This is a genomic window from Thermococcus sp. JdF3 (assembly GCF_012027495.1).
GTDB lineage: Archaea > Methanobacteriota_B > Thermococci > Thermococcales > Thermococcaceae > Thermococcus.
Genome location: NZ_SNUK01000006.1, coordinates 1 through 184,769, shown reverse-complemented (window position 1 = coordinate 184,769; position 184,769 = coordinate 1). Strand labels below are relative to the sequence as shown.

Sequence of the window (184,769 nt, the reverse complement as noted above, 5' to 3'; positions counted from 1 at the left end):
AGGGCAGTACACCCGGGATCGCTGGCGGGCTTAACTTCCGGGGTCGAAACGAGACCGGGTGTGACCCCGCCGCTATGACCGCCGTACCGATACATACCTGTCGCGGAGGGTTTATAAACTTTACGGTCAATAGAACCGTCGATGGAGAGGGAGATACTGGAACTGCTGAGACTGGAGAAGGCACGGGAGCCGCTGAGTCCCGGCAGACGGCTCAGGGAGTTTCAGTTGAGAATCCAGCGGCTTAAAAACGGCGAGGATGTTGAGATAGCGGGTTTTCTGCTGGGCAGAAAGCCCCCCAACGCCCCACGGGACGCCGCATATTACCTCCTGTCCCCCCTCTCCCCCTCGGAGCTGGCGGGGCTCGGGAGGGAGGAGTTCAGGACGTACCTGGTGATACGGGCAACGGAAGGCACAAGGGTCAGCGGGGACGTCAGACCCGGAAGCCACGTGGCGGTGAGGGGAACGGCGGACGCGTACCGCTGGGGAAACCTGAGGATGGTTCACGCCACTTCAATCGAAGGAAGGAACTACTCGGAGTACTGGAAGGACTACCGGGAGTTCGCGCTGAGCAGGCGCGAGGTGGTTGACCTATTCAGAAGGACCATCTACGTCCGCAAGGACATGATGAAGGCCCTCATATATTCACTCTACGGCGTCCCGTATATCCTCTGGGGAAGTGAGGCCCCCCAATGGGGCGAGGGTTTTGAGTACACCGTCTACAAGTACCGGGAAAATATGGGGCTCCTCGCCCTCTGGAAAGCCCTTAAGTATTTCCAATCAAGTCTGCCGTGGGAAGTTCGCCTCCGGAAAGAGACTGCCATTGAGATAACCGACCCGGTACTGGACATCGATTTCAGGACCGGCAACCCCAACGGAACTGACATGAGGTACTACACGCCCTCCTCAAGAAAGGGACTAACAGGGATACCAAAATGGAGCAAGGGACCCATATTAAACAAACGGGCGATCGGTCTGCTGCCCCGGGATGTTGAGGCAAATCCAACAGACCCTCTGGCCAGAATCTCCGAAACCCCTTTCGTGCTCATGCCGTGGGATGAGAAGCCATACTTCGAGGAGAACCGGGAATTCCGACAGCTGATTCCCAATCTGCTCGTGACCATTTTCATCAACAGGGAACGCTATCTCTCAATGAGCCACGAGGAACTGAGCAGACTGAGGGACGAGCATCTGAAATGGAGGAGATGGGGCAGGAAAGAGTACAGCGAAACGTTTGAGAAGCTGACAACCCCCAGCGGCGTGCTCCACCTGGGGATGAGGTTCTATCTTGACAGCAGGCTCTTTGGAGCTATCACCCGGTTCTACGGGAAAGTGACTGACAGGGCGGTTAAAGACGTCAGAGAGATCGACGATACGATACTGAACGAGTGGAGCGTGTCTTTTGGCGAGCTCATTAAAAAGCGGCCCGAGGTCATAATGAAGCTCGAAAAGGAGTACGAGCGCTACATCCCCTACGATGTCCGTGCCCAGAAGGCCCTCCAGATATTCCACGACCTCGCCTCCACAAGCCCCTTCGGAGAAGTTACCAGGGAGGAGTTCCTGAGGGAGATGCTGAAGAACGGCTTTAACGAGCGGGACGCCCTCAACCTGATTGAAAAGTTTATAGCCACCGGCTACATTTACGAGCCGTTTCCGGGAAAGCTGATACTGATACGGTGATACCATGAGCAAGAAAAAGTTCATCCGCCAGAGGGAGCAGAGGGAAAAGCGCAGAATTGCCCGCGGGAGGATTGAGACCCTCTTCACCCTCGCGGAGAGGGTCTTCCCCTACGAGCCCGAGCTGGCCAACCGCTACGTGGAGATAGCCCTCGCGGTTCAGCAGAAGGCCAGGATAAGGATGCCCAAAAAGTGGAAGCGCCGCTACTGCAAGAGCTGTCACACATTCCTCGTCCCGGGCGTCAACGCCAGGGTGAGGCTCCGGAACGGCCACGTTGTCATCAAGTGCCTCAACTGCGGCCACATAACGAGGTATCCGTACATCAGGGAGCAGAAGAAAAGGAGAAGGGAGCGGCAAAAAGAAGCTGATTCAAGCCGCTGATTTTATCGCCCATACAGGGGTTGGTGGTGCCCAACGTGTGTTAACTTGTTCACGGCCGAGATGAGCCCATTCCGTGGGTTTTTTGGGCGCTGTTCTTAATGTCCTGCCTCCCTTTCTGATAGGCTTCCTTTATCATGGCCGTTATCTGGTTTACGAGCCCCCGGGCCTCGTCGTACTGGCCGTTCTGAATCGCAACCTTGAGCTGCTCCATCAGCGCGTTGATGGCGCTAACGTCTATTCCCGCCTTCTCCATGACGCTTATCTGCGCCTCAAGCTTCTCCATCTCACGCTCAAGGGCAGCCTTTTCACCGTTCTTTATCGCCATCCTCATCCCGCCGTTCGCCGCTTTGAGGCTGAACTCCGTCCGAACCTGGAGCTCAAGCACCATCTGGTACGCCCCGGTGTAGTTTCCGGCCTGAAGTGCCCCGTTGGCCTTCTCCATCGTCATCTCCATGACCCTAACCTGCTCCATGAGTGCGGTTGAGTTGGTTTCGTTTGCCATCTTCTCGATAGTTTTGAGCCTCTCCTGAACCTGAACCATCAGCTGGAGAACCGTCTCCCTGGTGACGTTGGCCTGAACCTCCATGGCGGTACAGTTGCACCCGTGGAGCTGCGCCCTAACGTGTTCCATGACCCTCTCAGATGCCTGCGTCTTGACCATGACCGCGTCCTCTACCCCAAACTTCTCCATGAGCTTTGTGACGTTGGTGCTCTTGTTAACGTAGACCATCACTGCCCCGTTCTGAACCGCGAGCCGAAGGGCGTTCTGAATGGCCAGGGTGTCGTTTCCAGCGACGAAAACGCTGTTATTGAACTCGAGCTTGAATTTAACTTTGGCCCGCCCCATGACCATGAGGTTGGTCTCGTACCTGTTCTGGCCACCCCAGCGTTCGACGGTGATGTTGAGTTCCTCCAAGTCCGCGACGTATTCATCGACCACGGCGTCAGGACCACCGATTATTATCACCTCGTCCGGAGCGTAGCTCATAATCTCTGCCGTAACGTTCGGATCGTAGACGCCCCACGTTGTCGTGACTATCACCGCACCCGTTTCGTTGGACAGGTACTCGGCGATTGCTTTGTCGGCCGCGTTGTCGCTCACGAGTATGACGGTCACGCTCGTCTCGGCACTGACGCTGCTGATCGTGAACGGCATCGCCAACATCAGCAGCCCGAACAGAACCGCCACCACTTTCTTGCCCATCATGCTCTTCACCTCATACCTCCATATGAAAAAAGGCATATTTAAGCTTTTTTCAGGAAATCGTCCACGTACATTGGCGATTGTTTAGAAAAAAGTCTTGAGAGCAGAGTTTTATCTTTTAACTGTTAACAAAGGTTTCACAACGTTTAACTCTGTTTAATCGGGATTAAAGCAGCATGAACAGGCGAATAAGGGAGCAACAAAGCCGCATCAAACAAAACAAGTGCGCATTTCACTCCACAAAGGCCACTGCCCTGACGGGGCTTCCCGAACCGCCCTCGATTTTGAGGGGAAACGCCACGAACGTGAAGTCTTTTCCTACGAGGGCCTCCAGGTTGGTCAGGTTCTCGAACACCGGCACCTCCTCGCTGAGGAGTATTCTGTGGACGGCGTCGTCCCCGATGCTCATGGAGTCGGTGCCAACGGCCCTAACGCCCTCAGCCACAAGAAACAGCGCCACCTCCGGAGAGAGCTCCCGCCCACCCGTCAGGAAAAGCACTATCCTTCCAAAGTAGCCTCCATCCGGAATCTCGTCGAGCCTTATAGGCCCCTCCCCATCCCTGACATCCAGAACGATGCCCTCACCGATGAACTTCTCAAGCGGCATCTCATCGATGGTCCTTCCCCCGGGCACGAAGTGCGCCGGCGCATCAACGTGGGTGCCGGAATGCTCCCCCATCTTCAGAACGTTCATGTAGTAGCCGTCCCTGTCGATGACGGCCCAGAGCCTGACACTCACGGGCGGGTCGTCCGGGTAAACCGGGGTGTTTTCCGAGATAGGGGCAGAGAGGTCGAGTATCATGGGAACACCAACAGTTATAGCGCCATCAACCTAAAAACCTTTCCGGAGATTGAATGAACCACTTTAAATATGAAATTGAATACACAAAAATGGTAGCCCAAGTGTTTTAAGGTATGGCCCTAAAGGTTCACCGGTGATGAGGATGAACTGCACGAGGGATTACTGCGTTAAGGACATCAACCTGGCCCCCAGCGGCGAGAAAAAGATAGACTGGGTCTCCAGGTTCATGCCGGTTCTCCAGGCAATAAGAAAGGAATTCGAGGAGAAAAAGCCCTTCGAGGGAGTCAGGATTGCGACGACGCTGCACCTTGAGATGAAGACCGCCTTCCTGCTCCTCACGCTTAAGGCGGCCGGTGCAGAGGTCTCGGCGGCGGCCAGCAACCCGCTCTCAACCCAAGACGACGTTGTCGCCGCCCTCGCCAAGGCAGGAGTCAGGGTCTACGCGATCCGCGGGGAGGACAGGGAGCAGTACTACGAGTTCATGCACAAGGCGCTCGACATAAAGCCGAACATCATCATAGACGACGGCGCCGACATGGTCTCGACGGTGCTGAAGGAGAGAACTGAGCTGATAGACGAGCTCTGGGGGGCGAGCGAGGAAACGACAACGGGCGTCATAAGGCTCCGCGCCATGGAGAAGGACGGCGTTCTGAGGTTCCCGATCATAGCGGTGAACGACTCCTACACCAAGTACCTATTCGACAACAGGTACGGCACCGGCCAGTCAACGTGGGACGGAATCCTGAGAACCACCAACCTGCTGATAGCGGGCAAGAACGTCGTCGTTGTCGGCTACGGCTGGTGCGGCAGGGGTATAGCAATGAGGGCGAGGGGCCTCGGCGCGACGGTGATAGTCGTGGAGGTTGACCCGATTAGAGCGCTGGAGGCGAGGATGGACGGCTTCCTCGTCATGGACATGAAGGAGGCGGCGAAGGTGGGCGACATCTTCGTCACCTCCACGGGCGACATCAACTGCATAAGGAAGGAGCACTTCGAGGTCATGAAGGACGGCGTGATAATGGCCAACGCCGGCCACTTCGACGTGGAGATAAGCAAACCGGACCTCGAGGAGCTGGCGGTCGATATAAGCGAGCCGAGGCCCAACATAACCGAGTACAAGCTGGCCGATGGAAGGAGGCTCTACCTCCTCGCCGAGGGCAGGCTCGTAAATCTCGCCGCGGCGGACGGCCACCCGGCCGAGATTATGGACATGAGCTTCGCCCTGCAGGCGAAGGCGGCTGAATACATACTGAACAACCACGAGAAGCTTGAGCCAAAGGTCTACGTGCTCCCGAGGGAGATAGACGAGATGGTGGCGAGGATTAAGCTGGCCTCGATGGGGATAAAAATCGAGGAGCTCACCGAGGAGCAGAGAAGATACCTGGAGAGCTGGGAGCACGGTACCTGAGTCCCTTTTCTTTATACTGGTGATGGAGATGAACTTCGAGCCCTTCAAACTCGTTCCCGTCGGCTACGTGAGGAAGAACGGAGAGACTTTCATAGAAATCCTCCCAAAGTTCAGCGATGCCGTCCACGGCCTCAACGAGGGGGACTGGATAAAGCTGATCCTCTGGTTTCACGCCAGCGACACCCCGGGGAGGAGGAGCGTCCTGAAGGTTCACCCGTACAACAATCCTGAGAACCCCCTCAGGGGAGTCTTTGCAACACGCTCACCGGTCAGACCCAACCCCCTGGCCATCTACGCCGTTAGAATAAACCGTATCGAGGGGAACAGGCTCTACATCGACTGGATAGACGCCCACAACGGAACGCCGGTCGTGGACATAAAGATACTCGTGGAGAGACTGGACTGCCCGAAGGAGACCCCGATTCCGGAGGAGGAGCTTGAGGTACCCGCATCGAGGCAGGTGGGGGAGGTCAACCTGATACCCCGGAAGAGCGAGCATCTGGGCGAGCTGGAGGAGGTTTCGCCCGAGGAGTACGAGGCGCTGGTTCTTGAGCTGGGACCGAAGACGGAGGTGCTGACCGCCAAAGAGCTGGTGGAGCTGATCAGCGCCCTGGAGGAGATATACGAGAACCTGCCCGTGGAGATAAAGGACAAGCTGAGGACGGAGGGCCTCAGAAGACGTGAAGGGCGCTCGCCTTGAAGCTGACGTAGACCTCCCGTCCCTTCGTTATTCCCATCTCCAGCATCGAGGAGCGGGTTATGAACGCCCTCAGATGCAGGCCGCCGATTCTCAGATGAACCCTGACGAGCGGACCGAGCTCTTCAACCGACTCAACCAGGGCTTTGAACTCGTTCCTCGCGGATGTTCTAATGGGTCCCAGGGAGAGGATTATGTCTTCCGGCCTTAGACCAACGCGAACCCTTCCCCTCGCCTCCGCCGGAAGCTCTATCTCGACGCCGTTGCTCCTCAGAACCCTCCCCTCCGCGGTTCCCTCGATTATGTTCTCGAAGCCGAGGAACCGCGCGACTTCCTCGCTCGCCGGCCTTGAGAAGACCTCCCTGACCGGGCCGACCTGGACGAGCCTCCCGTTGAGCATAACGCCCACCCTGTCGCCCAAGCTCACCGCTTCCTCGAAGGAGTGGGTAACGTGCAACGCGGTGAAGCCGAGCTCCCGTCTCCAGCGCTTCATCTCGCCCAGAAGCTTCGAGCGGGTCTGGACGTCGAGGTTCGCGAAGGGCTCGTCCATGAGAAGAAGCTCGGGCTCCACAACGAGGGCCCTGGCTATGGCCACGCGCTGGCTCTCTCCGCCGCTCAGGGTTTTTGGCTTTCTGTGGAGAAGGTGGGCTATGCCCAGAACCTCGGCTATTTCCTTAACTTTCCTCTCGATTTCCGCCCTCGGAACCCTCCGGAGCCTGAGCCCGAAGGCTATGTTATCGAAGACGCTCATATGGGGGAAGAGGGCGTAGTTCTGGGGGATGTATGTAAGACCGCGCCTCTCCGGTGGCCAGTGGGTTATGTCCTCACCGTTGAGGAGGACCCTCCCGGCGTCGGGCTCGATTATGCCCGCTATTATCTCAAGGAGCACCGTCTTCCCTGCTCCGCTCGGGCCGAGGATTATGAAGTGCTCCCCCTCGCTCACGTCAAAGCTTATCTCCCTCAGCCGGAACTCCTTCCAGTCCTTGGAGACGGATTTCACCTCAAGCATTCTTCCTCCCCACCAGCCAGCGCAGGATTATGAAGATTGTAAGGCTCATCACTATGAGGATAACGGAAATCGGTCTCGAGGACCTCAGGCCGTAGTTGTTGAAGTACTCCATGACGAGAACCTGAGCTGTCTTTGGGTAGTACGCAACGATGAGTATCGCGCCGACCTCGCTTATCGCCCTCGCCCACGTCATTATCGCACCGCTCGCTATGGCCGGGAAAGCCATCGGGAGCGCCACGGAGAAGAACGCCCTTAAGCGGGAGGCACCCAGGGTCCTGGCAACATGTTCCAGCCCCTCATCCACGGCCAGAAAGCCATCCCTTGCGGCGTTTATCGCGAACGGTGCCGAGACGAAGAGCATGGCCGCTATTATGCCCGTGTAGCTGTCGAGGATGGCGCTTGAGAAGGTAACGAGGAGCATTATTCCCACAACGGAGTGAGGGATAACTATCGGGACGTCCACTATGGCCTGCACGAGGCTCTTTCCAGGGAACTCCTTTCTGGCCAGCACATAACCCAAGGGAACGCCAAAAAGGAGGGCTATCAGCGCGGTGGCGGTCGCCGTTATAAGGGAGTTCCTGAGGGCCTCGATTACGTAGGAGTCGTGGAGGGTCTTGACGAGCATCTCCAGGTCAGCGGCCTGCTTGACCAGTATGACGACCAGCGGGAGGGCTATGTAGACGACGAGGAAGCTCCCCAGCGCGGCGAAGAAGTAGAGGGTGTAGTCCCGTTTCATGGCCATCCCCTAAAATTTGAGGGGAGGAGATAAAAACCTCACCCCTCCACCTTGACGAAGGACTTTATCTCGTCCGGGACGCTGCCGAAGGCAACCGGCGGCCAGATGAAGTCCTGGTGGTTCTCCTGGAAGATTCTCTTCCCGTTCTCGCCGAGGAGGTATTTGAGGAACTCAAGGGCGAGCTCCCTGTTGGGCGCGTCCTTCGGGACGGTCACGCCGTAGACTATGGGCTTGGCCTTGATGACCTTGCCGGTAGAACCGATGTAGATGCTGACCTTCCCGTAGAAGTCGGCCTTGTTGAAGTCCTTGAGGTTTATCTCGTCCGGAAGGGTTATGTAGCTGAGGTTGTGCTGTTCGGCCACGCTCTTGTAGATGAAGAAGTAGTCGAGGCTTCCGCTCTCGACGAGGGCCGTTAAATCGGTCTCCTTTGGCCTGATGACGACCCTGTCGCCCTTCACCTGAATCTCCTTGGGGGCGACCACCATGCTTCCGTTGAAGTATATGTTCGTGTTCCTCTCGACCAGGGTCTCGAATATCGGTTTGTCGTAGTAGTAATCGGCCAGCTTCATGACCATGACGGAGCGGTAGCCGCAGGGGTCCTGGTTCGGGTCCGAGAAGCCGAAGGAAACATCGTCCCTCGCCAGTATCTCGTACCACTTCTCCGGGTGGGCCTTCATCTCGTCCGCGTACCTGCTGTGGTCAGTGAAGGCTATGACAATCTCGTTGGTGGCGAAGAGCACGTAGAAGTCGGTGTAGTTGGGAACCATGAGCTGGGGAATGAGGGTGTAGTCAGCAACGCCGACCACGTCGGCCTTCTTGCCCAGGTCGGTGACCTTCCTCACCGCCGCGACGCTACCGCTGGCCTCGTCCTGGAAGGTCACCCTGTAACCGAGGTTCTTTTCGGCGTAGGCCGCGAACTCCTCCTCCAGCTGCTGGAAGGGTATGCTCAGCGAACCTGCGTGAAATACCACGAGGGTTGCCTCTTTGAGCCCTGAGTTCTCAGAGCCGTTTATGCAGCCCGCCGCGATAACGGAGAGCACGAGAAGCGCAATCATAGCAATGCCTTTCCACCTCATTGAAACCACCAATGGAATGGGCAGAAGCGTGTATTTAAACGTTTTGAGCAAACAAAAACATTAACGTAAATGGAAGTGTTTTCCAGAACCCCGGGGGGCTGGGGCGCGAAACCCTTTTATACTTTTCGATTCACGATTATATTATGAGAAGTCGAAAATTTGTGGACAGGGAGGAGGAGCTCAGGACCCTCGAGAGGCTTTACCGGCGGGAAGGCTTCACCCTCGTCCTCGTCACCGGGAGGAGGAGAATCGGGAAGAGCAGGCTCGTCAGGGAGTTCTTGAAGGACAAAGAGGCCATCGCGGTGCAGTTTGAGAAGCGGGTCTGGGAGTACAACCTCGCCAAGCTCAACGGGGAGATCGGGCGGTACTTCGGTATCCCGGTTCCAAACTTCCGGACCTTCACGGACGCCTTCCGCTTCATAGCCTCCCAGGGAAAGGGAAGGCTCGTGGTCTTCCTCGACGAGTTCTCCTACCTCCTCAGGTACTCGGAGGTGGAGGCTGAGTTCCAGAGCGTGGTCGATGAGGTTCTCGGCGGGAACGACGTGATGCTCATACTCTCGGCCTCCTCGGTCGGCCTGCTCAAGAGAAGCTTCTTCGACTACTCGAGCCCGCTCTACGGCAGGAGCGACGCGACGCTGAGCCTCCAGCCCCTGGGGTTCAGGCACCTCTTCGAGTGGTTCCCACGCCCAAGCCCCGAGGATGCCGTGAAGCTCTACGCCGTGACCTCCGGCGTCCCCAGGTACCTTGAGCTCTTCAGCGGAAAGGACGTCGAGGATGAGATAAGGGGGAACTTCTTTGACCCAAACGCCTTCCTCTTCCGCGAGGCCAAGGCGCTGCTTGAGGAGGAGCTGAGGGAGCCGGAGACCTACTACACGGTGCTTGAGGCTGTGGCGCGGGGAAAGACGAGGGTCAATGAGATCGCCCAGTACTCCTTCATCGAGCCGAAGAACACCGCCAGGTACCTCAGGATCCTTGAGGACATCGGTATCCTGAAGCGCGAGCTGCCGGTTGGGAGGGGGGCGAAACGCGGGGTCTATCGCTTCAGGGATCTCTACTTCGCCTTCTGGTTCCGCTTCGTGGCCCCGCACTTCGAGGAGATCGATAGCGGATTTCCGGAGGGGGCGCTTGAGGACTTCAACACCGGCTTCAACTGCTACCTCGGCTCCGCCTTTGAAGAGGTGGGGAGGCAGTTTTTAATCGAGCTCAACAGGGCAGGAAAGCTACCGTTCAGGTTCACCAAGATTGGCCGCTGGTGGCACAGGGGAGAGGAGGTTGATTTGCTCGCCCTGAACGAGCGGGAGAAAAAAGCTTTGTTTGTGGAGGTGAAGTGGAAAAGCCTGAAGGAGAAAGAGGCGCGCGGAGTTCTCAAAGACCTGGAGCGGAAGGCTGAGCTGGTGGGTCTTGAAGGGTGGGGGAAGATCTACGGGCTGGTGGCAAAGGCGGTTGAGAACAAGGGGGAACTGAGAGAGAACGGTTACCTCCTCTGGGACCTTGAAGATTTCGAAGAAGAACTTGACGGGGCTTAAACAGTCATCAAACCCCGGCTATCTGCCCTTTCTCCTCTCCGCCAGCCCCTCGACCAGCTCCCTGAAATGCTTGTAAAACTCGCTTTCCCGGAGGGAATCCAGCGCGCTCCAGAACTCATCGAGGTCGGCGAAGCCGGCCCTCTCGTACTCACAGGCCTGGATCAGCATCTCCAGCTTGTCCGCAAACTTGACGAGCCTTCCCTCCCTGCTCAGCCCCTCCTCGTACTCGCGCCAGAGCCTGAAGTACTCCCTCGGGTTTGATGTTTTGATGAAAAGCTCCATGGCTGCCTTTTTCTCGGCCTTACCTTTGTCGAGGTAGTACTGGGCGCTCAGCGGGATGTCCGTTACCCTCGCCTCGGCCAGGTCGTGGATGAGCGCTATTTTCAGGGCCCGCTCGACGTCTATCTCAATGCCCTTTTCCCTAAGCTCGTCCGCCAGGAAGAGAGTGATGAGGGCAACGCGGTAGCTGTGGTCGGCTATGCTTTCAGGGTTTGGAACTCCCCTGAGGAGCCAGCCGGTTCTCGGCAGTCTCTTCAGATTGCCCGCTTCAAGAAGGAGGTCCAAGAGCGGCATTTTTCATTCCTCCGTTGTGAAAACGGCCTTTTCCGTTTCGATGGCGCTCGCCATTATGCAGTCGCCCAGGAACCTGCCGTAGACCTTCACCCATTCGCCCTTTCCGAGGCATGGGCTTCCCGAGAACTCCACCCTGAGGCCGGAAACTTTAAAGGTCGTCCTGTAACCAGGTAACTCCATGGGCAGGAACTCGACCAGGGGTTTGTCCTCGATGGTGCCCTCGATGACAACGTTCTTACCGCGAAAACCGCCGGAATTCAGCTCATCAACCGTAACGATGTAATAGTAATGATGACCGAGTTTAACCCGCTTGGGCATACTCATCACCTTTATAGGCCAGCCTTGCAAATATCAGTGGGGTGAGGGTATGATAAAGGTTGCGATTATCGGTGCCGAGAACGCCGGCAAGTCAACGCTCATGAACGCCCTGATCGGAGGTAAAATTTCGGAGGTGGAGAACCTCCCTGGAACGACCAAGGGAACCATCAGGCGGCGCTTCGGAAAGCTCAAGATACCGAAGAGCATGAAGAACCCACTCGGAGGAGCCGACGAGTTCGTGCTCATAGACACCGCCGGCCTCTTCGACCCCCGGAGGGAGCTAAGGGGGAAGGTCCTGAGCGAGGAGAAGTTCCGGGAGATAATCAACGAGATAGTATCCTCTGACATCGTCATCCACATGGTCGACGCCACCGTCGGCCTGCATCGGGGCATGGAAAAGCTCCACCACCTGCTCAAGTTCCGCTACGAGAAGCCGATAATCGTCGTCATCAACAAGATAGACCTCGTGCCGAGGGAGCGGGTCGAGGAAGTCAGGGAAACGATAAAAAAGCGCCTTGAGCAGGAGGCGATACCGCTGTCCCTGGTCACCTACGAGGGCTTCAACGACCTGCTCGAGAGGCTGGCGTACTACGCCCAGTACGTGTGATCAGCACTTGCATATCTTCACCAGTACCTTCCTGTGCCTCGGACCGTCCAGCTCGATGAAGAGGATTCTCTGCCAGGTTCCAAGGAGCAGTTCACCATTCTCTATCGGAACCACCACTTCCGGGTTAAGAAAGAGGGTCGCCCTCAGGTGCGAGTGGGCGTTTGAGTCTATGTGGTCATGGGCGTATCCGGCACCTTTTGGAACCAGCTCTTTCATTTTGGCCTTGATGTCTGCGATGAGGCCACTCTCGTTCTCGTTTATAATCAGTCCTGTCGTGGTGTGGGTCGTGAAAACCACCGCGATGCCGCTGGTCACGTCGCTCTTCCACACGAGGTGCTGAATCTCATCGGTTATGTCCACAACCTGGAACTTCTCCTCGGTTGGAACCTTGACCTCGAACAGCATCACTCCCACCGGGTTAGTCCTTTCTTTATTTCGAGTAAAAGCTTATCGGGGGACTCGATGGAACCGGAGACAACCGCCCTCAGAAGGACCGCCTTCTCATAGGCCTCGACGAGGTCTTTTCTGCCGTTGTCCACGACCTCCGAGCGCAGGGTTGAGTATATCTCCTCGACGGCGTCCCTGAACAGTATCTCGTCGGAGTAAAGCTCCTTGTTGGTCAGGAGGATTGTTATGAGGTAGCTGACAAAGTCAACCCTGTCCTCTTTTTTTCCTATCAGTGCCTTGAGCCGTTCCATGACTTGACCCTCCCCGGAAGTTCCTGCTCCAGGGCCTTGATGAGTATCTCGGAGACGAGTATCGAGGAGAACCTAGGGTTCCGGACCTCAAGCGCGGCGTCGATGGCCCTCTCGACCTCCCCCCTCTTGACCAGGTGATGGGCAACGTCGGCCATGACGAGGGAGCGAAGTTCTTCCTCCCTCAATAAGAGGCCAATTTTCATAGCGCTTTCGACGTCACCGATCAAAACGTAATACCTGGCTATCTTGGCCCACACCTCCTCGCTGGAGGTGCTCTTTCCCACTGCCTCGACTATCTTTTGGAGGCCCTTCTTGGGATTGGAGAGCACTGCGTTCATGACCTCCTTACCGACAATGGCGGCTTCGGTCTCATTCAAAGCACCTAGAAACGCTGGTAAAACGTTGTTGTCCCGTCCAAGAAGCTCCAGCGCTATCCTCACGAGGACAGACTCAGGTTGCTTGAGCTCTCTCACCATTTTGACGGCCGTTAGGCCCTCCCCAACCAACGCCAAGGCGAGGGCAAGTTCCACCCTGAATTCGTCTCCGAACTTTTCAATGAGTTCATGAGCAACGGCCTCGATGGAATCTATGTAATGCCCCAGAACCTCGTTTTCCTTCAGATAAAAAACAACCTCCTTAAAGGTCTGGAGCGCGATTTCTTTTCTGGAGATATCCCTTAGGAGCGACACTGCGTTTTCGTAAGCTTCGAGGTACAGATATGCCCGTACAAGCTCGCGGACCCCTTCAGATCTCTCGGGCTCTGAATCCAGGTATTCCAGTATGAGTTTGCTCTTTCTAAGACGGTACGCGGCCTTAAGCCTTTCATTCCCAATCATTCGGGTGTTGAAACGCATGATCTCGAGGAGAACCTCGTTTCTCAACTTGGGATTTTTTATCTCAATGGAGTAGGCAATGGCCTCACCAACCTCACCCAGCGCCAGCATGTAACCAGCGGCGCTGCTCATCAGCGAGTCCCGCTGGGTATGAGGAAGCACCTTAGATTCATCGAGGACGGTCATGTATATTCTCTTGGAGGACTTGAGTCCAGCACGGCCCATTGAATATCCAACGGAAAGCAGTGCTCTGAACATCGTCACCGGGTCGTCTATTTCCCTTGCCGTCTCAACGGCACGAAGAAACGCTTCCTTGTAAGAGCCGTGTTTTGCCTTGGCCAGTTTCTCACCTATTTTAGCATATGTTGCAGACTTTACATAGGGATCTGCAATAACATCAACAGACGCGAGCACTTCATTGATTAGCACGCAACACGCCTCCCCGGATGTTGTGAGAATTACCGGGGTATCCCCGTATAGTATAACGCATTTCAGCTTATTAAGTTAACCCTTAGGAACGTTTTTAAAAGCTCCTTTCAATGTTTAAGCATGTACGCTGTCATATTTGGTAAAAATCCAGCTCTCAGCAGGTCAGAATTTCACTCATTCGCCAGGAGATTCGACCTCAAGGTTAGAACCTTGGAATCCAGTCGTTACTGGTTGTTATTTGATTCATCAAGCGAAGTGGAAAGATACTTCAACCGGCTCGGCGGCTCTCTGAAGCTTGTGAGAATAATCGGCGAGGGCGAGGATGCCATAGGCGACCTCGAATACGCGAGGCTCTTCACCGTCAGCCTCTACGGGAAGAACGACTGGAGACTCTGGCGGAAGCTGGGGAGCGCGGTAAAGAAAGAGTTTAGGGCGGAGGGGCCTTCAAAGTTCTTCAAGCCGGCGAAGGTTTACGCCATGCCCGCCGAGCTCATCCTCAAGGGCTTCCCCGAAACGAAGGACTTCGTCTTCATCTTTAGAGACGACGGGAGCTTCTGGGTCGGCGAGACGGTGAAGGTTACCGACCCGTTCGAGCTGAAGAAGCTCGATGTGGAGAGGCCGGTTCAGAGGCCGATACTTTCAATTCCGCCAAGGCTCGCGAGGATAATGGTGAACCTGACCGAGGTCAGGAAGGGCAACTTCCTCGACCCCTTCTGCGGCATAGGGACGGTGGTTCAGGAGTTCGTCCTCCAAGGGCTCTCATCTTACGGAAGCGATCGCGACCCGGAGAGAATACGGGACGCCAAGAAGAACCTCGCATGGCTCAGAAAGGAGTTCCGCCTGAAGAACTCGGCACACCTTGAGGTCTGCGACGCGAGAAAGCTGAAGCGCTGTTTCCGCCAGAGGTTCGACGCGGTAGTTACAGAACCCTACCTCGGAAAGCCACTCAAAAGGAACCCGAGCAGGGGAGAGGCGATAAGGCTCGCCAACGAGCTGGACAGGCTCTACTACCCGGTCTTTGAGAGCTTTGGCGACGTTCTCAAAAGGAACGGACGGGTTGTCTTCGTCTTCCCGGCCTACAGGCTGAGCGGCGGGGGAATATACAGAAAGGAACGGAAGTGGCTGGGCAAGCTCGGCTTCGAGGTCGTTGGAAGGTACACCGACCACGAGGAGAGGCACAAGCTGGTCAGGGACATCCACGTGCTGAGGTACAGGGGTTAGCCAATCAACCTCGCATGCTCCTGCTTTATGCAGCGATGGGCAACTGCAGTTAGGCCCGCTTCCTTGGCCTTTTTGAACGCTTCCCGGTTGTACGTGTTGAACTGGAACCAGACGACCTTTGCGCCCTTCTTTATCGCCTGCTCGACGTAGTCCATCGTGAACTCGGGCCTTACGAAGAGGTCGACTATCTCGACGTCATCGGGAATATCCAGAACGCTCGGATAGCACTTCCTTCCGAGAACTTCTGAATAACGCGGGTTCACGGGGTAGACCTCGTAGCCGTGTTCAAGGAGATAGCGCATCACATCGTTGGAATCGCGTTCGGGCTTCGGCGACGCTCCGACGAGGGCGATCTTTCTGTACTTCGTCAGGATCCCTGTAATCTCCTCGTCGCTCAACCTGTCAACGGGCATTACCCTTACCATGCCATCACCGGAGGGGTTTGGAAGTCAATCTTTAAAGCTCTAACCGAGAAGTTCCCCCGGTGAGAACATGGCGCTCTACGAGGAGACCCTGACGAGCAGGATTCTGCAGGTCGTTCTGCTTGTTCCTATAATCTCAATGCTCGCAGGCCTTTATGCAACGTATCAAGCTGAAGAAGGCTTTGAAATAATGCTCGCGACCACGGTGGGGGTTGCAATCCTGCTCCTCGACGTCATGGCAATCAGAATCGAGATAGACGAGCGCGAGCTGAGGATAAGGGGCCTCCTGGGGCTTATGGCCAGGAAAACGGTACCCATCGAGAATATGGCGAGCTTCCGGGTCGGAGAAGGCTGGACCTCCTGCTACGGGACGATACACTTCAACCTGCCGGCCAGGGGCTGCGTCACGATACATCAGAGGAAGGGCTGGACGGTTTCGTTCACGACCAACAACCCGGAGGAGGTTGCGAGGGTTCTGGCTACTCTCGGCGTTCCACGAGAACCTTAGTCCCCCTCACAGAGACTACCCTAACAGTTTTTCCCTTCTCAGCCTTTCCGTTCAGGCATTCTGCCTTCCAGAACTCGCCATCGAGTTTAACAACCCCCTCCGGGGAGAGATCTTCCACAACGAGGGCGGTTCTCCCTATCAGTCCCTCAGGACCGACCTCAGGTCTCCTGTCCGCCCTTCCTCCGAGAACGAACGGCGCTATGAGGAAATCCTTGGCCAGAAGAAGAGACATCACAAGCAAGCCCGCCCAGAGGGGAATTTCCACACCTATTTCAGGGAGTATCAGGAAGATGAAAACGCCAACGATGATTTCATCGGCCATCAGTGCGAGGAGCTTGAGTAGATTCCCTGCTTTTATACACCACATCTCTAGACTTCACCCCGTGCCAGCCACTTCCAGTGGGGGTTCAGCTCGACTATCGTCCACCACTTCTTGAGCTCCTTCCTCGCGGCCTGATAGTCCGGGTAGAACTCTCCGACGAGCTCCCAGAAGGCCTTCGAGTGGTTCATGTACCTCAGGTGTGCAAGCTCGTGGACAACGACGTATTCCCTCAGTTCCGGGGGTAGAGCTATGAGGCGGACGTTGAAGTTCAGGTTACCCCTGGGAGAGCAGCTTCCCCATCGGCTCTTCTGATGCCGGATGTAGACCCTCCCGGGGTTGACTTCCATCTCCAAGGCGTACCTCTGCACCAGGGGGAGGAGCTCCTTCCTGAGAAACTTTTTAAGGCACGAAAGAACCTCCTCCCTGCTGGGAGAGAGAACCACAGTCTTGAACCGCTCGTGAACCTTGGGCTTCCTTCCATGAATCACCTGGTAGAACTCGCCGTTGATGGGAAATCCGGACTCTGCGATCTCCCTAAGCTCTCCAATCTCAGCCAGCTTACCCTCAAGCCATCCTCTGTGCTTCTCTATTAGGGTATCAACGTCGAAGCCATCCGGGGCGGTGACAAGGACCGTTCCGTCGGGCCTCACCTCAAGCCTCGCGTACTTAACCGGCCGACGGCGAACCCTCAATCTCATGCCGCTCACCTTTTAAGGAGAATTGACAAAAGGTCCTTATGAAGATTCGGGTTATCGAGAGGCGCGCCAAGAGCCTTTACACCCGCTCAAAGATTCCGGGTGTTGGGTGGGCGGTTAACCAGTACGTCGGCTGTGCCTTCGTCTGTGAGTACTGCTACGCCAAGTTCCTGACGAGGTGGAAGGACTACGGGAGATGGGGAAGCTGGGTCGGGATGACAGCCACCACCAGCGAGTTCACGTTCGTCCCCGTCGGCCCAGTCTTGAGGAGCGCACCCACTCTTTCCAGCGCACCGTAGGCGTCGTGCCTCCTGAGGGCTTCCTCCACGTCCACCCCGGATTCCCCGAGAAGTCCAAGCGTTTTCCCGTCCACTATCCCGCCGGCCGCATCCGTCGGCCCGTCCGTCCCGTCGGTGTCAACCGCTAAAACCACAGCGTTCAGTCCATCTATCTTTCTGGCCACACTTAGCGCGAATTCCTGGTTCGGCCCGCCGAGACCGGCTTCGCCCTCTATCGTCACCGTCCACTCGCCGCCGGCTATTAGAACCGCCGGCTTTGGAACCGGGCGGTCGTATCTGGCGATCTCCTGGACTATCGAGCCTATAGCCAGGGCTATCTCCCTCGCTTCGCCCTCCAAGGTGGTTGTGAGAAGCAGGGCGTTGTAGCCGAGTTCCTCCGCCTTCGCCAGGGCGGATTCGCAGGCCAATGTATTGCTTCCGACTATGAAGTTGTGGACGTTGAGCAAATCCTCCTTGAGGGTTGCCTCCGCCTTCCCATCAAGGCCAAGCTCGATATGCCTCCTGACGCTCGCCGGAAGCTTATCCCAGACACCGTAGAGCCTCAGGATTCTGTGGGCGTCTTTAAAGGTCGTGGGGTCTTTAACGGTCGGGCCGGAGGCGATGGCTTCAAGGGGGTCACCAACCACGTCCGAGAGGATCAGGCTTACAACCGTCCCTCTAACGCGCTTGGCCAGCTTGCCGCCCTTGACGGCCGAGATGTGCTTTCTCACTGTGTTTATCTCGTATATCTTTGCCCCGCTTTTCAGGAGGAGCTCGTTTGTCCGGATTTTATCGTTGAGGCTTATCCCGCTCTCCGGGAGGAGGAAGAGGGCACTGCCCCCGCCGGATATGAGAACCAGAAGGACGTCGTTCTCCCCGACTTTCTCCGCGAGCTCGAGGCCCAGCTTTCCAGCCAGGAGGGAGTTTTCGTCTGGAACAGGGTGTCCAGCTTCGATAGCTTTCAGCCGTTCCGTTCTCGGACAGTTTTCGGCGTACCCGTACTTGGTGATGATCACTCCCTCTTCGACTCTCTCCCCGAGGAGGTCAACGACCGCCCTTGCCATGGAGCATGCTGCCTTGCCGAAGGCCAGAAGATATATTTTCCCCCGAACCGGGAACCGCTCACCAGAAACGACCAAGTGGTTCCCCTCAATCCCAAGGTTCCTTTTCACCGCGAGGTACGGGTCAGCGGCTTTCAACGCCGCATCCATCAGGGCTAGTGCCGTTTCTTTAGGTGTCATGTGAAAAGATAGCTCGCAGAGCTTAAAAATCAGTCGAACACCACCAGCTCAATCTCGGCAATCGTCTCGGGGTTCTTCAGAAGCTCCACAATGCGCCGGTCTATGTCCCTGGCGGCCTTGTTGGCCCGTATCGCAAGGGTTCTGGCGTCCACGTAGGTGCTCTTCCTGATGACCATCGAGTACTCGTGCTCGAGAATCAGCTCCGGGCTCCCCTCGGCCAGGACCTCGTCAGTGAGGTCGCCCACCCTGATGCGGATTAAGAGCTTCTTTCCCGCCTTAAGGGCGGATTTGAACTCCCCGCTCAGGTCGTTTATGCCCCTGTCCGCTTCAATGCACAGTATGCAGTCCCCCCTTGGGGTGAGGTAATTCTCCTTCGTGAACTCGAGCGTCGATTTGTGGGTTGCCCTAACGTTCTCGTGACCGCGGCATCTGATGACTTCTCTCAGCATGAACGGAGTTTTCGAGAGGCCTTATAAAATTCCCGAAACGCTTATAAGGTGAACCTACCTTCATATTGATTGAACGTCTGGAGGTGGTAATATGGCGAAAATCACCCCGAGAAATCTTCTGAAGGGTACTGTTAGGATCCACGCGGGCTTTGCACTAATCAGGATCAACTCCCTGGGACTCGCCTATCCGCGGCGGACAAACGCGAACATCACCGAGAGACTGAGAAGGGAAGGATGAGTCCTTTTCTTCCCACCACGTGGGAAAACCTTTAAAAGGGCTTTCATGATTTGGGTTACGGTTGTCAGAGTCAAGATAATGGGGGGATTGATGATGGGAAACATCAAGCAGACTTTCATCAAGAGAACCGCCCGTGAGCTGTTTGACCGCTACCCGAACGAGTTCACCAGGGACTTCGAGCACAACAAGAAGAAGGTAGAGGAGCTCACCAACGTCACCAGCAAGACCATCAGGAACAGGATAGCCGGTTACATAACCAAGCTCGTGAGAATGAAGGAAGAGGGCAAGATGCTTTGAAGGCCCTTTTTCCAGGATTTATTCTCTTCGAACCCTTCCAGCAGATTCTTAACAAGGATTCTTAAAATTGCTCCAAGTCCTCAAGTATCTTTCTCGGCAGCCTGGGGGCGAACTCCTTCAGGAGCCTCTCAAACTCCCGTTCGTTCTCCTGAGCCACCCTTCTGAAGAAATTCTCTATGTACGTCTCCGTCAGCAGGCGGACTTCCTCCAGCTCCTGCTTTGTCCGGATTATCTCATTTATCCTCTCCTGTATCTCCGTTAAAAACGTCAGGAGCTCGTCTATCTTGGCGTCCGCGGGCTCGGTGGACTTTATGAGCGCCCTGGCCTGGTTGTACTCCCTGGTTCTCCGGGGGGCCTTTGGTTCGTACATCTCAGTGCCGAAGGTGTACGGAGTGAGCAGTACCTCCATTCTGAAGCCCCTCTTTATCGTGTAGTACTTCCTGGGCCTGCCCCGCGGTATCTTCTCAGTTCTCCCCTCTATGAGTCCAGCGCTCTCAAGTATCCTGAGGTGCTCAAGGACCGCCTTCTGACCGACCCCCAGCTCCTGGCTCAGCTCACTCACAAAGTAAGGTCTCCTGGTGAGCAGGATGAGTATTCTCCTGCGGGTCTCGTTTCCCAGTATGTCAAGCAGCCTTCCCATGTTCTTATTTGACTCCATGGCCTCTCACCCCCTTTCCCTAACCTGATGTAAGAAAAGATTACTTTAAGCTTTTCGGTGGATCCGGGAGAAAAATTGGAGGATTATGGAACAACGTGGTGCTCCCTGCAGCGGGCCTCATAGCTCTCGCTGCTCCCGACGAGGATTATCGGGGAGTCCCTCGGGGCCGGCTTCCCATCAATAAGACGCTGACTCCTGGTCGCGGGTTTCCCGCAGACCGTGCAGACGGCGGTGAGGTAGACGATGTTATCCGCACGGACAAGGAGGTCCCTGGTCACCGGGAAGGGGTCCCCCTTGAAGTCGAGGTTGAGGCCGCTCGCAATCACGTAGATTCCCTCGTCGGCGAGGCGGTTCAGCGTCTCAACTATCCCCTGCGGAAAGAACTGAACCTCGTCCACCCCGATTACCTCGAAGCCCTCATCCAGGGTAATCCTCTCAATGAGTTCAACGCCCTCCTCATTCGTGGGGACGACGAATGCATCATACCTGAGACCGTTGTGGGCAACCACGTCATCCTCGGAATATCTGTTGTCGATGCTGGGCTTGAAGAGGGCGGCCTTTCTCTTGGCAAAAGTCTGCCGCTCTATCCTCTTTATAAGCTCGGTGGTTTTGCCCGCGAACATCGGCCCCGTTATGACCTCCAAGAACCCACCTGGATGAACCATAACACCACCGGGGGAAGAACATTCCCACCCGTTAAATCTCCTCCGGGTGAAAAGTTGAACGAAAGACGAAAATGGGGGAGAAAAGCCGTCAAACCGGTCAGACCGGAGTGACGTGGCCCCACTTCTCCAGGGCGCGGGCAAGCTCCCTGTGGCTCTTGGCGTACTCGTCGAGGGGGATTCCCTGCATGATGGCATCTATCGCCTGCCTGGCAGCTCTTGCGCCCGCAGCGGGCCCGTCCGGGTGTCCGAGGGTTCCTCCACCGAGCTGGAAGACGATGTCAGTTCCGAGGGCGTCAACAACGGGCTGGATGTTGCCGGGGTGGAGGCCACCCGAGCTCGTCGGGAACGCGGCCTTTATGCCGTAGAACTTCTGCTCCATGTGGAAGACATCGTTCTCGTCCGGCTTGTAGTGCTTCTCCCTGAGGATCCTGGCGTTCTGAATGACGTCCCACTTTCCTCCCTCGAGCTTGCCGGCTCCGGCCGTTCCAACGTGGAGCTGGTCTATTCCGATGAGCCTGTAGAGCTTAGCCAGGACGAACATCGAGATGCCGTGGTGTGGGTTCCTGGTGAACGCGGCGTGCATGGCCCTGTGACCGTGGACGGCCAGGCCGTAGTCCGCCGCCAGCTCGGTTATGTACTCGAGTGCGCCCCAGCCGGTTATGACGACATCAACCATCGCGTGCTTGAGGCCGAGATCGGCCAGAACCTCAAGCCTGCGCTCCATCTCAAGGAGCGGGGCAGTTATGTTGGCGAACCAGGTCTTCTTCTCACCGGTCTCGTTCTCAACCCTCTCTATCACCCTGGCCATTATCTCGGCGCGCTCATCAAAGCGGTTGTACCAGGGGCTCGTGAGGTTCTCGTCGTCCTTCATGTAATCGGCGCCGTTTGAGAGCAGGTCGTACGCGAGCTTTTCGAACTCCTCGGGGGAATAACCCACCTTGGGCTTTGGAACGACACCGTAGAGTGGCCTGTCCTTGATATCGAGCATCTTTCTGACGCCCTCGATACCAAAGGCCGGACCGTTGAACTCCCTGATGAGCTTCTCGGGGAAGTACATGTCCTCAAGACGCAGCCCCTTAACGCGCTTCATCCCGAAGACGTTGCCCGCTATGCTCGCCAAGAGTCCAGGAAGGTTTGCCTCCTCAAAGGCGTGGAACGGGTAGGCTATCCTGACTATCCAGCTGCCGTCGCCCATGTCGTGGAAGTCGTAGGCCTTGGCGGAAAGGTCCGCCCATCTCTCCTTCTCATACCACTCGTAGAGGGTGGTCCAGGTTCCGGTCGAGCTCTCGGCGGCGACTGCACCTGCGGCCGCCTCAATGGTGTACCCCTCGGCAGGGGTTACGCGGAACACGGCTATGATGTCCCTCTTTTTATTGGGCTCATAGGCCTTGTCCACGTAGTAGTCGTATATCTTGTCGAACTTCTCTACCATGCTTTCACCTCCTGAGTAACTTGGAGATTATACGGCCACCTATAAAAATGCTGTGGTCCATTATTGGGACACTCCTGTCCCCATATGAGTATCGGGGACACTTTTACTGCGTCAACGCCCCAAACTTCCGCCCCGCTTTTAAAAATCAAAGCCGTGTCCCACCGGTAAACGGGGTTTCAAGTGCGGATAGACCTTTTCAAAACTTTGCCCTCGGGTTTGTATTGGGCCGTTCATAAGGTGGCAGGCGAAGGATGCCGGATTTCTGAACACCCCACCCAAAAACAGCCGATTATCGCCCCCAGAAGCCCCTGTTTCCGAAAAGTTTATATAGGCCTTCCTTCCTAGAATAGAACGCAGATACCTGCAAAACAACGTTTAGGAGGTTGGGAAAATGGCTGAGTTGCCGATTGCCCCAGTTGACAGGCTGATAAGGAAGGCCGGCGCCGCCCGCGTCAGCGAGGACGCCGCCAAGCTCCTGGCCGAGCACCTCGAGGAGAAGGCCATGGATATCGCCAGGAAGGCGGTCGACCTTGCCCACCACGCCGGCAGGAAGACCGTCAAGGCCGAGGACATCAAGCTCGCCATCAAGAGCTGATGGCCTTTCTTTTCCTTCCTTAGCTTTTCTGAAAGTTTGGAGCTTTATGGAGCTTTACCAGAAGCGCACCCTTTTGACCCGGACGCTTTCTCCGGCAACCTCCAAAAACGCAAAGCCCGCGGAGTCCATTCTGGGGAACGTGGGTGAGCCAGGGTTGAGGAGAACAACCCTTTTCCCGTGGATTGAGTAGGAGTCGTGGTAGAAACGGTGCGTGTGGCCGAATATGAGAACATCGACCCCCATGTCGAGGGCTTTGAGCGTCAGAAACTGGGCGTTGAGCGAGAAGAACCGGTGTCCGTGAAGGAGGCCAATCCTGATTTCCCCAACCTCAACCACATCCTCCTCGGGGAGGCTGAGGTGGTCGGCGTTTCCCCGAACGGCTATGACCGGTGCGAACCTCTCAAGCTCCTCCAGGAGCTCATGGGATGTAACGTCGCCCGCGTGGAGTATCAAATCCGGCGTTCTCTCCTCAAGGTGCTGGAAAAGAAGGGAGAGGGGGTTTCGGGTCTTATCGCCGTAATGGGTGTCGCTCGTCACCGCTATAATCACGGGCATCCCTCATATCGGGACGTTTATGTTGAGCTTCTCGACGAGCTCCTTGTAGCGGTTCCTCACGGTGACCTCGGTGACGTGAGCCACCTCCGCCACCTCGCGCTGGGTCTTCTTCTCACCCTCCAGGAGGGAGGCAACGTACAGGGCGGCTGCGGCAAGCCCGGTGGGGCCCTTGCCGCTGGTTATGCCGCGCTTTATGGCCTCCCGGAGTATCTCTTTGGCCTTCTTCTTGGTTCTGGCACTGACGTTGAGGGCGTCACCGAAGCGGTCAACGTACTCAATCGGGCTGGTGGGACGGAGGTTGAGGTTGAGACCGCGGGCAAGGAAGCGGTAGCTCCTTCCTATCTCCTTCTTCGTGACCTTTGAAACGGCCGCTATTTCATCGAGGGTCCTCGGAATGCTCTCCATCCTGCACGCCGCGTAGAGTGCCGCGGAAACCATCCCTTCAATCGAGCGTCCGCGAATGAGTTTCTTCATGACCGCCTTTCTGTAGAGCGAGGCCGCAACCTCCTTGACGCGCCTCGGGAGGCGCATCTGAGCGGCCATTCTGTCCAGCTCGCTCAGGGCGAAGGCCAGGTTACGCTCGGCCGCGTCGTTTATGCGCATCCTGCGCTGCCACATCCTCAGGCGGCGCATCTTAGTCCGGTACATGCCGGTTATCTGGTTCCCGTGTATGTCCTTGTCGCGCCAGTCTATGTCCGTGGAGAGGCCCTTATCATGGATCATCAGCGTCATGGGCGCGCCGGTCCTGGCACGCTTGGCCCTCTGATCGGGGTCGAAGGCGCGCCACTCGGGACCCTCATCGACGACATTCTGCTGAACAACGTAACCACAGACAGAACAGACAATTTCGCCTCTCCTCGGGTCGTAAAACAGCTTATCAGAGCCGCAAATCGGACATACATTCTTATCAGCCAAAAGCTCTCACCCCCTCTTTCTGGGGGCAGGGCGTCTTGCCTTTCCGCCCTTGGAACGCTTCTTCCCGGACCGAGCTTTTCTGCCAGGCCCGGATTTCTTCCTCGAGGAATCAACGTACAGCAGTGCACCGATGTAGCTCTCGGGATTCTTGACTCGCGGCTTGACGGCCACGTAGGGCCTCTTAACCGGCCCGAAAACATCCTTTACTACCCCAACCACGGTGAGCTTTTTGTCAACCACCGGGTCGTTGAGTGAAGGAACCCAGTCAGTCCTGAGAACCAGGAACCCCTGCTTTGCATAGTGAGAAACTTTACCCAGGCGCTTCATAGCCCCACCCCAAAAGGACATATCCTTTTAAGCTTTTCGTTTTTGCCCTTATAAACTTTTCGGAAAATTTCCAAAAGGTTTTTATGGAAAGCGTGGTTAACAATAAAGATTGGGCGGACAAAATGAAGTGCCTCATCGTCGGCCACCTCGTGAGGGATATAATTGTCAAGGATTCCGGAATCGAATACCGCATCGGGGGCGGGGCGTACTATTCTGCGATGGCCCTGTCCAGATTCTGCAGGGTCGAGATCCTGACCAGCGTTGGGGAGGATTTTCCCGAAAGCTGGCTCAAGGGACTTGAGGAAGCGGGCATAGTGCTCCATACGATACCCGCGGAGAACAGCACTTCCTACCGTCTCCGTTATCTCGACGGGAACACAAGAGAACTCAGCCTCCTATCTACCGCGGAGAGAATAACCGACATGCCACACGGGAGCTACGATATAATCATCCTCAACCCCGTCGCAGGCGAGATTACACCCGAAACCGTTGCCCTCGCCAGAAAGAGGGGCGACTTCGTTGCCGCAGACGTCCAGGGGTTCATCAGGTCCCCCCACCCCGGAAGACTGAAGCTGACAGGGGTAGACGGCGGCATCTTTAACGGACTGAAGGTTCTCCACGCCGACGTCTCCGAGGCCCAGCTCGTAAGAAACCTTAATCCGGACAAAATAGAAGTGCTGCTGGTCTCCCGGGGTGCCGACGTTGGGCAGGCATACCTCCGGGGACGAAAGTACACCTACACTCCGGCCAGGGTTGCGGTGGAGGAATCCACCGGCGCGGGCGACGTTTTTCTGGCATCCTTCTCCCTGTTCTACAATGACTGCCCCTTCATTCAAGCACTCAAGAGGGCCAGCGCGTTCACCGCCCTTTTTCTCCAGCGCAGAATCTTCGACTTCCCGATGGACGAGGTGAACGAGCTGGCGAGAAGGGTGACGGTTCGCCCAGTTAAATCCCAAGGAATATAAGGGCCCGCACCCACCACATCACGGGTAAGGAAACGTCAGCATGCCAAAGAGGATGAGAGACCTCCTGAGGTGATGGTATGGACCGATACGTTCTGCTCGTTAAGGCCCCGAGGGGCTACGATATAACCCCCGTACGGGAGGAGCTCAGAGAGTTTCTCTCCAGAACCCATCCCGAACTCAAGGTCGAGGCGCACAGATGCATAGGCCTCACCGCCGACGTAGTCATACTGTACGGGGACGGCGTCGTACTCATCAAAAGGAAGCACGAGCCGTTTAAAGACCACTACGCCCTTCCCGGCGGCTTCGTCGAGTACGGGGAAACCGTCGAGGAGGCAGCCCTTCGTGAGGCGAGGGAGGAGACCGGCCTCGACGTGAGGCTCATCAGACTCGTCGGGGTTTACTCCGACCCAAACCGCGACCCGAGGGGGCACACCGTGACGACGGCATTTCTGGCGGTCGGCTCGGGGAAGCTGAAGGCAGGGGACGATGCCAAGGAAGTCCACGTCGTTTCGATAGAGGAGGCTCTTAATCTCCCACTGGCCTTCGACCACGGGAAGATTCTGAGGGACGCCCTGAGCCTGAGGTGATGTCATGAGGGTCGGGTTTCCGGAATTCGGCAGGATAGTCGTGGACGGGAAGGTTTACGAAGGCGACATCGTGATCTATCCGAGCGGAAAAATCGAGGAGCGCAAGAAATGGCTCAGCAAGAACAAGCACGGCACGAGCCATAAGCTCGACCCGGATGAGCTGAGGGAGTACCTCACGGAGGACTTCAACGTTCTGCTCGTCGGCACCGGTGCCTGGGGAAAGCTCTCCCTTCTACCGGAAAGCAGGGAGCTGGTGGCGAACAAAGAGGTCATCGAAAAGCCGACCGGCGAGGCGGTGGAGCTCTTCAACGGGCTCTGGGGAAAAAGGAAAGTCCTTGCGATATTCCACGTCACCTGCTGACGGCCCTCTGAATGAGGGCGAAACCTATGGCCGCCACCGCCAGCGCGTAGGGGTAGCCAAGGAAGTACCAGAGGCCGGCGATTGCTCCGAGGGTAACCCCGTTGATTATCATCAGCACCAGGACGTGGCCGAAGTTCGTCTCAGGCACTGACAGCTCGCTTTCGCCGCGGTAGAAGAAGGCCAGGGCTACCGAAGAGGTTAGCAGGGGAAGGAGAACCGCCGCCGGAAGAAGGATGATGCTTCTAACATCGATGTATGAGACCGCAAGGACGAGGGCCAGGCCAGTCGTGACCGGAACGGCGTTCATCACCAGGAGCTTCGCCCGAACGAACTGACCAACGGTTATTGGAAGGCTACGCAGGAACTCAAACTCCTGACCATCTATTTTGAGAACCGTGTCAATGCCCACAGAGCTCATCCAGGCTATCATGAGTAGAACAGAGGCAACGGCCCACTCTCCAACCGTCCCGGAGGTCAGAATGCCAACGGCGCTCGGAAGTATTATGAAGAGCGGAAAGATGAGGCCGACTAAGAGGGCGCTCTTCCGGAAGACTATCCTCAGGTCCTTCAGGGCGAGCGCTATTACCGGGTGATGGGTTTCGGCCCTGAAGCGGACGGCTCTGGTGTGGGAAATCACGTTCCCCTCTTCAAGCTTACCCCAGAGCCGCCCGAGGAGGAAGAGATAGAGCGGGACGAGAACCGCGAGGTAACCGAGGAGGAGAATGGTGGAGTGGAGCGGATCCGTTATCGAGGCAACGGAGAATGGATAGGCCAGGGAGTACTTTGAGAAGAAGGGCAGAATGTCCTCGTAGTGCTCGTTTACATACCGCTGAACGTAGTTGAGGGCGTAGAAGATGCCGATGAAGAGGATAACTCCCAGGGTTCTGGCGAGGGTTCTGAGCTTCGAGAACCCCCCGCCGACGCTGGCGGAGCCGAAGAAGGTGAAGACCACCAGCCCCAGGACGTGGCCGAGGAAGGCGCCAGTGAGAACCCACAGGAGGCCGAGCAGGCCGGTGCTTCCGTACTTCACCATCATCATGATGGCTGCGGGAATGAGGGCCATGACCGCGGGGACGTTGTCTATCGAGAGGAGAACGCTGAGGTACGTCGAGCCAGTTTCTATGGGCAGGGGTTTGAGAGGCTCGAAAATCCCCATCGAAACCGCGTAGGAGGCATTCACCGTCGTCGTGTAGAGGGCCATTACAAAGGGGAGCAGGGCGTAGGCCGCGAATATCACCGCCGCCCGGGTTTCGTCCTCGGCTCCGACAATAGCCCCCGCCATCATGACGCCAAAGAAGAGGAACGCGACCGATTGGAGAGCTATACCCCGCTTTATATCCCCCGCGTTCCTGAGCTGCTTCCTGAACTTCTCGGGGTCTCCCGCTACCTGCGGGTTGGTCTTCAGGCGCCGGTAGTGGAGTTCCTTGTAGAGGATTCGGACTATCTCAAACATACTCCCACCCTAAAGGGCATCCTTAAGCGCCCGCACTATTCCAGCAACCTCGTCCTGGCTCTCGGTGAGCTTGAGGAAAACGTCCTCCAGGCTCTCCTCGTGGGCAAACTCCTTAAGCTGTTCAACCGTGCCCTCGGCGATTATCTCGCCGTTGTAGATGACCCCAACGCGGTCGCATATCGTCTCCGCCAGCGCAAGAACGTGAGTGGAGAAGACAATGCTCCTGCCCTCCTCCCTGAACTGGAGGAGGAGCTCCCTGAGGATGCGGGCACTCTTGGGATCGAGGCCATTCATCGCCTCGTCGAGGATGAGAACCCCCGGATCGTGGATCATTCCAGCTATGAGGGAAACCTTCTGCTTCGTTCCAAAGCTGAGCGAACCTATCATCTCGCCGAGGTACTTTTCTATCCCAAATGCCCTCACGAATGTTTCAACGCGCTCCTGGAGTTCTTCCCTCGGAATCCCCCTCACGCTCCCCACGAAGTTGAAGAACTCAACCGGTGTGAGGCTCTCGTAGAGAACCGGCGTTTCCGGAACGTAGCCGGTTATCCTCCTGACCTCAACGGGGTTCTCGCCCACGTCGATGCCCCCAACGACGACGCGCCCGGAGGTAGGCCGCAGTATACCCGCCAGAATCTTCATCGTCGTGCTCTTCCCGCTCCCGTTCGGGCCGAGGAGACCGTAAATCTCGCCGTCGGCAACCGTGAAGGTTATTCCTTTAACGGCCATCGTCGAGCCGAAGCTCCTGGTGAGGTTCTCGACCTCGATCATTCTACCACCGGATGTGATAATAATCCGCGCTTAATAAATTTTGTCCCCTGAATGACTCTTCATTGAAGAAACTCTTAAATAAAATGAGGAACATAATTGAATAAAATCCAAACCTCCGCATGGGCCTCAATTTCTTTTCTTGCCCAGGGGTTTGGGTTTGGAGGTGCATGTATGAAGAGAGCCCCGAGGATTCTGGTTCTTGTTTTACTGAGCGCGTTAGTCATCATTGGCGGGTGCATTGGAAACACCCCTTCACCCACAGGAACAAGCTCCCAAACCGGCGAGAACACCCGGGAAGGAGGGATAAGCGAGAGCTCGACAACAGAGAGCCCCGGAACAGAGACCCAGAGGACGGCCGAGACGGCGACCCAGACGGAAACCCAAACTCAAACGGAGACCGGAACATCAACGGAAACGCCCTCCAACGAGAGCCTCCAGTTCGACGAGGACGGCAACGTCGTCTGCGATGAGAACTCCGACCCTGACCTCGGATGCGAGGCCGGTGAGAGGAACGAAAACGGGACGGGTATTGGCTTCCCGATCCTCAACGTCAACCTAACGCCCGCGATAATCCCTGTTTACAGGCTGAACCTCAATCTGACCTACGCCGGCCCGCTGACGGGCATGGCGAGCGAGCCCAACGGCGAGATAGTGGAGTGGGTCTCGATACTGACCTCGTCCCGCGAGTCGGGGAAGAACGTTGCCTTCACGATAAAGTTCGAGAGCGAGGGGCTGGCAAGGGAATACGTTCATATCAAAGAGCTGAGGGACCTCCAGGGAAGGGTGATAGCGTCCTACAAGCCTACAATCCTGAAGTTCGACACCGGTGAGGAGTTTGGCGAGAGATGGGAGCTTCACCTCTACCTGGGAAGCTTCACACTCTACAACGTTACCGGAGGCGGCCTCGCCGAGGTCCAAAAGGGGAGCGTCGAACTAGATGGCTCCATCGTGAGGTTCACCGTCGAGAACTTCTCGGAGATATTCCCCGACACCGTCTTCATGCGCATAGAGGGCAACCCAGAGGATCCGAAGACCAGTCCGAGATTCAGCTACCCTGAGACCGGGAAGTTCATCATAAAAGCAAACCTGGGGAGGATTGACTACTACGCCCCGGCCTACTACGGCGACGCCAAGAGCGGCGTAGCTTTGTACGCCGAGGTTCTCGGCGATGACGTGAAGTTCAGGCTCCAGTTCAAGGACGAGGAAACGTATGAGGACTTCATACCCGGCGACATGTTCATAGACAGCACCGACAACGGCGAGTTCGACTGGTACGCGGAGATAGGGTCGAGCCACTTCCAGCTCAAGGACAGCTCCGGGAGCGTTTACCGCGAGGGGGACGTCATCCGCGGGGAAACTCAACTCGGCCCCTACGTGGAGTTCACGGTCGAGAACCTCTTCTCCATAATCCCGTGGAGGGAGTTCCGGTTCTGGTTCTCCAACCCCGTCCTAGAAAACCGCTTCCCGGCCGAGGGGAACCTCTGGTTCAACGCCACCAGTGGGCTGAGCATAGAGGAGGACGTTGATAGGTACATCGTTGTTGTGGTCGAGGACGTCTACATCAAGGGCAACAAGGACGAGGCCGAGGGGGAGATAAGCCTCGTCTCGTGGGCCTACGGCACGAACTACTACGAGAACCTCAATAAAATCGAGTACAGTCCCATCTACGTCTTCGGCTACCCGCTCAGGCTCTGGATCGAGGCAGAAGACCACAGCAGGCTTCTATACCACGACAGGAACGCGGCAAGGCCGGACTGGCCCTTCACAAACGGCTACCCTGTCCTGGCGATGCCCCTCGACGAAGCTAAGAAGTACCAGGAGATATTCGTCAAGACGACCGGCTGGGACAACGACGACCTCGGAACGTACGTCAAGCTCGGCGCCGGCTTCCTCCTCGATGCCGCGATAGGCCTTGCGACGGGCGAGATATCGAGCCTCGTCGAGCACGGCTACACAGGGGTGATGCTCCTCCACCAGCTGGAGACCGGCGAGAGCGCCAGCTACTTCTGGGGCGAGGCTTTGGCCAACCTCTTCGGCGCACCGCCGGACAGGGTGGGCTACGACACGATATCCTTCGACCCGAGGAGGGACTACAGCGACGGCTACCTCGTCAGGTCGGTCTCGAAGGACGGCAACATGGTGGTCACCTACATCATCTACGAGGTCGACCTTCCAAGGGCGGCGCGCTACGCGAGGCTCGAACTGTCAGCCGATGGACTGCTCTTCACGAAGGACACCGAGTGGGGCGACGACGAGTACTACGCCTTCTTCAGGGCCTCCACCGGTTTCACTCCCGGAAATGCCGAGATCGATGACGCCCTCATAGGGGAGATCACGACGATGGTTCCAGAGGGAGTGGCCTACGCCTATCCAAAGCTCGACAGGAGTAGCGGAACGGTGGGCTTCTCGGTGGGGGACTTCTCCGACGGCAAGCTCGACCACGGGGTCATAAACGGGAACACCGTTAAGATAATCCCCTTCGGGCTCACCCTGGTCAATTTGAGCAGCATAAGGACGCCCTTCGTCTACGTCGAGTACGACGGCTGGGAGGAGGATTCCGGTAACTGGGGCAACGACGACGACCCGATGGGGACGTTCGGCATAACGCTCCTCCTCGACGGCGGGAACTTCCACTGGGATCCGTTCTCGGGAATTCCGAGAAGATCCTGGGGAGGGAAGGACTTCGACGTCTGCGGCGTCTCAGGTGGCTGTTCCACGGTGTACATGAGCGCCTACATAGGGCCCTGAGGCCCTCAACCTTTTCTTTCAAGGTGTGCCCTCTTCACCTCAAGAACCCCGGAATACTCCCACTCGCTCCACTTCTTCTCGACCTCGTCGAAAACTATCCTCGCCCTGAAGAAGGGAGCATCTCTGACGAAGGTCTCGAACTCGCCGCCCTCGCCAGCGACGTGGATTTTATACCTCTCGTGGAGCTTTACCAGCTCACCTAAGGCATTCTCGTCTATCCTCCGTCCGAGCCAGCTCTCGTCCAGGCCGTATGCTGAAACCCCGACCATCACGATGTCGAAAATCCCCACCAGCTCGCGCATATAATCTATTGGATCGCGGTGCCAGGCCGGAGCGAAGCTCTCAAGCCCGAGCTCCTCCGCCACCCGATCAACGCGCCTTTTCTGGTACTCACTCGCCAGAGCTCCAGCAACGACTCCATCTATCTTCAGCCCCTCAAGGACGGCCTTCATGTCCTCTACCTCTCTCTCCTTCTCGCCGCTCGTGAAGCCCTTGACGAGGGGAATCCCTATGGCCCTCGCCTGGAGCTCGGTGAGGTGGATGTTCGGCACGTGGTACATGTAGCTGTCATCGCGCTCGCTGACCATCGAGACGAGGTATTTCACCTCAAAGCCCTGCCTCAGCGCCCAGTAGAGGGCGTAGTTGGAATCTTTACCGCCCGAATAGAGCACCGCGACGCGCATTTTCACCACCGAAAACTTTAAATCACCTGTGGTTAATTTAATCCCGGTTCTCCCGATTGATGCCACATCGAGGGGCTTAAAAAGGTGATGTCAATGACCCCAGGGACGGCGGTGATTCTAGCGGCTGGCCTCGGCACGAGGATCGGGGGCAGGCCCAAGGGGCTCCTCAAGGTTGCAGGGAGGGAGATTCTATATCGAACGATGGCACTGCTCCAGAAAAACGGCATCAAACACTTCGTAATCGTAACCAACGAGCGCTACGCCCCGCTTTACCGGGAGTTCATTGAAGGGCACGGCTTCAACGCCGAGCTGGTGGTAAACCCCGAGCCGGAGAAGGGCAACGGCCACTCGCTCCACCTGGCCAGAAACCGCGTCTCCGGGCGGTTTGTTCTGGTCATGAGCGACCACGTCTACAGCGAGGTCTTCATCGAGCGCGCTGTAAAGGGAGACGGCCTGATAGCGGACAGGAAACCGGGGTGGATTGACGTTGAAGAGGCCACAAAGGTCAAAATCAGGGACGGCAGGGTCGAGCGAATCGGGAAGGGACTGAAAGAGTGGGACGCAATAGACACGGGCTTCTTCGTCCTCGATGAGGGCATCTTCGAGGTAACTGCCCGGCTTGAGGAAGAGCGGGGCGGTGACTACCCGCTGAGCGAGGTCGTTGAGCGGACGAGGCTGAGGGTGACCTTGGTAGACGGTCTTGGCTGGACCGACGTCGACATGCCCTCGGATCTGAAGAGAGCCAGAAAGATGCTCGTCTTCACAGCGGTGAAGGGAACCGGCGACGGCTTCATCAGCAGGCACATCAACAGGAAGATTTCGACGAGGGTCAGCTACCTCCTCGCCGAGAAGGTCACCCCGAACGAGATGACGGCAGTCACGTTCGCCCTTGGGATTCTCTCGGCCTTTCTAACGCTCGTTAACCTCCCGCTGGCCGGGATACTCTACCAGCTCAGCTCCATCCTCGACGGCGCTGACGGCGAGCTTGCCAGGGCACAGCTGAGGACGAGCAGGTTTGGCGGCTATATCGACTCTCTCCTCGACCGCTACGTTGACGGGGCTTTCCTCGCTCTGCTGGCCTATTCGACTTTAAGGGAGTCCCTCTGGTACCTCGTTGCCCTCCTAGCCCTCCTCGGCTCTGTCATGGTGAGCTACTCGACCGAGAGGTTCAAGGCGGCCTACGGTGAGGACGCCTATAGCTCGATTCCCGCGCTCAGAAAGCTCCCAGGTAAGAGGGACGAGAGAATCTTCCTGACGATGCTCTTCCTTCTGTACCCTGTTGAAGCCTCGGTTAAAGCGCTCTTCCTTCTGCTGGCCGTTCTGACGAATCTGCGGGTGGTGATAACGGCGTATTTAATTTTTAGAAAAGTTTTGCAGCCGAAAACTATTTAACTGTTGTAAAATATCTTAGAGCAACTGAGGAGGTGGAGAAAATGGTGAAGGTTGTCATACTCGGACAGGGCTACGTTGCCAGCATCTTCGCGAGCGGCCTTGAGAAGATAAAGGCCGGAAAGATGGAGCCGTACGGCGTCCCCCTTGCAGATGAGCTTCCAATCAAGATTAAGGATGTTGAGATAGTCGGTTCATACGACGTCGACGCCTCTAAGGTCGGCAAGGATCTCTACGATGTCGTCAAGGCCTACGATCCGGAGGCGCCGGAGAGCCTCAAGGGCATCACCGTCAGGAAGGGAATCCACCTGAGGAGCCTCAGGAACCTTCCGCTCGAGGCCACCGGCCTCGAAGACGAGATGACCCTCAAGGAGGCAGTCGAGCACCTTGTCAGCGAGTGGAAGGAGCTCGGTGCCGAGGTCTTCATAAACGTCTGCACCACCGAGGCCTTCGTTCCCTTCGGAAGCAGGGAGGAGCTTGAGAAGGCCATCGAAGAGGACAACAGGGACAGGCTTACCGCCACGCAGGTTTACGCCTACGCTGTAGCGAAATACGCCAAGGAGGTCGGTGGTGCTGCCTTCGTCAACGCCATACCGACCCTCATAGCCAACGACCCGGCGTTCGTCGAGCTCGCCAGGGAGAGCAACATGGCAATATTCGGCGACGACGGTGCCACCGGCGCAACCCCGCTCACCGCCGATGTCCTCAGCCATCTCGCCCAGAGGAACCGCTACGTCCTCGACATAGCCCAGTTCAACATCGGCGGAAACAACGACTTCCTGGCCCTCACCGACAAGGAGAGGAACAAGAGCAAGGAGTTCACCAAGAGCTCGGTTGTCAAGGAGCTTCTCGGCTACGACGCTCCGCACTACATCAAGCCCACCGGCTTCCTCGAGCCCCTCGGCGACAAGAAGTTCATCGCCATGCACATCGAGTACGTCAGCTTCAACGGCGCCCACGACGAGCTCGTTATAACCGGCAGGATAAACGACAGCCCTGCTCTGGCCGGCCTGCTCGTTGACCTCGCCAGGCTCGGCAAGATAGCGGTCGAGAAGAAGGCCTTTGGAGCGGTCTACGAGGTCAACGCCTTCTACATGAAGAACCCGGGACCGAAGGAGAAGGGCAACATACCGCGCATCATCGCCCACGAGAAGATGAGGATCTGGGCGGGTCTGGAGCCGAGATGGCTCTGAGACCTTCCAACTTTCTCTAACAAACCTTTTAATCCCCTCTCGCCATATTATTCTTGGAGGGAAAAAGATGAGCTGGAAGAGGGGAGCCTATCCTGAGTTCACGCTTGAGGATGCCGTTGCGGTTCTGTTCATGCTCCGGAACCCGACCGGGAGGAAGGCCGTATCCGAAGTTCTTGAGCTGGGTGAGGGCAGCGTCAGGACGCTTCTGAAGAAGCTCGGGAACCTTGAGGTCATAGCATCAACCCAGCGCGGCCACTCGCTCAACGAGAGAGGAATGGAGCTTCTTGAGGGGATTTCCAGGCATTTCTCAGAAGTCCGCCGTATAGGGGAGATTGAGGGCTACCCCGCATTCGCACTGACCGTGAGAGAGCCGGGGGAGTTCAAGAGCATCGAGCTCAGGGACGAGGCGATACGGTTCTTCGCAAAGGGTGCGATGATACTGGTAGTGAGGAACGGGGAGCCGGTCTTTCCGGAGGACGGAAGACCGCTGGGCGAGACCATGCCCGAGCTGGCGGAGAGGGTTAAGGAAGCGTTCAAGCTGGAGGACGGCGAGCTGGTGGTAATCACGTGGGCGGAGAAGGAAGCGAACGCCATGAAAAGCGCCTACCACGTGGCACTCTCCCTGAAGGAAGAGGTTCTTCCGGAGGAGATAAAGTCCCTCGTGAGGTGACGAAATGAGCGGGAGTGAAGACCGCAAACTAATCCTGGCCCTTGACGTGTACGAACGCGAGAGGGCGCTTGAGATAGCCGAGTGCACCTCCGATTACCTGTGGGCGGTGAAGGTTAACTGGCCGCTGATAGTCGGCTCGGGGTTGAGCATCATCACCGAACTCAAGCAGGTTACGGGGCTGCCGATAATAGCGGACCTCAAACTGGCCGACATCCCAAACACCAACCGGCTGATAGCGAGCAAAGTTTTCGAGGCCGGTGCCGACTACATCATAGCCCACGGCTTCCCCGGGAGCGATAGCGTTGGGGCCGTCATGGAGCTTGGGAAGACCATAATAGTTGTCGAGATGAGTCATCCGGGCGCGAAGGAGTTCATCCAGCCGGTCACAGACAAACTCATCGAACTGGCCAACGAACTTGAGCCCTTCGGCGTCATAGCTCCCGCCACCAGGCCCGAGCGCGTTTCGTACATACGCTCGAAGCTGAAGCCGGGAATCAAAATCCTCACCCCCGGCGTCGGTGCCCAGGGTGGCAGGGCGGGTGAGGTTTTAAAGGCAGGGGCGGACTACATAATAGTCGGTCGCTCAATCTACGCGAGCGAGAACCCGAGGGAAAGCGCCAGAATTCTGTACGAGGAGACGTTGGGGGTGTGAAGATGGAGCTGAAGGTCAAGCACCCGCTCAGCAAGAAGGAAGTGAAGGAGATAATCAGGGAGATGAGCGAGACTTTCGGCGAGGAGATAGCGGGGAAGATGTTGCACAAGAAGGACCGCGTCGAGGTGGCTGAGTTCGACAAGACAACCGAGATACTCCTCGTGAACGGGAAGCCATTCTTCATAAGAAGGAGGGGACTCATCTTCCCGCTGGTTATAGCACTCTACGGGCTATCCAACGAGGAGGACCTGAGGGCGTGGCCCAGGCGCGTCGTGGTCGATGCCGGCGCCGTCCCGTTTGTCCTCAAGGGTGCAGACGTCATGGCCGCGGGGATAACGGACGCCGACGAGAGCATCAGGGAGGGCGATTTCGTCTTCGTGGTCGAGGAGGACTACGGAAGGCCCCTCGCAATAGGCATAGCTCTGATGGACGGAAGGGCTATGAAGGAAAAACCCAAGGGGAAGGCAGTGAAGAACATTCACCACGCCAAGGACAGGATCTGGGAACTGACGGTGGGTTGATATGGACGGGGAAACGGAGGAGAGGAAAAGAATTCGCGTCCTCGTCGGCGGGGTTTTTGATCTCCTGCACATCGGCCATATTCACTTTTTGAGGCAGGCCAAGGCCCTGGGGGACGAACTGGTGGTTATAGTTGCCCACGACGAAACGGTGAGAAAACGGAAGCGCAGGGACCCCGTGAACACGGCGGAGGACAGGGCGGAGCTGTTGAGGGCTATAAAGTACGTGGACGAGGTTTACATCGGCTCCCCCGGAGGTATAGATTACGGGCTGGTGCGCAGGATAGACCCGGACATCGTCGCGATAGGCCCTGACCAGGACTTCAACTGCGAGCGCCTTAAGGATGCTCTGAGGAACCATGGAATAGAAGCGGAGGTCATACGGATCCCCTACCTCTACAGGAGCGACAGGGCGAAGACGAGCAAAATAATTCAGAGGATAGTGGAGGCGTACTGCGACTGATTTCAGGGTGTTATTCCAGAGTCTGATTCGAGCGGATTATTCCATGGTTGCCGCTCGATGTCCATCCACCGGGAGTTGGGGCATGATTTGATCGGGCTTATTCAACGGGTGAATCTAGGCATCTGGGTTAACGTTAAAGTTTGAACCTGCCAAGGTAATCCCGAAGGAACTCCGGGTCTTCCCTCCTCACGGCGCTCAGAAGCTCCTCGAACTTCTTCTCGCCCAGTGCCATTCTAAGGTAGTAGTAGAGGTTCACCGCATCTTCCACGATTATGCTCTGCCTCCTCCCCTCCTCTCCGTACAGCTCAATGAGCTTCCGGTTCATGTCCCTGCTTATGTAGAGGGTCTTCTGCATCTTTTCTTTCTTCATGTCCTTGGATTTCACAGCGCCCTTCTCATCCTTCTTCCTCGGCCTGGAAGGCCTCGTGAGCTCGTTAACGGAACCGTCGAAAAGCTTGGGAATTTTATCCTTCGACAAGCTCAACCACCTCACGGGCAAGCTTTGAAAAGGCCTTTGCGGCCCTTCCATCACCCTCGAACTCGAATATGCTAACCCCCTGGCTCTGAGCCTTCTCCAGGGCTATGGCCTTCGGGATGGTCGTCAGAATCGGGGCATCCGGGTAGGTCTCCTTGAGTTCCTTGAGGCGCATCTTTGGAACCTTCGTTTGACGCGTGAACTTGTTGGGAACCAGGCCGAGGAGTTTAAGGTTCTCGTTGGTTTCCTGACGTATCATACGCATCAAATTGAACATCAGCTGCATTCCTATGACGCCAAAATAGCTGAGCTCCAGAGGTATGAGCACGTAATCTGAGGCCGTCAGGGAGTTGACCAGGAAGATGCCCATGCTCGGCGGGTTGTCAATGAGAACGTAGTCGTAGTCCGGCAGAACAGGAAGGAGGGCCTTTTCAAGCCGCCTCTCACGGTTGTAGGTGTTGATGATCTCAATCTCCTTGGCCGAGAGATTCAGGTGGCTGGGTACCAGATGGAGGTTCTCCCGGACTTCCACTATGGTATTGTCGATGTCGCTCTCCCTCGTCATCAGCGTCCCCACGTTGCTGTCACCGTGCTGAAGGACGTCCATGCCTATAAGACCAAAAGTGAGGTTAAACTGGGGGTCTATGTCCACCACAAGAACCCTTCTGCCCATCGAAGAGAGAGCGTAGGCGAGGTTCATCGTCAGGGTGGTCTTTCCGACCCCGCCCTTCTGATTGGCTACGCTAATAACCACTGCCATAGAACCACCTGTGCCGGGATGATAAGGGAAGAAATTCAGGCAATATCCAGGAAGTCGTCGAGAACCCTCTTCGCGTAGGGTGGAAGCTCCCTCTCCTTCTTCTCAGGTCTGCCCGATATCATGTTGAGTATTCTGTCGAAATCACCCTCTTTGGACTTGAACGGCTTGACCGGCTGTGTGGTGATTATGTTGTCCTTCATCGATGAGCCGACCTGGAGGGCGTGCTCGCCGCCCAGGATGTGCGGGCTTTTAACGCCGGTCATGATGACCATCGCCCTTACCACTTTACCCATGTCCTCGTCTATCCTAGCACCCCACTTAATCTCACTCTTCTCGCCGAGCTTCTCGTAGACAATGTTCATTGCGTCGTTTATCTCGCCGAGGCTCACATCGGGGCCGACGGTGAAGTGAACCAGTGCCCTGTCACCGCTACCGTACTCAACCTCGAGCATCTTGTTCTCAAGGGCGTTCTTGACCGCATCGACCGCCCTGTTGCTTGAATCGCTCTCCCCGATTCCTATCAAGGCCGCACCGCCGTTGTGCATGACGCTGTAGACGTCGGCGAAGTCGATGTTGACCATGGACGGGAGCTTTATGGTCTCGGTGATGCCCTTGACCATTCTGGCTATTATCTCGTCGGCGAAGCGGAAGGCGGCGTTTATCGGGAGTTTCGGAACGAGTTTGAGGAGCTTGTCGTTCTCGATTATGATGACGGTGTCGGAGTAGTACATGAGGGCCTTTATACCAGCCTTGGCCTTCTCAATCCTGATCTTGCCCTCGTTCTTGAACGGGTAGGTTACAACGCTGACGACGAGCGGTTCCCTAAAGCGACCGTTGTGCCTGGCACGCTCCTTTATGACCTTCGCAACAACCGGAGCAGCGCCCGTACCGGTGCCGTTACCCATACCAGCGGTTATGAACACAAGATCGGCGTCACCTATGGTCTCGGCAATCTCATGGGCGCTCGCCTCGGCGGCGCGGTAGCCAACCTCGGGGTTTCCACCGGAACCCTTACCCTGGGTTATCTCCTTGCCGAGGAGAAGCTTCTTATGGGCTTTCGTCCTGGCAAGGTGCTGGGCGTCAGTGTTCATGGCTATGAGCTCCGCGCCCTGGACGCCAAGTTCGTAGAGTCTGGTTATCGTATTGTTTCCAGAACCGCCAACACCGACGATGACGATCTTTATGAGATCCTCCAGGTTCTCGTCGGAGAACCCATCAACCTGCGCTGCTCTCGGCCCATCGTCCAGATCGAGTTTTATTCCGGCCTGTTCTAAGAGTTTAAATACCATCGCCCCAACCCCCAATTTAGGTTTGACTATTGCATGATTTTGATTTTAACATTGATTTTAGCGGCTTATTTCAGGATGTACTCAGGCGTTGAGCGTTCTCCCGTCTCAAGCTGATAAAGCTCCTTCTTCAAAAGCTCGCGGATGGCCTCTCTGATTATCTCACTCCTGTTGGGATAGACTCCCTTTCTAACGAGCTGATCCATGGCGTTGATCAGTCCCTGGGGGAGCTGTACACTGATGATACGCATTTTGGTCATCCCTGCACCACCCAGTTCAGCAAGCCGCTGGGATAAATAGGGATTTAATTAGTTAAATACTTTGCGCTTACTTAATATTATCATGATAATATGATTTTCAAAAAATTTTTTGAAAATCGTAGATTTACGAAAAATTCGTAAATAACCACATAGGGCGGCTCAGAAAGGGTTTTAACGTCGAAGAATCCACCGGGGATGGGGTGGCCCGATGAAAGAAATAACGGAAAATCTCCACATCACGAAAATATTCGTCAAAAATGCCGGGGAACTCATACCCTTGATAGGCGGTGACTTTCAGATAGTGGTCGGTGAATGCTGGGAAGAGGTAGCGTTTGCGGCGCTTCTAGCGCTCCGTTCATTTGAGAGGGGCACCAACCATGCCAGAACCCTCGGCGGCGAGCTCCTCCTCCGCCTCGCCGGAACACTCCAGATAAAGGATGCAATAGCAAAGCACGGCGCCAGGGATGGAGAGAATTATCTGGTGGTCTTTGGAAGCCGCAATAGGGCAGGGGGGATTCTTGCGGAGCTGAACCTGGAGGAGCTGCCCATGACCGACTGCGAGGCAGAAAAATCGAAAAGATTTTTTGAAAAGGCGGCTCTCGTTGAAGTTTTGTAGGCAGCCAATGGCCATTCACGTGCTTTATGGTGGATAGGTTTATAAAATCCCTCCCTCATTCCCGACTGCCTGAGGTGATGTCCTCATGAGATATAAAAAACGCAAATACTTCCTCGCTGGCAGGATAAACCTCATTCAGCGCTCAAAGATCAGGGAGCTCTTCGAAAAGGCAAAGAAGATGGAAAACGTTATCTCCCTAGGAATAGGAGAGCCGGATTTTGACACCCCCGACGTCATAAAGGAGGCCGCGAAGAGGGCGATAGACGAGGGATACACCCACTACACCCCCAACGCGGGCATCCCCGAGTTCCGTGAAGCGATAGCCGAGTACTACAAGACCCACTACAAGGTTGATATCTCCCCCAATGATATAATCGTCACCGCGGGTGCCTACGAGGCCACCTACCTCGCGTTCCAGACCCTTCTGGAGCAGGACGATGACGTTATCATCCCAGACCCGGCCTTCGTCTGCTATGTTGAGGACGCAAAGATCGCCGAGGCCGGCATCCTGAGGATACCCCTCCGCGAGGAGAACGAGTTCCAGATCGACCCCGATGAGCTTGTTGAGGCTATAACCAAGAGAACGAGAATGCTCGTTATCAACTATCCAAACAACCCCACCGGTGCAGTTCTTAAAAAGAAGACGGTGAAGGCCATAGCGGACATAGCGGAGGATTACAACCTCTACATCCTGAGCGACGAGCCCTACGAGCACTTCCTGTACGAGGGGGCGAAGCACTACCCGATGATAAAGTACGCCCCGGACAACACGATTCTGGCGAACAGCTTCTCCAAGACCTTTGCCATGACCGGCTGGCGCCTCGGCTTCACCATAGCACCCACCCAGGTTATCAGGGACATGATAAAGCTCCACGCCTACGTCATTGGAAACGTCACGTCCTTCATTCAGATAGCAGGAATCACCGCCCTCCGCGACAAGCGCAGCTGGGAGGCTCTCGAGGCCATGCGCCGGACCTACGCGGAGAGGAGGAAGCTGGTTCTCCACCACCTCAGCAGGATGCCCCACATCACTCCGTTCAGGCCGAAGGGCGCCTTCTACCTCTGGGCCAAGATAGACCCCGAACTTGGAATGAGCAGCGAGGATTTCGCGGAGTGGCTCCTCGAGAACGCCGGCGTTGTCGTCATACCCGGAACAGCCTTCGGCAAGGCCGGAGAGGGCTGGATAAGGATAAGCTACGCCACAAAGAAGAGCCAGCTCACAGAGGCAATGGAGAGAATGAACGAGGCACTTTCAAAGCTTTGAGGGAGGCGCGATGGACGGCATCCTCGCCATATTCTTTGCCATTTTCCTGGCGGAGCTGGGGGACAAGACCCAGCTCGCAACCATGGCCTTCGCGGCTAAATACGGGTGGAAGGTAGCGTTTGTGGGGGCCATTCTGGGCCTGGCCGCCGTGAACCTCATCGGTGCGGTTCTCGGCGACAAGCTCGGCGACTTCATTCCCCTCGAACTGGTCCACAAGTTCGCAGGGGCGCTCTTCATAGTATTTGGCATCCTGATGCTGTTTGGAAAGCTATAAGGAGGGAGACCCATGGAGAAAAAATGGATTACCGTGCTTCTAAACACGCTCGTCGTCGCGGCGGGCTTTGGAACCATGCACATGCTTGAAAAGTTCGCGGGGATTGTGATAGACCACTACGGTATAACCGAAGCGGCCATGGGCTACCAGCAGACCGCTTACGTCGTCGGTCTGTTCGTTGCGTTCCTCCTCGGTGGGACGAGCCTGTTCAAGGGCTCCTTCAAGAGGAGCGTTGCCCTTATAATCAGCTTTGCAGCGATACCGCAGCTGCTGATTCCGTTCATGCCGAGCTGGGGTGGAGTTGTGGCGCTCCGCTTCTTCCAGGGTTTCATAGTCGCGCTCATAGCCGTCTTCAGCAACCAGATTGGAAGGCTCTTCGTCGCCGAGAGGCCCTTTGCCAAGGGCATAATCCTCTCGGGCATATTCTGGGGTGGAATCTACGGCATAAACCTCGCCAAATGGGCATCCCACAACTACTCCGATTGGGGGGCCGTCAAGGTTGCGTTCCTTGTTTCGGCCGTTGTAATGTACGCTGTGCTTGCCCTCTGGTGGCTCTTCATTGAGGACTTCGAGATTCCAAAGGAGAAGCACTCCTCTGGCTCAAACGTCTGGAAGATGCCCTTCACTTGGGTCTTCGGCTTCACCTTCTTCCCGGCACTCTGGATAATCTTTACCCTCGGCTCATTCACGCTCCACAACGTCAAATTCAGCGATGCCCAGGTTGCGAACCTTGTTATGACGCTCGAGGTCTCAATGGCACTCTGGTCCATAATAATGGGCTACCTCGGCTACCGCCTCTCAGTCAAGAACACCAGCAACAGAGGTCTCTTCAAGGCCATAGTAAGCGTCATGACGCTCTCCTACGTGGTGACCTTTGCGGGAATCTTCATCGTCTGGAAGGCAATCTCGGCGAACGACTACACACTGGCACTCCTGGGAATCGCGATTACCGGAATAGTCCAGGGAACTGGACCTGCCTTCTGGACGACGGCACCGGCAACGTACCCGAAGAAAATCTATCCGGAGGCCAGCTTCGCCCTCGGCCTCATCTCCAACTCCGCCAACGCAGTGGCCCCCAACGTAATGTTCGTCCTCGTCCACGGCGTGACTACGGGAATGGTGATATACCTCAGCATGGCAATCCTCGGAGTCCTTCTGCTCCTTGCCTCGGCAAGGATGAAACTCCCCGTGGAGGAGCTCGGCGATGCGGCCTAAGCCCCTCGTCGTTTCTTTCTTTACACTCCTCGCGGTTTTCTTCTACGGCATAGCCGCAATGAGTTTCGGGGAGAGGTACACGTTTTTTGGCTACATCCTCGTTGGGAGCGTGCACCTGCTCTTCGCCTACGGGATTTGGGTGGGACACGAGACAATCGTGGACCTCTCGGCGTACATAGCCCTCCTGGACCTGCTCTTTGGACTCCTCTGGGTGATGGTGGGACTGTCCCTTCCGGCGGCAACGCTGACCCTACTCTCTGCGCTGGTCCTCTTCGTCCTGATGGATGAAGACGTAAGAATCGAGCTCAAACTGCCGTGAGCAAGCTTTGCTTGCGCAAGGCCTGACCAAAGAGTTCCTTTTCGGGTGAAGTGGCTGGAGAGTGAAGCGTGCACTCCGAGATTTGTCCATAAGAGGGTTTGACATAAAACCTGCCTTTTGGACTGTTTCAACTTTATTCTGGCGTCCTTCGGACGCCTTGAGGGGAGTGAAACACTGTAAAACCGCCAACTGAAGAGTAAACCACTCGGAAAACAAGCACTTTTAGAATTGCACGCCATTTTTCCGTCAACGCTTTGCGAAGCAAAGGGTTGTTGTGGTGCGGGGGACGGGATTTGAACCCGCGAACCCCTGCGGGACGGGACCCTAAATCCCGCGCCTTTGGCCAGGCTCGGCAACCCCCGCGCGGATTGAACTTCTCCCCGGCGCTTTAAAAACTTTGAGGGGAAAGGCTTATAAGGATGTAAAGGAAGCTTTACGTAAAGGAAACTTTACATGGTGGGAGCATGGAGAGATGGAGACTCACTGGCTACGCAATCCCCGCAACAACGGCTTTTTTACTGGTCGTTGCCCTGCGGATGGGAAACGTTGCACTGGCCTTTGGCGTCCTGGCGGCGGCAATCGCGGTTTCGTTCCTCTACGCCGAGTGGCTCAAAAAACGCGGAGAGGTTATAAGCGACGAGAGAACGCTCCGCATCGAGGAGATGGCCTCAAGGAGAACCCTCCAGGTGCTGGTGCTGGCCCTGGCGTTTTTGGTTGTTGTGCTGTCCATACTGTCCGAGAAGAATTCAAGCCTGAGGAGCGCCTACTACCTCGCCACAGGCCTGATGGTTCTGGTCTCAGTTCTTAAGCTGGGCCTCAAGCATCACTACACGAGGGTGATGTAAGTGAACTTAAAGTACGAAGGCCTGCGCGCAGGTTTAATAGCCGGGATAATTATCGGCCTTGCATACTCCACCAAATCTGGAAGGGCATCCCTAGCGGTGGGAATATTCCTCCTGGGCGTTCTGCTGGCATACGCTCTGAACTGGTACTACAACTCAAGGGTGGAGAAGGTAGAGGACGAGAGAACCGAGCTGATAGGTGCCAAAAGCACGAGAAACGCGTTCACCGTGATGAGTATCCTCCTCTTTGCCGAGTACCTCTGGGAGTACTCCAAAGGGAACACCGAAATTGCCATGAAGCTCCTGATTCCACTCGCGCTAGGTGCAATTGTCCTCCTAATATCACAGTACCGCTACGAAAGGGTGATGTGAGTGAAGAACCGCCTGCGCGAGCTCAGGGAGGAGCTGGGCATAACCCAGGAGGAGCTGGCGAAAGCCCTCGGAGTGACGAGGCAGACGATAATAGCCATCGAGAAGGGTCGCTACGACCCGTCGCTGAGGCTGGCATTCAAAATAGCCCGCTTTTTCGGCGTTAAAATCGAGGATGTGTTCATATACGGGGGTGATGGGGATGAAGGCTAGAACGGTCGCTGGGGGGCTGGCCTATCTCCTCGGAATAGGGCTCTCCCTGGTCAGACCACCCATCGAAAGGCTGGCCTGCGTGGAGGTGCCGAGCGGCAGGGTCTGCACTGGGGTCAACACTCCCCTGCTCCTTATCGAGCTCGGGCTGGTTGTGGTTGGGGCGCTGCTCCTGGGGCTCGACCACGGCTTTAAAAACGATCACGAATTAAACGGCTGGCTTGGAGTCGCCATCGGGCTTGGAACTGCATTCATCGGGGGATACTCGGGAATCTGGGTGGTTTTTCTCTTTGGAGTTGCGCTCGCCACCCTTGGACTGCTCGTTTACAAGGTGGGGAGGGTCAAACATGACCATGGTTGAAGTTTTGAATCTGGAGAAGGACTACGGAAAGGTGAAGGCCCTCAGGGGAATAAGCTTCTCCATCAGCGAGGGCGAAATATTCGGTCTGATAGGGCCAAACGGTGCAGGGAAGAGCACGACTCTCAAGATACTCTCGACGCTTCTCAAGCCGACGGGCGGGAGCGCGAAGATAGACGGACACGACGTCGTGAAGGAGGCCGACAGGGTCAGGGAAATCATCAGCTACCTGCCCGAGGAGGCTGGAGCCTATAAAAACCTCACCGGCTACGAGTACCTCCAGTTCATGGCGCGGCTCTACTCCAGGGATGATGAGAGGGCAGGGAAGATGCTCGAGCTGGGGGTTGAGCTCAGCGGGCTTGGGGAAAGGCTACACGACAAGGTGTCGACGTACTCCAAGGGAATGACGAGGAAGCTCCTCATAGCGAGGGCGCTCATGGTGAAGCCGAAGCTGGCCATATTGGACGAGCCGGCGAGCGGGCTGGACATAGTTAACGCGTACGAAATACGGCAGACGATAAGGCGCTTTGCAAGGACCGAAGGGGTCACCTTCCTGCTCTCAAGCCACAACATGCTCGAGGTAGAATTTCTCTGCGACAGGGTGGCGATGATAGCAGGGGGGAGGATAGTTGAACTGGGAACCCCCAAGGAGCTGAAGGACAGGTACGGCGCCGAGAACCTGGAGGAGGTCTTCATGACCGCGGTGGGGGCAGAAGCGAACGAGCCGATCGGAGGTGAGGGGGCATGAGCGACTTCTGGGTGATGGCCAAGAAGGAGCTCAAGAACCTCTTCAGGGACAGAAAGCTGCTCTTCGGTCTCATAATAGTCCCCCTGATAATCTACCCCATGATGGGAAAGTTCATACAGGTGGGAATGGAGCAGGCAACCGGGACGACGCACGTGACGATAGTGAACTTTGACGAGGGACGTTACGGAGATGCCCTAGTGGATGCGCTTAAGACGGCCCCCAACACCAGCGTAACCCTTGTAAACGCCACGACGCTCGAAGGAGCGCTTCAATGGGCGGTGGAGAATAAACAGAACGTTCTGGTGGTTATCCCCCGGGACTTCTCCGCCAAGCTGACGGCGAACGAAACTGCCACGGTCGAGATATACGGCATCTTTCTGAGCGTGGGGACGGGAATGAAAGAGAGCGTCAGTGAGGGCAGGATAAGCGCCGTCATAGGGATACTGAGCGAGGAGATAGCGCGCCTTAAGGTGACCGCACTGGGTGCCGAAAATCCGGACGCGGTTCTGCATCCGATAACCGTGGAGAGCAGGTCTTACATAAACGACAGGGTGGTCGATGTTCCACCGGGGGTTGTCTCGGGAGTAATAGCGTCCCAGGCATTCACGATACCCCTGATAATCTTCCTCATGGTCATGATAACCTCGCAGATGGCGGCGGGAGCCATAGCGAGTGAAAAGGAAAACAAAACGCTGGAAACGCTGCTGACACTTCCGGTTCCCAGAACCCATATAGTCGGGGCCAAGATATTCGGAACCGCCATGATGGGCCTGGTCGCGGCGGTGGCGTACATGATAGGAATGCGGCAGTACATGGGCTCCTTCATGGGGGGAGACCTGGGGGTCAGTCTCGGGGACCTCGGCCTCGTGGTAACGCCGACGGGCGCGGCGATGTTCGCCCTTGTGGTGTTCCTGACGATAATAATCTCCCTCAGCCTGGCAATGATAGTGGCAACCTTCGCCGAAGACGTCCAGAGCGCAACGACGCTGGTCAGCGCGGTAATCCTGCCCCTGGCGTTTCCGGCGTTCATACTTATGTACACCGACATCGGGGACCTTCCAGTGGTCTTTCAGTACGTCCTTAAAGCGATACCCTTCACCCACCCGATACTCGACTACAGGTACGTGCTGGTGGAGAACTACCGGGCGATAGCGGTAAGCATCGCCTACCTCGCGGCCATAGCGGTGGTTATCCTCTATGCCACGGCAAGGCTGTTCTCCTCCGAGAGAATCCTGACCGCACAGATAAGCTGGGGCAGGAGGAAGAAAAAAACGGCCGAATGAGCTTTCCTTTTTTACTCTATCGGTACCCCGTCCCTGGTTCTCGGAGCGAGCCACTTCATGAGCTTTCCGGGGTTCCTGGTTCTGATGATTATCGTTATCGGGCCGAGAGGGCTTTCCTCGTTGAAGTTGACGACGCCGGCGTAGGCCGCCTGCTTGTTGACCCTGATGATTATCTCCTCGCCGAAGTAGCCCTCCTCAAGGAAACTCCTGGCGGTGTCCAGTATGGCCTGTCCGCGGAAGAGCTCGTAGAGCCTGCTAAGGGCCTTTCTGCTCCTCGTCTTTCCGGTGAGGATGACGCAGTCACCCCTATCGAAGGCCTCGAACTCCAAATCGGGGACGAGGTTCAGCATGGCCCTCTTGACCTTCTCGATGTCCTCCGTCGGATAAACGTAGGCCTCGACCTCAACCTCTTCGAAAAGTTCCTCAGTCATTCTCCCACCCAGAAGAAGCTCGCGGGAAGGCTTATAAACCCAACCGCCCAAATAGTTAGGGTGGCCTAATAGTGTTAGAGAACTTCGTGGCCGGTCTCGCGGAGTGGATACTGAGCATCTCGAACGGCGAGATAATGTGGGTTGCCTTCTACGCCGGGCTTTTCGTCGCGCTGATGACTTCTCTCGGAGCCATGGTGGCGATATTCGCCAAAAACCTCCCCGAGGGAGGCGTTGACTTCGCGCTCAGCTTCGCCGCCGGCGTGATGATAGTGGCGGCCTTCACGAGCCTCATCCTGCCGGCGATAGAGAGCACCGGCTCCTTTGCACCCGCCGGAGTTGGAATAGCCCTCGGGGTGCTGCTCATCTACGCCATAGACCGCGTTCTCCCCCACGAGCACCTCGTCAAGGGCTACGAGGGTCCGAAGTCCATGAAGAACAGGCTGAGAAAGGTCTGGCTCCTCGTCATAGCCGTGATAATCCACAACCTGCCCGAGGGAATGGCCGTCGGAACCTCTCTGGTCTACAACCTGGAGGTGGGCCTCGTCACCACCATAGCCATCGGAATCCAGGACTTCCCGGAGGGCACGGTCGTATCCCTTCCCCTTGCGACGATACAGAGGAAGCGCCTGCAGCCGATAGCGATGGGTGTGCTGAGCGGCTTCGCTGAGATGGCGATGGTTCTCCTCGGCGCGTACTTCTTCACCATCTTCTCCTGGCTCCTGCCCTACGGCCTCGGTCTGGCGGGAGGGGCGATGCTCTACGTGACGGTCAAGGAGATGATACCGGAGATATACAGGGAAGAAAAGAGCGACACGCTGATAACCCTGGGATTCTTCATGGGCTTCTACGTGATGCTTTTCCTCGACTCAATGCTCGGCTAGAATCCCCTCAACGAGCTCCCGCACCCTCTTCTCGTACTCTTCCCTGTCACAGTCGTTCACTATCATGTGGTCTGCCATCGCGATGACGTTGCCTATGCCGAACTTCAGCTCCTTCCAGTCGCGCTCCTCGAAGTCCTCCCACGTCCTCGGGTCATCGTGTCTGCCCCTGGCCTTAAGCCTCTCAAAGCGGGTGTGTGGCGGCGTGTGAACGGCGAGTATTAGTATCTCCTCCTCAGGGAAGGCGCTCCTGAAGGTGCCGACCTCGTCGAGGGAGCGGACACCGTCTATGACGACGACCCTGCTGTCCTTTAGGAGGCGCCTCACCTTCTCCACCGTCAGCTTCGCAACGGCGTTCTGCCCAAGCTCCTGCCTCAGCCTTATGCTCACCTTGGCAACGTTCTCCTTGGTCAGCTCCAGACCGCGCTTTACCGTCTCCTCCCTCACGACGTCTCCCATAGAAACGCTCGGAAAGCCCCTCCTCTCGAATTCTTTAACGATCTTACTCTTTCCCGAACCAGGCATTCCGGTCACGATGATTATCATAGTGCCCACGCCCGAGTAAAATAGGGGGATTTAAAAAGATTGACCCTACTTCAGGAAAGCATCGAGGGTTCCCTTCCGCGCTTTTTCCGCCTTTTTGGAGTCCTTTTTAGCACCCTTCGGCATCTCCACGCCAAAGTGCCGGAACAAACCTTCAACCACCTTCATTCCTATGCCCTCAACCTCCAAGAGGTCCCTCACCTTGGCGCGCATTATATCCTCCTGTGTTCTGAAGCCGGCGTTGTAGAGCGCCCTCGCCCTCTTCCTTCCGATGTTGGGGAGCCTGACCAGCTCGAGGAGCTCCTCGCGAACACCGTGGCGCAGGCGGAGGTGCAGGTCTCTCAGATAGTTCAGCACGTTTTCCTCCGGCTCTTCGAGCCGGTACAGCTCGATTAGGGAGTACATGAGCCAGTCCGCAAGTTCGAGGATGCGGTAGAGGTCCCCGGGGTCTATGCTGTAGGTCTCGTATATCCTCGTCTCCGGAACCTCGTTTATCCAGTCGAGGAGAACCTTTGCCGTTTTTATCTGGCTCAAAAAGCCCTGGAAACGCGAGTCCTCGTAGTAGGGGATGTTCGTGTAAAGCTTATCCTCCATCTCATAGGCCAGGTCGAGGTAGTCCTCCATCTCCCGTCTCCGGGCGTTCAGCGTGGCCATGTCCGGCGTCGAGGCCATCAGCTGGAAGATACCGAAGGGGTTGGGGTTCTTCTCAAGCTTCGGGAAGGCGTCCTTGAATTTCTTCGCCGTGAGGGGATCTATGTAAAGCTGGGAGGTGCGTTTTCCAAAGGGCAGGGGCATGAAGCGGTCGTTCATGTCCATGTCGATGAAGCCGTTTTCGATGAGGAAGTAAACGACGTTCTTGGCCTTGTACTCAAGAGAGGCTATATCCCCCCGCTGGTGGGCGTAGAAAGTCCTCTCAAGGAAAGAAACCAGCTCGCGGAAGTTACCTATCCCAAAGTTGGTCACGAGCGCCAGAATCTGGCTCCTGAAGGCCTGCTCGTTGGCGAGCATCGAGAAGAGCTTTTCAGGCTTCCCGTGGACGTACCGCTCCAGGAGCTTTCGGGGGTCTTCGGTTCTGGCAACTATTATGGCCTCCCCCACTTTATCGTACTTGGGCCTTCCAGCGCGCCCCATCATCTGCTGTATCTCAAGGACCGGGATGTCCGTCCAGCCGAAGCCGGCGTAGCGCTTGGTGTCGCGGATTATGACGCGGAAGGCGGGCAGGTTTATTCCAGCCGAGTTGTGGACGATGAATCCAACACTGTAGCTCTCGTTATCTTCGACTTCAAGATTGTAGACCTCTCCCTCGTAGTCCTCCTCCCCAATCGAACGGACCTTGAGGAGCAGGTAGCCGTTCCATACTTTGTTGATGTTGTAGGTGCGGTCCCCTTTTGGTGGACTATCAAATCCAAGCTCCTTCAGAAGGTCGTAGTAGCTCTTTCCGCTGACTCTCACGATGTAAATGGGCTTCCTCGTCTTTCCGATGCCTCCCTTCCTAATGGTAACGTCAACCGATGAAACATAGCCCAGAGAAGCCAGAAGGAGCTGAATCTGGTAGGCCAGCGAGGGGGAGGTCGTCGTGTAGCTGATGTAGTTCGCCCTGGATTCGGGGTCCCGCCTTACGTAACCATCGCCTTCTATCAACCCCCTGAGGAGGCCCAGCCTAACCTCGCGGTTCTCGTTGAAGAGCAGTTCCAGCGGGATGGTTTTTCCGTGGGCCCTGTGTCCCACGTTTTCCCTGAGCCAGCAGGCGAAACGCTTGTTGCAGAACCTCACTGTCCGGCGGTTCCTTTCGAGGTCTCTGACCACCACGTTCGCTCCGGGGAAGTATTTGGGTATCGTGTCCAGCAAAAACTTCGTTATCCCATCCTCATGAGAGCCTATATCAAACTTTATAACCCCTGTTTTTGTCGTTGAACCTTCCGCAATCCAGAGGCCAATCAAACGGGCTGTTTCGAAGTTAATCGGGAGAAACTCCGGGGTTCTGACAACTGAGGGATGAAGTTTGTCGGTTTTTCCATGCTGGTTGACGACGTAGACCTCTTTCCTCAGCGGGATTTTGGTGGCTTTGATTGAGAGTTTTGGAACCGGCTGGAGCAGCATGTAGGAGACCTTTGGATCCCTCTCGGATTCAAGCCTTTCCTTAAGCTCCTGCGCGGTCATCCATTCGGGCCCTTTGAACTCCCACCATATAACCTGCCTTCCGTCCGAGTAATGGGACTTGTGCCGTACCTGCTTTATGACCCACACCATATGCTCGGGGGTTATCCTGACCGGAACCGTTCCGTAAGCATTTATAACGAGTAGTTTTCCACGGTGCTCTCTCTTCAGGGGCTGTATCACCCTCTTAAACTCCCCCGTGTGAGTTAGAACCTCGTCCCCCTCCTTCAGCTCCGAGACCTTTTTAACGCCGTTTTTCGTGATTACCGGCGTTTCTGGGTGCATGCACAGCGTTGGCGTCGCAGTTATAACCTTAACCAACCCCTCCCTGAATGCGTCCTCTATCATGGTCCTCTCAGCCCTGCTCAGGCCCGCGTGATGGAAGGCAACGCCGCCCCGCAGCGCCCTCTTGAGCTTCTCCGTCGTAGGGTTGTCCTCGATAGAGGAAACCAGCTCGTCCAGCCGCCTGGTCTCCGGCTTCGTGAGGAGGCGGGCTATCCTGGAGGACAGCGAGAGGGCCTCCTTTTCGGCCGAGCGGCGAGTGTTGACGAACACCAGCGCCTGTTTGCCCCTCTTGACGGCGTCAATCGCCAGGCTTTCCCAGTTCTCGGGGTAGCGGTCTATTTTGCCGTCCTCCCAGAAGAGCTGCCCGATGTGGAATACCCCTTTCCTGAGCTGAACCGGGCGCCAGTCGCTCATAACCAGCGCGGCATCGAGCCACTCGGCAAGCTCCTCGGCGTTTCCAACGGTGGCACTCAGGGCCAGAATCTGGGCCTTTCCAAGCATGTGGCTGAGTATCATCTCGAGCGTGGCCCCCCTGTCGTAGGAGCCTATGAGGTGGACCTCGTCCGCCACGACAAGTTTGACGTCCTCAATCCAGTTGGAGCCGTGCCTCAGGAGGGAGTCGAACTTCTCGGCGGTGGCGATTATTACATCGTAGCGCCCGAGCCACTCGTCGGTGGAGTCGTAGTCACCGGTCGTTGCGGCCACGCGGAGACCCAGGACCTCCCATTCCTTGAACTCGCGGTACTTCTCCTCTGCCAGAGCCTTCAGGGGGACGAGATAGACTGCCTTGCCCCCCTCCCGAAGAAGCTTGTTGACCATGACTATCTCGCTCACAAGGGTCTTTCCGCTCGCCGTGGGAATGGCGAGTACAAGGTTTTTTCCCTCCAGGACGCCGCTCATCAGGGCCTCCGCCTGCGGCGGGTACAGTTCCTCTATTCCCCTCTCACGGATTATCCTCTTTATCCTCTCGTCCACCGGAAGCTCATCAACCCTCATAGCCCTCAGCTCCGGGACTATTCCTCCGGCGGTTTTATATGCTTATCCCACGTACTCAACCGGGGGAGATGCATGAGGCTGAGGGTTCCCTACGTGCTCTTCGAGACGAGAACCGGGATGTACGGCGTGGACGCGTACTTTTCGCTGAGGGTGGAGAAACCCGAGAGGCGTGCAACGCTGATAAGAAAGGCCGAAAACCTCCAGCGGCTCGAGGCCAGACCTCGAGGGGCCCTGCTGGAAGAGGACTCCCTGAGGAACTACCTGACTTCCCTCTTCGTGACCCTCTACGACCTCAGCGGCGAGAGGTTCAACGAGAGAACCAGACACATGAGGCGCTGGAACATCTGGAGAATCATCGGCATACCGACCGGCCACCAGCGCCACGTGGACAGGGACGAGGAGCTGGCCAGGAGAAACCGGGAAGCCCTGCTGGCCCTGGCGATACTGAGGAAGGTTCTTGGGGCAAAAACCCCGGTCGAACTGGAAGGGGTCACGATAAGACCGCTGGGCTATGCAGTCCTCGAGTTTGAGGTGAACGGTGGGGAAGTCAGCGACCCCGTTTACAGGGAGCTGTTCAGAATAGACTCCAACGCGGGAATGGCGCTCCCATGGTTGAGAACCAAAAAGAAAGGGGAACAGAAAAATCACGCCTTCCCGTAGAGCCAGCAGGCGACGTAGTGGCCACTCTCGACCTCGATGAGAGGGGGTTCCTTCTTGTCGCAGAGCCCCGCCTTGGCGAATGGGCACCTCGGGTGGAAACGGCAGCCTGCAGGTGGATTTATTGGACTGGGCGGCTCCCCTTCAACCTTCATACGCTTAGCCTTTAGCTCCCTCGACAGCTCCGGGTCGGGAACCGGTATGGCGGACAGCAGGAACTTGGTGTACGGGTGTAACGGGTTCTCGAATATCTCCTCTGCCGGGCCGACCTCCACGAGCTTCCCGAGGTACATAACGCCCATCCTGTGGCTCATGTACTTGACGACACCGAGGTCGTGGCTGATGAACAGGTAGGTGAAGCCGAACTGTCTCTGGAGGTCTTTCATCGTGTTGAGTATGTTGGCCTGAACCGAAACGTCGAGGGCGGAGGTGGGCTCATCGAGGACTATGAACTCCGGTTTTAGAGCCAGCAGTCTGGCGAGGGCTATCCTCTGCCTCTGGCCGCCGGAAAACTCGTGGGGATAGCGGTAGAGGTGCATCTCGTTGAGGCCGACGCTCTCCAGCAGCTTTATCACGAAGTCCTCTGGGTCGTCAACCTCTATCCCGTGGAACTTAACCGGTTCCATGATTATTTCAAAGACGGTCTGCCTGGGGTTGAGTGAGGAGTAGGGGTCCTGGAACATGATCTGGGCCTTCCTGCGGAACCACTTCATCTCCTCGCCCTTGAGCTTCGTGACGTCCTTGCCCTGGAAGATGATTTGACCGCTGGTGGGTTCTATGAGGCGGAGGATGGTCCTTCCGGTGGTTGTTTTTCCACAGCCGCTCTCTCCGACGAGACCGAAGGTTTCACCGCGGCTTATTGTGAAACTGACGTCATCAACCGCCTTGACGTAGCCTTCAGTCCTGAAAAGGCCCCTGATGGGGAAATACTTCTTGAGGTTCTTAACTTCGATTATCGGCTCGCTCATGGTATCACCTCAGTAAAGGTGGCACGCCACGAAGTGACCGGGCTCCATCTCCTTCAGCTCGGGGACCCTATCCTTGCAGACGCCCATGACCCTCGGGCACCTCGGGTGGAAGCGACACCCTCCGGGCGGCTCTATCAGGTTGGGAACCGTTCCAGGGATGGTCTCGAGCCGCTCTATCTTGGCCAGCGGGTTGGGAACTGCCCTCAGGAGACCCTGCGTGTACGGGTGGAGCGGGTTCTTGAATATCTGGTCAACGGAGCCTATCTCGACTATTTTGCCCGCGTACATAACCGCAACGCGGTCGGCCATCTCAGCGACCACTCCCATGTTGTGGGTGATGAGTATCACGGTGGTGTTGTACTCGCGCTTGAGCTTGTTCATCAGCTCCAGTATCTGGGCCTGAACTGTAACGTCGAGGGCGGTCGTTGGCTCGTCGGCGATGAGTATCTTGGGGTTGTTGGCGACGCCCGTTCCGATAACGACGCGCTGTTTCATTCCTCCGCTCATCTCGTGGGGGTAGTTCTTTACCCTGTTCTCCGGGTCGGGGATGAGAACACGGCGGAGAATATCGACGGCCTTCTTAAAGCCCTCTTTCCAGTCCTTGACTGTGTTGTGAACCACCATTCCCTCGGCTATCTGATACCCCACCGTGTAGAGCGGGTCGAGGGAGGCGTGGGGATCCTGGAAGATGTAGGCTATCTCTTTGCCGCGGATATCGCGTATCTCCTCCTGGGACAGCTTCAGAAGATCCACCGTTGAACCGTCCTCCCTGTGGTAAATCACGCTGCCCTCCACGATCTTTCCGGGGCTCTCGATGAGCTGGGTGAGGGCGCGCGAGGTGACGCTCTTTCCACAGCCGGTTTCACCGACGAGCGCGAAGGTCTCGCCCCTGTAGACGTCGAAGGAAACCCTTTCGATGGCCTTGACTATTCCAGCGTAGGTGTAAAAGTGGACGGTCAGGTCGCGAACCTCAAGGATCGGCTCAGGCATTGCTCTCACCCTCCTTCTTGGCCTTCTTAACCTTGAACTCTATGCTCCTCCTCGTCTTCGGGTCGAGGATGTCCCTCATCGTGTCACCGAGGAGGTTCCATCCGAGGGCCACGAGCATGATCATGAAGCCCGAGAACGTAACGAGCCACCACTTCTCCGGGAAGTACTGGGAGCCGTCGTAGACTATCCTACCCCAGTCGGCTATTGGCGGCGTTGCACCAAGGCCCAGGAAGCTCAGGCCGGCCTCCATGAGGATGACGCCTCCAAAGTCGAGGGTTATGTAAACCAGTATCGGGCCGATGATGTTGGGCAGGATGTGCCTGAACATTATCGTTCTGGAGCTGAGTCCTATGGCGCGGGCGGCTTCAACGTAGAGGCTCTCCCTCTCGGTGAGAGTCGAACCGCGTGTTATCCTGGCGTAGGCAGGCCACCAGACTATGATCATGGCGAGTATGACGGCGAGGAGCTTTCCGAGATTGCCGGCGTCCTGAGGTTCAAGCGCGAAGAGCCACAGCACGAAGCTCTGGACGGACTCATGGGTGGAGATGAAGTTCTGAAGCCTCTGCGGGAGCACGGCGGAGAAGGCCATGGCGAGGATGAGCGCCGGGAAGGCCAGGAACACGTCGGTGATGCGCATGACGAGCTCGTCAACCTTGCCGCCGTAGTAGCCCGCTATGAGGCCAAGGATGATGCCCAGGGGCACACCGAGGACTATGACGACTATCGATATCACCAGGGAGACCCTGGCTCCGTAGAGGATGAGGCTGACGAGGTCCCTACCGAAGTTGTCCGCACCGAGCGTGTAGTGGATGTTAGTGGTGTACTGGATGATGTTGTCCCCCCTAAGCTCGGTAACGTTCAGGAAGTACGTCGAGCCGGGCGGGGCGAGGTAGGTGCTCATGTTGTAGTTGGTCGGGAAGAACCTGTAGTTCCACGTGGCGAGGCTGGGCCCGAATATACCCAGGAGGACGAACATAAGCACGAGCGCCAGTCCTATTAGGCCCGGAGGCGAGCGGTTGAGGGCGTAGAGCATGAGCTTCCATTCTTCCATCTTGGAGCGGTTTTTCTTCTTCCAGTCCTTTTTGAAGAGGCTTATGAAGCTTCCAAATCCCTCGACGAGCTTGTCGGAGAGCTTGTCCAGAACGTTTGATTTGTACTCTTCCCTGCCCATTTTATCACCCCAGCGTCAGTACCTCACCCTCGGGTCTATCAGGGCGTAGAGTATGTCCACGACCAGGTTTGTTATGAGGAATATCAGGGCGAAGATCATGGTTATGGCCACGACCGCGGGGAAGTCGAGGTTCCTGATCGAGTCGATGACGTAGGAACCCATTCCCGGGAGGCCGAACACCGTCTCGGTGATCGGAGTTCCGCCGAGGAGGCCCCCGAACTGAAGGCCGAGGACGGTGACTATCGGAACCATGGCGTTCTTGAGGGCGTGGCGGTAGATTCCCCTCTTCGGGACTCCCTTGGCCTTGAGGAATCCAACGTAGTCGCTGCCTATGGCCTCGAGGAAGCTGTTCCTGACGAACCTGGCGAGAACGCCGGCACCCATGAATCCCAGCGTGAACCCGGGGAGCCAGAGCCTGTGGAGGTGCTGGCTGAAGGTTGAGAAGTCTCCGGTGATGAGGGCGTCTATCATCGGGATGTGGGTTATCTGGTGCTCGGGCGGGGCCGGGAAGCCGGCGAGCGTTATCCAGTGAACCTCGACGAAGAACACGTATATGAGAAGGTAGCCCAGCCAGAAGACCGGCATTGAAACGCCGGTGAGGGCGAAGAACCTGATAACGGTGTCTACCCACGTGTTCCTCTTAAGGGCCGAGATTATACCCAGGGGAATACCTATTATCAGGATGAAGAAGAACGCCACCAACGCCAGCTCAAACGTCACGGGGAAACGATCCCGTATATCGTCAAGGACGTAGTTGGACGTCCTCGGATCGATTATGCTGTTCCGCGCAAGTCCGCTCACAAGGAACCAGTACTGGTCGTACCAGGGCTCGTCGAGGTGGTACTCCTTCTTTATCTGCTCCATGTACGCCTGGCTCGCCTTCTCACCGCCGGCCCATGCCCTGGCGACGTCCGCCGGGATGACGTAGGCGATCAGAAAGACTATGAGGGTAACTCCAATGAGGGTGGGGATAAACGTGAGGAGCCTTCTTATTAGGAACTTCTTCAGGTTCGCCAATCCTATTCCCCCCTGTGCCGTTGACTTTATCCTTTAGATCTCCGCCAAAACCACGAACAGAAAAAAAGAAAGATCAGAATTAGCTAACGCTTACCTCGACACTCGTGAACTCGGTGGCGCCGTAGAGGAACGGGCCAACCCAGTTGTCGGAGTCGAGGTAGTCCGGGACCCAGCCGACGATGTAAACGTCGTACTCGCCGTGCTCGGTCTTGTCGAGGTAGGTTGGCCAGTTGTAGCTGTTGATGGTAACCTGGAAGCCGAGCTGGCTCCAGACGTTCTGCAGGAGGGTCATTATCTTCTCACGGGCGCTGTTGCCCTCGTTGTAGATGAGCTCGATCTTGTACTTGGTCGGGTCAACGCCCGCCTGGTTGAGGAGCTGCTTGGCCTTGGCGAGGTTGTAGTTGTACTTGGTTATTCCCTCCTCGGTGTAGCCCGGCCACGGCTTCGGTATCGGACCGTAGTTCCTGGCGAGGAGTCCCTGGTAAACGACCTGGGAGATCTGGTCGTACGGAACGGCGTAGGCCATGGCCTCCCTGACGAGCGGGTCGTTGAAGGGCTCCTTCTGGGTGTTGAAGACGAGGAAGGTCAGTATCGGCTGGAGGATGTCGGTCTTAACGACGGACTTGAAGCCCTGGAGCTCGAGGCCCTTAACCGTGTCCATCTTCTCGGGCGGTATGGCAACGACATCGGCGGTGCCGGTCTTGAACAGGTTGATCCTGGCCATGGCGTCGCTGTTGATGACGTAGATGACCCTCTTGTGGCCTGGGTTGGCGGTGGCGTTCCAGTAGTGCGGGTTGTACTCGAGGACTATGTAGGCGTCCTTCTGGTAGTCGGCGATGTAGAACGGTCCGGTTCCGACGGGCTTGTTGTGCATGAGCTGGTGGGTCGGATCGCCCTTGCCCTCGCTCAGGTAGCTCCACCAGGCGCTCGGGTTGTGGCCGTTGTCGCTCGCCTGGAGGGCCTCCTGGTACTTGTCGCCGAGGAGGTACTCCATCGGGACGACGCTGAGGAACGGGTCGGCGAGTATTCCGAGGACGGGAGCGTACGGGGCCGGGAGAACGAGCTTGAAGACTCCAGCGGTGTCGCCGCTGTAACCGAAGAACTGCTTGAGCTCGTCGAGGCTCTTGACCTCGGTGCTCTTGCCGTTGAACTCAGCGACGAGCGGGTGCTCCTTGAGGTACTGGTCGAACTCGTCCTCGGTGATGGCGGCGGAGTTGTTAACGTCCATGAAACTGCTAACCATCCAGCTGACGCTGTGTCCGAGCCTTGCAACGCGGAGGAAGGTGAAGGCAACGTCGGTGGCGTCGATCGGGTAGGTCTTGTCGTCCCACGGGTCGTAGGCCTGGACACCGCCGCGGATGAGGAAGTACCACTCGGTACCGTCCTCGTTGTGGGCCCAGGCAACGGCGAGGTCCGGGCTGACCTCTTCGGTTTCCTCCTTCCAGTAGGTGACGAGGGTGTCTCCGACCTCGTGCCAGATCTCCCATCCGAAGGTCTCGTAGGTCATGGCCGGGTCAAAGCTCTCCGGCCAGCCAATGGTGGCTATGGTGTAGGTCTCGGGGTCGTTCTTGTAGTCCTTGATACCGATCTTGACGGAGGGAGCATTGGAGTCCTCGGTGAGGAGGTCATACCGCTCCGCAAGGGTCGGGTGGTAGTATCTGCCCTTGACCCAGTCCCAGTAAACGCGGAGCTGCTTGTTCTGACCGAGGATAACCTCCGGGGCGAGCTTGTTTCCGAGCATGTAAACAGCCTTAAATAACTCGGTCCTTATGGTTGGGTCGGTCTGGCGCCTGGCGGCCACAACGAGGGCATCGACGTGCTCATCACGGAAGAAGGCAGGATCGATGGCACCGAATCCCTGACCCTTCTCCATGAGGGTCTTGACGTCCGGGGTGTTGGCGGTGTCAACCTCGTACTCGACCTTTATGACCCTCCTGTCGCTCGGGATGTCAACGGTCGGGCTGGCGCCCTTCGGGCCGACGACCACGACGCTCTTGTCGGTAACGACAACGTAGACGTCACCCATCTCCAGTATCCCGGGCTTTACCTCCGCGGGGGCCTGCGTCTGGGTGGCCGACTGGCTTGATGTCGCGGTGGTGCCGCCTGAAGTCGTCTCAGAAGACGTGGTCTGGGTACCCGTCGGACTTCCAGTGGTGCTCTGCGGAATGGTGGTTGTCTCCCCAGTATTTCCACCTATACAGCCGCTGGCTGCAACAGAAAAAACCACCAAAAAAACCACTAACAGGGCTATTGAACCTTTGGCCTTCATTAATATCCACCCCTGTACATTAAGGGCATGTTCTATAGGATTGATGAGGTAATAAATCTTTCGATACCACTTTTAGTGCCGTGTAAGCCCCTTAAGCGCACTACTGGTTACTTATAGGCAGCGTTCTCAATATGCAACTCCCCAAAGATATCCGAAAAAACTACGAAAAGCTTAAATGAGTTGGAGGGCTAGATAGAGACGTAAAGCCTTTCCGCGGTGATGAAAAATGGTTAGGTCGTACGTTTTACTGACCGTTGAGATTGGGAAAGTCGAGAGCGTCATAGAGGCGCTCAAGCAGATTCCGGGCGTTACCAAGGCCGACGCCGTCACCGGCCCCTACGATGCTATAGTCCACATCGAGGCGAAGGACCTCGGCGAGCTCACCAGGAAGATACTCCACGACATACACAACATTGACGGCGTTATCGATACCACCACTGCCATAGTCGTAGAAATGGAAGAAGAGGAGTGATCACCTCTTTTTCTTCCCGGATTTGCGTTTCTTCTTGCCCCGGGGCTTAACCTGGGTCTTTCTGATTTCCCTGATTTTCTGCCCAAGCATCCGCAGGGATTTGCCCTTAGGGTGCCTGCTCTCGATTCGGAGCATTCCCCTGAGCCTGTACTCATCGTCGAGACCTGCCAGCCGGGGGTTGAGTTTCTCCTCATCGAGCTCGATCACCCTCATCCCGAGGGCCAGCGCGGCATCGGCTATCTCCTGAACCTTCGGTCCGTCGATGGCAAGTTCCCTGCTCACAGCCCTTCCGTAGCGCCTGCTGAGCCTTGCGTCGAGCTCGCTGGGCCACACCACGAACTTTCTCATCCTCCCACCTGACAAGATTTAAAAGAAGTGCCATTAAAAACCCTTTTGGTGAGTCGTGTGGACATCCCCATCTTCGAGAAGTACATCTTCGGCAAGGCCAACCGGGGAGACGTTATTCTGCTCGAGTACGCCCCCACGTATCCGGTGGAAGAGTTCTCGTGGGGCGTCCTTTTGCCGGCACTCGTTGAGAGGGACGGGGTCGTCGTGGCAGATTTCTTTGGCATCGGGGGTATTCTCTTCAGAAACTACACCCGAAAGGTCTCCGGAAAGGAGTACTCGGGAGTAATAGAACTCATTAAGAAAATAAAGGTCGTGAAGATAGGCCCCGGCTCCACCAGCTACGGCGACGTTATAGGGGAGGTGGTTCCGGCCTACGATTCACACACGTTCCTGAAGAACTACTACGCCATCGTCAGCAGGATAAGCCATTCCCCCACAAAGCCGGAGTACTTCATCACCTTCGGGCTCGGCCACTACATACACTTCGGTGGGGACGAGGCGATAAAGGCCATACTAACCGGCATCAGCACGATACCCCTGGAGGACTGGGTGGGGATACACTTTATAAACGCGGGCGTTCTGAGAAGTGAACACCTGGCGATGCTCGAGGAAATCGCCTCGATGGTGTTCCACATATCACGGGACGGCCTGAAAGTAAAAAAGGAAGGTGGAGCGATTGATCAGGGAAGGGGATAAGGTTCTGCTCATCGATAGGAGGGGCAAGCGCTACCTGGTGACGGTATCGGAGAGGGAGTTCCACACCGATCTGGGAATACTCAAGCTCGGCGAGCTCATCGGAAAGGAGTACGGCGAGACGATAGTCAGCCACCGAAACGAGGAGTTCAGGGTCCTCAAACCGGACATAAACGACATAATAGCCAAGATGAAGCGCGGACCGCAGATAGTCCACCCCAAGGACGCCGGGATAATACTCGCCTACGCGGGGATCTCGCCCGGCGACACGGTGATAGAGGCGGGCGTCGGGAGCGGCGCGCTCACGATATTCCTCGCCAACGCCGTCGGGCCAAACGGAAGGGTTATCAGCTACGAACGCCGCGAGGACTTCGCCAGGATAGCCCAGAAGAACATCGAGCTGGCTGGATTCTCGGACAGGGTAACCATAAAGCTCAAGAACATCTACGAGGGCATAGATGAAGAGTACGCCGACCACATAGTCCTCGACCTGCCCCAGCCAGAGAATGTCCTCCCTCACGCCGTTGAGGTTCTCAGACCCGGCGGCTACTTCGTGGCGTACACCCCGTGCATGAACCAGGTCCACAGATTCTTCCAGGCGTTTCAGGAGTACAGGGAGCACTTCTACAAACCGAGGGTCGTCGAGGTCCTCGTCAGGGAGCAGGAGGTAAAGAAGGAGTGCATGCGGCCGAAGACGACCATGCTGGCCCATACGGGATACATAACATTCATCAGGAAGCTGTGAGCTCTCCCTTTTCTCCAATCCCGCCGGTCTCTTCTGCGGTCTCGTCGAAAGTCATGTAGGCGAGTCCTCCAAAGAGCACGAGCCCCACGATACCCTGAACCACGGGGTTCCCTGGGAGCACCCTCAGGGCCGGAACGCTGCCGTAGATCACCGGCCAGAAGAGGGCGACCGCCGCCAGCAGTGTTGATGCATAATAAACGAGACGCTTCATAGCGTTACCCCCCAACAGCCCTTTTTGCGAACGTTTTTTAATCTTTTCCCAGCACGCTCGAGGATTCTTCCGCTCAGCAAACCTTTGGTTAACAACATCTTTATAAACACCACAGGTTGCAAACCTTTAGATGACCAAGTTTGAACCTGTGTACGGAGGTGTTCATTGTGTCATACAAGATACTTGAAAAGAAAGAGATCGCCATGAGGAACATATGGTACAGGATACACGCACCCCACGTGGCCAAAAAGGTTCAGCCCGGCCAGTTCGTCATCGTCAGGGCGTTCAAAAACGGGGAGAGGATCCCGCTCACACCAGTCATGTGGGACAGAGACGAGGGCTGGATAGTGCTCATAACGTTCATCAGGGGAAGGACCACCATGAGGATGGCCAGCGAGCTGAAGGAAGGCGACGAGCTCCTCAACGTCGCCGGCCCGCTCGGAAACCCGGCCGAGATGGAGAAGTTCGGGAAGGTACTGGCCATCGGTGCCTACACAGGAATAGTCGAGGTTTACCCCATAGCCAGGGCCTGGCAGGAGCTCGGAAACGACGTTACGACGCTCCACGTCACCTTCGAGCCGATGGTCGTCCTCAAGGACGAGCTGGAGGAAGCCGTCGGCAGGCACGTACTCGAAACCGTCCCGATCGACCCGAACCTCGACTTCCCCACCAACATGAAGAACGTCACCAAGAGGCTGACCGAGAAGGTCAGGGAACTCCTGGAGAAGGAGGAGTACGACATGGTCTTCATGGTCGGCCCCGCCGGGGACCAGAGGGCCGTTTTCAACGTAGTCAAAGAGTTCGGCATCCCCATGAAGTCCGACCTCCACCCGATAATGGTGGATGGGACAGGAATGTGCGGCGCCTGCCGCGTCACCGTCGGTGGCGAGGTTAAGTTCGCCTGCATAGACGGGCCGGAGTTCGACGCGTACCAGGTGAACTGGGACGAGCTCATAGCGAGGAGCGGCTACTACACGGATATGGAGCAGAGGGCCATGCAGGAGTACATGAAGGCCCTCCAGGGGGGTGAGCAGTAATGGCGGTTAAGAGGAAGATCATCAAGGAGCGCGTTCCGACGCCGGAGATGCCGGCGGAGGAGCGTATTAAGAGCTTCGCGGAGGTTAACCTCGGTTACACCTTCGAGCTTGCCGTTAAGGAGGCCGAGCGCTGCCTCCAGTGCCCCTACAACTACGCGCCCTGTATAAAGGGCTGTCCCGTCCACATCGACATTCCAGGCTTCATAAGCAAGCTCGTCCAGTACCGCGACGACCCGGACAAAGCCGTCAAGGAGGCCCTCAACGTCATATGGGCCTGCAACTCCCTTCCCGCCACCACCGGAAGGGTCTGCCCGCAGGAGGACCAGTGTGAGATGAACTGTGTCATGGGCAGGGTCGGCGACAAGATAAACATCGGAAAGCTCGAGAGGTTTGTGGCCGACTACGCCCGCGAGAAGGGCATAGACGAGGAGCTTCTCTTCGAAATAATCCCGAAGATCGAGAAGAAGGGCCAGAGTGTGGCCATCATAGGAGCCGGACCGGCAGGACTCACCGCCGCCGGCGAGCTCGCCAAGCTCGGCTACGACGTTACCATCTACGAGGCCCTTCACGAGGCGGGCGGAGTGCTCATGTACGGCATCCCCGAGTTCAGGCTGCCCAAGAGCATCGTCGAGAGCGAGATTGACAAGCTCAGGAAGCTCGGCGTCAAGATACTCACGGACCACATCGTCGGCAAGACGGTGACTATTGAAGAACTCCTCCAGGAGTACGACGCCGTCTTCATAGGCTCCGGGGCTGGAACCCCGAGGCTCATCAACGCGCCCGGCATAAACCTCAACGGAATCTACACCGCCAACGAGTTCCTGACGCGCGTGAACCTCATGAAGGCATACCTGTTCCCGGAGTACGACACCCCCGTCAAGGTCGGCAAGAAGGTCGTCGTCATAGGTGCCGGAAACACCGCAATGGACGCCGCGAGGAGCGCGAGGCGCTTCGGTGCCGAGGTCACCATAGCCTACCGCCGCGGCCCGGAGGACGTCTCCGCCAGGGTTGAGGAGGTCCACCACGCCAAGGAGGAGGGCATAAAGTTCGAGTTCTACATCAACCCGGTCGAGTTCATCGGCGATGAGAACGGTAAGATCAAGGCGGTTAAGTTCGAGAAGATGAAGGCCCTCGACGAGAGGGACAGCAGGGGCAAGAGGAAGATAGTCGGAACCGGGGAATATGTGACTCTCGAAGCCGACACCGTCATCATAGCCATCGGAAAGCACCCCAACAGGCTCATCGTCAACACGCCCGGCCTGAAGGTCGAGCGCGGTAAGATAGTTGTGGACGAGAACCTGATGACGAGCATTCCGGGAGTCTTCGCCGGTGGAGACGCGATAAGGGGAGAGGCGACCGTTATCCTCGCCATGGGAGACGGAAGGATGGCCGCAAAGGCCATCCACGAGTACCTCACGAAGAAGAGGGAAGAAAAGGAAAACGCCTGACCCTTTCATTCATTTTTCCTTGAAGCACTCCTCGAGTATCGGGTCGGGAATGCTATAGCGGACGTTTCTTCCCTCGCGCTTCTTCTCAAGGAACGAGGAGTCAACAAGGGCCTTGAGAAGCCTTGCCAGCACGCTGTCGGCTACGCTCCTGCCTTCCTTCATCTCAAGGTGTTCCTTTATCTCCTCCCACGTTCTCCTGCCGCTGGCAACGGCCCTCATTATCTCGACGTACCGTTTTCTAGCGGCGGGTCTCTTCGAAAGGAAGTTCTCGAACTCCTCCATGGCGAGGGCCCTTGCCTCCTCGAAAACATCATCTACGAGGTTCTCGGTGAGCCCCTTTTCCATTGCCTTCCTACCAAAGAGAACGAGCCACCCCACTATGCCGTCGAGCCTCTCCACGGCAAGGTCTATGAGCTCTCCGGGGGGATTCAAACCGACCTGTTCAAAGCCTATCCTGAGGAACTCCCTGCTCTGCTCCGGTGAGAACCTGTGAAGGGAAATCTCATGGAAGTACCTGCCGTAAAGGGGGGCCCTCGGGTCGTCGAGGCCCAGGTAATCGTGGAGCAGGCCCACCTCTGAACCCGTCATAACCATTCTGAGGTCGGAGTAATCGTAGAGGTGGGCCACGATGCCCGCGAATTCACTCCCCACCGGCCCCCGGAGGTACTGAACCTCATCGAAGGCCAGGACGACGTCGTATTTTTCCAGTTCCCGGAAGAGCGCTATGAGGTCGGTTCTCTCGTCCTTCCAGGAGAAGCTCACCCCGAAGCTCAGAACCCTGAGGCCCGTTATGTTCTTGAGGTCTCTCCTGAGCTCCTCCCAGAGGTCGCGGTTTTCGCGAAGGAAGGCATTGACCGAGCTCTCTATCCTCCGGTAAACGTCCATTCGGGAGTTCGGGTTTACCCCCCTGAAATCCACGAGAACGTACGGAACCGCGAGCTCGTTCAGGCCCACCACGAGAAGGGACGTTTTCCCAAGCCTCCTTATGCCGGTTATTACGGTGAGGGGGTTTCCGGACCTGATTGAGCGCTCGAACTCCGCAAGCTCCTCTTCCCTGTCGTACAGGTCCTCCCGCCTTCTCTTCGGCCGGGTGTCAAAGTACACAACTACCACCCCAGTAGTTAACTACCGGGGCAGAAGTTATAAGGGTTTCGTGAAGTTTATCAGGTGAGGGTGGAGGACAGTACGGCGATGACGAGCCTAACGGTAGCTGACCCGTGATGAGGGGCATACTGGCCGAGCCGTGCCTCAGGAGTGAGTCGAACTTCTCGGAGGTGGCGATGATTATGTCGTACCTTCCGAGCCACTCATCGGTCGAGTCGTAGTCGCCCGTCGTTGCGGCCACGCGAATACCAAGAACCTCCCATGCCTTGAACTCCCGGTACAAAACCCTCGTGTCGTCAACTTTATGAGTCTGTGTAACGAGAATTTCACTGGTGATGGTCGTGCCCAAAGCCTATGAAGTTGTTATTAAACGAGAGGAATTGATGAGGGTTCTGGATGTCCCAGAAACGGAATTTGAAAAGTATGTTTCTCCCCTAATAAATTTGGCGAACAACTTCGCCCAAGCAACAAGACCGCGCGCTGTGGGCCAAATGTCCGAACTCATAAAAGAGTTCCAAAAGGAATACCCAAAGAACAAATGGACTTTTGACAACTGGGAGAACTTCTACCTTTCAAAGGAAGTTATCCCAGGAGTCACTGGAGAGGAAGCCATCGACAGAGCCGTCAAACGGATTGAAAAGAAAATTGAAGAAATGCGGAAAGTCTTGGAAAGTATAGACGAAGTCACCATTCGTGAGTGGGTAGAAGATTTGATACTAAAGAAGACTTTCTGGGGACTTATGGTTCAGAGACCAATCCTTAGCAAGCTTGCTGAAATTTTCGCGGGGGATTCTATGAGTTATAGATTATCCTCTCCTGAAGAGGAATCAAAAGGCATCGATGGATTTATCATGATCAATGGGAGAGAGTTCCCGGTTTCGATAAAGGGTGTAACCTACAAACAGGAGAAACATCTGAAAGAAAATATAGAGGCACCGATCATCTATTATGAGAAGACCAAAACCGGTTTGAAAATAGATTACTCCGAATTTGCGAGATTAGTGGAGAGCTTTCTCTAAAGGGGTGAGCAAAATGGGCAGGCAGTATCATATCATAACCTGCGACTCGGATGAGATAAGGACACAATTCATACAGGATGGACTCGTAGGAATACGACCTGTGCTTACAAGAGAACCAAAGCGCAGGGGGGAGAGTGAGGAAACCCACCTTAAAAAATGGGTGGGAAATTCTGTCAAAATGAATTGGGATATTCTCGCCGATCTTGCGCGGGTGAGAGAGAGGGATTACATCCTTCTTCATACCAAGGGTTCTATCACTGGAGTGTTTGAGGTTAACGGAGACCCTGTTGTCGATGCAGGCCTTTCGCATCTCTTCGATGGACAAAATGTCAACACAAGTACTTGGAACAACAACTGGAGCACGGTGACTACCACTGTAAATTCGGGAAATTTTGTGTGGTGGATACCTATAATCCCCGTCGATGAGTTATATTTCAAAGAGATGCCGATGGATCCACTGTTCAATGATATAGTCCGTGGAAGAATCACTAGCCTGCCATCACGGCTTAGATATGAGGACAAAAACAAAACAATAAAGGGGGTAACCCGCAAAGATTTTGAGAGGATTATTGACCTGTTCGAGAACTACTCTCAGCCGGACACTCCCATCGCTGGACAGCCCCCCGCCGTAAATTTTGCTCCTATGACCTTTGATACATTTCAGGATGGTTATGAGAAAAACCTCGAGGCCGTGTTGGTTCATCGTATCCGCAAAGGGACATTGACCATATCCGGCCTTGAATTTAGACATAGTCATGTTCTTAATACAGTCCCCCTTGGATATCTAAAAATGGCAGACCTCTTAACCTGGAACGAACGAAATGGTAGAATTATCAACCCATGGATATGGGAGCTTAAGGCAGGTTCTTTAAACTGGACAGCACTACGAGAAGAACTCAAAAAACTTGCAGTACGGGCTTCTTATCTCGACCAGTTCTTCGGCGCCGACCAGAGTGATTTCAAAGTCACTGGTGTTATAGTTGCCGAGAATTTCACTATAAACAGAAGGGCATTCGAAGACCTGATAACTCCAATCGGAACAATTGAAGAGATTATCCTCGTTAAATACACCAGAAGCGGGACAACTCTCAGTTTCAGGTTATTCGACAAAAGATGATGGGGGATCATTGCCCACGATGAATGAATCGAACCTCGAAGGGGCTATCAATCCTGCGCTGGTTGGCTCCTATTTTCTCTTTTATCACAGGTTCGAGATTGGGGTCAATTTCGTACCCAATGCTGTTCCTTTTTAGCTCAATGGCGACCTTTGTCGTTGTTCCCGTACCAAGGAACGGGTCGAGAACGGTATCTCCAATGATAGAGAACATCCTAATAAGCCTGCGGGGTATCTCTTCGGGGTAGGCCGCCGTTCTCCTCGCGAGGGCACTATGATTCTGACGAACTCCCCTGATGTCGTTCCAAATCTGTGAGAACCATCTGTCTCGCTCTTCCTTCGTGTATTTACTTGCATATCGGTATGGGTCTTTTGGTTTAAACCTTCTTGGGCCTCCCTTCCTGAATATGAGAATATATTCTACATCGAGAGTTACATAAGCATTTGTCGGAAGAAAACCAGAACCGAGGAATGCATTCGGTTTGTTGGTGGGTTTTTTCCAAAGGATATATGGAAGTGTGACGAAACCAATCTTCTCAAAGTGCTCTATAATCTTTGAGTGGTTCGGGAACAACCTGAAGATACCATTCACTTTCCTCGTTGCATCACCAATATTGATGCAGGCAATTCCCCCGGGGATAAGCACCCTATACAGTTCTTTCCAAACGGGAAGAAGAACCTCGTGCATCAGTTCATAGATTTGATATGCGATCCGTTCCTTCTCATTCTCATCGGTAGTTTGTTCGAGTTCTTCCCACTTTTCCCTTATGCGGTCGTCGAGACTTTTGAAGAGGTCATCCCAGATTTGAATCATTGGGTAAGGTGGGGATGTTACAACAAGATGGACACTCTCATCCTCGATTTCATCCATATACCTTGAATCCCCGAAAATAATTTTGTGTGTAGTCTTTATAGCTGGAATTTTCATTTTTCACCCTCCGAAATCTCCCTTTTCACAATCGTGGACATAATTGATTTCTCCGATAACCAAGATAAGACGATGTTACGGATGACATCCGCATCGCTTTCTCCCATCTTCCCCTTAAACCTTTGTAAAATCCCCCATTGCTCATCAGTGAATGTCACCTGAACCCTCTTACCCATGGGGCACACACTCCAGACACATATCAGACACATTGGAGTATATAAACTTTCTCGTCGGTGTCACATCATTACGAGTCTTAAACCCCTTTGTCCACTATTATTACCGGTGAAAGTATGAATGAGCGCGAAGTGTTCAGAGTGCTCGACGGCCTCGTAAACTGTTCGTGAAGCTCATCGCATTCCAAAAAACAGACGAGGTCAAGGAAGTGACAGACCTCGCTGAGCTTCTGCGGTTCACGCACAGACAGCGAGTAAACGTCGGGGATCCCTATGAGCACCGGGCGCTAAAAACGGGTAGGGTATCTGAAAAGAACGAAAGTTATAAAAGCCCCGACGACGGAATAGGCGGTAGTGGGGGGGGCTCTCTGTGAGCGATTTAACTAGGCGGTTATTGTCGCTCACGAACAGAGGGCTCTCCGCCCCCAATCGAGGAACGAGGCGAGCGATGAAGACCTCTAGGGTATCTGAGACTGCGCCTCGCGCAGCGGTGATGATGGTCAAAGCCTGAGCTCACTACTCCTCCATCTCCTCGATTTCCTCGAGGATCTCCTCAAACTTCTTGAAGTCCTCCGTCTTAGCGAGCAGGGTGACGAACTCGTCTATCTCCTTCTTCTCCAAGATCGCCCCGGCAAGGAGCTTGCCGGTGTAGCGGTTGTTCTTTATCTCCCAGAACATGTAGAACTCGGGGAAGTTCTCCTTTATCTTCCTGTAGGCGACACCGTACTTTGAATCCTTAAGCGGGTTCTGCTCGAGGTAGAAATGGCCAGGCTCAAGTTCTATCATGTGCAGAACAGCGCCCCTCTTTGTCCTTACGAGCTTTACCTTCACGTCCCACTCCTTGAGAACCTTCATGACCCAACACCAGAAGGGATAGAGTAGAAAAGTATTAAAGCCTTGCTCAGAGGCTCTCAAGGTACTCAGCGTAAGCGCTGGCGTCCATAAGCTCCTTGAGCTCCTCGTCGAGGTTGCCCGGCTTGAGCTTGACTATCCAGTTCTCGTAGGGGTCCTCGTTGATGAGCTCCGGGCTGTCCTCGAGCTCCTCGTTGACCTCGACGACCTCGCCGCTGACCGGGGCATAGACCTCGGAAACGGCCTTGACACTCTCAAGCTCGCAGAGAACGTCGCCTTTGTTGAGTTCGGAGCCGGTCTCCGGAAGCTCGACGTATGCAAGATCGCCGAGCTCCTTCTGGGCGTAGTCGCTTATGCCCACCAGAACCGTCCCGTCATCGAGAACCTGGACCCACTCGTGGTCCTTCGTGTAGTAGAGGCCCTCCTTAACCCTGTATTCTCCGACTTCAATCATGAACATCACCGGTTCTCGTAGGAAGAGCAGAGATTTAAACCTTTCCATGAGTGAAGGATTCTGCATTCGCCGTTTTCACTTCGGCTGCACAAAGTTTCGGTGTTTCCCGAAGAACTCCGAACGAATTTCACAGATCTGGGCAATCCTTTGGCCAATTGCAAAAGCGTTATAACCCCTCGTACCCTAAACCACCACATGAGCCGCGTCCCCTTCTACCTAAAGGAGAGGCTGAAGACCCTCAACGAGAGGGTTCTCCACGAAACCTCCGGGGCGTCCGGCCTGCCGCCCTGGGAAAGGGTGGCCCTGACCTGGCTCGCCCTGATGGCGTTCTGGATCGTCATAACCTCCAGTGTGGAGCCGAGGAACCTAATCACCGGCGCCGTGGTTACCCTCCTTGTGTCGCTCTTCATGCGCGATCTCCTGACCGGAGACGTGAGGAGGAGCGGCCACGTACTCGAGAAAATCCTCTACTTCGCCCTCATCTACCTGCCCCAGTATCTGGTGATAATGGCCTTCCGCCTGCTGGAGAGCAACGTGAAGGTGGCCAGGAACGTAATATTCATGGATATCAACCCCGGCATCGTCAAGATAAGGACCGATCTGCACTCCGACACGGGCGTAACGATACTCGCGAACTCCATAACCCTGACGCCCGGCACCCTTACACTGGACGTCAAGAAGAAGCTCGACGAGACCTACCTCTACGTTCACTGGATAGACCTGGAGACCCTCAACCGGGAGAAGGCCGGAGAAAAAATAAAGGGGGACATAGAGGAATGGCTCAAGAAGGTCTTCTGGTGAGCGCATTCTATCTGCTCGTCTTCACGGCGGTGCTGATAACATACCGCGTGCTCAGGGGACCGACCCTTCCAGACAGGATAGTGGGCCTGAACACAATAACGACGAAGGTGGTGGTGATAATAGCACTGGTCTCCGTCATGAGGGGCGAGTACTACCTGATAGACCTCGCGATAGTCCTGCTCATGGTGAACTCGGTCGGGGGACTGATTCTGGCGAAGTACATGGAAAGGAGGGGTGCCGGTGCTTGAGGTTCTGCTCCTCCTCTTCGGGGAAGCTGTAATGCTCTTCGGGGCCCTCGGGATACTCAGATTTCCCGACGTTTACACCAGACTCCACGCGGCCACAAAATGCGACACTGGGGGAGCGATGAGCATAATCCTCTACCTCATCATCACCATGAACGCCCCCGCCCTGGTGAGGGCCAAACTCCTCGTCCTGGCCTTCCTTATAGCCATGATAAACCCCATGGTGAGCCACGCCATAGCGCGCGGGGCCTACCGCTACGGGGTAAAGCCAAAAGTCGTGGTGGACATGTATGCCTGGGACAATCCTTGATGTGGTCTTCCTCGCGATGATGATCCTTGCCGTTGCGGTGGTTGAGGAGAGGAACCTGGTCAGTGCGGTCGTTAAATACTCCCTCCTCAGCCTGCTCTTCATCCTGGCACTCTTCGAGCTGAACGCCCCAGACGTTGCGCTCTCGGCGATAGTGGTGGGGGCAATAGTCATAGGGGTGTTCCTCTTCACGATAAAGGGGGTGACGCGGTGAGGGCCGCTGCCGCCGCCCTGACGCTCGCACTGGGCGTTCTGCTCCTCTCGCTGAGCTACTCGCCGCCCTACGGAGGGAGCTACACGTACTACGTCACCCACTGGACGGAGATAAACGTTCCCAACCTAGTGTCGGCCATCCTGGCCGGCTGGAGGGCCTATGACAGCCTTGGCGAGGCGAGTCTGCTATTCACGGCCGTCATCGGCTTTTACGTCCTCCTCGGGGGGAAGAAAAAGTGAAGATGAGCACCGTCGTGAGGACGACGACCAAGATGGTAAGCCCATTCCTCGTCACCTACGCGGCCTATCTGATGCTCTACGGCCACGTAAGTCCCGGCGGCGGCTTCCAAGGAGGGGTTATCCTGGCGGTGGCGGTGATACTGCTCATCACCTCACACGGCTACGGCAAAGTCCGGAGGAAGTTCCACTTCAACTGGGCTGGCCTCATAGAGAGCTCCGCCGGGGCGCTGCTGGTGCTCCTCGGAATTGCAGGCCTCGGGCTGGGGGCGTTCTATTCAAACTTCCTGCCGACGGAGGGAGGGATAATCCTGCCTTTCAACGTGATCGTGGGGCTGGAGGTCGGCGCGGCTTTCACGTTCGTCTTCTACATCCTGCTGAGGTGGGTCGAAAGTGATTAGTCCGGAGCATGCTGGAATCCTGATAATGCTCGTTGGAATCTACGGCCTGATGGCCAAAAGGGAGCCGATAAAGCTAGTCCTCTCGATAAACATCGTCTCCCTCGGGCTTGTCCTATTCTTCATAGGTCTCGCGTACTCCCCCGAAAAGGACGTGCCGATAATGCCAACTGACCCCGTTGATCCTCTCCCGGCAACGCTCATGCTCACCACCCTCGTCGTGGACGTCGCGATAACCTCCCTCGCTCTCGCGGTTATAATGCGGATGGAGGGTGACGGCGAATGATACCCCTGATGGCCGCGCTGCCCCTGCTGGCTGCTTTCATACTCATGCTCCTCGATGTGCTGAAGGTCAAGAGAACCGTAATCAGGGGAGTTTTTCTGCTCGGAGCCCTCCTGCCGGTTCCGGTCGTTCTCTTAAACGGGCTTGGTTCGGAGATCGTCGGGGGCTGGGCGCGGGAGGCTGGAATAGAGGTCGCCCTGACGCGGACGAACCTGCCATTCATCGCGGGGGAGCTTGTGCTCTTCATCTTCGTCGCCCTGTACTCCCTGTACTACTTCGATTTCAGGAACAAAAAGACGCCGAAGGTTCTCGCGCTCCTTCTGCTCCTCCACACGGGGCTTATGGGAGCGTTCATAGCACGGGACTTCTTCAATTTCTACATATATTCCGAGATAGCATCTGTATCGGCCTTTGCGCTCGTGGCCTTCTCGGACGAAAAGGGCTCCAAGAGGGCCGCGTTCAGGTACCTCATAATGTCCCTGCTGGCATCGTACCTCTTCGTCTTTGCGGTCGGGATAATCTACATGGAGACCGGCTATCTCAACGTCGATCTCGTCAGAGAGAGTGCCGGGCCATCCAGGGAGCTGAACACCGCCCTGGCACTGGCATTTACCTCGCTTCTCCTCAAGGCAGGCATCTTCCCGCTCCATTCCTGGCTCCCAGACGCCCACTCGAGCGCGCCGACTCCCGTGAGCGCGGTTCTGAGCGGCGCCGTTGTCAAGGCCCCCGCCTACGGGATGATACTCCTCCTCTCCGCCCTCCCCTCAGGGGAAACCTTCAGGGCGGCCGTGATGGGGATGGCGGTGACGTCGATATTCTTCGGCATCGCCGGGGCTCTCCTCCAGCGGGATGCAAAGCGCTTCCTTGCGTATTCCACGGTCTCCCAGATGGGCTACGTCCTCCTCGGCGTTGGGAGCCTCAACTTCGTCGGGGCGGCGTACTACGCGATGGCACACTCCATATTCAAGGGAGGCCTGTTCCTTGCGGTGGGTTCGCTCGGGAGGGAGAGCAGAAAGCTCGGGGAGTTCGGCTACAGGAACGCGCCCGTTATGGCAGCCTCCGTCCTCACCCTCAGCCTCGCGATAGGAGGAATAGGACCACTGGTTGGGGCATACGGAAAGGAACTGCTCTACGAAAGCCTGTCGGGCCTTTGGAAGCTCGCCGTCCCATTGGGAAGCATCGGGACACTCACGTCCTTCGCAAAACTGAACCACCATCTTAGACGGGGTGAGGCCCCGGGAATGCCCGCGGCATGGAAGCTGCCGTCGCTTGGCCTGGCGCTGGCGGCCCTCCTAACCGGCGTTTACCTCGGAGCAGGCGTAAATCCCAGGGACGTCCTGTATCTATCCTCCGCGCTCCTCCTCTTTGCACTCCTAAAGTGGCTCGGAGTTCTCGGCAGGAGCCCAAGGGCCGGCCCCAGGGAAATCGGGAGGGATGTGAACATCCTCACCGCGGTTTTCGTGATGATGGCCATAGCCATGATTCTACTCCAGGGGTTTTAGATGAACCTCCTTCACCGCGGACAGGGAGGCGAGCTCATTTTTCAGGGCATCCAGGGTTATGCTCATCCCGCTCACGTCCACGACCGCGACGATGCCGGCCAGTCCAATGGCACCGAACTCCTCTGACTCGCTGAAGAGTATGTTAACCCCGTGCCTGCCGAAGAGACCGCTGATCCTTGCCAGAACCCCCGGACGGTCCTCCACAACGAGCTCAACCTCTACGAGCTTCTTTCCAGGCAGGGCCACCCTTTCCAAGTGAACCTCCTTGAGGTCGGTGTCTATCTCGAGGAGGAAATATGCGCCCTCCACCACGCCAAGCTCGTAGGCGTAATCCCGGGGCAGCTCAACCTTACCGTTCTCCTTAATCCTGACTATCTCATAGTGTCTCATGATTAAAACTCTCCGCACGGGAATAAAAGGGTTGCCGGCAGAAAAATTATTAACATCCCGCACGTAATGGAGGCCATGGAAATCATAGGGTACGTCTTCGTAATCATAGCCTTCGCAAGACTCCTGGCTGAGGGATTCGAGAGGCTGGGCTACCCGGGGTTTCTCGGCGAAATCACCGCGGGAATGATCCTGAGCGCGATCCTGATAGACATGCCCAGGGACCAGATGGCCCTGCTGGCGGAGCTGGGCCTGTTCTTCCTCATGATATCCGCGGGCCTGGAGGTGACCCCGGAGGAGCTTCACTACGCGGGGAGGAGAACCCTGCCCCTCTATATCCTCACGTACGGGGTGATGTTCCTCACGACGATTCCGTTCACCGGGGGACGCGTCGGCCCGGACAACGTCATAACCGCGGCAATACTGTCAATAGCATCGGCCCCGATAGTGCTCAGGCTCAAGAGGTTCTTCGGAAGCGACTTCCTCCACGTGGCCCTCTCCTACGCGGTGATAAGCGAGATATTCGGTCTGTTCCTCGTTTACATGGTCATAAGGTTTAACGAGAACCCCGGCGACTACGGGCCGATACTGTCGAGCGTGCTGAAGGACCTCGCCTTCGTGGGGACCCTGCTCTACATCAACTACCTCCTCGGCATAAAGCAGAAGGTCCGCATAATACGCTTCCTCCGCAGGCTCAAGAGCGACGAGGCCGTTTTCGGACTGTTCATGGTGTTCTCCACATCCCTCGCATTCATCAGCGAGGAGATAGGAATGCACTTCAGCATAGGCGGCTTCCTCGCCGGTTTGATGATGCACAGCGACCTCGTCGGTACCAAGCAGTACGACAGGCTGACCACGATAGTCAGCGGAGTCACCTACGGAATCTTCGCCCCGATATTCTTCGCCTGGCGTGGTTTGAACTTCGAAACAGAGCTGTCCTTCGTGGTGATGGAGTTCTTCGCCGCGATATACGCGGTGAGGCTAACGCTGTCGGTTCTGGCCGTGAGAAAGACAGATCTCTCCACGAGCCTCGTCAGGGGCGCCGGCATAGCGAGCTTCGGTGTCCTCGGCCTCCTCATCGGCGAGGTGGGTTTCGTCTCGGGAGTTCTAAGCGAGCACATGTACGCCATGGCATCCCTGGCCAGCGTGCTCGGCATATTCGCCTCCGCAACCCTCGGAAGGGTCGTGAACCACCATCAGAAAAAGAGGTCCAGCAGTGCCGCATAGTGCTCAATCCTGCTTCACCTCTGAGGTCTGGCCACGAGGCGGGCCATCAGAGGTCCTTTCAGATATAGCGAAACGTTTTTAAGCCGCCCGCAGAGTAGCGAGTAAGTGAACCGTTGCTTTGCCGTATAATCGCCATATACGTGAGAGAAGAAAGGAGGAAGCTGAGATGAGCTGGACAACTCCCAAGAGGGCTTTTATAGGTGCCGCCGCCGCAGAGGGCGGAACCAAGCTGAACGCATTTGACAACGCACTCCTCAAGCTGGGCATAGGGAACGTTAACCTCGTCAGGCTGAGCAGCGTCATTCCGGCGCACATAGAGTGGATCGACGAGGTTCACGACGTCCCCATAGGCATGCTCCTCCCGACGGTCTACGCCCACATCGAGAGCGACGAGCCGGGGATGACCATAAGCGCCGCCCTTGGAATCGGCATCAGCGAGAACAACGAGGGCGGTCTCATCTACGAGTACAGCGGCTACTGCACGAAGGAAGAGGCCGAAGAGATGGTAAGGAAGATGGTTGAGGAGGGCTTCGCCGTCCGCGGCTGGAAGCTGGCGGAGTTTAAGGTCGCCAGCGCTAGCATAACCGTCAAAGACAAGCCCGCCGCGGCGCTGGCCGTCGTGGTGATGTTCCCCTACTGAGCCCTTTTTTCATACTTTCTCAATTTCCAGGAGGACGTACTCCCCGGAGGAGATTTTCTCGAAAAGCATGTTGTACCTGACCCCGTCCTTCACCGCCCAGACGTCTATGTACTCGCCATCTCCAGCCGGACGAACGTTCATCCACAGAACCTCAAACCCAGCCCTTTGAATGGCACTTCTCAATATGCCCCTGAGGTGCATTCCCGGCTCAAAACGACCTCCACTGTGATCCTTACCATCCAGAAAACGCCAGAGATTGAAGAACAGCCTCCTGGGGTTCGAATTTTCCGCGGGATACATAAAGAGGGCACGCCCATCCTCCCGGAGAAGGAAGCTGTACCTCGCGTTCTCAAAGACCACTACCGAGAGACTCAGATTCGGATAACCGTCATCGTCAGGGGCGTTTCTTATCTCACCTACTATGTGGGGGACGCCGTATTGGAATCCATCCTCGATCTCATCCCTCACAAGTTCAAGCTTTCGAGCAAGCTCACGCCTTATTTTCGGATTCATCACCCGTAGTCCCGGGGAACTCTTATAAAAATTTTTTCGGCGGGAAAGAACCTTAAGCTTTAAAACCCCGTGCCCTACCTAAGGGCGGTGAGACTCATGGGATACAACGAGAAGGAAAGGGCGTTCATCGAATGGTACCCTCGCGGTTACGGCGTTGGCTTCAAGGTCAAGCAGCGCCTATTTGAGACGCAGACCGAGTACCAGCGCCTTGAGATTTACGAAACAGAGGGCTTCGGAAAGCTGCTCGTCCTCGACGGGACGGTTCAGCTCGTTGAGGTCGGCGAGGAGAGCTACCACGAGGTTCTCGTTCACCCGGTCATGCTCGCGCACCCGAACCCGAGGAGAGTGCTCGTCATAGGGGGAGGCGACGGCGGCACGCTGAGGGAGGTCCTCAAGCACGGGACGGTGGAGAAGGCGACGATGGTGGAGATAGACGACGGCGTGGTGGAGGCCTCATACATCTACCTCGACGTGGCGAAGGACCTCCTCGACAGGCTCCTGAAGGGGGAGGAGCCGAGGGCCGAGCTCATAATCGGCGACGGCGTAAAGTACCTGCGGGAGAGCGACGGGCGCTTCGACGCCATAATAGTGGACTCCACCGACCCCGTTGGTCCGGCGAAGCTCCTGTTCAGCGAGGAGTTCTACCGCTCGGCCTACGAAAAGCTCAACGAGAAAGGGCTCTACATCACCCAGGCCGGGAGCGTCTACCTCTTCACCAACGAGCTCCTCGATGCTTACAGGGCGATGAAGAGGGTCTTCGACAGGGTTTACTACTTCAGCTTCCCGGTGATAGGCTACGCCTCGCCCTGGAGCTTTCTGGTGGGGGTTAAGGGCGACATTGATTTCAGAAAGGTGGACACCAGGCGGGCAGAAAAGCTCGGCCTCTACTACTACGACCCGGAGAGGCACGAGACGCTCTTCCAGATGCCGAAGTACGTCAGGGACCTCCTTGAGAGGGCCTGACGGCTTTTCTAAAACCTTTTTGGAGGTACAACCATGCTCCGCGCGGTTATCAGAAACGCTCGAATCCCCGATGGGCGGGCGTTCGTAGGCATGGGGCTCCTGGGACTCGCGTTCAGTCTGGAGAACAGCCCCGATTACACCCGTTTGGTCATGTTCCTGATTTCGCTCGTCCTCTACGTGGCCTATGCCTTCGCGATAAACAACTGCTTTGACGCGGATACCGACTCGATAAACCCGAGAAAGAGGGAGAAAAACCCCGTGGCCAGCGGAGAGCTGAGCTTTGGGGCGGGGATTGCCTCTTCCCTCGCCATGGCGCTGCTGGGACTGGGGCTTGCCGGCAGGCTGGGGGCGGGAGAGCTGGTGGTGTACGCATCGATGATCCTGCTGGCAACCGCTTACTCGGCCCCACCGAGGCTCAAGGCGCGGCCGGTGGTGGACGTCCTCTCCCACGGGGCATTCTTCGGGGCCCTGCCCTTCCTCTACGGGGCCTACTTCGACGGCTCAATCACCGTGGAGGAGTGGGGCATCGCCGCGGCGGTGTTCCTCTACTCACTCGCCCTTGAGCTGAGGAACCACCTTGAGGACTACGAGAGCGACCTCAAAGCCGGCCTCAGGACGACGCCGATAGTCATCGGCAAAGGGCTCTCCGAAACCCTCGTCATCGCATTTTCGGCCGGGGCGGTAGGTCTGGCCCTCGCGGGAGTCCAACCAACCCTGGGTCTGCTCGGGGCCACAATTTACGGTCTCCGCACCAATTACAGGCTGATGGACGCTGCGATGGTCGCGGTCCTGATTTTCAGGGCATCAGGGGTGGTCTGATTGCGGATAGCGCTGGTGAGTGACTGGTACTACCCCAAAGTGGGCGGCGTCGCGAGCCACATGCACAGCCTGGCACTGAAGCTCAGTGAGAGGGGCCACGAGGTCGCGATAGTCACGAACGACAGGAAAACGGGGAAGGAGAAAGAGCTGGAGGCTGAGGGGATTGAACTCATAAAAATCCCAGGGGTCATCAGCCCGGTCCTTGAGGTGAACCTCTCCTACAGCCTGAAATCCACGGGAGAGCTAAACGAGTTCCTGGAGGATTTCGACGTTATCCACTCGCACCACGCCTTCACCCCTCTGGCCCTTAAGGCCGCGAAGGCAGGCAGGGAGATGGGAAAGGCCACCATCCTCACAACCCACAGCATCTCCTTCGCCCACGAATCCAGGCTCTGGGAGGCCCTCGGTCTGACGTTCCCCCTCTTCAGCAGGTACCTGAAGTATCCCCACGAGATAATAGCCGTCAGCAGGGCGGCGGAGGCGTTCATAAGGCACTTCACTGACGCTCCGGTGAGAGTCATCCCTAACGGAGTGGACGATGACGTCTTCAGGCCCCTCAGCGACAGGGAAAAGGAGCGTGTTAAGGAGGAGGTCGGCATCGAGGGAGACGTTGTCCTCTACGTGAGCAGGATGTCGCCGAGAAAGGGCCCCCACGTCCTCTTAAACGCCTTCTCAGGAATAACCGACGCAACGCTCGTCATGGCGGGTTCCGGAGAGATGCTCCCGTTTCTGAGGGCACAGGCGAAGTTTCTCGGGATAGAGGACAGGGTTCGTTTCCTGGGATACGTTGACGGCTCCCTCCTCCCGAGGCTCTTCGGCATGGCCGACGTCTTCGTGCTTCCCTCCACCACGGCGGAGGCCTTCGGGATAGTAATCCTGGAGGCCATGGCCGCGGGGGTTCCAGTGGTTGCCACGGACGTTGGGGGAATCCCGGAGATAATCAGAAACAGCGAGAGCGGGCTTCTGGTTTCCCCGGGCAACGAACTCGAGCTGAGGAACGCAATTCAAAAACTCCTCCTCGACGAGGGCATCAGGAGATGGTTTGGAAGCAACGGAAGAAAAGCCGTCGAGGAGCGCTACTCATGGAGGAGGGTTACCGAGAGCGTAGAAAAGGCTTATGAGGATGCACTGCAAAGTGTTTAAGGGGAACACTCATGAGAATGGAGGAACTCACCTGGCCGGATTTTGATGGGGTTAAACGACGGGTTGATACCGTTGTTATCCCCGTTGGGAGCGTTGAAGCCCACGGGAGACACCTCCCACTGGGGACCGACACCTTCGCCCCGCTCGAGATAGCGAAGCGCGTGGACGAGAGGGTCAGGGAGCTTGGCCGCGATGTTCTGATAGCCCCCCCAGTCTGGTACGGACACACGTTCGTTCTCAACGTTTACCCCGGAACGATAAACGTGGGGGGCGATGCCTTCAAAGCATACATGCACGGAATAATGCGCGAGTTTGCGGCCGAGGGGTTCAGAAGGATAGTCCTCCTCAACGGGCACGGCGGCAACTACTCGCCGCTGGTTCTGGCGGCGGAAGAGGTGGCCGAGGAGTTTCCCGATGTTGAGGTCTGGCTCATCAACTGGTGGATAGACTTCAGGGAGGACGTTCTTTCGATATGCTCGAGCCAGGGGCACGCTGGCCAGGACGAGACCTCGGTCATCCTGGCCATAAGGCCGGAGCTCGTTAAGATGGAGCGGGCCGCAGGAGAGAAGAGCAAATCAAAGGTAAGGCGCATAAGGAGAGACATCGGTCTGGAGCTGTTCCCCGACGGGGTGAACGACGACCCATCCCTCGCCACCGCCGAGAAGGGAGAGGCCATACTCAGCGTGGTGAGTGAGAAGATAGCCCGCCTGCTGGTGGGTGAACGATAATGGGGAAGGAAGAAGTCCTCGCCGAGATAGACAGGCGCATAAAGCGCCTCGAAGCGGAAATTCAACTGGCGGAGGACAGGATTAGATACCTGGAGGAGATAGGCGCTCCCGTGAGGTACCGCGCCCTCCAGAGGAAGGACTACACGGTGTACTACCTCGTCTTCATGGGGGTCTGGATGCTCATCGGAACTCTGGCCCTGCTCCTCATGAGGACCCGCCTCCCCTACTCCTTCAACGTCCCCCTGCTCCCTTACATCGTCATCGCCCTGGTTCTCCTGGCCGCGCCCGCGGTGTACCTGCTCTGGAGCGGGAGGGAGAAGCCGAAAACCCCGATGGAGGAGTTCGAGGAGAGGGAACGGCTCGCAAGGGACGTTCTAACGCGGTTCTACCGGCCGCTGAGGGAGGCCGTCGAAAAGGATGACCGGGAGACGATGCGGGCCATAGCCGACGAACTGCTGAACAACCCGGTTCTTGCGGGCTCTGTGGAGGAGATGGCCGAGGGGGACCCGAAGCTCATGGCCTACGCACTCTACCTCTATTCAAACTACTCCCCGGAGCTGGTGGAGGAGGTTAGGGAGACGGCGGGGAGGCTCAGCAACAAACCCCTGAAAGCCCTCCTCTCCGGACTGGTGGAGGGAAGCGGGGGCTAAAGGTTATAACCATTTTGCCGTTCTTTTTTCGGTGAGGCGATTGAGGCTGGAAGTCCTTAGCAGGGAGGATATGAACGCCCTCTCCAGGGAGCTGAGCAGGGCGGGGATAATGAACAGAACCCGGGAGGAGGTTTCCCCCCAGATATCACACTACGTCGTCATAGAGGGAACTTACGCCGAGCTTCTTGAGAAAGCGGAGGGGATAGAGCCCGTTGAGGCCGCCCTGGATGAGCTCAGATTCGCGTACGAAGAGATAACCCGAGACTGGAAAGTAGGAGAGAAAAAGAGCCTGGAGAGGCTCTTTGACGAGTCGGACCTCGGAAAGCTGATAGTGGTCACGGCCCTCATGGAGGCCGGGGCCGTTGCCGAGGAAGATGGAACGCTCGTTCTGAACGAAATGGTCCCCCTTGACTTCCTCAGAGCGGAGCTGCGCTTCTCCATAGACGATATCGAGGAGTACCTGGAGGAGGTCGAGGAGCGCTTCAAAACGGGCATGGTGACGGAGTACACCCTCGAAAAGAGATACTTCGTCGAGGTTATGGAGGTCGACAGGGAGCTGATCGAAGAGGCGCTTGAGATAGCGAAGGAGTACGCCACGGAGGAAAGCGTGGTCGAGGCGATGTTCGACGGCATAGCCCGCTCGGTTCTGGCGGACGTCATACTGGAGCTGGCCGGGAGGCACAGGCGCAAGAACGAACTGATGGAGGCCATAATGGAGAGGGAGCCGATAGTCGTTGAGGGCGAGCGCGAGAGGATGAACATATACTTCGACGAAGATGCAATAGAGGATTTCCTCAAGGAGCTCCAGAGCCTCGGCTACCTGAAGGTGAAGGGCAACAGGATATGGGTCTGATTCCCCTCTCCTCCCCTATCCCTCCGTAAAATTTTAAAAGGACTTTTCTCACCTAGGTCCGGAGGTGGTGGAAGTGGCGGAGCTGAAGGCGGTTATATTCCACGACCGCGACGGCACCCGCTACTACCGCTGCCCGCGCTGCGGAATGCTCTTCAGAACATCCAAGGACTACACCAGGCACGTGAACAGGGCCCACGGGCACCTGTTCAGGAAGTGATTCCCTATTCTTCCGCCATTTTCTCAGTTTCGGTTCTTGAACATCCCGCGGGATGAGGAGAACAGCCAGGGCTGAAAAAAGTGATGAGCGGTAGGGCTTTCCGACCGTTAGTCCCTGATTATTATTTCCTTCGTGAGCTTCACGATGAAGGTCTTCCCAACCTTCTCCCTCTCGACCAGCTGCTTCTTCTCCAGCTCCTGGATGATCCTGCTTATCGTCGGCCTCGAGTAGCCCGTCAGCTCCGGCAGCTCCTCCTGCTTGACCGTACCGCCCTTTTCGAGTATGGCGTTCACGACTATGCGCTCCTTCTCGGTCAGCACCTCTATGGGCACCCTGTTGGCGAACCACTTCTTCTTGGCGTAGTAGAGCGAAACCGGAACCGCCACGGCCAGTGAGAGCAGCACCGCGGCCGCTATCATCACCCAGTTGGTCTCCTTGGGCTGGGAGGGTATCTCTATCTCAAGGTTCTCACGGACCCAGTAGGTCTGGTAGCCCATCGCCTCTATCTTCCTCTGGACGTCCTTGGACATGCCAGCGCCCATGAGCTCGACGAGATCCGGGTGGAGCTTCTGTATGGCGTCGGCGGTTGAGTCGGAGAGGGCATCCTCCTGGGTCAGGAGGAAGGGGTAACCGTATATCATGGCCCACCTCGCTGCAGCGAGGGCCGAGCCGTAGTCGCTGGAGCTGGCGACGACGACCGTGTCGTGTCCGTTGGGATAGAAGTGCAGCGCCAGCTTTGCCGCCGTTTCCGTCCTGACCGCGCCGCCTATCCTCTCGACTATGAAGCCCATCTTAAGGAGCTCATCCTGAACCCTGTCGCTGATGGCCTGTGAGTCACCGATTATAAGGACGTGGTTCCAGCCGAACTGGGCGTAGCTCTGGAGCTGGGCGATCGTTCCAGGGTCGAGTTCCTCGCGGTTCACGGGCAGTATCGGGACGTCCAGCATCTTGGCGTAGGGGAGAGCAATGATATAATCGATTAAATCATCGTTTCTCACGATTATAAGGTCGTACTTTGGCCCCTCCTTCGTATCCTGTGCGGAGGAGAGAGGAAGCATGAAGGATGAGAACACCAGCAGGATGAGCGTCAGAGCAACGGCCCGTTTAACCATTCCATCACCTGAAAAAAGGGTAGGAAAAGGCCCTTAAAAGGTTTTTCAAAGCTCCAGGGTTTCGCCGGGTTCAAGGACTACAACTTCAGCTTTGTCCCCAACAAGCCTCCTGAACTCCCCGGGGTCCGCCGCTATAGGGGGCCAGGTGTTGTAGTGCATCGGCACGACTTTCCTGGGCTTCAGGAACTCGACTGCCTTTGCTGCCTCCCGGATTCCCATCGTGAAGTGGCCGCCTATCGGAAGCAGGGCAACGTCTATCGGCCCGTAGAGCTCGGCGAAGAGCTCCATGTCCCTGAAGACAAACGTATCACCGGCGTGGTAAATCCTGACGCCGTCAAGCTCGATTATGTAGCCGCAGGCGCTTCCTATGCTGTACTTGCCGTCGCTGCTGGAGTGCCAGGCCGGAACCTGGACGATCTTGACCCCGTCAACCTCCGTCGGACCGTAGTTCATGCCGATGGTGGTTATGCCGCCCTCGCTCTCAACGAGGTAGTTGGCTAGGTCGTACATGGCGACTATCTTCGCCCCGGTTCTCCTGGCTATCGCCGCCGCATCACCGATGTGATCGCCGTGGGCGTGGGTCACGAGTATCAGGTCCGCCTCAACATCCTCAGGCTTGACTGCGGCGGCAGGATTGCCCGTCAGGAACGGGTCTATCAGGATTTTCTTGCTCCCCTCTATCAGAAAGGCAGCGTGGCCCAGAAACCTCACCTTCACCATGAAACCACCCCCGCGGATATAATAACCTGGACTAACTTAAGTCTTTCGGGTTGTGGCCGGGGCAACCGTCACCGAACGGTACGGCCACTCCCCCACAGCCCAAATTACGAGGGCTGTAGAGTATGGTAACAGAGGTAGTAACTGAAGTACAATGTAACAGAATGTGCCTCCATAGGACATAAAAATACATCTTTGTACAAAAAAGGGCAAGGTTTATAAACATGAACAGTGTTGAATATGAGCGGTGATTCAATAGTGGAGGGCCAGACTCAAATACTGATTGTTCTGGTTCTGTACCTTTCGTTTTTGATAGGGTTCGGAGTTTATCAGGGACGGAAGGCAAAGAGCGGCAAGGACTTCGCCATCGCGGGCAGGCAGCTTCCGGGCTGGATAGCGGCGCTCTCAGAGCGCGCCACAGGTGAATCCGCGTGGGCACTATTGGGCCTCCCGGGCTTCGCCTATGCCGCAGGTCTCTCGGCGATATGGGTTGCAGTTGGCTGTGTGGCCGGTATCATCGTGGCGTGGACCGTCTTCGCCGGAAGGCTCAGGAGGGAGGCAGAGAAGTACGATGCAACAACGTTCATCGACTACATCGCCAGGCGCCACTCCGACGCCGAGAAGTGGATAAGAATCCTTGGCAGTGTTACTGTGGTGTTCTTCTTTTTCTTCTACGTCGGCGCCCAGTTCCTCGGCGGCGGAAAGACGCTGAACGCCCTCTTCGGCGTTGATCCAAAGATAGGAATGCTGATAACCGCGGTGATAATTCTGCCGTACACCGTCCTCGGAGGCCTCAAGAGCGTCGCGTACACGGACACCGTCCAGGCGATAGTCATGATACTCACCCTCACCATAGCGCCAATAGTCGGTCTCGTCTACATCGCCAACCACCCGGATGTTTTCGCCCACTCCGTTTCCAGCGCCCTGGAGATGTCCGGGCCCGAGTACTCCACAATCCTCGGCGGCCTCGTCGACGGCGCCGCGTTCGTCTTTGTCATAGCCGAGTTCTCCTGGTTCTTCGGCTACCTCGGTGGAATGCCCCAGCTCAGCATCAGGTTCATGGCAATCAAGGACGAGAAGAACGCCAAACTCGCCAGGAACGTCGGCGTCAGCTGGACCATACTGGCCTACATCGGTGCCCTCTTCATAGGATGGATTGGAATAGCCATCTTCGGCCCGACCGGCCTCGAGGACCAGGAGGCCGTCATGCCCTCGGTCATGCTGAAGCTGTTCCCGCCATTCCTCGCGGCGATATTCATAACCGGTGCCATAGCGGCCATGCTCTCCACGGCTGACTCTCTGCTCATACTCTCCGCCACCGAGCTCTCGGAGAACCTGCTCAAGCCCTTCGTCTACAAGGAGGACTTCGACCCGAAGAGGAGCCTCAAGCTTTCGAGGATCACCACCGTCGCCCTGGGTGTCATAGCACTCGTTACCGCATACCTCGTGCCCTCAAAGCTCATCTACACCATCGTCGGCTACACCTGGGCTGGAATAGGCGACACCTTCTCCGTGATAGCCATAATGACGCTGTTCTGGAAGAGGTTCCACGGAAGGGCCGTCCCGCCGACCATCGTAACGGGACTGCTGTTCACCATCTTCTGGATCAGCTCGGGGCTTGAGAAGGTCGTCTCGGCAAGGCTCATGACCTTCATCGTGACCGCTGTGGTTGCGGTGATATCGACCTACGCCCTGAAGCCCAAGGAGGCAGCCACCACCGCCTGAGTTTTGTTTTTATCCATTGATGTCCTTTTTAGCCCATTGGGGCTTTACTTTTCCTCTACCATGCCCATATTTACCTCGCTGTCCTTTTTAGGAAAGCTTATATAGAATTCCGCCGAGTTTAGGCCGGTGATGTGATGACGTTTGATTACTTCTTCAAGCCAAAGGCCATAGCGGTTATCGGAGCATCCAACGACCCGCTCAAGCTTGGCTATGAGGTCTTCAAGAACCTCAAGGATTACAAAGACGGCAAGGTTTATCCTGTGAACGTCAAGGACGAGGTCGTTCAGGGCGTCAAGGCTTACAAGAACGTGAAGGACATTCCGGACGAGGTTGACCTGGCCGTTGTCGTCGTTCCGAAGCGCTTCGTCAAGGGCACGGTAGAGGACTGCGGCGAGAAGGGCGTCAAGGGAATAATCCTCATCACGGCGGGCTTCGGTGAGGTCGGCGAGGAGGGCAAGAGGGAGGAGCGCGAGCTCGTTGAGATAGCCCACAAATACGGCATGCGCATAGTCGGCCCCAACTGTGTCGGTATAATGAACACCCACAACGCCATGAACGCCACCTTCGTGACCAACGCGAAGAAGGGAGACATAGCCTTCATAAGCCAGAGCGGTGCCCTCGGAGCGGGCATAATCTACAAGACCGTCAAGGAAGGAATAGGCTTCTCCAAGTTCGTCAGCATAGGCAACATGGCGGATGTTGACTTCGCCGAGTTTATGGAGTATTTGGCAGACACGGAGGAGGACAAAGCAATCGCGCTCTACATTGAGGGCCTGAAGAACGGAAGGGCTTTCATGGAGATAGCCAAGCGCGCCACCAGGAAGAAGCCGGTCATCGTCCTCAAAGCTGGCAAGAGCGAGAGCGGAGCGAGAGCGGCATCTTCCCACACGGGTTCGCTCGCGGGTTCCTACAAGATATACGAGGCGGCCTTCAAGCAGAGCGGAATAATCGTCGCGGACACGATAGACGACATGCTCAGCATGGCCCGCGCTTTCACCCAGCCCCTGCCAAAGGGAACCCGCGTCGCCATAATGACCAACGCCGGCGGACCGGGAGTTCTCACCGCGGATGAGATAGACAAGCGTGGGCTGAAGCTGGCCAACCTCGAAGAGGAGACCATCGAGGGACTTCGCTCGTTCCTTCCGCCGATGGCGGCAGTCAAGAACCCGGTCGACATGATAGCCTCCGCCAGGGGAGAGGACTACTACAAAACGGCAAAGCTTCTCCTCGAAGACCCCAACGTTGACATGCTCATAAGCATCTGTGTCGTCCCGACCTTCGCGGGCATGACGCCGACTGAGCACGCGGAGGGCGTCGTGAGGGCGGTTAAGGAGGTCAACAACGGCAAGCCGGTTCTCGGTCTGTTCATGGCAGGCTACGTGAGCGAGCCCGCGAAGGAGGTTCTCGAGAAGGCAGGCATTCCGAGCTACGAGAGGCCGGAGGACGCGGCCGCCGCGGCTTATGCCCTCGTGGAGTTTGCAAAGGCTAAGGGAGTTTTGAAGGAAGAGGAATGAGGTGATTTTGGATGGCGAAGGTTACCGACATGGTTTTGTGGGACAAGCCCGGGGAGAAGGTTATACTCCTCGGCAACCAGGCCATAGCCAGGGGTGCCCTCGAGGCCAACATAGCCGTTTTTGCGGCCTATCCCGGAACCCCGAGTTCAGAGCTTACCGACACAATGGCCATGGTCGCCAAGAAGGCCGGCGTCTACATGGAGTACTCCACCAACGAGAAGGTCGCCTTTGAAACTGCCCTTTCAGCGGCATGGAGTGGCCTCAGGGCCATGACGGCCATGAAGCACGTTGGACTGAACGTCGCGGCAGACACCTTCATGAGCGCCGTTGGAATGGGCGTCGAGGGCGGATTCGTCATAATGGTCGCCGACGACCCGAGCATGTGGAGCAGCCAGAACGAGCAGGACACGAGGGTTTACGCGAAGTTCGCCAACGTTCCCGTTCTCGAACCCAGCGACCCGATGGAAGCCAAGGAGATGACGAAGTACGCCTTCGAGCTGAGCGAGAAGTTCAAGCACTTCGTCATCCTGAGGACGACCACCAGAACGTCGCACGCCAGGGGAGACATCGTCCTCGGGGAGCTGCCCGAGGAGATAAAGCAGGGCAAGAGGAAGTTTGGAAACTTCAAGAAGGACCCGAACAGGTTCGTCGACATACCCGCCAACTCGAGGCGCTTCCACCCGCAGATACTCGAGAAGATAGAGAAGATACGCGAGGAGCTCAACGAGTGCCCGTTCAACTGGATAGAGGGCGACGAGAGCGCCAAGGTTGGTATCATCGCTCCGGGACTTGCCTACTCCTACGTGAAGGAGGCCCTTCACTGGCTCGGCGTCGAGAACGTAAAGGTCCTCAAGCTCGGAACCCCGTTCCCCCTCCCGTACGGCCTGCTTGAGAAGTTCCTCGACGGTCTTGAGAAGGTTCTCATCGTTGAGGAGCTCGAGCCGGTCGTCGAGGAGCAGGTCAAGACCTGGGCCTACGACAAGGGCCTGAAAATCCCGATCCACGGAAAGGACCTCGTGCCGAGAGTTTATGAGATGACCACCAGGAGGGCCGTTGAGGCAATAGCAAAGTTCCTCGGCCTTGAGACCCCTGTGAACTTCGAGGAGCTCGATGAGAAGTATGAGAAGGTTAAAGGAATGGTTCCGCCGAGGCCGCCGAGCCTCTGTCCGGCGTGCCCGCACAGGAACACCTTCTACGCCATAAAGAAGGCCGCCACGCCGCGCGCCATATTCCCAAGCGACATAGGCTGTTACACCCTTGGTGTCCTCCCGCCGCTCAAGGCCGTTGACACGACAGTCGCGATGGGCGGTTCAATCGGAGTTGCCCACGGCCTCAGCATAGCCCTCAACGGTTCCGTTGCAGAGGAGGAGCACAAGAGGGGTAAGGAGAAGAAGGTCATCGTCGCCACCATAGGTGACTCGACGTTCTTCCACACCGGCCTTCCCGCCCTGGCCAACGCGATCTACAACCGCTCCAACGTCCTCATAGTCGTCGTTGACAACCTCGTCACGGCAATGACCGGTGACCAGCCGAACCCGGGAACCGGCGACACCCCGCACGGACCCGGCAAGCAGATAAAGATCGAGGAGGTCGCCAAGGCGCTCGGCGCCGACTTCGTCGAGGTCGTCGACCCGTACGACATCAAGGCGACCGTCGAGACCATGAAGAGGGCCCTCCAGGTCGAGGGAGTGAGCGTCGTCGTCACCAGGCGCGTCTGTGCCCTCCACAGGATAGGAGAGCTCAGAAGGGCCAGGATACAGTGGCCAATCTACCAGGTCAACGAGGAGAAGTGTACCGGCTGTAAGATATGTATCAACGCCTACGGCTGTCCGGCAATCTACTGGGACGCCGAGACCGGAAAGGCCAAGATAGACGAGCTCATGTGCTGGGGCTGCGGCGGATGTGCGCAGATCTGTCCGTTCGACGCCTTTGAGAAGGTCAGGGAGGGAGAGATATGAAGGAGTACAACATTGTTATCACCGGAGTTGGCGGCCAGGGAATCCTCACCGCCGCCAACCTTCTCGGCTGGGCCGCCCTCCGCGCCGGCCACAAGGTCAGGATGGGAGAGGTCCACGGAATGAGCCAGCGCTTTGGTTCGGTCATCGCCTACGTCCGCTTCGGCGAAGAGGTCTACGGCGCGATGGTTCCCGAGGGGAAGGCGGACGTCATCCTCTCCTTCGAGCCGGTCGAGGCCCTCAGGTATATCAACTACCTCAAGAAGGGCGGGCTGGTCTTCACGAACGCCAGGCCGATACCGCCGGTTCAGGTCTCCATGGGGCTCGCCACCTACCCGAGCCTTAAGGAGATAAAGAAGGTCGTCGAGGAGGACTTCCAGGCCAAGTTCATGGCCTTCGACGCCGAGGATCTCGCGGTCAAGGCCGGCCACGTGATAACGACCAACGTCGTCCTCATAGGCGCGCTGACCCAGACGCCGGGATTCCCGCTCTCGGCGGAGCACGTCAAAGAGGTCATCCGCGTCAGCGTTCCGCCGAAGGCCGTTGACGTCAACATGAAGGCCTTCGACCTCGGTGTCCAGGCGGCGAAGGAGATGCTGGGGCTCTGATGCCCCTATTTTTAACTATTCTGATTCCCCATAAGGCCATTCTACAGGGTTGCCAAAACCCTTATAACTTACCCCGGGGTAAGTAGCTTACGGTGGGGTAAGTTGCTGTTCGACCTCCAGCCCAAGACGAGACGGGAGGATTTGTACGACAGGGAGAATGAGCTCAGGGAGTTTGAAGAGGGCCTCCACCTCGGGGAGAGGCTGGTTCTAATACTGGGGATAAGGCGCCTCGGAAAAAGCTCCCTCCTCAACGTTGCGCTCTCTGAATCGGGCCTTCCCCACGCCAAGATAGACGTTCGCTCCCTGTACTTCACTCACGGCTCCATTCCACAGGAAATGCTCGCGAAAAGAATCCTGAGTTCGCTCATTGGGTCTCTCCCACCGGGCGGAAAGCTCAGGCTCGGCATAACCGAGGCGCTTTCATCCATCAAAGGGCTCCGCTTTTCTGGAGTCCACGTGGAATTTGAGAAAAAGCCCGATCTGGCTGAAATCCTGGAAAGGATAAACTCATGGGCGGAAAGCGAAGAGAAGCGGGTCGTCATAGCGTTCGACGAGGCCCAGTATCTCCGGCTTTCCGGGGTTCAGTACGATGGGCTGATAGCCTACGCGGTTGATAACCTTCCCGCCCTGACGTTCGTTCTGACGGGCTCGGAGGTCGGAATGCTCCACGACTTCATCGGCCTTGATAATCCCAAAAAGCCGCTTTTCGGCAGATACGCCAGGGAAATAACGCTGGAGAGGTTCAGCAGGGAGCGGAGTATTGACTTCCTGGAGAGCGGTTTCAAAGAGCTCGGGATTGATGTGAGCCCCTCTGAGCTCGAACGGGCGGTTGACGGGCTCGATGGGATCGTGGGATGGCTGAGCATGTACGGTTATCTCAGGGGGGCGAGGAAACTCCCGGAAAAGGATGCCCTGAACGAGCTGTTTCATCGGGCGGAGGCCCTTGTCAAAGAGGAGCTCTCATCCCTGCTTTCGTACAGCAGGAGATATGGGCTCATACTGAAGGCCGTTGCCATGGGCAACGAAACGTGGAGCGAGATTAAGGAGTACGTCGAATTCAAAGGCGGCAAAATCAACGACTCAAAGTTCTCAAACCTGCTGAAAAACCTAGTAAAGTATGGGTACCTTACTAAAAACGAAGGCAGGTATCTAATTCCAGACCCCGTTGTTGAAGAGGTCATCAAGAGGATGCCACTTACCCCCCGGTAAGTAACTTACCCCAGGGTAAGCTGAGTCCATATGTCCCCCGACTCTCAGGCCGGTGCTCTCAGGAGGGGAATAAAAGATTCTGGGACAAGAGGGTTTCACCACTCCTCCTCTTCCTCGATGAGGCCGTACTTCTCCAGCTCGCGGAGGAGCTTTCTAACGGCCTCCCAGGCGTCGTGCTCGCTCTTCGCTCCGGAGCAGACTATCTTTCCGGACGAGAAGAGCAGTATTACCGCCCTCGGCTCCTTGACGCGGTAGATAACGCCGGGGAACTGCTCGGGCTCGTACTCACAGTTGGGCAGGCTCAGGGCGACGGCATCGAGGTTGAACTCCATACCTATGTCGCCGCTGAAGACCATGTTCTGGATGTCTATCTGCGGCGCGCGCTGGAACCTAGCGCCTATCTTCTTGAGCATCTGGATGAGCTTGTTGACGGCGCGCTCTATGTCCTCAACGCTCTTGGCGCCGGTGACGACGAGCTTGCCGGAGCTGAATATAAGGAGCGCCACCTTGGGCTCCTCGAAGCGGCAGATGATGCCCGGGAACTCCTCGGGGTTGTACTTGGAGTTGGGGCAGATTTCAATGACCTTCTCAAGGTTGAGCTGGGTGAATAAGTCCACAGAAGCGACAATATTCTCAATCCTGAGCTTTACATTGCTCATGTCGACCAAGGCTTACACCTCCAGATGGTGGGTTTAAAAACCCTTTATAAATGAGGCGGGTTGAGTTTTTAAAGGTTTAGGTCACGATGGCAGGGGGAGCGGAGAAAATGCACACAAGTGTTCAGGCAGGAGTTGGAACTTTCTTAAGTGTCGGTAACTAAAAATCAAGAAGGCTTAAAAGGTGTTGGGCAGAGCTGGGGGTGGTGAGACCATGAGAAACACGATGGTTTTAGTAAGGACCGACAACTTTCAGAAGGCCAGCATCGCTCTGGCTGACCTGGTGCGCTACGGAGGAATGCAGATACGCGGCGACCCGAGGATTATCCCCCCGGCACTCTCGGACTGGGCCTTTGAGAAGATAAGCGGCGAGAAGCCGAGGAGACGCTTCAGGGCACACGTGATCGCCCAGATAGACCTCCCGCCGGCGAGGGCAATCGGGAGGCTTATGGACATACATCCACCCGCCCACGTTCTCGTGATTCCCCCCGATACCGAAGTCTGGGAAGAGCTAATGCGCCTCTGGGGAACCTTTGAGAAGCTCAAAGGCTTCCACCCTCCCAAGAGGACCCGGGCGGAGGAGCTAAGGAAGAAGAGGGAGCGGGAAGAGGGGGAGTGGGAGCTGGGGGAGCTCTGACTCACTTCTTCCGCTTCTTGATCTTGATGTGGGCTATGTCGCCGAGCGTCGGCTCGTAGTCCCTCGGAATGCTCTTCTTCTCCAGAACCTCCTCCCCGGAGGTCTCGATGAGTTTTATTTTGAAGTACTTCTCCAGCTTTTTCGCTTCCTTTATCGTCGGCTCGCGGTGGCCGTGGGCGATGGCGCGGAGGTCGTTCATGGAGAGCCCGACCTCGTGGGAGAGTTCCTCGTAGCTCTTGCCGCTCTTCTGGATGGCCCTGTAAACCCTCTCGGCGTAATCCTCAACTATCTCCTCCGTGTACAGCGGCCTCTCCGTCCTCGGCTTCGGAGCGGGCCTGGAGGCCGGCCTCGAGTACGTCCTTCTCACCGGCCGCCTTCCGGTGGGCATTATGCTGAAGGTTCCGGGCTTCTTTCCGCCGTATTTCTCATAACAGCGGTCGCAGACGAGAACTTCCGCCCCCTCGATCCTTATCCTGTGACCGGGACCTCTTATCGGCGCCCCACATACCTCACAGTACCTTGGCTTGGCCTTCCCCATCTCAACCACCTTCTTACTCCACTTAAAGCTGGGAGTCATGCTTTTTAAACCCCACGATGAGCTTATATCGATGGCGGAAGTGAAGGTAGAAAGGCTCAGGAAACTCGACCAGGCCACGCTGGAGAGACTCATCGAGATATACATGAGGGGCTACGAGGGCATGCGGGAGTACGGCGGTGAAGGGGAGAGCTACGCGAAGCGCTACCTCCGCTGGTGCTGGAACAAGGCGAAGGACGGCTTTTTCATCGCGAAGATTGGCGACGAGATAGCGGGCTTCATCGTATGCGATAACGACTGGTACAGCAAGTACGAGGGGAGAACCGTCGGGGCAGTCCACGAGTTCGTGCTCGACAGGAAGTTTCAGGGACACGGCATAGGCCACGTGCTCATGGAGAAGTGCCTGGAGTACCTGGGGAAGCACAACGACAGGGTCGAGCTGTGGGTCGGGGAGAAGAACGAGGGCGCCATCAGGTTCTACGAGGGCTACGGCTTTAAGAAAGTCGGCCAGAGCGGAATCTGGGTACGCATGGTGAAAGACCTGAAGAGAAAAGAGGGGAACGCTTCCGAATGAAGTGTGGAGGAGTGGGGATGCCGTGCATAAGCCCCCCAAGTCCCGAGAAGGTGGTGAAGTTGAAAGAGGAGAGTTTCATACGTGAGGGTAAAGGCAGGCTGAAGGTCGTCATAGAGAGTGAGGGCGAAAAGCTGGAAACGACCGTTAAAGGCTCTCTGAAGAGCGTTGAGGAAATAGCCGAGATGCTGGGCGTCGAGGCCAGGGATGGGAGGATAGAGACCGTCGTTGACGGGGTGAAAGTCCGGGCAGAGCGCGGAAGGCTGGAGATGGAGTTTGAGAACGGTGACAGGCTGAGGATTAAGCGGGCCTGAGCCACAGCGGGCATAAAAAGGAAGTAGAAAAGGCTTCACTTCACCGGAGGCCTGAACTTGTAGCCGTAGAGGATTATTCCGTCCTCCTCGAACTCCCTTATCTTCTTGGTGACGACCTCGACCTCCATGCCGAAGTCTATCTCCTCCGGGTCGACGTCCGTCAGCTGGGTAAGGACGACGGGCCCCTCCTCGAGCTCCACGAGTGCCAGCGGGAAGGGCTTGTAGTACTCGAAGCCGCTGGGCGGGTTCCTGACGATGGTCCAGCTGAGGACCTTGCCCTTGCCGCTCAGCTCGATTTCCTCGATCTCCCTTGAGCCACAGACCGGGCAGACCGACCTCTTCGGGAAGTGCACGTGGCCGTTCTCGCACTTTCCGCCTATGAGCATGTACTTCTCACGGAAGTGCCTCCAGTAGCGGGAAACCTGCATCGGGCGCGCCATTTCAGACCCTCCTAAAGACGTTAACGGTTATGTTCGAACCGGTTCCACCTATGTTCTGGGTCAGGCCGATTTCCGCATCCGGCACCTGGCTCGGCGCCTCGCCGCGGAGCTGGAGGACGGCCTCAACCGTCTGGTAAACGCCGGTGGCTCCGACCGGATGTCCCCTCGCCTTGAGACCTCCCATAGTCTGTATCGGATAGTCGGCGTCAATGGCTATCTGTCCCTCCTTGGCCAGCTTCGCTCCCTCTCCCTTCTTCGCGGCGCCGAGGGCTTCGAGGCTTAGCGCCGCCATGACGGTGAAGGCGTCGTGAACCTCGAAGAAGTCGATGTCCTTTGCCTCGACGCCCGCCATCTTGTAGGCCCTCTCGGCGGCCACTTTGGCGGCCTTTAGGGTTAGCAGGTCTTCCCTGCTGGCGAGGCTTATGGTGTCTATGGCGCGCCCCATTCCGGCAACCTCGACCCACTTCTCCTTCGGAACGCCAAGCTCCTTGGCCTTCTCCGGTGTGGTGATTATAACAGATGCAGCACCATCGCAGACCGGCGAGGCGTCGAAGAGCTTGAGCGGATCGGCAACGTAGGGGCTCTTGAGGACAGTTTCAACCTTAATCGGGCGCTTGAACATGGCGTAGGGGTTCTTGGCGCCGTTGGCGTGGGCGTTGACCGCGAAGAGCGCCAGATCCTCCTCGGTGTAGCCGTAGGCCTTCATGTAGTAGCGCATGATGAGGGCATTCAGAGCCACAAAGCTCGCGCCGTGGAAGAGCTCCCACTCGGCGTCGGCCGCGTAGGCCAGGTATCTGGTGGCGTCGCTCGGCCACGCGTCGGTCATCTTCTCGACTCCGACGACGGCAACGACGTCCTCAAGACCGCTGAGGACGGCCTTAACGCCCTCCTGAACCGCGGCACCGCCGCTGGCACAGGCGGCCTCGATTTTAACGGCCGGAATGTTTCCAAGTCCGGCCCAGTCGGCTATGAGCGCGCCGAGGTTCTCCTGCTCGACGAAGGGGCCTGAGATCATATTGCCGACGTAGAGGGAATCCACCTTCTCTATTCCGGCATCGTCCATAGCCTTGAGGAGAGCCTCGACCGCCAAATCGCGGAGGCCGAGCCTCCAGTGCTCGCCAACGGGGGTCATACCGGCACCTATTATGACTGCCTTCCTCATCTCAACCACCTCACATGATGAACTTTCTCCTCGCCTTCGCGTAGAGGGCGTAGTCGATGTACTTCTTCCTGTTCACGTAGTCCATGGTCTTCGGAGCCAGCTCGCGCTTCTCCTCGATGGCGTCCTGAACGACGATGCTGAAGGCGTCGCTTCCAGCACCCGAGCCGAAGCTGACCCACAGAATCCTGTCCCCTGGCTTGGCAATGTCGAGAACGGCAGAGACACCAACCATCGTGGCGCCGCTGTAGGTGTTTCCGATGATTCCGGTGAGCAGGCCAGGAAGAACCTTCTCCTTCGGAATGCCAAGGATTTTGGCAACGGTGAGTGGGAACTTGACGTTCGGCTGGTGGAAGACGGCGTAGTCGAAGTCGTCCACCGTGAGGTCGAGCTCCTCCATGAGGGTCTTAGCCGCGTTGACTATGTGGTGGAAGTAGGCCGGCTCGCCGGTGAACCTGTTTCCGTGCCTAGGGTAGTGCTCGTGCTGGCGCCTCCAGAAGTCCGGCGTGTCGGTAACGTATGAATAGCTGCCCTCGAAGTAGGCAACGGTCTCGCTGCTCTTCTCGCCGACTATGAAGGCCGCTCCACCGGCACCGGCGGTGAACTCAAGGTGATCGCCGGGCCTTCCCTGGGCGGTGTCCGCTCCAATGGCCATGGCGTAGTCGGCCATCTCTGAGCCAACGAAGCCTATGGCAGTCTGCAGGGCCTCGGTTCCGGCCTTACAGGCGAACTCGAAGTCAGCCGTGCTGACGTCGGGGGTTGCACCGATTGCCTCGGCTATGACCGTGCCGGTGGGCTTGACCGCGTAGGGCTTGCTCTCGCTTCCGAACCAGACGGCCCTGATGAGCGCCGGCTCTATCCGGGCCCTCCTGAGTGCGTTTCTCGCGGCCTCAATTCCTATCGTGAGCGCATCCTCGTCAAGGCCCGGAACGGCCTTCTCCTGTATCGGGAAGCTGGAAACTCCCCAGACCCTTCCTATCTCTTCGGCCTTGATTCTATACATCGGGACGTAGGCACCGTAGCCGACGATGCCGACTTCGCGCCTTGGCTTCAGGAGCTTTTTCATGGGGCATCACCTACAAAAGCTGAACGTAACTTCGGCTAAGGTTCAGGGGAGAGTTATAAAAGTCTTTCGGTGAAAGTAAAAGGTTTTTTCGACGATTGGCGAAGAAAGGGGACAGAAAAGGATAAAGAAGGTCACGGTTTCCTCACGACGAACAGCGCGTGGTCCTTCTCATAGGGCTCGAGTGAAAGCCTCTCAACGACCTCGAAGTACTCGGAGAGCTCCTTCTCGACCTCCTTAAAGACCTGCTCGGGCTCCTTCGTGACGTCGATGCTCCTGCTTTTGACGCTTATCATGGCGTAGCCACCGCTCTTCAGGAAGACTCTGGCGTTGTCTATGAGTATCTTTGCCTGCGTCGGCTGGGCCACGTCCTCGAAGATGACGTCAACCTTGGGGACCAGCGCACGGTAGCCCTCCGGCTTGGTGGCGTCGCCGAGTATCGGGACGAGGTTCCTGCGCTCCTCCACAAGGGGCACCAGCTCCCTCAGGACGCGTGGGGAGAACTCAACGCCGAACACCTTACCCTCCCAGCCAACAACGTCGCTGACGTGGCTGGCGGTGGTTCCGCTTGCCACTCCGAGGTAGAGAACCTTTGAGCCTGGCTTTATCGGGAAGTTCTCGAGACCGTTCAGTATGGCCGCACCGAGCTTCGACCTGCTCGGATTCCATATCCTGTACTCCTCACCCTCAGACTTTATCAGCCTCTCGCCGTAGACCTTCTGGCCCGGAACGAGGTTCTTGGTGGCTATCCTCTCGCTCCCGTCCTCATCAACGAAGACGTAAACACCGGGGAACCTGTGCTTCTTAATCCTCATCTACCTCACCTCTTGCCGCCCTTCTTCTTTTTCTTTCCGCCTTTCTCGCCCTTCTTACCCTTTCCGGCCTTTTCCTTCTTCTTGCCGCCGAAGCCCTTACCCTTCTTCTCCTTACCCTTGAACTTCTTCTTTTTCTTCTTCTTTTCAGGCTTGGCCTTCCTCTTGGGCGGGTTCGGATACTTCTGCTTTATCTCCTGGATGCGCTGCTCTATCTCCTGCTTCAGCTCCTCGGCTATGTACTCGCCGGAGAAGTAGTCAACGCGCGCCGCTATGGCGAGCTTTCCTGCCAAAGCTCTCGCGATCTTACCCCTCTGCCACCACGGTGAGCGGTTTATGGCAGGATACTGGAAGATGACGCCGTGCTTTGGAGGTTTAGCACCGCTCCTCAGGTGCCTGAAGAGGGCCTTCTCGGCACCGAGGACCTGTATCGTCGAGGCGGGCATTATGGCGAGCTCCTTGAGACCTCCTGCAAGGCTCATAAGGCGGGCGGCGAGCTTCGCACCGACCAAAGCTTTCAGGTTCGGTGCGACCTCATCCATGGCCGTCTCCAGGTAGTCCTCTATCTCCTTCCTGAGCTTGTAGAGGTCGTTTATCTCGCTGGCCAGCTTCATTATGATGTCGCTGTCGAACTTGCCGAGCGGAGCGCCCATTGATGTCTCTGCGGCCTTCAGTATCTTCTCCACCTTGGAATCCGGGAAACCAAGACTCCTGAGCCTCTCCTCCGTGGCGTTCTCCCTCGGGCCAACCTCCTTGACGAAGGCCACGTACTGCTCGTGCTTGGGCAGTATCTCATCCAGCTCAGGGAAGTGGAGGCCGTACCACTCCCTCAGCCTGGAGACGAGGAGGTTTATGACCTTGTCAATGTCGTCTAAGGCTTCGATGGCCTGTATAATCATCTTGTCGCGCGCGCCGCTCTGCTCCTGTATGCGGAGCCTGGTGAGAGCGACGCCGACGTTGAAGTACTCGTCGAACCACTTCTCGCCGAGGAACTCCCCGGGGCTTGAGCGGAGCTTTTCTCCTGCCACGTTCGGGAACTCGGCGGTGGCGTTGTAGCCGAGCTCCTTGAGCTTCCTGCTAAGCTCCGAGTCCTCAACCACGAACTCGTCGTAGCCCTCCCCGCTCAGCTCGTCGAGGAAGGCCAAAAGCTCATCGCTCGGCTCGCCCTTGAGGAGCTTGTCGAGGCTCACCTCCGGCCTTCCGGAGAAGACCTTCTGATCGATGAGATTACCGCTCTCGTCAAAGGCATAGATGCCCCTGACGTTCTCCGCTATGTAAGCTTTCATCATCATCACCCTCTCGGTTTTTGTTTCCGAAGTATAAAAGGGTTAGGCGTTTTAAACCCTTGTGTGTTCTTTGCATCAACTTCCGCGGAGACCCCCCAACAGTCAATGAGCACCGTTAGCTTGAGAGTTTTAAGAACCTGTGTAGGGGTTTAAAATTGTATGGGGTTCGCCATAATATAACTTGGTTTTGGCCGAAATTTCACTTCTGGTGATAGAAAGGGTTAAATAGTCCAACGGCATATTTTGTAATGCCATTCCCCACTGGAGGTGCAGGTTATGGGCCGGAAAGCCGCGGCAGTATTACTTATAGGGCCGTGAGTACAGTGATGGCACCCGTCATATTTACGTTCATACTACACGGGCATCGTGGCTTAATGGCAGACCAACTTCCGACTGGGTGATCGTTGACAGCCTACCGGGAGCAACAATAGTTACTGTCAAACCAAATTCCTGTCCATCAGGAATATGCCCAACTTCACTGGAGGAGGTGCCCCGAAAATGAATAAGACCCTTTATATTATTTCAGTGCTTTTTGTTATTTTTATTCTGACTATTACTTACGCAGATCACGAAGCGAGTAACAATAACGTCTCCAGTCATGGTAGTCTGTCAGGCCAGATTAATGTTTCCCAAAGTCAAGGCCATCAGAGTGAGAAGCACTATCTGATGGAAAATCAATGCAAAAATGATGTGAACACTATCCCAGGATTAAACTCTTTTGGGAACATTATTGTATCAGAGAGACTTCCCAATAATTCAGCTGTAAGATTTAATGAAAACATAATAATAATTCCAAAGACAGACCTAAATAAATCCATAACAGCAGGAAAGATGTACCTTCAAAACTGGACTCATGAAATTGGGATAACCGTTCCATGTTACATCCAGGGAGGAGAAGCTACCCTGGACAACAACTCTACAAGTAAGGGTTTTCACGATTTGGGCCTATGCGTATCAACCTCTTCCCAGATCGACCTTACAAACGAGAGATGCATATTTCTAAAAACCGTAAACTATGAATCAGAACTGCCACCCGGAAGGGTGCATATGGCAACATATGCCATTCCACTGGCTAATACTAGTTGGGACAAATGGGATCATGTTTATTGCAGTAGAGTAATCGACTATCTAAGTGTCTGTGGCCATCCAGAACTGTGGGTGAAGAACTTTACGAGCCCCTGTTACTGCAACAGCCACACAATTATCAAAAAGGTTTTGGACGGAATAGCCGAGGCAGGTTTTAGCACGATGGTATCTGGTGAAAAGAGTACCCCCAACGAAATATTCTCACAAATAGAGATATACATATATCGCAAAGGCGACGAGTACCTCTACGTGGAGTTCGCCGAGGTCAAGGGCATGGATTTGGTTAGAGTTCTCATGATAATGGGCGATGAGAAAGTCGTGAAAGCCTACGCACAGGCGTTCAGTGCTGGAACGCTGGTCTCCCAAAATTAAGCTTGAGACGTAACCAACAGATATTGACCATAGTCAACCCATCTACGGAGGGTGAAGGCCACTATGAAAGGCTCCAAGAAACCCAAGCTCCATTTTTTCATCTTTCTGCTGATAGCCCTGGTAGTGATCGCTACGCTGAGTATTCCCCACTTCAGGGAAAAGGGAACAACCCCTCCCAACAACCAGACGTTAAGTCCCCAGGAATGTAGCCCGGAATGCAGGCTTACTATCTATTCAAAGCAGCCAGAAAACGCCCTAATCGGCGGGTGGATAGGCAAAAGAATCACCGAAGTGACCAACGGCTCCGAGATTACACTGGACGACTGGTTCGTCGTTTACCCCAACATGAACCTCACCTCCCCGCCGGAGGGCTGGAACGCCTACTTAATCCACTGGCCGGAGAAGTTCAACCTGACTGTGCCGTGCTCCATGGGCGGCTTTACACTGGCCCTGGTAGGAAGGGAGAGCGGGCAATCCTTCTACCAGGCGGTTTTAAGGAACGAAACCCCTCCAAAACACGCTAGGGACTGCTGGGGAGAAGGGAACGGGCGGTGGCTGGAACTGCCGCCGGGAAAGGCCTACTTCGCGGTTCAGTACATTCCAACGGCCAACACAACCTGGAAACTCACCGTCCTGACGCCGACCAGGACCTGGACGGACTTCAGGGACTACCACATCTTCTTCGAGACCCCTGTGGAGCTTAAAGCGACCTGCACCTGCCCGATAGAAACGCTGATCGAGAGGTTTGAGGCTTCCATTAAAGCCCAGGGCTTCGAAGAGACCGAACTCTGGACCGCACCCATGGAAAACGACTGCTTCAAGCCGCTCAGCGTCAAGCTCTACCGCAGGGGCGACGAGTACCTCTACGTGGAGTTCGCCGAGGTCAAGGGCATGGATCTGGTCAGGGTTCTCATGATACTCGCTGAGGAAAAGGAGGTCGTGAAGGCCTACGCGGAAGCCTTCACCGCGGGAAAAGTCAAAGGCTAAAGCCTTTCACTTTTCACCATCGACAAGACGGGGAATAAAGGGAGAAGAGCCTCAGTCCTCCCAGGGCTCGGTGTACTTGAGCGCCCAGCCGAACTCCTCCTTGAGGATATCTATCGCCGCGCTCGGCGGAATTATCCCGCGTTCCGTTATGATGACGTCCACATACTCAGGCGGGGTAACGTCGAAGGCCGGGTTCCAGACCTCGATGTTCTTCGGCCATGTCCTGAGCTCCTCCTCCGGAATGACCTCGTGGGGGTCGCGCATCTCTATCTCGACCAGCTGGCCGAGCATGGTCTCCGGGTGGAACTTGTAGGTCTCGGCGGCTATCATAGTCCAAATCCTGTGCTCCTTGGCGGTGAGGGCTATCAAAGCCGTTCCAATCTTGTTTATCACAGCTCCGTTCACGGTTATGCTGTCCGCCCCCATGACCACCTTGTCGGTCATCTTCATGTAGTGCCTGGCCGCAGAGTCAACGACGTAAATGACCGGAATGCCGTAGCTTGCGAGCTCCTTCGCGGTGAGCTTGCCCTGCCACTTGGGCCTCGTCTCGGTGACGATGACCTTTATGTCCTTCCCCTGCTCCCAGGCGGTCTTCATGACGCTTATCGCTGCCTTGCTGTGGCAGTGGGTCATTATGACGTCCCCGTCCTCTATGCGCTTCGCCCCCATCTCGCCTATTCTCTCAAGGGCCTTTTCGGAGTTGTGGATGAACTCCTTGGCCGCGTTTATGACGATGAACTTCAGCTGGTCGAGGTCGGCACCGCCGGCGTACGCCACTTTTCCGCGGTGCATGACGTAACGGAGGGCGTTGGGGAGTGAGACGGCGGTGGGCCGGGTCTCATAGAGAAGCCTGGCGGCCTTCTTCATCTCGTCCCAGAACGCATCAACGTCCGTCGCTCCGCTCTTCTCCGCCTGGATCTGGAGGGCGTAGGCCGCGTACCGCCCTATCTTGCCCGCACCCCTTATCCTCATATCCCTGATCTCCTGGGCAATCTCGAGCACTTCATTCACCACAGGCATTTCCATCCCCCCTTGCTGGTAACCCCATATTATGTCGGGAGGGTTTATAGAGCTTTTTATGTTCATCGATGAAGATTTTAGTTCCTTGATGTAAGGAAAAATACCAGGATGGTATCCTTTACATTTGTAAATGGGCCTAACGACCATTGCAGAAAGATTTATAACCAATCGCCGCCATCGTTAAGTGTATAGAATTGGTGACGTGCTCAAAAGTGTGCATTTAATGGGGGGAACGGAAGTGGAGGAAAAACTCATGCGCAAGCTGGGTTCAGGTTCACTGGATTTTGAGACGTACTTCTCGGACAAGGCCCAGAGGATGAAGGCCTCGGAGATCAGGGAGCTCCTCAAGCTCGTCGAGAGCTCTGACGTCATCTCCCTCGCCGGCGGCCTACCCGCCCCGGAGACCTTCCCTGTTGAGAAGATCAGGGAGATAGCCCAGGACGTTCTCACCCACCACGCCGACAAGGCGCTCCAGTACGGAACCACCAAGGGCTTCACCCCGCTCCGCCTTACCCTCGCGGACTGGATGGAGAAGCGCTACGGCATTCCGACCAGCAAGGTCGAGATAATGATGGTGGCCGGCAGCCAGCAGGCCCTCGATCTCATCGGAAGGACGTTCATCAACCCCGGAGACATGGTCGTCGTCGAGGGACCGACCTACCTCGCGGCACTCAACGCGTTTAAGTACTACGACCCCGAGTTTATCAGCATTCCCATGGACGACAACGGTATGATGGTCGACCTCCTCGAGGAGAAGCTCAGAAAGCTCAACGCCGAGGGCAAGAAGATCAAATTCGTTTACACGGTCTCAACTTTCCAGAACCCGATGGGCGTCACCATGAGCCTCGACAGGAGGAAGAGGCTCATCGAGCTCGCGAGGGAATACGACTTCCTCATCGTTGAGGACAGCCCCTACGCGGAGCTCCGCTACTCCGGAGAGCCCATCCCGCCGATCAAGCACTTCGACGACGAGGGAAGGGTCCTCTACCTCGGAACGTTCTCAAAGATACTCGCGCCAGGATTCAGGCTCGGATGGATAGCCGCCCACCCGCACTTCATAAGAAAGATGGAGATAGCCAAACAGGCCGTTGATCTCTGCGCCAACACGCTCGCGCAGCTCATCGCCTGGAAGTACGTTGAGGAGGGCTACCTCGACGAGCAGATACCGAAGATAATCGAGTTCTACAGGCCCCGCAGGGATGCCATGCTCGAGGCCCTCGAGGAGTACATGCCCGAGGGTGTCAGGTGGACCAAGCCCGAGGGAGGAATGTTCATCTGGGTCACCCTCCCGGAGGGCATCGACACCAAGCTCATGATGGAGAAAGCCGTCTCCAAGGGCGTCGCCTACGTTCCCGGCGAGGCGTTCTTCGCCCACCGCGACGTCAAGAACACGATGCGCCTGAACTTCACCTACGTGCCCGAGGAGAAGATACGCGAGGGCGTCAAGAGGCTCGCCGAGGTCATAGAGGAAGAGATGAAGGCCCTCAAGGGCTGACCCCTCTTCTTTTCCTTTCGCAAAGCTTTTTATCCCCTTCTTAGAACCCCAGTTAAGGTGATAGTCATGAAACCGCTGATCGGTATAATCGGTCAGATTGACCACTCGAGGAACAGGCTGTTTCTGGACAGAACCCACATCGAGAAGGTCGCGGCGGCCGGCGGAACCCCCGCGGTTTTCAACACCGCCGCATCACCGGACGAGGTTCTGGAGCACGTCGATGGCATACTCCTCATAGAGGGGCCCGACGTTCACCCCCACTTCTACGGGGAGGACCCCTCCAGTGCCATCAAGTACGTCGATGTTGACAGGGACGAGTTTGAGATAAGCCTCGTGAAAAAGGCCGTTGAGAGGGGTGTTCCAATACTCGGTATCTGCAGGGGCATGCAGGTCATAAACGTGGCCCTGGGCGGAACCCTCTACCAAGACCTCAACGAGATACCCAAGGCAATAAAGCACGACTGGGAGCTCAAACTCATAGGGCCAAGCCAGCGTGTCCACGGGGTCAGGATAAAGATGAACTCAAAGCTCTACGGGATACTCAAGGACAAGCTGGACATAGAGGGTACCAACGAGGTCTACCTCCGGGTGAACAGCTTCCACCACCAGGCCGTCAAGAGGGTGGGCGAAGGAATCCGGCCGGTTGCGTACGCGGTCGATGGGCTGATCGAAGCGATAGAAGGAGCGGAGGGCACCGAAGGATTCATTCTGGGCGTCCAGTGGCAGCCCGAATACCTGCCCGAGATGGAGAGACTGTACGGAGCCCTCGTAAGGGCCGCGGCCGAGTACCGGGCGAAGAGGCTCGAGCTTGAGAGGGTCGAGATAGAGGCGGAGCTCAGGGAAAAGCTCGGGAAGGCGGAAATCGAAGAAGCCTCATCCATTACGGAGGAACAAGGTGAGAGCCATCACAGCTCGGAAACGACCGATAACCCTCCCGACACGAGCCAAAGCTGATTCCCCTTTCCAAAACCTTTCTCTCCGCTTCCCTTAGGATCCCAAACCTCAGCCCGCGAGGCAGGTAGTGGTATCCCCCAATCTTCTCCCCCCTCTCGTAGAGGGGCCAGAGCCTCTCCATCAGCTCCGGAAACTTGGCGAACATCCGTTTCTTCGAGTCCGGCCTGAGCTTCAGCGTTGAGACGGTTATGTGACTCACGAAGCTTAAAGCGTCGAGCGTCTCCTCGAAGTCCTCCCAGGTGTAGAAGGGTATTATCGGGTCTATGCGCGCGTAGACGGGAATTCCAGCTTTCTTTGCCTTCAGGAGGGCCCTTATTCTCGCCCTCGGGGAGGGAGCATTCGGCTCCAGCAGCTTCGCCTTCCGTTTATCCACCGTGGTTACCGTTATTCCGACGGCGCACTTGAGATTGCTCAGAACGTCCAGGTCGCGCTCAAAGATATCCGACTTCGTGAGGAGCAGGCAGCGGACGTCGTAGCGCCTGAAGAGCTTGAGAACGCTCCGGGTTATGCCCAGCTCACGCTCCACCGTCGGGTAGGGGTCGGAGGAGTAGGAGAGGGCGATGATGTACCTTTTGTCGAACCGCCTGAGCTCCCTCTCCAGCTTTGGCAGAAGAGCCTCCTTCGTCCGCACGCGGAAGGCGTTGGGGATGTAGCCCGTTATGTAGCAGTAAACGCACGCGTGGTCGCAGCCGGTATAGATGTTCAGCGTGTACTTGAAGGGGCAGGTGCAGAGCTTCGCCTTCCAGGGGTCAAATGGACGTATGTACATCACCTCAAGTTTCAGAAACCCCTTTAAAGTCCTTGCCCGAGGTGGAACCGGTGATGCTCATGACCGAACCTGTGAGGGGAAAGGTTGAGTGGTTCAAGGACTATCAGTTCATCGGCAGGGTGGAGAGCGACAAATGCTCCGTCATACTTGGGGAGGGCGGGATAAGCCCCATGAAGCTCCTCCTTCTGAGTGTTGCCGGCTGCACCGCCTACGACGTCGTCATGATTCTCCAGAAGATGCGCGAGCCGATCGAAGGGCTGGAGGTCGAGATCAGCGGCGAGAGGAGGGAGGAGCACCCGAAGATATACCGGAAAATCCACCTCCACTACAGGATATACGGCGACGTGAAGGAAGAGAAAGCCAGGCGCGCGATAGAGCTGAGTCAGGACAAGTACTGCTCCGCCTCTGCCCACGTCAAACTGAGCGGTGCCGAGGTCACGTACTCCTTCGAGATAATCAAGGGTTAGGTTTTTAACCCCCTCTTCTTCCCGCCTTCGGGTGGTGACGTGATAGAGCTGATCAAGTATTTCGTGATACTCTACGGCGGACTGTTCGCGATAACGAACCCGGTCGGAGCGGTTCCAGTCTTCCTCGGGGTCACCCACGACCTCTCCTGGAGCCAGAGGAGGGAGATAGCACAAAAAACCGCCACCACGGTTATCGTGACCCTCGTCGTCTTCGCCCTCATAGGGGAGTGGATATTCAAGTTCTTCGGATCCAGCATAGACGCCTTCGCGATAGCCGGGGGAATCCTCCTATTCAAGATGGCCATGGACATGCTCTCTGGCAGGCTCTCGACGGTCAAGATAAGCAAAGAGGAGACGGAGGAGTTCAGCGAGGAAGTGGTCACGCTGGAGGAGGTTGCCATAATACCCCTGGCGATACCCCTTATCTCGGGGCCCGGTGCGATAACCACGGTCATGCTCTACATGGCAAAGAGCACTTCCATTCCGGAGAAGGCGACGGTGGTGGCGAGCATTCTCGCGATAGGCCTGACCGTCTGGCTGATCCTCTGCTCCTCCAACAGGATACAGAGGAAGCTTGGCAGGGTAGGAATAAAGGTTATGACGAGAATGATGGGTCTCATACTAACGTCTATGGCGGTTCAGATGATAATCAACGGCATCAAGGGGGCGTTCGGGCTTTAGCGTTTCACGGTTTTATTGCCCGGGACTTAAATTTTTATAACTTGGTTTTGGCCGAAATTTCACTTCTTGTGATAGAAAGGGTTAAATAGAAGAATAGCCCACCGTGTAATAGGGGGGCTCCAAAATGGATAAGAATGTGAAGGTTGCCGTCCTGGTTCTTTCCGTTGTTGTGGTTCTCACGCTGGGTTACTACATATCAGGGAACCAGCTACCAAGCAAGGACTCCAGCGACGGGGTGGACTACTCCACCGTAACCTGCACGCTTGAGACCGAGCCCGGATTCACCCACGCAAACGCCTGGACCGGCTGGAGCGTCAGGGAGCTTGTGGACAACCGCATGATGGAATTCAGCGATTTTCTGGAGTTCGTTCCAAAGGTATCGCTGAGTGAAGGAACGAGCAGCGGTTACCTGCACGCGGAGAACTGGCCGGCGGAGATGGGAATACTGCCTGAGTGCACGCTGGCTGGCAGTGCCGTCTTCTTCGAGAACAACGACACCGCGAGGGGAATGTACTACCCGGTAGTTGCCGGAAACAGGGGAGAGATAAAAAGGCAGGACATCGAACTGCCCGCGGGGAACGTTTACTTCGCCCACTACGTGATACCCACGAAGAACACCACCTGGGAGGTAACGGAAAACCTTGCGAACTCGAACGGGACGGACTTCCTGATGAGCGGCGGCATCTCGGAGAGAAGGAGGACAGAGCTCACCGGGGCCTGCACCTGCCCCATTGAAGCGGTAATCGCCCAGCTCGACGAGGCCATAAAGGCGGAGGGATTTGAGGAGAGAATCCTGGATAAAAAACCCACCGAGAACGAGTACTTCAGGCCGTTGAGTGCAAAACTCTACCGCAGAGGCGGCGATTACCTCTACGTCGAATTCTCTGAGGTCAAGGGCATGGATCTGGTGAGAGTCCTCATGATAATGGGCGACGAGGAGACGGTCAAGGCTTACGCAGAGGCCTTCACGGCGGGAAGCATCGGAGAAGGGTGATGCTCCCACCGGCACATTTTTTAGCCGGAGGTTCAACTTTTCACGGTGTTGAAAATGCGCGGAGACCTGATTCGTGTTCTCAGCTCAGTTGAGGAGAAGGCCAACGAGCTGAAGCTCGACGGCTACGAGCCGGACGTTGTCCTCCTGGGAAGGGAAGCCTACGAGTTCATAAGGGAGCAGATAAACGAGGAGTTCGGCGACGAGGAGGAGGTTTTCGAGCTCTCGGGCCTTAAGATACGCATGCTCGACGAGCTCGGAGGGGATGCAGTTGTCATCGACAGCAAGGCACTTGGCCTCGGTCCCGGCGGGGCGAAGAGGTTTAGGGTCGTCCTATAACTCCCCAGACCTTCCCGTTTCTCATTTCCACCCTCAGCCCCCTCAGGACGAGAAGGCTGAGCGAGACGGCCATTATATCGGCCAAACTGCCGGGGTTCCTCAGGTCTCCCTTCTCCCGCATGAACGCATCGAACTCCTCGATGCCCATCTTTCCCTCAAGGACTTTCCCGGCGTTCTCCTGAACGAGCCTCGCCTCTTCGATGCCGGCCTTCCTGACTATCAGCGTGTCGAGGTTATGGGCAAGAAGCTCAAGGAAAGCCCTGAGCACGGCCTCCTCCAGAGGGAGCTCCTTTATCAGCTCGTAGAGCCGTCCAAAGGTGGAGTAGCTCAGCTCGTACTCCTTGAGCCACTCGCAGAATATCATCTCGCGCTCACAGCTTATCTCGGCGAGCCTGGACAGGTTGATACCGTCCTGGAAGAGCTCCCTGAAGGAATCGTCGCTGTAAACGTCGTACTTGACCCCGGAGGGGATTCCTTTGGGGTTGGCTATCCTTATCGCCCGGTAGAGCTCCATCGTGTCCCTGACCGTTGATTCGTCGATGAGGAGCTTGGCCTTCTCCCTGGCGTCGAGCATGTTCTTCCCCATGCCCAGCCCCATGATTAGAGGGATCGAAAGGGCTATGATCCCGAAGTTGGGGTTGGCGTCCTGAGCCTCGCGCGATGCCTGAACCGCCCTCTTTATCAGCTCCCCGATTCCAGCTTCCCGGGGCTCAAGGATACCCTTCCTGAGTAACTCTGCGGTCTTTATCGCCTCGTAGTAAACGCCGAGGACGGCGGTCTCGGCGAAGAGGAAGTGGTAGAACGTCAGGTCATTGAAGTCCCTAAAGCGGCTCACGTTGCCCGGTTTTGGAAGGGCCGCCTCAAGGAGGGGGCCAAGGGTGAAAGCCCGGATTATCCTCCACCGTTCCATTCAGACCACCAGGTACAGGAGCAGGTAGATGAGATAGAGGAGCAGCACCAGTCTGCGGGCGGCTCTCCTGGTCAGCATGTAGAGTCCGAAGGCTATGAGCGTAACGCCCCAGAAGGCGTCCTTTATGTAAGGTGCGTACGGCCTGAGCCAGTCGAGGAAGGCCGGCTGAAATTCCTTGAGGAGCAGGAGGAAGCCAAGGAAAACCAGAATCAAGCCAAAGGTTCTCATCTCAATCACCCCTCATGAGGAGTATTATTCCCATAACGAGGAAGGCCACCGCCAGCAGGGTTCTGAAGTCCACCGCAGGCAGGAGGAACGGCATGAAGGGGCCGGCCAGCAGTATTGCGCCCAGCACTATCAGCAGGAGGGCGATTGCCTTCGAGTTTTCGTTTCCGGAGAAGACCTCCCCCAGCCTTTCCCCCGTCTCGTCCACCAGGTTTCCGAGCCTGTCTGCCAGGGGTTCCTCAGCCTCTTCGCCCTCCTCGGGTATTATGAGCGCCGCAAGGAAGTAGAGCAATGTCATGGCGACGGGGTTGAACACCAGAAGAACCACGAAGATCAGCCTTACAAGGGTGGGGTCAACGTTGAGGTGCTCGGCTATGCCGCCGAGTACACCGAGGAGGATTCTGTTCTCCCCTGAACGTATGAGTTTCTCCGTCATGATTCTCACCAAGAGAGAGAAACCCGGGGAGCTTAAAAACTCATCCCCCAACCGTTAAAAGAAAAGCCGAAGGTCAGCGGAGGAGCTTAACAAACTCCCTCATCCAGGCGTAGAGGTCGCCGGGGTGCCTTGAGCTCACCCAGTTGCCGTCAACGACCACCGGCTCGTCCACCCACTCGGCCCCGGCGTTTCTCACGTCGTCCCTGATGGTTACCGTGCTCGTTCCCTTCCTGCCCTTCAGTACGCCCGCCGAGATGAGTATCTGCGGGCCGTGGCAGATGCTCGCCACCGGCTTTCCGGCCTCGAACATCTTCCTGGTTATCTCAACTGCCTTCTCGTTGAGCCGGACTATCTCAGGCGCCTTTCCCCCGGGCAGGACGAGGGCGTCGAACTCGTCCGGGTCGACCTCGTCAAAGGCCAAGTCAACGTTCACGGAATAGCCGTGCTTGCCGGTTAGTCTCCCCCTCTCAAAGCTCGCCACATAGACCTCGTGTCCCTCCTCCTTGAGCCTGTGGAGGGGGTATATAAGCTCCAGGTCTTCGAACTCGTCCGCACTGAGAAACAGCACCCTCATGCCGAACACCCCCACTCAAACGCTTGGAGAAAATAGAAAGGGGGCACTTATAAGGATTTTTGGGCAGAAACGGTCAGAGAGGAAGCTCCGTGGTCTCCTTGTGTATCTTGAGGACGACCATGGTATGGGTTGCCACTACGCCGTCGATCTCACCGATGGTGTCGAGAAACTCGTTGAGCTCGTCGCTCCCGCCGGTTCGGATTTTGACCAGCATGTCGTAGTCGCCGGTGGTCTCGTATATCTCGACGATCTGGGGGTGCTGCTTGAGCTCGTTGGCGACGTGAGCGTACATACCGGCCTTGGATTTTATGAGGATGAACGCCAGGATCTGGAAACCGAGGGAGTCGGGGTCAAGTATGACCGTGAACTTCCTTATTATGCCCCGATCCTTCAGTTTCTTGATCCTCTCGTAGACCGTTGACTCCGCCAGCCCGACCTCCTTGGAAATCTCCCTCAGGGGCGTTCTGCTGTTCTTCTGGAGGATGGAGAGGATTTTCTTGTCAGTCTCGTCCAAACCCATTCGCATGAGCATCACCGCCGGTAAAAAATTTTCGAAAGGTTATATAAACTTGCCGATTTTGGAGAACCATACTTTTATAAAACGCCGCTCACCTTTTACCTCTAGAAGTTCTGGGAGGGTCAGCGATGCCAACGAACGTGACAGCGGAATACCTCGCGGCGGAGGAGGAGTACAGGAACGCCAGGACGATTCCCGAAAAGATACGCGCCCTTGAGAAGATGTACGCCACCGTCCCCAAGCACAAGGGAACGGAAAAGCTCAGACTCCAGATAAAGCGAAAGCTCGCCGAGCTGAGGAAGGAGCTGGAGAAGCAGCGGCAGATGAAGAAGGGCGGTGGCGGCCCATCGCTGAGCGTCAGGAAAGAGGGCGCGGCACAGATAGTCCTCGCTGGCCTCCCGAACGTTGGAAAGAGCTCCCTTATGAAGGCACTCACAAACGTCGACGCCGACGTCGCGGATTACGCCTTCACCACCGTCGAGCCCATCCCAGGAATGATGCACCACAGGGACGTTCAGATACAGCTCGTTGAGGTTCCCGGCCTCGTGGAGGGCGCCGCCCTCGGAAAGGGAATGGGGCCGCAGCTGCTGAGCGTTATCAGAAACGCCGACGCCGTGGCCATAGTCGTTGACCTATCCCAGGATCCGGTAAAGCAGCTGGAAACCCTTCTCAGGGAGTTCGAGAGGGCGGGGATAAAGCTCAACAAACGCCGCCCGAGGGTTGAGATAAAGAGAACCGCGATGGGCGGAATCGTCATCAACGGCCAGGAGAACATCAAGGGCGACATAAGCGAGGTCATGAAGATGCTCCGCGAGGAGAGGATTCACTCCGCGGAGATAACGGTGAAAGAACCCGTGACGCTCGAGGACTTCGCAGACGCACTCGACGAGAGCCTCGTCTGGAGGAGGGCTATAATCATCGCCAACAAGGGCGACGCCCCGGGAAGCAAGGAGAACTACGAGAAACTCGTTGAGGCCTACGGGGACAGGTTCAAGATAATCCCCGTCTCGGCGAAGAGGAAGATACAGCTTGACAAGCTCAAAGACGAGCTATACGAGCTGGCCGGGATAATCCGCGTCTTCACCAAGAGCCCCGGCGAGGAGCCGGCCTATCCACCGGTGCCGCTGAAGAAGGGCTCAACGGTTATGGATCTGGCGGAGAGGATCCACAAGGACTTCGCCAGGAACTTCCGCTACGCCCGTGTCTGGGGCAAGAGCGTCAAGTTCCCTGGCCAGCGCGTTGGGGCCGACCACGTCCTTGAGGACGGGGACATAGTGGAGATTCACGCGAGGTAGAAAGGTTTTTCTCAATGAATGCCAAAGACAGATTGGGTGGGATTATGGAGAGTGCAATGCCCGAGGGATTCCGTGACTTCCTCGGCCCAAAGCCTGAGAGGGAGCTTGTTCTCCTCGCGGCCATAGAGCTATACCGGGAGGAAAAGCTGAGCCTCGGAAAGGCTGCCGAATTTGCAGGTTTGAGTGTGAGGGAATTCCTCTACGAGCTGAGGAAGAGGGGTGTCCCGCTAAACTACACGAGAGAAGAGGCCGAGGAGGACATCAAGGCCATTGAGGGTCTGGAATGATCGTGGTATCAAACACGAGTCCTTTTATAGGGCTGTCAAACATCGGGGAGCTAAGGATACTCCGCGAACTTTTTGGAGTTGACATCTTTTCCTTATCTAACGGCAGAACGGCCCCCTGCACTTCCTCCCGTCCTTTCCGGTTACCGCGTCGAGGCTGAACTCCTTCCCATCGAGGCTGTCCATGATGAGCTTTTCCCCATCCTTTTCGTAGAGCCAGAACACCTTGTAGGCCCGGGCCTCCCGCACTATCTCTATTCTGGGAAGCCACCAGGAGACGATCCTCGAGTTCCCCCAGGTTATCGCGCTTTCAAAGGCTTTCATCCTCGCCTCCTCGTAATCAACGAGCGGCTCCATTACCTTCTTCTCCTCCACGTCCCACTCGTAGAGGTCTATGAATCCGTCCCCCCTCTCCGCCCCGAGACGGTAGAGGTCCACGTAGGCGAAGTAATCGAGAACGCGGTCGCTTCTGCCCAGACGCTTGTAGAGGAGCTTTAGGTGAAAGATGTGGTACGGATACAGCACGAAGTCCGGATTCGAAACGCCCTCAGGCTTAAATATTGGCCTCATGACGTTGACCCTCATATTTCAGCCCCCGTCATTGTTCACCAAATACATTACTTAACTGTTACCTTTTGTTTGTCACAGTATTCTAACATCCCGTTCCTAATCGGGAACTGTTAAACCAATATGTTTATATTTTCATGCGCACATATTGTGGATCGATGTCCCTTAATTCACATCGATGTATCGAGGTGAAGTAAGATGGGCTTGAGTGGTTCGGCTTGGGCAACTTTGCTGGTGCCCACTTTCCTGGGAATTTTGACCATGCTGCTCTACGGCTACTGGGACAGAATAACCGGCAAGGAGTACTACGTGGACGACGAGATTCTGGCCTACGACGAGGACCTTATGGAACAGCTCAAGGAGGAGGGTAAGGCATGAACAGCGGAATTCTCCTTGGGTTCCTGGTGTACCTAGCCCTCCTGGCCTACATAGGCTGGTGGGCCAACCGCTACACCAAGACGGAAGACCAGTACTTCGTTGGCGGGAGGAAGGTGCACGTCCTCGCCGCAACCCTATCGGACAAGGCGAGCGACTTCTCGGGCTGGTTGATGCTCGGTTATCCGGGTGCAGCGTTCTCCAGCGGCCTCGGTGCTTTCTGGGCCGGAATCGGCTGTCTCTTCGGTACCCTCGCCGATTACGTCCTTATCGGGCCCAGGTTGAGGATATACGCCGGTAAATTCAGAGCAATAACTGTCCCCGATTACCTTGAGGCTCGCTTAAAGGACGACACCAGACTGATAAGAATCCTGAGCGCGCTGATAATCGTCATCTTCATGACCGCCTATGTTGCCGCCCAGTTCACCGCGGGTGGAAAGACCTTCGCTGAGGGCTTCGGCATAAGCGACAACACCGGAATCATCATAACCGTCATCATCCTGACGGCATACGTTATCACCGGTGGATTCTTTGCCGTCGTCTGGACCGACGTCGTTCAGGCAATGTTCATGCTGCTGACGCTCATTATAGTGCCGTTCCTTGCGCTCTCGGAGATAGGCGGCTTCGATAAGGCCACGGCGATAATAGCCAGCGCGGATCCCAATCTGCTGCACCCATTCGGCGGCGCCACCGGAATAGCGGCAATAGTTTTCGCAATAGGCTACGCCTCCTGGATAGTCGGCTACCTCGGTCAGCCCCACATCGTCACCCGCTACATGAGCGTTGAGGACCCGAGGAAGCTCAGGAGACCGGGTATCTTCATCAGCGGCACATGGACCATACTCGTCCTCTGGGGCGCGTTCTTTGCAGGATTCCTGGGCTTCGCGATGTACCACGCCGGAATGCTCCAGGTCAGCGACCCCGAGAAGGTCATCCCCGCCATGGCGGTTGAACTCATGCCGAGCTGGCTGGCAGGTTTCGTCATTGCGGGCATAATCTCAGCGGTCATGAGCACCGCGGACTCCCAGCTCCTCGTCGCGTCCTCGGCCATAGCCAGGGACTTCTACCACAAGGTTCTCGGCAGGGAGCTCGGCAAGAAGCAGATGGTCAACATATCGAGGCTCGTCGTCGCTGGAGTTGCTCTCGTTGGTCTCTGGTTCGCCCTCAGTGGTCCGAAGGTCATCTACCAGATGGTCGCCACCGCATGGGGCGGTCTCGCGGTCGGCTTTGGCCCGATCCTTGTCCTGAGCCTCTGGTGGAAGAGGACGACCAAGGAGGGAGCGATAGTCGGAATGGCCTACGGTCTCATCAGCGAGGTCATCTTCGAGGCCAAGATATACGGCTGGGCGTTCAACCCGGACGCTCCTGGCTTCTTCGGCACCATCGGCGGCTGGTTCAACGGCATACCGGTGTTCTTCATCAACTTCTTCGTGACGTTGATAGTCATTATAACCGTCAGCCTGCTCACAAAGCCGCCTGAGGACGTCGTCAGGCTCCACGAGGAGATATTCAGGAAGGTTTCTATCGAGGGAACCGGTAAGAAGAGCGTCACCGAGACCAGGGCCAAGAGCCAGGTTGAGAACGTCGCCGAGTTCGTCCTCACCAGGGGAATCGTATGATTTCCCTTTTCTTCCCACCATTCTTTTCCACCGGTTCGCAGCATGAAGTTAAACCAAAGGTTTTGAACCATTTTTGGCCAACCTAACATTTATAAGCATTGGTGTATAAATAAGGGCGCCTGTTGTAAAATCTTCGAGGTGGGAGCATGAGACCGCTCGACCTGACCGAGAAGGACCCTTCTAAGAGGATCACCATCCACTTTGAAGGAAAACCCTACGAGGCCTACGAGGGAGAAAAGATTACCGTCGCACTCCTCGCTAACGGGGTGTACTGGCTCACCACCAGCACGGAGGGACGGAAAAGGGGAGCCTTCACCTTCGGCCCGGTGCCGATGGTGGTGGACAGAACCAAAAACATCAACGCCCGCAAGACCAAGGTTCGTGACGGCATGAGGCTGGAGAGGCAGGGCTATGGGGACTTTCAGGAAACCGTGGAAATCGACGAGGGCAAGCCGGTTGGAAGACTGGTCGTAGATGTGGCCGTCATCGGCGGCGGCCCGGCGGGAATAGGGACTGTCCTAGAGGTCCAGGAACACCTCACCGTCGCCATAATAGAGGAGAAGGGCTGGCTCGGCGGCGACCTCTGGCTTAAGGGCCTTCCGCAGGAGGGTTTTGGAGAGAAGAAGCCCCAGGAGGTCGTTAATGAGCTTGTCGGGAAATTCAACGAGAACGTCCGGGTTTTCAAGGGCACGATAGCCCTCGGGGTCTTCGACAAGGGCGAGTACTTCCTCGTGCCGATAGTCACTGGACAGAACCAGCTCATCGAGATAATGGCCAAGCGCGTCGTTCTGGCAGTTGGGGCGGTCGACAACATTCACCTCTTCGAGAACAACGACTATCCCGGAGTTTTCAGGAGGAGCGACGCCCTGGAGGTTCTCAACGTCTGGGGAGTTGCGCCTGGAAGGAAGGTCGCGGTCGTGGGTAGCAAGCCGGAGGAGATAACCGCGGAGCTTGACCGCTGGGGCATCAAGTACATCACAGTTCCAAACCCCAAGCGCGTTGAGGGCAGGGAAAAGGTCGAGAGGCTCATAGACACGAACGGGAATTCCTACGAGGTCGATGCCGTCATAATGGCCGAGGGAAGGAGGCCCGACATCAACCCGCCGACCCAGGCAGGCGGGAAGCTGGTCTTCAGGCACGGCTACTACACCCCCGTCCTCGATTCCAAGAACAGAATCCGCGACGGCATCTACGTGGCCGGGAGCGCCGCCAGCATAAAGCCCCACTACGCGAACTACATTGAGGGCAGGCTCGTCGGGGCGTACATCCTCAGGGAATTCGGCTTTGAGGCGGAGCCGTGCATCTACGCGGAGAGGCTGGGGGATTACGAACCGGAGGCGGTGCAGGTTCAGAGAATAGACTTCGGGAACCTTAACCTTGAGGACGTCCAGATATGCGGGTGCGACGTCTCGCTCGGGAAGGTGGACGACGTCGTGAAGTCGGGCATAACCGACCTGCAGATAATCAAGCGCCTAACGCATTTAGCGATGGGCTTCTGCCAGGGCCGCTTCTGCCTCTTTAACGGCGCGGTTGTGGTTTCGCAGAGGACTGGAACGCCGATGGACCGGCTGGACATACCCGTCGCGAGGCCGCCCCTTAAGAACATTAGAATGAAGGTCACCGCCGAGGGGGTGGAGGAGTATGCCGAGTAAAGAGCTCCCCGGGAGGAGCGATATCGTCATCATCGGTGGCGGGATAGTCGGGGTAACGCTCGCCCATGAGCTGGCGAAGCGAGGGGAGGAGGTCACTGTCATAGAGAAGCGCTTCATAGGTTCGGGCTCTACCTTCCGCTGTGGAACCGGCATAAGGCAGCAGTTCAACGATGAAGCGAACGTCCAGGTTATGAAGCGCTCCGTCGAGCTGTGGAAGAAATACAGCGAGGAGTACGGCTTCTCCTTCGAGCAGACCGGCTACCTCTTCCTGCTCTACGACGATGACGAGGTCGAGGAGTTCAAGCGGAACATAGCGATTCAGAACCGCTTCGGCGTCCCGACGAGGCTCATAACGCCGGAGGAAGCCAAGGAGATAGTCCCTCTCCTGGACATCAGTGAGGTGGTAGCTGCTTCCTGGAACCCGACCGACGGAAAGGCCGACCCCTTCCACGCGACCGCCAAGTTCGCCCTCCATGCGGAGGAGTTCGGGGCCAGGCTGGTTGAATACACCGAGGTCAAGGACTTCATCGTCGAGAACGGCGAGATAAAGGGCCTGAAGACCAGCAGGGGAACCATAAAGACGGGCACCGTCATAAACGCCACCAACGCCTGGGCGAAGCTCATCAACGCGATGGCCGGGATAAAGACCCACATCCCGATAGAGCCCTACAAGCACCAGGCCGTCATCACACAGCCCATAAAGAAGGGCTCCATAAGGCCGATGGTCATCTCCTTCAAGTACGGCCACGCCTACCTGACCCAGACGGCCCACGGTGGCGTAGTCGGAGGAGTCGGCTACGAGCTGGGGCCAACTTATGACCTCAACCCGACCTACGAGTTCCTCCGCGAGGTCAGCTACTACTTCACCAAGATCATCCCCGCCCTTAGGGAGCTCCTCATACTGAGGACGTGGGCGGGTTACTACGCGAAAACGCCTGACAGCAACCCGGCGATAGGAAAGATCGAGGAGCTGAGCGACTACTACATTGCCGCCGGTTTCTCCGGCCACGGCTTCATGATGGCCCCAGCGGTGGCTGAGATGGTGGCGGACCTTGTGACGAAGGGGAGAACGTCCCTCCCGGTTGAGTGGTACGACCCCTACCGCTTCGAGAGGGGGGAGCTTAGGGGAGAGGCCCTTCAGATGGGGTGAGCTTTCCTTTTCTCGCCACCCTTAAATATTTTCGAGCCCAACTTTCCATAGGGGAAGTTCATGTACCGCGTTGATTCTCCCGGCAGGGTGAACCCGATAGGGGACCACACCGACTACGCCCTCGGATACGTCATGCCCGTGGCAATAAACCTCTACACTGTTCTCCACGCCCAAAAGGACGAAAAAGCCAGGGTTTACTCTCAGATTTTCCGGGAGGTGAAGGAGTTCGACCTAGAGGACATCAAAAAGGCCAACGATTGGGCCGACTACGTTAGGGGAATCTTCTGGGTTCTGAGGGAGGAAGGGTACAAAGTTGGCGGAATGAGGGGAATCCTTGGGGGCGATCTGCCGATCGGTTCCGGTTTAAGCTCCTCGGCGAGCCTTGAGCTTGCTGTTTTAGCTTTCCTCAACGGGGCCTACGGGCTGGACCTCCTCCCAATAGAGATGGCCCTTCTCGCCCAGAAGGCGGAGAACGACTTTGTCGGAGTCCCCTGCGGGATACTCGACCAGTTCGCGGTCGTCCACGGAAAGAAAGAGCACGTCATATTCCTCGACACGGACACGCTGAGGCACGAGTATATCAGGTTCCCCGGCGACGTTCAGATTCTCGTGTTTTACACGGGGGTTAAACGGGAGCTGTCCTCCTCCGCCTACGCAGAGAGGAGAAAGGTCGCCGAGGAGACGCTCAGGCTCCTTGGAAAGAGAACCTCCAAGGAGGTCGAGGAGCAGGAGCTCAGGAACCTCCCCTCCCTTTACCGGCGATTCTTCGGGTACATCGTCAGGGAGAACCGGCGCGTCCTTGAGGCCAGGGACGCCCTAGAGAGCGGCGACCTCCAGAGATTCGGGGAGCTGATGACGGCCTCGCACTGGGACCTGGCGAGGAACTACGACGTCTCGAGCGAGGAGCTGGACTTCTTTGTAAGGAAGGCGGTCGAATTCGGTGCCTACGGGGCCAAGCTGACCGGCGCCGGCTTCGGCGGCTCGGCGGTGGCCATAGTTCCGGAGGAGCTGGCACTGGACGTGGCCATGAGGGTGACCGACGAGTACGTCAGGCACTTCAACTGGGAGCCTGACTACCACCTCGTGAGCCCGAGCGATGGAGTGCGCGTGAGGAAGGTCTGAACTTCTTCTGACCACTGATTTCCTGACTTTCCGCCCTGAAGGGCGAGGCTTTCAAGAGAAATGTGACGTAGAGGCACTGTAGTCCATCATCGATTATCCATATGTTGGCAAGCAATTAAACAACTTTATGCAGTAAAGTTTATAAAAAATGGATTTGAAAAATTGATTGAAAACTTTACAGGGCGATGCTATGAAACTCAAAATCGTGGGAGTCTTGTTGCTGACCCTACTGTTAACCTCCACCCTTGGCATGACGGCAACGGACTTTCTGAGTGTCGAAAGAACTTACCTCCAGGGAGGCGCTAAGGTCTTCATATTCCAACCCTCCCCCGAGGGAGGGGTAAAACTCCTCAAGCAGGGACACCTCAGCGGTCTCGTGACTCTGAGGACGGAAAGCAAAAAGTGGCGCGAAGCCGAGACTACTGAAAACCTACACGCTGTACCCACCCCGCTCGCAATATACATCACAAAGGACGGAAAGGTGGGAGTAAAAAGCATTCAGCCCGGAAAACCCCTCGAATTGAAGGGAATGTTCCCAATCGAGGAAGTTGCGGAACCCCATACCAAGCCGGGGCTGAGACTCCCGATAACGGCAAGACTGAAATATAAACTGCGCTCGCTTTTGGGCACATCGTCCTGTCCTTGGGGCTATGAGGAACTCAATGACAGATACTGCATAATCGAAAACTGGGAGTACCTTAAAGACTCATACTACGCTGACTCAAAAACCTTCACAGAATGGATCCCCTTCATGGGATTGAAAGTCAAAACTGGAGGGTATAAAGAAATAAGAAGCATCAGCGCTTCATGGGGTATTCAATTAACAACAAGTACAAATTCAATGTGGAGTCTAAGCATAGACGGAATACCTGTCCTAGATTTTGGAACTTCATACTCAGGCTCAACGCTGAAGGTCAGCTATGCGCCAGAACACGTAATAGAAACTGAGAACGGTTATTTGGACAGATACCTAAATCTCCCATTGAAGTACGTGGTCGTTGTTTACAACATTCCAGTATACGACAAGTGGAGGAAGGAATACGCCAGCATCCCCATTGCCGGAGTTTATCCCTTGGAAGTTATGATGAGCGGAGAATATAACGTCGGGGAAAGCGACCTGAACAGGAACCACTTACTAACGGATTATCTCCCGAATTCTCACTTTCCAACACGTAACATCAAGGCAGAAATAAAAGTGGCCAAAACGGATTTCCGTGGTTCGTATCCAAACCTCGTGTTTGATTTCCAGGGGAGCTCCGGATACAACTTCTATTCTACTCCCCTAGGGGGTTCCGCGGCAAATTGGCTCTGGAGCAAACTTCCCGGAATCGGAACATTATCAATAACTTTCAGCTACTCATCAACGTCTCAATCAGTCGCAACGTATCGCATTGATATAGAGGAAGGGGCACCCAACCGGGCTTATTACGCCTCAATACTCAAAAGGAACCTCACACTCACTAACAGCAACAACGTGGAAGCAGCAATGTACTTTGCCACTGTAGATGACGGCCAGGATTCTCTGCCCCCATGTATTGGAAACTTCTGTCCCAAATCACTTGATCCAAACACTGAGAGATGACGTCCCTCTCTTTTTGTTCTGAAACCCCTACGTAGCCATGCGAATGGCACGTTTCCACATACATGTTCCCGGAGGAAGTTTTATAAGAGGCTTTCCGTAGGGCCGGTCGATGAAGAGGGAAAGGGCTATCCTCCAGGGGCGCAGGGAGAAGGCAGGGAAGCTCAGGCGGCTAAAGGTGAAGAGAAAGAACGTCCTCCTCCTAGCGGTCTCCATGTTCCTCGCCAACGTCTCCTTCGGAATGGCCTTCCCGTATCTGAGCGTCTACATGCGCCTCATCGGCGGAACGATGCTCATGGTAGGCCTCCTCAGCGTGGCCTTCAACCTGACCTCCACGGCCTTCCAGTACCCCTTCGGCTATCTCTCCGACTCCACCAGAAACAGGAAAGGCTTCATAGCCCTCGGCCTCTTCTCCACGGGCTTCTTCTACGCCCTGATGGCCCTGGTATCGACTCCCCTGGCTCTACTCGCCCTGAGAACGGCTCAAGGAGCGCTCGGCTCGGCAATGATGCCTGCCAAGTCGGCCCTCATAGCGGAGCTTTCCACGAGGATAGGCTCGGCCTACGGCCTCTTCTCAACCGTTGAGAACGCCGGCTACATGGCTGGGAACTTCCTCGGCGGCTTCCTTGTAAAGAGAATCAGAATAAGGGGGATATTCGTGCTTTCCGGCGTTCTGCTGGCGGTTTCCGCGGTTATAGCCCTGGCTATGCGCGAGAGACCACGGCCGAAAAGGGCGCCGAGGCTTCTCCTGATCCCCCAGGAAGGGCGGGAGAGCGATAGGGCGACCGTCGGAAAGAAAGCCCTGAGAAGGCTGATGCGGGGCCACCTCGGAACCTTCTACCTCAGCGTCCTGCTGATGATGGTAGCCAGCGGCCAGGTTTACTCCGTAGTCCCGGTTTACTTCGGCGAGACCTTCGGCGAGGAGTGGGTCGGCCTGCTCTTCGGCATCGATTCCCTCGCGGCCGCCCTGAGCGGCTACTACATCGGGAGGCTCATCGACAGGTACGGGGCCAAAAGGTTCTACCTCCTCTCCATAGCCGGCTACGGTATCGCTTTCCTCGGTTACGCCTTCGCGAAAAGCATCTACCTAATGCTCCCCGTTGCCTTCCTCTCGGGCGTGAAGTGGTCAATGACGCTGAATTCGGCCTCCACTTACGTCGCCGAGCGGGTGAGGGTGAGCGAACGCGGCCAGGGGATGGGCCTGCTGAACGCGATGATGAGCCTGGGCTGGGTCGTCGGGCCTCTCCTCGGGGGCTACCTATCGGGGATAAGCTTCACCCTGAACTTCGTGAGCACGCTGATTCCCCTCGGGCTGGCCTTCGTTTTAGCCCTCAGACTGCCAGGGTGATGCACTCGGGCGGAACGCGTTCGACTATCCTGACGTTCTTTCCGGCTCTGTAGATCCTCAGGCCCCTCTTCCTCAGACAGTCGGCGTCTATGACGAGAAGAACCACGTCCCTCCCGTGCCTCCTGCCCGTTTCGATTGCCTCACTTTTGCTCGTCGTTAGGTGAACGAACTGCCGCTTCATCGGTTTGAGTCCTTCTTTCAGAATCCGCGTGAGGTTCCTCCTCGGCGTTCCGTGGTAGAGAACCTCCGATTCCGTGTCCTCCTCGTGGTTTAGAGAGACCGGAAAGCTGTGGCCGTAGCGGGCGCGGATGTTCCCATCCCTAATCTCGTAGCGCCCCTTGGGGTCGAGCCGGACTATCTCCCTCACGAACTCCTCGGTGACATCGGGATAAACGCTCCGCAGGGCACTCACGAGCTCCTCCAGGGGAACGAAGCCCCTGGAGTCAGGCTTCAGCCCGAACTCCTCCGGGGAGTGGCGCAGAATGTAGGCCATCAGCCTGCTCACCCTGACCCTCGACGGCATGGAGAGGAGTGGAGGGGGAAATAAAAAAACCTCACGGAAGCTCGATGACCGCCCACACCGGCCTGTGGTCGGAAACCTCGACGTCGCAGAGGCAACCGTAGTCCTTAACCCGGGCCGGCCAGTCCCTCTTGAGCAGAATGTAGTCTATGTTCTCCTCGTCCCTGACCCCGTTGCGCTCCCAGAGGAAGGTGTACGGGGGCCTCTCGGGGAAGGCGTCGCGGTAGTCGCGCGTGAGTATTGCTATTGCCTCCTCGTCAGGCTCCGCGTTGGTGTCGCCCCCTATTACCTGGGCCACCGGTTTGCTCTCCGCGAACTTGAGCAGCTCCTCGGCCTGCATCGCCCTCTCCTCCTCGCTCAGCCCCATGTGGACGTTCACTAGGGTGAGGCCGAGTTCCTCGATGAAGACCTTCTGTGCCGGTCTCGCCTGGCCGACGCTCTCAAGGTTGAGTTCACCCTCTGTTCTCATGTGCCAGTGGGAGAAGACCGCTATCCCGTAGCTTCCCTCAACAGCGGGCTTGTACTCGTAGGCGTAGCCCAGGCGGGCGGAGATGAAGAGGGGCACGTCCTGGTAGCCGTTGGCTATCATTCCGCCAACAACCTCCTGGGCCAGCCACACGTCCGGCCTCTGCTCGGCTAAAAGGTTAACCAGTTCATAGCCGTTGAAGGTGCCGTCGTAGGGCCCGAAGCCCTGGTGGACGTTATAGGTCCAGATGAGGACGTCCTTTTTCGCTTCGCCGTAGGTTGGCCCCGGGTTGAAGAGTGCCAGGGTTATCAGGGAGGCGACGATGAGGCCGGCCAGCGGACCGGCCATTTCCCTCGCGTTTGGGAGTCCAACTTCGCGGTCCTTCCCGTAGGCGCTGAGGGCGTAGATTACTGAAGCGACCAGAATCAAAATCTCAAGCCTGTCCTCCATGAAGGCCAGCCCTATGTCCCTGCCCACGTAGGCACCTATGGCGAGCGTTGAGACGAGGAAGAGGTAGAACGCACCTATGACTCCTCCCCTGCTGCCCTTGGCGTTCTCAACCAGCGCCATTGAAGCCGCGAGAGCTAAGGGGAGGCCGATGAGCGAGAGTGGCTTGAGGAAGAGCGTGGCCGAACCGAGGACGAGTAGGGCCATCGCGAGGGAGGGCTTTCTGGCAAGGTACGGGCCGAGAAGAATCGCCAGGGCCACGAGCAGGGAGAAGCCGATGAACTCGGGCAGGTAATAGACAGTCATTCCGGAGTAGCGCATCACGGCGTTGGGGTAGATGAGGCCGAGCTCCAGAAGGGCGGCGAAGGCGTACAGCCCAAAGCCGGGCTTCTTGAGGGTTCCCGGTTCCTTCCAGAGAGTGTATGAGCCGAGGAACAGAAGGACGGCCAGGATTACCCTCGTGTAGGGGAAATCAGCCGGTTCCCCGCCGGTGGCCAGAACGCGGAGGCTCAGGTCGGCAACGAGGCCGATCGCCAGGTACTTGACCTCAAGCTCCTTGACGAGGGCCAGAGCCACTGGAAGGGCAAAGGCCGCTATCAGGTGCGTGTATTCAGTTGCGTCCGTGGCGAGGAGCGCGATGGCGTAGGCGGCCATTATGGCCGCTCCGATCTTCCTACCAAGCCGCCCGACGAGAAACGCCGCAAGCAGGAGCAGGAGAATTCCCAGTCCGGAGGGGAAGTTCATCCCGTAGAAGAACGTCTTTTCCAGGCTCGAGTAAGCGCCGGCGACGAAGATTCTCATGCTCGACGCGAGAAGCACCCCTGTTCCGAGGCCGAGCAGTATTTTATCCCTCTCGTCCACCTTCATATCAATCACCTAAAACCCAAGTTGTTGGGAGAGCACTTAAACTTTGTTGATGATCCAACTGCTCAGAGGAAGAAGGGAAGCAGGAAAACCAGCGCCCCCATGAGAAAAGCCGCCTCCATCTTCCGGAACACTTCCTGCCTTTCAGCACCGTCGAGCCAGTGCCATAGTTGAAGGACAGAATATGCCATAAAAGGGAGCGAAAGGACAGAGGGAAGCGGGTAGTATCCGAGGAGGCAGTAGACGACGACCATGAGGGAGGATAGGACAAAGAGAAGCATCCCGACCTTTATTCCCCTCTCCCGCCCGAGCCACGAGGCGGAGGTTCTTGCCCCCAGGGCGAGGTCCTCCTCTATGGTCGGTATCGCGAGTATCATGTGGCCGGCCGAGAGGAGAACGAAGAAGGGGAGGGAGTAAACGACCGCCCATCTCACCGGAAGGCCGAGGGACTCAAAGATAAGCCCCATCGTGACGGGGCCGTAGGTGAGACCGTTGGTTAGCGAATCGACGAGGGGCCTCGCCTTGAAGCGCAGCGGAGGGGCGGAGTACGCTATGGCGAGGAAAGAGGCGATGAGCGTTATAGCAAAGGCCTTAATGGATATCAGCGCGGAAAGGGCAAGCGCCGGAATTAGGAGGCCGTAGCCGAGGAGTTTAGCGACCCTCAGGCTCACCTTTCCGCTCACGAGGGGGAGTTCGGTTCTGTTGGCCAGCAAATCCAGCTCGTAGTCGTGGTACTCGTTGATGACGAGGCCCGCCGACGTGACGAGAAAGACCACGAGCATCGCTATGAGAAAATCAGCCGTGAAGAAAACTCCGTAGTGGTAGCGCGCGATGGTAAAGGCCACTAAGCCCGGAACGAGGGAGGGAAGGGCGAACTTGGGACGAAGAAGGGAAAGTAGAGCCCTAAGCTCCACTCAGCGGAACCTCCTGAGCGCCATCTCAGCGGCGACGCTTATCGGGTCGATGGTCGGGCTTACCGGCGGGGCGTAGGCGGTCTCAAGGTAAACGACGTCCTCAACGGTCGCGCCCTTCTGTGCCAAAGCTGAGAGCGTCATTATCCTGCCCCAAACCCTTTCCCCGCCGACTATCTGCGCGCCGATTAGCTTCCTGTCGGACTTCCTGAAGATTACTTTAACCGTTATCGGCTTGCCGCCAGGGTAGTACTCGGGCTTGGTGGAGCCTTTGAACTTGCCAACGGCTATCGCAATGCCCTCTCTCTTCGCCCTCTCTTCGGTTATTCCGAAGGTGCCTATCTCGAGGCCGAAGAGCTCGGTTATTGCGGTGTTGAAGGTCGGCCTGAAGGCGACGTCCTTTCCAGCTATGTGCTCCGCCGCAACCTTCGCCATTCTCACCGCGCTCGTCCCGAGCTGGCTGAGCGTCCTTCCCCCGGTAACGGCATCAATGACCTCCGCGCAGTCGCCTATCGCGTAGATGTCCGGGTCGCTCGTCTGGAGGTGCTCGTTGACGACTATTCCGCGGTTCACCTCAAGCCCGGCCGCCTTCGCCAGGTCGGTGTTGGCCCTCACACCTGTGGCGACGAGAACCAGATCGGCCGGGACTTCCTCATCGCCTATCCTGACCGCCCTGACCGGGCTTCCGATTATCTCGCTAACTCCCTCGTTGAAGCGGAAAGTTATGTTGTGTTTCTCCATCTCGGCCTGGACGAGCTTGGCGGTGTCTTTGTCGAGCATGGTCGGCATGAGCCTGTCCATGAGCTCAACAATTAGAACCTCCATGCCGAGCTTCGCAAAGGCCTCGGCCCCCTCGAGGCCGATTAAACCGGCGCCGATGACGACGGCCTTCTTCGGCTTCCTCTCGGCTATGTAGGCCTTTATCCTCCTCACGTCGTCGAGGCTCTTGAGGGTGAACACTCCCTCGTTCTCCACGCCCTTGATGGGTGGAACAAAGGCCTTAGAGCCAACCGCCAGGACAAGCTTGTCGTAGGGAACCTCGCCCTCATCGGTAATTACGACTTTCCTCTCGCGGTCTATGGACTTGACTTCCGTTCCGAGCATGAGCTCAATCTTCTGCTTCTCGTAGAACTCGTTGGGGAAGACGATAACGTCCTCGGGCTTCTCTATCGTGCCGCTGATAACGTGAGGCAGGGCGCAGGGGGAGTACTGCATCGTTTCCTCCTTTCCGATGACGGTTATCTCAGCTTTCCTGTCGAGCTTCCTCATGAAGAGGGCGAAGTTGCTTCCGGCAGTTCCAGAACCGACGACCACTATTTTCATGAGCACCACCGGAGGGAGAAGGGCGAGGAGGTATAAAAAGTTGGCTTTAACCTCAGGTTGTCAGCGGTACGCCCTTTCGCGGGGTTCAACCTTCAAAATAACAACGGTATCCTCATTCCAGCGGACTGTGTAAAGAATCCTGTAATTACCAAGTCTAACCCGGTAAGCTCTCTCAGAACCGCACATCTTTTTGACATCAAAACTTTCCACTGGAACCGGATTGATTTTCAGCGTCTCAACGAGTTCAGCAAAACGCTTTAGGTGGGCGGGAGGGAGATTTCGTATTCCCTTCTCGGCCTTTTTGCCGATGATTACCCTAAAGCTCATAGACCAAGCTCCCTCTTCAGCTCTTCCCAGTCCTTTCCGCCCTCAAGTGCTTCCTTTTCGAGGGTCTCGATTTCTTCGGGGCTTTCGCCCTCTTCTTTCTCAAGGAGCCTCTCCTTGAGCATGAGGAGAGCTTTTTCCATCTCGTCAAGCCTTTTCCTCATCTCGCGGATGTCGTAGAGGAGAACGTTTATCGGGTCGGCTTCCATGTTCTCACCGTTTCCAACTATGTGCAGGGAATATAAAAGGATTGAGTCAGCGCATCCACTTTCTCGCTATCACCGCGACGATGAGCGCCATGAAGACGGCTCCGGTTAGGGCTTCGATTGCACTGAGGGCTTTGAGCCAGCCTGTCGGGTGCATGTCGCCGTAGCCGAGGGTGGTGAAGGTGACGAGGGAGTAGTAGAGGGCGTTGGCGAAACGGACAACGATGTTTGAAGTTTCTGGGAATCCATCAATTTGATGGCTCCAGATGGTGTATGGAACTGCGTTTCCAATGATTACAAGCAACGAAAATAGGAACAGCCGAACCCAGTTCGTGCCGTATTCTGAAGACAAATCGGCCAGTAGCCATTCCACGAAATTATGAACATAGGCTTTAACTTTGCTTAACTTGCCTCGTGCATTTTTTAGTCGAGCCCTACGCTTAGCACGCATTTCGAGGACAAACATCCTATCTGCTTCCTCTCGTTTGCCTTCTTTTTCGAAGCTTAGGCGTTGAACACGGCGAGCTTCGATTTCTGCTTCGGGAAGTTTGAATAAGCCGCTATCAAAATCAATCTCTATGCCCCCATACAGAATTACATTTGAGAAATCCAAATAACTATGGAACATAAAACCCTCATAATGAGACATTAGGTCCTCAAGCTCATCAATAATATCAGGCCAAACAAACAATAATTTTCCCTGGAATATTGAATTTGAAAGGATAAGACTCCCGCGAAAAACTCCAGAAAGCAAATGAAAGTTAGCATTCTCAAACCGTGAATTAACGAACGATACAGAGTCCTCAAAAACAACTGTTGCAAAAACTGGACTAATATTAGCCCAATAGGATTCACAACTTTTTGATTTGAACGATGCGTTATCAAAAGACACATTACAATGAAAAATAGCCCTATCAAAGTAGGCTCCATCCTCAAAGATGGCATTGCGGAATGTAACTCCGGGTACCATAAGGCCATCTAAGATTGCGAATTTGTCCTGACTGTGCTGTTTGAGATATCCTATAAACTCCTTAATTGTTGGAAACTTGACGGGCCTATCAAGAGTACTCTCAGGAAAGTGAGGACGGTCATAAAACTCTGAATTCCTAAAACTAATTCTCCATTTAAAAATAGAGTTTTCAAAATTGACACCCCTCTTGAACACAGAAAATTGAAAGAACAGGTCAGAATACTCACCTGCAGGTCTTGGAAAAACATAACCCATACATTCAACATAGTCCTCAAAAACCAGCCTTTTTATCTTCTTCCCATCCACCTCAATCTCCTCAATCCTCGGCTTGAACCTCTCAAAAAACTTCCCCCAGAACTCTACAGCCTCCTCCTCACTCTTGTTCGGCTTGTGGAAGATGCAATACTCTTGGTCGGCAGTCTCAGGATCGCAGTTCCCGAAGTGCTCCATCTTGCACATGAGAGCTCACAAAAAGACATTACACATTCAAGTTTTTATTCCTTTCGACGAACTCAAGGAACTCCGCTGGCGTCAGGATTAGAAACTCGTGTCCGTTTAAGGCAAACCTCCTTTCCTCATTCCTCAGCTTCAGCACGTGCCTCTTGTCGAGGCTTATCAGAAAGTCGGCCCCGGCCGAATAAACAACATCGAAAAACTTGTTGTCGTCCGGATCAGGCGAGACATCAAAGCGCTCAGCCGGCTCAACGAGGATTGACGAGGCTCGGAATATCCTGTAAATCCAAAGGGCATATACCTTGCTTTCAAGATACTTAAGAACCCTCCCGCTCGTCAGCTTGAAGCGGAGCTCCTCCAGAATAGCCTCCGATGTGTATGAGAGAACCTTCTTCCCGACGACTAAATCCATTACCTTTCCGGAGCTCCCGAAGGGATTTATCGCGGCCGTTATGACGACGTTGGTGTCTAAGACGACCCTGAACGCTTCCATTCCTCGTCCACTTCCTCAAGGAGCTTTTCGATTTCCTCCTCCGGGGGAATCCTCCTCTCTCTGGCAAGGAGCTTGTAGGTCTCCCACAGCTCCTCGGGGGATTCGTAGTGGAGCAGAAAGAACCTCACAGCCTCCTTGATGAGCTCGCTCCGGCTTGAGAACTCGCCGGCCTTAACGAGTTCATCTATCTCCCTCATGATTCCCTGGGGAAAACGGATCGAGACCTTCTCGGTGGCGGACATGCCATCACCGTAGGACAATAGTCAGACAGAATATATAAACGTTGTGAAGCAAAATTTAAAGAAACCTCACGGCTCCACCACAGTGCCGCCGTGCTTTCCCTTCACGACGTCGAAGAGGTGGTAGGCGTCCTTCTTGCCGACGATGTAGGTCTTTATCTTGCCGCGCTGGATGAACTTGGCGGCGAGGGCATCCACGACGCCGCTTCCTCCCGCTTTGCTCTCGGCCTGCATGGCAATCTCGACAAGCTGGTCGACGGTTATCCTGTCGAGCTTCTTCGCGTTCGGGTTCTTCCTCGGATCAGAATCGTAGACGCCGTCAACGTTTGTCACCACGACGAGAAGGTCGGCCTGGAGGTACTCGGCGAGGAGAGCCGAAACCGCATCGGTCGTGTGGCCGGGGTGAGTTCCGCCCATTATCGGTATCTTCTTGAGCTGTATGACCTCCCAGGCCTTCCTGAAGTCCTGAATGACGAAGGGATAGGCCTTCTCGCCGAGGGCAGCGATGAGAAGCATCGCGTTGGCGCGGGTGATGTGAATTCCGATGTAGTCCTTGAAGGTCTCGTTGGGCGTGAAGGTCTTCGCTGCCTTAATGTACTTCCTGGCAACCTTTCCGCCGCCGACTACCACCGCAACCTCGTGATCCTCGCTTATCTTGATGAGCTCGTAAGCCATTTTCCCTATAAAATCAACGTCCGGGTCGTCGGGGACAAGAACCGAACCGCCTATATCGAAGACTATCCTCATGATGACCCTCACGATGCTAATCGGGGCCCCTTTATAACCTTTTTCTTGCCTAGAATCAGTCAACCCGAAAGCGTTATCAACTTAAAAGGGGAAAGTATGTTGGTGTGGGGCATGGAGATAACGGTTAGGGTGCGCGTTCCGGAGGGGGCTGATGAAAAAGCAATCGGCGAGTTAGCGGAGCTGTTTGCGCGGGCACAGGTGTTGAAGTCCCTTGCAACCGGGAAAAGAAAGGTAAGGAGAGAAAAGGCTTCGTGGAGGGAGCTTCGTGAGTATCTTGAGGAGTACCGCGACCTTCGTGGATAGCAGTGTCCTTCTGAACGTAATCTTTGAAACCGAACTCACCGAACGGGCCGTTAAGTTGATTTCTCTCTGAAAGACCCCGATGTGTTTCTTGCGTTGAGTCTTGCGGAGAGATACGGCCTGCTGCTTCACGATGCAAAGATACTAGGCTCAATGGTCGAGAACGGAATTCGGAAGCTCGCCACCCTGGACAGAGACTTCGAAGGAATCCCTTTGATTGAGGTCATAAAGGAAAACGAAAGTGAGGGGTAGCTCACCCTATCTGGAAGGCCGAAGTCCTCAGCTCTCCCCTCTCGAAGCGGTAGGGGTCGTACCACTCCCAGTCGAGCGGGACCTTGGAGCGGCCCTTTGAAATCAGCTCGGCCATGGCCTGCCCGACCGCCGGGGCCATCATGAAGCCGTGCCCGCTGAAGCCAGCCGCGATGTAGAAGTTGTCCAGGAGCTTTCCTAATGCCGGGTTGCTGTCGGGCGTTTTCGCGTAGAAGCCCGCCCACTGACGGACGATGTGTGCATAGCGGAGCGGCGGGGCGATTTTCACGGCATAGCGGAGAACACCGCGCAGGAAGTCGTAGGTAGGCTCGACGTCGTCTAAGCTTTTAGCTCTGTGCTCTATTCCCGCACCGCAGATTATTCCACCGTCCTCGCCGTCCTGAATGATGTAAGCATCGTTCCAGCTCGGCGGGCAGACCAGCGGTTCAGCCTGTCCCGGCTCCAGAGGTTCGGTCTTGACGAGCTGATGCTTGTAGGCGGTGATGGGAACGAGGTCCCGCTTTAAGCCAGCCATCTCGTTGATGAGCGGCGCCCAGGCGTTGGCCGCGTTGAGGACGGCATCTACCCTAACCCTCTCGATCCTCCCGTTGTGGCGGAACTTCACGGCCGTTATGGTGTTCCCCTCGTGCTCGAAGCCAATGACTTCGGTGTGCTCGCGCGCATCGATACCCATCTCCCTCGCGCGGAACAGGTAGGCAAAGAGCGTCTTGAAGGGGTTCGCCTTCCCGTCCTTCGGGTTCCACGCCCCGGCGAGGAAGGGCTCGGTGTTGAGGATCGGGGCTATCTCTTTCGCTTCGTCCATGTCGATGAGCCTCGTTGGGACACCGAATCTGTTCTGGAGCTTTATGTTCGCCTTAAACGCCTCAACCTCCTCCTCGCTTGTGGCGAGGAACAGGTAGCCGGTCTGTCTGAAGACTATGTCGCTCTCCAGCTCCTCCTCAAGCTTTTCCCATCTCTCCACGGAGTGCTTCATGAGTCTGATGTTGGCCTCGTCCGTGAACTGCGCCCTGATTCCCGTCGCACAGCGGAAAGTCGAGCCCGAGCCGAAGTAGCCTTTCTCGAAGAGGATGACCTCCTCCCCGAGTTTGGCCAGCTCGTAGGCGGTGGCAACTCCTATTATTCCCCCGCCGATAATGGCGATTTTACTCATCGGCACCACCCACTATAACCTCTACGCGGACCGGCCTGGTTGGAACCCTCGCACGGGGCAGTGGAATGTCCTCCTGCTTCTTCCCGGTCTTCCTCGCGAGTATGCCAAGCACTATCGGGATGCACGTCCTTCCCTGGCAGGGACCCATTCCTATGCGGAGGAGGCGCTTTATCTCCTCGATGTCAGTGACGCCCGAATCGATGAGCGCCTCGACCTCCTCAACGGTGACATCGTTACAGCGGCAGACTATTTTCTTCCCGGCCATTTTCATCACCTCCACAGCCCTTTCTTCGAAAGCGCTGGCGGAATGTTTCTGATGTGCCCTTCGGGCATGTGAGTGTGAACCTTACAGAGGTGTTCCATCTCCTGGCACCCAGCGTATAATATCTCGACGGTCATTCTCTCACCACCTTAATCGCCCTAACCTCCCAGGCCAGCTCTATCGGCACCTCAACGGTGATTATCGGTGTATCTCCCTTGCTCTTTTCCCTGGGAACTACCGTGATCACCTTCCCCCTTCCGACCGGCTCGCCGACCCTGTTGAGCAGGATTACTTCCTCGCCCCGCTTGGGCAGCGGAAGAAGCTCGTGGGGCATCGTTATCCTTGCCTTGTCGCCAACGTAGTGCACCATGAAGAAGGCCAGGCCCGGGCATATCTGGACGCAGAGAGAGCATCCTATGCACCTGTCGTAGTCGACGATGGGCAGGTCGTTGGGGGTGGGCATGCTTATGGCCTCGGTCGGACATATCTCCCTGCACGGGGCGCACGGAATCTCCTGCGGGCACTCCGGAATCGCAACCGGTCTTTTCCTCAGCCTCTCCTCGCTCGGAAGCGGAATGAACTCCTGAAGCTCTTCGGGCGTTATGTAGCCCCTTCTGAGGTACTCCGGAATCTCGCTCATTCTCTCACCACCAGAGCCTTCTTAATCCCCTCAAGCACGTGCCTGCCGAACGGGCCGGAGCGGAACTCTACGAGGTCCTTCTGGGCTTTCTCCATCTCCTTCAGCCAGCTTTCGTCCGCTATGCCCAGCCGCAGCGCGGCTGCAATTCCGGCGACCTTGCCCTCGAGCATTGCGGTCGTTGCCTCCTCTATCCCGGCCGAGTCTCCGGCAACAAAGATTCCCCTAACGGTGGTCTCCATCCACTCGTCGCGGAGGGCCACGTGCCCGCTGAGCTCGCGTACGTAGCGTATCTGACAGCCTGCCTGGTGGAGGAGCTCGATGCTGGGCCTCAGACCGACTGCGAGCGCTATGACGTCAACCTCAAAGGTTCTCTCCGTTCCGGGGATGACCCGCCAGTTCTCGTCGAGTTGTGCCACAACGGCCTTCTCAACCTTCTCCTTCCCCTCGGCACGGAGAATCGTGTGTCTCGTGAGTATTGGGACTCCAAGCCTTCTAACCTTGGCAGCATGGACGAAGTAGCCGCCGACCTTTGGCATGGCCTCGACTATCGCCTTCACCTCAACGCCGGCCTGAATGAGCTGATACGCCAGAATAAGTCCCACGTTGCCGGCACCGACGATTAAAACGCGGTCGCCGGGCTTGACGCCGTAGGTGTTCATGAGCGTCTGTATAGCTCCGGCACCGTAGATTCCGGGCAGATCGTTGTTCTCGAAGGGTATCATCTTCTCCATCGCACCGGTGGCGACAATGACAGCCCTTCCACGGAACTCTATCAGCTCTCGGTTGTTTTTGACCGCCAGAACGAGCTTCTCGTCGCCGTCCTGGAAGATTCCAACGGCGGACGTTTCAAGGAAGATTTTGATGTTCTCCCTCTTCCTGGCTTCATCCTCAAGAATTTTGGCTATCTCCACGCCCCTGACTCCCGCGAACTGCTCGCGCTTGCCAAAGAACTTGTGGGTCTGCTTGACGAGCTGGCCGCCGAGCATGGGGTTCTCATCGAAGAGAACAACCTTCGCACCAGCATCCGCCGCATGTATGGCCGCCATCAGACCTGCAGGACCGCCGCCGATTATCACGATGTCCGCCCTCACGACCTTCGCGTTCCTGAACTCAGGCGGCTTTGCTTCCTTCGGCAGCTTGGCCTTTCCGTGCTGGGGTTCAATCCTCATGCCGTCCTCGACGAGGGTTATGCAGGTTCTGACGTTCGGGATTCCGTTCACGACCATCAGACACGAGGAGCATTTGCCGATGGCACAGAAGAGACCCCTTGGGCGTCTCTCGTTGGCGGAGTAGTTTAGAACCCTGATTCCAGCGGCGTGAAGGGCCGTCGCTATCGTTTCCCCCTCGTATGCCTTGATCGGCCGTCCTTCAAAGTATATTGTAACCTCCCTGCCGCGCTCAAAACGCAGAACAGGATGCTCAGTTAAGCGCATGGTGTATCACCCATGCACCTATTCGTTCATGCATTTATGAAAATTTTTCAATCCGAAGGTTCTTCACCTTTGGTTTCAGGACTACCAAAGCTTTATATATCCGGGGGCGGATAAGTTAGCTGGCGGCGGGCTAGGCCGGGGGGTTCGGCGTCCCCTGCAACCGGAAACCGTCGATATGCCGGGGCCGAAGCCCGGGGGGCGGTTCCCAAAGCCGCCCGTGGAAGCCGGGGCACAACGGTGATCCCTCGTCCCACGGGGCCGGCGGTGGGTGGGGTCCGGCTGGAGGGCCGGACTAACGCCCTTTACCCGCCGAACCCCGCCAGGCCCGGAAGGGAGCAGCGGTAGGCGGGACGTTCGGCGCTCGTGGGGTAGCGGGGGTGAGCGAGCCCCGGTGGAAACGGGCGGTGGAGGGTTCCCACCCCCGGGCGCGCCCGCCGCCGCTAGAGCTTCTCTGAGAAATAACAAGCCACAGGCAAAACCTTAATAGGGGGTGTTCTCTTTTGACTTCGAGGTGTTAAGATGCCGAGCCTTGAGGTCGAGCTTTTCGGGATAAGGTTCGAGAACCCGCTCATTCTCGCATCCGGAATAAACGACAAGGTGCCGGAGCAGTGGATCAGGGCACACGAGGAGGGCGCCGGCGGCGTGGTTACGAAATCCATCGGCATCGAACCGAGGGAGGGCTACGACAACCCCACAATCGTGGAGCTTCCCTACGGCCTGATAAACGCGATGGGCCTACCGAACCCTGGCTGGAGGGGTTTCCTCGAGATGGTCGAGGGTTACACCTTCGAATTTCCACTCATAGTCTCAATTTTCGGTGGAACGCCCGAGGAGTTCGCCTTTCTGGCGGAAAAGCTGAGCGACGTGGCGGACGCCTTCGAGCTGAACCTCAGTTGCCCCCACGCGAGGGGTTACGGCATGGAAATCGGCCAGAAGCCGGAGAACGTCTACGAAGTCGTCAGGGCAGTCAAAGATGCGACCGACAGGCCTGTGATAGCGAAGCTGACGCCCAACATAGATGACATAACCAAGCTTGGCCTGGCCGCGGAAAGAGCCGGAGCCGATGCGGTCTCGGCGATAAACACTCTGAAGGCAATAGCGATTGACATCTACGCGAAAAGGCCGATCCTCAGCAACCGCGTTGGTGGTTACTCCGGGCCAGGCGTTAAGCCCGTCGCGCTGAGAGCCGTCTACGACCTGGCGAGAACCCTTGATATCCCGGTCATTGGAATCGGGGGGATAACCACCTGGCAGGACGCGGTCGAGTTCCTCCTCGCTGGAGCTTCAGCCCTTCAGATCGGCACCGCTGTTTCACTCCGCGGATGGAAGGTATTCAGGGAGATAAACGAGGGAATCGTGAGGTATCTTGAGGAGGAGGGCTTTTCGAGCGTGAAGGAGATAGTCGGCCTTGCCATTGAGTAAGGCATTTATAGTTGAAGGGCCTACTATACTATGGTGAACTACTATGCCGGTAACGAAGGTCACCCGGAACTATCAGATAACGATTCCGGCGGAGATCAGGAAGGCTCTCGGGATAAGGGAAGGCGAGTACCTCACCGTTGAGCTGAGAGGAGATGAGATAGTCCTCAAAAAGGCCGAAACAGAGTGGCCGAGCCTCAATCTGGGCAGGGATTTCACGCCCGAAGAGATAGAGAAGAACTCAAGAATGGTTCTCATGGAGGCGTCCAAATGGGAGGAGTAGCGGTCATTGACACCAACGTCCTCCTTTATTCACTCAACAGAAGCTCCGAGAGATACGGAGAGGCAAGGGAGCTGATAAACTCCCTCGATAAGGTTGTGCTGCCAGCGATTGTCGTGTACGAACTCATCTGGAATCTGGCCGTCGCTGGGGTTTCTCCTAAAGAAGCAGAGAGAGTCGTTTCAAGGATTTTCTTAAACGAGAGGGTCAGCCTCGCCGATGACAGAGGGTATCTTCTCCAGGCCTTCGACCTCTTCGGGAACCTTGGCCTGAAGCACTACAACGACTCCGTAATCCTCGCGGTGGCACGGAAGGTCGGAACCCTCGCGACCTACGACAAAAAGCTTAGAAACCGTGCCGGAAAACTTGGGATTAAACTGCTTCCGGAGGTGCTGGAATGAAGCGCGCTGTGGTGTTGTTCTCGGGGGGTCTTGACTCGACGGCCTGCCTGTACTGGGCGAAGAGGAACTACGATGAGGTCATAATGCTCGTCATCAACTACGGGAGCAATGAGGAGAGGGTCACGAACAGGGTGGCGGAGTTCTTTTCGAAGGAGCTGGACGTTCCGCTCAAAATAGTCCGCCTCGACTTTCTGGAGGAGTTTTCGAAGCTGAGGGGAACTACCCTCGTTGGAGGGGAAACGCCGAAGGTTACCGCGGAGGAGCTTGAGGACATGAGTGTCGCCCAGGAGACTGCAAAAAGCGTCTGGGTCCCGGCTAGAAATGTCGTTCTGATAAGCGTCGCCGCATCGCTCCTCGATGCGCTCGGCGGCGGGGACATAATAGTCGGCTTCAATGCGGAGGAAGGGGCCACCTTCCCCGACAACACGCCCGAGTTCGTGGAGAGAATGAACGAGATGCTGAAATACGGCACAATGGCCGATGTGAGGGTCGTTGCACCGCTCATAGACCTCGACAAGAAGGGAATAGCAAGGCTTTTGAAGGAGCTGGACGCGAAGTACGAGTACTCCAACTCCTGCTACATGCCGAAGGGCTTCACCGAGGACGGAAAGCCGATACACTGCGGTGAGTGTGAGAGCTGTGTGCGGCGCCATCGCGGTCTGATTGAGGCTATCGGGGAGGACAGGACTGTTTACGCGGTTAAGCCCAAGATATGACGTCCGCTCAAAATCCCCACAGCAGTGCAGTGTCGCCCCGGCCCACCGCAAGATTTATAAATCTCTGCCTGCCCCTTATCTTTGGGCGTGGGGCGGTAGCTCAGCCTGGGAGAGCGCCGGACTGAAGATCCGGGTGTCGGGGGTTCAAATCCCCCTCGCCCCACCACTTCTCGCGTGCGGTGGTAGTCTAGCCTGGTCTAGGACACCGGCCTTCCAAGCCGGTGACCCGGGTTCAAATCCCGGCCACCGCACCATTCCAGTTTTACGATAATTTCTGGAACTTCCTTACCCAGGAACATCCTTTTCGGGCGATCGGACTCTGGAGCACATCATAAAGTTTCATGTTGGGCTCCATAGCCTCTTCCAAAGCCAGCCCAAAAATATCCAATCTAACTTCCATTGGTATCGTTCTCCGCGTTAAACCTGAAGCGGAAGATTTATTAGCCATTAAAGTAATCCTTCAAAAGAAATAAACGCATGTGTGTCCGGGATAGCCACACAGAGAAACGGGGAGGTGCACCATGGGAGAAGAGAAGAAGGGGCTGTCGTTTGGAGACGGATTCAAGTTCGGACTTGGATTTTTTACGGCCGCGCTGATATTTTATCTCCTGATACTGATATTGACGCTGGTTCTGATTGGGGCAATGGGATTGTCAATGCTCAGTTAGGTCAGTGCTCTCCACCATAACGCCCCAACCCATTTCATTTTTGTGAAGTACTGCCCTTGACCAAAGAAACTTTTCTGACGAAAAGTTTCATCAAAGTTCGTGATTCTTCTTCCCAAAGTGCAGTTGAAGAGAGTTTGCACTGCCAAACGGTCATTTTTGAGAAGAAATTCACTCTCAAAGCTCCGAAATGCGGGTTTAACTCCAAAAGCGCTCCAAAGGAGCGCGGGAGAAGTAAACCCCACACAAACAAAGCAACTTAAACAAGGAATTCCCTACCAAAACACACGTTACAAAAGGCAAACCATCTCAAAAGAGCACTTCACAAAAGAATCACGAACCTTGATCAAACTTTTCGCCAGCAAGCTTTTAGAAAAAGCTTGACCAAACGTTAGTAGCTCTCCATTAAAATGTAATGTGAAATGGTTTTTGCACTTTGAATGTTCGTTCTTCAAACGAGAACACTTTAAGAGAAAGGATTCATGTGAAGGGTTTACTCTCCGTTGACGCCCTTCGGGCGTCTATTTTAAAGTTAAACCAAATTAAAATAGGTAATCCCATGCGTTCTCAACATTCGAGTACGCGTTAAAGAAAAACCATTCAAAGACTTGGCTTCGAGAAGGAGCTACTAACTTTGATGAAACTTTTGCTTGGCAAAAGTTTCTTATGGTGGGCCCGCGGGGGTTCGAACCCCGGACCTCCGCCGTGTGAGGGCGGCGTCATAACCAGGCTAGACCACGGGCCCGTCCCCGGAATAATGGGTGGGGTGAGAAATATAAAGCTTTCGCTAGATTCCGTCGAGTATATCTTTCGGGGCCCCCGCGAAGGCCACCAGGTACTCCGCCTCGACTATGTGGAGCCTACCCGGAACGACCATCACGTGGGGCTGCCTTCCGAAGTCCTCCTTGAGCATGTCCCTGACGTATCCCGCCCTGAGCGTCGGGTTCAGCGAGCCGGCCCTCGCCAAAACCACGACCAGCGTATCGGGGGTGAAGACGTTTTCCTTCTTCATATCCTCTACCTGGAGCAGTATTTCCATCGCCTCATTGGCCGTCATGTAGCGGTTCTGCTCGGCCTTTATGTCAAGGAAGAGCATCGTGTGGAGACCGCGCTCCCTGTTCTCCCTTATTACGTCGTAGTGACTCGTGGGGAACCAGTTCTTCTCGGGGTAAGCCACTGTGGCGCTCTTCCCGAACTTGTATATCTGCAGTCCGGTTATCGCTATCGCCGAGTAGATGCTTGGGGCATGGATGACGTAGCTCTCGATTCCGAGCTCCCTGGCCCTTATCCTGAGGTCGGAGTGCGTCGTCGCCACCATCGGATCGCCCGCGGTGAGGAATGCCACGTCTCTCTCCTTCGCCTCACTCAGCACGATGCGCTCGAAGTGGAGCTCAACCTCCTCCCTGCTGAGCCTCCGGATGGGCTTTCCGATGAGTTCTTCGACCTTGTCCAGCGTTGTTCCGGCTAGAAGAGACGTGTAGAACTCGGCGAAGACCAGGTCGCATTTTCTGGCGGTTTCAAGCCCTTTGAGCGTGATGTCCCTCTCGTCGTAAAGGCCAAGCCCTATGAAGTATATCGCCATGAGCCTCACCGGGGAGCGTAGGGCGGGGAGTTTTTAAGCTTGAGGGAGAGAATGTTAGGCAATTGCCGAAAAGCTTATAACGATTGACGAACACTTTACCAACATGCTTGAAAAGGAGAAAGAAGCCCTGGCAAAGAGGATAGCGGGGGAAATAACCCTCTCCTCCGACCCCGGTAAAACCATGCGCAAATGGCGTGAGATATTCGGAATCAGCCAGACCGAGCTCGCCGAATACCTCGGCGTCTCTTCTTCGGTCATAAGCGACTACGAGGGCGGCAGGAGGAAGAGCCCCGGCGCGTCCACGATACGGAAGTTCGTCGAGGCCCTGCTTGAGATAGACGAGAAGCGCGGTGGGAACGTGATACGCGCGTTCAGCAAGACCCTCGGCAGCGAGCTTCCCACGAGCGCCATACTTGACATCAGGGAGTTCGCCCTTCCGATAACCATAAAGGACCTCGTTGGGGCCGTCAGGGGGGAGGTCGTCGCCAACATGCACCTCCTCGACAGGCGCATATACGGCTACACTGTCGTCGACAGCATAAAGGCGATCCTTGAGATGAGCAGCGAGGAGTTCCTCAAGCTCTACGGCTGGACGACCGAGAGGGCGCTGATATTCACCAAGGTCACAACGGGAAGGAGCCCGATGATAGCGGTCCGCGTTCAGGGCCTCAAGCCGGCGGTGGTTGTTCTCCACGGCGTAAAGAAGCTCGACGAGCTCGCTGTAAAGCTTGCCGAGCGTGAGAGGGTTCCGCTGGTGATATCGAACGTTGGAAGTGAGGCGGAGCTCATTGCCGGCCTCAGAAGGCTGGTAGAAAAGACGGAGAAGGAGTTCTGAGCTCACTCCAGCGTCTTCTTCCTCCAGACCCCTCCTTCGGCCAGCTTGGCCAGTCTGCGCTTCATGTGGATGAGCACGTCGCCCAGCGTTTTTTCGTTGTTGTACCCCTCCAGAATCGCGAGAAGCTCTTCCCTGCTGTAGTCCTTCATCTCCCTCGCCAGCTCCATCATTCTGGGATACGCGCGGACTATGTTGTCGACGATGGTTATGTCCGCCATCCTCGCCGAGCGGGATAGCGGGTTGAGGTCAACGGTGATCACGAACTTGCCCATCCTCACGAGGGCCTCGGTCCTGTCGCCGTCCTCCAGCGGGACGACAACGACGTCGGCCTTCCATATCCCCTCCTCGTCCACCTTTCCCCGCTCGTGCTCGAGACCTGGGATTCTCCTGGTGGGGTTTATGCCGAGGAGCTCCACATCAGGATCGTGCTTCCTCAGCTCCTCCGCTATGGCTTTAACGCGCTCCTCCGTGCGGTAGAAGAGGTTTATCTCGAGCTTGGCGTTTAGCGCTTTTGCCAGCTCTATCGTTTCCTTTGGAACAAGTGCCGCGACGTTGCCGTTGACGGAAATAACGGGGTGCTTCGCCAGGAGAAGCTTCGCGACGGCGGCGCGCATGGCCCTCTCGGCGGGTTCTATCGTTTTCTCCCCGATGAGGTAGTCAAAGGCCTCACCGCGGCCGTGGGCTATCAGCCCGGCCTTGGCGGTCATGCCCTTCTCCATTCCCTCGATGATCTTCTCCCGGTAGTACAGGCTCCAGTAGCGCGGGTGGCTCTTGGGTATTTCGACCATTTTTATCCCCCCGGTTACTTGGGGTCGGGGCGTAAAAAGCCTTTCTCCCGGCACGGGGCTTATACGCCGTCCTTCAGGTACCGCCGTTCTCAACCTTTGGTTTAAAAAATCTATATAAAAGCCACTCGTCCTAAACCAAAAGTGAACAAACTTGAACAAATGCTCAAGGTGATGCATCCATGTACCGGATAACTGCCAAAGAAGAACTCGACGTTAGGGACTTCTTCATGGAGGTCGAGGCACCGCACGTGGCCAGGGCCTGGAAGCCCGGCCAGTTTGTCGTTTTGATGATACATGAGAAGGGCGAAAGGATTCCCATGTCCATCTACTACGCCGACAGGGAGACCGGAAGGATAGGCATGTTCATCAGGAGGCACGGGAAGACCACCTTCGACCTCTGGGACAACTTCGACGTTGGAGACTCCCTCTACGCCGTTGCGGGACCTCTTGGAACGCCGATCGAGGTCAAGCACTACGGAAACGTCGTCTTCGTCTCCGACGCAGTCTGCGGCCAGGCGGAGAACTACGCCACGCTCAAGGCCATGAAAGAGGCTGGCAACTACACCATCTCGATTCAGACCTTCGAGGACAAAGCCCACTCCTACCCGGAGAAGTTCCTGGCGAAGCCCGTCGCGGACGAGCACTACCTCACCACGGAGGACGGCTCGCGCGGAATCAAGGGGCACTACCTCGACGTTCTGAAGGAGCTCATCGAGAAGGATAAGGTGGATATAGTCTTTGGCGGCGGAAAGCTGGGGTCGCTCAAGAAGCTCGCGGAGCTTACGAAGGAGTACGGAATACCGACCATCGTCACGGTAAGGCAGATAATGGTGGACGGAACCGGCATGTGCGGCTCCTGCAGGATACTCTACGACGGTGAGATAAAGTTCGCCTGCCGCGATGGCCCGATGTTCGACGCCCACAAGGTGGACTGGGACGACGTCATAAGACGCGACTCCCGCTTCGTTCGCGAGCAGGAGATTGCAAAGAAGCACTACCTTGAGTCCAAGGGGGTGGTCTGAATGGCGAGGCCAAAGCTCATCAAGGAGCGCGTTCCCACTCCGGAGAGGCCCGTTGAGGAGCGCATTAAGAGTTTCGTCGAGGTCAACCTCGGCTACGACTTCGCCTCGGCGGTTAAGGAGGCGGAACGCTGCATACAGTGTCCGCCGGAGTACGCCCCGTGTATTAAGGGCTGTCCCGTTCACATCAACATCCCGGGCTTCCTGAAGGCCCTCCGCGAGAACGCGGACAACCCTGACGAAGCCGTTAAGAACGCCCTGCGCGTCATATGGAACGACAACACCCTGCCGGCCGTTACCGGAAGGGTCTGCCCGCAGGAGGAGCAGTGTGAGGCCCCGTGTGTCATGGGAAAAGTGGGGGACCCCATAAACATCGGCAAGCTTGAGCGCTTCGTGGCCGACTACGCAAGGGAGAAGGGCATAGACGAGGAACTTCTCGGGGAGTTCATAGCCGAAACTGACGGAAAAGGAAAGGTCGCCGTCGTCGGCGCCGGGCCGGCTGGACTCACCTGCGCCCTCGAACTTGCAAAGATGGGCTACAAGGTCACCATATTCGAGGCCCTTCACGAGGCGGGCGGAGTGCTCATGTACGGCATCCCCGAGTTCAGGCTGCCGAAGGACATCCTCAAGACCGAGCTTGACAAGCTGGAGAAGCTCGGCGTTGAGGTCAAAACCAACTACATCGTGGGTAAGACTGTGACTGTTGAAGAGCTCCTCCAGGAGTACGACGCCGCCTTCATCAGCACCGGAGCTGGAACGCCGAAGCTCCTCAACATACCCGGAATCCTTCTCGACAGGATTTACAGCGCCAACGAGTTCCTGACGAGGGTAAACCTAATGAAGGCCTACAAGTTCCCGGAGTACGACACGCCGATAGCCGTCGGAAAGAAGGTCATAGTGATAGGTGCCGGAAACACGGCAATGGACGCGGCGCGCTCCGCGCTCAGGCTCGGGGCTGAAGTTACCATCGCCTACCGCCGCGGAAGGGAGGATATGACCGCGAGGATAGAGGAGATAGCGCACGCCGAAGAGGAGGGAGTTAAGTTTGAGTTCTTCCTCACACCGGTCGAGTTCATCGGCGACGAGAACGGCAAGGTAAAGGCGGTCAAGTTCATGAAGATGCGCCCGTTGGAGGAGCGCGACAGTCGCGGAAAGAGGAAGATAGAGCCAACCGGTGAGTACGTTACCCTTGAAGCCGACACCGTCATCATAGCTATCGGCCTTGAGCCGAACAAGATACTCGTTGAAGCCAGCGGATTTGAAACCAATCCAGACGGAACGCTCGTTGTGGACGAGAATCTTATGACGAGCATTCCGGGAGTCTTCGCTGGCGGTGACGCGATAAGGGGCGAAGCAACGGTTATCCTCGCCATGGGCGACGGAAAGAAGGCCGCGAAGGCGATAGACGAGTACATAAGGTCCAGAAGGGCTAACGCGTGAGTTCTTTCTTTTTCACCACTGTCTTTTTCTGTCGCCGAAGAAGAACTTCATGAATCCCGAGAAGTCCTCGCCGCGGAAGGCCGCGTAGAGTTCCTGGGTTTCCTCTGGGGTTAGCCACTCTATCCTCTCGGGGATTCCCTCCTCGAAGAGGTAGAGTATCTCATCACCCTTTCTGGCCACGTCGAGGGTGTAGATTTTCTTTCCGTGCTTTTTGGCCATCTCAATCTCCCTGACGACGAGGGAGGTGAACTTCCCGACTATCGCTATGGCCACGAATATCTCCGCGTCTGGAATCATGTGGTCGGTTGTCCTGAGACCGTAGTCGGAGGGAACCACGAAGTTGTTGGAGCCGAGCTTTTCCTCGAGTATCTCAATAATGGCCTTCTCAGTGTGGGTGTGATAGAGTATCGTGGGCTCGCTCAGGTAGACGAGCGGCCCGTAGGTTTCCTTCTTCTTTTTCTTGAAGAATCCGAGCATGGAACCACCTCAGGTGGGGATAATGTCATCATCTTGGCATCAGGAGGGATGACACTCATCACGGGCGGGTTTCCAATCTGCATTCCCAAACCGGTTTTTCGGCTAACGGGCATTTTCGGCGGAGTGGGTATCATCGGGTAAAGTGAACCCGTCATCCCACCCCCTCGAAGGTGCTCTGGAATGGGGGGTTAAAAGGTTTTGCTGTTAAAAACTGGAACCGGAAAGGATGAAGGATAATGTCGTCGGTTAACTAAAAATATCACAATTTTATTCCCCTAACCTTTTCTAATCTCTTTTAGCGATAGCTTGACTCATCTGTCCCATTGCTGCCAATATTTCAAAACTCAGCTGATTTCTTTTTATTCATTGGCATTCCACTCGGGGTTAATTGTTCATAAGTGGCATGGTCTCTTCTACCTCATCTACGGTTTTGTGGTTGATTGGTTGGGGCTGGCGGAGGCGAGGTTAATCTTTGCCCCAATCATCCCCGGCGCTGGAGTTTTGTTGAAGGTCGGAGAACTCTTAGCCCCACTCGGAGACGTTCTAAAGCTCAAACACATTGAGGCTATGTTAAACCCAACGAGGAAATAAAAGAGTTTAGAGTTCTTCTCATTTTTATCCCCTGCTATCACCCCATATCCTGACCCCCGCAGGTTTCAATCCAAAAGAAACCAAAAATGTATTAAATCATAATGCATTACAATCTTATGCATAAAATTGTAAGGTGTATACAATGTTTGTTGACAGGAGGAAAGAGCTCCGGATATTGAAGTCTGCGTATGAACTATTGAAGAATGGAGACAAGGTTAACATTGCCGTTATTGGCCCCAGGAGAATTGGAAAGACCGAACTCCTCCTGCAGTTCAAGGAGAAAACCCATGGAGTAATTCCCTACCTAAACCTTCAAAGGATTGGAAGTTTGGACTCATTTGTCTTTGCATACACGAGGGAGCTTTTGTATGAACTCTCCAACATCCTGGGGATAAACGTCGAAAGGAGGGAACTTTTGAACTGGGATGACCTGCTGATTCTTTCAGCAAAGCTCGGAGTTGATAAAGAGGTCAAAGCCATTAAAGCGGGTACTCTTGAGACTCTGTTTGAAACACAGGAGGCTATCTTGGCTAATACGAACCAGAAAGCCCTGTTCATCCTTGATGAGTTCCAGGAGGTTCTTAATTTCAGGGGATTTTTGGATACGATGCGTGCACTCACCGAAAAGCAGAAGAATATTGCGTATATTGTCTCTGGTTCCGCAATTAGGATGATGGAGGAAATATTAGAACCGAAGAATCCATTTTTTGGTCAGTTTCGCAGGATATATCTGAAAGGTTTGCCAAAAGAGGATACAGTACAATTCGCAAAAACAACCCTGGACAGGGCTGGAGTTGGACCTACCCAGTCGGCGCTGGGGTTAATACACAAACTCACTCAAGGACACCCATTTTATGTTTTGGCTGTATGCAGACGTTTGATTGAGGAGGGCTTTGAAAAAGTTGGACGGAAGGAAGTCCACTATGCCTTTCTTACCGAACTGCTGACTGAAAAGGGTGACATACACATGCATTTAGAGTACGTTTTTAATGAGTCCCTATCGAGGGCCCATCGGGGGCCCGTTCATAAGCAGATTCTTCTCATACTGGCCCAGGAGGAAGGGTTAAGGCTCTCAGATATAGCGAAACGTCTGAACAAACCCACGGGGGAGGTCTCAAACTACCTAAAGTTCCTGCTGAGGACTGATCTGATTGTAAAACAGGGCGGGAGGTACTACTTCGCGGACAAGCTTATGCGCTTCTGGCTTGCAAAGACGTATCTAGGCATTACCGAGCTTGAGCTCAAGCGTGAGAAGTTTTTGGAAGAGCTGATTCGGGAGCTGGAGGAAAAGTACCTCAGGGCGAAGATGGAGCTTGGACTTGCAAAGGAGGCCGAGATCAGAGAAAAGATGCGGGAGATGTTTGGGCTTGATTTTAAGAGCTACAGAAGGGGTAACGTTGAGTTTGATGGGGTTGCGTTTGGGGATAAGATTTACGTGCTTGAGGTCAAGTGGCGGGAGAGGCCTGCAACATACAAGGACGTGGAGGCATTCCTGAAAAAAGTGAAAAAGGAGTTTGGGTCGGCAGTGATGTTTTTCTTCTCAAAGTCCGGCTTTACGGAAAAGGCCCTGGAGCTTTGTAGGAAAGAGAACGTTAAACCGCTCACACCCAGAGACCTGAGTTGATGGAGTAAGTCCAAGCCATACCCAGTGAGCATGGGAAGCAATCTTTAAAGGGAAACCTCTAACTAAGACCATGCGCATCATCCCACTCGCCTCCGAAAGCCTCGGCGTGAGGAGCCTGGCAACGTTCGTGGAAGCCGGTGGGATAAGGTTCCTAATAGACCCAGGTGTCGCCCTCGGGCCGAAGCGCTACGGCCTGCCGCCGGCGAAGGTCGAAATAGAAGCACTCCACACGATGAGGAGGAAGCTCCAGGGCTACGCGAGGAGGGCCGACGTGGTGACCATCTCTCACTACCACTACGACCACCACACGCCCTTCTTCGAGGGTCTCTACGAGAGCTCGAGCGAGGAGTATGCTAAAGAAATTTACTCAGGAAAGCTCCTTTTCATAAAGCACCCACGGGAAAACATAAACTTCAGCCAGAGGAAGCGCGCCTGGGCCTTCCTCAAGAAAGCGGAGCCGATAGCCAGGGGCATCGAATTCGCCGATGGAAGGAGCTTCGACCTCGGCGGCGTTACGCTGGAGTTCTCGCCGGCAGTGTCGCACGGGAGAGAGGGGTCAAAACTGGGCTTCGTTGTGATGACGCTCATAGACGACGGGAAGAGGTTCATCCACGCGGGCGATATTCAGCTCCTCAACAGAAAAGCGGTGGAGTGGATAATCGAGAAGGTCCCAGACCTGCTGATAACCGGGGGGCCGCCGACATACCTTGGTAAGCGTGCCGAGGGGAGCTGGGAGACGGGCATTAAAAACCTCAACGAGATAATCCGCGAAACAGGGGCGGAGATAATACTCGACCACCACATAGTGAGGGACAGGAACTACCCGCGCTTCTTCGACGAGCTGGAGGAGAGGCCCAAGACCTTCGCCGCCTACCTGAGGGTCGAGGACAGGCCGCTCGAAGCCTACAGGAGGGAGCTTCACAAAAGGGAGAGGGGAGAGGACGTGGGACTTCCCTTCAGTCTCTGAACTCATCTTAGCCTTTCCGCCGGCACGGTGGTCTGGAACATTCTCTGGGTGAACCATGGAGCCAGGCTCTTCAGGAGAACCGTGTTCTCTATCAGGCTCGCTCTGTCCATTATGCCCTCCGTCAGAATCACGTAATCGCTCACACTGACTATCCAGGCGTGGAGTTCCTTTGGTATCGTGTCCCTGTTGACGATGAACATCGTCCAGTGATCGTATCCATCCCTGAGCAATCTCTCAGACCGGACCAGGTACTGGAGTATCATGTTCTTCAGAAACTTCTCCCCAAAAAGTTCGTAGAGGCCGTCGAGGGTCGTTATTACACCAACAACCCTTTTGTCAGCCAGATTGTGTTCTTTATTTATTTCGTCCGTCACCTTCTCAATTCGGGGGATTATGAGGGTCCTGTCTATAGTCTCAACGGGATATACAAAGTCAAGAGCAGTCTCCTCGTTGAATAAATCTATCACGGCCAGCCGGCCATTTTTCCCTGCATCAACAATGTCGAACCCAGCTGACCTGGCCCTTTCAAATAGCTTCCTGACGGGCACGGTGGTGTTCAGGATTATACCAAAGGCACCCTTCTCCACTTCTCTCTTCAGGTACTCGACGCCTATCTTCCATCCAAGGCTGTACTGACCGTAAGAGACCAGAAGGATTCCGCCCGGGATTACCTCGCCGATGTTAAAATCCATTTCCATCAGGCTCACCGGAGAAATATGGGGAGGAGAGGTTAATAATATACTGGTACAACGCTCTAACTGCTCATGTTGACAGGAATCCCCCGTCCACGGGGATCACCGCGCCGTTCACGTAGCTCGCCAGGTCACTCGCGAGGAAGAGCATCACCCTGGCAACTTCGTCCGGCTGACCGAAGCGGCCCATCGGCAGGCGTGCGTTGAAGTTGAAGGATATGCTTATCTTCTCCACGTCGAGCTTCATTATCGCCTCCTTCTTGAGCCTCTTCACTCCCTCGGTCTCTATCCCGCCGGGGACTATAACGTTCGCCCTGATTCTCTTCCCGTAGTCCCTCGCTATCGCCCTCGTCAGCGCAACGACGCCGAGCTTGGCCGCGTCGTAATGGGCAAGGCCCTTCGCGAAGGGCAGGAAGGCCTCTATCGAGCTGACGTTGATGATGACGCCGCCTTTATCCTTCCGCGCCCTGACGAAGTGCTGGCACATCCAGAAGACGGAGTGGAGGTTTATCTCCATGACCTTTTCGTAGAAGCCCTCATCAACCTCCGTGAAGTCCCTGAACCAGTAGACGCCGGCGTTGTTGACGAGTATGTTCGGCTCGCTGCCCTCCAATTCCTTCCAGAGCGCGTCTATCTCGATTTTCCTGGAGAGGTCAATGCGGTGGGTGTTAACGCTCACCCCGAACTCCTCCGCGAGGGCCTTCGTCTCCTCCAGCCCGGACTCGTTGAGATCCACGAGTTCCAAATCCGCCCCGGCCTCTGCAAATCTAATCGCCGCCGCGCGGCCTATTCCAGATGCCGCGCCCGTGATGAGTGCACTTCTCCCCTTCAGGGAGACAAGTTCGTTTAGGGGTTTCAGGGTCACCATGTTTATTGATTTACAGTTCTCCCGATAAACTTTACTCAGAAAAGCCTTAAATCCAGGAGAGGGAAAAGTTGTTTCAGGTGAGGAAGATGAGGGATTTCTACATTGCCCACGAGGATGATATAAAAGCCGGAAAGACCACTGACGTTTACTTCATCAGGACGCGGAGGATACTCGTCGAAAAGGGCATCCACAAAAAGGTCTTCGCCGATGTCACAACGACGAGCCTCCCGCACGGCTGGAAGTGGGGTGTCCTGGCGGGGATCGAGGAGGTTGCAAAGCTTCTCGAAGGGCTGCCGATAAATGTCTACGCCATGCCGGAGGGAACGATATTCCACCCCTACGAGCCGGTTCTTCAGGTCGAGGGCTTTTACGAGGAGTTCGGAATCTATGAGACCGCCATGCTCGGCATGCTCAGCCAGGCGAGCGGCATAGCCACCGCGGCGCTCAGGACGAAGATAGCCGCGAACTTCAAGCCGGTCTACTCCTTCGGGATAAGGCACATGCATCCTGCCATCGCCCCGATGATAGACCGCTCGGCCTTCATAGGCGGCTGCGACGGGGTAAGCGGCGTCCTCGGCGCGGAGATGATGGGAGAAAAGCCCGCTGGAACCATGCCCCACGCGCTGATCCTCACGGTTGGCGACCAGGTCAAGGCCTGGAAGTACTTCGACGAGGTGGTCGAGCCCGAGGTTCCGAGGACTGCCCTGGTGGACACGCTGTGCGACGAGAAGTTCGAGGCCCTAATGGTGGCTGAAGCTTTGGGAGAGAGGCTCACCGCTGTCAGGCTCGACACCCCTGGCTCAAGGAGGGGCAACTTCAGGCGCATCATAGAGGAGGTCCGCTGGGAGCTCGACCTGAGGGGCTACGACTGGGTTAAGATATTCGTCAGCGGTGGCCTGAACGAGGATAGCATAAGGGAGATAGTCGACGTAGCCGATGCCTTCGGCGTCGGTGGAAGCATAGCCAGCGCCAAGCCGGTTGACTTTTCCCTCGACATCGTGGAGATCGAAGGGAAGCCCATCACCAAGCGCGGCAAGCTGAGCGGGAGGAAGCAGATATACCGCTGCGGGAACGGCCACTACCACAGGGTTCCAGCGGATAAAAAGCTGGAGAAATGTCCGGTCTGCGGGGCCAAGGTCGAGCCGCTCCTCAAGCCGCTCATTGAGAACGGTGAGATAGTGGCGGAGCTGCCAAAGGCGAGAGAGATAAGGGAGTACGTACTGGAACAGGCGGAGAAGTTCGGGCTTAGCCTGGAGTGACCTTTCCTCTTTTATCTTCTAAATCTCCCAGAAAAGCAGTATGCAATGAAGGGAAAAAGAAGAGGCTTCAGGCCTCCTCAACGGTTATGCAGCTGACCGGGCAGGCCTCAGCGGCCTCAACGGCGCAGTTGTAGAGGTTCTCGTCCTCGATAACCTCGACGATCGGCTGGGCCTTGCCCTCGTCGCCCATCTCAAAGACGTCCGGGCAGAGGCTGGCACAGATGGCATCTCCGATACAAACGTCCTGGTCAATCTTAACCTTCCACGCCATGGAACATCACCGGACTTAGATGAACCCAGGCGAATATAAACTTTTCGTCGGAGGAACGGACGCTGAAAGACGAAAATACGTAGAAAAAGGGAGCAAACCGCCCGGTGATGAACAAAAATTGACAGAATGGGTCAGTAGAGTCCAAGCCTTTTCTTGTACTCCGGGCTGATTCTGTCGGGCGTCCAGGGCGGGTCGAAGGTTAGCTCGATTTCGGCGTCCTTAACGCCGGGAATCTCCAGTATCTTGTCCTCGACGGCCCGGAGAATCCACATGGTAAGGGGGCAGCCCGGCGTCGTCATCGTCATCCTGACGTAGACTGTGTTGTCAGGGTTGAGCTTCAGCTCATAGATGAGGCCAAGGTTCACCACGTCGATTCCGATCTCGGGGTCTATAACCTCCTTGAGCTTCTCGAGTATATCCTCCTCGGTCAGCTCAACGCTTTCACCGCCTTCCTGAACTTCGCGTTCGCGGTTGATGGTTATCAAACCGATTCCCTCGAGCTTCCCAAGCTCCGAGTGGAGCTTTATGAGGACGTTGTCTATGTCGGGAGTGTCCTTCGCGAGTGTAACGGTGACGTCCCCCTTCTCGTTCACCTCGATGGATTTGACGAACTTTTCGTCAACGACTGCTTTAATAGCGTTCTCAACTTCCTCTTTCGTGACCATTATTCACCACCTGGGTGAAGTTCAAGATGACAGATTTAAACCTTTTGGGTCAGAAATGGGTAGCTACTGGGATAGGATGTCGAATATCAGCCTCTCCGCCATCTCAGGAGTAAGTGCCCTTGCGCGGAGCTCCCTCAAGACCCTCTGAATGCCAAACCTCTTCAGGACCGGTGAGTTCTTCGCCGCGGACTTCCAGAGGGTGCATCCGAAGCCGAGGGCATACTTTCGTCCGAGGGTTGCTATTGCCTCGCCCTTGTCAAGGGCCAGAAAGGCCGGAAAGTTCAGGATAACCACGTCCCCATTCCTGTGGATTGATATAAGGCCGGAGCTCAGGAGGTCGCCTGAAGCGACGATTTTTATCCCGTTCTTCCTGGCGTAGTCTTCGATGGCGTCCATAACCATCGTGTGGCAGCGGCCGCAAACCGGTGCCCCCTTCCTTATCTGCTCCCTCATCTCGTCCATATATCCCGGCATCTCCACGAAAACCGCACCCTGCGTCATGGCATTGAGGAGAACCGGCTCCCTCATCTGGGGAAGCCTGGCCGTTACGGGCACGACGTCGAAGCCGGCCCAGCGGAGTATCCTTAGCGTCGCCGTGCTGTCGGAGCCGGCGGAGAAGGCCAGGGCTATCTTCACGTCAACAGGTGAGCGGTCAAATTCCTTCCCGTAAAGGCGGTATTCTACCAAGGCTCTCAGACGGGAATAGGCTTCTTCGCCGATATCTCCCCTAACCCGCTCAAGGGCATCCAGGTTGTACTCGAGGCGGTACCTTTTGACGAAGTCGTCTCCCACGGGACCTATCATCGGAGACCCAATCGGGGGATGGTTTATTAAACTTGCCGCTGGGAAAACCTTAAAAGAGGCCCACCCTAACCCCGTTCACGAACCAAAAATCCTTCTGGAGGTGCTTGCGATGATCGAGATAGTGGAGAGGGTCAGGGAGAAGACGAGCATCCCCGTTTACGAGAGAACGGTCGAGAACGTTCTGAGCGCCATCCAGGCGAGTGGAGACGTCTGGAGGATAGTGGATCTTAGTGAGGAGCCGCTCCCGCTCGTCGTGGCGGTCATAACGGCGCTCCACGAGCTCGGCTACGTCGCCTTCGACGGTCCGAACGTCGTCCTCACTCAGAGCGGCAGGAAGCTGGTGGAGAAGTACGGGATCGGCGCCAGAAAGGACTACACCTGCTCCCACTGCGAGGGCAAGACGGTCGAATTGGATGCCTTCAGCGATATGCTCGAGCAGTTCAAGGAGATAGTCAAGGACAGGCCCCAGCCGAAGCACGACTTCGACCAGGCCTACGTTACGCCAGAGACGACCGTGGCGAGGATAGCCCTCATGCACACCCGCGGGGACCTCGAGAACAAGGAGGTCTTCGTCCTCGGCGACGACGACCTGACCAGCATAGCCCTCATGCTCTCCGGCCTGCCGAAGCGCATTGCCGTCCTCGACATTGACGAGAGGCTCGTGAAGTTCATCGAGAAGACCGCCGACGAGCTCGGCTACGAGAACATCGAGATGTTCACCTTCGATCTCAGGGAGCCGCTCCCGGACTACGCGCTCCACAAGTTCGACACCTTCATAACCGACCCGCCCGAGACCGTTGAGGCCATAAGGGCCTTCGTCGGCAGGGGGATAGCGACCCTCAAGGGGCCCGGCTGCGCCGGCTACTTCGGCATAACGAGGCGCGAGAGCTCCCTCGACAAGTGGCGCGAGATCCAGAGGGTTCTCCTCAACGAGTTCGGCGTCGTTATAACCGACATCATCAGGAACTTCAACGAGTACGTGAACTGGGGTTATGAAGAGGAGACGCGCGCCTGGAAGCTCCTGCCGGTCAAGGTCAGGCCGAGCTACAACTGGTACAAGAGCTACATGTTCAGGATCCAGACGCTCGAGGGCTCGAAGGGCTTCGAGGAGAGGATCACCGTCGGCGACGAGCTCTACAACGACGAGGAAGCTTCAACCACCTGAAAACCAAAGAGAAGGGGATCACCCCTTCCCTTTTCTCCTGCCTCTCAGGACCACGATTCCGGCCAGGCTAATCAGCATGACTCCGGCCCCGATGTAGAGGTAGGCCGTTTTTCCTTCCTCAGTCTCAGGTTCGGCGGCGCGGAAACCATTGACCCCGTAGGCGGTTATTGCCAGGGGGTTCTTCGACGGGTAAATGACGACGTAGCCGTCCAGGCCCCCAACCACCGCCTCCCCCGTTGCGTTGCCGATGTAAGAACCGTTCTCCACGAGCAGGAAGGTGGCGTTGGCCAGTTTCACCGTTTCGCCCTCTACCTCCGGGTCGGGTATCTCCGCGTAGAGCAGGTTCCTGAGGAACGAGACCGCCCTCTCGTAAACCTCAGAGTCCTCAAGCCCCGCTTCCTGAAGCGCCCAGGCGACCCTTGCCGTCGAGGTAATCCCGGCTATCGAACCCTGGGTGTAGGGGAAGGCCCCGTTGTCGTACTGCCTCTCCGCAAGCAGGCTCAGGGTCTCATTAAGCTCGTTCTCCATTCCGAACTCGCTGAAAACTATGGCCGCGTGGGCGAGGTAGTAGGTGGGGACGTTGTAGTAAACGGGGTTTCCGGTTTTCGGGTCCGTAGTTTTGAGCATCCACGTCAGATTCTTGCTGAGGTAGTCGAGCGAGGGGGAGTAGTTGTAGCTCACATTGAGGAACCTGAAGACCTCCACAACGTACTCGGTGTTGTAAAAGTCCCTCCAGACGCCGTTCTTTCCAGTCGAAAGGAGGTAGCTCACCTCTTTGTCGTAATCTATGCCCATGAGAGCCTTAACCCTCGCCAGCTCAGCCACCTGCCAGGGAAGGAGGGCGGAAATGCCGGAGGGCAACTCGGGGGTCTCGTTGCAGAGAAGGCGGTAGTCGGCGAGGATTACCCTTTCCCAGTCGTCAGTAGGGTTTATCTTGGAGAGGTACGGGCACGCTATGGGGCGGAGCTCCTCAAAGCCCTGGATTCTGGAAACGCTCAAAAGATCGAGGACGCGGTAGTGAAGGACGCCCCAGAAGCCGAAGTGCTCCCTCTTAAGCAGTTCCTCGCGGTATTTCTCATCTCCCGTCGCGTAGAGTGCCATTGCCACGGCGACTGTGGAGTCAAAGTCCCCGCCCAGCTCAACCTTCTCGCCGAGGTAGGCGAGGGCGAAGGCACGGTAGGCTTTCATCTCGCCTTCCACTTCCATCTCCCTGAGCTTCTCCCTTTCACCGAGCGCCATGTACCCAAATATCCGCTCCGTATCTGTCTTGGGCTCGGTTCCCATCAGCCAGCCCTGGGCGCGGTTTATGGCCTCTTCCACCTGCTTCCTGAAGCCCACGAGGGTCTCGTTGATGTAGCCCCCACCAACGAACTCCCTGAGAGCTATTAACGCCAGTGCCGTGTCGGTGTAGTCGTTCCAGGAGCCGTCAGGGTTCTGCTTGTATATCAGCCAGTATGCGGCGCTGTTGAGAGTCTGGCCGTACCTGCCGCGGGCGACGTTTTCGCCCCTCATCAACGCGAGCATCGCCATGGCCGTGTACTTGGCCTCGTGCTCCTCCCCGCTGGCGAAGCCCCAGGAGTCGAAGGGCGTCCTTATCACCATCAGCCACTCGCAGCCCTCCAGAACCTTCCCGTAGTCCCCGGTTCTGTAAAGGGCCAGAACTGCAAAGGCTGTGTCCGGAACGGTCGGCTCGTAGACGTAGGGCCTGATTTGAGCTTCCCCAGCGCGAACCGGCACGGCGGATAAAAGCATGAGCGTGAGCAGGGTTATTACCAGAAGCTTCCTCACTTCGATCACCCCAGAAACGAAAGAAAAGAGGGGTTAAAATGGTTCACCCGTAGTAGACCTTTCCGTAGAGGGTGTAGGAGGCCCAGCCGTAGGTGTTGTAGGCGTAGACGAGGAACGTCCAGTCGCCGGGAGCCGGGTTGCTGTACTCGACGTGCTCGTTGCTGTTGTAGCTCTCGGAGCGGTCCACGATGTTGCCGTTCGGGTCGTAGAGGTAGAGGTCAAGGTCGTGGGCGCTGGTGTCGAAGACGAGGTCGCCGGTTATCCTGGTGGCCCCGCTGTTCACGGTCATCTTGAAGCTGTCGCTCCTGTCGTAGTAGTCGTGGACGGAACCGGTGAAGGTCTGCTCATCGACGGTCGGCTCGGTCGGGGTGGGAGTGGTTCCGCCGGACTGGCTCAGAGAGCCGTCGCTGACGACGTCAACCTGGTAGTTGGCTGCACCGCTGTAGCTGACGACCTTGAGCGTCCAGGTTCCGGCGGTCGGGTTGTAGTAGCCGACCTTTTCGAAGCCGTAGTAGGCGGTGTAGGAGTAATCAACCTGGTTGCCGTTCGGGTCGTAGAGGTAGAGGTCAAGGTCGCTTCCGCTGTTGTCCCAGTAGAGGGTGGCGGTGACGAAGGTGGCTCCGCTTACCTCGAAGGAGTGGCTGGCGCTACCCTTGTCGGCGACGGAGCCGGTGAAGGCGAGCTTGGAGAGGCTGTCGTAGTAGGCCGCCTTGTAGGCGTTCACTCTACCGGCACCGTAGGCGATGTCCGCTATCTCGTCGGGCTTGACTACGTCGGCGGTCTCGATGAGGGCGGTCTTGACCTTGTCAGGGGTCCAGTCCGGGTGAGCCTGGAGTATGAGGGCGGAGATTCCGGCGACGTGCGGGGTGGCCATCGAGGTTCCCGGGGCGGCGACGTAGTAGTCACCGATGGTAACGTCGGTGAGCTGGGTTCCGCTGGCTCTAGCCGCTATGATCCAGTTGCCCGGAGCGACGACCTCGGGCTTGAGCCTGTTGTCGGCGGTTGGTCCCCTGCTTGAGAAGTCGGTTATGACGTCGTACTTATCGACGGCGCCAACGGTGATGACCTTGCTGGCCGCAGCAGGGGAACCGACGGTGTACTTGTCGGGCCCGCTGTTTCCAGCGGCGACACAGACGACTATTCCAGCGTCCCAGGCGTTGTTCACGGCCTGGCTGAGGGAGTCGGTACCGTCGGAGCTCTGGCTCGAGCCAAGGGAGAGGTTGATGACCCTTATTCCGTACTTGTCCTTGTTCTGGACCGCCCAGTCCACACCGGCTATGATGTCGGAGATGCTTCCCGAACCGTCGGCACCGAGGACCTTAATGCCCACGAGCTTGGCACCGGGGGCCATTCCCTTGTACTTGCCGTTGCTGGCCGCTCCGGTTCCGGCTGCTATCGAAGCGACGTGGGTTCCGTGGCCCTGGTCATCGTAGGAGGTGGTCTTTCCGTTAACGAAGTCCTTCCAGCCGATGACCTTGCCCTGGAGGTCCGGGTGGGAGGCGTCGATACCGGTGTCGACGATGGCGATGGTTATTCCCGAGCCATCGTAGCCGAGGTTCCACATGTTGGTGGCCATGACCTGAGCGGCCGACTCGTCAAGGCCCTCTGTTTCAACGTTGACCTGAACCTTGTAGTCCTCCTGAATGAACTTGATTCCAGAGACCTTCGTGCTGCCGAAGAAGCCGGTGTCGATCATACCGGCGATGAGCAGGAGGTCCCTGACCTTCATTTTAACCGCGACGGCGGGGATTATCCTGTAGGAGTATTTAATCTGCGCTCCCATAGTTTCCAGTACCCTCACGGCCCTATCCCTGTCCTGTGGACTGCCAAACATTATAACCGTGCTGATCTCCTGGTTCCAGTCCATTCCCTGAACCTTTTTGAACAGTCCTGGGGTCAGGAGGCCGTAGTTCTTCTGGACCTGCGGGGCAACCGCAGGCTTGGCCGGCACGGCCGCAACCGCACCCGCCATCATTCCGACGAGTAACAGGGCAACCACCAGCATCTTCCATCCTTTCATGGTTCGACACCTCTTTTCAACAGCGTGTTTTAATATCCATCCGGGTATCACACCCGTCATCGAGGTTCTAATGTGGACACTCAAATATAAGGTTTTCGGACATCAAAACGTACGTTGAACATATCGGGCGAAATTTCCGGGAATTTTGTTGATATTTGTAAACTAATTGCATGCCATATCGTAACTTAAGGCTGAATAAATCGTGCCCGATTGCCCGGTTAATCCATGAGAATATCCTGAAAGTACCATATACTGAAAAATCTACAAAACGTGAAAAATAAACCAAAGTGGAAAACTTGCCTCAGAGTTCCCCGATTCCGAGCTCCTTCATCTTCTCTTCGGTTATCTTCCCGTCCTCGGTCCAGCCGCGGAACTTGTAGTACTTCGGAAGCATCAGGTGTAGCCTGACGACGTGCCCCTTGTTCGGCCCGTTCCTGACGGGCTCCTCAAGCAGTCTCTTCGGCAGGGTGTCCTCCTTGAGCGGGTCGAGGCCGGCCCTGAGGTTGAAGAGCCTCTCGGCGTTCCAGATGCGCTCGCCTATCTTGAGGTACTCCTCGGTCGAGAGGTCCCAGCCAAGGGCCGCGTTCAGCATGTCGCGGTAGTCGTCGGCGCCGAGTCCGAAGGTCGTAAACACACAGAGTCCGGCGGCGTCAATTAGAGCCGTGAGATCCTGGAAGAGGATGACCATCTTGACCTTCTCGTCGCCGATGTCGTGCGGATCCATCTTGTACGGGTAGCCGAGAATCTCGGGGCTGATCATGTACTGCTTGATGTGGCAGCCACCGCGGTTGTTGGTGGCGTAGCCGAGACCGTGTCCCTCTGCTCCGCGCGGATCGTAAGCTGGAAGCTCCTGCTTCTTGACGCCCATGAAGTACTCGGTGTGACCGTACATCTCGGCCAGGCGGTAGCCACCTTCGGCCAGCTTGTCACCGAAGCCCTCCCTCTTGGCTATCTTCTCGATGTAGTAGTGCAGAACCTCCGTGTTGCCCCACCTGAAGGGGGGAGCCTCCTCTCCGAGGTCCTCCTGCTTGAGCAGGCCCTTCTCGTAGAGCTCCATCGCAGTCGCGAGGGTTCCGCCGAGGCTTATGGTGTCCATACCGTACTCGTCGGCCCAGTGGTTGGCCTCGATGATGCTCGCGAGGTCGTTAATGCCGTTGTGCGCTCCGAGCGCCCATATGCTCTCGTACTCAGGCCCCTCGGTGACCCCCGTGGTCGGGAGCTTGTTGACCCTTCCACAGCCTATCGGACAGGCGTAGCACGGCTTGTTCCTTATCAGGTACTTGGCCGCCATGGCCTCACCGCTCTGCTCCTCCGCATACTCGAACTGGCTGTACTGGAAGTTCCTCGTTGGGTACAGACCGTTCTGGTTGATTATGTTCACGAGGACGGCCGTTCCGTACTTCGGCAGTCCACCGCCGGCGGTCGGGTCGTTCCTGAGCTTGTCGGTCTTCTCCTTGACGACGCTCGTGAACTTCGCCCTGTCGGCAACCTCAACGCGCTTGTGTCCGCGGACGACTATCGCCTTCAGCTTCTTGCTTCCCATCACTGCACCAACGCCACCCCTACCTGCGGCCCTGTGCTCATCGTTCATCACCGCGGCAAAGCGAACGAGGTTCTCACCTGCTGGACCTATGAGTGCAACGCGGATTCTCTTGTCTCCGATTTCCTCCTTGAGGACCTCCTCGGTCTCGGTGGAGGTCTTGCCCCAGAGGTGGCTCGCGTCCCTGAGCTCGACGCTCTCGTCGTTTATGTAAAGGTAAACCGGGTGGTCGGAGGCTCCCTCCACTATGATGGCGTCCCAGCCCGCGAACTTCAGCTCCGCACCAAAGAATCCGCCCGAGTTCGCCATTGCAATATAGCCCGTCAGCGGGCTCTTGGTTATCACCATGTACCTCCCGCCGGTCGGTGCCGTCGTTCCGGTCAGAGGCCCGGTGGCGTATATAATCTTATTCTCGGGGCTCAGCGGGTCCACGGTGGCGTCCATCTCCTTGAGGAGATAGTAGATGCCAAAACCCCTCGTTCCCAGCCATTTCTTCGCGAATTCCTCGCCAAAATGCTCCTCTTTTACGGTCCCGTTTGTCAAGTTCACTCTCAAAATTTTTCCCCAATACGCAAACATACTCTGAAGCCTCCAGCAGTTCTTGGAAACATTTTTGTACATTGATGTTAATAAATTTGACGAAAGCAGAAGAATGCGACATTGATGAACAAATTAACTCCTTCTGTTTAACAAACTTCTCCGGGGAAAGATGAATTCAATGCACGATATCGATGGAACGACCTCACCAGAATCCCTTCATGCCCTTCTCAGGAATCGGGCAGAGAACTATACGCCTTGACCAGAGGCAGTCCGCGCAGCTTGGAGTATTGCCCCAGCAGTCGTAGTGGGTGTCCTGGACAAAGGAGCAGGACTCGTTGAGGGGACAGTCGGTACAGCTCGGGTAGAGGGCGTTTTTAACAACGTAGCGGAACCAGCTGTATTCCCTGCTCGTCCATATATCCCTCAGGCTCTTCTCCCTGACGTTGCCGAAGGAGTGGGCGTAAACCTTCTTCTCCCTCCCGAAGACTATCTCGGGGTAGGTGTGCAGGAAGCGGTAGCATGGCGCTACTTCGCCGTCCCATCGAATTACGGCAACCTTCTTGTCAACGAACTCACACTTGCGCTCCGTCCTCAGGGAGAACTCGGCTATTTTGTGCAGGTAACCGTGGTAAATTGCTTCCAGCTTATCGACGATGGGCTTCATATCGACGCTCCCATCATAAACGATTAGCTCGGAGTGCTCCTTGGTGATTGGGATAAGGTTTGAGATCAGGAGCGTATCAACCCCGAGGGAGCCGACGTAGTGCGCTATCTCCGGTAGCTCCTCGTAGTTCTCCTTCGTTGCGACGACCTCGACGCCGATGTGTGGAACGTCGCTCCCGAGTTCTCTCTTGACCTCCTGTATCTTCCTTATGCGCGAGCTTGTGTAGTCGGGCTTTATGTGGCCTATATCAACGGGCTGAGTTGGGATGGAGTCGATTGAAAAGTATATCAGATCAAGGCCAATTTCAACAAGCGTCCTTATGCGTTCATCCGTTAGAAGGAAGCCGTTGGTGCTTATGCCGAGGGCGAAGCCGCGTTTCTTGACCTCTCTGGCCATGTTCATGAAGCGCGGGTGAACGGTCGGCTCGCCAATTCCCCCAAAATATATCATCTCCAGCTCAGGGAGCTCCTCGGCGTCGTCGAGTATCTTCATGAAAAGCTCCCAGTCCATATCGCCTTCGGGGTCCTCCCAGTACTGCTTGAAGCACATCTCACAGCGGAGATTACAGCGGTTGGTTATCTCAAGGTAGAGGTATCTAAGGTCCGGTTTCTTGGGGATTAAAACCCTGTAGTCCGACAAATCGAAAAGGTGATGGTTTTCCATAACTGACACCTAACGGGAAAGTTAAAGGTGATCCCTTATAACGGTTGGTGGACAGTCTTGGGCAACGAGTTTCTCAACCAAAAGCTTCCAAACCCAGACACTCCAAGTGACTGAAGAAACCACTGAACAAGAAAGCCTCTAGGAGGAGCCACCAACTCTGATCAAACTTCGCACAGGCGAAGTTTGTAACTGGCGGGCCGGGCGGGATTTGAACCCGCGACCTTCGGCTCCGGAGGCCGACGCTCTATCCATGCTAAGCCACCGGCCCACACCCATAGTTATTCCAGGCGGGGATTTAAAAATCTAATTCTTCACCAAAAGGAGGCACTGTACACAGTGGTACCTGATTGCACAAAAACTTTTTAGCCCCGACACCCTATCATACATTAAGGGAAGGATGGTGGTAACATGGAGCCGCACGAGTTCAAGCTTACCGAGGAGGGAATGAAGGCCGTTCTCCCACCGCTCGAGGCAGAGATAATGGAGCACATGTGGAAGGTCAAGGTGGCAACGGCCGGCCAGGTCTACGAGTACATGAAGGAGAAGCACCCCGATATAAGGCGTTCGACCATAAGCATACTCATGAACCGCCTCTGCGAAAGGGGACTGCTCAAGAGGAGCGTTGAGAAGGGAAGGGGTGGAATGAGGTACGTCTACGCCATAACCGCCACCAGAGAGGAGTTTGAAGAAAAGGTTGTCCAGAGCATACTGGATGCCCTTATGACGAACTTCAAGGAGGCGACCTACGCTTACCTGTCCAGGATCAAGAAGTGATGACGATGCTGTTCATCGTAATGGCCATTGAGGTCCTGCTGGCAGTGATAGCACTGGCTGAGCTGGGCCTTGAAATATCGCTGGTGGTCTTCGGGACCGTGCTGGCGCTCTACGTGTGGGCCTCAACCCACGACATCAAGGGCGAGTACGTTCCCCTCCAGCGGAGCGAGATGCCCTGGCTCTACGACGGCATCGCAGAGATGGCCAGGAAGGCGGGCCTGCCGATGCCAAGGGTATACATACTGGACGAGTACATCCCCACCGCGTACTCCTTCAAGAATACGATAGTGCTTTCACTCGGCCTGTTCGAAGTCCTCGATCAGGAGGAGATACTGGCGGTGGCCGCACACGAGCTGGGACACATAAAGAACGGCGACACCAGGACCTTCCCGGTTCTTGCCTACGGAAGGTACCTTATGGTGATGTTCACGGCGATCCTGATGATTCTGACCAGAAGCCTGGTTATCAGTGCCGCCTCACTGACGCTCCTGGGCCTCTATGAGGTGACCCGCGCGAACTTCCACAAGGAGCGGGAGTTCCAGGCGGACGAGACCGCCCTGAGGCTCCTCGACACACCGATGAACCTCAAGCGCGCCCTGGAGGAGCTGAAGTACTACGAGGACCTCCGCGTCGGCATCAAATCAAGCGTGCTCCCGAGCATCGAGCCATCAATCGAGAGGAAGCAGAAGGTTCAAATAATCGAGACCCACCCAAGCTACGATGAAAGGATATTCCGGATCATCATCGAGATAGACGGAAACAACATGTTCAATAAGCGCATGCAGTGATGAACCATGCCGGTTGAAATCTTCCTGGACAGGGAGAAGGCGGACAGGATAAAGCGGATACGGCCGACCAAGGACGAGTACTTCATGCTTATAGCTAAGCTCGTATCGCTCCGCGCGACGTGCCCGAGGCTCCGCGTTGGGGCCGTCGCCGTCAAGGACGGCTACATCCTGGCCACTGGATACAACGGGGCCCCGCGCGGAATGGATCACTGCATCGACGCCGGCTGCCTGATAGTCGATGGACACTGCCACAGGGCCGTTCACGCGGAGCAGAACGTTATAGCCATGGCCGCCAGGAAGGGTATAAGCCTCGAGGGGGCAACGCTCTACGTCACCCACTTCCCCTGCGACACCTGCTTCAAGATAGTCATAAACGCCGGAATAAAGGAGATAGTCTACGAGGATATGTACCCCAACGAAGCGACGGAGATTCTGCTGAAGGAGGCCCAGAGGAAGGGGATAGTGAAAATACGACAGTTCAAACTGCCAAAGGAGCGCGTTAAGGCATTCCTGGAGGAACTCTTTGGGGAGTTCAGGGTTTAGTGCTTCTTTTCCATCTCCTCAAGCCTTCTGTTTATTTCCTCAAGCTCTATCGCTATCTTTCTCGTCAGTTCTGTTATCTCCCGCTCGGTTTTATCGACCGTGAGATAAATCCTGAAGACGAGTATGTAGGAGAGACCGATTCCTATGACGAACAGGGCGTCGAGACCCCTCCCAAGGCCGAGGAGTTTCCTGATCTCGTTGGCTATCTGAACCGGGAATATCGAGACCACCAGCAGACCGATGAGAATGGCCTCCCAGAAGAGAAAGTCACCCCACTCGAACTCGCCGCGGCCGTACCTGCCCAGGACGTATACCATCAGGATGAGGACGACCGCTATGGCTATGTACTGAACCGCATACATATCCATCACCTCAGCTTATCGAACAGCAGGTTGAGCGCGATTTTAACGCCCTCAAATATGTTGGTGCCCTTTTTCATCGAGTACTCCGTATAGACGGCCTTTATTGGAACCTCAACTATTCTGCACCCGCTTTTGGCGGCCTCAATGATGATTTCGCTCGAAACGGCGTACCTGTCGCAGGTTATCCTTATCCTGGCCGCACAGTCATGGTTGAAACAGCGCAGACCACTCTGACTGTCGCTGACGTACTTCCTGGCAAAAACTGCTGTTATCGCGTCGAGGACGAAGTTGCCAAAGCGCTTGACAAACGGCATCTGACTGGTGTCGCCCCTGAGGCGGGAGCCGACCGCGAAGTCCGCTTTACCCTCGGCAACGGGCTTCATTACGCGGAGGGCGTCGCTCACGAGGTGCTGACCGTCGGCATCGAAGGTGAGGATCAGCCGGGCGTTTTTCCTGAGTGCGTAGGCGATGCCCGTGCCGAGGGCACCGCCGAGCCCCCTGTTAACCAGGTGCGTGAGAACGTGAACGCCCTTTGAGCGGGCTATCTCCTCGGTCCCGTCGCGGGAGCCGTCGTTGACAACGATTATCTCGTCGCGCCTGAAGTAGCGCAGCAGATCCTCCAAAACGGTGCCCACCATGCGCTCCTCGTTGTAGGCAGGGACGACGATATACGTGTCCAGAAGGGTCTCAATTAGACTTCTGAACTCCTCCATCGTTGGAACCTCGAAGTCCGGCTCCACATCGACGGAGAAGCTCATCCTTCCAGACTCGTGGGAGGTTATCATGACCGAGAGCGCTCCAAGCTCCTTCGCAGGCAGTATATCGTAACCGTGGTCGCCGACTACGAGGGTTCTGGTCGGCTCAACGCCGAGGGCTTCGATTATCCGCCCCAGCTGGCCGGCGTTCGGTTTAAGCTCCCCCGGAGGGACATCGTCCCGCGTGGACACCACGCTGAAATATCCAGCTATGCCGTGCATCTCAAGGGCCCTGAGAGCCGCCATCCTGGAGCTGCGGGTCATCACCGCCATCCGGATACCCCTTTCCCTGAGAAACTCCAGGGTTTCCCTGACGCCTTCAAAGAGAAAGCTCTCAGATATGCGCTCGGTTTCAAGCTCCACCATATGAGAATAGAGCTCTCCGAAGTTCCTGCCCGTTTCCCCAGCTATCCTCTGGAGACTCTCGTACATGGGGGTGAGATCCCCCAGGACCTCCTCCGGTATTCCCTCGGCCAGGAGCCTGGATTTCAGCTCCTCCTTGAGTTGAGTAAAGGGTTTTGGAGCACCAACGAGCGTTCCATCGAGGTCGAAGACCACGAGCCTCACGTCCATGCCGTCCACCGAAGGGTTTATTTTTGGGCGTTCCTACAAGCGAAGGGTGCCTGGATATGATAGAGGTTGCTCCGCTTATAGGTTTAACCCTGACGTTCATCCTCACCCCTTACCTCTCGGGGAGATTGAAGCAAGCTGGCATCATCGGAAGGGACATACACAAGCTCGACCGGCCCGAAGTTGCCGAGATGGGCGGACTGGCGCTCCTCGTTGGCATCCCATTAGCGCTGGCACCGTCCCTCGATCCCGAAACCGCCCGGGCCCTCCTTGTATTCATGCTCTTCGGAGTCGTTGGAATCGTGGACGACCTGACGGCACTCAGACAGTCCCACAAGGTGGTCCTCTCCCTCCTGGTCGCGGTTCCAACCGCGTTCTTCGGGGCATCCTCAAGGATAGACATCCTCGGCCACACCATCGATCTTGGAATCCTCTACCCAGTCTTTGCGGTGCTTTTCGTTACGGGCTCGGCAAACCTGGTGAACCTGCTGGCAGGTTTCAACGGTCTCGAGATTGGAACCTCCGCCGTGGCCCTGGGCGTTCTGGCTGTGGTGACCGACGGACCCGCCAGGGGTCTGGCGCTGGCGGGATTCGGCGCCGCCCTGGGGTTCCTGTGGTGGAACCGCTACCCCGCGAGGGTCTTCCCAGGCGATACGGGAACGCTGAGCATGGGGGCGCTGATTGGGCTCGTTGGGATACTCGGAAAGGTCGAACTTTACGCGGCGATACTCCTCGTCCCGCACTTTCTGGACTTCGTGATAAAGGCGGTTGGAGTCAGGTTCGGGGTCAGGAAACATGGAAGAACGGAAGTGCTGCCCGACGGGACGCTGAGGGCACCGCCGTACCCCAGCTTTCTGGGAACGATAATGAGAACGGTCAGGGTGAACGAGCCGAGGCTCGTCGCGATAGTCTGGGGGATAGAGTTCATTCTCGGGCTTCTGGTTCTTGCTCTTCATCTATCACCTTGACCATCCCGAAGCCGTACCTCGTTTTTTCCCCAAAACCGTTCTCATAGCCGAAGCGGGCGATCTCGGAGGAGCCGGTGTAGCGGAATATCATGAGCGAGCCGCGGTAGTATGTGTCCTTAACGAGTATCCTGACGGGCTTGAACTTGACAACGTCTATTGAAAAGTCCCTCTCCTCGGGCATCTCCCCCATTATGGCAGAATAGCGCATGAGCATTACCTTGCGGAGCTTGTCAAAGAAGCTCTCCTCGTTGGGGTAGAGGTCCCATATCTTCATCCGGTTGCCGCTCAGCTTAACCGTCCTGACCATTATCGGGCTCAGCGTCGAGAACAGGGCGCTCTCCTTTATCCTGGGTTCCTTGAGGACCTTTATGTCATCGGCGATGAAAGTGGCGTCCCCTATCTGCAGAATCGGGCTGTCGATGAAGCCCTCAACGACCGCTTTTATCAGCTCGTTCGAGGAGGACGATACGTAGAGCGAGACGTCGTCCGAGAGAACCCTAATCCCCCTGTCCGGGATGAGCTCGCGCTTCCGCACCATTATGCGGGAAAATGTGAAGTAGTCAACATGGCTCACTTCTGCTTCCCTGGCTATTTCAGGGGAGACTACCGCCATTTTAGCCACAAGCTGAGTGTAAACGTCGTAATTGTAGTTAAACGGCAGAATCGTGCCCTCCTCCGCGGGCCTGAACTTTATCTCCACCCTCATTACAACCCACCCCTTGATATAGCCTTTCTATACTTCGCGTTTAAAGTTAATAAGAATTTCGCAGATTAAACCACGGGAGGATTACTTCAAAGAGATGTCGGGAGAATCCGCACGTTTTGTACCAACAAGTATATAAATCGCCCCGCCAACCCTCTTGGGAAGGATAGAGTTAAAAAGACCCTTCTACAGAAACCCTAATTGTGAGAGGTGAAAGGTTATGAGCGTTGAAAACGTCGATATCAAACCAACGGACGAGTACGATGATTACGTCATATATCTGAAGAGACGCATAAGGCAGCTTGAGCTCCAGGTGAGAACACTGGAAGCCGACAAGGAGAGACTGGAGAGAGAGCTTTCCCGCCTGAGAATGGAGATGTCCAGGCTCAGACAGCCGCCGGCCTTCGCTGGGACGCTTCTTGAACTGCTCGACGAGGACAGGGCAATAGTCCAGAACTTCAACGGACCGCGCTTTGTCGTCAGGATAGCGCCATGGATCGAGCGCGAGAACCTCAAGCCAGGTTCGAGGGTGGCCCTCGACCAGAGGACAATGGCCGTAGTGGAGCTTCTTCCCAGCGAGAAAGACCCAAGCGTCCTCGGATTTGAGGTCATCGAGAGACCAACTGTCAGTTACAAGGACATAGGCGGCCTCGAGAAACAGCTGCAGGAACTCAGGGAGGCGATAGAGCTTCCGCTCAGGCACCCGGAGCTCTTCGAGAAGGTCGGAATCGAGCCGCCGAAGGGGGTTCTCCTCTACGGTCCGCCCGGCTGTGGAAAGACCCTCATGGCCAAGGCCCTGGCCCACGAGGCCAACGCGACCTTCATCCGCGTCGTTGGCAGCGAACTCGTGAGGAAGTTCATAGGAGAGGGCGCCAGACTCGTCCACGAGCTGTTTGAACTCGCCAAGGAGAAAGCCCCGACCATAATTTTCATAGACGAGATAGACGCAATAGGAGCGAAGAGGATGGACGAAACCACGGGTGGCGAGAGGGAGGTCAACAGAACCCTCATGCAGCTCCTGGCGGAGATGGACGGCTTCGACCCAAGGGGCAACGTCAAGATAATCGCCGCCACCAACAGGCCGGACATCCTCGATCCAGCTCTGCTGAGGCCCGGCAGGTTCGACAGACTCATAGAGGTCCCGCTCCCAGACTTCCGCGGCAGGCTGGAGATAATCAAAGTACACACGAGGAAGATGAACCTCAGGGACGTCGACCTGCGCGTCATAGCGGAGATGACGGAGGGAGCCAGCGGTGCGGACCTCAAGGCCATAGCGACCGAGGCAGGAATGTTCGCCATAAGGGCGAGGCGCGAGTACGTCACCCAGGAGGACTTCATGAAGGCCATAGAGAAGGTCTTCGGCGCCGAACAGAGGCTGGCCCAGCAGATAGCGATGCACGAAGTCATGTACGGCTGAGCCGTCCCTCTTTTCTTCCTTCCATACTCTCCTCCAGTTTTATGACCGCCCACGCCAGCATGTACATGGTGGGTATCGACAGGAAAGCCTTCTCGTAGCCGAAGTGATCTATCAGGAGACCGACGAGATAGGGCCCCACCGTGGCCCCAAAGAAGCCCACCATGTTGACGAAGCCCATGACAGAACCAAGGTTCTCCCCGGTGGCCTTTTCAGAGGTGTAGGCGGTGACTATGGCGCCGACAGAGTAGAACGTGATGCCCAGCGGGACGATAACCCACGGGGATGCAGTCACGGCCAGGAGGAGCGTGAGGAGGGCGTTGAGGCCGAAAACCACAGCCACGCTGCGCCTCCCAATCCTGTCGTACAGTCCGCCCCCAACGAGTGAGCCAGCGATTCCAATAACCGAGAGAAGGGAGAACAGCAGGGACGCGGTTTCAAGGGGGACCCCCGCGTTCACCAGGAAGGACACAAGGAACGTGAGGAGACCAAAGAAGGCGGCGAGGACTATGAAGTTTGCCGCGCTGAGGAGGAAAACGTTCCGCGGGATTGAGAACGTAACCCGGGAGGGCCTGGACACCTCACCCCTAACGGCGAGGGCCAGTGCGATTCCGATCGCCGTGCTCAGCGCGGAGAGCACCAGGAAGGCGTAGCGCCACTCGAGGTTCACAGCTACGGGGACGACTATCAGAGGCGCTATCCCGCTGCCGACGGGCGGGCCGACCATGAAGACGCCCAGCGCGGAGCCCTTCCTCTCGCGATAGACCTCGCTTATCAGGGCAGTTGCGGGGGCGTAGTACAGACCGGAGAAGATTCCATAAACGGCCCGGATAGCGAGGAGGTCCCAATAGCCGCGGGCAAAGATAATGAGGGCCGAAGAGAGCGAGTAGCCGATTATGCTGAGGGTGAGAAGACGTTTTCTGCCGATTCTGTCGCCGAAGTAGCCCGCAGGAACCTGGACAAGGGCATAGGGCAGGAGAAGGGCGGTCATCAGGAGCCCGGCCTCGGCGTTGTTTATTCCCAGCTCGGCCTTTATCATGGGGATGAGGGGAGGGATCGCCATTCTGTGGGCATAGTTGAATATCCAGCCGAGGCTCACGAGGGCAAGGAGCTTCCTCCTCATGGTCTTCGATAGACGGCTGAACGTTTAAAAGTCTGTTGGACAGGAACCGTCAACTACCTTTATAAATTCCGGCCAGAAACCGACTTTAGGGAAGGAAGATGGTGAGCAAGCTACTGGCACTAGAGGCCTACCCTAACCTGCGGGACCTCGACTTCAGGATACTCAGAGGGGTAGAGCTGAACATGCGGCACCACCGCTGGGTGCCCCTGGAGGACATCGCACGCTTCACGAGAACGGACATCGAGACCGCCTCGTTCAGGCTCGGGAAGCTCGACGATTGGGGGCTCGTGGCCAGGAGGAGCGACATCGGTTACATAGGATACCAGCTCACGATACACGGCTACGATGTCCTCGCCATACGGGCGCTCGCGAAGAAGGGCGTTATCGAGGCGATAAACCCCGCCCATGTGGGCGTGGGAAAGGACGCTGACGTTTACATCGGAATGACTCCCTCGGGCGAAAGGGTCGCCGTCAAGTTCAACCGCATCGGTGGAAGAACCGCATCGCGGAGGGCTGGCTACCACGGCCACGTCTTCCAGGATAAGCGCCACACGAGCTGGCTCTACGTCTCGAGGCTCATCGCGAAGAAGGAGTACGAGGCGCTAACTCTTCTGAGCCCGATAGCCCGGGTGCCGAGGCCGGTAGCATGGAACAGGCACGTGGTCGTCATGGAGTTCATAGAAGGAACCGAGCTGGCGGAGCTTCGCGACACGGACCTGACGCGGGAAGAGGCGGCGGGGATACTCGACCGCGTTCTGGAGGAGTACCTCAAGATAGTCCGCTTCGGCATCGTTCATTCGGACATGAGCGAGTTCAACGTGGTTCTGACCCACGGCGAGGGTGAGATACTCATAATCGACTGGGCCCAGCACATAACGACCGCCCACCCGGAGAGCTATGAACTTCTGAAGAGGGATCTGCGGGTGGTGCTGAACGCATTCCGGAGACGGTGGCGTGTGGAGAAGAGGTTTGAGGATGTCTGGCCGGAATTTGAGAAGGCCTGGCTCGAGAGCAGGGGTGAGTGATGATGGTTATAAAATACGAACCTCTGAACAGGCGTGAGAAGATCATGAGGCTCTTCCGGGAGGCCCTAGAGGCGGAGAACGCCAGAGACCTCGAAACCGCCAAGCGGAAGCTGGACGAGATAATGGAGCTGGCGAGGGACGAGGAGCCGGAGTTCTACTTCGAGGCCTGCTTCAGACTCGCGGAGATTTTCCTCCAGGAGGACAACTACAGGGGAGCCGTGAAGTGCGCCATACGCGGGGTACACCGCGCGCCCAACGAAGACCTCTATCGGCTCGGGATAAAGAGGCTCGGGGACGTTCTGTTCATAATGAAGGAGGAGAACCGGCTCGGGGAGGTCTCCGAGGACATGGACGTTACGCTGGGCCTGGTGAAGAACGACGAGGAGCTTTACCGCTTCGTTCAAACGCTCGTGAAGATAGCGAGGGGAGAAAAGGTCGAGGAGCGGTTCTCGCTGGAGGAGTTCAACGAGATAATCGGGCTCCTCAGAGGATAGAGTCAAGAACACGCCCCACGTAGTCCCCCACCGGCCTCTCTGGGAAGTTGTATGGCTCTTTCTTTGGTCTTTCGTTGTAGTACGGCCTGTTGCAGCCGGGGCAGCCGTGGGTGGTGAAAACTTCCGGGGGAATAAGCCCGGCAAGCTCCTCTCTGTCGATTCCAAAGCCGATTAGGGAGCCGTCCCCATCGAACTCGAAATCGCCGGGCGTGGCAAGCCTCTCCTTTATGAGGTAATGGGCCACCTGGATTCTCCTGTACCTCGCGAGGCTCGGAGGCTTCGCGTTCTCAAGGCGGGTTCCCCTTATGGGCGTGAAGGCGAAGAGGGAAACCCAGGCGCCCATCGAGTACGACCTCCAGATGGTCTCGACGGCTTCCCTGTCGGTCTCTCCGAGCCCGATTATGAGGTGCACGAGGGCCTTTCCATCGCCGAAGACGTCGATGACGTCTTTCGTGAAACGCCACATCTCGTCCCAGGAGTAGAGGGAGTCCTTGATCTCCGGGTAGAGCCTCTCGCTGGCCACGTCGAGGCCAACGCCGATGTAGTCGACCCCCTTTGATCTGAACTCCTCAAGGACCCCCCTATTCACGGGGGTTATCGAGACCGAGACCGGAAGGCCCAGCGGCTGGAAAAGGTCGAGGAGTTCGATGACGTCGGAGACCAGTTCGGGATAGTCAACCGTCTGGAGGCATATCCTCGCAAAACCGCCCCCTGGAAGGCTTTTAATAACTTCCTCCACACTGAATGCCGGCCAGGTTATGCGGGACAGTCTTTTGAGATCCGCCCCGCTTCCCCTCGCCTGGGGACAGAAGGCGCAGTTGTTACGACAGCGGCCGTCGTGGTACGTCATAAGGTACGCGGTGGTTGGTCTGGCCAGCATCTTGGCCCTTACGAGTCCCATCGCTATGGCAGTTCCGTAGGAGACCCTGACTTTCATCCTTTCCTACCCCCAAGTATGAGGGGTGCGTGGACTATTATAAGTGATGCGGCCGCTATGAAGGGGAGGAGCGAGAAGACTCCTGCGTAGCCTCTGATGCCGGCGACGTAGCCGAGGGTTACCTGACCCCCAAGCATTCCGAGGTCGAAGAACATCGTGTAAACGCTCGAACCCATCGTCCTGATCCTCTGAGGGAGGTTTCCAAGGGCCATGAGCTGCATCGCGGGAACGGAGAGGCCGAAGCCCGCGCCGATGACGAGTGCGCTGACGTAGGAGTAGGGCGGGAGCCTGTAAAGGATCAGCACGATGTAGCCGAGGATAACGAGGAGCATGCCGGCACGTATGACGGGAATCGGGCCCATCCTGTCGGCACTTCTGCCACCCACGAGTCTCATTATGAAGCTCGATATCCCGATGACCATCATGTAGAAGCCGAACAGGCTCTGGGGCATATCCAGAACCTTGTAGAGCGCGGGAAGGTAAGTTATGACGCCGGCGTAGGAGAAGGAGAAGAAGAACAGCGCCAGCGACGCGGCAATGAAATAGCTCCTGAGGAGCTCTGAGTAGCTGACATCCTCGTGCCTCTCCTCTCTCCTGGCAACGGCCCTTCTGCCATCGAGCCAGACCGGGACTACGAGGGCGAGGCCAACGAGGGAAAATATCACGGTGAAGGAGAAGGCTCCCACAAAGCCGAGGACATCGGAAAGGTAGCCGCCGAGGGCCGGGCCGATTATGTTGCCGAGGGAGAACATCATACCTCGCCAGCCCAGCGTCTCGCCGACGCGCCCCTCCGGTGCAAGGTCAACGGCGGTTGAAAGGCTCGAGGGGAAGAATATCCCCATGGAGAAGCCGTGGATCGCCCTGGCGAAGGTGAATATCCACAGATTTCCGAGGAGTGCCGAGGTTATGTAGAGGAGCCCGGCCAGCATTCCGAGGACGTTGCCGGCCATCATAGCCTGGAACCTATATCCCCTGTCGCCGATGAGACCGCCGATGGGCTTTGAGAACAGCGAGACGACGGAGGCAACCCCCGCGACAAGGCCGACCAGGAAGGGGGTGGCGTTGAGGGTTATCGCGAAGGGCGATATTATTGGGTTGACTACGCTTATTCCCAGGAAGAAAAAGAAGGTCGAGAAGTTGAGGAGCCAGATGTCCCGGAGCGCTCTGTCGATGGCTCAAACCCCCGCTGTGGGTTCGTCCATTCCCTCTTTCATGAAGGCGTGGCTCATGTGTTTCGTATTTTTCGCGAAGCCGACGTTGCCCCTGGCGTCAACCATTATTATGCCCATGGTGTCGGCGCCGAAGTACTTTGTGGCGAGACTTATCGCGGCCTCGCTGGCGGACTGAGCGTCCATTCCGAGGCGGACGAAGTCGGTGGCGCTTTTTGCCAGGGCGAGTTTTATCGCCACTTCGCCGAGACCGGTGCAGGAAGCCCCTGCAACCTCGTTGGCGTAGGTTCCGCCGCCGATTATCGGGGTGTCGCCAACCCTGCCGAACATCTTGAGGAATACCCCACCGGTGGACGTTCCTGCCACTACCTCCTCGCCGTCGAAGGCAACAGCCCCAACGGTACTCCTCAGCACCTCAGGGTACTCCTTGATGAGCTCATTGAGCTTCTTCCAGTGCCTCGTTTCTCCGCTTTCAACGAGCTTCTTCCTCAGCTCCTCCCACTGCTTCAGCCTCTCGTCGGTCACCGGGTCGTACTCCTCGAAGCCCATGAGCCTGGCGAACTTTACCGCTCCCTCGCCGTTGAGGAGCACGTGGTCGGTCTTCTCCATCACCTTCCTCGCGACGCTTATGGGGTTCCTGACCCCCCAGATTCCGGCAACGGCGCCGGCTTCGAAGGTTCTTCCGCGCATTATGGCGGCGTCCATCTCGACCTTCCCGTCGAGGGTAAGAACGCTCCCCGTGCCTGCGTTGAAGAGCGGGTTGTCCTCGAGGGCTTTGACGGCCTCCTCGACCGCATCTAAAGCAGAACCCCTCTTGAGTTCACGCCAGCCGGCCAGAACAGCCTCTCTAACGCCTTCGATGACCTTTGGAATGCGCTCCTCCTTCCTTATCGTGCCGGCACCGCCGTGAACTATTATCGCGACCATGAGAACCACCGTAATAAAAAGTCCTCGAATGGTTAAAAGAGTTGTGGAAACGAAAAGACAGGAACCTCAGCTCAGCGCCATGTTGATTATCGTCTCGCCGATGTTCTCAAGGTACTCGAGAATCCTGCGGTAGCTCTCAAGGGCTATTGACTGGCGGTAGTCGATGGAGCGTATCTCCCCCTTGAGCTCAAGCATCAGCCTGTCGATCTTCGTGAGGTCGCGCTCCTCAATCTGGGCCATCATCTGGCCGAACTTCTCCTTGAGATACGGAACGTTTACTTCGCCCGGGTTCTCGGCAATGCGCGTTATGTGGTCTCCGATGCGCTCGATGTTCCTGACTATGAAGAGTATGCCAAGCAGGTCAAAGGTCCTCCTGATTATGCCGCTCTCCTCGGTGACGCCGCGCTTGGTGAGGATCCTGTTGACCGCGCGGATTATGAGGAAGTAGAACCTGTCCAGCTCGTTCTCGAGGTCGTTGATATCCCTGAGTATCTCCTCCTCACCGGGGTTTTGAATGAGAAGCTCAAGGTCACCGAGCATGGACATTATGAGCGAGCGAATCCTGTTGAGGAGCTCGGCCAGGTTGACCTCCTCCTCGTCGAGGAGACTCTTGGCGACCATGCGCTGGGGTTCGTCGAGTATTATCTCGACCCCCGGAAGGCTCTGGAGAACCTTGCGCATCCTCACCTTGTAGAGGGGCATCTCGCCGGAGAGCACAATCTCAAGAACGTCGTAGCCCTGGATGTAGGCCGAGATAACGAGCCTGACCGCCATGTCGGGGGAATATTCGCGAGATATCGTAAGGACCTTCCTCTCACTTATCTCCTTCGGCTCCTTGGGGAATATCGTTATGCTCCCGTCAGGGTTTATTGAGAGCGGAACGACGTCTCCTTGGCTGAGGCCGTGTTCCCTGACCCACTTCTTGGGGAGGGATATTATGTATGAACTCCTGCCGGTAAATTGGATTTTCCTGAACTCCATAGATATCACCGCCGATATATAGACGAGCGGCGGCGTATAAAAGGCTTCGGTTCGACAGACTTATAAACGCTAAGATTAACGTTAGCACATGTTCCAGGACTACAGCAGGGACGCGAAGATACTCATAGCGGCCAACGCGGCGGGCCAGCTCTTCCTCCAGTTCTCAATATTCATCATGCCATTCTATCTGGCAGTTTTAGGCTACGATATGGCGGCGATGGGAACGTTCTTCTCGATACAGACGTTCACGGGGGGACTGTTCTTCCTTATAGCCGGCCAGGTCTCACTGAGGCTTGGTTACCGAAGAACCCTCCTCATCTCCGCCCTCCTCGGACTGGCCGGGAGGCTCCTCCAGGTGGCAGCGGTAAACGACTACGTCCTCGCCCTCGGCTTCTTCCTGGTCGGTGCGAACATGGGGCTGAGACAGCCGAATTTCACGGCACTACTCAGCGAGGAGGTTGGTGAGGAGAGGCGCCATCATGCATTCTCGATAAGCTTTGGCCTCGGGACGATATTCAACGCCCTGGGAGTCCTCATAGCGGGCTTTGCCCCGGACTTTTTCGTGGGGCTCGGGCTGACTGAGGGAATAGCCTACAGACTGGTCATCTCGCTGGCGCTCCTCCAGTTCGCCCTCGTGATCCCGGCGCTGTTGATGATACGGGACGTTCCCGTGAGGAACCCGAGGATAAACTGGAACCGTGAGCTGGTCGTCAAGATACTCAGGTTCTCCCTTCCGAGCGCGCTGATAGGCTTCGGGGCAGGGATAACGATACCCTACATGAGCCTCTACTTCAAGCTCCAGTTCGGGCAGACGCTCGCGGCCATAAGCGGGATATTCTTTTTCCAGCAGCTGGCGATGGGCCTCGGTTCCTTCGGCCTTCCAAAGCTGGTTCACAGGATAGGGCCGGTCAAGGTGATAACGTCCTTCCAGAGCATGGCGGCCTTTCTCTTCGCGATATTCCCCTCGATAGAGACCTTCCTGTTAGCGGCACTGCTCTATGTCGTCCGCTCCATCCTCATGAACATAGTGTGGCCCATAAACGACTCCTTCATGATGGGCTTCTTCTCGACCGAGGAGAAGGCAACGGCCGCCGGAATAAGAAGGGCATTCTCGACCTTCATGCGCGGCGGGGGAAACTACGTCGGTGGTCTGCTATTCGGCATGTCTCTGAGCTATCCGTTCTACGCGACTGCTCTGCTGTACGTCATAGCGACGGCGATATTCTACGCATTCTTTATAAAGCACAACAAGTGAAAAGAAAAGTCAGCCCTTTGCGAGCTCGATTCCCCGCTCAAGGGCCCTGAAGTTGATCTCCCAGAGCTTCTCCCTGAGGGTGAGCCTTACCCCCTCGTAGAGGGACTCCTTCTTGAGGGGTACGAGGCCCTTCCCGTAGGCGTATCCGAGCATCAGGACGCCGAGCGTTCTGGGGTTTATCCTATCGGCCTCGCACTGGAAGTCCATCATGTACACGGGGCAGATTTTGCCGATGGCTTCCTTTATCTCCTCCAGCTCCGGATACTTCTCCTTCCCGACGAGGGTCGTTGCCGTGTGGATCGGATAGGCGTTTATCACGGCCGTGCTGTTTTTACCCAAAAACCGGGCGTTTCTCAAAGCCTCGGCAGGTTCAAGGGCGAGCATGAGGTTTGCCTTACCCTCCTCAATGAGGGGTGAGTATACCTCCTCGCCAAAGCGGAGGTAGCTGAGAACGCTTCCATAGCGCTGGCTCATTCCAAGGGTTTCACCTATCCTGACGTTGTAGCCCTCATGCATGGCGGCGTTCCCAACGATTCTTGAAAGCGTCAATCCACCCTGGCCGCCGACTCCGGTGATTATGAGGTTAAACTCCATCGGCACCACCGAGATGCATTGGAGGGAGCGGATAAAAACCTGTTGTCGAGAAAATTCGGAAAAAGTAGAAAACCACACAAACTTTTGCGGCAAATATTTAAAGACACACGAGTAAGTAAAAACATGGGCTTCGAAAAGTACTACGAGGCGTTTCCGGCATACACGGACGTATACTCGGAGGAGTATCGAAAGCGTATTGAAGCACTGGAGCCGCTCCTGATGAAGCACATGCCGGCGGGGGGAAGGGTTCTCGACCTGGCCTGTGGGACCGGGGGGTTCTCCTTTCTCCTTGAAGACCTGGGATTCAACGTCGTTGCCCTCGACAACAGCGACGTCATGCTCTCCAAGGCAAGGGAATTCGCAAAGGACAGAGGGTCAAAGGTCGAGTTCGTGAAGGGAGACGCCAGAAAACTGCCCTTCGAGGAGAACAGCTTCGACTACGTTGTTTTCATAGACAGCCTCGTTCATTTCGAACCGATGGATCTAAATTCAACCTTCAAAGAGGTCGCAAGGGTTCTCAAACCGAGTGGGAGGTTCATCCTTCAGTTCACCGACCTGAGGGCCCTTTTACCGGTTCTCATGAACGGACAGATCGTAGGCACGGAGTACTGGATAAGCAGGGTTTTACCAGACACCGACGAAAAGACCGTGGTTCTGGAGTTCCAGAGCGAAAAAGAGCATTTCCGCGTCAGGTTCAACGTCTGGGGAAAGACCGCGGTGGAACTGCTGGCAAAGCTATACTTCAGGCAACTCCACAGTGAAAGGATGAACGAGCACAGCTACTTCCAGGTTTACGCGCCGAAAAAATGAGATTAAGCCTCCAGGCGGAGGCGCCTTATCACAAAGTCCCTGTCGAGGGAAGCCAGGAAGCTCGCGAGCCTTGGACCGCGATCCTTGCCGATGAAGACGTTGTAGAGTGCCTTGAACCACTCCTTGCTCGGAATTTCACGCTTCTTGGCGGCGTCGTAGATGGCGTTGTTGAGTTCGTCAACGGTAAAGCTCTCACGGGAGCTGAGCCACTCCGCGACCTCGAGCATGGCCTCCCTGATTTCAGGCCTAAGCTCGATCTCCGGGGGCTCTTCCAGGATGCTGAACTTCACGTTGTCGGGGGCGTACTTCTCAACCCAGTTCCCAGCCAAGCGTATGCGGAGCCTTATGCGCTCAACGTCATCTTCGCTGAGCTCCTCCGGAACGTGACCCTGCTCCTGGAGAACGCGGATTATGCCCTCCTCGTCGAGGTGAGGCATCTGGACGAGCGTGACCAGGAACCTGAATGGCGCCTGCGCGGTCAGCCTGTCGGGAACCTTTGGCATCGAAAGCTCGTAGGTTCTCTTGAGCTCCTCTTCCTCCTCAGGGTTCTTGGCCCGCTCAAGGCCGAAGTAGATGCGCTCCACCCTGTCGAACTCGTCGTAGAGGTTGAGCAGGCCCAGGCCGAGGTCTATCTTGAGCTCCTTGTTCGGCCTCGCCTTGGCGTATATGAAGCGGATTATTCCCGGCTCGAGCACCTCGTAGAGGTCGCTGAGGAGTATAACGTTGCCCTTGCTGCCGGACATCTTGCCCTTCTGCCCCTTGATTCCGACGAACTCGTACATCAGGTCTATGGGTGACGGCCAGCCGAATATCTTCTCAACTATCTCCCTGCCGGTGTCGTACGATCCGCCCGCGGCGAGGTGGTCCTTTCCGGCCGGCTCGAAGTCCACCTTGAAGTGCGCCCAGCGCATCGGCCAGTCGACTCTCCACCTGAGCTTGACGTTGCCCTCCCTTATGTCGGTCTCGCCCTCGCCACCGCAGTGGGGGCACTTGTAGGAGACCTTCCACCCGCCGTCCCACGAAACGAACTCCGCCTCCTTCCTGCACTTCGGGCAGTAAACCATAACCGGCTGCCAGCTCTCTTCGAGGGGCGGCTGCTTGGCCCTCTCGCGGTATTTGTCGAGTATGGCCTTTATCTCTTCGCGCTTGGCCAGGGCGGTCCTTATCTCCTCGGCGTACTCACCGGACTTGTACAGCTCGTAGGCGTGGAGGAAGTCCACCTCTATGCCGAGCTTCGACACTTCCTCTTCGAATATGGCCATGAAGTGCTCCGCGTAGCTGTCGTGGCAGCCCCACGGGTCCGGAACCTCGCGAACCGGCCTCGTGAGGTGCTCCTTCCACTCGGGCGGCACGTTCTTTGGAACCTTCCTGAAGCGGTCGTAGTCGTCCCACATGTGGATGTGGCGAACCTTCTTCCCCCTGTCCCTGAGGGCGTGGCCGACTATGTACGCCGTGAAGAACTCCCTGAAGTTCCCTATGTGAACGTAACCGCTCGGAGTTATTCCGCTCTCCACAACGTATTCATCCCTGTCGCCGCGCTCCCGGATAATCTTTTCAGCCATGTAGTCTGCCCAATGAACCATTCTCACCACCGCGCTTAGGTCTGCGGAGGGGCTTTTAAGCTTAAGCTTGGCATGAGGGACAACTCCGAGGGAGAAAATTTTATAAATTCCGCTGGTAAAACTACGTACAAAAGTAACATGGAGGCATCCCCATGGAGTTAGAGCTGAGGAGAATGCAGGCGTTTTTCCCGGCGTCGCTGGAGATTCAGGAGGAGCTGCTTAAGGCGGGTTTCAGAGTGCCATACGATAGGGAGAGCGGGAGGAGAACTCCAGTTCCCGTCGTGGCGGGCTCGCGGGAGGAGAGGCATATCAGGAGGAGCCGCCTGCTGAAGGCCAAGGACTTTGAAAGCGACGGCAAATTTGCAATGCTGCCCGGCGAAAGAACGTCCCTCGATATGGAGCTCACGGAAAGGGGCTTTCTGGTATTCAGGCCAAAACCGATCGAGTACCACCTCGAGGAGATGGGCTTCGTCTCCGTCCCCCCCAGGATCTGGGGAACGTGGGCGAGCTTTTCGCTTCCCTTTTCGGCGTACGATGAACTGGTGGATTTTCTGGGCGATTTCAGGAACGATACCGGAAACGGATTTTATACGGCCTCCCGGGGCTCAGGCGGAAGGATAGAGGTTTACGCCTACAAGGGGAGGAAGGGAAAAGACCTCGGAATTCCTGTTTTTGGCTACGCCCTCGGGCTCCACGGCCTGACGCTTGCGGAAGAGTACTTCAGGGAGAAGGCCAAAGAGAACGGAGTTCCCGAGGAGAGGCTCCGCTACCTCAGGCTCGGCCTGAGAAAGAGGAGGGAAACCAAAGCGGGCCTCAAGGTTGGCCTGGTCTGGGAGAACGGGAGGCCGGCCGAGATAACGCTCAAGCTCTCGACGACGGAGCCAAGGGTTAGGATCCAGGGGCTCTACGGTGAGCTGGTCGGCAAGTCTAGGGGAGAGCTCGCAAGGACGGATGAGTGGTACATCGTCGTCCACGCGGGCGATTTCATCACCGCACTGGAGACCGTTGGGAAGGCCTTCGGGGGCAACCCATATTAACCCCAACCCCCTCTCATTTTTTGGTGGAACGAATGCTCCCAAGCTGGGCCATCTATGCGGCCATCGCCGCGGTGTTCATACTCCTCGCGATAGGCATTACAAAGAAGCTCGGCCCCGAGTGGACGTGGGTGAACAGGAAGATAATCCATTTCAGCATCGTCCCGGCGGTTCTGATGTTCTACTACGGCCTGATTCCAGATAAGGTCTTCAGCGCGGCGGCGTTCATCTTCGGGGTCTTTCAGCTCTGGCCGCACCTCAAAAAGAGGGAGTTCTCGTGGTACCAGATAGAGCACAACTACGGTGAGGTGTTCTTCGCGTTTTCGGCTTCGGTGATACCCCTGATTCTGCCGAAGGAGTACGCAACGGCCCTTTTGCTTGCCATGGCGATAAGCGACGGCGTGACCGGGATAATCAGGCACTTCTACTTCAAGCGGCACGGTTTCAACGTCAAGCTGAGAAAGCACTGGACTGGAAGCCTTGGCTACCTGGCGACGGCGCTGGCGATAGCGTTCCTTCTCCTTGATGCTGGTGCGATGGGAAAAATAGGGTGGGCAGTCATCCTGACCCTGGCCGAGTACCAGGGCTGGCTCGACGATAACCTGGCGGTTCCTCTGGTGGGGAGTCTTCTCTTTCTCCTCTACTGAGCCCACCTGACCTTCAGGCTGTCCTTCTTCACCTTGTTGAACTCCTCCACGAGGGCCTTTCCGGTATTCTCCATGAAGCCCTCTACTTCCGTTATGCCGAGCTCCTTCAGGCCGATGGCATCAACACCCTCAGGAATTCCCTTCGCCTCAACGTTTATCCCGATGTGGATCTTGACGCTGACCGGGGAGACCGTTGCTATGGAGATGCTGAGCTTTCTGCCGTTCACGTATATGTCGTCGCCCTTCCTGTGGGTTTTCACACCATATTCAGCCAAAACCTCGCAGAGCCGGGCTATGAAGAGCTTCTGGAGCGTTGAGGCAAAGAGAGTGTTGACAAGGTCGAAGACCTCAACTATGTAGTGAACCATATCGTCGCTCTTGATTTCCTTGCTCGCGCGGAGATCCTCGATGTCAATCATCTCCTCAACCTTGACGTCGCACTTTCCACGGAAGACGATGAGAGAGTTCCCGAGTATCCCAAAGTTCCTGTAGGCCCAGTGGCTTCCTATAGCAGAACCGTCATAGTCGATGCGTCTATCCTTCACGATGAGCAGCTCCATGGTATCACCCCATCCTTTCAAGGAGTTTCCTCAGCTCCTCAAAACTTTTGGCATCTTTCCACATATGGATGAACTGAATAGACGGGACTATGGTTTTAACGTCTTCGATGTGGATATCCCTGTCGTCCACGTAGATGACTCCCCCAACATCGTATCCCGAAAGCTCCAGCTCCCGGAGCGTTCTCGTTATCATATCTGCCTTGTCCGGGTGGTTCTCTATCTTTGGAAACCTGAAGTAGTCCCAAAGGCCAAAGCCTTCGAGGATTGGCCTAACCTTCTCTTCAACGTTCCAGCTCGCTATGCTCAGAACGAACCTCTCACTCGACCATTCGAGGAACTCCCTGACCCCTGGAAAGAGATGGAGTTCCTCGCCTGTAGAATCAACCAGATAATCGCCGTGGAACTCGTAGAGTGGGCTGAGTCGGGAGGCGTCGGGGTGATCCCAGAGTGTGCCATCGAGATCAAGTATCAGCACTCTCATTTCATCACCAAGAAAAGCTCCGCTGGTGGGTTTTAACGGTTGTGGAAAAGCATCATGACTGGAAGTTCAATATTGAGATGTAATCACCCGGACAGAAACGAGATTTAAGGGCTTGAGGACCGCGCACAGGCCGATTGACCTATCAAATGCCCAGCCCCCCTTTCAGAGGCAGAAACCTCGGGCTGTTGGGAGCGGCAGACTGAACGGGTCGGTTTCCCTTCCCGCTTACATCCCCGCCCCATCAAACGGGTCTTCTTCCCGAGCCCTCGTCCCAGGCAAAGGACCGGTCGCCCGACCCCCTGCGCCTGGGAGTGGGTGCCTATTTTCGGGGACCGCTTCGGCCTTAGATGCTTTCAGGCCTTATCGGACGCGGCGTAGCTGCCCGGCTGTGCCCTGTAGGACAACCGGTAGACCAGAGGCCGCGGCTCCCTGTTCCTCTCGTACTGGGGGAGCCTTCCCCTCAGGCACCCAGCACCTCCGGTAGATAGCATCCGACCTGTCTCACGACGGTCTAAACCCAGCTCACGTTCCCCTTTAATGGGTGAACACCCCCACCCTTGGCCCCTGCTGCAGGACCAGGATGGGAAGAGCCGACAGCGAGGTAGCAAGCCTCGGGGTCGATATGGGCTCTCGCCCGAGACGACTCTGTTATCCCCAGGGTAGCTTTTCTGTCATCCCTGGCCCCCACCGGGGAGGCTCAGGGGTTCGCTAGGCCACGCTTTCGCGGCTGGACCCGCCTCTGTTACGGGTCCAGTCAGGCCGGCTTTTGCCCTTGCACTCTACGGCGGATTCCTGACCCGCCTGAGCCGACCTTAGGGCACCCTCGATACCTTTTCGAGGGTGTGCCGCCCCAGCCAAACTGCCCACCTACCGCTGTCCCCCCATTGGGGGTTAGCCATACGGCAGAGGGTGGGCGGTGTCTCATGGACGGCTCCACCCGCCCCGGAGGACGGGCTTCGACGCCTCCCGCCTACGCTGCGCACCCCCCGCCGTATGGCAACGGCAGGCTGCAGTAAAGCTCCATGGGGTCTTCGCTTCCCACCGGAGGTCCCAGGCATATGCGCCTGGCAGTGGTTTCGCCGGGCCCCAGCCGGGGACAGTGAGGACCTCGTTACGCCATTCATGCAGGTCGGCATTTAACCGACAAGGAATTTCGCTACCTTAAGAGGGTTATAGTTACCCCCGCCGTTTACCGGTGCTTCACCCGGTTGGACCCGGGCTTCACATACCGGCACTGGGCAGGCGTCGGCCCCAGTACAAACCCTTTCGGGCTAGCTGGGACCTGTGTTTTTACTAAACAGTCGGGTCCTCCTAGTCACTGCGACCTGCGGGTTGCGCACCCGCAGGCACCCCTTATCCCGAAGTTACGGGGCCAATTTGCCGAGTTCCCTCGGCTGGGTTTCCCCCGACACGCCTTAGGCTTCTCACCCAGGGGCACCGGTGTCGGTTCTCGGTACGGTCGCGGTGGATCGTTCCCAGAGGGCTTTTCACGGGCCCCAGGGATCGGCGGAACCCCCCTTACGGGAGGCCATTCGCGCTTTCATCCGGTTCTCGCCATTACGGCACTCCCCGGACTTATACGCTTAGCCGGCCTTGTGGACCGGTCCGCCTACCCCGAGGCGTCACCCTCTGGGCTTGCGTTGCCGCGCCTACCACCGCGGTACGGGAATATAAACCCGTTTCCCTTTCGCGGGCGCCGAGTTACGGACCCGCTTAGGACCGACTAACCCACGGCTGACGAACATTGCCGTGGAACCCTGGCCCCTTCGGCGGCCGGGATTCTCACCCGGCTATGCTGCTACTCCCGGCAGGATCCACAATACCGACGGGTCCACTGGACCTTACGGCCCAGCTTCCACCCCACCGGCACGCCCGCCTACCCGATCACGGACCAATCGGTCCGTGCGCCGGGGTCTCGGCAGCCGGCTTTAGCCCCGTCCATTTTCGGGGCCCCTGACCTCGACGGGTGAGCTGTTACGCACTCTTTAAAGGATGGCTGCTTCTAAGCCTACCTCCCCGCTGTCTAAGGCCAGGGACACCCTTTGGAGTAACACTTAGCCGGCATTTAGGGGCCTTAACCCCGGTCTGGGTTGTTCCCCTCTCGGTTGACGGCTTACACCGCCACCCTACTCCGGCCATCTACGGCGGCAGTGGGTTCGGAGTTTGACAGGGAGCCGGGGGATTTCTCCCCCTAAACCCCCAATCAGTGCTCTACCCCACCACCTACCTCCGGCCGGGCTATCCTGAGGGATAATTCGGCGGGAACCAGCTATCGCCGGCCTCGATTGGCCTTTCACCCCTAGCCCGAGGTCACGGGAGCGAATTGCACGTCAGCATCCCTAGCGGGCCTCCATCCCTCTGTTGAGGGACTTCACCCTGCCCCGGGCTAGATCGACCGGCTTCGGGTCTCATCCGAGCGACTCCGGGCGCTTTCACACCCCGTCCCTCACCCTTACGGGCTGCGGACCTGTCGGTTTCCCTGCGGCTTCGGGGTTGACCCCCTTAACCTCGCCGCTCGGATGAACTCCCTGCCCCGTGATCCAAGACGGACGGTGCAACCCTGGTCGCCTCCCCTCGTACTCCACGGTCGCCCGTGTTTCCTTCGGGGAGGGTCAGCCCTTCTGGGCCGCACCCACCTATCGCCGCCTGGTTTCAGGCTCTTTTCACCCCCTGCCAGGGGTGCTTTTCAGCTTTCCCTCACGGTACTAGTTCGCTATCGGTCTCGGGACGTATTTAGGGTTGGGAGCCGATGCCTCCCAGCTTCCCGCCGGATATCCGACCGACGGTACTCAGGGACACCCCAAGACCCACCGGGCTTGCGCCTACGGGGCTTTCACCCTCTACGGCGCCGCGTTCCAGCGGACTTCGGCTTCACCCGGGAGGGTCTTTCGGGGGCCCTACTACACCACATCCCCTCCGGGTTTCCCCGAAGGGTTCAGTTTGCCCTGTGCCGCTTTCGGTCGCCCCTACTAACGGCATCGCTTTTGCTTTCTTTTCCTGCGGGTACTAAGATGTTTCAATTCCCCGCGTTCCCCCTCCCGACTGGGAGTGCAGCAAGAGCCGCGGGAGGTCCCATTCGGGCATCCCCGGTTCGACGGCTGCCTGCGCCTCGCCGGGGCTTATCGCAGCTTGCCACGCCCTTCGTCGGCGCCCCGAGCCGAGCCATCCACCAGACGGCTTAAGTTTTCTGCCCCCTACTCAGGGGGCTGGGCATTTTTTGGGTCAATCGGCCTGTGCACGGTCCTCATCGTGATCCCTGTTCGGGATCTCGGACCCTTCCACCCCGAGCCGGGCTCGGGATGTGCATCTCTTCGTGGTGGACCGGCCGGGATTCGAACCCGGGGCCTTCGGCTTGCAAAGCCGACGCTCTCCCAGGCTGAGCTACCGGCCCACGGAAGGCAGGCCCAACACCTCTTAAACCCCCCGGACGGATTTTCCGGCGATAGGAGGTGATCGAGCCGTAGGTTCCCCTACGGCTACCTTGTTACGACTTCTCCCCCCTCACGGAGCCCAGACTCGACCCGGCCTCCCCGAAGGGAGACCAGGCCTCATCCAGACCCCGCTCGGGTGGAGTGACGGGCGGTGTGTGCAAGGAGCAGGGACGTATTCGCCGCGCGATGATGACACGCGGGTACTAGGGATTCCAGCTTCACGCGGGCGAGTTGCAGCCCGCGATCCGAACTGGGAGCGGGTTTAGGGGATTACCTTCCCCTTTCGGGGTCGGATCCCATTGTCCCGCTCATTGTAGCGCGCGTGTAGCCCGGGGGTTTCGGGGCATACTGACCTACCGTCGCCCGCTCCTTCCTCCGGCTTATCGCCGGCGGTCCCCCCAGAGTGCCTCCTCCCCAGCGGGGAGGACTGGCAACTGGGGGCGCGGGTCTCGCTCGTTACCACACTTAAGTGGACGCCTCACGGTACGAGCTGACGGCGGCCATGCACCTCCTCTCGGCGTGTCCGGCAAGACCTTCAGCCTGGCCTTCATCCTGCCGTCGCCCCCGGTGAGGTTCCCGGCGTTGAATCCAATTAAACCGCACGCTCCACCCCTTGTAGTGCTCCCCCGCCAATTCCTTTAAGTTTCAGCCTTGCGGCCGTACTCCCCAGGCGGCGGGCTTAACGGCTTCCCTTCGGCACCGGGCGAGCACGAAGCTCGCCCGACACCTAGCCCGCATCCTTTACAGCCAGGACTACCCGGGTATCTAATCCGGTTCGCTCCCCTGGCCTTCGTCCCTCACCGTCGGACCCGTTCCAGCGGAGCGCCTTCGCCACTGGCGGTCCTCCTGGGATTATAGGATTTCACCCCTACCCCAGGAGTACCCTCCGCCTCTCCCGGTCCCAAGGCCCGCAGTATCCCCAGCAAGCCCCACGGTTGAGCCGTGGGATTTCGCCAGGGACTTACGGGCCCGGCTACGGACGCTTTAGGCCCAATAATAGCGGCCACCACTCGGGCCGCCGGTATTACCGCGGCGGCTGCCACCGGCCTTGCCCAGCCCTTATTCCCGGAGCTCTTTACACTCCGGAAAAGCCGTGGCGATGCCACGGCACTGGGGGTCCCCCCGTCGCGGTTGCCCGCATTGCGGAGGTTTCGCGCCTGCTGCGCCCCGTAGGGCCTGGACCCGTGTCTCAGTGTCCATCTCCGGGCTCCCACTCTCATGGCCCGTACCGATCTTCGGCTTGGTGGGCCGTTACCCCACCAACTACCTAATCGGCCGCCGGCCCATCCTCGGGCGGGCAGAGCCCCTTTCGGCCTGAGGACCTTCCAGTACCTCAGGCCTATGGGGGATTAGCCCCAGTTTCCCA

210 protein-coding genes, 6 tRNA genes, 3 rRNA genes, 1 other RNA gene and 3 pseudogenes are annotated in these 184,769 nt (G+C 56.5%); 113 read left to right on the top strand and 110 right to left on the bottom strand.

The annotated features are described in order from the left end of the window. Window positions 1-86, bottom strand: a 5S ribosomal RNA gene (gene rrf, locus E3E42_RS10745); the annotation flags it as partial. A 55-nt stretch (window positions 87-141) separates the two neighbouring features. On the opposite strand from rrf, the gene E3E42_RS10740 reads away from it, so the two are divergent. After that, window positions 142-1,677, top strand: a complete 1,536-nt coding sequence (locus tag E3E42_RS10740) for a hypothetical protein (protein WP_167904550.1) — start codon at window positions 142-144, stop codon at window positions 1,675-1,677. 4 nt (window positions 1,678-1,681) lie between these two features. Further along, on the top strand, window positions 1,682-2,056 hold the full coding sequence (locus E3E42_RS10735) for a ribonuclease P protein component 4 (RefSeq protein ID WP_167904549.1): 375 nt from the start codon (window positions 1,682-1,684) through the stop codon (window positions 2,054-2,056). A gap of 49 nt (window positions 2,057-2,105) precedes the next feature. On the opposite strand, the gene E3E42_RS10730 is transcribed toward E3E42_RS10735, so the two are convergent. Beyond that, window positions 2,106-3,263 (bottom strand): cell wall-binding repeat-containing protein, encoded by a 1,158-nt coding sequence (locus E3E42_RS10730; protein ID WP_167904602.1) that lies wholly within the window; start codon window positions 3,261-3,263, stop codon window positions 2,106-2,108. 229 nt (window positions 3,264-3,492) lie between these two features. Beyond that, the gene (locus tag E3E42_RS10725) at window positions 3,493-4,062 is read right to left on the bottom strand and encodes a cyclase family protein (RefSeq protein ID WP_167904548.1); all 570 of its coding nucleotides are present in this window, start codon (window positions 4,060-4,062) and stop codon (window positions 3,493-3,495) included. Window positions 4,063-4,204: 142 nt separating this feature from the next. Here E3E42_RS10725 and E3E42_RS10720 point away from each other — a divergent pair, with 142 nt between their 5' ends. Together E3E42_RS10720 and tsaA are read left to right on the top strand one after the other, a co-directional pair. Further along, window positions 4,205-5,470, top strand: a complete 1,266-nt coding sequence (locus tag E3E42_RS10720) for an adenosylhomocysteinase (protein ID WP_167904600.1) — start codon at window positions 4,205-4,207, stop codon at window positions 5,468-5,470. A gap of 28 nt (window positions 5,471-5,498) precedes the next feature. After that, on the top strand, window positions 5,499-6,170 hold the full coding sequence (gene tsaA, locus E3E42_RS10715; RefSeq protein ID WP_167904598.1) for a tRNA (N6-threonylcarbamoyladenosine(37)-N6)-methyltransferase TrmO: 672 nt from the start codon (window positions 5,499-5,501) through the stop codon (window positions 6,168-6,170). On the opposite strand, the gene wtpC is transcribed toward tsaA, so the two are convergent. Genes wtpC through wtpA form a run of 3 tightly spaced genes read right to left on the bottom strand, consistent with a single transcriptional unit; the run spans window position 6,142 to window position 8,988 of the window. Beyond that, window positions 6,142-7,176 carry a tungstate ABC transporter ATP-binding protein WtpC gene (gene wtpC, locus E3E42_RS10710; RefSeq protein ID WP_167904547.1) on the bottom strand — a complete coding sequence of 345 codons (1,035 nt, stop codon included), beginning with the start codon at window positions 7,174-7,176 and terminating at the stop codon, window positions 6,142-6,144. The two genes, tsaA and wtpC, sit on opposite strands and share 29 nt — an antisense overlap. After that, window positions 7,169-7,912 carry a tungstate ABC transporter permease WtpB gene (wtpB, locus tag E3E42_RS10705; RefSeq protein WP_167904596.1) on the bottom strand — a complete coding sequence of 248 codons (744 nt, stop codon included), beginning with the start codon at window positions 7,910-7,912 and terminating at the stop codon, window positions 7,169-7,171. Before wtpB ends, wtpC begins: the two co-directional genes overlap by 8 nt. Window positions 7,913-7,950: 38 nt before the next feature. Further along, the gene (gene wtpA, locus E3E42_RS10700; protein ID WP_167904595.1) at window positions 7,951-8,988 is read right to left on the bottom strand and encodes a tungstate ABC transporter substrate-binding protein WtpA; all 1,038 of its coding nucleotides are present in this window, start codon (window positions 8,986-8,988) and stop codon (window positions 7,951-7,953) included. 143 nt (window positions 8,989-9,131) lie between these two features. On the opposite strand from wtpA, the gene E3E42_RS10695 reads away from it, so the two are divergent. Next, a complete protein-coding gene (locus E3E42_RS10695; RefSeq protein ID WP_167904546.1) occupies window positions 9,132-10,514 on the top strand; it encodes an ATP-binding protein in 1,383 nt (460 codons plus the stop codon). 18 nt (window positions 10,515-10,532) lie between these two features. Here the strand turns inward: E3E42_RS10695 and E3E42_RS10690 are convergent, their stop codons facing one another. Beyond that, the gene (locus E3E42_RS10690) at window positions 10,533-11,087 is read right to left on the bottom strand and encodes an HD family hydrolase (RefSeq protein ID WP_167904545.1); all 555 of its coding nucleotides are present in this window, start codon (window positions 11,085-11,087) and stop codon (window positions 10,533-10,535) included. Between the two features lie 3 nt (window positions 11,088-11,090). Next, the gene (locus tag E3E42_RS10685) at window positions 11,091-11,405 is read right to left on the bottom strand and encodes a GTP-binding protein (protein ID WP_167904543.1); all 315 of its coding nucleotides are present in this window, start codon (window positions 11,403-11,405) and stop codon (window positions 11,091-11,093) included. Window positions 11,406-11,454: 49 nt separating this feature from the next. Here E3E42_RS10685 and E3E42_RS10680 point away from each other — a divergent pair, with 49 nt between their 5' ends. Continuing rightward, window positions 11,455-12,012, top strand: coding sequence for an Era-like GTP-binding protein (locus E3E42_RS10680; RefSeq protein ID WP_167904542.1), 558 nt, complete (start codon window positions 11,455-11,457; stop codon window positions 12,010-12,012). Here the strand turns inward: E3E42_RS10680 and E3E42_RS10675 are convergent, their stop codons facing one another. The 3 genes from E3E42_RS10675 to E3E42_RS10665 are packed head-to-tail and all read right to left on the bottom strand — an operon-like array spanning window position 12,013 to window position 13,972. After that, complete coding sequence (locus E3E42_RS10675) at window positions 12,013-12,417, bottom strand: secondary thiamine-phosphate synthase enzyme YjbQ (protein ID WP_167904594.1); 405 nt, start codon at window positions 12,415-12,417, stop codon at window positions 12,013-12,015. It abuts the gene before it with no gap. Further along, the gene (locus E3E42_RS10670) at window positions 12,417-12,710 is read right to left on the bottom strand and encodes a hypothetical protein (RefSeq protein WP_167904541.1); all 294 of its coding nucleotides are present in this window, start codon (window positions 12,708-12,710) and stop codon (window positions 12,417-12,419) included. The genes E3E42_RS10675 and E3E42_RS10670 overlap by 1 nt, the downstream gene beginning before the upstream one ends. Next, window positions 12,689-13,972: a prenyltransferase gene (locus E3E42_RS10665; protein WP_167904540.1), complete on the bottom strand. Its 1,284-nt coding sequence runs from the start codon at window positions 13,970-13,972 to the stop codon at window positions 12,689-12,691. Before E3E42_RS10665 ends, E3E42_RS10670 begins: the two co-directional genes overlap by 22 nt. 120 nt (window positions 13,973-14,092) lie before the next feature. Here E3E42_RS10665 and E3E42_RS10660 point away from each other — a divergent pair, with 120 nt between their 5' ends. Next, window positions 14,093-15,193 carry a TRM11 family methyltransferase gene (locus tag E3E42_RS10660; protein WP_167904539.1) on the top strand — a complete coding sequence of 367 codons (1,101 nt, stop codon included), beginning with the start codon at window positions 14,093-14,095 and terminating at the stop codon, window positions 15,191-15,193. Here the strand turns inward: E3E42_RS10660 and E3E42_RS10655 are convergent. Next, the gene (locus E3E42_RS10655; protein WP_167904538.1) at window positions 15,190-15,618 is read right to left on the bottom strand and encodes a CoA-binding protein; all 429 of its coding nucleotides are present in this window, start codon (window positions 15,616-15,618) and stop codon (window positions 15,190-15,192) included. The two genes, E3E42_RS10660 and E3E42_RS10655, sit on opposite strands and share 4 nt — an antisense overlap. A gap of 67 nt (window positions 15,619-15,685) precedes the next feature. Between E3E42_RS10655 and E3E42_RS10650 the strand changes: the two genes are divergently transcribed. After that, window positions 15,686-16,123: a hypothetical protein gene (locus E3E42_RS10650; protein WP_167904537.1), complete on the top strand. Its 438-nt coding sequence runs from the start codon at window positions 15,686-15,688 to the stop codon at window positions 16,121-16,123. Here the strand turns inward: E3E42_RS10650 and E3E42_RS10645 are convergent. Together E3E42_RS10645 and E3E42_RS10640 are read right to left on the bottom strand one after the other, a co-directional pair. Further along, window positions 16,095-16,490 (bottom strand): NfeD family protein, encoded by a 396-nt coding sequence (locus tag E3E42_RS10645; protein WP_206206106.1) that lies wholly within the window; start codon window positions 16,488-16,490, stop codon window positions 16,095-16,097. The two genes, E3E42_RS10650 and E3E42_RS10645, sit on opposite strands and share 29 nt — an antisense overlap. Window positions 16,491-16,492: 2 nt before the next feature. After that, the gene (locus E3E42_RS10640) at window positions 16,493-17,143 is read right to left on the bottom strand and encodes a M48 family metallopeptidase (RefSeq protein WP_167904536.1); all 651 of its coding nucleotides are present in this window, start codon (window positions 17,141-17,143) and stop codon (window positions 16,493-16,495) included. Between the two features lie 38 nt (window positions 17,144-17,181). On the opposite strand from E3E42_RS10640, the gene E3E42_RS10635 reads away from it, so the two are divergent. Next, window positions 17,182-17,439, top strand: coding sequence for a hypothetical protein (locus tag E3E42_RS10635; RefSeq protein WP_370519655.1), 258 nt, complete (start codon window positions 17,182-17,184; stop codon window positions 17,437-17,439). Here the strand turns inward: E3E42_RS10635 and E3E42_RS10630 are convergent. Continuing rightward, window positions 17,328-18,659, bottom strand: a complete 1,332-nt coding sequence (locus E3E42_RS10630) for a glycerate kinase (protein ID WP_167904535.1) — start codon at window positions 18,657-18,659, stop codon at window positions 17,328-17,330. The genes E3E42_RS10635 and E3E42_RS10630 overlap by 112 nt on opposite strands. Before the next feature lie 29 nt (window positions 18,660-18,688). Next, window positions 18,689-19,108 carry a DUF371 domain-containing protein gene (locus E3E42_RS10625; RefSeq protein ID WP_167904534.1) on the bottom strand — a complete coding sequence of 140 codons (420 nt, stop codon included), beginning with the start codon at window positions 19,106-19,108 and terminating at the stop codon, window positions 18,689-18,691. 91 nt (window positions 19,109-19,199) lie between these two features. On the opposite strand from E3E42_RS10625, the gene E3E42_RS10620 reads away from it, so the two are divergent. After that, on the top strand, window positions 19,200-19,346 hold the full coding sequence (locus E3E42_RS10620) for a hypothetical protein (protein WP_167904533.1): 147 nt from the start codon (window positions 19,200-19,202) through the stop codon (window positions 19,344-19,346). Between the two features lie 93 nt (window positions 19,347-19,439). Beyond that, entirely contained in the window at window positions 19,440-19,643 is a 204-nt protein-coding gene (locus tag E3E42_RS10615) for a 30S ribosomal protein S17e (protein ID WP_167891009.1), read from the top strand. 61 nt (window positions 19,644-19,704) lie between these two features. Here the strand turns inward: E3E42_RS10615 and E3E42_RS10610 are convergent, their stop codons facing one another. The 3 genes from E3E42_RS10610 to rbcL all read right to left on the bottom strand — a co-directional run bounded on the left by E3E42_RS10610 (window position 19,705) and on the right by rbcL (window position 22,398). Beyond that, a complete protein-coding gene (locus tag E3E42_RS10610; protein ID WP_167904532.1) occupies window positions 19,705-20,301 on the bottom strand; it encodes an ArsR family transcriptional regulator in 597 nt (198 codons plus the stop codon). Between the two features lie 83 nt (window positions 20,302-20,384). Then, entirely contained in the window at window positions 20,385-20,966 is a 582-nt protein-coding gene (locus tag E3E42_RS10605; RefSeq protein ID WP_167904531.1) for a thymidine kinase, read from the bottom strand. Between the two features lie 97 nt (window positions 20,967-21,063). Then, the gene (gene rbcL, locus E3E42_RS10600; protein WP_167904530.1) at window positions 21,064-22,398 is read right to left on the bottom strand and encodes a type III ribulose-bisphosphate carboxylase; all 1,335 of its coding nucleotides are present in this window, start codon (window positions 22,396-22,398) and stop codon (window positions 21,064-21,066) included. A gap of 391 nt (window positions 22,399-22,789) precedes the next feature. Between rbcL and hpkB the strand changes: the two genes are divergently transcribed. Beyond that, entirely contained in the window at window positions 22,790-22,993 is a 204-nt protein-coding gene (hpkB, locus tag E3E42_RS10595) for an archaeal histone HpkB (protein ID WP_167904529.1), read from the top strand. A 54-nt stretch (window positions 22,994-23,047) separates the two neighbouring features. Here hpkB and E3E42_RS10590 read toward each other — a convergent pair whose 3' ends face one another. Genes E3E42_RS10590 through E3E42_RS10580 form a run of 3 tightly spaced genes read right to left on the bottom strand, consistent with a single transcriptional unit; the run spans window position 23,048 to window position 24,790 of the window. Beyond that, complete coding sequence (locus E3E42_RS10590; RefSeq protein WP_167904528.1) at window positions 23,048-23,542, bottom strand: metallophosphoesterase; 495 nt, start codon at window positions 23,540-23,542, stop codon at window positions 23,048-23,050. A gap of 9 nt (window positions 23,543-23,551) precedes the next feature. Continuing rightward, window positions 23,552-24,463, bottom strand: coding sequence for a transcription initiation factor IIB (locus E3E42_RS10585; protein WP_167904527.1), 912 nt, complete (start codon window positions 24,461-24,463; stop codon window positions 23,552-23,554). Between the two features lie 6 nt (window positions 24,464-24,469). Further along, window positions 24,470-24,790, bottom strand: a complete 321-nt coding sequence (locus tag E3E42_RS10580) for a Gar1/Naf1 family protein (protein ID WP_058938744.1) — start codon at window positions 24,788-24,790, stop codon at window positions 24,470-24,472. A gap of 83 nt (window positions 24,791-24,873) precedes the next feature. On the opposite strand from E3E42_RS10580, the gene E3E42_RS10575 reads away from it, so the two are divergent. The 3 genes from E3E42_RS10575 (at window position 24,874) to E3E42_RS10565 (ending at window position 26,703) form a co-directional block, all read left to right on the top strand. Further along, complete coding sequence (locus E3E42_RS10575) at window positions 24,874-25,755, top strand: carbohydrate kinase (protein WP_370519654.1); 882 nt, start codon at window positions 24,874-24,876, stop codon at window positions 25,753-25,755. A gap of 77 nt (window positions 25,756-25,832) precedes the next feature. Further along, window positions 25,833-26,342: an NUDIX hydrolase gene (locus E3E42_RS10570; RefSeq protein WP_167904526.1), complete on the top strand. Its 510-nt coding sequence runs from the start codon at window positions 25,833-25,835 to the stop codon at window positions 26,340-26,342. A 4-nt stretch (window positions 26,343-26,346) separates the two neighbouring features. Continuing rightward, entirely contained in the window at window positions 26,347-26,703 is a 357-nt protein-coding gene (locus E3E42_RS10565; RefSeq protein ID WP_167904525.1) for an Mth938-like domain-containing protein, read from the top strand. Here E3E42_RS10565 and E3E42_RS10560 read toward each other — a convergent pair. After that, a complete protein-coding gene (locus E3E42_RS10560; protein WP_167904524.1) occupies window positions 26,693-28,156 on the bottom strand; it encodes a hypothetical protein in 1,464 nt (487 codons plus the stop codon). The two genes, E3E42_RS10565 and E3E42_RS10560, sit on opposite strands and share 11 nt — an antisense overlap. Before the next feature lie 9 nt (window positions 28,157-28,165). Further along, window positions 28,166-28,927, bottom strand: a complete 762-nt coding sequence (locus E3E42_RS10555) for an ABC transporter ATP-binding protein (protein ID WP_167904523.1) — start codon at window positions 28,925-28,927, stop codon at window positions 28,166-28,168. A 171-nt stretch (window positions 28,928-29,098) separates the two neighbouring features. Here E3E42_RS10555 and E3E42_RS10550 point away from each other — a divergent pair, with 171 nt between their 5' ends. After that, window positions 29,099-31,675, top strand: a complete 2,577-nt coding sequence (locus E3E42_RS10550) for a hypothetical protein (RefSeq protein WP_167904522.1) — start codon at window positions 29,099-29,101, stop codon at window positions 31,673-31,675. A 5-nt stretch (window positions 31,676-31,680) separates the two neighbouring features. Here E3E42_RS10550 and E3E42_RS10545 read toward each other — a convergent pair whose 3' ends face one another. Beyond that, on the bottom strand, window positions 31,681-32,358 hold the full coding sequence (locus E3E42_RS10545) for a TIGR00289 family protein (protein WP_167904591.1): 678 nt from the start codon (window positions 32,356-32,358) through the stop codon (window positions 31,681-31,683). Window positions 32,359-32,451: 93 nt separating this feature from the next. On the opposite strand from E3E42_RS10545, the gene E3E42_RS10540 reads away from it, so the two are divergent. From E3E42_RS10540 to E3E42_RS10515, 6 genes are all read left to right on the top strand, one after another. Continuing rightward, entirely contained in the window at window positions 32,452-33,750 is a 1,299-nt protein-coding gene (locus E3E42_RS10540) for a bifunctional L-myo-inositol-1-phosphate cytidylyltransferase/CDP-L-myo-inositol myo-inositolphosphotransferase (RefSeq protein WP_167904590.1), read from the top strand. Between the two features lie 41 nt (window positions 33,751-33,791). Continuing rightward, the gene (locus E3E42_RS10535) at window positions 33,792-34,940 is read left to right on the top strand and encodes an inositol-3-phosphate synthase (RefSeq protein ID WP_167904521.1); all 1,149 of its coding nucleotides are present in this window, start codon (window positions 33,792-33,794) and stop codon (window positions 34,938-34,940) included. 67 nt (window positions 34,941-35,007) lie between these two features. After that, window positions 35,008-35,610: a DUF4443 domain-containing protein gene (locus E3E42_RS10530; protein WP_167904520.1), complete on the top strand. Its 603-nt coding sequence runs from the start codon at window positions 35,008-35,010 to the stop codon at window positions 35,608-35,610. A gap of 4 nt (window positions 35,611-35,614) precedes the next feature. Beyond that, a complete protein-coding gene (gene pyrF, locus E3E42_RS10525; RefSeq protein ID WP_167904519.1) occupies window positions 35,615-36,262 on the top strand; it encodes an orotidine-5'-phosphate decarboxylase in 648 nt (215 codons plus the stop codon). Between the two features lie 2 nt (window positions 36,263-36,264). Then, window positions 36,265-36,783, top strand: a complete 519-nt coding sequence (locus E3E42_RS10520) for an RNA-binding protein (RefSeq protein WP_167904518.1) — start codon at window positions 36,265-36,267, stop codon at window positions 36,781-36,783. Between the two features lies 1 nt (window position 36,784). Then, window positions 36,785-37,243, top strand: coding sequence for an adenylyltransferase/cytidyltransferase family protein (locus E3E42_RS10515; RefSeq protein ID WP_167904517.1), 459 nt, complete (start codon window positions 36,785-36,787; stop codon window positions 37,241-37,243). A gap of 133 nt (window positions 37,244-37,376) precedes the next feature. Here the strand turns inward: E3E42_RS10515 and E3E42_RS10510 are convergent, their stop codons facing one another. The 4 genes from E3E42_RS10510 to E3E42_RS10495 all read right to left on the bottom strand — a co-directional run bounded on the left by E3E42_RS10510 (window position 37,377) and on the right by E3E42_RS10495 (window position 40,024). Next, entirely contained in the window at window positions 37,377-37,721 is a 345-nt protein-coding gene (locus E3E42_RS10510; RefSeq protein ID WP_206206104.1) for a CopG family transcriptional regulator, read from the bottom strand. Further along, a complete protein-coding gene (locus E3E42_RS10505; protein WP_058938729.1) occupies window positions 37,708-38,478 on the bottom strand; it encodes a ParA family protein in 771 nt (256 codons plus the stop codon). Before E3E42_RS10505 ends, E3E42_RS10510 begins: the two co-directional genes overlap by 14 nt. A gap of 35 nt (window positions 38,479-38,513) precedes the next feature. After that, complete coding sequence (gene ftsZ, locus E3E42_RS10500) at window positions 38,514-39,767, bottom strand: cell division protein FtsZ (protein WP_167904515.1); 1,254 nt, start codon at window positions 39,765-39,767, stop codon at window positions 38,514-38,516. Between the two features lie 65 nt (window positions 39,768-39,832). After that, window positions 39,833-40,024 (bottom strand): ribbon-helix-helix domain-containing protein, encoded by a 192-nt coding sequence (locus E3E42_RS10495; protein ID WP_058938727.1) that lies wholly within the window; start codon window positions 40,022-40,024, stop codon window positions 39,833-39,835. A gap of 208 nt (window positions 40,025-40,232) precedes the next feature. Between E3E42_RS10495 and cgi121 the strand changes: the two genes are divergently transcribed. The 5 genes from cgi121 (at window position 40,233) to E3E42_RS10470 (ending at window position 43,712) form a co-directional block, all read left to right on the top strand. Further along, window positions 40,233-40,640 carry a KEOPS complex subunit Cgi121 gene (cgi121, locus tag E3E42_RS10490; protein WP_167904514.1) on the top strand — a complete coding sequence of 136 codons (408 nt, stop codon included), beginning with the start codon at window positions 40,233-40,235 and terminating at the stop codon, window positions 40,638-40,640. Window positions 40,641-40,725: 85 nt separating this feature from the next. After that, on the top strand, window positions 40,726-41,904 hold the full coding sequence (locus E3E42_RS10485; protein ID WP_167904513.1) for a pyridoxal phosphate-dependent aminotransferase: 1,179 nt from the start codon (window positions 40,726-40,728) through the stop codon (window positions 41,902-41,904). 10 nt (window positions 41,905-41,914) lie between these two features. Then, on the top strand, window positions 41,915-42,178 hold the full coding sequence (locus E3E42_RS10480) for a TMEM165/GDT1 family protein (RefSeq protein ID WP_058938724.1): 264 nt from the start codon (window positions 41,915-41,917) through the stop codon (window positions 42,176-42,178). A gap of 12 nt (window positions 42,179-42,190) precedes the next feature. Beyond that, a complete protein-coding gene (locus E3E42_RS10475) occupies window positions 42,191-43,393 on the top strand; it encodes an MFS transporter (RefSeq protein ID WP_167904512.1) in 1,203 nt (400 codons plus the stop codon). Continuing rightward, window positions 43,383-43,712 carry a hypothetical protein gene (locus E3E42_RS10470; RefSeq protein ID WP_167904511.1) on the top strand — a complete coding sequence of 110 codons (330 nt, stop codon included), beginning with the start codon at window positions 43,383-43,385 and terminating at the stop codon, window positions 43,710-43,712. Before E3E42_RS10475 ends, E3E42_RS10470 begins: the two co-directional genes overlap by 11 nt. 275 nt (window positions 43,713-43,987) lie before the next feature. Here the strand turns inward: E3E42_RS10470 and E3E42_RS10465 are convergent. Next, window positions 43,988-44,075: transfer RNA gene (locus E3E42_RS10465), tRNA-Leu, on the bottom strand. A gap of 101 nt (window positions 44,076-44,176) precedes the next feature. Between E3E42_RS10465 and E3E42_RS10460 the strand changes: the two genes are divergently transcribed. Genes E3E42_RS10460 through E3E42_RS10435 form a run of 6 tightly spaced genes read left to right on the top strand, consistent with a single transcriptional unit; the run spans window position 44,177 to window position 47,522 of the window. Continuing rightward, on the top strand, window positions 44,177-44,557 hold the full coding sequence (locus tag E3E42_RS10460) for a DUF2178 domain-containing protein (protein WP_167904510.1): 381 nt from the start codon (window positions 44,177-44,179) through the stop codon (window positions 44,555-44,557). Then, window positions 44,558-44,926, top strand: coding sequence for a DUF2178 domain-containing protein (locus tag E3E42_RS10455; RefSeq protein ID WP_167904509.1), 369 nt, complete (start codon window positions 44,558-44,560; stop codon window positions 44,924-44,926). It begins immediately after the preceding gene. Beyond that, a complete protein-coding gene (locus tag E3E42_RS10450; RefSeq protein ID WP_167904508.1) occupies window positions 44,927-45,136 on the top strand; it encodes a helix-turn-helix transcriptional regulator in 210 nt (69 codons plus the stop codon). After that, window positions 45,126-45,494, top strand: coding sequence for a hypothetical protein (locus E3E42_RS10445; RefSeq protein ID WP_088865125.1), 369 nt, complete (start codon window positions 45,126-45,128; stop codon window positions 45,492-45,494). Before E3E42_RS10450 ends, E3E42_RS10445 begins: the two co-directional genes overlap by 11 nt. After that, window positions 45,481-46,239 carry an ABC transporter ATP-binding protein gene (locus tag E3E42_RS10440; RefSeq protein WP_167904507.1) on the top strand — a complete coding sequence of 253 codons (759 nt, stop codon included), beginning with the start codon at window positions 45,481-45,483 and terminating at the stop codon, window positions 46,237-46,239. The genes E3E42_RS10445 and E3E42_RS10440 overlap by 14 nt, the downstream gene beginning before the upstream one ends. Continuing rightward, window positions 46,236-47,522, top strand: coding sequence for an ABC transporter permease (locus E3E42_RS10435; protein ID WP_167904506.1), 1,287 nt, complete (start codon window positions 46,236-46,238; stop codon window positions 47,520-47,522). The genes E3E42_RS10440 and E3E42_RS10435 overlap by 4 nt, the downstream gene beginning before the upstream one ends. 11 nt (window positions 47,523-47,533) lie before the next feature. On the opposite strand, the gene E3E42_RS10430 is transcribed toward E3E42_RS10435, so the two are convergent. After that, complete coding sequence (locus E3E42_RS10430) at window positions 47,534-47,953, bottom strand: RNA-binding domain-containing protein (RefSeq protein ID WP_167904505.1); 420 nt, start codon at window positions 47,951-47,953, stop codon at window positions 47,534-47,536. Between the two features lie 71 nt (window positions 47,954-48,024). Here E3E42_RS10430 and E3E42_RS10425 point away from each other — a divergent pair, with 71 nt between their 5' ends. Then, window positions 48,025-48,834: a ZIP family metal transporter gene (locus E3E42_RS10425; RefSeq protein ID WP_167904504.1), complete on the top strand. Its 810-nt coding sequence runs from the start codon at window positions 48,025-48,027 to the stop codon at window positions 48,832-48,834. Here E3E42_RS10425 and E3E42_RS10420 read toward each other — a convergent pair. The 4 genes and pseudogenes from E3E42_RS10420 to E3E42_RS12210 all read right to left on the bottom strand — a co-directional run. After that, entirely contained in the window at window positions 48,820-49,377 is a 558-nt protein-coding gene (locus tag E3E42_RS10420) for a dephospho-CoA kinase (RefSeq protein WP_167904589.1), read from the bottom strand. The two genes, E3E42_RS10425 and E3E42_RS10420, sit on opposite strands and share 15 nt — an antisense overlap. 45 nt (window positions 49,378-49,422) lie before the next feature. Next, window positions 49,423-50,610: pseudogene (locus E3E42_RS12220) on the bottom strand (helix-hairpin-helix domain-containing protein); the annotation flags it as partial. 27 nt (window positions 50,611-50,637) lie between these two features. After that, window positions 50,638-51,474, bottom strand: a pseudogene (locus E3E42_RS12215) (LAGLIDADG family homing endonuclease); the annotation flags it as partial. A 324-nt stretch (window positions 51,475-51,798) separates the two neighbouring features. Then, a pseudogene (locus E3E42_RS12210) lies at window positions 51,799-52,812 on the bottom strand (DEAD/DEAH box helicase); the annotation flags it as partial. A 72-nt stretch (window positions 52,813-52,884) separates the two neighbouring features. Between E3E42_RS12210 and E3E42_RS10410 the strand changes: the two are divergent. Then, window positions 52,885-53,472 (top strand): hypothetical protein, encoded by a 588-nt coding sequence (locus E3E42_RS10410; protein ID WP_167904502.1) that lies wholly within the window; start codon window positions 52,885-52,887, stop codon window positions 53,470-53,472. Here the strand turns inward: E3E42_RS10410 and E3E42_RS10405 are convergent. From E3E42_RS10405 to E3E42_RS10385, 5 genes are all read right to left on the bottom strand, one after another. Further along, complete coding sequence (locus E3E42_RS10405; RefSeq protein ID WP_167904501.1) at window positions 53,457-54,437, bottom strand: ABC transporter ATP-binding protein; 981 nt, start codon at window positions 54,435-54,437, stop codon at window positions 53,457-53,459. The two genes, E3E42_RS10410 and E3E42_RS10405, sit on opposite strands and share 16 nt — an antisense overlap. A gap of 9 nt (window positions 54,438-54,446) precedes the next feature. After that, window positions 54,447-55,427: an ABC transporter ATP-binding protein gene (locus E3E42_RS10400; RefSeq protein WP_167904500.1), complete on the bottom strand. Its 981-nt coding sequence runs from the start codon at window positions 55,425-55,427 to the stop codon at window positions 54,447-54,449. Then, window positions 55,420-56,598: an ABC transporter permease gene (locus E3E42_RS10395; protein WP_167904499.1), complete on the bottom strand. Its 1,179-nt coding sequence runs from the start codon at window positions 56,596-56,598 to the stop codon at window positions 55,420-55,422. The genes E3E42_RS10400 and E3E42_RS10395 overlap by 8 nt, the downstream gene beginning before the upstream one ends. 15 nt (window positions 56,599-56,613) lie before the next feature. Then, window positions 56,614-57,615: an ABC transporter permease gene (locus E3E42_RS10390; RefSeq protein ID WP_167904498.1), complete on the bottom strand. Its 1,002-nt coding sequence runs from the start codon at window positions 57,613-57,615 to the stop codon at window positions 56,614-56,616. 79 nt (window positions 57,616-57,694) lie between these two features. After that, the gene (locus E3E42_RS10385; protein ID WP_167904497.1) at window positions 57,695-59,884 is read right to left on the bottom strand and encodes an ABC transporter substrate-binding protein; all 2,190 of its coding nucleotides are present in this window, start codon (window positions 59,882-59,884) and stop codon (window positions 57,695-57,697) included. A 226-nt stretch (window positions 59,885-60,110) separates the two neighbouring features. On the opposite strand from E3E42_RS10385, the gene E3E42_RS10380 reads away from it, so the two are divergent. After that, complete coding sequence (locus E3E42_RS10380) at window positions 60,111-60,356, top strand: Lrp/AsnC family transcriptional regulator (protein WP_014789277.1); 246 nt, start codon at window positions 60,111-60,113, stop codon at window positions 60,354-60,356. Here E3E42_RS10380 and E3E42_RS10375 read toward each other — a convergent pair whose 3' ends face one another. Continuing rightward, on the bottom strand, window positions 60,357-60,704 hold the full coding sequence (locus tag E3E42_RS10375) for a signal recognition particle protein Srp19 (protein ID WP_167904496.1): 348 nt from the start codon (window positions 60,702-60,704) through the stop codon (window positions 60,357-60,359). Between the two features lie 48 nt (window positions 60,705-60,752). Between E3E42_RS10375 and E3E42_RS10370 the strand changes: the two genes are divergently transcribed. Beyond that, window positions 60,753-61,400, top strand: coding sequence for a DUF257 family protein (locus E3E42_RS10370; RefSeq protein ID WP_370519653.1), 648 nt, complete (start codon window positions 60,753-60,755; stop codon window positions 61,398-61,400). Continuing rightward, the gene (locus E3E42_RS10365; RefSeq protein ID WP_167904495.1) at window positions 61,381-62,142 is read left to right on the top strand and encodes a tRNA (adenine-N1)-methyltransferase; all 762 of its coding nucleotides are present in this window, start codon (window positions 61,381-61,383) and stop codon (window positions 62,140-62,142) included. The genes E3E42_RS10370 and E3E42_RS10365 overlap by 20 nt, the downstream gene beginning before the upstream one ends. Here the strand turns inward: E3E42_RS10365 and E3E42_RS10360 are convergent. Then, a complete protein-coding gene (locus E3E42_RS10360) occupies window positions 62,129-62,353 on the bottom strand; it encodes a hypothetical protein (protein ID WP_167904494.1) in 225 nt (74 codons plus the stop codon). The two genes, E3E42_RS10365 and E3E42_RS10360, sit on opposite strands and share 14 nt — an antisense overlap. 167 nt (window positions 62,354-62,520) lie before the next feature. On the opposite strand from E3E42_RS10360, the gene E3E42_RS10355 reads away from it, so the two are divergent. Next, window positions 62,521-63,390 carry a sulfide/dihydroorotate dehydrogenase-like FAD/NAD-binding protein gene (locus E3E42_RS10355; protein WP_167904493.1) on the top strand — a complete coding sequence of 290 codons (870 nt, stop codon included), beginning with the start codon at window positions 62,521-62,523 and terminating at the stop codon, window positions 63,388-63,390. Continuing rightward, window positions 63,390-64,838, top strand: coding sequence for an NADPH-dependent glutamate synthase (gene gltA / locus E3E42_RS10350; protein ID WP_167904492.1), 1,449 nt, complete (start codon window positions 63,390-63,392; stop codon window positions 64,836-64,838). Before E3E42_RS10355 ends, gltA (E3E42_RS10350) begins: the two co-directional genes overlap by 1 nt. Before the next feature lie 9 nt (window positions 64,839-64,847). Here the strand turns inward: gltA (E3E42_RS10350) and E3E42_RS10345 are convergent, their stop codons facing one another. Together E3E42_RS10345 and E3E42_RS10340 are read right to left on the bottom strand one after the other, a co-directional pair. Next, a complete protein-coding gene (locus tag E3E42_RS10345) occupies window positions 64,848-65,951 on the bottom strand; it encodes an ATP-binding protein (protein WP_370519652.1) in 1,104 nt (367 codons plus the stop codon). Continuing rightward, complete coding sequence (locus tag E3E42_RS10340; RefSeq protein WP_167904491.1) at window positions 65,932-66,225, bottom strand: hypothetical protein; 294 nt, start codon at window positions 66,223-66,225, stop codon at window positions 65,932-65,934. The genes E3E42_RS10345 and E3E42_RS10340 overlap by 20 nt, the downstream gene beginning before the upstream one ends. Window positions 66,226-66,277: 52 nt before the next feature. Between E3E42_RS10340 and E3E42_RS10335 the strand changes: the two genes are divergently transcribed. Next, complete coding sequence (locus E3E42_RS10335) at window positions 66,278-66,961, top strand: MjaI family restriction endonuclease (RefSeq protein ID WP_167904584.1); 684 nt, start codon at window positions 66,278-66,280, stop codon at window positions 66,959-66,961. Between the two features lie 13 nt (window positions 66,962-66,974). Beyond that, window positions 66,975-68,078: a hypothetical protein gene (locus E3E42_RS10330; RefSeq protein WP_167904490.1), complete on the top strand. Its 1,104-nt coding sequence runs from the start codon at window positions 66,975-66,977 to the stop codon at window positions 68,076-68,078. Between the two features lie 7 nt (window positions 68,079-68,085). On the opposite strand, the gene E3E42_RS10325 is transcribed toward E3E42_RS10330, so the two are convergent. The 3 genes from E3E42_RS10325 to gcvH form a co-directional block, all read right to left on the bottom strand. Next, on the bottom strand, window positions 68,086-69,003 hold the full coding sequence (locus tag E3E42_RS10325) for a site-specific DNA-methyltransferase (RefSeq protein ID WP_167904489.1): 918 nt from the start codon (window positions 69,001-69,003) through the stop codon (window positions 68,086-68,088). Window positions 69,004-69,692: 689 nt separating this feature from the next. Next, the gene (locus E3E42_RS10315; RefSeq protein ID WP_167904487.1) at window positions 69,693-70,031 is read right to left on the bottom strand and encodes a hypothetical protein; all 339 of its coding nucleotides are present in this window, start codon (window positions 70,029-70,031) and stop codon (window positions 69,693-69,695) included. Between the two features lie 46 nt (window positions 70,032-70,077). After that, on the bottom strand, window positions 70,078-70,482 hold the full coding sequence (gene gcvH, locus E3E42_RS10310; protein WP_167904582.1) for a glycine cleavage system protein GcvH: 405 nt from the start codon (window positions 70,480-70,482) through the stop codon (window positions 70,078-70,080). Between the two features lie 195 nt (window positions 70,483-70,677). Between gcvH and E3E42_RS10305 the strand changes: the two genes are divergently transcribed. From E3E42_RS10305 to E3E42_RS10270, 8 genes are read left to right on the top strand one after another with little or no spacing between them, the layout of a single operon-like run. Further along, the gene (locus E3E42_RS10305; protein WP_167904486.1) at window positions 70,678-71,283 is read left to right on the top strand and encodes a Na+/H+ antiporter subunit E; all 606 of its coding nucleotides are present in this window, start codon (window positions 70,678-70,680) and stop codon (window positions 71,281-71,283) included. Continuing rightward, window positions 71,259-71,531, top strand: a complete 273-nt coding sequence (locus E3E42_RS10300) for a monovalent cation/H+ antiporter complex subunit F (protein WP_058938702.1) — start codon at window positions 71,259-71,261, stop codon at window positions 71,529-71,531. The genes E3E42_RS10305 and E3E42_RS10300 overlap by 25 nt, the downstream gene beginning before the upstream one ends. Next, window positions 71,524-71,838 carry a monovalent cation/H(+) antiporter subunit G gene (gene mnhG, locus E3E42_RS10295; RefSeq protein WP_167904485.1) on the top strand — a complete coding sequence of 105 codons (315 nt, stop codon included), beginning with the start codon at window positions 71,524-71,526 and terminating at the stop codon, window positions 71,836-71,838. The genes E3E42_RS10300 and mnhG overlap by 8 nt, the downstream gene beginning before the upstream one ends. Then, complete coding sequence (locus tag E3E42_RS10290; protein ID WP_167904484.1) at window positions 71,819-72,049, top strand: hydrogenase subunit MbhD domain-containing protein; 231 nt, start codon at window positions 71,819-71,821, stop codon at window positions 72,047-72,049. The genes mnhG and E3E42_RS10290 overlap by 20 nt, the downstream gene beginning before the upstream one ends. Further along, entirely contained in the window at window positions 72,046-72,288 is a 243-nt protein-coding gene (locus tag E3E42_RS10285; RefSeq protein WP_148883438.1) for a hypothetical protein, read from the top strand. The genes E3E42_RS10290 and E3E42_RS10285 overlap by 4 nt, the downstream gene beginning before the upstream one ends. Continuing rightward, window positions 72,285-72,686 (top strand): Na(+)/H(+) antiporter subunit B, encoded by a 402-nt coding sequence (locus E3E42_RS10280; protein ID WP_014013410.1) that lies wholly within the window; start codon window positions 72,285-72,287, stop codon window positions 72,684-72,686. The genes E3E42_RS10285 and E3E42_RS10280 overlap by 4 nt, the downstream gene beginning before the upstream one ends. Then, on the top strand, window positions 72,679-72,969 hold the full coding sequence (locus E3E42_RS10275) for a cation:proton antiporter subunit C (protein WP_167904483.1): 291 nt from the start codon (window positions 72,679-72,681) through the stop codon (window positions 72,967-72,969). The genes E3E42_RS10280 and E3E42_RS10275 overlap by 8 nt, the downstream gene beginning before the upstream one ends. Further along, window positions 72,966-74,468, top strand: coding sequence for a proton-conducting transporter membrane subunit (locus E3E42_RS10270; RefSeq protein WP_167904482.1), 1,503 nt, complete (start codon window positions 72,966-72,968; stop codon window positions 74,466-74,468). Before E3E42_RS10275 ends, E3E42_RS10270 begins: the two co-directional genes overlap by 4 nt. On the opposite strand, the gene E3E42_RS10265 is transcribed toward E3E42_RS10270, so the two are convergent. After that, window positions 74,451-74,858, bottom strand: coding sequence for an ACT domain-containing protein (locus E3E42_RS10265; protein WP_167904481.1), 408 nt, complete (start codon window positions 74,856-74,858; stop codon window positions 74,451-74,453). The two genes, E3E42_RS10270 and E3E42_RS10265, sit on opposite strands and share 18 nt — an antisense overlap. Before the next feature lie 75 nt (window positions 74,859-74,933). On the opposite strand from E3E42_RS10265, the gene E3E42_RS10260 reads away from it, so the two are divergent. Together E3E42_RS10260 and E3E42_RS10255 are read left to right on the top strand one after the other, a co-directional pair. Beyond that, window positions 74,934-76,082, top strand: a complete 1,149-nt coding sequence (locus tag E3E42_RS10260; RefSeq protein ID WP_167904480.1) for a cation:proton antiporter — start codon at window positions 74,934-74,936, stop codon at window positions 76,080-76,082. Between the two features lie 166 nt (window positions 76,083-76,248). Continuing rightward, window positions 76,249-76,722 (top strand): pyruvoyl-dependent arginine decarboxylase, encoded by a 474-nt coding sequence (locus tag E3E42_RS10255; protein ID WP_014013405.1) that lies wholly within the window; start codon window positions 76,249-76,251, stop codon window positions 76,720-76,722. A gap of 9 nt (window positions 76,723-76,731) precedes the next feature. Here E3E42_RS10255 and E3E42_RS10250 read toward each other — a convergent pair whose 3' ends face one another. Then, window positions 76,732-77,235, bottom strand: coding sequence for a hypothetical protein (locus E3E42_RS10250; RefSeq protein ID WP_167904479.1), 504 nt, complete (start codon window positions 77,233-77,235; stop codon window positions 76,732-76,734). Window positions 77,236-77,331: 96 nt separating this feature from the next. Between E3E42_RS10250 and speE the strand changes: the two genes are divergently transcribed. The 7 genes from speE (at window position 77,332) to E3E42_RS10215 (ending at window position 82,608) form a co-directional block, all read left to right on the top strand. After that, complete coding sequence (speE, locus tag E3E42_RS10245; protein WP_167904580.1) at window positions 77,332-78,198, top strand: polyamine aminopropyltransferase; 867 nt, start codon at window positions 77,332-77,334, stop codon at window positions 78,196-78,198. Between the two features lie 33 nt (window positions 78,199-78,231). Further along, window positions 78,232-79,017, top strand: a complete 786-nt coding sequence (locus tag E3E42_RS10240; RefSeq protein ID WP_167904478.1) for a UbiA family prenyltransferase — start codon at window positions 78,232-78,234, stop codon at window positions 79,015-79,017. Beyond that, a complete protein-coding gene (locus tag E3E42_RS10235) occupies window positions 79,018-80,160 on the top strand; it encodes a glycosyltransferase family 4 protein (RefSeq protein ID WP_167904477.1) in 1,143 nt (380 codons plus the stop codon). An 11-nt stretch (window positions 80,161-80,171) separates the two neighbouring features. Then, window positions 80,172-80,888 (top strand): creatininase family protein, encoded by a 717-nt coding sequence (locus tag E3E42_RS10230; protein ID WP_167904476.1) that lies wholly within the window; start codon window positions 80,172-80,174, stop codon window positions 80,886-80,888. Then, entirely contained in the window at window positions 80,888-81,538 is a 651-nt protein-coding gene (locus E3E42_RS10225) for a hypothetical protein (RefSeq protein WP_167904475.1), read from the top strand. Before E3E42_RS10230 ends, E3E42_RS10225 begins: the two co-directional genes overlap by 1 nt. A 40-nt stretch (window positions 81,539-81,578) precedes the next feature. Beyond that, window positions 81,579-82,391: a hypothetical protein gene (locus E3E42_RS10220; RefSeq protein ID WP_167904578.1), complete on the top strand. Its 813-nt coding sequence runs from the start codon at window positions 81,579-81,581 to the stop codon at window positions 82,389-82,391. Between the two features lie 64 nt (window positions 82,392-82,455). After that, the gene (locus E3E42_RS10215; RefSeq protein WP_240703224.1) at window positions 82,456-82,608 is read left to right on the top strand and encodes a nucleotide-binding protein; all 153 of its coding nucleotides are present in this window, start codon (window positions 82,456-82,458) and stop codon (window positions 82,606-82,608) included. Window positions 82,609-82,715: 107 nt separating this feature from the next. Here the strand turns inward: E3E42_RS10215 and E3E42_RS10210 are convergent, their stop codons facing one another. Next, window positions 82,716-83,720, bottom strand: coding sequence for a cell wall-binding repeat-containing protein (locus E3E42_RS10210; RefSeq protein WP_167904474.1), 1,005 nt, complete (start codon window positions 83,718-83,720; stop codon window positions 82,716-82,718). Window positions 83,721-83,765: 45 nt separating this feature from the next. Beyond that, window positions 83,766-84,440: a metal-dependent hydrolase gene (locus tag E3E42_RS10205; protein ID WP_167904473.1), complete on the bottom strand. Its 675-nt coding sequence runs from the start codon at window positions 84,438-84,440 to the stop codon at window positions 83,766-83,768. Between the two features lie 237 nt (window positions 84,441-84,677). Here E3E42_RS10205 and E3E42_RS10200 point away from each other — a divergent pair, with 237 nt between their 5' ends. From E3E42_RS10200 to E3E42_RS10180, 5 genes are all read left to right on the top strand, one after another. Next, the gene (locus E3E42_RS10200; protein WP_206206101.1) at window positions 84,678-86,162 is read left to right on the top strand and encodes a sodium/proline symporter; all 1,485 of its coding nucleotides are present in this window, start codon (window positions 84,678-84,680) and stop codon (window positions 86,160-86,162) included. A gap of 134 nt (window positions 86,163-86,296) precedes the next feature. Then, window positions 86,297-87,676, top strand: a complete 1,380-nt coding sequence (locus tag E3E42_RS10195) for an acetate--CoA ligase family protein (protein WP_167904574.1) — start codon at window positions 86,297-86,299, stop codon at window positions 87,674-87,676. An 11-nt stretch (window positions 87,677-87,687) separates the two neighbouring features. Next, entirely contained in the window at window positions 87,688-89,634 is a 1,947-nt protein-coding gene (gene iorA / locus E3E42_RS10190) for an indolepyruvate ferredoxin oxidoreductase subunit alpha (RefSeq protein ID WP_167904472.1), read from the top strand. Beyond that, window positions 89,631-90,239: an indolepyruvate oxidoreductase subunit beta gene (locus E3E42_RS10185; RefSeq protein ID WP_167904471.1), complete on the top strand. Its 609-nt coding sequence runs from the start codon at window positions 89,631-89,633 to the stop codon at window positions 90,237-90,239. Before iorA ends, E3E42_RS10185 begins: the two co-directional genes overlap by 4 nt. A 102-nt stretch (window positions 90,240-90,341) precedes the next feature. Continuing rightward, complete coding sequence (locus E3E42_RS10180; protein WP_167904470.1) at window positions 90,342-91,448, top strand: ATP-binding protein; 1,107 nt, start codon at window positions 90,342-90,344, stop codon at window positions 91,446-91,448. A 95-nt stretch (window positions 91,449-91,543) separates the two neighbouring features. Here the strand turns inward: E3E42_RS10180 and E3E42_RS10175 are convergent, their stop codons facing one another. Beyond that, entirely contained in the window at window positions 91,544-92,116 is a 573-nt protein-coding gene (locus E3E42_RS10175; RefSeq protein ID WP_167904469.1) for a TATA-box-binding protein, read from the bottom strand. A gap of 202 nt (window positions 92,117-92,318) precedes the next feature. Here E3E42_RS10175 and E3E42_RS10170 point away from each other — a divergent pair, with 202 nt between their 5' ends. Then, on the top strand, window positions 92,319-92,741 hold the full coding sequence (locus E3E42_RS10170; protein WP_167904468.1) for a DUF356 domain-containing protein: 423 nt from the start codon (window positions 92,319-92,321) through the stop codon (window positions 92,739-92,741). A gap of 1 nt (window position 92,742) precedes the next feature. On the opposite strand, the gene E3E42_RS10165 is transcribed toward E3E42_RS10170, so the two are convergent. Next, complete coding sequence (locus tag E3E42_RS10165; protein WP_167904467.1) at window positions 92,743-93,279, bottom strand: multiprotein bridging factor aMBF1; 537 nt, start codon at window positions 93,277-93,279, stop codon at window positions 92,743-92,745. A gap of 70 nt (window positions 93,280-93,349) precedes the next feature. Between E3E42_RS10165 and E3E42_RS10160 the strand changes: the two genes are divergently transcribed. Next, window positions 93,350-93,850 carry a GNAT family N-acetyltransferase gene (locus E3E42_RS10160; protein WP_167904466.1) on the top strand — a complete coding sequence of 167 codons (501 nt, stop codon included), beginning with the start codon at window positions 93,350-93,352 and terminating at the stop codon, window positions 93,848-93,850. Between the two features lie 53 nt (window positions 93,851-93,903). Beyond that, window positions 93,904-94,161 (top strand): hypothetical protein, encoded by a 258-nt coding sequence (locus tag E3E42_RS10155; RefSeq protein ID WP_370519650.1) that lies wholly within the window; start codon window positions 93,904-93,906, stop codon window positions 94,159-94,161. 35 nt (window positions 94,162-94,196) lie between these two features. Here the strand turns inward: E3E42_RS10155 and E3E42_RS10150 are convergent, their stop codons facing one another. From E3E42_RS10150 to E3E42_RS10130, 5 genes are all read right to left on the bottom strand, one after another. Further along, window positions 94,197-94,601 (bottom strand): Zn-ribbon domain-containing OB-fold protein, encoded by a 405-nt coding sequence (locus E3E42_RS10150; protein ID WP_167904464.1) that lies wholly within the window; start codon window positions 94,599-94,601, stop codon window positions 94,197-94,199. 1 nt (window position 94,602) lies between these two features. Continuing rightward, the gene (locus E3E42_RS10145) at window positions 94,603-95,763 is read right to left on the bottom strand and encodes a thiolase domain-containing protein (protein ID WP_167904463.1); all 1,161 of its coding nucleotides are present in this window, start codon (window positions 95,761-95,763) and stop codon (window positions 94,603-94,605) included. A 10-nt stretch (window positions 95,764-95,773) separates the two neighbouring features. After that, the gene (locus tag E3E42_RS10140; protein ID WP_167904462.1) at window positions 95,774-96,826 is read right to left on the bottom strand and encodes a hydroxymethylglutaryl-CoA synthase; all 1,053 of its coding nucleotides are present in this window, start codon (window positions 96,824-96,826) and stop codon (window positions 95,774-95,776) included. 131 nt (window positions 96,827-96,957) lie between these two features. After that, window positions 96,958-97,638: a fibrillarin-like rRNA/tRNA 2'-O-methyltransferase gene (locus E3E42_RS10135; RefSeq protein WP_167904461.1), complete on the bottom strand. Its 681-nt coding sequence runs from the start codon at window positions 97,636-97,638 to the stop codon at window positions 96,958-96,960. Window positions 97,639-97,643: 5 nt separating this feature from the next. Next, on the bottom strand, window positions 97,644-98,921 hold the full coding sequence (locus tag E3E42_RS10130) for a C/D box methylation guide ribonucleoprotein complex aNOP56 subunit (RefSeq protein WP_167904573.1): 1,278 nt from the start codon (window positions 98,919-98,921) through the stop codon (window positions 97,644-97,646). Between the two features lie 498 nt (window positions 98,922-99,419). On the opposite strand from E3E42_RS10130, the gene E3E42_RS10125 reads away from it, so the two are divergent. Both E3E42_RS10125 and E3E42_RS10120 read left to right on the top strand, forming a co-directional pair. Continuing rightward, window positions 99,420-100,379: a hypothetical protein gene (locus E3E42_RS10125; protein ID WP_167904460.1), complete on the top strand. Its 960-nt coding sequence runs from the start codon at window positions 99,420-99,422 to the stop codon at window positions 100,377-100,379. A gap of 63 nt (window positions 100,380-100,442) precedes the next feature. Then, window positions 100,443-101,366, top strand: coding sequence for a hypothetical protein (locus E3E42_RS10120; protein WP_206206100.1), 924 nt, complete (start codon window positions 100,443-100,445; stop codon window positions 101,364-101,366). Between the two features lie 51 nt (window positions 101,367-101,417). Here the strand turns inward: E3E42_RS10120 and E3E42_RS10115 are convergent, their stop codons facing one another. Next, window positions 101,418-102,386: a ribose 1,5-bisphosphate isomerase gene (locus E3E42_RS10115; protein ID WP_167904459.1), complete on the bottom strand. Its 969-nt coding sequence runs from the start codon at window positions 102,384-102,386 to the stop codon at window positions 101,418-101,420. Between the two features lie 238 nt (window positions 102,387-102,624). Here E3E42_RS10115 and E3E42_RS10110 point away from each other — a divergent pair, with 238 nt between their 5' ends. Then, window positions 102,625-103,881, top strand: a complete 1,257-nt coding sequence (locus E3E42_RS10110) for a PLP-dependent aminotransferase family protein (RefSeq protein ID WP_167904458.1) — start codon at window positions 102,625-102,627, stop codon at window positions 103,879-103,881. Window positions 103,882-103,947: 66 nt separating this feature from the next. Next, on the top strand, window positions 103,948-104,835 hold the full coding sequence (locus E3E42_RS10105; protein ID WP_167904571.1) for a gamma-glutamyl-gamma-aminobutyrate hydrolase family protein: 888 nt from the start codon (window positions 103,948-103,950) through the stop codon (window positions 104,833-104,835). Here E3E42_RS10105 and E3E42_RS10100 read toward each other — a convergent pair. Next, on the bottom strand, window positions 104,762-105,604 hold the full coding sequence (locus tag E3E42_RS10100) for a radical SAM protein (protein ID WP_167904457.1): 843 nt from the start codon (window positions 105,602-105,604) through the stop codon (window positions 104,762-104,764). The two genes, E3E42_RS10105 and E3E42_RS10100, sit on opposite strands and share 74 nt — an antisense overlap. Before the next feature lie 59 nt (window positions 105,605-105,663). Here E3E42_RS10100 and E3E42_RS10095 point away from each other — a divergent pair, with 59 nt between their 5' ends. The 4 genes from E3E42_RS10095 (at window position 105,664) to E3E42_RS10080 (ending at window position 108,082) form a co-directional block, all read left to right on the top strand. Beyond that, window positions 105,664-106,071, top strand: a complete 408-nt coding sequence (locus E3E42_RS10095; protein WP_014013369.1) for an OsmC family protein — start codon at window positions 105,664-105,666, stop codon at window positions 106,069-106,071. Window positions 106,072-106,110: 39 nt separating this feature from the next. Continuing rightward, window positions 106,111-106,752 carry a neutral amino acid NAAT transporter SnatA gene (gene snatA, locus E3E42_RS10090; protein ID WP_167904456.1) on the top strand — a complete coding sequence of 214 codons (642 nt, stop codon included), beginning with the start codon at window positions 106,111-106,113 and terminating at the stop codon, window positions 106,750-106,752. A 124-nt stretch (window positions 106,753-106,876) separates the two neighbouring features. Continuing rightward, window positions 106,877-107,746, top strand: coding sequence for a hypothetical protein (locus E3E42_RS10085; RefSeq protein ID WP_167904455.1), 870 nt, complete (start codon window positions 106,877-106,879; stop codon window positions 107,744-107,746). 54 nt (window positions 107,747-107,800) lie between these two features. Next, window positions 107,801-108,082 carry a family 4A encapsulin nanocompartment shell protein gene (locus tag E3E42_RS10080; protein WP_014789223.1) on the top strand — a complete coding sequence of 94 codons (282 nt, stop codon included), beginning with the start codon at window positions 107,801-107,803 and terminating at the stop codon, window positions 108,080-108,082. On the opposite strand, the gene E3E42_RS10075 is transcribed toward E3E42_RS10080, so the two are convergent. From E3E42_RS10075 to E3E42_RS10055, 5 genes are all read right to left on the bottom strand, one after another. Beyond that, window positions 108,066-108,992, bottom strand: a complete 927-nt coding sequence (locus tag E3E42_RS10075; RefSeq protein WP_167904454.1) for a triphosphoribosyl-dephospho-CoA synthase — start codon at window positions 108,990-108,992, stop codon at window positions 108,066-108,068. The two genes, E3E42_RS10080 and E3E42_RS10075, sit on opposite strands and share 17 nt — an antisense overlap. Further along, window positions 108,993-109,220, bottom strand: coding sequence for a hypothetical protein (locus E3E42_RS10070; RefSeq protein ID WP_167904453.1), 228 nt, complete (start codon window positions 109,218-109,220; stop codon window positions 108,993-108,995). 1 nt (window position 109,221) lies between these two features. Then, on the bottom strand, window positions 109,222-109,653 hold the full coding sequence (locus tag E3E42_RS10065) for a PspC domain-containing protein (protein WP_167904570.1): 432 nt from the start codon (window positions 109,651-109,653) through the stop codon (window positions 109,222-109,224). A 73-nt stretch (window positions 109,654-109,726) separates the two neighbouring features. Continuing rightward, window positions 109,727-110,227 (bottom strand): deglycase PfpI, encoded by a 501-nt coding sequence (pfpI, locus tag E3E42_RS10060; RefSeq protein WP_167904452.1) that lies wholly within the window; start codon window positions 110,225-110,227, stop codon window positions 109,727-109,729. A 73-nt stretch (window positions 110,228-110,300) separates the two neighbouring features. Further along, a complete protein-coding gene (locus E3E42_RS10055; protein ID WP_167904569.1) occupies window positions 110,301-110,753 on the bottom strand; it encodes an Lrp/AsnC family transcriptional regulator in 453 nt (150 codons plus the stop codon). Window positions 110,754-110,872: 119 nt separating this feature from the next. On the opposite strand from E3E42_RS10055, the gene E3E42_RS10050 reads away from it, so the two are divergent. Further along, a complete protein-coding gene (locus tag E3E42_RS10050) occupies window positions 110,873-112,039 on the top strand; it encodes a GTP-binding protein (RefSeq protein ID WP_167904451.1) in 1,167 nt (388 codons plus the stop codon). A 44-nt stretch (window positions 112,040-112,083) separates the two neighbouring features. Next, window positions 112,084-112,326 carry a UPF0175 family protein gene (locus E3E42_RS10045; protein WP_167904450.1) on the top strand — a complete coding sequence of 81 codons (243 nt, stop codon included), beginning with the start codon at window positions 112,084-112,086 and terminating at the stop codon, window positions 112,324-112,326. Window positions 112,327-112,422: 96 nt separating this feature from the next. Here E3E42_RS10045 and E3E42_RS10040 read toward each other — a convergent pair whose 3' ends face one another. Further along, complete coding sequence (locus E3E42_RS10040) at window positions 112,423-112,908, bottom strand: hypothetical protein (RefSeq protein ID WP_167904449.1); 486 nt, start codon at window positions 112,906-112,908, stop codon at window positions 112,423-112,425. 180 nt (window positions 112,909-113,088) lie between these two features. Here E3E42_RS10040 and E3E42_RS10035 point away from each other — a divergent pair, with 180 nt between their 5' ends. From E3E42_RS10035 to E3E42_RS10005, 7 genes are all read left to right on the top strand, one after another. Beyond that, window positions 113,089-113,268 carry a hypothetical protein gene (locus E3E42_RS10035; RefSeq protein WP_167904448.1) on the top strand — a complete coding sequence of 60 codons (180 nt, stop codon included), beginning with the start codon at window positions 113,089-113,091 and terminating at the stop codon, window positions 113,266-113,268. Continuing rightward, window positions 113,265-114,884 (top strand): sodium/proline symporter, encoded by a 1,620-nt coding sequence (locus E3E42_RS10030; protein ID WP_167904447.1) that lies wholly within the window; start codon window positions 113,265-113,267, stop codon window positions 114,882-114,884. Before E3E42_RS10035 ends, E3E42_RS10030 begins: the two co-directional genes overlap by 4 nt. Window positions 114,885-115,030: 146 nt before the next feature. Continuing rightward, window positions 115,031-116,536 carry an FAD-dependent oxidoreductase gene (locus E3E42_RS10025; protein ID WP_167904446.1) on the top strand — a complete coding sequence of 502 codons (1,506 nt, stop codon included), beginning with the start codon at window positions 115,031-115,033 and terminating at the stop codon, window positions 116,534-116,536. After that, window positions 116,526-117,686, top strand: a complete 1,161-nt coding sequence (locus E3E42_RS10020; RefSeq protein ID WP_167904445.1) for an FAD-binding oxidoreductase — start codon at window positions 116,526-116,528, stop codon at window positions 117,684-117,686. The genes E3E42_RS10025 and E3E42_RS10020 overlap by 11 nt, the downstream gene beginning before the upstream one ends. A gap of 60 nt (window positions 117,687-117,746) precedes the next feature. Further along, window positions 117,747-118,808: a galactokinase gene (locus E3E42_RS10015; RefSeq protein WP_167904444.1), complete on the top strand. Its 1,062-nt coding sequence runs from the start codon at window positions 117,747-117,749 to the stop codon at window positions 118,806-118,808. 166 nt (window positions 118,809-118,974) lie between these two features. Next, a complete protein-coding gene (locus tag E3E42_RS10010; protein WP_240913691.1) occupies window positions 118,975-120,390 on the top strand; it encodes a hypothetical protein in 1,416 nt (471 codons plus the stop codon). Window positions 120,391-120,499: 109 nt separating this feature from the next. Next, window positions 120,500-121,735, top strand: coding sequence for an MFS transporter (locus E3E42_RS10005; protein WP_167904443.1), 1,236 nt, complete (start codon window positions 120,500-120,502; stop codon window positions 121,733-121,735). On the opposite strand, the gene E3E42_RS10000 is transcribed toward E3E42_RS10005, so the two are convergent. From E3E42_RS10000 to pyrH, 10 genes are all read right to left on the bottom strand, one after another. Beyond that, window positions 121,719-122,258, bottom strand: coding sequence for an RNA 2'-phosphotransferase (locus tag E3E42_RS10000; RefSeq protein WP_167904442.1), 540 nt, complete (start codon window positions 122,256-122,258; stop codon window positions 121,719-121,721). The genes E3E42_RS10005 and E3E42_RS10000 overlap by 17 nt on opposite strands. A gap of 31 nt (window positions 122,259-122,289) precedes the next feature. Then, entirely contained in the window at window positions 122,290-124,035 is a 1,746-nt protein-coding gene (locus E3E42_RS09995) for an endonuclease/exonuclease/phosphatase family protein (protein ID WP_167904567.1), read from the bottom strand. A 62-nt stretch (window positions 124,036-124,097) separates the two neighbouring features. After that, complete coding sequence (locus tag E3E42_RS09990; protein WP_167904441.1) at window positions 124,098-124,946, bottom strand: prenyltransferase; 849 nt, start codon at window positions 124,944-124,946, stop codon at window positions 124,098-124,100. Continuing rightward, a complete protein-coding gene (locus tag E3E42_RS09985; RefSeq protein ID WP_167904566.1) occupies window positions 124,947-126,266 on the bottom strand; it encodes an NAD(P)/FAD-dependent oxidoreductase in 1,320 nt (439 codons plus the stop codon). Between the two features lie 60 nt (window positions 126,267-126,326). Further along, window positions 126,327-126,593 (bottom strand): type II toxin-antitoxin system RelE/ParE family toxin, encoded by a 267-nt coding sequence (locus E3E42_RS09980; protein WP_167904440.1) that lies wholly within the window; start codon window positions 126,591-126,593, stop codon window positions 126,327-126,329. Continuing rightward, complete coding sequence (locus E3E42_RS09975) at window positions 126,590-126,799, bottom strand: hypothetical protein (protein WP_167904439.1); 210 nt, start codon at window positions 126,797-126,799, stop codon at window positions 126,590-126,592. Before E3E42_RS09975 ends, E3E42_RS09980 begins: the two co-directional genes overlap by 4 nt. Window positions 126,800-126,845: 46 nt before the next feature. Further along, window positions 126,846-128,225 carry a potassium channel family protein gene (locus E3E42_RS09970; protein WP_167904438.1) on the bottom strand — a complete coding sequence of 460 codons (1,380 nt, stop codon included), beginning with the start codon at window positions 128,223-128,225 and terminating at the stop codon, window positions 126,846-126,848. Window positions 128,226-128,244: 19 nt separating this feature from the next. Further along, complete coding sequence (locus tag E3E42_RS09965; protein WP_167904437.1) at window positions 128,245-128,712, bottom strand: putative toxin-antitoxin system toxin component, PIN family; 468 nt, start codon at window positions 128,710-128,712, stop codon at window positions 128,245-128,247. Next, window positions 128,688-128,972, bottom strand: coding sequence for a ribbon-helix-helix domain-containing protein (locus E3E42_RS09960; protein ID WP_240913690.1), 285 nt, complete (start codon window positions 128,970-128,972; stop codon window positions 128,688-128,690). The genes E3E42_RS09965 and E3E42_RS09960 overlap by 25 nt, the downstream gene beginning before the upstream one ends. A gap of 48 nt (window positions 128,973-129,020) precedes the next feature. Next, entirely contained in the window at window positions 129,021-129,698 is a 678-nt protein-coding gene (gene pyrH / locus E3E42_RS09955) for a UMP kinase (RefSeq protein ID WP_167904564.1), read from the bottom strand. Between the two features lie 96 nt (window positions 129,699-129,794). Between pyrH and E3E42_RS09950 the strand changes: the two genes are divergently transcribed. Together E3E42_RS09950 and E3E42_RS09945 are read left to right on the top strand one after the other, a co-directional pair. After that, complete coding sequence (locus E3E42_RS09950; protein ID WP_167904436.1) at window positions 129,795-130,001, top strand: hypothetical protein; 207 nt, start codon at window positions 129,795-129,797, stop codon at window positions 129,999-130,001. Between the two features lie 93 nt (window positions 130,002-130,094). Next, window positions 130,095-130,250 (top strand): hypothetical protein, encoded by a 156-nt coding sequence (locus E3E42_RS09945; RefSeq protein ID WP_167904435.1) that lies wholly within the window; start codon window positions 130,095-130,097, stop codon window positions 130,248-130,250. 1 nt (window position 130,251) lies between these two features. On the opposite strand, the gene E3E42_RS09940 is transcribed toward E3E42_RS09945, so the two are convergent. From E3E42_RS09940 to E3E42_RS09925, 5 genes are read right to left on the bottom strand one after another with little or no spacing between them, the layout of a single operon-like run. After that, on the bottom strand, window positions 130,252-131,418 hold the full coding sequence (locus E3E42_RS09940) for an FAD-binding oxidoreductase (RefSeq protein ID WP_167904563.1): 1,167 nt from the start codon (window positions 131,416-131,418) through the stop codon (window positions 130,252-130,254). Beyond that, complete coding sequence (locus E3E42_RS09935) at window positions 131,411-131,683, bottom strand: (2Fe-2S)-binding protein (protein ID WP_167904434.1); 273 nt, start codon at window positions 131,681-131,683, stop codon at window positions 131,411-131,413. The genes E3E42_RS09940 and E3E42_RS09935 overlap by 8 nt, the downstream gene beginning before the upstream one ends. A 5-nt stretch (window positions 131,684-131,688) precedes the next feature. Then, complete coding sequence (locus E3E42_RS12105) at window positions 131,689-131,817, bottom strand: hypothetical protein (protein WP_255453646.1); 129 nt, start codon at window positions 131,815-131,817, stop codon at window positions 131,689-131,691. After that, entirely contained in the window at window positions 131,814-132,320 is a 507-nt protein-coding gene (locus E3E42_RS09930) for a 4Fe-4S dicluster domain-containing protein (protein WP_167904433.1), read from the bottom strand. Before E3E42_RS09930 ends, E3E42_RS12105 begins: the two co-directional genes overlap by 4 nt. Next, window positions 132,317-133,753 carry an FAD-dependent oxidoreductase gene (locus tag E3E42_RS09925; protein WP_167904432.1) on the bottom strand — a complete coding sequence of 479 codons (1,437 nt, stop codon included), beginning with the start codon at window positions 133,751-133,753 and terminating at the stop codon, window positions 132,317-132,319. Before E3E42_RS09925 ends, E3E42_RS09930 begins: the two co-directional genes overlap by 4 nt. A gap of 123 nt (window positions 133,754-133,876) precedes the next feature. Here E3E42_RS09925 and ffs point away from each other — a divergent pair. The 8 genes from ffs (at window position 133,877) to E3E42_RS09885 (ending at window position 137,237) form a co-directional block, all read left to right on the top strand. Beyond that, window positions 133,877-134,190, top strand: an RNA gene (ffs, locus tag E3E42_RS09920) — signal recognition particle sRNA. Between the two features lie 82 nt (window positions 134,191-134,272). After that, window positions 134,273-135,175 carry a dihydroorotate dehydrogenase gene (locus tag E3E42_RS09915; RefSeq protein WP_167904431.1) on the top strand — a complete coding sequence of 301 codons (903 nt, stop codon included), beginning with the start codon at window positions 134,273-134,275 and terminating at the stop codon, window positions 135,173-135,175. Window positions 135,176-135,218: 43 nt separating this feature from the next. Then, the gene (locus E3E42_RS09910) at window positions 135,219-135,455 is read left to right on the top strand and encodes an AbrB/MazE/SpoVT family DNA-binding domain-containing protein (protein WP_167904430.1); all 237 of its coding nucleotides are present in this window, start codon (window positions 135,219-135,221) and stop codon (window positions 135,453-135,455) included. Then, entirely contained in the window at window positions 135,443-135,853 is a 411-nt protein-coding gene (locus E3E42_RS09905; RefSeq protein WP_167904429.1) for a PIN domain-containing protein, read from the top strand. Before E3E42_RS09910 ends, E3E42_RS09905 begins: the two co-directional genes overlap by 13 nt. Next, entirely contained in the window at window positions 135,850-136,569 is a 720-nt protein-coding gene (gene queC / locus E3E42_RS09900) for a 7-cyano-7-deazaguanine synthase QueC (protein ID WP_167904428.1), read from the top strand. Before E3E42_RS09905 ends, queC begins: the two co-directional genes overlap by 4 nt. A gap of 89 nt (window positions 136,570-136,658) precedes the next feature. Further along, window positions 136,659-136,735 (top strand) — tRNA-Phe (locus E3E42_RS09895). 10 nt (window positions 136,736-136,745) lie between these two features. Beyond that, window positions 136,746-136,823, top strand: a tRNA-Gly gene (locus tag E3E42_RS09890). A gap of 267 nt (window positions 136,824-137,090) precedes the next feature. Further along, window positions 137,091-137,237 carry a hypothetical protein gene (locus E3E42_RS09885; protein WP_167904427.1) on the top strand — a complete coding sequence of 49 codons (147 nt, stop codon included), beginning with the start codon at window positions 137,091-137,093 and terminating at the stop codon, window positions 137,235-137,237. A gap of 664 nt (window positions 137,238-137,901) precedes the next feature. On the opposite strand, the gene E3E42_RS09880 is transcribed toward E3E42_RS09885, so the two are convergent. Continuing rightward, window positions 137,902-137,979, bottom strand: a tRNA-Val gene (locus tag E3E42_RS09880). A gap of 42 nt (window positions 137,980-138,021) precedes the next feature. Then, entirely contained in the window at window positions 138,022-138,816 is a 795-nt protein-coding gene (dph5, locus tag E3E42_RS09875; RefSeq protein ID WP_167904562.1) for a diphthine synthase, read from the bottom strand. Between the two features lie 103 nt (window positions 138,817-138,919). Here dph5 and E3E42_RS09870 point away from each other — a divergent pair, with 103 nt between their 5' ends. Beyond that, complete coding sequence (locus E3E42_RS09870; RefSeq protein ID WP_058938382.1) at window positions 138,920-139,651, top strand: helix-turn-helix domain-containing protein; 732 nt, start codon at window positions 138,920-138,922, stop codon at window positions 139,649-139,651. 2 nt (window positions 139,652-139,653) lie between these two features. Here E3E42_RS09870 and E3E42_RS09865 read toward each other — a convergent pair whose 3' ends face one another. After that, window positions 139,654-140,439: a 4-phosphopantoate--beta-alanine ligase gene (locus E3E42_RS09865; RefSeq protein ID WP_167904426.1), complete on the bottom strand. Its 786-nt coding sequence runs from the start codon at window positions 140,437-140,439 to the stop codon at window positions 139,654-139,656. 179 nt (window positions 140,440-140,618) lie between these two features. Here E3E42_RS09865 and E3E42_RS09860 point away from each other — a divergent pair, with 179 nt between their 5' ends. Together E3E42_RS09860 and gltA (E3E42_RS09855) are read left to right on the top strand one after the other, a co-directional pair. Beyond that, on the top strand, window positions 140,619-141,461 hold the full coding sequence (locus E3E42_RS09860; protein WP_014789192.1) for a sulfide/dihydroorotate dehydrogenase-like FAD/NAD-binding protein: 843 nt from the start codon (window positions 140,619-140,621) through the stop codon (window positions 141,459-141,461). Next, window positions 141,462-142,898: an NADPH-dependent glutamate synthase gene (gene gltA, locus E3E42_RS09855; protein WP_167904425.1), complete on the top strand. Its 1,437-nt coding sequence runs from the start codon at window positions 141,462-141,464 to the stop codon at window positions 142,896-142,898. Between the two features lie 12 nt (window positions 142,899-142,910). Here gltA (E3E42_RS09855) and E3E42_RS09850 read toward each other — a convergent pair whose 3' ends face one another. Further along, window positions 142,911-143,375 carry a hypothetical protein gene (locus tag E3E42_RS09850; protein ID WP_167904424.1) on the bottom strand — a complete coding sequence of 155 codons (465 nt, stop codon included), beginning with the start codon at window positions 143,373-143,375 and terminating at the stop codon, window positions 142,911-142,913. Between the two features lie 366 nt (window positions 143,376-143,741). Between E3E42_RS09850 and E3E42_RS09845 the strand changes: the two genes are divergently transcribed. From E3E42_RS09845 to E3E42_RS09835, 3 genes are all read left to right on the top strand, one after another. Next, window positions 143,742-143,966 (top strand): hypothetical protein, encoded by a 225-nt coding sequence (locus E3E42_RS09845; RefSeq protein ID WP_167904423.1) that lies wholly within the window; start codon window positions 143,742-143,744, stop codon window positions 143,964-143,966. Window positions 143,967-144,108: 142 nt separating this feature from the next. Beyond that, window positions 144,109-145,590 (top strand): ATP-binding protein, encoded by a 1,482-nt coding sequence (locus tag E3E42_RS09840; RefSeq protein WP_167904422.1) that lies wholly within the window; start codon window positions 144,109-144,111, stop codon window positions 145,588-145,590. Between the two features lie 70 nt (window positions 145,591-145,660). Then, window positions 145,661-146,557 (top strand): MBL fold metallo-hydrolase, encoded by an 897-nt coding sequence (locus E3E42_RS09835; protein WP_167904421.1) that lies wholly within the window; start codon window positions 145,661-145,663, stop codon window positions 146,555-146,557. A gap of 2 nt (window positions 146,558-146,559) precedes the next feature. On the opposite strand, the gene E3E42_RS09830 is transcribed toward E3E42_RS09835, so the two are convergent. Together E3E42_RS09830 and E3E42_RS09825 are read right to left on the bottom strand one after the other, a co-directional pair. Beyond that, entirely contained in the window at window positions 146,560-147,255 is a 696-nt protein-coding gene (locus E3E42_RS09830; protein WP_167904420.1) for a hypothetical protein, read from the bottom strand. 64 nt (window positions 147,256-147,319) lie between these two features. After that, window positions 147,320-148,117: an SDR family NAD(P)-dependent oxidoreductase gene (locus E3E42_RS09825; RefSeq protein ID WP_206206099.1), complete on the bottom strand. Its 798-nt coding sequence runs from the start codon at window positions 148,115-148,117 to the stop codon at window positions 147,320-147,322. 86 nt (window positions 148,118-148,203) lie between these two features. Between E3E42_RS09825 and E3E42_RS09820 the strand changes: the two genes are divergently transcribed. Continuing rightward, complete coding sequence (locus E3E42_RS09820) at window positions 148,204-149,376, top strand: nicotinate phosphoribosyltransferase (RefSeq protein ID WP_167904560.1); 1,173 nt, start codon at window positions 148,204-148,206, stop codon at window positions 149,374-149,376. 67 nt (window positions 149,377-149,443) lie between these two features. On the opposite strand, the gene E3E42_RS09815 is transcribed toward E3E42_RS09820, so the two are convergent. The 3 genes from E3E42_RS09815 to E3E42_RS09805 all read right to left on the bottom strand — a co-directional run bounded on the left by E3E42_RS09815 (window position 149,444) and on the right by E3E42_RS09805 (window position 151,116). Further along, window positions 149,444-149,647: a ferredoxin gene (locus E3E42_RS09815; RefSeq protein ID WP_167904419.1), complete on the bottom strand. Its 204-nt coding sequence runs from the start codon at window positions 149,645-149,647 to the stop codon at window positions 149,444-149,446. 131 nt (window positions 149,648-149,778) lie between these two features. Continuing rightward, on the bottom strand, window positions 149,779-150,312 hold the full coding sequence (locus E3E42_RS09810; protein ID WP_167904418.1) for a metal-sulfur cluster assembly factor: 534 nt from the start codon (window positions 150,310-150,312) through the stop codon (window positions 149,779-149,781). Between the two features lie 63 nt (window positions 150,313-150,375). Then, window positions 150,376-151,116, bottom strand: a complete 741-nt coding sequence (locus E3E42_RS09805) for an ATPase (RefSeq protein WP_167904417.1) — start codon at window positions 151,114-151,116, stop codon at window positions 150,376-150,378. A gap of 109 nt (window positions 151,117-151,225) precedes the next feature. On the opposite strand from E3E42_RS09805, the gene bpsA reads away from it, so the two are divergent. Then, the gene (gene bpsA, locus E3E42_RS09800; RefSeq protein ID WP_167904416.1) at window positions 151,226-152,281 is read left to right on the top strand and encodes a N(4)-bis(aminopropyl)spermidine synthase; all 1,056 of its coding nucleotides are present in this window, start codon (window positions 151,226-151,228) and stop codon (window positions 152,279-152,281) included. 18 nt (window positions 152,282-152,299) lie between these two features. On the opposite strand, the gene E3E42_RS09795 is transcribed toward bpsA, so the two are convergent. From E3E42_RS09795 to E3E42_RS09775, 5 genes are all read right to left on the bottom strand, one after another. Then, on the bottom strand, window positions 152,300-154,069 hold the full coding sequence (locus E3E42_RS09795; protein WP_167904415.1) for a hypothetical protein: 1,770 nt from the start codon (window positions 154,067-154,069) through the stop codon (window positions 152,300-152,302). Window positions 154,070-154,112: 43 nt separating this feature from the next. Further along, a complete protein-coding gene (locus tag E3E42_RS09790; protein WP_167904414.1) occupies window positions 154,113-156,089 on the bottom strand; it encodes a S8 family serine peptidase in 1,977 nt (658 codons plus the stop codon). Window positions 156,090-156,390: 301 nt separating this feature from the next. After that, window positions 156,391-158,208, bottom strand: a complete 1,818-nt coding sequence (locus tag E3E42_RS09785; protein WP_167904413.1) for an aldehyde ferredoxin oxidoreductase family protein — start codon at window positions 158,206-158,208, stop codon at window positions 156,391-156,393. Between the two features lie 163 nt (window positions 158,209-158,371). Next, window positions 158,372-159,496 carry a tungsten cofactor oxidoreductase radical SAM maturase gene (locus E3E42_RS09780; RefSeq protein WP_167904559.1) on the bottom strand — a complete coding sequence of 375 codons (1,125 nt, stop codon included), beginning with the start codon at window positions 159,494-159,496 and terminating at the stop codon, window positions 158,372-158,374. Between the two features lie 190 nt (window positions 159,497-159,686). After that, window positions 159,687-159,764, bottom strand: a tRNA-Arg gene (locus E3E42_RS09775). Window positions 159,765-159,904: 140 nt separating this feature from the next. Here E3E42_RS09775 and E3E42_RS09770 point away from each other — a divergent pair. From E3E42_RS09770 to E3E42_RS09760, 3 genes are read left to right on the top strand one after another with little or no spacing between them, the layout of a single operon-like run. After that, window positions 159,905-160,270, top strand: a complete 366-nt coding sequence (locus tag E3E42_RS09770; RefSeq protein WP_167904412.1) for a BlaI/MecI/CopY family transcriptional regulator — start codon at window positions 159,905-159,907, stop codon at window positions 160,268-160,270. Window positions 160,271-160,275: 5 nt separating this feature from the next. After that, entirely contained in the window at window positions 160,276-161,058 is a 783-nt protein-coding gene (locus tag E3E42_RS09765; protein ID WP_167904558.1) for a M48 family metallopeptidase, read from the top strand. A 6-nt stretch (window positions 161,059-161,064) separates the two neighbouring features. Continuing rightward, window positions 161,065-161,601: a cytidine/deoxycytidylate deaminase family protein gene (locus E3E42_RS09760; protein WP_167904411.1), complete on the top strand. Its 537-nt coding sequence runs from the start codon at window positions 161,065-161,067 to the stop codon at window positions 161,599-161,601. On the opposite strand, the gene E3E42_RS09755 is transcribed toward E3E42_RS09760, so the two are convergent. Next, a complete protein-coding gene (locus tag E3E42_RS09755) occupies window positions 161,598-161,963 on the bottom strand; it encodes a DUF2304 domain-containing protein (RefSeq protein WP_167904557.1) in 366 nt (121 codons plus the stop codon). The two genes, E3E42_RS09760 and E3E42_RS09755, sit on opposite strands and share 4 nt — an antisense overlap. 5 nt (window positions 161,964-161,968) lie before the next feature. Beyond that, a complete protein-coding gene (locus E3E42_RS09750; protein ID WP_167904410.1) occupies window positions 161,969-163,291 on the bottom strand; it encodes a glycosyltransferase in 1,323 nt (440 codons plus the stop codon). A gap of 56 nt (window positions 163,292-163,347) precedes the next feature. Here E3E42_RS09750 and E3E42_RS09745 point away from each other — a divergent pair, with 56 nt between their 5' ends. After that, entirely contained in the window at window positions 163,348-164,256 is a 909-nt protein-coding gene (locus tag E3E42_RS09745) for a glycosyltransferase 4 family protein (protein WP_167904409.1), read from the top strand. Here E3E42_RS09745 and cas6 read toward each other — a convergent pair. Next, window positions 164,213-164,962, bottom strand: coding sequence for a CRISPR-associated endoribonuclease Cas6 (gene cas6 / locus E3E42_RS09740; RefSeq protein WP_167904408.1), 750 nt, complete (start codon window positions 164,960-164,962; stop codon window positions 164,213-164,215). The genes E3E42_RS09745 and cas6 overlap by 44 nt on opposite strands. A 217-nt stretch (window positions 164,963-165,179) precedes the next feature. On the opposite strand from cas6, the gene E3E42_RS09735 reads away from it, so the two are divergent. Continuing rightward, a complete protein-coding gene (locus E3E42_RS09735; protein ID WP_058939597.1) occupies window positions 165,180-166,376 on the top strand; it encodes a proteasome-activating nucleotidase in 1,197 nt (398 codons plus the stop codon). Here E3E42_RS09735 and E3E42_RS09730 read toward each other — a convergent pair. Next, a complete protein-coding gene (locus tag E3E42_RS09730; protein ID WP_167904407.1) occupies window positions 166,363-167,496 on the bottom strand; it encodes an MFS transporter in 1,134 nt (377 codons plus the stop codon). The genes E3E42_RS09735 and E3E42_RS09730 overlap by 14 nt on opposite strands. A gap of 98 nt (window positions 167,497-167,594) precedes the next feature. Between E3E42_RS09730 and E3E42_RS09725 the strand changes: the two genes are divergently transcribed. Beyond that, entirely contained in the window at window positions 167,595-168,521 is a 927-nt protein-coding gene (locus E3E42_RS09725) for a serine/threonine-protein kinase RIO2 (protein WP_167904406.1), read from the top strand. A gap of 2 nt (window positions 168,522-168,523) precedes the next feature. After that, complete coding sequence (locus E3E42_RS09720) at window positions 168,524-169,015, top strand: hypothetical protein (protein ID WP_167904556.1); 492 nt, start codon at window positions 168,524-168,526, stop codon at window positions 169,013-169,015. Here E3E42_RS09720 and E3E42_RS09715 read toward each other — a convergent pair. The 4 genes from E3E42_RS09715 to E3E42_RS09700 form a co-directional block, all read right to left on the bottom strand. After that, a complete protein-coding gene (locus E3E42_RS09715) occupies window positions 169,005-169,952 on the bottom strand; it encodes a radical SAM protein (protein WP_167904405.1) in 948 nt (315 codons plus the stop codon). The genes E3E42_RS09720 and E3E42_RS09715 overlap by 11 nt on opposite strands. After that, a complete protein-coding gene (locus E3E42_RS09710) occupies window positions 169,949-171,124 on the bottom strand; it encodes an MFS transporter (protein WP_167904555.1) in 1,176 nt (391 codons plus the stop codon). Before E3E42_RS09710 ends, E3E42_RS09715 begins: the two co-directional genes overlap by 4 nt. A gap of 3 nt (window positions 171,125-171,127) precedes the next feature. Further along, window positions 171,128-172,048 (bottom strand): isoaspartyl peptidase/L-asparaginase family protein, encoded by a 921-nt coding sequence (locus E3E42_RS09705; RefSeq protein ID WP_167904554.1) that lies wholly within the window; start codon window positions 172,046-172,048, stop codon window positions 171,128-171,130. A 66-nt stretch (window positions 172,049-172,114) separates the two neighbouring features. Next, window positions 172,115-173,029: a phosphate uptake regulator PhoU gene (locus E3E42_RS09700; RefSeq protein ID WP_058939604.1), complete on the bottom strand. Its 915-nt coding sequence runs from the start codon at window positions 173,027-173,029 to the stop codon at window positions 172,115-172,117. Window positions 173,030-173,117: 88 nt separating this feature from the next. On the opposite strand from E3E42_RS09700, the gene E3E42_RS09695 reads away from it, so the two are divergent. Next, complete coding sequence (locus tag E3E42_RS09695; RefSeq protein ID WP_167904404.1) at window positions 173,118-174,284, top strand: MFS transporter; 1,167 nt, start codon at window positions 173,118-173,120, stop codon at window positions 174,282-174,284. A 9-nt stretch (window positions 174,285-174,293) separates the two neighbouring features. Here E3E42_RS09695 and E3E42_RS09690 read toward each other — a convergent pair whose 3' ends face one another. Further along, complete coding sequence (locus E3E42_RS09690) at window positions 174,294-174,878, bottom strand: indolepyruvate oxidoreductase subunit beta (protein ID WP_167904553.1); 585 nt, start codon at window positions 174,876-174,878, stop codon at window positions 174,294-174,296. A gap of 123 nt (window positions 174,879-175,001) precedes the next feature. Here E3E42_RS09690 and E3E42_RS09685 point away from each other — a divergent pair, with 123 nt between their 5' ends. Then, on the top strand, window positions 175,002-175,688 hold the full coding sequence (locus tag E3E42_RS09685) for a class I SAM-dependent methyltransferase (protein WP_167904403.1): 687 nt from the start codon (window positions 175,002-175,004) through the stop codon (window positions 175,686-175,688). A gap of 2 nt (window positions 175,689-175,690) precedes the next feature. On the opposite strand, the gene lysS is transcribed toward E3E42_RS09685, so the two are convergent. Next, window positions 175,691-177,271: a lysine--tRNA ligase gene (lysS, locus tag E3E42_RS09680; RefSeq protein ID WP_167904552.1), complete on the bottom strand. Its 1,581-nt coding sequence runs from the start codon at window positions 177,269-177,271 to the stop codon at window positions 175,691-175,693. Between the two features lie 131 nt (window positions 177,272-177,402). On the opposite strand from lysS, the gene E3E42_RS09675 reads away from it, so the two are divergent. After that, window positions 177,403-178,287, top strand: a complete 885-nt coding sequence (locus tag E3E42_RS09675) for a PhoI (RefSeq protein ID WP_167904402.1) — start codon at window positions 177,403-177,405, stop codon at window positions 178,285-178,287. Window positions 178,288-178,319: 32 nt separating this feature from the next. After that, window positions 178,320-178,931: a hypothetical protein gene (locus E3E42_RS09670; protein WP_167904551.1), complete on the top strand. Its 612-nt coding sequence runs from the start codon at window positions 178,320-178,322 to the stop codon at window positions 178,929-178,931. Here E3E42_RS09670 and E3E42_RS09665 read toward each other — a convergent pair. The 5 genes from E3E42_RS09665 to E3E42_RS09645 form a co-directional block, all read right to left on the bottom strand. After that, complete coding sequence (locus E3E42_RS09665) at window positions 178,925-179,491, bottom strand: DUF366 family protein (protein ID WP_167904401.1); 567 nt, start codon at window positions 179,489-179,491, stop codon at window positions 178,925-178,927. The two genes, E3E42_RS09670 and E3E42_RS09665, sit on opposite strands and share 7 nt — an antisense overlap. A gap of 4 nt (window positions 179,492-179,495) precedes the next feature. Then, the gene (locus tag E3E42_RS09660; protein WP_167904400.1) at window positions 179,496-179,972 is read right to left on the bottom strand and encodes a magnesium-dependent phosphatase-1; all 477 of its coding nucleotides are present in this window, start codon (window positions 179,970-179,972) and stop codon (window positions 179,496-179,498) included. A 165-nt stretch (window positions 179,973-180,137) separates the two neighbouring features. Continuing rightward, window positions 180,138-183,166: ribosomal RNA gene (locus E3E42_RS09655) — 23S ribosomal RNA — on the bottom strand. Between the two features lie 120 nt (window positions 183,167-183,286). After that, window positions 183,287-183,363: transfer RNA gene (locus E3E42_RS09650), tRNA-Ala, on the bottom strand. Between the two features lie 53 nt (window positions 183,364-183,416). Then, a 16S ribosomal RNA gene (locus E3E42_RS09645) occupies window positions 183,417-184,769 on the bottom strand; the annotation flags it as partial.

Excerpts from the sequence above, each read along its gene's own strand:
- E3E42_RS10015 (WP_167904444.1), top strand. The coding sequence starts at position 117,747 with ATGTACCGCGTTGATTCTCCCGGCAGGGTGAACCCGATAGGGGACCAC.
- E3E42_RS09940 (WP_167904563.1), bottom strand. The coding sequence starts at position 131,418 with ATGAGTAAAATCGCCATTATCGGCGGGGGAATAATAGGAGTTGCCACC.
- E3E42_RS10045 (WP_167904450.1), top strand. The coding sequence starts at position 112,084 with ATGGAGAGTGCAATGCCCGAGGGATTCCGTGACTTCCTCGGCCCAAAG.
- E3E42_RS09970 (WP_167904438.1), bottom strand. The coding sequence starts at position 128,225 with ATGTGCAAGATGGAGCACTTCGGGAACTGCGATCCTGAGACTGCCGAC.
- tsaA (WP_167904598.1), top strand. The coding sequence starts at position 5,499 with ATGAACTTCGAGCCCTTCAAACTCGTTCCCGTCGGCTACGTGAGGAAG.
- E3E42_RS10070 (WP_167904453.1), bottom strand. The coding sequence starts at position 109,220 with ATGAGAACCTTTGGCTTGATTCTGGTTTTCCTTGGCTTCCTCCTGCTC.
- E3E42_RS10505 (WP_058938729.1), bottom strand. The coding sequence starts at position 38,478 with ATGGCAGTGGTTATTAGCGTAGCCAATCAGAAGGGCGGGGTCGGAAAG.
- iorA (WP_167904472.1), top strand. The coding sequence starts at position 87,688 with ATGGCGAAGGTTACCGACATGGTTTTGTGGGACAAGCCCGGGGAGAAG.
- E3E42_RS09815 (WP_167904419.1), bottom strand. The coding sequence starts at position 149,647 with ATGGCGTGGAAGGTTAAGATTGACCAGGACGTTTGTATCGGAGATGCC.
- E3E42_RS10210 (WP_167904474.1), bottom strand. The coding sequence starts at position 83,720 with ATGGTTAAACGGGCCGTTGCTCTGACGCTCATCCTGCTGGTGTTCTCA.
- E3E42_RS09935 (WP_167904434.1), bottom strand. The coding sequence starts at position 131,683 with ATGGCCGGGAAGAAAATAGTCTGCCGCTGTAACGATGTCACCGTTGAG.
- E3E42_RS09805 (WP_167904417.1), bottom strand. The coding sequence starts at position 151,116 with ATGATAGGTCCCGTGGGAGACGACTTCGTCAAAAGGTACCGCCTCGAG.
- E3E42_RS10660 (WP_167904539.1), top strand. The coding sequence starts at position 14,093 with ATGTACGCTGTCATATTTGGTAAAAATCCAGCTCTCAGCAGGTCAGAA.
- E3E42_RS10630 (WP_167904535.1), bottom strand. The coding sequence starts at position 18,659 with ATGACACCTAAAGAAACGGCACTAGCCCTGATGGATGCGGCGTTGAAA.
- E3E42_RS10290 (WP_167904484.1), top strand. The coding sequence starts at position 71,819 with ATGCCTGGGACAATCCTTGATGTGGTCTTCCTCGCGATGATGATCCTT.
- E3E42_RS10635 (WP_370519655.1), top strand. The coding sequence starts at position 17,182 with ATGAAGATTCGGGTTATCGAGAGGCGCGCCAAGAGCCTTTACACCCGC.
- E3E42_RS10620 (WP_167904533.1), top strand. The coding sequence starts at position 19,200 with ATGGCGAAAATCACCCCGAGAAATCTTCTGAAGGGTACTGTTAGGATC.
- E3E42_RS10605 (WP_167904531.1), bottom strand. The coding sequence starts at position 20,966 with ATGGTTCATCCAGGTGGGTTCTTGGAGGTCATAACGGGGCCGATGTTC.
- E3E42_RS09695 (WP_167904404.1), top strand. The coding sequence starts at position 173,118 with ATGTTCCAGGACTACAGCAGGGACGCGAAGATACTCATAGCGGCCAAC.
- E3E42_RS10050 (WP_167904451.1), top strand. The coding sequence starts at position 110,873 with ATGCCAACGAACGTGACAGCGGAATACCTCGCGGCGGAGGAGGAGTAC.
- E3E42_RS10025 (WP_167904446.1), top strand. The coding sequence starts at position 115,031 with ATGAGACCGCTCGACCTGACCGAGAAGGACCCTTCTAAGAGGATCACC.
- E3E42_RS10325 (WP_167904489.1), bottom strand. The coding sequence starts at position 69,003 with ATGAAAATTCCAGCTATAAAGACTACACACAAAATTATTTTCGGGGAT.
- wtpC (WP_167904547.1), bottom strand. The coding sequence starts at position 7,176 with ATGCTTGAGGTGAAATCCGTCTCCAAGGACTGGAAGGAGTTCCGGCTG.
- E3E42_RS10565 (WP_167904525.1), top strand. The coding sequence starts at position 26,347 with ATGAGGGTCGGGTTTCCGGAATTCGGCAGGATAGTCGTGGACGGGAAG.
- E3E42_RS10125 (WP_167904460.1), top strand. The coding sequence starts at position 99,420 with ATGAATAAGACCCTTTATATTATTTCAGTGCTTTTTGTTATTTTTATT.
- E3E42_RS10265 (WP_167904481.1), bottom strand. The coding sequence starts at position 74,858 with ATGAGACACTATGAGATAGTCAGGATTAAGGAGAACGGTAAGGTTGAG.
- gltA (WP_167904425.1), top strand. The coding sequence starts at position 141,462 with ATGGCGAGGCCAAAGCTCATCAAGGAGCGCGTTCCCACTCCGGAGAGG.
- E3E42_RS10420 (WP_167904589.1), bottom strand. The coding sequence starts at position 49,377 with ATGATAATCATCGTGACCGGAATGCCTGGTTCGGGAAAGAGTAAGATC.
- E3E42_RS10625 (WP_167904534.1), bottom strand. The coding sequence starts at position 19,108 with ATGCTGAGAGAAGTCATCAGATGCCGCGGTCACGAGAACGTTAGGGCA.
- E3E42_RS10375 (WP_167904496.1), bottom strand. The coding sequence starts at position 60,704 with ATGAGAAAGTTCGTGGTGTGGCCCAGCGAGCTCGACGCAAGGCTCAGC.
- E3E42_RS10120 (WP_206206100.1), top strand. The coding sequence starts at position 100,443 with ATGAAAGGCTCCAAGAAACCCAAGCTCCATTTTTTCATCTTTCTGCTG.
- E3E42_RS10655 (WP_167904538.1), bottom strand. The coding sequence starts at position 15,618 with ATGGTAAGGGTAATGCCCGTTGACAGGTTGAGCGACGAGGAGATTACA.
- E3E42_RS10100 (WP_167904457.1), bottom strand. The coding sequence starts at position 105,604 with ATGTACATACGTCCATTTGACCCCTGGAAGGCGAAGCTCTGCACCTGC.
- E3E42_RS12105 (WP_255453646.1), bottom strand. The coding sequence starts at position 131,817 with ATGACCGTCGAGATATTATACGCTGGGTGCCAGGAGATGGAACACCTC.
- E3E42_RS09690 (WP_167904553.1), bottom strand. The coding sequence starts at position 174,878 with ATGGAGTTTAACCTCATAATCACCGGAGTCGGCGGCCAGGGTGGATTG.
- E3E42_RS10495 (WP_058938727.1), bottom strand. The coding sequence starts at position 40,024 with ATGACCAAAATGCGTATCATCAGTGTACAGCTCCCCCAGGGACTGATC.
- E3E42_RS10610 (WP_167904532.1), bottom strand. The coding sequence starts at position 20,301 with ATGGAGTCAAATAAGAACATGGGAAGGCTGCTTGACATACTGGGAAAC.
- E3E42_RS09660 (WP_167904400.1), bottom strand. The coding sequence starts at position 179,972 with ATGAGAGTGCTGATACTTGATCTCGATGGCACACTCTGGGATCACCCC.
- E3E42_RS10570 (WP_167904526.1), top strand. The coding sequence starts at position 25,833 with ATGGACCGATACGTTCTGCTCGTTAAGGCCCCGAGGGGCTACGATATA.
- lysS (WP_167904552.1), bottom strand. The coding sequence starts at position 177,271 with ATGGTTCATTGGGCAGACTACATGGCTGAAAAGATTATCCGGGAGCGC.
- E3E42_RS09770 (WP_167904412.1), top strand. The coding sequence starts at position 159,905 with ATGGAGCCGCACGAGTTCAAGCTTACCGAGGAGGGAATGAAGGCCGTT.
- E3E42_RS10315 (WP_167904487.1), bottom strand. The coding sequence starts at position 70,031 with ATGAAGGTTCTCAAGGAGTGGGACGTGAAGGTAAAGCTCGTAAGGACA.
- E3E42_RS10645 (WP_206206106.1), bottom strand. The coding sequence starts at position 16,490 with ATGTGGTGTATAAAAGCAGGGAATCTACTCAAGCTCCTCGCACTGATG.
- E3E42_RS10480 (WP_058938724.1), top strand. The coding sequence starts at position 41,915 with ATGGACGGCATCCTCGCCATATTCTTTGCCATTTTCCTGGCGGAGCTG.
- E3E42_RS09850 (WP_167904424.1), bottom strand. The coding sequence starts at position 143,375 with ATGCTCGGATTCTTCAAGAAAAAGAAGAAGGAAACCTACGGGCCGCTC.
- queC (WP_167904428.1), top strand. The coding sequence starts at position 135,850 with ATGAAGCGCGCTGTGGTGTTGTTCTCGGGGGGTCTTGACTCGACGGCC.
- E3E42_RS10650 (WP_167904537.1), top strand. The coding sequence starts at position 15,686 with ATGGCGCTCTACGAGGAGACCCTGACGAGCAGGATTCTGCAGGTCGTT.
- E3E42_RS09730 (WP_167904407.1), bottom strand. The coding sequence starts at position 167,496 with ATGAGGAGGAAGCTCCTTGCCCTCGTGAGCCTCGGCTGGATATTCAAC.
- E3E42_RS10615 (WP_167891009.1), top strand. The coding sequence starts at position 19,440 with ATGGGAAACATCAAGCAGACTTTCATCAAGAGAACCGCCCGTGAGCTG.
- E3E42_RS10335 (WP_167904584.1), top strand. The coding sequence starts at position 66,278 with ATGGTCGTGCCCAAAGCCTATGAAGTTGTTATTAAACGAGAGGAATTG.
- E3E42_RS10250 (WP_167904479.1), bottom strand. The coding sequence starts at position 77,235 with ATGAATCCGAAAATAAGGCGTGAGCTTGCTCGAAAGCTTGAACTTGTG.
- E3E42_RS09930 (WP_167904433.1), bottom strand. The coding sequence starts at position 132,320 with ATGAGCGAGATTCCGGAGTACCTCAGAAGGGGCTACATAACGCCCGAA.
- E3E42_RS09925 (WP_167904432.1), bottom strand. The coding sequence starts at position 133,753 with ATGCGCTTAACTGAGCATCCTGTTCTGCGTTTTGAGCGCGGCAGGGAG.
- E3E42_RS09725 (WP_167904406.1), top strand. The coding sequence starts at position 167,595 with ATGGTGAGCAAGCTACTGGCACTAGAGGCCTACCCTAACCTGCGGGAC.
- bpsA (WP_167904416.1), top strand. The coding sequence starts at position 151,226 with ATGATCGAGATAGTGGAGAGGGTCAGGGAGAAGACGAGCATCCCCGTT.
- E3E42_RS10055 (WP_167904569.1), bottom strand. The coding sequence starts at position 110,753 with ATGCGAATGGGTTTGGACGAGACTGACAAGAAAATCCTCTCCATCCTC.
- E3E42_RS10740 (WP_167904550.1), top strand. The coding sequence starts at position 142 with ATGGAGAGGGAGATACTGGAACTGCTGAGACTGGAGAAGGCACGGGAG.
- E3E42_RS10165 (WP_167904467.1), bottom strand. The coding sequence starts at position 93,279 with ATGGGGAAGGCCAAGCCAAGGTACTGTGAGGTATGTGGGGCGCCGATA.
- E3E42_RS10530 (WP_167904520.1), top strand. The coding sequence starts at position 35,008 with ATGAGCTGGAAGAGGGGAGCCTATCCTGAGTTCACGCTTGAGGATGCC.
- E3E42_RS10560 (WP_167904524.1), bottom strand. The coding sequence starts at position 28,156 with ATGTTTGAGATAGTCCGAATCCTCTACAAGGAACTCCACTACCGGCGC.
- E3E42_RS10105 (WP_167904571.1), top strand. The coding sequence starts at position 103,948 with ATGAAACCGCTGATCGGTATAATCGGTCAGATTGACCACTCGAGGAAC.
- E3E42_RS10515 (WP_167904517.1), top strand. The coding sequence starts at position 36,785 with ATGGACGGGGAAACGGAGGAGAGGAAAAGAATTCGCGTCCTCGTCGGC.
- E3E42_RS10185 (WP_167904471.1), top strand. The coding sequence starts at position 89,631 with ATGAAGGAGTACAACATTGTTATCACCGGAGTTGGCGGCCAGGGAATC.
- E3E42_RS10040 (WP_167904449.1), bottom strand. The coding sequence starts at position 112,908 with ATGAGGGTCAACGTCATGAGGCCAATATTTAAGCCTGAGGGCGTTTCG.
- E3E42_RS10720 (WP_167904600.1), top strand. The coding sequence starts at position 4,205 with ATGAACTGCACGAGGGATTACTGCGTTAAGGACATCAACCTGGCCCCC.
- E3E42_RS09685 (WP_167904403.1), top strand. The coding sequence starts at position 175,002 with ATGGGCTTCGAAAAGTACTACGAGGCGTTTCCGGCATACACGGACGTA.
- hpkB (WP_167904529.1), top strand. The coding sequence starts at position 22,790 with ATGGCTGAGTTGCCGATTGCCCCAGTTGACAGGCTGATAAGGAAGGCC.
- E3E42_RS09995 (WP_167904567.1), bottom strand. The coding sequence starts at position 124,035 with ATGAAGGTGGACGAGAGGGATAAAATACTGCTCGGCCTCGGAACAGGG.
- E3E42_RS10200 (WP_206206101.1), top strand. The coding sequence starts at position 84,678 with ATGAGCGGTGATTCAATAGTGGAGGGCCAGACTCAAATACTGATTGTT.
- speE (WP_167904580.1), top strand. The coding sequence starts at position 77,332 with ATGGGATACAACGAGAAGGAAAGGGCGTTCATCGAATGGTACCCTCGC.
- E3E42_RS10550 (WP_167904522.1), top strand. The coding sequence starts at position 29,099 with ATGAAGAGAGCCCCGAGGATTCTGGTTCTTGTTTTACTGAGCGCGTTA.
- E3E42_RS09840 (WP_167904422.1), top strand. The coding sequence starts at position 144,109 with ATGTTTGTTGACAGGAGGAAAGAGCTCCGGATATTGAAGTCTGCGTAT.
- cas6 (WP_167904408.1), bottom strand. The coding sequence starts at position 164,962 with ATGAGGGTGGAGATAAAGTTCAGGCCCGCGGAGGAGGGCACGATTCTG.
- gcvH (WP_167904582.1), bottom strand. The coding sequence starts at position 70,482 with ATGATTGAAGTCGGAGAATACAGGGTTAAGGAGGGCCTCTACTACACG.
- gltA (WP_167904492.1), top strand. The coding sequence starts at position 63,390 with ATGGCGGTTAAGAGGAAGATCATCAAGGAGCGCGTTCCGACGCCGGAG.
- E3E42_RS10475 (WP_167904512.1), top strand. The coding sequence starts at position 42,191 with ATGGAGAAAAAATGGATTACCGTGCTTCTAAACACGCTCGTCGTCGCG.
- E3E42_RS10460 (WP_167904510.1), top strand. The coding sequence starts at position 44,177 with ATGGAGAGATGGAGACTCACTGGCTACGCAATCCCCGCAACAACGGCT.
- E3E42_RS09915 (WP_167904431.1), top strand. The coding sequence starts at position 134,273 with ATGCCGAGCCTTGAGGTCGAGCTTTTCGGGATAAGGTTCGAGAACCCG.
- E3E42_RS10300 (WP_058938702.1), top strand. The coding sequence starts at position 71,259 with ATGGCTCAAGAAGGTCTTCTGGTGAGCGCATTCTATCTGCTCGTCTTC.
- E3E42_RS09830 (WP_167904420.1), bottom strand. The coding sequence starts at position 147,255 with ATGGAAATGGATTTTAACATCGGCGAGGTAATCCCGGGCGGAATCCTT.
- E3E42_RS10640 (WP_167904536.1), bottom strand. The coding sequence starts at position 17,143 with ATGAGATTGAGGGTTCGCCGTCGGCCGGTTAAGTACGCGAGGCTTGAG.
- E3E42_RS09780 (WP_167904559.1), bottom strand. The coding sequence starts at position 159,496 with ATGGAAAACCATCACCTTTTCGATTTGTCGGACTACAGGGTTTTAATC.
- E3E42_RS10725 (WP_167904548.1), bottom strand. The coding sequence starts at position 4,062 with ATGATACTCGACCTCTCTGCCCCTATCTCGGAAAACACCCCGGTTTAC.
- E3E42_RS09980 (WP_167904440.1), bottom strand. The coding sequence starts at position 126,593 with ATGAGCTTTAGGGTAATCATCGGCAAAAAGGCCGAGAAGGGAATACGA.
- E3E42_RS10520 (WP_167904518.1), top strand. The coding sequence starts at position 36,265 with ATGGAGCTGAAGGTCAAGCACCCGCTCAGCAAGAAGGAAGTGAAGGAG.
- E3E42_RS09835 (WP_167904421.1), top strand. The coding sequence starts at position 145,661 with ATGCGCATCATCCCACTCGCCTCCGAAAGCCTCGGCGTGAGGAGCCTG.
- E3E42_RS10445 (WP_088865125.1), top strand. The coding sequence starts at position 45,126 with ATGAAGGCTAGAACGGTCGCTGGGGGGCTGGCCTATCTCCTCGGAATA.
- E3E42_RS10405 (WP_167904501.1), bottom strand. The coding sequence starts at position 54,437 with ATGAGCGAGCCGATAATCGAAGTTAAGAACCTCAAGAAGTATTTCCCC.
- E3E42_RS09745 (WP_167904409.1), top strand. The coding sequence starts at position 163,348 with ATGATAGAGGTTGCTCCGCTTATAGGTTTAACCCTGACGTTCATCCTC.
- E3E42_RS10485 (WP_167904513.1), top strand. The coding sequence starts at position 40,726 with ATGAGATATAAAAAACGCAAATACTTCCTCGCTGGCAGGATAAACCTC.
- E3E42_RS10360 (WP_167904494.1), bottom strand. The coding sequence starts at position 62,353 with ATGAAGCGTCTCGTTTATTATGCATCAACACTGCTGGCGGCGGTCGCC.
- E3E42_RS10535 (WP_167904521.1), top strand. The coding sequence starts at position 33,792 with ATGGTGAAGGTTGTCATACTCGGACAGGGCTACGTTGCCAGCATCTTC.
- E3E42_RS10435 (WP_167904506.1), top strand. The coding sequence starts at position 46,236 with ATGAGCGACTTCTGGGTGATGGCCAAGAAGGAGCTCAAGAACCTCTTC.
- E3E42_RS10395 (WP_167904499.1), bottom strand. The coding sequence starts at position 56,598 with ATGGGCAGGGAAGAGTACAAATCAAACGTTCTGGACAAGCTCTCCGAC.
- E3E42_RS09790 (WP_167904414.1), bottom strand. The coding sequence starts at position 156,089 with ATGAAAGGATGGAAGATGCTGGTGGTTGCCCTGTTACTCGTCGGAATG.
- E3E42_RS10000 (WP_167904442.1), bottom strand. The coding sequence starts at position 122,258 with ATGCCGTCGAGGGTCAGGGTGAGCAGGCTGATGGCCTACATTCTGCGC.
- E3E42_RS10735 (WP_167904549.1), top strand. The coding sequence starts at position 1,682 with ATGAGCAAGAAAAAGTTCATCCGCCAGAGGGAGCAGAGGGAAAAGCGC.
- E3E42_RS10670 (WP_167904541.1), bottom strand. The coding sequence starts at position 12,710 with ATGGAACGGCTCAAGGCACTGATAGGAAAAAAAGAGGACAGGGTTGAC.
- E3E42_RS10195 (WP_167904574.1), top strand. The coding sequence starts at position 86,297 with ATGACGTTTGATTACTTCTTCAAGCCAAAGGCCATAGCGGTTATCGGA.
- E3E42_RS10380 (WP_014789277.1), top strand. The coding sequence starts at position 60,111 with ATGGTTAGGTCGTACGTTTTACTGACCGTTGAGATTGGGAAAGTCGAG.
- wtpB (WP_167904596.1), bottom strand. The coding sequence starts at position 7,912 with ATGAAACGGGACTACACCCTCTACTTCTTCGCCGCGCTGGGGAGCTTC.
- E3E42_RS10020 (WP_167904445.1), top strand. The coding sequence starts at position 116,526 with ATGCCGAGTAAAGAGCTCCCCGGGAGGAGCGATATCGTCATCATCGGT.
- E3E42_RS10575 (WP_370519654.1), top strand. The coding sequence starts at position 24,874 with ATGGAAAGCGTGGTTAACAATAAAGATTGGGCGGACAAAATGAAGTGC.
- E3E42_RS09810 (WP_167904418.1), bottom strand. The coding sequence starts at position 150,312 with ATGGTCACGAAAGAGGAAGTTGAGAACGCTATTAAAGCAGTCGTTGAC.
- E3E42_RS10305 (WP_167904486.1), top strand. The coding sequence starts at position 70,678 with ATGAGCCGCGTCCCCTTCTACCTAAAGGAGAGGCTGAAGACCCTCAAC.
- E3E42_RS09665 (WP_167904401.1), bottom strand. The coding sequence starts at position 179,491 with ATGGAGCTGCTCATCGTGAAGGATAGACGCATCGACTATGACGGTTCT.
- E3E42_RS10130 (WP_167904573.1), bottom strand. The coding sequence starts at position 98,921 with ATGAAAGCTTACATAGCGGAGAACGTCAGGGGCATCTATGCCTTTGAC.
- E3E42_RS10225 (WP_167904475.1), top strand. The coding sequence starts at position 80,888 with ATGGGGAAGGAAGAAGTCCTCGCCGAGATAGACAGGCGCATAAAGCGC.
- E3E42_RS10095 (WP_014013369.1), top strand. The coding sequence starts at position 105,664 with ATGACCGAACCTGTGAGGGGAAAGGTTGAGTGGTTCAAGGACTATCAG.
- E3E42_RS09870 (WP_058938382.1), top strand. The coding sequence starts at position 138,920 with ATGCTTGAAAAGGAGAAAGAAGCCCTGGCAAAGAGGATAGCGGGGGAA.
- dph5 (WP_167904562.1), bottom strand. The coding sequence starts at position 138,816 with ATGGCGATATACTTCATAGGGCTTGGCCTTTACGACGAGAGGGACATC.
- E3E42_RS10230 (WP_167904476.1), top strand. The coding sequence starts at position 80,172 with ATGAGAATGGAGGAACTCACCTGGCCGGATTTTGATGGGGTTAAACGA.
- E3E42_RS10260 (WP_167904480.1), top strand. The coding sequence starts at position 74,934 with ATGGAAATCATAGGGTACGTCTTCGTAATCATAGCCTTCGCAAGACTC.
- E3E42_RS09910 (WP_167904430.1), top strand. The coding sequence starts at position 135,219 with ATGCCGGTAACGAAGGTCACCCGGAACTATCAGATAACGATTCCGGCG.
- rbcL (WP_167904530.1), bottom strand. The coding sequence starts at position 22,398 with ATGGTAGAGAAGTTCGACAAGATATACGACTACTACGTGGACAAGGCC.
- pyrF (WP_167904519.1), top strand. The coding sequence starts at position 35,615 with ATGAGCGGGAGTGAAGACCGCAAACTAATCCTGGCCCTTGACGTGTAC.
- E3E42_RS09785 (WP_167904413.1), bottom strand. The coding sequence starts at position 158,208 with ATGTTTGCGTATTGGGGAAAAATTTTGAGAGTGAACTTGACAAACGGG.
- E3E42_RS09750 (WP_167904410.1), bottom strand. The coding sequence starts at position 163,291 with ATGGACGTGAGGCTCGTGGTCTTCGACCTCGATGGAACGCTCGTTGGT.
- E3E42_RS09885 (WP_167904427.1), top strand. The coding sequence starts at position 137,091 with ATGGGAGAAGAGAAGAAGGGGCTGTCGTTTGGAGACGGATTCAAGTTC.
- E3E42_RS09705 (WP_167904554.1), bottom strand. The coding sequence starts at position 172,048 with ATGGTCGCGATAATAGTTCACGGCGGTGCCGGCACGATAAGGAAGGAG.
- E3E42_RS09905 (WP_167904429.1), top strand. The coding sequence starts at position 135,443 with ATGGGAGGAGTAGCGGTCATTGACACCAACGTCCTCCTTTATTCACTC.
- wtpA (WP_167904595.1), bottom strand. The coding sequence starts at position 8,988 with ATGAGGTGGAAAGGCATTGCTATGATTGCGCTTCTCGTGCTCTCCGTT.
- E3E42_RS09735 (WP_058939597.1), top strand. The coding sequence starts at position 165,180 with ATGAGCGTTGAAAACGTCGATATCAAACCAACGGACGAGTACGATGAT.
- E3E42_RS10030 (WP_167904447.1), top strand. The coding sequence starts at position 113,265 with ATGAACAGCGGAATTCTCCTTGGGTTCCTGGTGTACCTAGCCCTCCTG.
- E3E42_RS10540 (WP_167904590.1), top strand. The coding sequence starts at position 32,452 with ATGACCCCAGGGACGGCGGTGATTCTAGCGGCTGGCCTCGGCACGAGG.
- E3E42_RS10555 (WP_167904523.1), bottom strand. The coding sequence starts at position 28,927 with ATGATCGAGGTCGAGAACCTCACCAGGAGCTTCGGCTCGACGATGGCC.
- E3E42_RS10440 (WP_167904507.1), top strand. The coding sequence starts at position 45,481 with ATGACCATGGTTGAAGTTTTGAATCTGGAGAAGGACTACGGAAAGGTG.
- E3E42_RS10140 (WP_167904462.1), bottom strand. The coding sequence starts at position 96,826 with ATGAAAAAGCTCCTGAAGCCAAGGCGCGAAGTCGGCATCGTCGGCTAC.
- E3E42_RS09825 (WP_206206099.1), bottom strand. The coding sequence starts at position 148,117 with ATGGTGACCCTGAAACCCCTAAACGAACTTGTCTCCCTGAAGGGGAGA.
- E3E42_RS10035 (WP_167904448.1), top strand. The coding sequence starts at position 113,089 with ATGGGCTTGAGTGGTTCGGCTTGGGCAACTTTGCTGGTGCCCACTTTC.
- E3E42_RS10135 (WP_167904461.1), bottom strand. The coding sequence starts at position 97,638 with ATGAGGATTAAGAAGCACAGGTTCCCCGGTGTTTACGTCTTCGTTGAT.
- E3E42_RS09720 (WP_167904556.1), top strand. The coding sequence starts at position 168,524 with ATGGTTATAAAATACGAACCTCTGAACAGGCGTGAGAAGATCATGAGG.
- E3E42_RS10685 (WP_167904543.1), bottom strand. The coding sequence starts at position 11,405 with ATGCCCAAGCGGGTTAAACTCGGTCATCATTACTATTACATCGTTACG.
- E3E42_RS10470 (WP_167904511.1), top strand. The coding sequence starts at position 43,383 with ATGCGGCCTAAGCCCCTCGTCGTTTCTTTCTTTACACTCCTCGCGGTT.
- E3E42_RS10255 (WP_014013405.1), top strand. The coding sequence starts at position 76,249 with ATGAGCTGGACAACTCCCAAGAGGGCTTTTATAGGTGCCGCCGCCGCA.
- E3E42_RS09760 (WP_167904411.1), top strand. The coding sequence starts at position 161,065 with ATGCCGGTTGAAATCTTCCTGGACAGGGAGAAGGCGGACAGGATAAAG.
- E3E42_RS10730 (WP_167904602.1), bottom strand. The coding sequence starts at position 3,263 with ATGATGGGCAAGAAAGTGGTGGCGGTTCTGTTCGGGCTGCTGATGTTG.
- E3E42_RS09975 (WP_167904439.1), bottom strand. The coding sequence starts at position 126,799 with ATGGAAGCCGACCCGATAAACGTTCTCCTCTACGACATCCGCGAGATG.
- E3E42_RS09670 (WP_167904551.1), top strand. The coding sequence starts at position 178,320 with ATGCTCCCAAGCTGGGCCATCTATGCGGCCATCGCCGCGGTGTTCATA.
- E3E42_RS10690 (WP_167904545.1), bottom strand. The coding sequence starts at position 11,087 with ATGCCGCTCTTGGACCTCCTTCTTGAAGCGGGCAATCTGAAGAGACTG.
- E3E42_RS10240 (WP_167904478.1), top strand. The coding sequence starts at position 78,232 with ATGCTCCGCGCGGTTATCAGAAACGCTCGAATCCCCGATGGGCGGGCG.
- E3E42_RS10680 (WP_167904542.1), top strand. The coding sequence starts at position 11,455 with ATGATAAAGGTTGCGATTATCGGTGCCGAGAACGCCGGCAAGTCAACG.
- E3E42_RS09950 (WP_167904436.1), top strand. The coding sequence starts at position 129,795 with ATGTTGGTGTGGGGCATGGAGATAACGGTTAGGGTGCGCGTTCCGGAG.
- E3E42_RS09715 (WP_167904405.1), bottom strand. The coding sequence starts at position 169,952 with ATGAAAGTCAGGGTCTCCTACGGAACTGCCATAGCGATGGGACTCGTA.
- E3E42_RS09860 (WP_014789192.1), top strand. The coding sequence starts at position 140,619 with ATGTACCGGATAACTGCCAAAGAAGAACTCGACGTTAGGGACTTCTTC.
- E3E42_RS10400 (WP_167904500.1), bottom strand. The coding sequence starts at position 55,427 with ATGCCTGAGCCGATCCTTGAGGTTCGCGACCTGACCGTCCACTTTTAC.
- E3E42_RS10205 (WP_167904473.1), bottom strand. The coding sequence starts at position 84,440 with ATGGTGAAGGTGAGGTTTCTGGGCCACGCTGCCTTTCTGATAGAGGGG.
- E3E42_RS09820 (WP_167904560.1), top strand. The coding sequence starts at position 148,204 with ATGAGGGATTTCTACATTGCCCACGAGGATGATATAAAAGCCGGAAAG.
- E3E42_RS10005 (WP_167904443.1), top strand. The coding sequence starts at position 120,500 with ATGAAGAGGGAAAGGGCTATCCTCCAGGGGCGCAGGGAGAAGGCAGGG.
- E3E42_RS10270 (WP_167904482.1), top strand. The coding sequence starts at position 72,966 with ATGATACCCCTGATGGCCGCGCTGCCCCTGCTGGCTGCTTTCATACTC.
- pfpI (WP_167904452.1), bottom strand. The coding sequence starts at position 110,227 with ATGAGGGTGCTGTTTCTCAGTGCGGACGAGTTCGAAGACCTGGAGCTT.
- cgi121 (WP_167904514.1), top strand. The coding sequence starts at position 40,233 with ATGAAAGAAATAACGGAAAATCTCCACATCACGAAAATATTCGTCAAA.
- ftsZ (WP_167904515.1), bottom strand. The coding sequence starts at position 39,767 with ATGGTATTTAAACTCTTAGAACAGGCCGGAATAAAACTCGATCTGGAC.
- E3E42_RS09965 (WP_167904437.1), bottom strand. The coding sequence starts at position 128,712 with ATGGAAGCGTTCAGGGTCGTCTTAGACACCAACGTCGTCATAACGGCC.
- E3E42_RS09985 (WP_167904566.1), bottom strand. The coding sequence starts at position 126,266 with ATGAAAATAGTGGTCGTCGGTTCTGGAACTGCCGGAAGCAACTTCGCC.
- E3E42_RS10080 (WP_014789223.1), top strand. The coding sequence starts at position 107,801 with ATGCGCGGAGACCTGATTCGTGTTCTCAGCTCAGTTGAGGAGAAGGCC.
- E3E42_RS09765 (WP_167904558.1), top strand. The coding sequence starts at position 160,276 with ATGCTGTTCATCGTAATGGCCATTGAGGTCCTGCTGGCAGTGATAGCA.
- E3E42_RS10150 (WP_167904464.1), bottom strand. The coding sequence starts at position 94,601 with ATGGCGCGCCCGATGCAGGTTTCCCGCTACTGGAGGCACTTCCGTGAG.
- E3E42_RS10085 (WP_167904455.1), top strand. The coding sequence starts at position 106,877 with ATGGATAAGAATGTGAAGGTTGCCGTCCTGGTTCTTTCCGTTGTTGTG.
- E3E42_RS10075 (WP_167904454.1), bottom strand. The coding sequence starts at position 108,992 with ATGGAACGGTGGAGGATAATCCGGGCTTTCACCCTTGGCCCCCTCCTT.
- pyrH (WP_167904564.1), bottom strand. The coding sequence starts at position 129,698 with ATGAGGATAGTCTTCGATATAGGCGGTTCGGTTCTTGTCCCCGACGAC.
- E3E42_RS10065 (WP_167904570.1), bottom strand. The coding sequence starts at position 109,653 with ATGACGGAGAAACTCATACGTTCAGGGGAGAACAGAATCCTCCTCGGT.
- E3E42_RS10115 (WP_167904459.1), bottom strand. The coding sequence starts at position 102,386 with ATGCCTGTGGTGAATGAAGTGCTCGAGATTGCCCAGGAGATCAGGGAT.
- E3E42_RS09675 (WP_167904402.1), top strand. The coding sequence starts at position 177,403 with ATGGAGTTAGAGCTGAGGAGAATGCAGGCGTTTTTCCCGGCGTCGCTG.
- E3E42_RS10410 (WP_167904502.1), top strand. The coding sequence starts at position 52,885 with ATGAGGCTGAGGGTTCCCTACGTGCTCTTCGAGACGAGAACCGGGATG.
- E3E42_RS10145 (WP_167904463.1), bottom strand. The coding sequence starts at position 95,763 with ATGAGGAAGGCAGTCATAATAGGTGCCGGTATGACCCCCGTTGGCGAG.
- E3E42_RS10160 (WP_167904466.1), top strand. The coding sequence starts at position 93,350 with ATGGCGGAAGTGAAGGTAGAAAGGCTCAGGAAACTCGACCAGGCCACG.
- E3E42_RS10330 (WP_167904490.1), top strand. The coding sequence starts at position 66,975 with ATGGGCAGGCAGTATCATATCATAACCTGCGACTCGGATGAGATAAGG.
- E3E42_RS10430 (WP_167904505.1), bottom strand. The coding sequence starts at position 47,953 with ATGACTGAGGAACTTTTCGAAGAGGTTGAGGTCGAGGCCTACGTTTAT.
- E3E42_RS10675 (WP_167904594.1), bottom strand. The coding sequence starts at position 12,417 with ATGCTGTTCGAGGTCAAGGTTCCAACCGAGGAGAAGTTCCAGGTTGTG.
- E3E42_RS10170 (WP_167904468.1), top strand. The coding sequence starts at position 92,319 with ATGAGAAACACGATGGTTTTAGTAAGGACCGACAACTTTCAGAAGGCC.
- E3E42_RS09865 (WP_167904426.1), bottom strand. The coding sequence starts at position 140,439 with ATGGTCGAAATACCCAAGAGCCACCCGCGCTACTGGAGCCTGTACTAC.
- E3E42_RS10695 (WP_167904546.1), top strand. The coding sequence starts at position 9,132 with ATGAGAAGTCGAAAATTTGTGGACAGGGAGGAGGAGCTCAGGACCCTC.
- E3E42_RS10580 (WP_058938744.1), bottom strand. The coding sequence starts at position 24,790 with ATGAAGCGCCTGGGTAAAGTTTCTCACTATGCAAAGCAGGGGTTCCTG.
- E3E42_RS10545 (WP_167904591.1), bottom strand. The coding sequence starts at position 32,358 with ATGCGCGTCGCGGTGCTCTATTCGGGCGGTAAAGATTCCAACTACGCC.
- E3E42_RS09755 (WP_167904557.1), bottom strand. The coding sequence starts at position 161,963 with ATGTATGCGGTTCAGTACATAGCCATAGCGGTCGTCCTCATCCTGATG.
- E3E42_RS09700 (WP_058939604.1), bottom strand. The coding sequence starts at position 173,029 with ATGGAGTTCAGGAAAATCCAATTTACCGGCAGGAGTTCATACATAATA.
- E3E42_RS10385 (WP_167904497.1), bottom strand. The coding sequence starts at position 59,884 with ATGAAGGCCAAAGGTTCAATAGCCCTGTTAGTGGTTTTTTTGGTGGTT.